A 221599-nucleotide genomic window follows, 5' to 3' on the forward strand; every position below is an offset into this window, starting at 1 on the left:
TCCCTTGGCCGAGGGGCGCAGCGACAGGTGCAGTTCGCGCAGGCGCGTCTCGTCCACCGGGCTGGGGGCGCCCATGAGGAGGTCCTGCGCGTTGCCGTTGAGCGGGAACGCGATGGTCTCGCGGATGTTCGGCTCGTCCGCGAGCAGCATCACGATGCGGTCCACGCCCGGGGCGATGCCGCCGTGCGGCGGGGCGCCGAAGTGGAACGCGCGGAGCATGCCGCCGAACTCGCGCTCGACCTCCGCGCGGCTGTAGCCGGCGATCTCGAACGCGCGGTACATGATCTCCGGCTCGTGGTTCCTGATCGCGCCGGACGACAGCTCGACGCCGTTGCACACGATGTCGTACTGCCAGGCCAGGACGTCCAGCGGGTCCTTGCCCTCCAGCGCGTCGAGGCCGCCCTGCGGCATGGAGAACGGGTTGTGCGAGAACTCGATCTGCCCGGTGTCCTCGTTGCGCTCGAACATGGGGAAGTCCACGATCCAGCAGAAGCGGAAGACGTTCTCCTCGAAGTGCCCGGCGCGGCGGGCGGCCTCGACGCGCACCGCGCCCATGATCTTCGAGACCTCGTCGAACTCGCCCGCCCCGAAGAAGACGGCCGTGCCGGGCCCCGCGTCCAGCTCGGCGAGCAGCGCGGCGGTGTCCGCCTCGGTGAGGAACTTGGCGATCGGCCCGGTCAGCGTCCGGTCCTCGCCGACCCGCACCCACGCCAGGCCCTTGGCACCGAGCCCCACGGCGAACTCGCCCAGCTGGTCGAAGAACTTGCGCGGCTGCGCCGCCGTGTCCGGCACGGCGAGGGCCCGCACGTGCTTGTCCGCGAACGCCTTGAAGCCGGAGCCCGCGAAGACGGCGGAGACGTCGGTCAGTTCGAGCCTGGCCCGCAGGTCGGGCTTGTCCGAGCCGTACTTCAGCATCGCCTCGCGGAACGGGATGCGCGGGAACGGCGAGGTGACGTGCCGCCCGCCGCCGAACTCCACGAACAGCTCGGTCATCACCTTCTCGATGACCCCGAAGACGTCCTCCTGCTCGACGAAGCTCATCTCGACGTCGAGCTGGTAGAACTCGCCGGGCGACCGGTCCGCCCGCGCGTCCTCGTCACGGAAGCAGGGCGCGATCTGGAAGTAGCGGTCGAAGCCCGCGATCATCAGCAGCTGCTTGAACTGCTGCGGCGCCTGCGGCAGCGCGTAGAACGTGCCCGGGTGCAGGCGCGACGGCACGAGGAAGTCCCGCGCGCCCTCGGGCGAGGTGGCGGAGAGGATCGGCGTCGTCAGCTCGTTGAACCCCAGCGCGGTCATCTTCTGCCGGATGGCGGCGATGACCGCGGAGCGCAGCATGATGTTGCGGTGCATGCGCTCGCGGCGCAGGTCGAGGAAGCGGTACTCAAGGCGCCGCTCCTCGCCGACACCGTCGTCCGCGTTGATGGTGAACGGGATCTGCTCGGCGGCGCCGAGCACCTCGACGTCGGAGACCTCGATCTCGATCTCGCCGGTCGCCAGCTCCGGGTTGACGTTCTCGGCGCCGCGCCCGGTGACCGTGCCGTCCACGCGCAGGACCGTCTCCTTGGAGAGGGAGCCGAGCCGCTCGCTCACCGCGTCGTACCCGGCCGTGCCGGGGCGGACCACGAGCTGGACGACGCCGTAGTGGTCGCGCAGGTCGACGAAGAGGATGCCCCCCAGGTTCCGGCGATTGTGCAGCCAGCCCGACAGCCGGACGTCCTGGCCGATGTCCGCCGAGCGCAGCTCGCCGCAGGTGTGGGACCGGTACCGATGCATCGTTCGTCCAAAGTCGTAGACGGGGTGGGGGACGGCCCCTCAGACTACCGGCCCACCTTCGCTCGCCGCTTCGGTACGAATGTGCATAAAGTGAGGCATTATGCGCGCCGAGGATGTGCTGAGGGCCGCCGAGGTCGGCACCTGGAGCTGGGACGACAACCGCCGCCTGCTGACCCTGGACGCCACCGCCGCGGAACTGGCGGGACTCGGCGCGCAGTCCATCACGCTCTCCGAGGCGGCGATCCGTTCCCGCACGCCCGTGCAGGACTACATCGGGCTCCAGCGGGTCTTCGCCATGGCCGAGGCGGAGGCGCGTATCGCCGAGGCGGAGTTCCGCCTGGTGACGGAGGACGGCGAGGTGCTGCGGACGCTGCACCTGCGGGTGGGCATGCCCGCGCGGCGCCCGGACGAGGCCGGGGACGACGGGTCCGCCGACGAGGGGTCCGGCGACGAGGGGTCCGGCGACGGGGGCGGCGGAGTGGCGGGGCCGGTCGGCACGGTGGTGGCCGTGCGGCGCCCCGAGGACGAGGGCGGCGAGCGCCGGATGGCCGCCGAGGACTGGGACTGGCGGCGCGCCCGCGAGGCGTTCCTCCTGGACGCCGGCCAGGCCCTGTCCGAGGCCCACAGCACCGCCGAGGCCCTGCGCACGGCCGCGTCCCTCGCGATGCCCGGCTTCTCGCCCGACGGCTTCGCGGTCTTCACGCGCGAGGGCGACCGCATCTGGATGGCCGAGCACCACGGGACACCGCTCAACGTCGACAACCTCGGCTTCCCCCTCCCGCTGTCCAGCCCGTACCCCGCCGCCGAGGCCATGCGCACCGGCCACGCCGTGTACATCGGGACGCCCGAGGACTACGCGACGCGCTACCCCGACTTCTGGCCCGCGATCCGCAAGTACGGCTACGCCTCGTGGGCCTACCTGCCGCTGGTGGTGGCCGGGCGGATCATCGGCGTCTGGCTGGTCGCGTTCTCCTCGCACGTGGACTTCACGATCGACAACCGCGCCATGCTCTCCACCCTGGCGCGGCTCCTCGCGCAGGCGCTGTCGCGCACGTTCCTCCAGGACACCGAACGCGAGCTGACGGCCGACCTCCAGAACACGATGGCCCCCGGCCCGACGCCCGCCGTGCCCGGCGTGCTGATGGCGGCGCGGTACGTCCCGACCGGCGGCGGGCTGAAGGTCGGCGGCGACTGGTACGACGTCATCCCCCTGCCGGACGGCCGCGTCGCGCTCGTGATCGGCGACGTGCAGGGCCACGACGTACGGGCCGCCGCCGTCATGGCGCAGCTGCGGATCGCCGTGCGCGCGTACGCGGCCGAGGGCCACCGGCCCGACGCCGTGGTGAACCGTGCCGCGCGCTTCCTCGCCGCCCTGGAGCACACGCGCGACGACCCGCGCTTCGCCACCTGCCTGTACGTCCAGGTCGATCCCCCGACCGGGACGCTCGACATCGTCCGCGCCGGGCACCCCGACCCCGCGATGATCTTCGAGGACGGCACGCTCGTGACCCGTCCCACGGCGGGCGGTCTGCCCCTCGGCGTCGGCCCCGAGGACGACTACCCGACGACCCGCCTGGTCCTCCAGCCGGGCGAGACGCTGCTGCTCGTCACCGACGGCCTGGTGGAGACGGGCCACCACGACCTCGACACCGGCTGGGCGCGCCTGGCCAACGCCGTGCGTGGCCTGCGCGGCATGCACCTGGAGGACCTGGCGGACACGCTGGTGGACACCGTGCAGGGCCCGCCGGGGCAGCAGGGCGCGGGCCAGGACGACGACCGGGACGACATCGCGCTGATGCTGCTGCGCAGACCGGGCGGCGAGCGCCGCGCGGACACCGGCGAGACCGTGCGGCGGGTCGTGCTGACGATCGGGCAGGACGAGCCGGCCAGGATCGCCCAGGGCCGCCGTCAGGTCGGCGAGATGCTGCGCGACTGGGACGACCCGGAGCGCGTCTTCGGCGCGGCGCTGATGCTCTCGGAGATCGCGACGAACGTGCTGACGCACACGGACGGCGACGCGCTCCTCGTCGCCGAGCTGAGCGGCCCCCCGGGCGAACGGCTGCTGCGCGTCGAGGTCAGCGACGACAGCGACCAGCTCCCCCACCTGCGCGACCCCGGCGAACTGGCGACGACCGGCCGGGGCCTCCAGCTGATGGACTCCCTGGCCGACGCGTGGGGCTACCAGCCGCGCGGCATGGGCAAGACGACATGGTTCGAACTGCGCGAGGGCCCCCTCAGCGCGGGCTCATGACCGGCTCGACGACCTGCTCCGGCTCGTCGAGCCACACCGCCACACCGCCGCGCGCGTCCACGCTGACGCCGAACCGCTCCACACCCGGCCGCCCGTGGCGGGTCCACCAGTCGTAGGCGGCCGTCAGCTCGTCCCACAGCGCGCGGCCCCCGGCCTGCCGCACCCACACACCGGGGCCCGCGCTGTCCCGTCGCACGGCGGCCGTCCACCCGGTGCCGCGCAGGTCGTAGAGCCACTGCGTGAGGCCGTCGGGGTGGCGTTCGACGGCGTGGGCTGCGTCCGCCAGCAGCAGCCCGGCCGCGAAGACGAACGGGTGCCAGTCGTCGGCCGGGGGCCACGCGTCGGTCTCACGGTCGGCCATCGGCAGGCCGTCGGGGTAGGCGGGCAACGGGTGGCGGTCGGCCCGCAGCTTCATGAACTCGACCTGCTGGAGGAACCGCCCCGTGGCCCGCCCGTCCTCGTCCACGGTGAGCCGCAGGAGGGCGTCGCGGCGGCTGTACGGGGTGCCCCAGGGCAGCAGGACGACGCCGCTCGGCCACGTCTGCCCGATCCAGGCCCCGGGGACGTGCCGCATCCCGCAGGTCGCGATCAGCCGGTCGTACGGCGCCCCCTCGGGTACGCCGCGCGCCCCGTCGCCGGTGATCACGCGGGGCGCGCGCCCGGCGCGGCGGAGGGCGTCGCGCGCGTGCGCCGCGACGCGCGGGTCGATCTCGACGGTGGTCACGGCGTCGTCGCCGAGCCGGTGGGACAGCAGCGCGGCGTTCCATCCGGTGCCGGTGCCGATCTCCAGCACACGGGCGCCCGGGGCGGCGTCGAGCGCGGCGAGCATCCGGGCGACGAGCGGGGGCGCGGACGCGGAGCTGGTCGGCGTGCGGCCGGGAGCCCGTCCCGTGTGGCGGCCGTCGTCCCACTGGGTGACCACGGCGGCGTCCGACACGGCCGCCGCGTGCCAGCCCTCGGGGTCGAGCGCGCGGGACACCGCCGGGCGGGGGGCGCCGTCGAACGGCCAGATGGTGTCGGGCAGGAACAGGGCCCGGGGCAGCGCGCGGAAGGCACCGGCCCACTCAGGCGCCGTGCCCTGAGGCACCGGCCCGTCGTGGGTCACGTGTGTTCGCCCCGCCCGGCGTCGCCTTCGTCCTCCGGCTCCTCCTTGCGGTGCTGCCCGGTGCCGGGCGGGGGCGGGCTGTCCGGGCTCGGCTCCGGCGGCTCGTACGGCTGTCCCGGCAGTGCCGGCTGACGCGTCATGGCGTACTCCTCCGCGGTTTGCCGGGCTCACCAGGACCTGGGCCGCCGCCGACGGTACGACGGCGCCCGGGGCGCACGACAAGGGCGCGCGGCGGTGGGTCCGCCGTCAGCGCGGGACCGGCCGGAGCCCGGCCCGGCGCGGTCGCCTCTTCTCAGGCTTCCGCACCGCGGAAGCACCGCCGGTACCGAACTCTTCGCCCGCAACGGTGTGCCGGACCACCCGTCCCGCCGAGGTCGCGGGTGGTCCGGCGCTCATGAAGTTGTTCAGGCAGCGGCGCCGTACTGGCTCGTCAGCCGGCGGATTTCGGCGTCCTTGAACGCTCGGACCTCTTCTACGATCCCGCTCTTCGGCAGCTCGGCCACGGGCACGCAGAGGTCCATGCGCTGGATGCAGACGCCGACCATGTACTGGCCCTGCTCGGTGAGGTACAGCCGGACGCCGTAGTAACCCTCCTGGCAGTCCGTGTCGTTGTTGAACCGGCATGACGCACAGGTGACCGGCAACCGTACCGGCAGCAGCCGCTTGACGTAGACCGCGCGGCTGCCGAGCGCCCGGTAGAGGGTGCGTTCGTCGGAAGTACCGGCTGTGAAGGTCCGGAGCACCGGTTCCGCGCCCACACGGGCCAGGACTTCGGAGATCGCCGCGATCGACCCGGCCCCGTCCTGGATACCTCTGATCGAGCCAGAAAGGCGATCGGTTCGATGCGGCCGCAGCTGGCGGTCTACCGTGGACGTGGAGTCCCAGGAGCCGGCGATCTGGAACGCCGCGCCCGCGAGGCATTGACCTGACAGCCGAGCCGCCGGAAGGAACCGAACGACATGGCCTGGACAACCGCCGCTCAGTCCTCCGCCCTCGAACCCGCTACGGAGTCGATGACCCTGCTGGTCGCCGCTGTCATCGTCCATGACATGGAGAACCGGCGGGTGGTCCTTCTGCGCCGTGGTCCGAACGCCAAGTTCGCCCAGGGAATGTGGGACCTGCCCGTCGGCAAGAACGAGCCCGGCGAACCGATCACGCGGACCGCTGTACGTGAACTCGCCGAGGAGACCGGGCTCGTGGTGTCCCCTGACGCGCTGAACCTGGTGCACGTCATCCACGGTGCACGAGGTGTCGAGGCACCCGGCGGCTTCCTGACAGTGGTGTTCTCCGCCCACCAGTGGTCGGGCGACCTCCGCAACGGTGAGCCCGGGAAGCACGAGGAGGTCGCCTGGGTGAGTACCGACGCGCTGCCGCCGGAATTCGTCGGAACGACGGGCAGCGCCTTGCGCAGCTACCTTCAGGGGGGTCCCAGCGTCTCGCTCGACTCGTGGCCGGCACAGGACTGAAGGCCGCGCGCCAGCTGACGGGGCCCAGGACCGTCTCGGCTGGCCGTTCCATCGGGGGGCAGGTCAGAGGTGGTCGGCCGGGATGCGGCCGAGGCGGCCGGACTGGAAGTCGTCGAACGCCTGGGCCAGTTCGGCGTGGCTGTTCATGACGAACGGGCCGTAGTGCGCGAACGGTTCCCTGATCGGCTGCCCGCCGAGCAGCATGACCTCCAGCGACGGCGTGTGCCCGTCCTGCCGCTCGTCGGCGCGTACGGTGACCGTCTCGCCCTCGCCGAAGACGACCGCCTGCCCCAGCTCGACCGGCCGCCCCGCCGCGCCCGCGCTGCCGCGCCCGGCGAGGACGTACGCCAGCGCGTTGAAGTCGCGGCGCCACGGCAGCGTCAGCTCGGCGCCCGGGGAGACGGTGGCGTGGACGAGGGTGATGGGCGTGTACGTGACGCCGGGGCCCTGGTGGCCGTCGAGGTCACCCGCGATGAGGCGGATCAGCGCGCCGCCGTCGCCCGAGGTGAGGAGGCGCACGTTGCCGCCGCCGATGTCCTGGTAGCGGGGGGCGGCCATCTTGTTCTCGGCGGGCAGGTTCACCCACAGCTGGATGCCGTGGAAGAGGCCGCCGGACATGACGAGCGACTCGGGCGGCGTCTCGATGTGCAGCAGCCCGGAGCCGGCGGTCATCCACTGGGTGTCGCCGTCGTTGATGACTCCGCCGCCGCCCTCGGAGTCGCGGTGCACGAAGGTGCCGTCGATCAGGTACGTCACCGTCTCGAAGCCCCGGTGCGGGTGCCACGGCGTGCCCTTCGGCTCGCCCGCCGCGTAGTCCACCTCGCCCATCTGGTCCATGAGGATGAACGGGTCGAGGTGCCGGTGGTGGATGCCCGCGAAGGCGCGGCGGACGGGGAAGCCCTCGCCCTCCAGGCCGGTGGGGGCGGTGACGACGGCGCGGACGGGGCGGGCGGCGGCGTCGGCGGGGGCCGTGACGCGCGGCAGGGTCAGCGGGTTCTCCACGGTGATCGCGGGCATGGGGTCCTCCTGGGTGACTGCCCTCAGAGTAGTTGAACGGTGAACATCCGTCGAGACCCGCGGCATTCCCCGGTCGCCCGGTCACCCGGCCCCGCGCTCACCCGTACATGCGCCGCATCGTGTAGTCGACCATCTCCTCCACCGACTCCGCGTCCAGCACGAGCCGGTGCTCGCCCTCCATGTCGAGCGCGAAGCCGTACCCGGCCGGCAGCAGGTCGAGGACCTCGCCGCCCGTCACCGTGAAGTAGCGCGACTCCTTGCCCGCGTAGCGGCGCAGCTCCTTCAGCGAGCTGAAGAGGGGGATCACCGGCTGCTGCGTCGTGTGCAGCGCGAGGAAGCCGGGGTTCTCGCCGCGCGGGCAGTAGATCTTCGCGCCGAGGAAGACGTCGTGGAACTCCTCGCTCGACAGGGTCCCCGAGGTGTACGCCCGCAGCGCCTCCGCCAGGGTCGGCGGGGCCGTGGGGGCGGCGGGCTGCTGCTGTTCCGGATAGTGCTGCTGGTCGCCGTACCCCGCGAGCGGCTGCTGGTTTCCGTAGGGCTGCTGCTGGCCCTGATAGGCCGACTGGTTGTCGTAGCCGTACATGCCGGTAAGAGTACTGACTCACAGTTGACCGGTTTCCGCTTGCTTCTTATTACCGACGGGTAGCACTATGGGGGTTACCTGCCGGTACGAAGCCCGGCCGCCGCACGCGCACCGCACCGACACCTACGGAGTCGCCGTCATGGGTCACTACAAGTCGAATCTCCGCGACATCGAGTTCAACCTGTTCGAGGTCCTCGGCCGCGACAAGGTGTACGGCACGGGGCCGTTCCAGGAGACCGATCCCGACACCGCACGCAGCATGCTCGCCGAGATCGCCCGCCTCGCCGAGAACGAGCTGGCGGCCTCCTACGTGGACGGCGACCGCAACCCGCCCGTCTTCGACCCGGAGACGCACACCGCGCCGCTGCCCGAGTCGTTCAAGAAGAGCTTCCGCGCCTACATGGACGCCGAGTGGTGGCGGCTGAGCATCGGCGAGGAGCTGGGCGGCCTCACCGCACCCCGCTCCCTCGTCTGGGCGGCGGGCGAGAACATCCTCGGCTCCAACCCGGCGATCTGGATGTACGGCTCGGGCCCGACCTTCGGCCGCGTCCTCTACGACGAGGGGACCGAGGAGCAGCACAAGATCGCCCAGCTGATGGTGGACAGGCGCTGGGCCTCCACCATGGTGCTGACCGAGCCCGACGCGGGCTCCGACGTCGGCGCGGGCCGCGCGAAGGCGGTGCGGCAGGACGACGGGACCTGGCACATCGAGGGCGTGAAGCGCTTCATCACCTCGGGCGAGCACGACCTGTCGGACAACATCATCCACTTCGTCCTGGCACGCCCCGAGGGCCACGGCCCCGGCACCAAGGGCCTGTCGCTGTTCATCGTGCCGAAGTACGACTTCGACTGGGACACCGGCGAGCTGGGCGAGCGCAACGGCGTCCACGCCACGAACGTCGAGCACAAGATGGGCCTCAAGGTCTCCAACACGTGCGAGCTGACGTTCGGCGCGCACGGCACCCCGGCGCGCGGCTGGCTGCTCGGCGAGAAGCACGAGGGCATCCGGCAGATGTTCAAGATCATCGAGTTCGCCCGCATGATGGTCGGCACCAAGGCCATCGCCACGCTCTCCACCGGCTACCTGAACGCGCTGGAGTACGCCAAGGAGCGCGTCCAGGGCCCGGACCTCACGCAGTTCGCCGACAAGTCCGCCCCGCGCGTCACGATCACGCACCACCCGGACGTGCGCCGTTCCCTCATGACGCAGAAGGCGTACGCCGAGGGCATGCGCGCCCTCGTCCTCTACACCGCGTGCGTGCAGGACGCGATCCTCGTCAAGGAGGCGGCGGGCGAGGACCCCGCGGCCGACGCGGCGATGAACGACCTGCTGCTGCCCGTCCTCAAGGGCTACGGCTCGGAGCGCTCCTACCAGCAGCTCGCCGAGTCGCTCCAGACCCTCGGCGGCTCCGGCTACCTCCAGGAGTACCCGATCGAGCAGTACATCCGGGACGCCAAGATCGACACCCTGTACGAGGGCACGACCGCGATCCAGGGGCAGGACTTCTTCTTCCGCAAGATCGTCCGCAACCAGGGCGTGGCCCTCACGTCGCTGGCCGAGGAGATCAAGAAGTTCCTCGCCGAGGCGCCCGGCGGGGACGGCCTGGCGGGCGCCCGCGAGCAGCTGACGCGCGCGGTCGGCGAGCTGGAGCGCCTGGTGGGCGTGCTGCTGACGGACCTGGCGGGCACCGAGAAGGACGTCCGCTCGCTGTACAAGGTCGGGCTGAACACGACGCCGTTCCTGATGGCGGCGGGTGACGTCGTGGTGGCCTACCTGCTGCTGCGCGGCGCGGCCGTGGCGGCGGCCAAGCTGCCGGACGCGGGCGCGAAGGACAAGGCGTTCTACGCGGGCAAGGTCGCCGCCGCCCGGCACTTCGCGGCGACGGTCCTGCCGAGCGTCGCGGTGGCGCGCGAGACGGCCGAGAACACGGACCTGTCGCTGATGGACCTGGACGAGGCCGCCTTCTGACGTTCCGACGTGCTGACCCCGGGGTCCACCGACCGGTGGACCCCGGGTTCAACCGTGCGGGGCTGTCGTCCGCCACGCCCCGGCCGACAGCATGGGGACATGACGAAATCCCCAGGTCGGACGGCTGACGACCACGCCGCCGTCCACCTCACCGACGTCCGGAAGGTGTACGGCGACGCGCAGCGCGCGGTGGCCGCGCTCGACGGCGTGACGCTGTCCCTGCCGCGCGGCGGCTTCACCGCCGTCATGGGCCCGTCCGGCTCCGGCAAGAGCACGTTCCTGCACTGCGCCGCCGGGCTCGACCGGCCGACGTCCGGCACGGTCACCCTCGACGGCACGGACCTCGGCCCCCTGCGCGAACGCGCCCTGACCGAGCTGCGGCGCGAGCGGATCGGCTTCGTCTTCCAGGCGTTCAACCTGCTGCCCGCCCTCGGCGTCACCGACAACGTCACGCTGCCCCTGCGGCTCGCGGGCCGCCGCCCCGACCGGCGGGCCGTGCGCGAGGTGCTCGACCGCGTCGGCCTCGGCGACCGGCGGCACAGCCGCCCCGGCGAGCTGTCCGGCGGCCAGCAGCAGCGCGTCGCGATCGCGCGGGCCCTCGTCACCAGGCCCGCCGTCCTCTTCGGCGACGAGCCGACCGGCGCCCTGGACACCACGACGGCCGGCGAGGTCCTGGCGCTGCTGCGCGAGTCCGTCACCGAGTACGGGCAGACCGTCGTCATGGTCACGCACGACCCGGTGGCCGCCGCACACGCCGACCGCGTCGTCTTCCTCGCCGACGGGCGGCTCGCGGGCTCGCTCGACGCGCCCACCCCGGAACGGGTCGCCGAGCGGATGACCGGCCTCGGCGCGCGTGCCGGTGCGGGGGTGGCCCGGTGATCGGCATCGCGCTGCGCACCCTGCGCTTCCACAAGGGCGGCTTCGCCGCGTCGTTCGTCGCGCTGCTGCTGGGCGCCGCGCTCGTGATCGGCTCTGGCGGCCTGCTGGAGACGGGCATACGGCTCGCCGCGCCGCCCGCGCGCCTGGCCGCCGCGCCCGTCGTCGTCACCGCCGACCAGCGGTACGCCGGGACGGTCGAGGACGTCGTCTTCCCCGAGCGGGCACGCCTCGACGCGGCGCTGGCCGACGAGCTGGCGGCCGTACCGGGCGTCGCCGCCGCCGTGCCCGACGTCTCCTTCCCCGCCGCGCTCGGCGCGGACGGGAGCGCCGAGGCGACCGGCCACGGCTGGTCCGCCGCGCGCCTCGCGCCGCTGCGCCTGACCGAGGGCACCGAGCCCGCCACGGACGGCGCGGTCGTCCTCGGCGCCGCGCTCGCCGCCCGTTCGGGGGTCGCCCCCGGCGACCGGGTCACGCTCGTCGCGGGCGGCGCGGCGCACACGTTCACCGTCTCGGGGATCGCCGCGGGCCCCGGCGCGGCGGACGGGCTGTACGTCGGCGACGCGGTGGCCGCGCGCCTCGCCGGGCACCCGGGCACGGCCGACGCGTTCGGCGTGTTCACCGCCCCCGGCACCGACACGGGCGACGTCGCCGACGCGCTGCGCACCGCCGTCGCCGACCGCGGCGCCACCGTCCTGACCGGCGACGACCGCGGGCGCGCCGAGGACCCGGCCGTCCTCGCGGAGGGCGAGGACCTCGTCCCGCTCGCGGCGGCGTTCGGCGGGCTCGCCGCGCTGGTCACGGTCTTCGCGGTCGCGGGCACCGTCTCCCTGTCGCTGCGGCGCAGGCGCCGGGACATGGCGCTGCTGCGTGCGGTCGGCGCGACGCCGCGCCAGGTGCGGCGGATGGTCGTCGCCGAGACGTTCGTCCTGGCCGTACTGGCCACCGCCCTGGCGTGCGTGCCAGGACCCCGGGTGGGCGCGTGGCTGCTCGACACCTTCGCGGACAACGGGGTGGTGCCCGCCACGATCGCGTACCGCTCCGGTTCCGTCCCGCTGATCGCCGGGGCCGGGGCCGCGCTGCTCACGGCGCTCGGCGCCGCCTTCGCCGCCGCGCGCGCCGCGGGCCGCACCCGTCCCGTGGAGGCCCTGGCGGACGTCACGGCGGACACGGCGCGCTTCGGCGTGCTGCGCCTGCTCACCGCGCTCGCCTGCCTCGGCGGCGGCACGGCGCTGGCCGTCGTCACGGCGGGCATGCCGGGCCCCGAGGCGGACAGCGTGGCGACCCCGGCGGCGCTGCTGTGGACGACCGGCTTCGCGCTGCTGGCCCCCGTGCTGTCCCGCGCCGTCACGGCCGCGCTGCGGCGGCCCGTACGCGCGGCGGGCGGCCTGGCCGGGCGGCTCGCGACACTGAACGCCCGCGCGGGCGCGGCCCGGATGGCGGCGGCCGTCACGCCGGTCATGCTCGCCTCCGGTCTCGCGCTGTCGCTGGTCTACCTCCACACGACGCAGGCCGACGGCGCCCGGGAGGCGTTCGACGCGAGCCTGCGCGCCGACCTGGTGGTCACGGCGGGCGCGGGCGGGCTGCCGCTCGACGCGGTGGCGGCCGTCGCGGAGCGGCCGGGCGTCGGCGCGGCGTCGGCGCAGGTCTCCGCGCTCGGCTGGATCGAACCCGACGAGCCCATGACCGTGTCGGACGGCGGCGAGGACGCCGGGCCGCAGCCGGCCGAGGTGGCGCTGCGCGGCGTCACCGCCGGGGCTGTCGAGGAGACCACCGCCTTCCACGCGGTGGAGGGCGACCTGGCCGGCCTGCGCGGCGACACCGTCGCCCTGCCCACGGCCCGCGCCGAGGGCCGCCGCATCGGCGACACCGTGCCCCTGCGCCTCGGCGACGGCACGCGCGTGACGCCCGTCCTGGTCGCCACGGTGGACAGCCGCCGCGGCTACGAGACGGCGCTGCTGCCCGCCGACGTGCTCGCCGCCCACACGGACACCGGGCTCGTCCCGCAGATCCTCGTCACGGCCGCCCCCGGCACGGACACCGGCGACCTCGCCGCGTCCCTCTCCGCCCTGTCCGCCGACCACCCAGGGCTGCGGGTCGCCGACCGCGACGCACTCGGCTCGGCGCGCGCCGAACAGGACAGGACCCAGGCGTCGATGGCCTTCCTGGTCGTCGCCATGGTCGTCGGCTACGCGACGATCTCCCTGGTCAACGCCCAGATCCTCGCCACGGGCGAACGCCGCCGCGAGCTGGCCCTGCACCGCCTCGTCGGCGCGACCCGCCGCCAGGTGACGCGGATGATGGCCGTCGAATCACTCCTGACGGCGGCGGCGGGCATCGCCCTCGGCGCCCTGACGGCGGCGTGCGTCCTGGCCCCGGCAAGCCTCAGCATCAACGGCACGCCCTTCCCGCACGGCTCCCCCCTGATCCTGGCCACGGTCCTCACCGCCGCGACCGCCCTGACCCTGGCCACCACCCTGCTGGCCACCCGTGCGGCACTGCGCACACCCCCCGGCACCACGGCGGGCGCGTGACACGGAACGGCCGAAAAGCACCACGCGAAGAGACAGGAGCCGGATACTCGCCCTCGGCGGAGGACGCCACCGGGGGCGCGTGGCCGGTCCCGGACACGGGAGGTGCGTATGAGCAAGGTCAGCAGGGCGCAGGAGCGCCGGAAGGCGGCGGGGCTGCCCGTACGGTCTCCCGCGGAGAAGCGCGAGGCGATGGACCGCCTGGTCACCGGGGTACGCGCCCACCGGCTCGCGGAGATCCGCCGGGAGCAGGCACTGACCCAACGGTCGGTCGCCGAGACCATGGGCGTGTCGGCGCCCCGGGTGTCGGCTGTCGAGCACGGCCATCTCGACCGCACGGAGCTGGCGACGCTCCGCTCCGACGTGGAGGCGCTCGGCGGTCGGCTCCGCATCGTGGCCGACTTCGGCACCACCGAGTTCACCGTCGCCTGAGGGAGTCATGCCACGTATTGTCATCGATCTGGACGACTGGATCATCGACGAAGCCATGCGGCTGTACGGCACCCGGAGCAGGACGGCTGCGGTACGCGCGGCGGTGGAGGACGCGGTGAGGCGGCGCCTGCGCCGGGAGTTCGCGGATGCCGTGAAGTCCGGGGAACTCGACTTCTCCGAGATCATCGAGAACACGGGCCCGCTCGGCACGCGCCCCCGGGACGATGCGGGTGACGCGTCGTGAGCGCCACCGGCCCGGTCCGCGTTCCCCCAGAGGGGGCGGTCCTGGGCCCGAGGCAGCGAGAGGAGAGGCGGTGCACGGGAGGATGACCGGTTCGGTCGATGACCAGCGGCAGGGGAGGCCGGTCCGTGCGCGGGTCGGCGCCGACGAGGCGGAGGTGCGGGCGGCGGCGGAGATCCGTGCCTTCTACGGGGGGCGCCCGGCTCCCCTGCCGGACGGTGTGGCAGCGCCCACCGAGGAGGAGCTGCGGGCCGCCGATGACGTGATGTGGTGACCGGTCACGTCGGTTCCTGGACGCGGGGGTCAGCGGTGGGGGTGCGGGTGGTCTTGGTGCGGGTGGGGAGGAGTGGGGTGGTCAGCAGGGTCAGCAGGGTCAGTGCGCCCGCCAGTGCCAGGCCGAGTGCGTAGCCGGACGTCGCGGCGGACAGCGGGGGGTCGCCCTGGCCGAGGAGGGTGGTCGTGTGGGCGGTCTGGATGCTGGTGAGGGCGGCCAGGCCCAGTGCGCCGCCGAGTTGGCGTGAGCTGCTGAGGACCGCCGACGCCGTGCCCGCCTCGTGGGGCGGCAGGCCGCCGGTCGCGGCGGCGGTCAGGGGGACGAAGCCGATGCCGAGCCCGGCGCCCAGCAGCAGCGACGGCCCGAGCACGTCCCCCGCGAAGCTCCCCGGCGCGCCGAGGAGCGCCAGCCAGCCGAACCCCGCCGCCGACAGCAGCCCGCTCGGCACCAGCAGCGCCCGTACGCCCACCGCCGGCAGCAGCCGCGTCGAGGCGCGGATGCCCGCGTAGACCACCGCGCACATCGGCAGGAACGCGAGCCCCGCCTCCGCCGGGCCGAGGCGCAGGACCTCCTGGAGGTAGAGGGAGACGAAGTAGAACGCCGCGAACTGCCCGGCGCTCAGCAGCAGCATGAAGAGGTTCGCGCCCGCCACCGCCCGCCGCGCCAGCAGCCCGGGACGCACCAGCGGCTGCGCCGCCCGCCCCTCCCACACCGCGAACGCCGCCAGCGCGACGGCCGCCACGCCCAGTGTCGCGAGCGTGCCCGGATCGGTCCAGCCGGTGTCGCCGGTCCGCACGACGCCGAGGATCAGCAGTCCGGCCCCCGCCGTGGCGAGGACGGCGCCCGGCACGTCGAGCCGCGCCCGGTGCCCGCGGTCGGCGGGCGCCCCGGCCAGCGCGGTACCGACGACGGTCAGCGCCAGCGGCAGGTTGACGAGCATGACGGCCCGCCAGCCCGCGTACTCGGCGAGCAGCCCGCCGACGAGGACGCCCGCGCTGCCGCCCACCGCCGAGACGGCCGAGTAGACGCCGAGCGCGCGGTGCCGCGCCGGTCCCGCCGCGAACGTGACGGTCAGCAGCGCCAGCGCGGCCGGGACGAACGCCGCCGCCCCCGCCCCCTGGACGGCGCGCGCCGCGATCAACTGCCAGGGCTCGCGCGCCAGTCCGCCGCCCAGCGAGGCGAGCGCGAACAGCGCGGTGCCCGCCAGCAGCAGCCGCCTGTGGCCGAACAGGTCGGCGGCCCGCCCGCCGAGCAGCAGCAGCCCGCCGAACGCGAGCGCGTACCCGTTGACCACCCAGGACAGCGAGCGGCCGAGGCCGAGGCCCGCGTCCATGGCGGGCAGCGCGACGTTCACGACGGTCATGTCGAGCGTGGCCGTGAACTGCGCCAGCGCGACGGATACGAGGACGAGCGCCGGACGGGCGCCGTGCGTCGGCATGGCTCCCCACCTCCTGCTGGTACGCGCGCGAGACGGCCTGGCCCGCCGCGCGGCGCGTCGCCCGGCCGGCGTAGGGTCCAACGCGCGAGGGCTTCCGCGGGCACGCGCGCGGGCACGCGACACGGCGGGCCGCCACCGCAGCGGGCCGGGCGCGCGCCCGTCTGGTAGGTCTGGTCGCCTGGCCGCCGCACGGGCGCGCGGCGAACGGAGGACGGACGCGTGGGAGCCGTGGAGGAAGAGCCGCAGCCGCCCGACGGGCACGCGGGCCCCGAGCTGACGCTGACGGCCGAGCACGTCAGCCGCCTCGCCCAGGCCAACGAGCGGATGCGCGCCCTCCTCGGCGCCATGACCGGCATCAGTGGCGAGCTGGACCTGCCCGCCGTGCTGCGGCGCATCGTCGCGACGGCGATGGAGCTGGTCGGGGCGCGCTACGGGGCGCTCGGCGTGCTGGACGAGAGCGGCGAGGGTCTGGCGGAGTTCATCCCGGTCGGGCTGAGCGCGGCGGAGTCGCAGCGGCTGGCGGGCGTGCCGTTCCCGCGGGGCCGCGGGCTGCTCGGCCTGCTGATCGAACGCCCCGAGCCGGTACGGGTCCGCTGCATCCAGGACCACCCCGGCTCGGTCGGCTTCCCGCCGGGCCACCCGCCGATGCGGACGATGCTGGGCGTCGCGATCGGCGTGCGCGGCCGGGTGTACGGGAACCTCTACCTGAGCGAGCGGCACGACGGGCGGCCGTTCGACAAGGGGGACGAGGCGGTCGTCGTCGCGCTGGCGTCGGCGGCGGGCGTGGCGGTGGAGAACGCGCGGCTGTTCGCGCAGGTGCGGGACAGCGCCGAGAACTTCCAGCGCATGCTGCTGCCGCGCATTCCCGATCTGGCGCCCTTCGAGGCGGCGGCGGTCTACCGCACCTCCACCGAACGCGGCCTGCGCGCCGGGCAGGTCGGCGGCGACTGGTACGACGCGCTGCGGCTGCCGGACGGGTCGCTGGGCGTCGTCATCGGCGACGTCGTGGGGCACGACCTGGCGGCCGCCGCCGCGATGGCGCAGATCCGGCACATGCTGCGGGCGCTGCTGTATGTGCGGCACGGGTCGCCCGCCGCGGTGCTCGCCGAGCTGGACCGGACGCTGGGCGCGATCACCGACCAGCCGATCACCACCGCCTGCCTGGCCCGCGTCGCACCGGCGGACGGCGGGCACTGGCGGCTGACGTGGACCTCGGCGGGCCACACCCCGCCGCTGCTGGTCGCGGCGGACGGCACGCACACGTACCTCGACGGCGAGCCTGGGCTGCCGCTCGGCGTGGACCCCGATGTGCCGCGCCCCGAGCACACGGTGGACCTGCCGCCCGGCGCGACGCTGCTGCTGTTCACGGACGGGCTGGTGGAGGACCGCACGCGTTCGATCGATTCCGGCCTCGCCGAGCTCGCGGGCCACGCGACCGAGCACATCGGCAGGCCGCTCGACGTCCTGTGCCGCACCCTCGCCGACCTGCGGCCGAGCGACGGACACGACGACCTGGCGCTGCTCGCACTGCGGACACCCGCCGACTCCGCGCACCATATCGGGACTTGAGAGCCCAAAGAGCGACCCGCCCCTGGCCGGATTCGTATGCTGTCGCCATGACCGCACCCTTCGACCGCCGCCACACCGACGACCTGATGGCCTTCCTCGCGCAGTCGCCGTCCCCCTACCACGCCGTGGCCAACGCCGCCGCACGCCTGGCGGACGCCGGGTTCACGCGCCTCGCGGAGACCGACGCGTGGGACGGCGGGCCCGGCGGCCGGTACGTGGTGCGCGGCGGTGCGCTGATCGCCTGGTACGTGCCGGAGGGCGCCGGGCCCGCCACCCCGTTCCGCGTCGTCGGCGCCCACACCGACTCGCCGAACCTGCGCCTCAAGCCCACCCCCGAGACCGGCCGGCACGGCTGGAAGCAGCTCGCCGTCGAACTGTACGGCGGGCCGCTGCTCAACAGCTGGCTCGACCGCGACCTCGGCGTCTCGGGCCGCCTCGCCCTGCGCGGCGGCGGGACGGCGCTCGTCCACGTGGACCGGCCGCTGCTGCGCGTGCCGCAGCTCGCGATCCACCTCGACCGCTCGGTCAACGACGGGCTGACGCTCAACCGCCAGGAACACACCATGCCCGTCTGGGGACTCGGCGCCCCGCGCGAGCACGAGCTGCTCGACTTCCTCGCCGAGGAGGCCGGGCTCGGCTCGGCCGGCGAGATCGCCGGCTGGGACCTGATGGCGCACAGCGTCGAGCCGCCCGCGTACCTCGGCAAGGACCGCGAACTCCTCGCCGCCCCGCGCCTCGACAACCTCCTGTCGGTGCACGCCGCGACCGCCGCGCTCGCCGACACCGCGCGCCGGGGCGGGGCCCCGCGCCACATCCCGGTCGTCGCCGCGTTCGACCACGAGGAGAACGGCAGCGAGTCCGACACCGGCGCGGGCGGCCCGCTGCTGCGCGTCGCGCTGGAACGCGACGTGTACGCGCGGGGCGGCACCGCGGAGGACCGTGCGCGCGCGGTCGCCGGATCGTTCTGCCTGTCCTCCGACACCGGCCACGCCGTGCACCCCAACTACGGTGAGCGGCACGACCCCGACCACCGCCCGGTCGCCGGGGGCGGCCCGCTGCTGAAGGTCAACGTGAACCAGCGGTACGCCACGGACGGCGTGGGCCGCGCCGTGTTCACCGCCGCGTGCGAGCAGGCGGACGTCCCGTGGCAGCCGTTCGTCTCGCGCAACGACATCCCCTGCGGCACGACGATCGGCCCCATCACGTCGGCGCGGCACGGCATCGCGACGGTGGACGTCGGCGCGCCCATCCTGTCGATGCACTCGGCGCGCGAACTGTGCGCGGCCGTCGACCCGTACCTCCTGGCCAACGCGATGGCGGCCTTCCTGCGCCCCGCCGGGTGACCCGGCACCGCCGGGGAAACGCCCCCGTAACACCCTTGGGAGAACGGGCCCGACGCCGCCGGCCGGGCCCGTCCCGCCGGTGGCTCGCAGGCGTACGGGCCGCCTAGGATTCGTACCCGGTAAGCCATTCACCGGCCGCGGCAGCGCGGCGTACCGTGTGAACACCCAGTCCAGCCAGCGCCGAAACCGCCACGAGGGGTCAAGTGACCGAGCACCCGAGCCTCCAGCCGTACATCGCTGCGTGGACACAGTCGATCGAGGCGATATCGGAGCTGGTGTCCTCCCTCGTCGAAGGCGAGTGGAACAGGCCCACGGAGCGCACCGGCTGGTCGGTGCGCGACATCGTCTCGCATGTGATCGGCGACGAGTGCGAGGCCCTCGGCGACCCCCGGCCCATCCACTCGCTGCCGCGCGACCTCTACCACGTGGTGGACGAGACGACGCGCTACCTGGAGGTCCAGGTCGATGTGCGGCGGCACCACACCGGGCCCGAGATGACCGGCGAGCTGGAGTACACGATCATCCGCCGCATGCGGCAGATCCGGAACGAGCGGCGCGGCCCCGACGACCTCGTCACCCACCCCCTGCACGGCAAGCTGCCGCTGACGGCGTTCATGGCGCAGCGCGTCTTCAGCGTCTGGACGCACGAGCAGGACCTGCGGCGCGCGCTGGGGCAGCCGGGCGACCTGGCGTCGCCGGCCGCGCTGGTGGCGCGTGACGTGCTGATCCAGCGGCTGCCGAAGACGGTCGCGGAGGACGCGGGCGCGCCGAAGAAGTCGGCGGTGGTCTTCGACATCAGCGGGCCGGTGGAGTTCCTGCGCACGGTACGCGTGGACGAGAACGGGCAGGGCAGCGTGGACGGCAGCCCGTCGCTGGGTCCTGTCGTCACGTTCACGTCGGACTGGGAGACGTGGTCGCGGGTGGCGAGCGGGCGGGTGCGGGCGCGGCGCGTCGCGGACAAGCTGAAGATCGAGGGCGACACGGAGCTGGCCGGGCGCATCCTCGCCGCCTTCCCCGTCGCGTACTGAACGGGCGCGCGGCGGCGGCCCGTCACGAGGTGGGTTCCCTGCCCGTCGAGACCGTCAGGACGATCGGGCCGTCCTCCTCGGGGTTGTAGGGCTCCCCGACCGCGGGCGACTGCTCCAGCACCATGCCGTCGCCCTTGAGCACCTCGTCGCGGTAGCGCAGGTTGTCGTCGTAGCTCCAGCCCGCGGCGCGCATGCACTCCTTCACGGAGTCGATGTGGACGTCGTAGAAGTCGGGCATGGTGACGGCGCCCGGGTGTTCCGTCTGGTCGTAGTAGTCGGACGCGCTGACGCAGCGGGACGGCTCGATGGTCCGTTCCGGGTCGCCCGTCTTGTAGCGCGGCTCGTCGTTCGCCGGCTCGTCGTCGCCGCCGCTGCCGCCCACGCTCTCGCCGGTCGGCGTCCCCGTGCCGCCGCCCGCCTCCGGGTCGCCGTTCCCCCTGCTCAGCACGACGACCACGATCGCCAGCGCCGCGACCAGCGCGATCGCCACCACCGACGCCACCACCAGCTGCCAGGGCGCCGACGCGCGGCCGTGCTCCGGGGCGGGGGCGGACGCGGCGGGCACGGGCTGGGCGGGGCCGTACGCGGCGGGCGGGGTGTCGACCGGGCCGCCGGGGTAGCCGTAGCCGCCGCCGGGGGCCGGGGCGTACGGGGACGGCGTGGCCGGGCCCGGCCGGGCCGGGTGGGTGGGGGACGGCGTGCGCGGCTCGGAGCCGCCGGGCCCGACCCGGCCGAAGTCGGCCACGCCGAACTCACGGCCGCCGTACTCGCGGCTGCCGTACTCGGGGCTGCCGAATCCCGGGAAGACCGCCTGCGACACCCCCGAACCGCTCTGCGGGCGCCGGGCCGCCTCCGGGTCGATCGCGGGCGGCGCCCCCGTCAGCCCCTCCGCGACGCGGCGGCACGCGGCCAGCATCTCGCCCGCCGAGCGGAAACGTTCGTCCGGGTTCTTGCGCAGGGCGCGCGCTATCAGGGCGTCCAGCTCGGGCGTCACGGCGCGGTTCAGCGCCGACGCGGCGGGCGGCGCCTCCGTCACGTGCGCGTACGCCACGGCGAGCCCCGAGTCGGCGTCGAACGGCACCCGGCCCGTGATCAGCTCGAACAGCATCACGCCCATCGCGTACAGGTCGGACCGCGCGTCCACCGCCCGCCCGAGCGCCTGCTCGGGCGACAGGTACTGGGGCGTGCCGACGACCATGCCCGTCTGCGTCATCGCCCTGACGCCGGACTGCGTGGCGCGCGCGATGCCGAAGTCCATCACCTTCACGACGCCGCGGGGGGTGAGCATCACGTTCCCCGGCTTGATGTCGCGGTGGACGAGACCCGTCTCGTGGCTCGCGTCGAGCGCCGCCAGCACCTCGGCCGTGATCCGCAGCGCCTTGTCGGCCGGCATCGCCCCGTACCTCGCCGCGTCCGCCTCCAGCGCGTCACGCAGCGGCTCGCCCTCGACGTACTCCATGACGATGTACGGCACCGCGCCGTCCGGCGTCCGCTCCTCGCCGGTGTCGAAGACGGACACGATGTTCGGGTGGCTCAGCTTGGCGACGGCCTGCGCCTCGAAGCGGAAGCGCTCGCGGAACGCGTCCTCGCCGCTCACCTCGTTCCGCATGGTCTTGACGGCGACCCGGCGTTCCAGGACCGTGTCCCACGCGAGATACACCGCCGCCATGCCGCCCCGGCCCAGCAGTTCGCGCAGCTGGTACCGGCCACCGCCCACGGTCGCGTGGTCACTCATGCGACTGTCCCCCCAGTCGGCACGCGTGGCCGGTGACCGGTGGGGCCGGTCGGCGCGCGTGGTTCGGAGCTGTTTTCGGGAGCAAGTCTGCCCGAGGGCTCGGTGACGTCAAGTCTCAACTTGTCAGCGCGGCCCCGGAACGGGTTTGATGGCCCGGCGACCCAGTGAACACGGCGAGGACTGATGGCACAGGACCAAGGCGCTGCGGGCTCCGGCGACGACGAGCCCGGGGCGGCCGGTGACGCGGGTCCCGACGCGCCGGAGTTGTGGGGAGATCACGGGTATGTCGGCGACGGCAGGTACCGGCTGACCCACCGCCTCGGCCGTGGCGGGATGGCGGAGGTCTTCGCCGCCGAGGACGTGCGCCTCGGCCGTACGGTCGCCGTGAAGCTGCTGCGTTCCGACCTCGCCGAGGACCCCGTCTCGAAGGCGCGCTTCACGCGCGAGGCCCAGTCGGTCGCCGGGCTGAACCACCACGCGGTCGTCGCCGTCTACGACTCCGGCGAGGAGACGTCGGGCGGGCGCGTCACCTCGTACATCGTGATGGAGCTGGTCAGCGGCCGGACGATCCGCGAGCTGCTGATGGGCGCGACCCCGCCGCCGCCCGAGCAGGCGCTGACCATCGCCGCCGGGGTGCTGGAGGCGCTCGCGTACAGCCACCAGCACGGCATCGTGCACCGCGACATCAAGCCGGCGAACGTCATCATCACCGACACCGGCACGGTCAAGGTGATGGACTTCGGCATCGCGCGGGCGCTGCACGGCGCGGCGCAGACGATGACGCAGACCGGCATGGTCATGGGCACGCCGCAGTACCTCTCGCCCGAGCAGGCGCTCGGCAAGACCGTGGACACGCGCTCCGACCTGTACGCGGTCGGCTGCCTGCTGTACGAGCTGCTGGCGAACCGGCCGCCGTTCGTCGGCGAGACGCCGCTGTCCGTCGTCTACCAGCACGTCCAGGACACGCCGCGGCTGCCGTCCGAGATCGCGCCGTCCTGCCCGCCCGAGCTGGACGGCCTGGTGATGCGCGCGCTCACCAAGGACCCGGAGGACCGCTACCAGACCGCGGAGGAGTTCCGCGGCATGGTCGTGTACGCCCGCCGCATGCTGGAGGAGCACGGCGGCCACACGGCCGGGCTGTGGAACACCGGCTCGGTCACCGGCGGCTCCACCCCGCCGCTCGGCACCCCCACGGCGGCCACGCGCGCCACCGGCGTCGCCGGGACCCCGCCGGGCGGCGTACCGCTGCTGCTCGGCGGCCCGGACGGTCCTGACACCGGCGGTTCGCAGGCGCGCGGGAACCGGGCGCGGCTGCTGATCGTCGCGATACTGGCGGTCGTCGCGATCGGCACGGGGGTGCTGATCGCCAGCCAGTTCGGCGGCGGCGGCGACGGCGGCGACACCCCGTCCGAGTCGAACCCGCCGAGCGCGACCCGTACGGACGACGAGCAGCCCACGGACCGTACGACCGAGGACGACGAGGACGAGGACGACCAGGAGCAGGACGGCGGCTACGAGCCCTCCGACGACTGGTCCGACCCGGGCTGGGACGACGACACCCCGACCGGGGAGGAGACGGAGCCCTCCGAGGAACCGTCCGACGAGCCCACCACCACCCCGCCGACCGACGAGGAGACGGACCCGGCGCCGCCCTCGCCGACCGACGAACCGACCGGCGAGGACACGTCCTCCGCGCCCGAGTCCCCGGACCCGCCGGACGACCCGGGCGGCGCCGACGGCGGGGACACGGACCCCGGCGCGGGCGCCGCCGGTGGCGGCGACAGCAGCGGCGCGGGCGGCAACTGACCCCGTGACGCCGCTCCCCGAGCACACCCTCGCCGAGCTGCTGCGCCGCTACGAGGCCGGGACCGCGCTGGACTGCCGTCCGCTGACGGCCGGGCTGCTCAACCGCGGCTACCGGCTGGCGACGACGACGGGCCGCTACTTCCTCAAGCACCACCTCGACGGCGACCCGGCGAACACCGCGCCCCTCGTCCGGCAGCACCGCGCCACCGCGGCCCTCGCCGCTCTCGGCCTGCCGGTGGCGCCGCCGGTCGCCGACCGGGACGGGCAGACCGTCGTCGTGCACCGCGACCGCTGCTACGCGCTGCACCCGTGGGTGGAGGGCAGGCACCGGGACGGCGGGCAGCTCGACCGCGCGCAGAGCCGCCGCCTGGGCGCGCTCCTGGGGCGCGTGCACGGGGCGCTCGACCAGGTCATAAGGCGTACGCCGCCGCCGTACGCGCCCCCTGATCTCAACGTGCCCCGCGCCACCGCGGCGTTACCCGAGGACACCGAGCTGGTCATCGACGGCCTGCTCACCCGGCTCCGCGCCCGCCCGCGCCGTACCGGCTTCGACGAACTGGCCGAACACCGGCTGCTGGAACGCCGCGCCCTGCTCCGCGCCCACGCGCACCGCCGCCCGGGGGCGGCCGAGGTCCCGGCCGAGGGGTGGGTGCACGGGGACTTCCACCCGCTGAACCTGCTGTACCGCGCCGAGGGCCCGGTCGAGCCGGTGGCGATCGTGGACTGGGACCGCCTCGACGTCCAGCCGCGCGCCGAGGAGGTCGTACGGGCCGCCGCCATCTTCTTCGTCCGCCCGGACGGCGGGCTCGACCTGCCGAAGGTCCGCGCGTACGCCCGCGCCTACCGCGCCGCGACCGGCGCGTCCACCACCGAACTGGCCGCCGCCGCGCACCGCGTGTGGTGGGAGCGGCTGAACGACTTCTGGATGCTGCGCTGGCACTACGAACGCCGCGACCACCGCGCGGACCCCCAATTCCCGGCGGCGGCAGCGCTGGTGGTGTGGTGGACACGCCACCACACGGCGGTGACGGACGCGTTCAGCGCCTGAGCCCGTCACCGGCCCGGATGCGCCTCACCGTCTCGGCCACCGCCGCCATCTGCTCAGGGTTGGCGTGCTGGAAGGCGGCACCCCACCAGTCGTGGACGACGAGAAGGGCGGGCCGGTAGTCCCAGGATTCCGCCACGACATCAAGGGCGCCTTCGAAATCCAGCGCGAACCGCGCGCGGTCTTCCACCGAAAGCGAGGCGTAGACGGCTGGACCGGTACGGTCCACCCATCTCACGGGCTCCACCTGCTCGCGTCGGGGACGCCGGGAGATCGTGGCGTCCAGCAGCGACCGGCGGCGGTCGGCCTCCGGCACGTCCCGGTCACCACCGGCCCGCACCCACCAGGCGCGCACCACCTCGGCCAGCGGCTCCACCTCGTACGTCCGGCGCACGCCCGCGAGCGCGAAACCGAACTCCTCCGCGAACTCCCGGCGTGCTTCCACGCCCAGCGCGTCGTACACCCGACGCCCGTCCAGGCGGCTGACGTCGGCGTAGCTGTCGGTTGTCACGGCGTTCCCCGTTCCACGCGTTCCCGCGTGGTTCAACGACGGGGACCCGCCAGCAGGTGCGCGTACAGCACCGCGCCGCCGACGAGGCCGAGGGCGCCCGTCTCCGCGAACAGCCACGGCACGGCGGTGGCGGGCCCGTAGGCAGCCCAGCCCCAGACCACCACGCCGACGTGACCGGCGAACGCGAGCACGTTCACGCCGACGATCGCGGCCTGGCCGGAGGCCGCGGTGAGCCACCCGACCCGGACCACCCACAGCAGGCCGACGCCTGCCGTCACGCACGCGCCGGCGGTCATGGCGGGCGTCCAGACGAACGGCCTGTTGAACAGGAGCAACGCGCCGGCACCACCGACGGGATACACACCCGCCCCCCAGCACTTCAGCCACCACGACCGCACCGCGTCCCGCACTCCCGCGTGACCGGCCCGTGCGTGCGCCCCCGGTGACCGACACCGATCCACCCGCCCACCGTGGGCCGGGCGGTCACCGTCCGGCGAGGCGTTCCTCCAACCGCGCCCGGCGGTCCGGCCACTCGTCGGCGGTGATCGAGAAGACGGCGGAGTCGCGGAGCAGACCGTCCTCGCCGGGCGCCCAGGAGCGCGACCAGTTCCGCAGGACGCCCTCGAAGCGCGCGCCCACGCTCTCGATCGCGGCGCGGGAACGGGTGTTGCGCGCGTCCGTCTTCAGATCGACGCGCGCGACGCCCCAGTTCTCGAACGCGTGCCGGAAGAGCAGGTACTTGGCCTCGGTGTTCAGCCCGGTGCCCTGGGCGGAGGCCGCGAGCCAGGTGAAGCCGACCTCGACCGCGCTGAGCCGGTCCTCGTCCAGCCACATCCGCGGCTCCCAGTACGCCGTGGCCCCGACCGCACGGCCCGAGGCACGGTCCACCTGGGCGTACGGCGCCAGCTTCCCGCTTGCGGCGCGGGCCAGTTGGGCGTTGATGTAGCCCTCGACCTCGCCGGTGCGCGGCACCCAGGTGAAGCCGTAGGAACCGCGGTCCGCGTCGGCGGCGACGGCGAGGTCGGCCGCGTGGCGGTGGCTCAGCGGCTCCAGGCGTACGCGCGAGCCTTCCAGCACGGGCCCGTCAAGTGTGAATCCCATCGTTCACCCTCCCCCGGGGCGAACCGTAGCAGGGGTCAGGGCCGGGGAGGTTCCGGCGGCCCGACGTCCCAGTCGGCCCGGCCGCCTGCCCCCAGAACGGTCGCGCCGCGACGCAGTTCGTCGTCCAGCAGGCCAGTGAGGGCGCCCCGCGCGACGCGGGCGACGAGGAGGGGGAACACCGGACGCAGGGGCTGGAGAAACCGCAGCCAGGGCGGCGCGTAGACGCTGCCGGCGCGGTGGGAGATCCCGCGCGCCAGCCAGGACGCGACCTGGTCGGCGCTGTGGACGCGGCGGGCGATGGCGGGCTGGTGGGAGCGCAGGGCGCGCAGCACCGGGTGTTCGTCAAGGGTGTCGAGCATGGCGGTGCCGGTCCAGTGGAGGTAGGCGATGCCGACACCGACTCCGGTGGGGCGCACTTCGGAGCGCAGCGCCTGGGCGAAGAACTCGACCGCCGCCTTGGAGGCGCAGTACGCGCTCATCAGCGGCGCGGACCCGAAGGACGCGGTGGAGGCGATCTGGAGGTAGTAGCCGCGCGTCTCCACGAGCTGGGGCAGGAACGCTCGGGCGGTGTTCGCGCTGCCGATCAGGTTGACGTCGATGACCCGCCCGAACAGGGCGGACGGGGTGACGGCGAACGCGCCCGCCGTCGCGATCCCAGCGTTCGCCACGACGACCGACGCGGGCCCGAGCCGCTCCCGTACACCGCGTGCCGTGCTGAGCAGGGCGGCCTCGTCGGTGACGTCCACCTCGAAGCAGTACGTCTCCGTGGGCAAGGTGGCCGCCACGCGGCGCAACCGCTCCATCTCGCGCCCCAGCAGCGCGACACGCACCCCACGCGCGGCGAGCCGACACGCCACGGCGGCACCGACACCGCGCGCCGCACCGGTGACCACCGCCACCCGCCCGTCCTGCGCCATCACTGCCTCCCTGACGAGCACCACACGCCACTCACCAAGCCGAACACGCAAACCTCACCACCGCCCGCCACACACACCTGCTCGGGTGAGCCACAGGACTACCCTCAAAGCCACCCACCCCTGAAGCGCACCGCCCTTCCTCTGCACCTGGAGCAGCAGCTTTGGTAAAGCTGAGTAAACTCCACCCTCCCCACCCATAAACCCGCAGGTCACACACTCTGCTCCCCGCACACGCGGGGGTGTTCCCCTGCGCCAGAACAGCCGCCCGGTCATCTTCAACTGCTCCCCGCACACGCGGGGGTGTTCCCGCCGGGGTGCGGCGGTCGGCGCTGCTCCGGCGTCGGGGGTGGTGGGCTGGGCGATGAGTTTTGGGTGGGGCGTGAGTCTGACTCCGTGCGTCGTCGTGTGGCGGCGTTCGAAACAGTACGGAGGACCCCATGACCACCACCCCGACCCCCGGTCGGCCGCCCGTTGTCGATCTGGCCACCTGGCAGGCCGCTCGTGACGAGCTGCTGGTCCGCGAGAAGGCCCACACCCACGAGGGCGATGCCATCGCCGCCGCCCGTCGCCGGCTGCCGATGGTGGAGTTCGACGGGACGGTGGAGGTCGTCGGTCCGGACGGGCCGGTTCCGTTCCTGGAACTGTTCGAGGGCCGTGACGAACTCGTCGTCTACAAGCACATGTGGTACGACGGCGCGCCGCCCCAGGGCCAGTGCGAGGGCTGCACCTGGACGGCCTGGCACCTGCGGGACGGGGTGTACCTGAACGCGCGCGGCGTCTCGTTCGCCATCGTGACGACGGGGCCGTGGGAGGAGGTCCCGCCGTACACCGAGTTCATGGGCTACACGCAGCCCTGGTACTCGGTGCGCGGCGTGGCGGAGCCGGTCGGCGGCGACATGGGGCACCTCGCGGTCTATCTGCGCGACGGCGACCGTACGTTCCTCACGTACTCCACCACCGGTCGCGGAAACGAGCCGACCAGCCCGGCCTTCGCCCTCCTCGACATGACGCCCTACGGCCGCCGCGAGGCGTGGGAGGACAACCCCGAGGGCTGGCCGGAGGGGCGCGACGTCTGCTGGTACTGGCGCACCGACGTGGACGGCAACCCCACCTGGGGCCCGACCGGCCGCCCCGTGCCGCAGTGGACGCGGCCCGGCGTGACGCCCGCCGACACCCTCGGGCGGGACGGGCACTGCCACTGACGCGCCCCTGGCGACTGGCATCTCACCGAGGACATCGACGACTTCCTTGCCCGCGCCGGGGACTTCCTGCGGTCCCGGCCCGCCCTCCACCACACGCAGCTGACGACGGTCGAACGGCTGCGGGCGCGCGGCGAGCGGGCCCTCTTCGGGCGGCTGGAGACGGACGGGGAAGTGCGGGCCGTCTTCCACCAGCCCTCGTCGCGGCGCGTGACCCTCACACCGCTGTCCCCGCCGGAGGCGGACGTGCTGGCCGCGCGGCTGGCCGGTCTCGGCGGTCCCGTCGCGGGCGTCGTCGCCGACCACGGCACCGCGGGCGCGTTCGCCGACGCGTGGGAACGGCGTACGGGCGCGGCCCGCGTGGACTTCTGGCGCGGACGCCTCTACCGCCTCGGGACCCTCACCCCGCCAGCACCGCGGCCGGCGGGGCGGGGGCGCGTCCTGGGCGAGGGCGACCGGGAGGAACTGATGTGCTGGTGCGACGAGTTCGTGTCCGTCGTCGGGGAGACCCCGGCCGTCACTGCCGCCACGTGGGCGGACTCGCGGTTCGCGGACAAGCGGTTCACGTTCTGGGAGACGCCGGGCGGGACGCCGGTGTCGATGGCGGGGACGACGGCGATGGTCGGCGGGATGATCCGCGTGGACCCGGTGTACACCCCAGCCCGCCTGCGGGGCCGGGGCTACGCGGCGGCGGTGACGGCGGAGGCGAGCCGCTCCGCACTGGCGGCGGGCGCGACGGACGTCGTCCTCTTCGCCGACCCGGCCAACGCGACGAGCAACGCCCTCTACCGACGCCTCGGCTACGCCCACCTCACCGACTTCACCGGCTACGCCTTCCCCACCACCCACCACACCTGACTGTCAGTGGCGGCAGGCAGACTTGCGCTCATGCGTACGTTATTCGACGGCGAGTTGCAGGTTGAATACGCCCAGTTCTCCGTGGACAGTCGGCTGGAGCGGGCCGGTTGGGATCTGGCCGATGCCTTCGTCGGCCAGCGGTCAGGGCTTTGCGGTGCCGCGCTGCCGGGCGTGCTCCATCTGGTCACCGGTCTGCGTTTCGGCAGGGTGGGTCTGACCGTCGAGCGGCACGACGGGCCCCCGGCGTACGACGACGCGTGGGAGGAGATCGTCGAAGTCCCGTTCCTGCCCGCGTCCGACGACATACGGCTCGGAAGCCTTTCGGATGAGCAAGTTCCCCTGCTTCTGGCCCTTGACGAGACGAGCTACCGCGTCCGCTACTGCGGCACCGGCATGGACCGGGGGCATCAGACGGACCTGCGGTGGGAGGGACAGCCGCAGGTGGACCGCTACCTCCTCCAGTTCTGGCCTGCGCCGACCGCGCCGGACCAGGTCGTGAAGCAGACCAGCGGCGACGCGGCGTACTGGCACCGCGCTGCCCGCGAGGCCCAGCCGCCCCCGCCCCGGGAAGAGGGGGAGGCGGAAGCACGTGAGGCCGCGCGACGGCGGGTTATGCAGGAGAAGCTGATGTGGCGCGGCCGCTTGCCCGGCGAGCGACTGCGGCGGATACCGGGCCGGGTGGCGTCGGATCTGGCCCGCCTGGACCGGAAGCTGGTCGAGGCGATCGACGCCGCCGGTCCCGTCACACAACGTGCACTCGCGCGCTGGGCGGCCCGCCGGGCGTACGCCGTCGCCGGTCTCGCGGAGGCCGACTGGATAGCGCCCGCGCTGGCGGCCCTCGACCGTGGCGAGACGCTTCCCGCACCGTTCGGCAGCAGACACCGGGTGTGGGAGCGTGTGCTCGACGACGGACGGATACGGCGCACCACCGTCACCGCATGGGACGGGAGCGGAGCGGATGTCGTGCAACAGCAGGTCGCCATCCCCGCCCTGCGGCACGCGACGGCGCCAGACCCTCTCCACGCAGCCATGCACGCGCTGTTCACCACTGTGGCCACGTATGGCGAGGACTACCCGGCCCTCTTCACCGAGGTCAGGCGGGCGTTTCCGTCACTGGCCGGTTAGACCGCTGTCCACGAGACAGCCACCGACAATTCCGAAATGCGAGAAGAACAGATCGCCGACGCGCTGGGCAAGCTCGCGACGCACGGAACACCCTCGCGCGTGCGGGGAGCAGAGTTCGTGACCTGCGGGTTCAGTGGGGAGAGGGGCGGGATTTTGCTCGGCTTTCCCAAAGCTGGTGTTTCCAGTCGGAGGTGGAGTCAGGTGACATTGTCGGTGGCGGTCTGTGGCGTCGTGAGGATGCCGCAGCAGTCGCCTTCGAGAAGGTAGTCGATGTCCTCGATGGTGTGCCAAACGTCCAGTTCGTGCATGCTCAGCGTGTAAGTGGACGCGCGCTCCCGTAGTTCTTCGTAGTCCATACGGACTTCGCCGAGGAGGCGGGTCCGCTGGTCCTCCAGTTGTGCCCGTGTTCGGTGGATCACCGGCGGCATAGTGAACTCCTCTCACGCCAGCGCGCGTCGGATCGTCTCGCGCAGCCAGCCGTGTGCCGGGTCCGTGTCCAGGCGTGTGTGCCACAGCAGGCGTACGTGCACGGGCGGGAGGTCCGCCGGGATCGGGAACCAACGCAGGCCGAGCGCCGTCCCGTACTGCTCCGCCAGTCGGCGCGGCACCAGCGCCACGTACCGGCTCGTCGCCACCAGCAGCGCCGACGCGAACGTCGGCACCACCGCCGCCACGTGCCGCCGCAGCCCCGCCGCCTCCAGCGCCTCGTCCAGCGGCCCCCGCGCCCGCCCGCGCCGCGACGCCGAGACGTGCGGGTGTGCGCACAGCTGCGCCAGCGTCGGCGGCGCGTCCCGCCCCAGGGCGCTGTCCGCCCGGACGATGCCGACGACCCGTTCCTCGTACAGCGGCGTCGCCCGGATGTCGGCGGCCGGGGCCTCGCCGACGCCGATGTCCATGTCGATCGTGCCGTCCCGCAGCGCCTCCACGCTCTCGTCGCCTTCCGGGACGAAGCGCAGCGTCACCCCTGGCGCGGCCGACGACGTCGCCTCGATGGCCGCCGCCGCGAGCGTGGCGGACACGCCGTCGTTGATGCGGAGGGTGAACGTCCGCTCCAGCTCGGCCGGGGAGATCGCCCGGTCGGCGCTGATCAGCGCCGCCGCCTCGTCCAGCAGCGCCCGTACGCGCGGGGCGGTGCGCAGCGCGAACGGCGTCGGCGCCATCCCGCGCCCCGCCCGGACGAGGATCGGGTCGCCCATCGCGCGGCGCAGGCGGCCGAGGGCGCGGCTGGCGGCCGGGACGGAGAGGTGGAGGCGTTCGGCGGCGGCCGTGACGCTGCCGTCCCGGAGGAGGGCGTCGAAGACGCGGAGGAGGTTGAGGTCGAGGGTGCCGCGTTCCATGGGTTGCACTGTACGCAAGTAAGTGTTGTCGAAGTTGCGTGGCGCGAAGGTCCACCGTGTTCCTACGGTCGGGGGCATGGCAACTACCGGAACCCTCGCCCCCGCCCCGCGCCGGGGCCTGCTGGCGGTGATGTCCGCCTGCGTCGTCCTGGTCGTCGGCATGGTCGCCGCGATCAACCTGGCCGTGCCCGCGCTCGCCGCGAGCGGCCTGCGCCCGTCCGCGTCGTCGCTGGTGTGGATCGTGGACACGTACGTGATCTTCTTCGCCTGCCTCGTGATCCCGGGCGGGGCGGCGGGCGACCGGTTCGGGCGGAAGGGCGTACTGCTGGGCGGGCTCGGCCTGTTCGCGGCCGGGGCGCTGTTGTCGGCGACCGCGCCGAACGTCCCGCTGATGCTCGCCGGGCGGGCCGTCACCGGCGTCGGGGCCGCCGCCGTCCTGCCGAACACCCTCGCCGTCCTCCTCCACGCCGTCCCCGCCGAACGGCGCGCCGCGACCATAGCCACCTGGGCCTCCATGACCGGCATCGGCGGCATCGCCGGGAACGTCGGCGGCGGCGCCCTGCTGGCGGGCGGGTCGTGGCGGTGGCTGTTCGCGGCGGCCGTGCCGGCCGCGCTGGGGCTCGCCGCGCTGGCGGCGCGCGTCGCGCCCGTCTCGCCGCGTGACGACCGCCGCCTCGACCCGTGGGGGACGCTGCTGCTCGTCGCCGCGTCCGTCGCGCTGCTGCTGGGCGTGGTGGAGGGTCCGGAGGCGGGGTGGGGCAGCGCGGTGGTGGTCACCGGATTCGCGGGCGCGGTCGTGCTGTTCGCGGCGTGGGTGGTGGTCGAACTGCGCGTCGCCCACCCGCTGCTCGACCCGCGCCTCTTCCGCCTCCCGGCGCTGCGCGGGGCGTGCCTGGGGATGACGGCGGTGTTCTTCGGGATGTTCGCGCTGTTCTACGTGAACGCGTCGTTCCTCCAGTACGGGAAGGGGTTCGGCGTGCTGCGGACCGGGCTCGGCATCATCCCGATGACGCTGCCGCTGATCGTGGGCGCGCGGTACGCGGGGCGTGTGGCGGGGCGGATCGGGATGGATGTGACGCTGGCGCTCGCGTTCGCCTGCATCGGCGGTGGGATGCTCGGCCTGTCCACGACGGGCACGGGGACGCCGTACGCCGTGTACGCGGCGTGGCTCGTCCTCACGGGGACGGGCGTGATGCTGGCGCTGCCCACGCTGTCGGGCGCCATCGCCGGGTCGCTGCCCGCGGCGCAGGCGGGGGTGGGGGCGGGACTCCAGGCGACGACACGGGAGTTCGGGAGCGCGCTGGGGGTGGCGGTCATCGGAACGGTGCTGACCTCGCGCTTCGTGGCCGCGCTGCCGGAGGGGGTGCGGGCGGACGGGGACCCGCACACGGTGGCGCAGGCACTGGCGGCGACACCGGGCCGGGCGGAGGAGGTGCTGGCGGCGTTCGTGACGGGGGCGCAGGTCGCCCTACGGACGGTGGGCGCGGCGGTGCTGGTGGTGGGGGCACTGGTGGTGCTCAGCTCACTGCTGTCCCGCCGGGGCACGCAACGCGGGGCGACGACGACACGGTGACGCGGCCTGCGTGCACGTTCCGGCGGGCCCGGCGCGAACGGCGCGGCGGCGCGGCGCGGGGAGGACGACTGGGCGTGCCTGCTGTCGGTCGGGGCGGTCGCGGGGGGTGGTGTTCGCGCCGGGTCCGGCGATGTACGTGCTCGTGGCGCAGACGTCGGTCGGCCTGTGCGTCCCGTTCTCCCGCCAAGTGACGCTCGGCCGGCCGGATCACGCTCGGGCTGGCCGTCAGCGTCGGGGGCGTGCGCACGCCCGCCATCGGCGCGCTCGCCGACGCGACGTCCCTGCGGGCGGCCCCGGCGCCGCTGGTGCTGCTGCCCGCCGCGTGCCGGCTGCTGTTCCGCACGCTGCCGGAACCGCCCGTTCCCGTTGGGCCCGGCCCACTCACCCACGGGTAAGTACGCACTTGTTTGTGCGTACTTGTCGGAGTCCATCCCGTACCGCAAGGTGGAGGGACGGCATTCGATCATGCGGGCGAACCGACAGGAGCACCAGTGGCCAAGGCAGCAGTCACCGTCATCGGTCTCGGCGAGATGGGACGGGCGTTGGCGGACGCCCTGGTCACCGCCGGACACCCCACCACCGTGTGGAACCGCAGCGCCGCCAAGGCCGACGACCTGGTGGCGCGCGGCGCCGTGCGCGCCGCGACCGTCGAGGAGGCCGTCCTCGCCGGCCCGCTGGTCCTCGTCTGCCTGCTCGACAACGACGTCGCGCGCGCCACCCTCCGGCCCGCCGCCGACGCCCTGCGCGGCCGGACCCTGGTCAACCTCACCAACGGCACGCCCGCCCAGGCCCGCGAGGCCGAGTCCTGGGCGGCGGACCACGGCGCGGCCTACCTGGACGGCGGCATCATGGCGATCCCGTCGACCATCGCGACCCCGGAGGCGTTCGTCCTCTACAGCGGCCGGAAGGCGGACTTCGCGGCGCACCGGAAAACCCTGGAGGCGCTGGGCGCGGCCAAGTACCTCGGCGCGGACACGGGCATGGCCCCGCTCTACGACCTCGCCCTGCTCAGCGCGATGGACATGATGTTCGAGGGCTTCTTCCACTCGGTCGCCATGGCCACCTCGCACGGGGACGGCGACGCGGCCGGGTTCACGGAACTCCTCGTGCCCTGGCTGACGAGCATGCTCCGGCTCCTGCCCACGCTCGCCGCCGACGTCGACTCGGACGCGGAGCCCGTGTTCGCCCAGGGCCTTGACGTGGTGCTGGCCGGTGCGCGCAACATGGCGCGGGCGTCCCGCGACGCGGGGGTACGCGCCGACCACTTCGAACGCTCGGCGGCGGCCCTGGAGGAGCAGCTCGCCGAGGGGCTGACCACGTACACCGCGCCGGGGGTGGTGCGGCGCCTCAGGGCGTCCGGCTGAGGAGGCGCGGCGTGGGAGGGTGGGGGGATGGATCTTGTGGTGGTCGGCGGCGGACCGGCCGGGTGCGCCGCCGCGCTGACGGCGGCGGGGGTCGGGCAGCGGGTGCTGCTCGTGGAACGGGACGAGCGGCTGTGCGCGAAGCCGTACGGCATCCCGGCGCTGGGCAACGTCCTCGGCGGCTTCCGCACCGGCCGCGAACTGGCCGACGCGGTCACGGGTGACCTGGCGGCAGCCTCGGACCTGTGCGAGGTCCGCACGCGCACGGCCGTCACGGCGGTCGAACCGGGCGCGGACGCCGTGACCGTCACGCTGGACGACGGCTCCCGCCACGCCGCCCCGTACGCCGTCCTCGCCACCGGCGTCGGTCCCTGCCAACCCGCCGACGCCGACTGGATCGACGCCCCCGCCGGGCTGCGCCTCCCGCCGCTGTGGGAGGCCGACCCGGCCGGCGCCGAGGGCCGTACATGGCTGGTCGTCGGCGCCGACCGGCCGCTCGGCACGTTCCTGCGCGCCCATCCGGACGTCGGCGTACGGCTGTTGGTGCCCTACCCGCCCGCCGACGCGTACAAGACGGAGGAGGTCGCCGACGACCCGCGCGTCACCCTCCTCCCGACGCCGCGCCTGACCCTGCCGGACGGCGGCGGGCTGCAATACGACGCCGCGTTCGCCAACATCGGCAGCGTCCCGGCCGCGCCCGCCGGTGCCGTCCGCGACGACGACGGGTACTGCCCGCCCGGCCGCCAGCACCCGCGCGTCCTCGTCGCCGGTGACCTGCGGGCGGCCCGCTACCAGCGCATCATGACGGCCATCGGCTCCGGCACGGAGGCGGCGCTGCGCGCGTACTACACCGCCCGGGGCGTGCCCGGCGCCGGGGAGAGCCCGAGCAGCGCGGCGAGCCGGCCGACGTAGCCGGGGTCGCCGTCCGCGTGGACGGTGGTGATGCCGAGGGCGGCGGCGGGCGGAAGGTTGACGGGCTGGTCGTCCACGAACACGCAGTCCGCGCCGGTGAGTTGCATGCGGTCCAGCGTCAACTGGTAGATCGCCGGGTCCGGCTTGGCGACGCCCTCACGCTCCGATATGACGGCGACGTCGAACAGGTCCCAGACGCCTGCGTGTGCGTACGGGTCGTAGGGGTCGAGGCCGAAGCTGTTCGACAGCATGGCGACCTTCATGCCCGCCGCGCGGGCCGCGACGGCGAGGGCGATCATGTCGTCCGCGCGCCGCACGTCGGCCCAGACGCGGCCCATCAGGTTGTCGGCGTCGGCGAGGCCGAGCTGGACGGCGGTGTGCCGGTTCCACTCGGCCTGCGTCAACCGGCCCGCCTCCAGGGCGAGATAACGCTCGCGCCCCTCCGGATCGACGGTCAGCGCCTCGTGCCACGCCTGCGGCGGAAGGCCCTCGCGTACGCACCACGCGCCGATCACGTCCGTGACGTCCGCCGTCAGCACGCCGACGAAGTCGAGGATCAGCCCGCGGTACGTCACGCGGTCTCCTCGTCCACCCACGCGAGGTACGCGGCGCTGCCGTGGGTGATGGGCGTGGCGATGATCTCGGGGTTGGAGTAGTTGTGCTCGGCCTTGAGATGCGCCTCCAGCGCGGCGTAACGGGCGGCGGTCGTCTTGAACGTCACCCGCCACTCCTCGTCCATCCGCACCTCACCCTGCCACCGGTAGACGCTGGTCACCGGCGCCTCGACCTGCGCACACGCGGCAAGCCGCGCCGCCACGGCCGAACGCGCCAACTCCTCGGCGTCGTCACGGCTGTCGATGGTGGTGAGGACGGTGAGGTGATCAGCCATACGCCGACGCTACCCGCCCGGCGGGGGTGATGGTGGTCCATATGCAGAGACCGTCCGGAGTGGGGACGGTCCCGAACGTCCACACGAGGTCATCGGCCCCAACGATCCGCCCCGGCAACCGGATGGTCCGAGCAGTCCGCGCCCGCAACACCTGAACGTTCAGCGCATCCCCGTGATCCCGCAGACTCAGCCACCACGGCCGCCGCGAACGCGCCACCGCGATCAACACATCCACCACCGGCACCGCCCCAACCCACCCCCAACCACCAAGCTCAGCACGCACCCACTCCCGGGCCGCACCCGCCTCACCACCGGTGAAAAGCCGCGAGACGAACGCCGTCACGACTCCTCCACCGGTACAGCAGCCCACAGGTCGGCGACAGCATCCTCCACAGCCGACTCGGCCACCTCACGCCGGAACACCGCAGCCACCGCCGGAAACAACCGATCAACCACCGGCCGCAACTCCGACGCACTCCCCAACCCGGCCAGCCGCACCACCAGTTCGTGGGGGACGACGTCGGGCCAGTAGTGCATCCCACCCCAGGAGTCCGACGGGTGCGCAACCAGCGGCACCAGCCTCTCCGAGACCCGGCACGTGAAGCACGCCTGATACGTCCACCCCGGCCCCGAACCCGACGCCACCAACGCCACCGCCACCAACTCACCAGCGGTGGCCTCGCAGTACATACAACGCGGCAACAGACTCACCCCTCTTCACCACCCTCCGGCTCGTCGTCCTCCGGAAGCGGCACAACAGGCCCCTCCAGCCCGGTGATCACGGTGATGTGGGGGTTCTCCTCCCGCACCGGCGCCACCGTCAGGTAACGCGGCCGGGGACGCGGCATCTCATCCACAGCGCCCCCCGAACACCCGCCCCAACGCCAGATACAGCACCTCCGGATCGGTCAGGCAGTCACCGGCAGGCGGAACCACCAGCCACCGCACCTCACCATCCCCCACCCACGGACCCCCGACCCGATCGGCAGCCGGAACAGCCAGGCAGTACCCCCGCCCCAAGGCAATGACCCCCGGCGGCCACCCCCGCTCGTTGGCCGCCCCCGGCGGCACCAGCCAGTACAAGACCCCATGCGCCGGATCCTCAATCACCGGCCCCGTGATCCCAGCCAGCCGCAGACGGTGAAACGCGTACAGCCCCTGGAAGGACGGCACCCGCACCGCATCGAACACCTCCCCCAGCGGCCGGATACGCACCTGGCCGTCGGGGGGAAGCCAGTGAGCGTTCAAGGTGCGGGAGGCTGGGGACGGATGGTAGCGATGCGGCATGCGTAGCTCCTCGATCGCAGTTAGTGAACGCAATGATGGAGCGCCACAACGGCCTCTTCGAGGACCGATAGAGGACTCTTGCATGACGTGAAGAGGACTTCTGTTCCACCCTTCGGGCGCACAGCGTCCTCTGAGGGGACCGCATGCGAGCATGGTCGGGAGATCGACCTGTCTGCTGGGAGGGAAGCCATGTCACGGCCAACCGGAAACACTCGCTTGAAGGCAGCGCGCATCGCCGCTGGGTTCGTCTCTCAACAGGCACTTGCGGACGCGCTTTCCGCCGCTGCTCGGGAACTGGGCATCAGAGGACTCATGGTGGGAGTCCGGCAGGTCCGGCGTTGGGAGTCGGCGAACCCGCCGTGGCCGCAACCCGATTGCCAGCGGCTTCTCACACATGTGCTCGGCCAGGACATCCGGGAACTCGGCTTCACCCCGCCGTGGGGACAAGAGACAGGTGCGCGCCCATCCGGTGCTGCCCCGGGACGGAGGCCACCTGTACCCGTGGAGACCACGGTGTCTCAACCGGACACAGCCGCAGCGGACTTCGCGACGATCACCCGAGCTCACCGTCGTCTGTACTGGAGTGTCGTACCTTCCGTGCTCCATGCAACAGTCATGGAGCACGCCCGTCTTGGCTGTGCGCTGCTGCCCCAGACCAGTGGTGCGCCACGTCGGACCATGGCCGCCGCGCTGGCGGAAAGTTTCCTCCTCGCAGGCAGGATCGAGTTCTTCGACCTCCGGGACTCCGCCTTGGCACAGGAGACCCTGGTGCAAGCGCTGCAAGCTGCCGGGGAGGCCGATGATGCTTTGCTTGGCGCGGCGATCCTCGCGCATACAGCGTTCATCCCGGGCTGGGTTGGTGATCGGGAGAAGGTCGCGGAGCGGATGACGGCAGCGCGTACCTATGCTCGCCGCGCGCCCGCGAGCGCTGAGGTCTGGGCTTGGCTGGACGCGGTGGAGGCTGAGTGCCTGACGCGTTGTGGTGACAACCGGGCGGCACTTCACCTACTCGGACACGCCGAGGATGTCCTCGCCACCGAGGCACCTCACACGACGCCTGCGTGGATGGACTGGTTCGACGCTATCCGGCTGGCCGCCTTCAAGGGGAACGCTCAACTGCGCGCCGGACATCTGCCACAGGCCCGGGAAACTCTCCTTGGGGTCGTCACCGCGTTGCGGGACGGCAAGCAGCGTACGGTGATCCTGGGCGACCTTGCCGCTGTCGAGGCAGCAGCGAACCGTCCTGAAGAGGCGTGCCGCTACGCGTCCGAAGCGCTCGACCAGCTCTCCGAGACCTGGTACGCGATGGGAATGGATCGCGTTCGTGAGGTGCGGCGCGCCCTCAAGCCCTGGGAGTCGGAGGGGTGTGTTCGTGAGCTGGACGACCGGCTCTACGGATGGTCCACGACCGTCAGCGCCCTGGGTAACGTCTGAACTTTCGGATCAGAGCGGCCAGTTCGAGGAGGCTGTCGATGCGCATGGTCGCGCGTGCGGTGGCGGGGTGGTGCTGCTGGATGCTGCCCCAGGGGCCGCGCCGGATCAGCGCGGTGTGCATACCGGCGGCCATGGCGGGTTCCACGTCGTTGTCGAGCCGGTCACCGACATACAGAATCTCCGCCGCCTCGAACGGCGTCGCCCCGGCCAGGCGGCGGAAGAACTCGGGGTCCGGCTTGCTGACACCCCAGTCGTCGGACGTGCCGATCAGATCCACATCAGCGGCGAAAAGTTCGCGCAGGATGCGCCCGGAACGGACCGTCTGGTTCCCCGCGATGCCCAGCCACAGGCCGGCTTCACGCAACGCGGCCAGCGCAGGGCGTACGTCCGGGTAGAGGTCGTCCTCCCCGTACATCTCCGGCTGCCCGGCCGCCGCCCGCTTCTCCCGCTCCACCGCCAGATCGAAGCCGGGACGGAACACCTGGAACGTCTCCCGGTAGTCCAGCCCCCGCGCGATCGTCGCACCGAACTGCGCGGCGAACGTATGCCGGGGAACACCCAGCCAGTCCGCCCACGTCCCGTACTCGCGGGTCTCGTCCACCAGACACTCACCCACATCGAACACCACCGCGCGAACCGCCATACGGCGAGACTAACCACAGCCCGTACCGCCCCTCCCCCGCCCCCTCGCCGTGCGAAACCGCGACGACCGGTTGCGCGACGTCTACCTGTGAGGTCCCGGATGCGTGTCGGAATCACCGGCCATCGCGGCCTGTCCGAGCAGATCGAACGCCAGGTGCGCGAAGAACTGAAGACCTGGCTCACCCCCCACGCGGACGATCTCGTGGGCGTCTCCTGCATCGCGGACGGCCCGGACGCCTGGTTCGCCGAAACCGTGCTGGCCCTCGGTGGGCGACTCGAAGTCGTCATCCCCGCCACCACCTACCGCGCCGGTCTGCCCCAGTGGCACCACCCCGTCTACGACGAGTTGATGCGCCGGGCATCCGATGTCCACACCACCGGCCTCACCGAGTCCGACTCCCAGGCCCACATGGCGGGCAGCGAGATCCTGGCCGGCCTGACCGACCACCTCATCGCCGTATGGGACGGCCTCCCCGCACGCGGCCACGGCGGCACCACCGACGTCGTCACCTACGCCCGACACCACAACGTCCCCGTCACCATCCTCTGGCCACCCGGCGCCACCCGCGACTGACCCCACCCCAACGCCAAACACCCCCGTAAATACCCACTACGGCCCTCGAACCCCGGAGGCGCACCGTGCTACTGCTGTGGGACATCGACCACACGCTCGTGGAGACGCGGGGGATCGGGAAGGAGTTGTTCGGGCGGGCGTTCGCCGAGGTGACCGGCGTGCGAATGGAACAGCAGGCCGCCGTGGACGGGATGACCGATCTGGTGATCTTCCGCGAGACCGCCGCACTCCACGGCATCACCACCAGCCCACCCGACGAACAACGCTTCGCCGCCGCCCTCACCCGCGCCCACCAGGACGCCGTGCCCGAGATCCAGGCCCGAGGACGCGCCCTGCCCGGCGCCCACGCCGCCCTCACCGCCCTGCACGCACACGGCTTCCAACAGACCGTCGTCACCGGCAACATCCGCGGATCAGCACGCGTCAAACTCGCCGCGTTCGGCCTCGATCAGCACATCCAATGGGACATCGGCGCCTACGGCGACGACGCCCCCACCCGCCCCGAACTCGTCGCCACCGCCCTCACCCGCGCCCACATCCACCACCCCCACGACGTCACCCTCATCGGCGACACCCCCGCCGACATCCAAGGCGCCACCGCCCACGGCATCCCCACCATCGCCATCGCCACCGGCCGCACCACCACCCAGGACCTCACCACCGCCGGAGCCCACCACACCCTCCCCAACCTCGACAACACCGCACGCCTCCTCACACTCCTCACCCACCGCCCGGCAACCACCAACCAGACCACTCACAAAGCTCATCGACACCAACGCCACCCCCGCGTGTGCGGGGAGGAGACGACATCCCCGAATGCGGCGCGGATGACGTCCGGGACACCCCCGCGTGTGCGGGGAGGAGTTTCCGCAGGTCGGCGGGGGGAGCGAAACTCTGGGGACACCCCCGCGTGTGCGGGGAGGAGAGTTCGTGAGCTGCGGTGTGAAGAGAGGACCCGGTGGACTTTGCTTAGTTTTACCTTTGGCCGCATGGGGGTTCTTGGTTGCTGGGGTGGTGGGGTCAGAAGTGGGTTCGGATGCCGAATTGCTCGCGTAGTTGTGCCATGTCGTGGCGGTCGCGGTCTGTTGGGGTGTAGCCCTGGTGGAAGTGGACCTGTTGAGCTGCTGACAGGCATGGGACGGGTGTTTCCGTGATCGTGCCCGTCGTGAAGCTCGATGCCGGGTACGTGAATGGGGTTGCCGGGTCGAAGGAGGACTGTGTTGCGCTGCCGTCCGGGGTGAAGTGCAGCGGGTGCAGGTCCAGTTCGCGGCCCTGGGTGTCTGCCAGGACGAAGCGGACCGGGCGTTGGTCCAGTGTTTCTGTGAAGCCCAGTCCGGCCATGGCCGCCAGTACGGCCGGTTCCTGTTCTGCCCGGTGCATCAGGTCCAGGTCGCGGTGTTCCCGGGTCTGGTGGCCCACCAGTGCGTCGATTCCCCAGCCGCCGCCCACCCACACGGCCGCCCCCGCCGCCCGTAGCGCGCCCAGCACTTCCAGCACGTCGTCAGCCGTCATCACGCGCCGCAGCGTACGGGAAAACCCGTACGTCGTGGCCCAGATGATCTTCTAAGCTGCCCCGATGACCATCGACGTGATCGAAGTAGTGGACTACGACCCCTCGTGGCCGGGCCGCGCGGCGGAGGCCGTCGCGGAGTTGCGGGAGGCCCTGCCCGGGTTGTTCGTGGAGACGGAGCACGTCGGCAGCACGTCCGTGCCGGGGCTGGCGGCCAAGCCGGTCATCGACCTGATGGTGTCGGTCGCCGCGCTGGCCGACGTCACCCCGGAGCGCGCGGCGGTGCTGGAACGGCTCGGGTACCGCTACGAGCGGACCGGCATGCGCGAACGCTTCTTCTACCACCGCGAGGACGACGCGGGCCGCCGCACCCACCACCTGCACATCGTCACCGTCGCCTCCTGGGACACCCGGCACGAGCGCCTGTTCAGCGACCACCTCCGCCGCCACCCGGAGACGGCCGCCGAGTACGCCGCGCTGAAGCGGAGCATCGCCGCCGAGGAGAGCGACGGCCTCGCGTACACCAAGCGCAAGTCCGACCTCATCCAGCTCGTCGTGGACCGCGAGCGCACGGCGCGCGGCCTGCCCCACGGGACCCTCTGGGAGGAGTGAGGTCAGTCCCCGCCGGTCAGTCCTTGCGTTCGGCTTGCAGGCGGGCGACGTATGCGGCGGCCTGGGAGCGGCGTTCCATGCCGAGCTTGGCGAGGACGCTGGACACGTAGTTCTTGATCGTCTTCTCGGCGAGATGCAGTTCCTCGCCGATGGCGCGGTTGGTGAGGCCGTCGCCGATGAGGTCGAGGATGCGGCGCTCCTGCTCGGTGAGCCGCGCCAGCCGTTCGTCGCCGCCCGCCGCGCCCGGGGCGCCCTGGCCGCCGCGCAGGCGTTCGAGTACGCGGCGGGTGGCGTCCGGGTCGAGCAGCGATTTGCCGGCCGCCACGTCGCGCACGGCCGACAGCAGCTCGCTGCTCCTGATCGCCTTGAGCACGTACCCGGACGCGCCCGCCATGATCGCGTCGAACAGCGCCTCGTCGTCCGCGTACGAGGTGAGCATCAGGCAGCGGATCGACTCGTCGCGCGACCTGATGTCGCGGCACACCTCGACGCCCGTGCCGTCCGGCAGCCGCACGTCGAGCACCGCCACGTCCGGGCGCGCCGCGGGGACGCGGGCGAGCGCCTCGGCGGCGGTCCCGGCCTCGCCGACGACCTCGATGTCCGGTTCCATGGCCAGCAGCTCGCGCACGCCGCGCCGGACGACCTCGTGGTCGTCCAGGAGGAATACCCTGATTTTTCCGTCTTCCGGCACGTGTTCAGTCTCACACAATTCGCCCCGCGCGCCCCCTGGCACGCCCGCCGTACGCGTCGCGCGACCGTGCCGCGAACCTTCCCGGGACCCGGTTGGCCGGGTTAACGTGCAAGGGTCCCGCGGCGCTGCGAGCCTGGGACCAGTGCTTGGACCAGCGCCGATCCGTCCACCTTGCCGCACGTCACGCCGCACGCCCGTCCACCCGCCGCACGACCGGGCGGGAAAGTACTTGGACATCACAGTAAATCCGCAGGTCAGGGCCGTTTTCGTGGCTTGTGGACCGAATGGATACCGTGCTCTCATGAGGCGGTCGGACGGGACGGAGACGGGACAACAGGAACCCGCTCGGTTCCGGACGCCGCACCCACCCCCGTGCGCCGTGCGGGACCGGGCGAGCCGCACTGGCTCCCCGGCGGACCCCGGGGGCCGGACCGACGGAGGAGCACGAGTGACCGTGGAGAGCACAGCCGCGCGCGGCAAGCCGCGCCGGAGCACGAACCGGAGCACCACCCGGGGCACCACCCGGCGCACGTCGTCCCGTCAGCCGCTCGACGGCATGGTGCAGCTGCTGACCCCCGAGGGCGAGCGGGTCGAACACCCGGACTACTCGCTCGACATCGACGCCGAGGCGCTGCGGGGCCTGTACCGCGACATGGCGCTGACCCGGCGGTTCGACGCGGAGGCGACCGCCCTCCAGCGGCAGGGCGAGCTGGGCCTGTGGCCGTCGCTGCTGGGCCAGGAGGCCGCGCAGATCGGCTCGGGCCGGGCGCTGCGCCCCGACGACTACGTCTTCCCCACGTACCGCGAGCACGGCGTGGCCTGGTGCCGGGGCGTGGACCCGACGCTGCTGCTGGGCATGTTCCGCGGGGTCAACCACGGCGGCTGGGACCCGAACAGCAACAACTTCCACCTCTACACCATCGTGATCGGCTCGCAGACCCTGCACGCGGCCGGGTACGCGATGGGCGTCGCCAAGGACGGCGCGGACGCCGCCGTGCTGGCGTACTTCGGCGACGGCGCGTCCAGCCAGGGCGACGTGGCGGAGGCGTTCACGTTCGCGGCCGTCTACAACGCGCCGGTCGTGTTCTTCTGCCAGAACAACCAGTGGGCCATCTCCGAGCCCACCGAGCGGCAGACCCGCGTGCCGCTCTACCAGCGCGCCGCCGGGTACGGCTTCCCGGGCGTGCGGGTGGACGGGAACGACGTGCTGGCCGTCCTCGCGGTCACGCGCGCCGCCGCCGAGCACGCCCGTTCGGGTCAGGGGCCGATGCTCGTGGAGGCGTTCACGTACCGCATGGGCGCGCACACCACGTCGGACGACCCGACGCGCTACCGCAGCGACGACGAGCTGGCGGCCTGGGAGGCCAAGGACCCGCTGCTGCGGCTGCGGCGCCACCTGGAGCTGACGGGCGCGGCGGACGCGGCGTGGTTCGCCGGGCTCGACGAGGAGAGCGACGCGCTCGCGCGGCGCGTCAAGGAGGCCATCAGGACGATGCCGGACCCGGACCCGATGTCCGCGTTCGAGCACGCGTACGCGGACGGGCACAGCCTGGTGGACGAGGAGCGCGCGCAGTTCGCCGCGTACCACGCCTCCTTCGCCGACGACCACGACGAGGTGAACTGACATGGCCCCCGAACGGCTCCCCCTCGCCAAGGCCGTCAACGCCGCGCTGCGCACCGCCCTGGAAGCCGACCCCAAGGTCCTGGTGATGGGCGAGGACGTCGGCAAGCTCGGCGGCGTCTTCCGCGTCACGGACGGGCTCCAGAAGGATTTCGGCGAGGGCCGCGTCATCGACACGCCGCTCGCCGAGTCCGGGATCGTCGGCACGGCGATCGGGCTGGCGCTGCGCGGCTACCGGCCGGTGGCGGAGATCCAGTTCGACGGCTTCGTCTTCCCGGCGTACGACCAGATCGTCACGCAGCTCGCGAAGATGCACGCCCGCGCGCTCGGCAAGGTGAAGCTGCCGGTCGTCATCCGCATCCCGTTCGGCGGCGGCATCGGCGCGGTGGAGCACCACAGCGAGTCGCCCGAGGCGCTGTTCGCGCACGTGCCGGGACTGAAGGTCGTGGCGCCCTCGAACGCGTCCGACGCGTACTGGATGCTGCGGCAGGCCATCGAGTGCGATGATCCGGTGATCTTCTTCGAGCCGAAGGCGCGCTACTGGGACAAGGCGGACGTGGACGCGTCCGGCATCCCGGGCCCGCTGCACGCGGCGCGCGTCGTCCGCGAGGGCACCGACCTGACGCTGCTGGCGTACGGGCCGACCGTGCGCACCGCGCTCCAGGCGGCGGACGCGGCGGCCGAGGAGGGCACGTCCCTTGAGGTCGTGGACATGCGGTCGGTCTCGCCGATCGACTTCGACACGATCCAGCGGTCGGTGGAGAAGACGGGCCGCCTGGTCGTCGCGCACGAGGCGCCGGTGTTCTTCGGCGCGGGCGCCGAGATCGCGGCGCGCATCACCGAGCGGTGCTTCTACCATCTGGAGGCCCCCGTGCTGCGGGTGGGCGGTTTCCACTCGCCCTATCCGCCGGCGCGGATAGAGGAGGACTACCTTCCCGGGCTCGACCGGGTGCTGGACGGCGTTGACCGCGCCTTGGCGTACTGAGGAGAGTCGTGACGATGGCTGCTGCGGCACAGCGCTACCGGGAGTTCCGGATGCCCGACGTGGGCGAGGGGCTGACGGAGGCCGAGATCCTGAAGTGGCTCGTCCAGCCGGGCGACATGGTGAACGACGGCCAGGTCGTGGTGGAGGTGGAGACCGCGAAGGCGGCGGTCGAGCTGCCGATCCCCTACGACGGGCGGGTGCGCGAGGTGCACTTCGCCGAGGGCGCGACGGTGGACGTCGGGACGGCGATCATCACCGTGGACACCGACCCGTCCGCCGGTGAGGGCGAGGCGGAGGCCGCCGGGGGGAAGCGGGAGCCGGTGCTCGTCGGCTACGGGGTGGCGCCCGGGGCGACGAAGCGGCGTCCGCGCAAGACGGCGGCGCCCGTACGGGAGCCCGAGGGGGTTCCCGAGCCGGAGCCGGAGCCCGTCGCGGCCCGGCCGCTGGCGAAGCCGCCGGTGCGGAAGCTGGCGAAGGACCTGGGCGTGGACCTGGCGGCCGTGACGCCGACGGGGCCCGACGGCACCGTGACCCGCGAGGACGTGCACGCGGCGGCCGCCCCGGCCGCCGCGGTCGTCCCCGCGCAGCCCGAGGCGCCCGAGGCGCCCGGGACGGACACCGCCGCGCGGGAACGCCGCGTGCCGGTGAAGGGCGTACGGCGGGCGACGGCGCAGGCGATGGTGGACAGCGCGTTCACGGCGCCGCACGTCAGCGAGTTCGTGACGGTGGACGTGACGCGCACGGTGCGGCTCGTCGAACGGCTGCGGCAGGACGAGGACCTGGCGGGCCTGCGCGTCAACTTCCTGCTGATCGTGGCCCGCGCCCTGCTGGTCGCGATCCGGCGGCACCCGGAGGTCAACGCGGCCTGGGACGAGGCGAACCAGGAGATCGTCCACAAGGACTACGTCAACCTGGGGATCGCCGCCGCCACGCCGCGCGGCCTGATCGTGCCGAACATCAAGGACGCGGGCGCCAAGACCCTGCCGGAGCTGGCCCGCGCCCTGGGCGACCTGGTCGCCACGGCGCGGGAGGGGCGTACGCAGCCCGCCGACATGCGGGGCGGCACGGTGACGATCACCAACATCGGCGTCTTCGGCATCGACACGGGCACGCCGATCCTGAACCCGGGCGAGTCCGCGATCCTCGCGCTCGGCGCGGTCCGCGAGAAGCCGTGGGTGCACAAGGGGAAGGTGAAGCCGCGCCATGTGACGACGCTGGCTCTCTCGTTCGACCACCGCCTGGTGGACGGCGAGTTGGGCTCCCGCGTCCTGGCCGACGTCGCCACAATCCTGGAACACCCGCGCAAGCTCCTGACCTGGAGCTGACACACCGGACACACCGGCGGCCCGGCACCGTCCGGAAACAGAAGTGCCCTCCGCCCGGCCGCTTGAGTTCTGGACAACGGCTGAAATGTTGATCAAGGTGTCACAACGACTGGCGTATCAGGGTGAGCTGGACTGTCGCCTCGTATCGGACGGCGAGTTTGTCGTCACGCGTCGCGACACCTCGGGCCTGTTTGAGGCGCCCGATCCGGCACTCGACTTGTGGCGGTTCTTGTACCGTTCCGCGTCGAAGCCGGGCGGGCGTCCGCCTGCCGACCCCCGGCGGAGCCGGTGACCGGCCTGGTCACGCTTCTCCGGAATGGTGTGCGGGATCTGCCGCCGACGCAGGTAGGCACGGATCCTGCGCGAGGAGTACGCGCGGTCGGCGATCAGGTGCCCGGGGCGAGTGCGGGGGTGCCCACCGCCCACGCGAGCGACGCGGATACGCTCCAGGACCTCGATCGCTGCCTACTTGTAGGAGGCGAGGTCTCTGAGCTGGGCCCGGAGAGCGAGGGTGTCGCGGTGGCCGCGCAGGTCGTGCCGACGGGCGAGATCCGCCTCCAGGTCCACCAGGATGCTGCGGACGTGGGCGGAACGCACCGTCGTGGCGTACCGGAGCAGCGAAGTGGCGGTGACGAGGGTCTGATCGAGGTCGTCACGTGCGAGGTAGGAGCGGGCCAGCCAGGTGCCGTGCAGCAGGGCGTCACGGTCCTCGGTCCGCTCGGCATGGGTGCCCAGCCAGCCGGTGATCAGGGGATCGGCTTCCTCCAGCAGTCCGGCCGCCCTCCGGTCGGCAGGGGCGCCGTCGGCGAACGCGGCGGTGATGAGTGACTGGCCGGTGACGACGCTCAGGTCGGTCAGCCAGTACAGCCACGGGGGCCGGCTGGCCAGCGCGTCGGGGTGGGTGAGGTGACGCCGTGCCTCGTCGGTGCTCTGCCGAAGCCCGTGGATGTCGCCGAGGGCGGCGTGGGCGTGGGCGTGCCGGGCGGCGGCCAGCGCTCGGACTGACGGCGGGGCGCCGCGGGCGGCGGTGATACTGGCGTTCGCCAGGTCGAGCGCGTCACGGAATTCGCTGCGGCTGATGGCCTGGTAGGTCAGGCAGCCGTGGATGTGTGAGACCAGCGCCGGATCACCGGCTTCGTGCGCGGCGGTCAGCCCGGTGCGCCAGTACCGTTGCGCGAGCCCGTGGAGACCGGCGTCCATCGCCATCCACCCCACCGTCTGCGCAAGCTGCCCCCACAGGCCCATCGTGCGGGTGCGGGTGGCGGAGTCACTGAACCGATCAGCGCGTACGTGGTCGGCGACGAGCGCGAACTGCTTGTGCGCGTGGCGGAGGGTGGAGCGGTCGCCGCCCTCGGCGTCGTCCATTCTGCGGACGGCCTGCACGGTCGCGTCGATCGCTTCGGCCACCGCCGGGGTGACCAGCGGGCCGTGTAAGACGGCGGCGGGCGCCGCGGCGGTGCGCGGAGCGGTGGCGGCGGTCGGGCCGGTGAGGGCGAGGGCCGCGCCGCTGATGGCGAGAAAATGGCGGCGGTCGAGGTCCATGTCGCCCTCCCGGGTCCACTGCGTGGCTGTCTCCACGGTAGCGCCGGGCGTAGTGGGCAGGGGGAGTCCGTCGTCCGCGCGGGATGTGCTGACGGAGCGGACTCCTGGTCCCCAGAGCTGTTCGAGCGGAACCGGGTGGCCCAGGGCCTCGGCGAGGACGTGGGCGGTGACAGCCGGAAGCGGGTCACGAGGGATACGCCCCCGGGCCAGCCATTCGGCGACGGTGGAGCGGGCGACGTACCGCGGGCCGAGCAACTGGTTGATGGCATCGGTGAGGCGGCTGAGCGACCAGCCGAGATTTTGGAGGAGAGCGGCGAGCTGCTGGTTCGGCGCGGTGTTGCGCACGGTTGATCTGTCCCCCTGCCCCTGGCACTTTCGCGGGTCCTGACAGTAGCGGGTCGGTTACCTGTCGGGGGAGAGGCCGACTTCGGCTGAAGTCGGCGCTCGACTGCGGCAGTTGGACGGGAGTCGTCACCCTCGCGGGGTAGCCGGGCACGGTCTGTGGGCGGTCCACTGGTTCAGCGGATAGCCTCCCGGCTGAGCGGCACTTTCCGTTTTCGATCAGGCACCCCCAGTACATGAATGTGGAGGAATTGCCCCTTATGACCAATGTGACCGTCGAGCCCATCGACGCCACCCGCCTGCGCGGCAGTGTGGTGGACACCCTCCGAGCCGAAGGGTGGATCACTTCGCCCGAGGTCGAGGCCGTGATGCGCGCGGTCCCCCGCCACGAGTTCGCTCCCGAGGCGAGCCTGGAGCAGGCGTACGCGCCGTACGCGGCGGTGATCACCAAGACCGACGAGTACGGGGTGCAGCTGAGCTCCGTGTCCGCGCCGCAGGTCCAGGCGCTGATGCTGGAGCAGGCCCGGGTCCGGCCGGGGATGAGTGTGCTGGAGATCGGATCGGGTGGGCTGAACGCGGCGTACCTTGCCGAACTCGTGGGTCCCGAGGGTGCGGTGACCACGGTGGACATCGACCCCGTGGTCACCGACCGGGCCAGCCGGCTGCTGGACGAACACGGCTACAGCCGGGTCACCGTCGTCACGGCCGACGCCGCCGAACCGATCCCGGGTCTGGGGGCGGTGGACGTGGTGATGGTGACCGTCGGTGCCTGGGACATTCCGCAGGCGTGGATCGACCAGCTCAAGCCGGGCGGGCGCCTGGTGGTGCCGCTGCGGATGCGCGGGCTGACCCGCTCCGTGGCGTTCACCCGCGTCGGGGACCACCTGGAGAGCGAGTCCGCGAAGATCTGCGGGTTCGTCGCCATGCAGGGTTCCGCCGCGCACGCCGAGGAGTTGCTGCTGGTCACGGGCACCCCGGAGATCGGGCTGCGGTTCGATGACGGCCTTCCGTCCGACCCGGGCCTGCTCGACAACGCGGTCACCCACCCCCGGTTCGAGATGTGGACCGGCGTGACGGTCGGCCTGCGGGAGCTGCTGGACACCCTCCAGATGCACCTGGCGATCCGGCTGCCGGGGTTCTGCATCATGGCCGTGGACCCCGAGCTGGACTCCGGCATCGTGGCCCCGGCCAACAAGGGCTTCACCCTGGCCGCCGTGGACGGCCGGGGGCGGACGTTCGCCTACCTCACCACCCGCCGCACCGAGGACAACAAGCACGTGGAGTACGGCGTGCACGCTCTCGGCCCGGACGCCGCCGAGTTCGCCGCGGTGTTCGCCGGTCACCTGCGTGACTGGGCTGCCCAGCACCGCGGCGGCCCCGGCCCGGTCATCCGGGTCTATCCGGCCGGTACTCCCGACGACCAGGTCCCCGGTGACCGGGTCATCGAGAAGGTCCACAGCCGGATCTCGCTCTCCTGGCCCGCCAGGCAGTAGGCGCGCGGACCAGGGTCCCGCACCATCCGCAACGGAAGGAAGGGCACCACCATGACCAGCATCACGATGACCAGTGCCGCTGTGGCTCCGGCGACTGCGCCGACGGCCCTGGACGAGGACTTCGACTTCGCGCCGCTCGATGTGATCCCAGAGCACGCTCGCCTGGGCCGCGCGAGCAGCCGTCCTCCACCCATCCGAAGACATATCGGCTGGGAGAACCGCAGCCGTGCCACCACCTACCGCCCTGGTCAGGAGGAGCCCGCGTCCGGGTTCGACCTCGGGGGCATCGAGGTGAGCGGATCGGGAGGGACGGTCTCTTCACGGGGGCACCGGCCGGACCAGGGGACCTTGCCGATGCCCTCAAAGGTGCGGCCCGAGTCCGACAGGTGCAGCGCGACAGCGTCCGCCTTGAACTCGGGCGAGTAGGCCTTCATCACCATGAAAGATGCCTCCTGTCCGGCCCCTGGCGGGGCCGGACTCAGAGGTTTCCACCACCGGGGGACAGGTCCCCCGGGCGGAGGGCACTTCTGCCGCGTGAGGGAGAAGCCCTGCCTACACCTGCTCGGACCGGAGGGCCGCGACCAGCCCGGCGACCTGCTCACGGCCGAACAGCAGCGCCGGACCGTGCGGCACCTTGCTGTCCCGTACGGCAACCACCGCGCCGCTGACGACGCCGAACTCGACACAGTCCGACTGCGCACCCGACGCGCTCGCCTTCCACCACCTGACGCGCAGGGTCGAAGCATTCTCTATGCATGCGTGCATCATGCGATGTGTTCCTCACTCTTCGTGATGCTCGACAGCGCCGCAGCAGTCAGCCGCTCGGACCATTCTTGTGGCCGCATGGCCGTGGGGGCGAGGTGGCGTGTTGCCGACAGGGTCAGCGGTGGTCTGCTACGAGGCGCAGGAACGCGGTCCAGCTCGTGGACGGCACCCACAACTCGGGGCCGCGTTCCTCGTGCTTCGTGTCCCGGGCACCGACCGTCGCCGTCTCTCCACCGGGCGACACCTCTACGCACGCGCTCTGCGCGTTGCTATAGCTGGACTTCCGCCACTGACCCTCAGTGTTGTTCATAACTCCCTGCTACGTCCTTGAGCAGACTGCGACTTGCCTGCTCGTCCAGTGCCTTGGTCCAGATGTCGTCATACGCCTTGGCGTAGCGTGCCACCTGGTCGTCCCCGTCCAAGTACAGGTCGCCAAGGTAGCCATCGGCGTACACGGTAGCGGGCTCGCCGACGGTCCTCCCGGACGGAAATCTCAGGATGCCGAACTGGCCCGTCATCAGACCCTGGTGCATCCCCGCATCGGGTTGGATCACGCGAAGCCTCACGTTCGGTCGGTTCGATAGCTCTATGATCCGCCGTACCTGGTCCGCCATGACCGCCGCGCCACCGATCGGGTACCGAACAACCCCCTCGTTCAAGACCACCCGAAAAGTGACCGCCCGCATGGGACGCGTAAGGATCGCCTGCCGCTGCATTCGCACGGTGATCCTCCGCTCAACCTCATCGGCGGGCAGGTTCGCGTCCCACGCAGCGAGCACGATGCGGTGGTACTCCGGCGTCTGGAAGAGACCGGGTACCAGATCGGTCTCATACCAGTCGATTCGGTCGGCGCCCTGCTCCAGACCGATGAAGACATCGAACCCATCCGGGATCACATCGTCATAGACGTGCCACCAGCCTTTTGCTTTCGTTTCGCGGGCCAGTCCCACCAGCGCTTCGGCGAGTTCGTGGTCGGCGCCGTATGCGGCACACATCGCCCGAGCGTCATGCACACGCACGGAGGTCTGGCCCGACTCAATCCGGCTCATCTTCGCTTCTGACCACTCAAGCACTTGAGCTGCGGTCTTGAGCGTCATGTGCGCGGCGATCCGAAGCTCGCGCAGATGCCGTCCAAGTTGCCGACGAGGCACGGTCGATCCCACGTCACCCATGTCTCCCCCTTGCATCCCATCTGAGGTGCCATCAGCCGTCATTATGCAGGCAGTTTATGCCTCGTTTCGCAAAGGAAGTCAACAGCTTGATTTTCCTCATAGTGAGGACTTGCAGAATTGATGGCCGCGCGGGCACTCTAGGCAAACCGGCGACACGGTGCGACGCATTGCTCACCGTGTGCGTCGGCACCCCATGCCGCTATGGAAGCTCCGGAGCGAGCCATGAGCACATCTCCCCCCGAACCCCCCGAGGCTCGGCCGGACGAGGCCGAGCCCGTTGACGAGGGCGCGGATCTTCGCGCGAGGTCGGCCGAACTCATCGCCAGATACGTCGAGTTGGATGCCGCGATCGAGGCGCATCTCAGGGCGCTCAAGGGGCTGTAGAGCCCCTGTCCGTCCGGTGCCTCGCTCGGTCCCGGACCGCAGGAACGGCGCGTCCCCGTTGTGGGGGCGTCGGGCGCGCCGTCCATCCCACCCCCACCGCAGGCGGCCGTCGCGTCAGGGCCGCGCACCCGCATCCGCGTGCCGGATTCACCCGAACGAGGAAGGAACGACCGATCGTGATCACAACCCTGGAGGCAGAGCGGTGAATTGGGAGGAAGCGGCGGCGCGGCTCGCCGTCGCCGTCGCCGATGACACGTCGGTCTGGCGCCCGCTCGTGGCACAGGTTCCCCGGCATGCCTTCGTGCCCCGCTGGTGGGAACGGGACGGTGAGGGCTGGGAGTTGCGTGACGGCCCTGCCGACACCGGCCGTTGGGCCCGTATCGCCTACTCCGACCGGTCCGTGATCACCGCCGTGGCCGGCCGGCACGCCGACCAGGCGCAGGACGGCGAGCGCCCGGCCGGTCGCCCCACCTCCAGCGCCACCCTGCCCGGCCTCACCGTGCGGATGCTCGACCACGCCCGCCTCGCGCCGGGCCTGCGCACACTCGACATCGGCACCGGCAGCGGCTACGGCACCGCCCTCGCGTGCCTGCGCGTCGGCGCCGGACACGTCACCAGCATGGACGTGGACCCGGCCACCACCACGGCGGCCGTCACCTCGCTCGGCGCCATCGGGCTACGCCCCGCCGTCTTCACCGGCGACGCCACCGGCACCCTCCCCGGCGCCCCCGGCGCGTACGACCGCATCGTCTCGACGGTCGCCGTCCGCACCGTTCCCGCCTCCTGGCTCACCGCACTGCGCACCGGCGGGCGTCTGGTGACCACGCTCGCCGGGACCAGCCTGATCGTCACCGCCACGAAGACACCGCACGGGGGCGCGGTCGGCGGCGTCGAGTGGGACAGGGCCGGGTTCATGCACGCCCGCACCGGGCCCGGCGACTACCCGCCAGGGCCCGGCGGCGGACTGGCCGCCGCCGCGCGCGCCGAGGAAGGGGACAGCGTGACGGCCGGCCTGTACCCGGTCGTGGACGTCGCGCAGGCGTGGGACCTCGACTCGTTCCTCAGCCTGACGGCACCCGGCATCACCCATGAGTTCCGCGAACGGCCGGACGGCAAGCGCGTCGCGGTCATGACGCACGCTGAGGGGTCGTGGGCAAGGGCGGAAGGGTTCGGCGGGGACCGGCCCATCGTGCACCAGAGCGGCCCCCGGCGCCTGTGGGACCTCCTCGAACACGCCCGCGCCCACTGGCTGTTCCACGGAGAACTGCCCGTGAGGGGGGCACGGGCGCACATCCGGCCGGACGGCCGCACCACACTCACCCGGGGGGACTGGCACGTCACCCTCCGCCCGTGACACACCCCCGCCGCATGCGCGACGGGGGTGGTGCGTGCCGTTCGGCCGTCAGAGGTACGGGCCGGAGCGGCTGGGGCCGCCGTGGTCCTGGTCGCCCGCGTCGTCCGGGATCGTGCCGGGCGGCAGGGCGCGCCGCATCTGCTCCAGCTGCGCCCGCGCCGCCATCTGCTGCGCGAACAGCGCCGTCTGGATGCCGTGGAACAGCCCTTCGAGCCAGCCGACCAGCTGCGCCTGGGCGATGCGCAGCTCGGCCTCCGTCGGCACGTTGTCCTCGGTGAAGGGCAGCGACAGGCGGCTCAGCTCCTGCACCAGCTCGGGCGCGAGGCCCTCCTCCAGCTCCTTCACGGAACTGGCGTGGATCTCGGCCAGGCGGGCGCGGCTGGCCTCGTCCAGCGGCGCCGCCTTCACCTCCTCAAGCAGCTGCTTGATCATGCTGCCGATCCGCATGACCTTCGCCGGCTGTTCCACCATCTCGGTCACGGGGGTCTCGGTGCGGCCCTCGTCGCCGTCGTCGCCGCCCTTGCCGGGCGCGCCGCTCAGCGCCATCCCGTCCGGACCCACGACGAGGATCTGGGCGTTCTCCTGCGATGGTTCGTTCCTCGGCTGAGTCATGACTCCATCATGCAACGGGCCTCACCCCGCGCGCCGCGCGAGGGTGATCCGGGAGCGTGTCAGCAGCGCCGCCAGCACGCACGCGACGAGCGGCACGCCGATCAGCAGCTCGCCGAACGTCACCCACGGCAGGTCGAGGTACAGCTCGGGACGGCCCCCGGAGACCCAGCCGGACTCCAGGGCGTCGTCCCACCACCCCACGGACGTCCTGTGGTCGGCCAGCACCAGCGCGATACCGGGCACCAGGCCGGAGACGGCGCCGAGCACCACGCCCATGAAGGCGATGACGCCGCACTGGAGTCCGGAGAGGGTACGCCGTACGCGTGGCGCGGCGCCCACGGCGGCGAGCGTCGCCAGGTCGGCGGCCGAGTCGGCCTGGGCGAGGCCGGTGGCGATGCCCGCCGCGCCGATGGTGAGGACGAGGGCGGCCAGCGTGAGGATCAGCAGCGGCAGCGACGTCGAGCTCTGGAAGCCGCGTTCGACATCCCAGTAGAGCGAGTCGGAGACCTGCTCCATGGCGCCGTCGAGGGCGCGGCGCTCGGCGGCGTCGGGCATGCGGTCGGTGGACCAGTACGTCGCCATGTCCACCGGGCTGAGCCCGGCCCGTTCGGCGGTCTCGGGGGTGATCAGCAGGTCGGCGACGGCCTCGGGCGACGCGGCCGGCACGTTCTCGACCGTCGCGGTGACGGCGGGGAACGTCCAGCTCCGGTCGGGCTCGGAGACCGGGGCGCCGGTGGCGTCGTCCCAGTCGGGGCTGGTGTCCCAGAGCTGGAGCGTCACCTCGCCCGCGGCGTCGCGGAAGCCGTCCTGGAAGACGACCGCGCCGCCGTCGGCGAGGGCGGCGAGCGCCTCGGGGCTGTCGGCGCCGAGCAGGCGCAGCAGTTCGGGTCCCGCGACGGCGACGGACGTCAGGTTGCTCATGCCGCCGTCGATGTTCTCGACGCAGCGCGGGTCCTCGGCGAGCCGGCGGCGTTCCTCGACGGTCATGTCCTGCGCGCTCTCCCAGCCGTCCAGCGGGCAGCGGCTGGCCTCGGGCACGGCGACGGCCATGTAGCCGCAGTCGTCGGTCGAGCAGGCGTAGCCGATGTCCACGGTGGCGACGTCGGCGCGCTCGGCGACGGGCAGTTCCCGTTCGACCGCCTGGCGGGCGCGGGTCAGGTCGGTTTCCGTGCCGGTTTCGCCCGCCCACGTGTAGAGGGTGACGGTGCCCTCGGGCACGGCGGTGGAGTACTCGGCGCGCTGCTGCGCCTCGTCGCTGACGAGGACGGTGCTGGCGGCGACGAGCCCGGCGACCGCCGCGAGGATCGCGGCGACGGCGGGGGCGCTGCGGCCCCGGTTGCGCGCCGCGTCGCGCAGCGCGAGGCGGCCGGACAGCGGGAGGCGGCGGCCGAGGCGGCCGAAGGCGCCGACCAGGGCGGGGGTGAGGGCGACGACGCCCAGTTCGGCGACGATCGCGCCGCCCGCCACCATGGTCGAGCTGTCCATGGTGACGGCGCCCGCGAGTGCGGCGGCCGCGCCGGCCAGCAGGGCGACGGTGCCGACGACCGGCAGGACGCGGCTGCCGTGCCGTACGCCGCGGCGGCCGGTGAGGGATTCCAGGACGTCGCCGCGCGAGGCGGTGATGGCCGGGACGAGCGCGGCGAGCGTGCCGACGAGGACGGCGAGCGCGGCGATGGCGCCGAGTTCCGTGACGCGGAAGTCCCAGGCGCCGAAGCGGGAGCCGGTGGTCTCCTCCAGCCACGGTCTGGCGAGCACGGTGACGGCCACGCCGCCCAGGACGCCGACCACGGCGGCGACGGCGCCGAGCACGACGCCGCTGGCCAGCGTGATGGCGCGCAGGTGGCGGCGGTCGCCGCCGTTCGCGCCGATCAGGCCCAGCTGGCGGCGGGAGCGGCGTACGCCGACGGCGAAGGCGGGACCGGCCAGCAGGCAGATCTCCAGGATCACCAGGGAGACGACGACACCGACGCCGACGATGAACTCCGAGTCGGCGGAGCCGCCCGAGAAGTTCGAGCCGTAGCCCTCGGAGGCGGGCGGCGGGTCGAGGGTGACGGCGCGGGAACGCACCACGACGCCCTGGGTGTTGGCCTCCTTGACCAGGGGCCAGTCCACGACGCCGTCGGGGACGCCGACGAGGTAGCTGCTCCAGCTGTGCTCCGCCGTGTCGCCGCCGAGGCGGGGGATGACGGCGCCCGGCAGGGCGATGACCTCGTCCTCGTCGAGGCCGCTGGGCAGCTCGTACGTGCCGACGACGCGCGCGGACACGCCGGAGTCGCCGACCGTCAGCTCGTCGCCGACGGCAAGGCCGGACTCGGCGAGGAAGTGCTCGGTGACGACGACCTCGTCCGCTGCCTCGGGGAAGCGGCCGTCGAGGCGGGTGAACATGCCCTCGGTCAGCGGGTCGGCGGTGTCGATCTCGCGCAGCCCGGCGCGGACCACGCCGTCGCCGACGTCGAAGCGCTGGGAGACGCTGGTGTCGGGCAGGATCGTGGAGCCGGGCGGCAGGAGGCCCGTGACGAGCGCCAGGTCGGCCGCCGGGTCGGGGGTGGTGTAGTCGCTGTCCTCCAGCCAGGTCGTCACGTCACCTTCGAACGTCTGCTCGATGGCGCCGTCGGCCTCGACGCGGAACTCGGCGTCCGCCGCTCCCAGTTCGCGGGTCAGCGCCTCGGCCGGGGACAGCTCGCCGGTGCGGAAGAGGAGGTCGGCGCCCGAGACGCCGAGGATGGGCAGGGCGATCATCGCGACGACCAGGGCGCTGCGGCCCTTGGCGCGCACGGCGTCACGGCGCGCGATGCGCAGCGCGAGGCGCCAGGTGGACAGGACGCTCACCGGTCACCGCCGGTGGCGAGCAGCGACTCGGGGGTGCCGGCCGTCGTCTCGTCCACGACCTGGCCGTCGCGGAGGAAGACGACGCGGTCGGCCCAGGCGGCGTAGCGGGGTTCGTGGGTGACCATGACGGTGGCGGCGCCCTGGTCGCAGCGCTTGCGGAGGAGGACGAGGACGGTCTCGCCGGTCTCGGAGTCGAGCGCGCCGGTGGGCTCGTCGGCGAGGAGGAGGCGGCGTTCGCCTATCAGCGCGCGGGCGATGGCGACGCGCTGCTGCTGGCCGCCGGACATCTCGTCGGGGAAGCGGTCGGCGACCTCGGCGAGGCCGATCTCCTCCAGCGCGGTGAGCGCCTCGCGGCGGGCGGCGCGGCCGCGTACGCCGTCGAGTTCGCGGGGCAGCGCGATGTTCTCGGCGGCGGTGAGGGCCGGGACGAGGTTGTAGTCCTGGAAGACGTAACCGATGCTCGTGCGGCGGATCCTGGCGAGCGCGGGGCGCTTCAGGTCGCCGAGGGAGACGCCCTCGACCAGCACCTGGCCCGAGCTGGCGGAGTCGAGGCCGCCCGCGAGCGTCAGCAGCGTGGACTTGCCGGAGCCGGACGGGCCCATGACGGCGACGAACTCCCCGGCGTCCACCGTCAGGTCGATGCCGCGCAGGGCGTGGACGGTCGCGGCGCCCGTGCCGTGGACGCGGGTGAGGCCGCGCAGTCGGAGCACGGGAGGGCGCGTGGCCGTGGTCATGAGATCTCCTGGCGGGGGGCGGGGTGGGTGGCCGGTTCCGCGGACGGGGCCGGGGGCGGGGGCGGTTTCGGACGGTCGCCGAGGGCGGCGGCGAGGCGTACGAGGCGGGACTCGCAGTGGTCGAGCCAGCGGGTCTCGGCCTCGGCGGCGAAGATCAGCTGTTCGAGGACGAGCAGCCAGGCGATGTCGTCGCTGTTGTCAGGACCGGCGGCCAGGGCGCGGCTCTTGAGGCGCGTGTAGTCCTGGAGGGCGGCGAGGGAGTGGCGGCGCTGGTTCTGGATGACGGCGCGGATGTCGACGCCGGGGGTGCCGACGGCCATGGCGAGTTTGATGGACAGCTCGTCGCGGGCGGGCTGGGTGCGGTCGACGGGGCGCGTGTACCACTCGGCCAGTTCGCGGCGGCCCGCGTCGGTGATGGAGTAGAGCTGCTGCTTGGCGTCGCCGCCCTCCGCCGGGACGATCAGGCCGTCGCGTTCGAGGCGGCTGAGGGTCGTGTAGACCTGGCCGATGTTGAGGGGCCAGGTGGCGCCGGTTCTGGCCTCGAATTCGGTGCGGAGCTGGGAACCGTAGCGTGGGCCGTGGTCCAGCAGGGCGAGGAGCCCGTAGCGGATCGACATACCGCGTATGTATACCCGGTATGTTGGGCGAACGGCAAACCGCCGGACCCGTACGTGCGTACGATCCCGTCATGGATCACCCCGAGTCGCCCGCGGCGGTCGAACAGGATGTGCTGACGCTGGAGTTCATGCCGACCGCAGCTGACTTCAGGGAGGCGCGCGACGCGGCGGGACAGCGCACACCGTGGACCTACTCCCTCACGCTGCTGCTGATCCTCGGGGTAGCCGTCGCAGAGCTGCTGCCGCTGGAGGACTGGTACGACGCGGCGGTGCTCGCGGGGATCGGCGTCGTCGCGAGCGGGGTGAGCTACCTCGCCTGGCGGGGGCTGCGGCACCTGCTGGTGTGGCGGCGGGCCAGGCACGCGCGGTCGCACGGCGAACTCGTCGTGCGGCTGGACGCGGAAGGGCTGCACGTCAAGGACGCGTTCGGCGAGGGACAGATCCCGTGGACGTCCTTCCTCCGATACGCGGAGACGGCACACCTCGTACTGCTGGTCCTGGGCGACCGTAAGCAACACGTGTTCGCGCTGCCAAGACGCGCCGTGGTCGCCGACGCGGACGAGGACACCCTGTCGGCGTTCGTCGCGCGGCACCTCCCGGAGTGACCGTCATCCATGGGACATGAACGCGCATCGCAGCAGGCCTGTCCCATGACTGGTACGACCCGCGTCACGATCACTCCGCCCAAGGAGGAGCACGGGGCCTTCACCGAGGGTGAGCCGGCCACGGCCCACGCCGACAGGCACCGCGTGCGCCCTCCGGCCCGGTGGCGGGGCGGAGGGCTCGGGTGGGTGGGGGTGGGCGGGTGACGGGGGTGCGCGGTGTCAGTCGGCGCCGAGGGTGACGGCGGCGGGCAGTGCGGCGAACGCCTCGTCCACCGCCGTGATCAGCGTGGCGAGCCGCACGCCGTCCTCGCGGGCGCCGGGGCCGCTGCGCACCCAGTTCTTGGCCGCGCAGCGCCAGGCGGCGAGCGCCATCTCGCCGAGCAGCCGCAGGCGGACGTCGCCCCGGCTGTCGATGCCGAGGCGGTCCTCCAGCAGTTCGACGAGGCGCCGCTGGACGGCGATGGACGTCAGGTCGCTGTGGTCGCGCAGGGCGGGGGTGCGGGCGGCGAGCCCCCGGGTGGCGAGGAAGCGGCCGGTCCACTCGGGCCCCATCCCGGCGAGGGTGCCGGTGAGCGCCTCGTGCAGGACGGTGAGGACCTCGCCGCGCGGGCGCAGGGCGGCGACCCGTTCGAGGTAGGCGTCCCACAGCTCGGTCTCGGCCGCCAGGGCGACGGCCTCCTTGGACGGGAAGGTGCGGAAGAAGGTCCGCTTGGAGATCTCGACGGTGTCCACCAGGTCGTCGAGCGTGGTGGCCTCGAACCCCTGGTCGAGGAAGAGCCGCAGGGCGGTGTCGGCCAGTTCGCGGCGGGTGCGGCGTTTCTTGCGTTCGCGCAGAGGTAACGCGTTTTCCGGTGAAACGGGCATGGGGAAAGCCTACCGACAGGTAGGCGCCACCGAGGGGCTTTGGCCACGGAAGGCGTTCGCCCCCGAGTGGCGGTCCGGTCAGTCCTGGCGCAGGCGCAGGCCGAGGATGCCGAGGCCGAGACCCAGGCAGGCGAGCCCGGTGCCGAGGGGGAGGACGGGGACGACCTCGCCGCCGGTCTCGCGGGCGGCGACCTGGACAGGGGCGGGCGTCGCGGGCGCCTCGCGCAGGGGGCCGGGCAGTCCGGGCGGGGCGAGGGGTTCGCCGTGCCGGGAGACGAACCGGTCCACCGGCTGCCGTCCCGGTACGGCGGACTCCCGCTCCTCGCCCGGCGGGCGCTCCTCCGCGCTCGCCGTGGAGGCCGCCGGAACCAGCAGAACCGTCATCAGCGCGGCCAGGAAAACGGCCGCCGCGTTGCCCGCGCTCACCCTCACAGGCCCGCCCCTTCGTACTCCATACGATGATGTCACCAGCGTCACACATCGGATGAAACACCGCATGTCGGACACCCGGTGCGGGACGCGCTTCTTCTCCGGCTACCCGCTCGAACGCGCGTACAACGGGGGAAATCCCCGGCCGTATCGAGCGGCAGTCTGCTATCAGGTGATAGCTTGAGGGGGTGGCGAAAACCCAGGTGAACCTCAGACTCGAAGAATCCGCCGCCGAGATGGCGCGGCAGGCGGCGGAGACGCGGCACGTGCCGGTGAACGAATACGTCGAGCAACTGATCCGCGCGGACAACGAAAAGCTGCGCGATGACTTCTTGGCGGGCGCCCAGGAAGTACTGGACGGTTTCGGCGACCTGATCGACAGGATCGAGGCCGCTCCATGAGCCTGCACATCGATCTTTCCTGGGTCCTGGAGGTCGCGCGCCGGGCCGGACAGGACGACCCGGCTCCGGACGACTACGGCGTTCCCATCGCCGCGGTCGAACGCCACAAGGCCGTGCTCGCCGGACAGGACGTCTACCACGGCGCCTATGCGCGCGCCGCGGCCCTTGCCCACACCCTGGGAAGGCTGCGGTGGCTGGAACGCTCCAACCTCCGGGTCGCGGTCGCGGTGGCCCACGGCTACCTGGCCGCTTCGGGCATCGACACGAAGCTCACCCAGGACGGCGTCACCGCGCTCGCCACCGAACTGAAGAGCGCCGAGTCCACCGCGGCTTCCGTCGCCACGGTCCTCCGCGCCTGGGACACCTGACCGGTGAGCCCCTGAAGTCCGGTGCGCCTCAGTTCCGGGTCACAGCCCCAGGCTCTTCGCCATGGCGCGCATCTCCGGGGTGAGGGCGCGGCGGCCCTCCAGGACGGTGCGCAGCACGTCCCGGGCCGGTGTCTGGTTCGGGAACCACTCGGGTGAGGCCGCCCGTGCCTCGCTCAGCCTGCCGAACGCTTCGGGGTACTGGCCCACACGGGCGTGCGCCTCCGCGACGGCGAGGGTGTGGCGGGCGCGGACGCTCACCGAAGGACGGACCGGGTGGCGCGGCAGCCGCGCGGCGAGCCGGAGCGCCGTGTCGGGGTGGTCGCGGACCAGGGCGTCCTCGACCGCCTTCATCCGCACGGTGGTCGGCCCGAAGGTCCGCATCTGCTCGTGCGCCGGGTGGACTTCGCGGCCGATGGCGGCGGCGGCGCGGGCGAGCCGGAGGGCGTCCGCCGCGACGCCCGGCTGGTTGTCGCGGACGGCGGCGGCGGAGACGTTGAGCAGCACCAGCCCCCACGCGGCGAGTTCGGCGGCGGTGGCGCGGCTGATCCGTGGTTCGAGTTCGTCGGCCCAGCGTGTCGCCAGGGCGAGCGCCTCGTCCAGACGCCCGCGTCGCATCAGCAGCCAGCACAGCGTGTTCACGGTGGCCGCCGACTCCATGCGGTCCCCGGCGGTGTCGAGCGCGCGGGTGAGCACCGCCTCGGCGACGTCGAACTGCCGCGTGTGCGTGAGCGCGCCCGCCGCGAGCTGGAGCACGCGGTGCCGCAGCGGACGCCCGTTCCCGCCCAGGGCGTCGGCGTCCCGGATCAGCGGCGGCAGCGCTGCGGCCAGGGCGCCGAAGCGGTGGCTCCGGTACAACCGGACGCCGCCTTCGAGGACTTCGGTGACCCCCGTGACCGTAGCGGGGTCGTCGGGCTGGACGGGCGGCTTCATCAGCGCCGCGCGGGCAGACTCCCAGAGCGCGTCGGTGGCGGCGGAGACCCGGGGCCCGCCGGGCTCGGCGGCCTTGACCAGCGACATCGTGGGGACGCGCAGCGCCTTGGCCAGGGCGTGCAGGGTCTCCATCCGCGCGGAGGGCCGTTCCTCCTGCTCCAGCTTGCGGAGGGTCGAGACGGAGACACCGGCCGCCTCGGCCAGTTCCAGCCGCGTCAGGCCACGCAGCTTGCGCGCCTGCTTGACTCTCTTCCCCACGTAGGCCATGGGGACAGGGTACGTCGGCCGCCACGCTCGGTCGCCGGTGCGGAGCGGGCTGTGACGGGTGGGCCGCGCGGCGCTTCGTGTGGGTCCGGGGCGGGTGAAGTGCCGCGCGGCGCCAGCGGGTTGTCAGCGGGTCAGGATGACCTTGCCCGTGTGGTCGCCCTCCAGTGCCCGGTGGGCGTCGGCCGCCTCGTCCATCGGGAACGTGCGGTGCACCACCGTGCGGACCCGGCCGTCCGCGAGCAGGGGCCACACGTTCTCGCGCACCTCCGCGACGATCGCGGACTTCTCCGCGACCGGCCGTGCCCGCAGCGAGGCCGACGCGATCGAGCCACGTTTGGCCATCAGCGCCTGGAGGTTCAGCTCCGCCTTGACGCCACCCTGGAAGCCGATGACGGTGATCCGGCCGTTCGGCGCGAGGGCGTCGATGTTCCTGGCGAGGTACTTCGCGCCGATGATGTCGAGGATCACGTCCGCGCCGCGCCCGTCCGTGGCGGCCTTGGTCTCCGCGACGAAGTCCTGTTCGCGGTAGTCGATCAGGACGTCCGCGCCCAGTTCCGCGCAGCGCGCGAGCTTCTCCGGGCCGCCCGCCGTCACGGCGACGCGCGCCCCGGACGCCTTGGCCAGCTGGATCGCGGCCGTCCCGATGCCGCTGGCGCCGCCGTGCACGAGCAGCGTCTCCCCGGCGGCGAGCCGGGCGCCGGCGAAGACGTTCGACCAGACCGTGCACAGCGCCTCGGGCAGCGCGCCCGCCGTCACGAGGTCGATCCCCGCGGGTACGGGCAGGACCTGTCCGGCCGGGACGGCGACCCGTTCCGCGTACCCGCCGCCCGCGAGCAGCGCGCACACCTCGTCGCCGACGTTCCAGCCCGTCACCCCGGGGCCGACCGCCGCGACGCGGCCCGCGCACTCAAGGCCCGGGTACGGCGGCGTGCCGGGCGGCGGCGCGTAGAAGCCCTGCCGCTGGAGGACGTCGGCGCGGTTCACCCCGGCCGCGGCCACGTCGATCAGGACCTCCCCCTCCCCCGCCTCGGGGTCGGGCACCTGCGTCCACACCAAGACCTCCGGCCCGCCGGGCTCGGTCATCGAGATCGCATACATGCCCGAAAAGCTACCTCCGCCGGTCGCGGGTGGCCGGTTCCGTGCGCTTGCGGGAGCGGCGATTTCTGGTCGCAACAGAAGTGAAATGTTCAATCACCGCGGAACGACTTAGCCTGTCCCCGGTCCCGGACGGACAGTGAGCTGACGGAACCTCTGAGGTTCCTCTGAGGTGTACACGTCCACCCGGGACTGATAGTGGAACTTCCGCGAACGCACTACGAGGGTCGTTGGAGCAGACCGATGCCTACCGCGCGTGTGACTCGCCCCGCCACCCGTCCCGACCCCCGCGCCCACGCCGTGCCCGCGGCCGAGCGCTACCGGGACCGGCTGCTGCGTTATGTGAACCGCCTGACCGCGGGCGACCCCCACCGGGCCGAGGACATCGTGCAGGAGACGATGCTCCGCGCCTGGCTGGCGGCGGAGCGCGGCACGGGCGGCGACGACGGCGAGGGCGACCGCCTCGCCGCCTGGCTGCACACCGTCGCCCGCAACCTCGCCGTCGACGCCCACCGCCGCGACCGCAGCCTGCCCACCGGCATCGTCCCGCCCGTCCTGGCAAGGCGCCCCGCCGAGGGCGGCGACATGGCCGAACGCGTCGCCGACCGCCTGCTGTTGACCACCACGCTCGCCCGGCTCACGCCCGAGCACCGCGAGATCCTCTGCCACGTCCACCTCTGCGACCGGTCGCGCGCGGAGGCCGCGCACGATCTCGGCATACCGCAAGGTACCGTCAAGTCGCGCGTGCACTACGCCCTGTCAGCCCTGCGACGGGAGATACCAGCGGCATGAGGACCGCCGACCCCTTCGAATTCCTCGACCGGCACCGCGACACCATCTTCCGCGTCCTGGGCATCCTCGCCGCGCTGCTCGTCGTCTTCCTGCTGATCCGCTTCTGGGCGATGCGGCAGGGCGGCTGGGGCGCGGCGACCGCCCGGGTCCGTCGCGAACTCGCCGTCACCGCCCACGCCTTCGCCGCCCCCGTGCGCGCCTGGTCGCGGCACCGCCGCTCGTACCGCGTCCTGGTGCGCGGCCTGCGCGCGCCCGTCACCTGGCGCGACGCGGAACGGGCGCTGGCCGCCGCCGGGCACGCCGCCGCGCCGGGCGGCGGGCGCCCGTACGCCGTCCTCGTGGAGGCCGAGACCGTCACCGTGCTGCTCGCGGGGAGGGGGCTCGTCCCGCCGCCGGGCGGCATCTGGTGGCAGGACCCGGACGACACCCCGGAGCACTGGACGGCGGAACGCCACGACCTGCCGCCGGTGGTGCCGGTGCCGGACCAGACCCTGCCGGTGCTGGTCGCGGTCGGCGAGACCGGCGGCGCGTGCGCCTTCCTCGACATCGCGTCGGGACCGGCCGTGCTCACCGCCGAGGGCGACCGGCGCGCCGCGCTGGCGCTGCACCAGGCCGTCGCGGCGCAGGTGGACGCGCGGCTGCCGGACGGGATGGTGGTGGTCGCCGAGGGCGTGCACCGGTCGTTCCCCGGCGAGCCGGTCCGCGCCGCCTACCGCGCCACGCGCGACCTGCCGCACCGGCTGGGCGTGGCGCCCGTCCTCGTCACGGCCGAGCTGCCCGACCCGCTGCCGCCCGAACTCACCGCCCCGCCCGGGGAGTCAGCCGCTCCCCGCATCCTGTTGCGCGGCGCCGGGCGCGGCCACCGCCGTACGCTGCTGACCGACCGGCAGGGCCGGGTGCGGGTCACGGGAACGCCGCTGCTGGTCGCGTGCAACGCCCTCAGCCGGGCCGTCGCACGCGTCCTGCCGCACCTGCCGCCCGTGCTGCCGCCCGCGCCGCCCGGCGGGGACGCCGTGCGGGCCGAGCGGACGTTCGCCGAGGTGGACGAGGAGGAGACCGCCGCCACCGTCACCGCCGACGCCGACGCAGCCGACGCCGACGCGTGGGACGGCGGCGTGCGCACCGCTGACGCGCCCCTGCCGCCGGTCGGCGAGCTGGACGACGACCGCGCCGACGAGACGGCGGACGGGGCGGACGCCGCCGGCACCGCCGGCACCGCCGGCACCGCCGACACCGCCGACGACAGGGCCGCCCCGGCCCCGGGCCCGGCCGCGCCCGCCCGTTCCCTGCGCCCCTGACTGCGCCCCTGACCCACCGACCCCCGGTTGGACCGCCTGTGAAGCTCACCGTCACCACCGCCGATCAGCAGGGCGTCCACGACGACCACCTGCTCGATCTGCCCCGGGACGCCACCGTCGCCGAACTGGCCGCCGCGCTCGGCACGTCCCGGCTCTACCTGGGCGACCGGCCCCTCGACGCCGACGCGCCGCTCGGCGCCGGGGGCGTGCGGGACGGCGTCCTGCTCGGCCTCGGCGCGCCCGCGCCGCCCGTCGGGCCCGGCATCACCTGGCGCCCCGCGCCCACCGAGCCGGTGCTCGTCGAGCTGCGGCAGGTCGCCGGCCCCGACGCGGGCCGCGTCTGGCGCCTGGGGCCCGGCAGTTACGAGGTCGGCACCGACCGCGGCTGCGTCATACGCCTGCCGGGCGACGCCCCGGACGACGACGGCGTGCCCGCCGCCGGCACGTGGATCACCGTCCACGCGGACGGCAGCGTCGGCCACCTGCTGCCCGAGTGGGCCGACCCCGCGCGCTGCGGCCTGCGCAGCCTCACCCCGCCGCCGCCCGTGGACCCCGAGACGGGCACCCCGCTGACCGACGAGGAACCGGCGGGCCGCGAGGACGGCGGCCCCGGCGGGCACAGCGAAGAGCCCCCCGCCCCCGGCCCCGACGGCCTCCCGGCGCGGCCCCTGCCGCCCCCGCCCGGCGTCGTCCCGCCCCCCGACGACGGCGAACGCCCCTGGCCCGCCTGGGCGGACCTCGCGCTGGGCGAGCACCTCCTGCGCCACAGCGCGCCGTTCGAGCCGGACGCCGCCGTGCGGATGTCGGCGGACGGGCTGGCCGTCGAGTTCAGCCGCCCGCCGCGCATCACACCGCACCTGGACGCCGAGCACCTCAGCCTGCCGGGGCCCCCGGCGCCCGGCGGACCGCGCCCGTTCCCGTTCATGATGATGATCTCGCCGCTGCTCATGGGCATGGTCATGATGGCGGTCTTCCGGTCCTTCTACTTCCTGGTGCTGATCTTCTTCACGCCGCTGATGGCGATCGGCAACTGGGTCACCGGCCGCCGCGCCAACCGCAAGCGGCACGAGGAGGCCCTGCGCCGCTACCGGCTGCGCCGCGCCGCCCTTGAGCTGGAGATGCGCCGCGCCACCGTCGAGGAGCGCGTGCAGCGCGGCGCCACCTCCCCCGACCCGGCCGCCGTACGCCTCACCGCGCTCGGCCCCGGCCCGCAGCTGTGGGAACGCCGCCGCCACCACGGCGACTACCTGACGCTGCGCCTGGGCACCGTCACCCGCGCGTCGCTCAAGCGCATCAGCGACCAGGCCCGCGAGAACAACCACCGCGACGTCCACTGGCGCCTCGCCGATGTCCCCATCGGCGCCGAACTGCCGCGGCTCGGCGTCGTCGGCCTGACCGGCACCCCCGCCACCGCGCGCGCCGTCGCCCGCTGGTCGGTGGCCCAGTCCGCCGTCCTGCACAGCCCGCGTGACCTGCGGATCGTCATCCTCACCGACGAGGCGCACGCCGACGACTGGGCCTGGGTGCGCTGGCTGCCGCACCTGCGGCCGGGCCGCGCCGGCGCGGGCGGCACGCCGGTCGTGGCCGTCGGCAACGACCCGGAGTCCACGGCGCAGCGGGTCAGCGAGCTGTTCGCCGACATCCAGACCCGCCTGGCCGCCGGCACCGCCGCCGGGAGCCGCGTGGCCGCGCCCGGCGAGCCCGACGTGCTGGTGATCCTGGACGGCGCGTGGCGGCTGCGGGACGTGCCGGGCGTGGTGCAGATCCTCACGCAGGGACCCGCCGTCCGCGTCTACAGCCTGTGCATGGACGACCGGGAGCAGCGGCTGCCCGAGGAGTGCACGGCCGTGATCACCGCCGACGGCGGCGAGGTGACGTTCCGCGCCTCGAACGTCCCCACCATCGCCGGGGTGCGCGCCGACCAGGTGGACGCCGGGTGGTGCGAGGAGGTCGCCCGCGCGCTCACGCCGGTGCGGGACGTGACGGTCGAGGCGGACGCGGGGCTGCCGTCCGAGGTGCGGCTGCTGCCGCTGATCGGGCAGGAGCCGCCGGACCCGGGCGCGCTCGTACGGGCGTGGCAGCGGCGGCCCGCGTCCACGGCGTTCGTCATCGGCGCCGGGTACGAGGGCACGGCGCTGCTCGACCTGGCGCAGGACGGGCCGCACGGCCTGATCGGCGGCACGACGGGCTCGGGCAAGTCGGAGCTGCTCCAGACCATGATCGCGTCGCTGGCCGCCGCGAACCGCCCCGACGAGCTGACGTTCGTGCTGGTGGACTACAAGGGCGGCAGCGCGTTCCGCGAATGTGCCGAACTGCCGCACACGCTCGGCATGATCACCGACCTGGACGGGCACCTCGTGCAGCGCGCGCTGGCCTCGCTCGACGCCGAACTGCGGCGCCGCGAGCAGGTGCTGGCCGACGTGGGCGTCAAGGACCACCGCGAGTACCGCGCCAAGCGGGCGCGCGAGCCCGAACTGCCGCCGCTGCCGCGGCTGCTGCTGATCATCGACGAGTTCGCGACGCTGGTGCGGGAGCTGGTCGAGTTCGTGCCGGGCCTCATCAGCCTGGCGCAGCGCGGGCGTTCGCTCGGCCTGCACCTGGTGCTGGCGACGCAGCGCCCGGCCGGTTCGGTCAGCAACGAGATCCGCGCCAACACCAACCTGCGCATCGCGCTGCGCGTCACCGACCGCACCGAGAGCCAGGACATCATCAACGCGGCGGGCGCCGCCGGGATCTCCCCCGCCACCCCGGGACGGGCGCTGATCCGGCGCGGCGAGGGGCCGCCCGTGCCGTTCCAGACCGCGTGGGTCGGCGCCGAGCGGCCCGCCCTGCCGGGCGAGGGGGACGGGGAGGGCGACGGCCCGGCCCTGCGCCCGGCCGCGCCGCGCACCGTCCGCAGCACGCGCATCACCTGGTCCGGGCTCGGCCGCCCCCTGCCCGGCGCGTCCGACGACGGGGAGTTCGGCGACGACGCGGACCTGCTCGCCGCCGCGCCGGAGAACCCGGCGGGCGACCCGCCGACCGACCTCAGCGTCCTCGTCGAGGCGGTGCGCGCCGCCGCCGACGCGCTGCCCGACTTCACGCCGCAGCCGCGCCCCTGGCTGCCGCCGCTGGACACCCGCCTCACCCTCACCGAGCCCGAACGCGACCCGGAGCCCGGCGGCCTGCGGCTCCCGCCCGTGCCGTACGCGTACTACGACCTGCCGCACAAGCAGGACCAGGTGGTCGGCAGCATCGACTACGACCGCTTCGGCCACCTGTACGTGATCGGCGCGCCGCGCTCCGGCCGTACGGGCACGCTGCGCACCATCGCCGGGTCGTCCGCGCTGCACCTGTCCGCCGACCAGCTGCACCTCTACGGCATCGACGCGGCGGGCGGCGGCCTCGCGGCCCTGGAGGACCTGCCGCACACCGGCGCCGTCGTCTCCCGGCACGACCCGGAGCGCCTCGACCGGCTGATCCGGCGGCTGCTGACCGAACTGACGGACCGTCAGTCGGCGATCGCGCGGGCCGACGTCACGTCCCTGCCCGAACTGCGCGCCAAGCTGCCGAAGGACGAACGGCCCGCGCACCTGCTGCTGTTGATCGACGGCTGGGACGCGCTGATCGCGCTGCTCGACAAGTACGACGGCGGGCGCCTCACCGAGGAGCTGCTGCGGCTGCTGCGCGAGGGCGTCGCGGCGGGCATCCACGTCGTGGCCACGTCCGAGCGCGGCCTGCTCGGCAGCCGCGCCGGGCAGCACAACGACCGGCGGCTGCTGCTGCGCCAGTCCGACCGCATGGACTTCTCGGCGGTCGGCATCAGCCGCAAGCACGTGCCCGAGCATGTCCCGCCGGGGCGCGGCTGGTTCGCGCCGGGCGGCGTGGAGGGGCAGATCATGCTGCTCCCGGCGGGCGGCCTCGGCAAGGACGGCGACCAGGCGGACGCGCTGCGCGCCATCGGACGGCGCGCCACCGCGCGCGACGCCGCCGTACCCGAACGGCGGCGGCCGTTCCGGGTCAGCGCGCTGCCGCCCGTGGTCGGCTTCCAGGAGGCCATGGACCAGGTGCCGGACGGGCTGCGCCGCCCGATGTGGGCGCTGCTCGGGCTGAGCGGCGACGACGTGCGGCCGGTGGGGCACGACTTCGCGGGCGACGCGTCGACGTTCCTCGTCGCCGGGCCCCCGCGCAGCGGCCGGTCCACGACGCTGGCCACCATGTGCGTGTCGCTGCTGATGAACGGCACGTCGCTGGTCGTCCTCACCCCCCGCGACTCGCCGCTGCGCAGCCTCGCCGCGCACGGCCTCGCGACCGTCCTCACCGACACCGACCCGACGGGCGACGTGCTGAACGAGGCCCTGGACGCCGTCGCCGGGCAGCCGGTGATGGTGGTCGTGGACGACTGCGACCTGCTGATGACCGGGCGCGCCGACCAGGCGCTGCGCCGCGTCGGCAACTCGGGGCGCGAGCGCGGGCAGGGGCTGCTGATCGCGGGCCCGGCGGACGGCATGACGACGATGGGCTGGATCGGCGTGGCCAGGCGCGGGCGGCGCGGCATGCTGCTCGGGCCGCGGAACCTGGGCGAGGGCGAGATCATCGGCGCCCGGCTGTCGCCTGAGCAGATGCGTCCGCCGCCGTCGCCGGGGCGCGCGTGGACGGCGGACGGGGCGGGCCGGGCGGTGGCGGTGCAGGTGCCGCTGACCGTGATGCAGGAGTGACGCGGGGCCGGCGTACGGCGGAGGGCCCGGCGCCCGGGAACCCGAGCAGGAAAGTTCCTTCCTGCGTTCCGGGTGCCGGGCCCTCCGGCGTGCGCGGCGGCCGTCAGCTGACGTTCGTCACCTGGCTGTGGTCCTCGTTCCAGGTCACGCCGCTGCCGATGTTCTTGGAGTCGTCCCACGCCGCCGGGTCGGGCGTCGGGCTGGTGACCTCGTCGGCGGTCAGCTCGTAGCCGCCGTCGCCGTCGAGGCCGGAGAGCGTGCCGGCGAACAGCTCCGCGTCGTTGTTCTCGAAGCTGTCCTTGATGGTCGTGAACATGTTGGCGAAGACCTGGAGGCTGCCGGCCGCCGACTGGAGCGTGCGGCTGAACTGCTCGTACGCGGTCTTCAGCGCCGGGCTGGCCTGCTCCAGGTAGAGGCCGTCGTCCAGCAGGGTGCTGACCGTGTTCATCAGCGTGTAGATCTCGGGGATGATGATGCCGGCCTGCGTGCTGAGCTGGCCGCACGTGTCGGCGATGCCCTCGTAGTCGGCGAGGATGTCCGCCATCGGGGTCCTCCGTGGTGGTCAGGGGGCGGGGTCGGGGAGCGGGGCGGGCCGGGCGCGGGGCGGGGCCGTCACTGGCTGGGCGGGTTCAGGATGTTCTCGGCGATCTTGCCGTCCATCTCCTGCATGCCCTCTTTGATCTGCGTGAACTGCTGCGCGAACGTCTCGACGTTCGTGACCAGTTCGGTGAGCTGGGTGTTGAACTCGGTGTACTTCTCGATCAGCACCGGTGTGGTGCTCGGCATGATCAGGTGGTTCGCCAGGGCGTCGTCGACGGCCAGCTTGGCGGCGTCCACGGCGGGCTGGAGCGTGTTGGCCACGCTGTTCTTCATCGCCGTGACGGCGTTGTCGATGTCGTCGAAGGTCAGGCTGACGTTGGCCATCGGGTCTCCCTCTCAAAGCTCGGGTGTGTGCGCTGCGGACGGCGCGCGGGTCACTCCTCGTCCTCGTCGCCCACCCAGTCGGCGCCGGGTCCCGACCGCGTCTTCTGGCTGGTCTCGACGGTCTCGTTGCCGTCCTCGTCGGTGGTGGTCGTGGTGATGTCGTTCGTCCCGGAGCCGTCCTCGGCGATGGTGAACTTCTCGACGGTCACGGTGCCGTCGGGCGAGGTCGAGGTGACCGTGTAGTCCCGGGTGTCGTAGGCGGGCGTGGGGTTCTCCGGGTCGGTGTCCGGCGGGTCAACCCACTCGGGCGGGCCGTCGTAGACGGTCTCGGTGCTGTACTCGGTGCCGTCCTCCAGGGTGACGGTGGAGGTCTCCTTCATGATGTTGAAGTCCTCGTCGTAACCGATCACGACATCGACCTCGTTGCCGTTCTCGTCCTTGAACTCCATGTGGCTCGGCGGGTTCTCCGGCGGCTCCGGCGGCTTCGGTCCCGGCGGCGCGGGCGAGTCCTCGTCGTTCATGTAGGTCTCGCACCAGTCGGGCGCGCCGTCCTCCTGGCAGACCTCGTTGATGTCCGCGTCCGGGTGCTCGGCGAAGTAGTCGGCGGCGCCGATCTCCTCCAGGTACGCGTCCCAGGCGGCCTGGTCCGCCTCCCACTCCTCGAACGCCGCGCGGTCGCTCTTCCAGCGGTTGAGCTGCATCGCGAGGGCGGACGCGGTCGCGCTCGACGCGATCTGCGCGTCCTGCTCGTACATCACGTCGGCGACGCCCTCGAAGGTGTTGCCGAACTCCCGCAGCCGGTCGGCGCCGTCCTCGGCCCGCATCTTGGAGTAGCGGTAGAACGTGGCGAACTGCGAGGCCAGGTAGGACGAGCCGAACAGGTCGGTGTTCTCGGACGAGGAGCGTTCGCCGACCTCCTTGAACTTCTCCGCGTCCCCGCCGGACGCGGCGTCGTCCGCCAGGTCGTGCATGCCCTTCTTGAGGGCGTACAGCGTCTCGTAGTCCATCGCGAAGTCGGCCATCGCGCCTCCGGTCACGGTCGGGTCCCTAGGGCGTGTCTTCACCCCTTCCTACGCACGGGCGCCCCGCGAGGTTCAGCGGGGTCCCGCGGACGGCGGCGGAACACCGTTGAACCATCCGGGCGCCCGGTGCGTGGAGGTGGTGAGGGGCGCCACCGGCGCCGTCCCGGGCACCGCGCCCGGCGGCCCCGCCGCCGCGCGCACGAGGAGAAGGGAACAGCCATGGCCCGACCGCCGGACTGGAGCGCCCTCGGTCTCGACAAGGACCCCACGCCCGGCGACGCCGAGGGGCTCGCCGACCTGATCTCCTCGCACGAGAAGCTCGTCACCCTCGCGACCACCATCGACGACGGCATCACCGACCTGATGAACACCGCGGGCACCAACTTCGTCGGCGAGACCGCCGACGCCCTGCGCGAGGTGATGGACAAGCGGCTGCGGAAGTTCGTCCAGACCTTCCAGGACGCGCACCAGGACGCCCACGACGCGCTGGAGACGTACCGCACCGCCATGGTCACCGAGCAGGCCAACGCGGACGCCGCGCTGACCGCGGCCCAGGGCCTCGAAGAGGACGACCCGGACCTGGAGACCCACAAGTCCACCGCCGAGAGCGCGCGCGACACGCTGGAGGACGCCGCCCAGACCGCCGGGGAGGCGCTCTACGACGCGGCGCTGGCCATCAGTTCGCCCATCGACGAGTGCGCCGAGTTCTGGAAGTTCCTCACCTTCTTCGCCCTCGCGCTGATCGCGCCCGCCCTGATCTTCGGCGGCCCCGTCGCCCTGCTGGCCATCGCCGTCAACGCCGCGCTGCTCATCCACACCGCCGTCGAGTTCGCCAACGGCGACGCGAGCGTCACCGAGCTGGTCCTCAGCATCATCGGCGTACTGATCCCGACGACGCGGGGCATCAACGTCACCAAGCTGCTGTCCACCGGCTGGAAGGGCCTGGGCACCACCTTCACCAAGCTGTCCTCGCTGACCGTGGACGACATGATGCGGGGCATCGGCAAGTTCACGCTCAGCGCCGTGCAGTTCACCGGCAAGGGCATCACCTGGGCGGGCAAGAGCCTGTGGAGCGCCACCAACGCGGGACTGAACGCGCTGGGCGAGGCGTTCCGCCTCAGCGGCATCGTCGGCGTCGGCGCGCTGATCCTGTCGGCCCCGATCAGGATCGTCGTCGGCGCGTGGAACGGCGTGGGCAGGGTCGGCGGCAGCATCTACCGGGGGCTCGGCGGCGCGCAGGGGCTGCCCGGCTACGTCGCGCAGAACTTCAAGGGCTTCGGCCCTGTCGCCCTCGTCCTGCCGGTCAACGCGACCGAGATGGGCGCCCGCTGGTCCATGTCCGGGCTGATGAGCGGCCTGAAGCTGGGCGTGTGGAACCGCGGCGTCCTCAACCAGTTCCGCACCGGCGCCGCGTTCATGGACGGGGTGCCGGTAGACGTCCGCGCCATCCGCTCGTTCGAGGGCACGGCAGGCATCAGCTCGGTGAAGTTCGCCAAGTACCAGCCGGCGGCCTTCGCGGGCAACCACGTCATGGCGTCCATCGGGCACCTGATCGACCCGGGCGTCATCCGCGGCGGCGACATCGGCGCGATCACCGCGGGCTTCGACGCCCCCTCGATCGCCGCGCCCCCGCCGCTGTCCCTCAGCTTCGCCGACAAGGGCCTGTCGATCGGCATCACCGACGTCACCGGTCCGGGCCTGCGCCCCATCCTCGGCGACATGCCGGGCTTCGGCGGCGGCGGCTTCGTCACCCCGCCGTCCAGCGTCGTCGTGCACATGCCGGGCGCGGACGGCCGGATCGTGGCCGTCGAGGTGCCGGTGCTGCCCTCGCGGCCGGGCGACGCCACCGCCACCGGCGGCCGCGTCGAACTGACCATCAACTTCGACTCGATGACGCCGATCAAGATCAGCTACGGCGAGAACGGGCTGACGATCACCACCCCGGGCGGCGGACGCATGCCGGCCATCAGCGTCACGACCATGCCGCAGCTCGGCGAGGTCGTCACCGTCCCGACCACCGGCCTGAGCATCAGCCACGCCGACCTCAACCCCGGCGCGTCCCTCACCGGCGGCGGCCTCGGCGACCTCGCGAACGCCCTGCCGTCCCCGCCCGCCCGGCTCGACTCCGGCTCCATCGCCCTGGACCTCAACCTGACGTCCGCGCCGCCGCTGCGCCTGCACTTCGCGGACCAGGGCCTCTCGCTCAGCCCGCCCAACGCCGCGCTGCCGACCGGCGGCGCGCTGACCGGTCTCGACCTGCCGAGCGTCCATGTGCCGGGCGGCACGGGCCAGTCGATCGACCAGGCGGCGACCGCCACGCCGCACCTGCCCGAGACGACCGTCGCCACGCCGGGCGCGGGACAGCTCGACGTCAACGCGGCGGGCGCGCCCGGCCTCTCGATCAACCTGGGCGAGGGCTTCGGGCACGCGCTCAGCGACTTCTCCGCGGCGCGGCTCACGACCGCGCCGCCCGCCACGGCCACGGGCGGGGTGACGCAGCCGGCCGCCGCGGCGAACGTGGCGCCGCCGCCCGTGACCTCCGTGACCGGCGGTGGCCGGGGCGAGGGCGCGGCGGGGTCGCTCGGCGACATCACGCTGCGGCTGCCCGATGTCCCGGCGGTGCGGCTGAGTTCGATCGAGGCACGGCCGGTGGGGGCGTCGGCGGAGACCGTACGGCCAGGCGGCGCCGTCCCGTCGGCCTCGGGCGGCGGCGACCTGCCGACGCCCACGGCGTTCACCGGCGAGTCCAACGTCGCGCGGGGCGTGGAGCCGGTGGAGGGACCCGGGCTGATCGCGGCGGGGCGTAACGGCGCGCCGCCGCCCGGCGCCACCGCCGAGCACGTCGTCACCAGCCCGGCGGCGACCGTGCCGGTCCCGGTGCCACCGGCGCCGCACTCGCCGGTCACCTCGCAGCCGGTCCCCCCGCCGGCCGGGCACGGGGGCAACGGGATCAGCGGCGCGGGCATCAACGGCGCGGGCATCAACGGCTCGGGGCACACGGCCTCCTCCGCCGCCGACGGCCTCGGCACGCTCAGCGTCCCCGCCTTCGGCGGCAGCCGCCTCGACCTCGGCTTCGACGCCTCGGGCGCCGTCAGGACCGCCACCGCCGAGACCCCGCACGGCGTCCCGCCGATCACCGCGACCACGGTCGACGGCACGGTCCACCTGCGCCAGCACCCCGCCCCCGGCCAGACACGCCACTGGACGTTCGAGGCGTCGGGCGGCGCCGCCCGCCCGCTCGGCGCGGACCTGGACATCGCCCTCACCGGCAAGGGGTTCGACGGCCTCGACGGCCTGGCCCTGCGCTTCGACGAGCTGCGCCCCGCCGCCCCGCCCGTCCCGGTGCGCGACGGCGCGCCCCTCGCCGGCGGCACCGCCGTACGGTTCGACGACGGCCGCCACCTCGTCGGCACCGGGGACGGGCGGCACGTCCTGGTCGGCCCGGACGGCCGCGTCACGCACACCGCGACCGTCCTCACCCACCGCCCCGGCGGCAGGCCCGATCTCGTGGTCCTCACCGCCCCCGACGGCACGCTCCACCCGCTGCCGCGCGGGCTCGACGGCGCGGCGGTGCCCGACATGGCCGTCCGCCGCACCGGGGACGGCGCGCTGCGCATCGACGAACCGGGCGGCTCGTTCAGCCTGTTCGACGGCACGACCGGCCGGTTCGAGGACACCGGGCGCGGCGCCGCCGGGCTGAACGTGATCGACCCGGGCGACTTCAAGCTGCTGGAGGGCGCCGACCGGGCCGCGTTCCTCAAGTGGCTCGGCGACCGGCCCGTCAAGGACCTGCCGCTGCCCGGCCGTTCGGACGAGCCGCTCAGCGTCTTCATGTTCCACGGCACCGGGCCCGCGCCCGTGCCGTCACGCGGCGCGTTCCAACTCGCCGGCACCGGGACGGGCCCCGGGCCGGTGCTGCGGCTGGACTTCGACCCGGCGACCGGCCGCGTCACCGGCGCCGCGACCGACGACCCCGGCATCACCGTCCACCATGCGCCGGACGGCACGGGCGACGTGCTCACCGTCCGGCAGGGGGCGCTCGTCCTCCACAGCGAACGGTGGACCCCGCTCGGCGGCGACGGCTTCGCGCACACCCTGGTGCGCGTCGACACGGCCGACCCAGCGGCCGTCCCCGGCCTGGTGACACGCGGCGCGGACGGCTCGGTCACCACCGTGCCCGGCGCGGTGACGGCCGACGCCGCGCTCGGCGGGTTCCGCGTCACCCCGCCCACCGGCGCGGGCCCGCACGTCGCCGTGGACGCCACCGGCGCCGTCACGCACCGGGGCGTCCCGTACGGGGGCGTCGCGAACACGCACCTGTTCGTCCCGGTCCCCGGCCACGGCGGCGCCCCCCTGCTGCTCGACGCCGCGGGCAACCCCGTACCCGGCGCGACGGTCGCCGTCCGGGCCGCGGACCAGCACATCGTCGTCACCCGCCCCACCGTCACGACCATCCACACCCCGGCCGGGGAAACGCACCTCGTCGGGCGGCCCATCAACGGCGGCGCGCTGAACGGCACCTACCTGTACGTCCCGCCCGCCGGCAGCACGACGGGCGGCGTGCCGCGCCTCGGCGACCAGGCGGGCGGCGACATCGCCGGCTCGACCGCCGTCCGGCTCGACGGCGGCGGCTACCGCGTGACCGCGACGGGCGGCGACATGGTGACCGACGCGCGCGGCCACCACGTGGGTGACGCGGTGGCGCTGACCGGACGCGGCACGGCAGCGGGCGAGTTCGTGCACGTACCGGCCGCCCCCGGCGGCACGCCACAGCTGTTCACGCCCACCGGCACCGAAGTGGCGGGCGGCGTGCGGTCCGTGGGCGGCAACCTGGTCGTCACCCGGCCGGCCGCGCGGCACATCGAGTCGGTCCACGCGCCGGGCGGCGCCCTGCGGTTCGAGCGCTTCACCCTGCGCGGCGGCTCCGGGCTCGACAACCACCGGCTCGTCCTCTCGGCGGACGGCACGCCGCCCCGCCTGGAGACCCCGGGCGGCACGGTCCCCGCGGGCTCGTTCGCCGAACCGCGGCCGGGCAACGAGTACCTCGTCGGCATGCCGGGCACCATCGGCCAGGTGGACGCGACCGGCCGGGCCGTCGATCTCGACCTGACGCTCGGCGGCGCCACGGCGGGCGCGACGCGCGGGCGGCTGCTGCGCCCGGCCGGTGTGCCCGCGACGCCGCTGTCGGTGCTGGACGGCGGCGGCGTCACCATCCCGGCGCGCGACATCAGGGTCGGCGCCGGGGTCGTCGAGGTGCGGCGCGGCGCGATCACGTCCGTCCACACGCTCGACGGCGCGCTGCGGAACGAACTGCGGGAGATCCGGGGCGTCGCCGGGCTGCCGCCGGGCACGTCCCTGTCCGTCCCCACCGGCGGCGGCGCCGCGACCGTGGTGGACTCCTCCCTCGCCCACACGCCCGTCGGCGGCGCCGGGCTCGCCCGCCTCGGCGACGACAGCGGCTTCCTGCTGGACCACGCGGGCTGGCGCGGCGTCCTGGACGACTCCGGGCAGTACACCCACCGGGTCGTGCCGCTGCTGGACAGGACGGCCGCGGACACCGGCACGTTCGTCACCCCGCCGCTCACCGGCCCCGGCGGCGCGGGCGCCGTCTACCGGGGCAACAACGGCGTCGTCGTGGCCGGCACCTCCGTGCACGGCAACGAGGTCACCGTGCCCACGGCGCACGGGACCTCGGTGCACAGGGCGGACACCGGCGCGCTGCTGCGCGAGACGTTCACCATCAGGGGCGGCAGCAGCATCGACCGGCATACGCTGACCGTCAACGCGAACCAGACCGGGATCGTCCACGGCCCCGCCGGCGCCGCCACCCCCGCCGTCGGGCAGGCGGGCGGCGGCTTCCGCGTGCCGACCCCGGGCGGGACGCACGTGGTCCTCGGCGCGGACGGCGCGTTCCGGCACAACGCCGTGCCGCTCACCGGCAGGGGCGGCGCCACGGTCCAGGGGTACGTCCACGACCCGACGGCCGCGCCGCACCTGCTCGGTCCCGACGGCGCCCCGCTCCCGGGCACGCTGACCACCGGCACCGGGCCGAACGCGTTCACTGTCACCCACCATGTCACCCGCCCCGCCGCGGGCGCCGCCCCGGCGGTGACGCACGACGTCGTGCGGGTGTACGGACCCGGCGGCGCGCTGGTCAGCGAGCGGTTCACGCTGCACGGCGGCCCGTTCGACGGCCGCGCGCTCACCGTCCCGGCCACCGCGCACGGTTCCCGCATCACCTCGCCGAACCAGCTGACGCTCTCCCCCGAGGTCGTCCCGCAGGCGAACGGCGGGCTGCGGATCGCGGTGGGCGACCGGCACGTCGTCGTGGACGCCACCGGGCTGGCGACCCACCGCCCCGTGCCGCTCACCCGGCCCGTGGACGCCACCGGCGTCCCGCACCCCACCACATACGCCCTGTTCGACATGAACAACACGCTGGACGCGGGCGTGCGCGCGGCGGACGGCAACCTCGTCGGCGGCAGCACGGTCCGGCAGCTGGCCGGCGGCGACTTCGCCGTCACGCGGGCGGGCACGCCCGGCGTCCTGCGCTTCGACGGGACGACCGGCGCGTTCCGTTACGAGACGGTGCCGCTCACCCAGACCGGCGTCCCCGGCGCGCCGCCGCCGCAACAGCACGTCGGCGTCTACGAGATGGCGCACGGCGGGTCTGTCCACCGGGCGTACGACCTGCTCGACCAGAACTTCGCCCCGGTCGCCGACGCCTCGGTCGCCGGCCGCGTGCAGCCGGGCGTCGCCAACCCGGGCTTCCGCGCCACCACCCCGGACGGGACGGTCAGGTACTTCGACGCGGGCGGCAACCTCCAGATCCGCATCGGCCCGGCCGACGCGACGAACCACAACATCCGCCAGGTCACCACGGTGAACGGCGCGGGCGCGGCGACCCACACGCGGGTCATCGAGCTGTCGGACGGCCTCGGCGCGCGGTTCCTGCGCGTGGACGGCGCGGCGCCGCAGCTGCTCGACGGCGAGATGACCGCCGTCGCGCACACCGGCGCGGTCACGACCCCGGGCGGCGGCTACCGCATCGACGGCCCGGCCACCCACGCGGACGGCGTGACGCCGAGCACGCACGCGGGCGAGTACAAGCTGTACGACGCGGACGGCCGCCTCACCGAACAGGTCGTCAACCCCGTCTACCGCGACCAGGCCGTCGCGGGCCAGCACTACAGGATCACCTACCAGTACAACGCCCAGGGCGCCGTCACCGGCACCTGGGAACGCTGGCGCGCCGGCAACCCGCCGAACGCCGTGGCACCGCTCAACGACCGCGGCCTCGTGGACGTCAAGGGCATGGGTCACGGCCAGGTGACACTGACCACGGCGCGCGGCGGCTTCGTCTTCGAGTCACGCCCGCTGCCGGACGGCTCCACCCTCCAGGCCCACACGGGCGGCAGCGTCGCCGGGTTCGTGGAGCGCAAGGGAGGCGTCCCGTGGGGCCTCACCGAGCGGGAGCGCTGGCAGCGCGTCACCGTGGACGGCGCGCCCGACGGGCACGGCATCCGCGTGTGGAGCCCGAGCCGCAGGACGTGGATGGACTACGCCGACTCGGTGCAGCCGGTGCGCACCTGGTCCGGGCCGATCCGGCACTTCAGGGAGACCCCGGACGGCGGCCATGTGATCGCGGTGCGGCCCCCCGGCGCGCGCCCGCTCTCGTACCAGATCGGCGACACCGCCACCTGGCACCGGTACGGCCCGTCCGGCGAGCACCTGGCCACCGGACGCCGCGACTGGAACGTCTTCCGCAACGGCTGGACCGACCGGCTGCCCGACCCGCGCAAGGGCGAAGTGACGGACGTACACGTCAAGTTCGGCCGGGTCGGCGTGCACGACCTGCGCAATTTCCGCGCCCACCAGTTCGCGCCCGACGGCACGCCGAAGCGCGAGTGGGCGCAGGTCTCGCCGCAGGGCAAGGAGAACGCGGGCGGCCGGTACTGGAAGAACGGCGAGTGGTTCGAGAACCACCGCGTCGCCGAGCAGCGGCCCGCCAACTTCTACCGCTGGGCGCTGAGTTCCGAGATCCGCGCCACCGAGACAGGGCCCGGCGCGTGGCGCGACTACCTCGTCCCCACCCCGCTGCGCTCCGGCGGCTGGATCGACTCGGCGCTGCCGCGGGGCCTGCGGCAGGACGGCGGCAGGTACGCGTCCACCGGCGGCCGGATGCCGTGGGCGCTCGACAACCGCTACCAGACGTACACCTGGAAGTCCGGCGACCAGCACGGCGTCCAGCTGATCGCCTCGCGCGGCTTCTCCACCGTCACCGTGGACCACGAGCTGCGCTTCATCGCCGAGACGCGCGCCCTGACCAACGGGAACACGCTGACCGTCGGGCCCGACGTGACGCTCCCGGCGGGCGTCACCCACCGAAACCTGCCGGACAACTACGTCCCGTGGTCCGAGGGCGCGGGCAAGCTCCAGGGCCACCGCACGTTCGACGCCGCCGACTTCACGCACGTCCCGCCGCCCGCGTCCAGCGGCAGGACGACCGCCGACGTGCTGTGGCAGGACCGGTTCACCACCAGCCTCGGCGACGGCAACTGGTTCTCACCCAACGCCGCGAAGGACTGGCACGTCGTCCGCATGGGCTTCAAGGACGGCACGATCCTCGACTTCCGCCCCCGCGCGGAGCTCAGGGCGGACGGCGCGGCGGGCAACGGCGACCTGGCGTTCCAGCGCACCGTCCACGCCGACCAGGGCTACGTCCCGCCCGGCCAGGCCGCGCCCGGCGGCTACCGGGGCGGCGACTGGGTCCTGATGAACCACCAGGGCAAGATCGTCAAGCGCCTCGACACCTGGCCGGGCGCCGCGCCGCCGCACGCGGCGGGCGCGGGCGAGGTCCGCGTCGTCAGCCAGGACATCGGCCACGGCCGGGTCGAGTGGCACCTCGAAGGCGGCGGCGGCCAGGGCATCAGGAAGGTCGCCCACCGCAACCAGTACGACCACAACAACTACTTCGACCGCGAGTCCTACCGCGACTTCGACGCGAACAACCAGCTCATCCGCGAGAAGCACCTCCTCGGCGACGGCACCACCGTCAACGCCTGGAAGCACACCGACGCGGCCGGCGCCACCACGTGGCACTGGAACAAGATGGACCGCCACGGCAACATCATGGGCTTCGGCAACCAGGCCGACCGCGTCCGCGTCTGGTTCGACGGGACGACCCAGCTGCCCGACTGGCGGCCGGGCGCACGCTTCGCCGACCGCCAGCTGAACCCCCCGCCGCCCGCCACCGGCGGCGCGGCGCCGCCGCACGTCACCATCCAGGAGCTGCCCGTCCCCGTGGGCGGCGGGCCGCGGCAGTTCTTCAACGACGCGCCGCTGCGGGTGCGCGAGTACGCGCCGACGCCAGGCGACGTCCCCACCCGCGTCCTCGGCGCGGAGGCGTACCGGGCGTGGAAGGACTTCGAGTCGGGCGCGCCCGCCCGCGTCATGGAACGCGGCCCGGACGGCTCGTACTTCGAGGTCGAGAGCATGGCCAAGCACTGGCGCCGCTACTTCTACGACGGCGGCGGCGTCTCCTCGGTCATCACCGAGCGGACCATCCCCGGCTTCGTCTGGGAACGCGGCCCGGCCGGCTCGTTCGTCACCAACGGCCAGGAGCGCTTCTGGGCCGGCTACCGGCCGGACTTCCACCTCGCCGGGCGCGAGACGCGGTTCATCGGCTTCCTCAACGAGTTCCGGGGCTTCGAGCGGGAGTTGCGCCAGCCGCGCCGCACGCCCTGGGGCCCGGCGGTGCACACCCCCGGCAGGGGCGCCGAGTCCACGTACACGCCGTTCGCGGTGCGGAACCTCCAGCACATGCTGCTGGAGGGCGCGCAGGAGTTCGTCCTCGACTTCGCGCTCAACATGGCGGTGTACGCGGCGCTCGGCCCGTTCAGCATCACCGACGTCCAGCAGGCCGCGCTCGCCGCGGTGGTGTCCAGCGCCGTCAAGGCCACCGGGCTGTGGGCGCACAACTGGGCGGCGCACCGCAGCGGGTTCCGCGTCGGCCTCAACTGGCAGGACCGCGGCTTCCCCTACCGCTTCCGGCAGGACGACGACGACTGGGCGGGGGAGTGGGCGTTCAACGAGTTCGTGATCCGCTGGCGCGGCGGCACCTACGACTTCTTCAAGGACGGCTTCGTCCTCGGCCCGCTCGGCGCGTTCCTCGGCCAGCTCGCCGCGATCGAGGTGTTCGGCGTCAAGGACTCGGAGGGCAACCGGCACGATGTGTCGCTCGCGCAGGCCGCCGCGCTCGCGGGGGCGGCGGCGCTCGGCACGGTCATCGGCGGCCTGACGTCCGGCTTCCTGCGCACCGTGATCCAGAACACGATCGGCGCCCGCTGGTACCACCGGCAGGGTGTGATCGACTTCGTCCTGATGCCCGCCCTCACCAAGATGCTGGACAAGTCGATCGGCATCCTGCTGATCGGCCCGGCCGTACGCGACTGGCTGGACATCGTGCCGCCCACCGCCGGAGACGGACAGGACGGCCAGAACGCCGAGCAGGACACCGAGTAGCCAGAACGCCGAACAGCCAGACCGCCGAGCAGCCAGATCGCCGAGCAGGGAGCCAAGGACCATGACCGACGCCGCCATCCGCGTCGCCCCCCGCACCCGCGGCGCCCACCGGACCATCGCCGACGCCCTGGCCGCCGCGCCCGCCGACGCGACGGTCACGCTCGCCCCCGGCGAGTACACCGAGACGTTCCGCCTGGTCAAACGCGTCACGCTGCGGCCCGAGCACGGGAACGGCTCCGTCGTCCTCGTCGTCCGCACGGCGGGCGGCCCGCTGACCGTCGCCGCCCCCGGCTGCCGGATGCGCGGGCTGACGGTGCGCGGCGACGACGCCGCCGAGGCCGTCCTGCGCGTGGAGGACGCGGCCGGCCTGACCCTGGAGGACTGCACGGTCGCGCGCGGCCGGATCGAGGTCCTCGGCTCCCGCACCACCGGCACGCGCCCCGACGTGCCGGTGGGCAGCATCGCGCTGGACCACGACCTGTCGGCCGAGCTGGACGACCCGACGGCGGGCGGCGTCCTGCTGGCCCTGCGGACCCGGCTGCGTTCCGCCCGGCACACCGCGCTGCACCTCACCGGTGACGCCCTCGCCCGCCTTGAGGACACGTCGGTCGAGGGCGTGGAGGGCATCGGCGTGGCGGTCTCCGGCACGGCCGTGCTGCGCGCCAACCGCTTCCGGGTGCACGGCGGTTCCGGCTCGGGCGTACGGGCGCGGGACCGTTCGCGCGTCCTGCTGCGGGCCAGCGGCGTGTTCGGCGCGGGGCGGCACGGCGTACTGGCGCAGGACGCCGCCGAGGTGCTGCTGACCGACTGCCGGGTGGAGGGCGCGGCGCGGTCCGGCGTACGGCTCGACCACACGGCGCGGGCCGAGGTGAGCGACACGACGGTGGCCGACGCGGGGCTGTGCGGCGTCGAGGTGCGCGACGAGGCGCGGGTGGTGCTGCGTGACGCGCGGGTGACGGGCGGCGACACGGGCGTGCGGCTGCGTTCCACCGAGGAGTCGGTGCTGCTGTACAGCTCGCTGGCGCGGCAGCGCGGCAACGGCGTGGAGATCGCGGCGGGCGCCGATCCGCGGCTGCGGGCGGTACGGGTGGTGCGCAGCGGCAAGCACGGGGTGCTGGTCGGGGAGGGCGCGCGGGGCGTGTTCGAGCACTGCGACGTGCTGGCGAGCGGCCTGCCCGCGCTGTACGTGGCGCGGGACGCGGAGCCGAGGTTCACCGGCTGCCGGGTCTTCGACTGCAAGCAGGACCTGGGGTTCGCGGAGGACGCGCGGCCGGTCGTGGAGGACTGCGTGGCGGTCAACGTCGGGACGCCCAGGCTGCCTGCCTCAGGCGGCGGGGCGCGCCGCCCGCCCGCCGGGCCGCCGCCGCCCGCGGGTCCGGCCGGGCCCGCGCGTTCCCCCGGGCCCGGCGCCCCGCCCGTTCCCCCCGCGCCCGGGGGCGCGCCCGGCGGCGCGGCGACGGCGCCACGCCCGGCCGCCGAGGACGCGGGCGAGGCGGGCGAGACGGTGCACGAGCCGCCGCAGGAGACCCTGGAGGAACTGCTCGCCGAACTGGACGAACTGGTCGGCCTCGACGGCGTGAAGCGCGACGTCGGCGGCATGGTCAAGCTGATGCAGACGGTCAGGATGCGGCAGGAGGCGGGCCTCCCGGCGCCGCCGCTGAGCCGCCACCTCGTCTTCGCGGGCAACCCGGGCACGGGCAAGACGACCGTGGCGCGGCTGTACGGGCGGCTGCTGAGCGCGCTCGGCCTGCTCAGCCACGGGCACCTGGTCGAGGTGGACAGGTCGGCGCTCGTCGGCGAGTACATCGGGCACACGGGCCCGAAGACGACGGAGGCGTTCCTGCGGGCGCGCGGCGGCGTGCTGTTCATCGACGAGGCGTACGCCCTGACGCCGCCGGGCGTCGCCCAGGACTTCGGGCAGGAGGCCATCGCCACGCTGGTGAAGCTGATGGAGGACCACCGGGACGAGGTCGTCGTCATCGCGGCCGGCTACCCGGGCGAGATGGACCGTTTCATCGGCTCCAACCCCGGCCTCGCGTCACGTTTCACCCGCGCCCTCCACTTCGCGGACTACTCGAACGAGGAGTTGGTCCGTATCGTGGAGCACCACGCCAGGCGGCACCGCTACCAGTTGAGCGACGCGAGCCGCAAGGCGCTGGGGGAGTTCATCGGTTCGATCCCGAGGGGTGAGCGGTTCGGCAACGGCCGTACGGCGCGGCAGCTGTTCCAGCAGATGACGGAACGCCAGGCCATGCGCATGTCCGACCTGACCAACCCGGCCGCCGCCGAGCTGATGACTCTGGAGGAGACCGATCTCCCCCTGGCCACTCCCTGACCGCACGACGAGGAGAGCGACAGCGATGGCGAGGAAACCGGCGGACCGGTTCGGCGAGGCGTTCCGCCGCAGGCCCGCACTGGCACGGCGCGGCCTGCTCCCGGGGCGGCGCGTCGCCGTCTCCCTGCTGTGGGCGGCCGTCGTCGCCTCGCTGCTGGGCGTCTCCGCCCTCGGCGCGGGCGCGCTGCTGGACGGCGGATCGGGCGACCGCGTTCCCGAGCCCGTCGCCGCGCCGCGGCCCGTCGTGGAGGTGCCCGCCGTCGAGCCGACGGAGGAGGAGCCCACCGAGGAGCCCACCGAGGAGGAGGAACCGGCCGAGGAGGAGCCCGCCGAGGAACCGGCGCCCCCGCCGCCCCCGCCCGTCGTGGAGGAGCCCGTCGAGGAGGAGGAGCCGGCCGAGGAGGAGCCCGCCGGGGAAGAGGAGCCGGCCGAGGAGGAGCCCGCCGGGGAAGAGGAACCGGCCACCCGCTCCGACCCGGCCCCCGGCCTCATCGCGGACGGCACGTACCACATCGTGAACGGCATCGGCACCTGCCTCGACCGCTCCAACAGCCGCGACGACCCGGGCACCGTGATCTGGTCCTTCCACTGCAACAGCAGCTACGCGCAGACGTGGCAGGTCCGCGCGGTCGGCGACGACACGTACCGGCTGGAGACCCCGGGGGGCACCTGCGCGGCCGTGCAGGACTCCTCCCAGGAGATGGGCGCCCTGATCCGCCTCAACCCGTGCAGCGACGCGACGGCGCAGTACTGGAAGGCGCGCGACGTGGGCGACGGCTACGTCGAACTGCACGCGGGCCACAGCCCGTGGTGCCTGGACGTCAAGAACGGCGACACGACGTCGACCGCCGAGATCCGCCAGTGGCACTGCAACAACGCGCGCCCGGAGCGGTGGCGCTTCGACCGGGCCTGAACTCTTCCCGCCTCTTCCCGCCGGTCAGGACGCGGCTAGGCTACTTGTCGGACCAGTACGGAGGAGGGGGCGGACGGCGTGGACACGGCCAAGACGGACAGGACGGACGGGACGGACGGGGAGCAGGGGCGGGTCGAACTGCGGTCGCGGGCGACACCGGAGGAGATCCGCGCGGCGCTGGACGCGACGCGGAAGTTGCGGACGTCGCCCTGGGTCTTCCGGCTGTTCGTGCTGGTCGTCGCGGCGCTGATCGCGTACCGCGCCGTGGGGAGGGGCGACGGGGTGAACGTGCCCGTCCTCGTCGTGGACGCGGTCTACCTCGTCTACGGTCTGCTGTTCCTCCCGAAGGTGTTCCGGGGGCCGTTCAACGCGGCGGTGAAGAGGACCGTGGTCGACGGCGACGGCATCGTCCGCACCCTGGAGAAGGGCGACCGGAAGGTCACGCTGCCCTGGGCGAAAGCCCCCCGCTGGCACGAGACGCCGCACGCGTTCGTCCTGCTCAGCGGCGGCCGGCCGACGGCATGCCTGATGGTCCTCCCCAAGCGGACCCTCCGCACCGCCGACGGGACCGACCGCCTCCGCGCCCTCCTCACCGCCCACTCCCGGCAGGTCTGACGCGCTACGCGCCGTCCGCCGCCGCCGCGCCGATCCTGGCCTCAAGACGGGCGACGCGCTCGGCCAGCGGCGCGATCTCCTGCCGGACGGCGTCGGCGAACGCCTCGGGCACCGCCGCCGGTTGGCCCTGCTGCGCCGTGGCGCGCAGATGGACGTACCCGGCCAGGGCCGCCGTGACGGCCCTGCGCACCGCCTTCGGCTCCGCGCCCAGCTCGCGCAGGACACGCCCCGCCACGCCGTCCGGCTCGGACGCGAGCCCGATCAACAGGTGCTCGCAGCCGATGTAGTCGTGGCCGAGGGCGATGGACTCGGTGACCGTCAGCTCGATGGCTCCCGCCGCCCGCACACCGAACCTCCGCGCACCGCCGCTCCCCTCCCCCGCTGCCTCCTCCTCCCCGGCCCGGCCGGACAGTTCGCGGGCGACGCGCTCCGGCTCGATGTCCATGGCCCGGAGGACACGCACACCGAGGTTGCTCCCCTCGGCCATCATCGCCGCCAGGATGTGGCCCGTCCCGACACCGGCCGCACCGTCCTCCCCGGCCCGGTCGGCGGCCAGCTTGAGGACATCCCTGCTCCGCGCGGTGAAGTGCGCGAGCGCGCCGGTGGGTTCGGCGGCGTCGAGCCCGTCGAGCGCCGACTCCCTGATGGCGACGACGCGCCGCACGGCCTGCTCCAGCGCGCGCTGGCAGACAGCGGACACCGGCACCCCCGAACTCCGCACCGCCTCGGCCAGTTCATCCGGCAGATACACGTTGATTTTCGGCATACCCCCAAGCTACCCCCACTGGGGTTAGGGTATGCGGAAGACCGCCAGGGTCACGTCCTCCGGGTCGAGGATGTCGTCGTCCAGGGCACCCTCCAGCGCGAAGCCGAAGTACGCGGCCAGCGCCTCGTCGCCGAGTTCGAGGGGATGGAAGGGCAGGGGGTAGTCCGGGGCGTGGGTCAGGGCGTGCGCCCCGGCCCAGTAGGGCGCCTCGAACGGCAGCCGCTCCCCGACGTCCTCCAGCACACCCTCGCCGGGCGACAGGCTCAGACTGCGCACGAGCCGCTCCCCGTCCCACACCGCGAACGCCATCCAGTCCACGACGCTGTGCATGAAGACGGCATACGCCCGCCGCCCGGCCGCGAGTCCGAGGACGGCCTCGGATATCTCACTGGGCCGCGCACGGGCCAGCCCCCGGAAGGCGACGATGTCGAGCCCGTCGAAGCGCCCCGCGCACACCGTTCCCTCATCCGGCCAGACGGCCCGGTCGAGCGAGGCCGCGCCGACATGCGTCACCAGCCCGTCCCCGGCGAACTGCTCGGCCAGCGACGACGACTCGGGCCCCGCCACCAGCCCGGCCCGCAGAACCGCACGCGGACTCTCCGGCGCAAACGCGATCACAGCAGCCTTGATCCCCACCACGACCCCCTTCACCGATCCCCCCACCGCCTCCGACACTAGCCCCCACCACTGACAATTCCGTCCCGGTTCGGCGACGCGCAGTCACCACGGCTGCGGGAGGCACCGGCGCCCCGCCGGACGCATCTCGGCGTCTGAAGGCGGGCCCGGACGGATGTGCCAACACCTGTGCGCCACGGCGCGGTCGGACAGTTCCCTAGAGTGGCGCCCATGCCGGAAGAGTCCTATTCGATGCGTGAAGTACAGAACCGATTGGGCGCGATCGCCCACGAGGTCGAGCGCACCGGTGAGCCGGTCGCTCTCACCGACGAAGGGCGGATAGTCGCCGTGCTGGTCAGCCCTTCCGACGCGCTGGAACTTCAGGAGATGCGCGCGCTTGCCGCCTATCGAGCCCGCCAGGCGCGAGGCGAGGATTCCGGCGTCCCCCACGACGAGGCCCGTCGTCGGGTCTTCGGCGAGGGCGGAGCATGACGCACGGGGTCATCTGGGAACCACAAGCCCTCCAACAGGCCGAGCGATTCGCCCGTAAGGATCCGGCTGGTGTCCAGCAAGTCTTCACCGCGGTCGATCACCTGGCCGGGAACCCTCGGCCCAAGAGTGCGTACGGCAGCTCCGATCTGCTGCGCATCCACGTCGGACGGTATCGGGTCATGTACGAGATCAGCGATCGCCAGGTGCGCGTCAACGTCATCCACCTCGGCCGCGTGGCCTGAGTCGGTGGACTCCCCGCCACCCCGCGACCGGTCACAGCGCCGGGGCCGGGACGCCGCCGCGTAGGAGCGCCCGGAGGCGGGCGACGTGAGCCGTGACGGCTTCGTGCGCAGAGGCCGGTTCCGGGTGGGCCGGTGCGGTGCCGTCGCAGGCCGCGCAGAGCGCCTGGCGTGACCGCCGTGGCAACGGGTCGCGGCAGCTGGCGCACTCGCGCAACGGCGCGGGAGCGGGCGCTCGTTGGGCGGGGAGTTTGCGGGTCAGCCGGTTGGCGAGGAGGGCGCGGGCCGAGTAGACGACGGGCGGCAACCCGTTCGTGAGGAGGCCGCGCGCCTCCGGTTCGGGTACGCCCCGGGCGAGCCACGGTTCGACGAGCGGGGCGAGCGCGGCGGCGTCCGCCGCGCCGAGGGCGAGCCGCGGCTCGACGGCGGTGAGGCGCACGAGCCAGCGCGAACCGGCCGGGAGGGAGGGTTCTTTCCCCAGGTTCTTTTTCCCTTCAGGGAACGCTCCCGGGCCACCGTCCCGTGGATCACCGGTTCCCGGGGGCGGGGGAGGCGGCGGCGGAGGCGGAGGCGGCGGGGGAGGCGGTGGCGCCGACCGGGTCGGCGGCGGGTCGGTCTGCGGGACGTCGTACACGTGCGTCTCCGTACGGACGCGCCCGGTCCGTTCGCAACGGACCGTCCGGCGCACGTAATAGCCCAGCGCGATCAGCTCGTCCACGGCTTTGGCGATGCCGCGACGCCCGGTCCCGGGGTGGTTGTCGGCGAGGGTGCGGACGTCCTCGCGGGCGCCGTCCGGCAGGGAGAGCAGATACCCGAGGACACCCCGCGCGGTGAAGCTGAGTCGGTCGTCCTGGAGCATTTCGTTGCCAAGGACCGTGAAGTGGCGGGTGCGCGCGGTAAGGTGGATACGCATCGAAGTGGTTTCCTTCGGTGTCGGACCCCGGGGTGTTGCCGCACCGCCGGGGTCAATCATGGGTGGATCAAGATCGGGCAGGGAGCGTAACCCGCCCGCCGTCCAATTCGCCAGCTATGGGCAGAACTTCACCCCCTCGGACGGGCCCGAGGTCGGCCGCGTCCGCGTCGGGTCCGGTACGGGAGCGCTACCCGTACGGGTGCCGGTGCCAGGCCGCCGTCCGCACCGTTGCCCACAGGCACAGCCCGTCCGGTGTGCGCGCCGTGCCGTAGGTCCAGACGAGATCTTCCGCGCCGTGAACGACGGGCGGCATGCGGGGCGTTCGCGCGACACGCGCCCGCAGCACCTGGATGTGCACGGCTTCCTCGTGGACGCGAAAGCCCAGCCACCACGGCCGACGCGTCCGCGCGGCGCCGATCAGCGCGTCCGCGACGGGGAACGCCTCCGCCCGGCCCCAGCCGCTCAGCGCCCCGCGCGCCCACTCCCGTGCCGCCGCCGTGTCGTCCCGCCCGCCGCCCCCGGGGAAGAACCGGTGGGCGAACGGACGGTCCGGCGCCGCCTCGTCGGCAGCGGTCACGTACGGTCCCCCGGCGCGCGGGCGGCGGCGGCCCGCAGGTCGTCCACCGCCGCCTCCACGACGGCCTGGGCGAGCCGGCGCCGGTGTGCGGGCGTGCAGCGGCCCGCCGTTGCCGCGATGGCCGGGAACAGCCGGTCCACGACCGGCCGCAGCCCGGCGGCGTCGCCGAGGTCCGCGAGGCGGGTCACGAGGTCGTGGGGGACGGCCTCGGGCCAGTGGTGCAGGCCGCCGAGGGAGGACGAGGGCTGCGCGACGAGCGGAACGAGCCGCTCGCTGACGCGACAGGCCCGGCACGCCTCGTACGTCCAGCCGGGCCCCGAACCGGTCGCGACCAGCGCGACGGCGACCAACTCCCCGGTGGTCGCCTCGCAGTACATGCAGCGCGGCACCAGGTTCACGACGCCTCACCGCCGTCCGGCGCCTCGTCGGGCCCGGCGGTCTCGGGCTCCACGGGCTCGGGCCTCGGAAGAACGGGCCCCTCCAGGCCGGTGATGACAGTGATCGCCGGATTCTCCTCCCGCACCGGGGCCGGGGTGAGGTACCGGGGACGGCGCGGCTCATCCACGGCGGCCTCCGAACACCCGGGCCAGCGCGGCGTACAGCACCTCGGGATCAGTGAGGCAATGCCCGGACGGCGGGACCACCAGCCACCGCACCTCGCCGTCACCGACCCACGGCCCGCCGACACGGTCGGCGGCCGGGACGGCGAGCGAGTAGCCGCGCCCCAGCGGCGTCACGCCACCCGGCCACCCCCGCCCGTTCGCCGCTCCGGGCGGCACGAGCCAGTACAGGACACCGTGCGCCGGGTCCTCGATCACGGGCCCGGACAGCCCGGTCAGCCGCAGCCGGCGGTGGACGTACACCCCCTGGAACGCGGGCACCCGCACCGCGTCGAACTCCTCACCCAACAGCCTTATGCGCACCCGCCCGTCGAACGGCAACCAAGCGGGCGATGACAAGGGGACGAACGTCGCCATGGCAAACTCCTGTGACGGTCGATGTACGGACCGTCACAGATTCGCGCAGTGGGAAGGCCCTGGTGTTCCTCTCTTCGGGAACACCAGGGGGTGTCCTCACCGACGCCTTCTACATACCGACCCACGACGCCAGCGACGCCAACGTGCCCGGGACGGAGCGTGAGCGGCGCACCAGCACCCCTACCGTCTCCCGCATCAGCGGGTGGTACCGCGCCTGCTGCGGCGCTGCCTCGCGCGCCTTGAACAGCTCTTTCTGCGCGGACTCGGCACGTCCCATCTGTGAGTACGCCCAGGCGAGTTCCATGTGGTACCGGCCGACCCGCATGCGCGGGTGATCCGCCGGGAACCGCACTTTGCGCGCGGACTTCACCGCTTCGCCGAGCTGTCCCAGCTCCACGGCGGTCGCGACGTCGAAGTGAGCCACGCTGGTCAGTCCGAACGACGCCCAGTACACCAGCGGCACATCCCTGCCGATGCGCTCGGCGACGGCTCGGGCCTCGTTCATCCGCTCCTTCACGTCCTCGCCGTTCTTCGCCTGCGCCGTGGCGATGGCTCCGGCGAGGTGGAGGCTTCCTGACACGGCGAGCGTCGGCACGGAGCCGGGCGCCTCGTGCTGTCCCACGAACCGGTGTGCCCGGTCCAGGACACGGAGCGCCAGCTGATTGTCGCCGCGGCGCAGGAGCATGCTGGAACGGCGTTGGAGCCGGAGGGCCAGCAGCAGGGGGTCCTGGGCCTGTTCGCCCATGTAGCCCATGCGCTCCAGTGCGATCGCGGCGAGGTGGTGGTAGCCGAGCCGGTAGGCGAACTCGTAGGCCACCCAGTAGCACCAGGCGAGTTGTGCGGCGGTGCGGCGGCGCTCCGTGCCTTCCGGCAGGCCTCCGATGATGGTCGTGAGTTCGGCGAGCAGGCCGGGCAGCCGGTCACCGGTGCGGTTGTACTCCGTGGCGCAGGCGGCTTTGCACAGGTTGGCCACCTCGGTCGTCACCTGCGTCAGCGGGCGCGGCCGGATGCCCGGGTCGGGGCCGAGGTCGTACATGTCGAGGGCGTGGGCCAACGGCGCGATCATGCGGTCGAGCTGGTCCTGGCGCATCTCTTCGAGGTAGGGCTGGCCGTTGAGCACGGCCACTTCGACCTCGAGCGCGCGGGCGACGGCCGCCACGACGGCGGGTGTGGCGGGCGACAGACCCGCCTCGATCTTCGCGATGGTGCCACGGGACACGAACGCTCTCTGCGCCAAGCCTGCTTGAGTGAGCTGCCGCAGCTTGCGGTAGTCCGCGATCCGCGCCCCGGTGTGTTCGTCGATGCCATGTGCCATGCCGGTCCCGCCTTCGAATCGCACTCGACACCTGGAACGGTACTCCCGACCCAAGTACCCCAGCCGTCGGTGCAGTTCACCGCACCGGCACGCTGCTTCGCCTCTACCCAGGACACAGGCCACCGCATCACCGGGCGATCGCCCCGCCGCCCGGTGGTCCGCGACGGTGCGAAGTCACCCACCCGGGGGACGTCGGCGGCAGGCCGGCCGGTATCGGCGTCTGCCCGCCGCGTGACCGGCGCGGGGTCCGTCGATCGGTGGACGGGGTGGTCCACCGGATGAGGCTGGTGGGGGGTGGTCGCGTGTCGCGAGGATGGCGGTGTGAGTCCCCCTCCCGCCCGTCCCGGCCGGTTGTCAGAGCTCGGACGTAGGCTGACCGGTATGCCCGCTGTCGAACAGTTCCGTGCCTGGTCACCGCACCGGTGGTACCTCCTGGGCTGGGTGCTGCTCGGCCTCGCGCCGATGTCCGTCGCCGGGCTGGACGACCCCGGGGCGGCGCGGTACTGGGCGATCGGGGTACCGGTCGCGGTCGGGCTGTTCTACGCGGCCGGGCGCGCGTTCCCCGAGCGGGCGGTCGCGCGGCCCGACGTCGTCACGTGGGGGCTGATAGCGGGCCTGGCCGCGATGTCGTACCTGCGGGACGGCGGGGCGACGGCGTACATCGCGACCGTGCCGCACTTCTGGTTCCTCGCCCGGGAGCCGCGTTCGGCGATCGCGTCGAGCGGCCTGGCCGCGCTGGCGACCGTGCTGGGCGGCGTCGCGCCGCAGGGCTGGAGTCCGAGCCTGACCAACGGGAACGTGGCGGCCACGCTGCTCGCGTTCCTGGTCAGCGTGCTCGTCGGGCTCTCGGCGCACCGCTACCTGGAGCAGCAGCGGGAACGCGTCCGCCACCTCGGCGCCGAGCTGGAGACCGCGCAGGCCAGGCTCGTCGCCGCCTACCAGCGGCAGGGCGCGGCGGAGGAGCGGGAACGGCTCGCCCGGGAGATCCACGACACGCTGGCGCAGGGTTTCGCGTCGATCGTCGTGCTGGCCGAGGCGGCCCGTTCCGGTCTGGAGACGGACCCGGCGCGCAGCGGGCAGCAGTTGCTGTCGATAGAGCGGACCGCGCGCGAGAACCTCACCGAGGCGCGGGCCCTCGTCGGCCAGGCGCCACCGGGCGGCATCGTCCCCGGTTCGGTCGCGCGGACGCTGCGGCGGACGCTCGACCGGTTCGCGGAGGACACGGGGCTCGCCGTCGAGGCGGAGCTGCCGGACGTCGAGCTGGACCAGCGCACCCGCATCGCCCTGCTGCGCTGCACGCAGGAGTCGCTGGCGAACATACGCAAGCACGCCGCCGCGACGACCGTCGGCGTCGTGCTCACACGCCATCCGCACGCGGTCGAGCTGGAGATCACCGACGACGGGCGCGGCTTCGTCGTCGGCGCGTCGAAGGGCTTCGGCCTGGACGGCATGCGCAGGCGCATGGCGGAACTGGGCGGCGAACTGACGGTGACCAGCTCGGTCGGTGACGGGACGCGCGTCGTCGCGATCGTCCCGGCCGGCGACGACGGACAGGAGCAGGCATGACGGCGGAGGTGCTCCGTGTCGTCGTCGCCGACGACCACACGGTGATGCGGGCGGGGGTCGTGGCGCTGATGGCGGCCGAACCGACCGTCGAGATCGTCGGCGAGGCGGGCGACGGCGGCGAGGCGGTGGAACTCGTCGAACGGCTCGACCCCGATGTGGCGCTGCTCGACCTGCGGATGCCCGGCCTCGACGGGGTGGCCGCGACCACCGAGATCGTGGCACGCGGCCGGCGCACGCGGGTGCTGATCCTCACGACGTACGACACCGACGCCGACATCGAACGCGCGGTGGAGGCGGGCGCGATCGGCTACCTGCTGAAGGACACCACGCGCGAACAGCTCGTCGCCGCCATCCACGCGGCGGCGCGGGGCGAGACGGTCCTGGCACCGCGCGTGGCGGCGAAGCTGGTCTCCCGCATGCGCCGCCCGGCACCCGTGGCACTGACGGCACGGGAGACACAGGTGCTCGAAGCGGTCGCGGACGGCCTGTCCAACGCGGAGATCGGCAAGCGCCTGGTCATCGGCGAGGCGACGGTGAAGACACACCTGCTGCGGATCTTCGCGAAACTGGACGTGAACGACCGCACCCACGCCGTGGTGACGGCGATGTCCCACGGCCTGATCCCTCACCGCACCACCAACCCGCACCCCTGACCTCACACATCCGGCAGCCGCTCAGGCGGCGCGGCGGCCAACCCGTCATCCGGACAACCCAGCTCATCTGCCAGCGCGGACGACACGGAGTTCAGGACGGCCATCATCGCGTCAGGGTCGGTCGCCGTCTCGGGGTTGGGCATCGTGAGTGCGGCATGCAGTTCCTCGTACACCGCTGAGTCGCGTACCGGGCAGTGAAACTCGATGTACGCAGCATCGGCCCTGACATCAACGTATGCCGAGTCGCCCGTTCCGTAGAGCACCCAGGCGTCCTCGGGGGGCGTGTTGTCCCCCGCCTCACGCTCGTACCAGGAGAACCGGAGGACGGTGAACGGGTTCGACGAGTATTGCGAGGTGTAGATGGTGCAGAAGACGCTGGTGAAGGCGTCGGGTTCTGCGAACTGAGCAGCATAGATGGGCAAGTCGGCGGGCGGTAGTCCGTCCATCTCGCCGAATTCTGTTCCGCCTGCCAGAGCTTCCAACCCACGGGCCGCTTCGCCGGTGATCGCGCCGTCGCAGACCTCGTCCGCCGCACTGTTCGCCTCGAAGGAGTAGATGACCGACGGCTCGGGTCCCGCCCGGTCGTCGTCACCCGACGAACACGCGGCGACCGAGAGAAAGAGAGACGACCACGCCACCGCCCCGACAACACGTAGGGCACTCAAGAAAACCGCCTGCGACCGCTCGGTGCGCGGACCACGCTCTCCACCAACCCTGCTCCCCTCACGGCAACCACACGCCCCCGCTCACGCGTCCGGCAACCGCTCAGGCGGCGTGGCCGTCAACCCGGCGTCCGGACAGCCGAGTTCGCCCGCCAGCGCGGACGACACGGAATTCAGCACGGCCATCATCGCGTCAGGATCGATCGCCGTTTCAGTGGAAGGCATGGTGAGAGTCGCGTACAGATCCGTCTCTTCCCCGGTATCGCGAACCGCACAGGCAAATTTAATGTAAGCGGCGTCATCCTCGACGAATGCCAACTCCCCCGCCCCGTAGAGCACCGCGCCGACTTGCGGCTGAATATCGGCGGCTTCGCGGCCGAACCAGTAGAACCGGATATCGATGAAAGAATCCGACCAGTACGTCGGAGTGTAGATGGAGCAGAAGACACCAGAAAAAGCGTCCGATTCAGTCATTTCCGCGGCATACGCGCCGAGGTCAGCAGGGGGAAACCCTTCCGCCTCGCTGAACTCCGTCCCACCTGCCAATCCCTCCAAATCACGCGCAGCCTCGCCCGCAATCGACCCGTCGCAGATCTCATCCGCCGCGACCGTCTCGGCAAAAGAGTAGGTAGCAGACGGTTCAGGCCCCGCTGGGTCATCTCCGGACGTACACGCCGCAAGCGTGGTGAGCGAAAGCATCCAAGCTACGAGAAAACGTGCCCGCCCTGCAGCAGCAGCTCTCATTCCTGTCCGGTGCTCCTCACTCAACGCCCGACCTCCTCATACAGGTCGCGTCCATGCCTATACCCGGCCCCTTCGACCTGGACTGGCAGACGGACTTCGGTATCGAGGTCCAGTCCCGTGTTGATGGCGGCATCCACGTAGATCTGTTCCAAGTCGGCTACATCCCGCTTGCCAGCCGTGAAGAACTGCGATTCGGTCATCTCTACCTGCGCGGTGTCCGGGGAGCTCACGCTCACGTCGTCGACGAATTGGTTCATGAGCTCACCGATCAGTGGAGGCGAGGCGCCTGCGGCCAGGGGTACGGCGATGGCCGCGCCGCCAGGGAAGGCCGCCAGGGACAGTCCCGCCGCGCCCGCGCCGAGGAGTGCCGCTCCACCCGCTTTCCACCAGCCCGAGGACTGGCCCAGTTGGCGGATTCTTTCCCCCTCGTCGTCCATGTAGCGGGTGTTGATGGTCTCGACACGTGCCTGGTCCACGATGCCCCGCACCTCGGCAGCGGTGCTGATGGATTCCATGCCGCGAAGAAATTGGCTCTCGTCAGTAGGCGGCGAGGCGGAAAGAACGCCCAGGGTGTAGATCTGCTCGGCCTGGCTGACCATCCCGTGGGCCGTTTCGTCCCTGCCCAGGGCGCCGAGGAATCTGATGGTGTTCGTGTGGCCGTTTCCGGCCCGCTCACCGTCCGGCGATCCGAAGAGATCCTCGTTGAGCCGACGGGCTGCTTCGGAGTCGTCGGAGATCCAGAAGTTGATGTCGTCCATGTACAGCCCCGCCATGGCGCCGAGGGCTGCGCCCATTGCGGGGGTTTCCTGGAGAAGGTTGGGCTCCAGTGTGCCGTAGAGATGCATCACCTGGTCCATCACGCGGGTGGTGTCGGCGGTTCTCATGTCGCCGTCGGCCAGGCGTTCTTCGACGGTGTCGGCGGTGAAGACCCCGGACGGGTTGCCCGTCGCGGCGGCGAACAGGGCGTCGGCGAACGAGTCGTGGACGGGGATCGGGTCGGGCGCCATGTGGTCGGTGCTGAGCCACCAGTCGCGTTCCGACGCCAGGTAGCGCAGCCGCTCGTTGACCTGCTCGCCGGCCGCCTCGGGGTCGAACACCTGGGGCGGGGCCGGGTATCCGTCCGACGGGGCGAAGCCGTCCGGCGGCGCGAAGAAGCGCGTGGCCGCCTCGGGGGTGCGGCCGAGTGCCTCCATCAGCCCGATGACGGGGTCGCGGCCGCGGTCGCCCTCCTGCGCGCCCTCGCCGAGGAAGTTCATCACCAGGCGCGGGTCCGAGTCCCACAGCATGGCCGGCTGACCGTCGTAGTCCTGCTCGAACGACAGCAGGGCGTCGCCGTAGTCCACCAGGAAGTCCGGGTCGTAGTCGCCGGTGCGCAGCAGGGCGCTCATCGCGAGGAAGCCGTGCGGTCCGCCGGGGCCTCCGACACGGTCGTCGCCGAGGGCGGTCATATCCTGCTCCCAGCGCTCCATGGCGTCCGAGTCGGACCGGGTGGCGGTGCCGAGGACGTCGCCGAGCGCCGCCTGGAGCGCGGCGGCGGAGTCCCAGGCGGGCGTGCCCTCCCGGAAGTCGCGTCCGCCGGCGATGCCGGACCAGAAGTCGACGACGCCCTGGGGGCCGAGGCCGAGGGCGACGCGTTCGGCGAAGGCCGGGTCGTCGCGGTGCAGGTCGAGGAAGAGCGCCAGGTCGTGCAGTTCGTCGTCGCTGAGGTCGTTCCCCCGCGCCATCATGTCGAGGACGCGGTCGGCGTCCTCCCGCGCCAGTCGCGCCTGCTGCACGGACGTGTAGTCCACCGGGCTGAAGCGGTCCGGGTCGGTGCCCATGGCCGTCCTGAGGGCTTCGGCGATCTCGGCGTCGTCCTGGGCGAGGACGCCGAGGATCTCCGTGATCCGTCCCGCGATCTCGACGACGGCGTCCTGGCGTGCCCTGCGGGTGTCGCCGTCGAGGCCGTCGAGGTCGCTGCTGACCTCGCCCGAGGCGCTGACGTGCACCCCGGCGCGGGGCGCGTCGCTCTCGACGAGGGTCTTCAGCCGGTCCTGCGCGTACTTGAGGCGGCCGTGGCCGTCGCGGAGGAGGTTGCGGAGCGTCGTGGCCTGTCTGTGGGCGGCGTCGAACTGCTCGACCTGCTCGGTGACGTACGGGAGCGTGAGGCCGGCGTTCTCGCCCGACCAGGCGGCCGTCCTGGCGTGCTCGCCCATGGCGTCCGCCAGGTCTTTCATGTCGTCGAGACGCCGTACCTGGAGGTCCCACTCCTCGGCGGCCTCGTCCAGCTTGGCGAGTGGGAGGTGGAGCAGTTCTTCGAAGGTCAGCGTGGATCGTGCCACCGTGCACCTTCCAGGGCGGCGGCCGTCTCCAGTTCGTCGCCCGCGTGCGCGCGCACGGTCTCACCGACGTGGCCCGCGATGCGCTGGAGCGCGTTCCGCAGGGCGTTCGCCTGCGACTCCCAGCGTTCGGCGACCTCGATCAGCGCGTATCCCGTGTCGAGTCCCGGTGTGCGCAGGAAGATGCCCGCGACATGCGTGATGTTCTGGGCGAGAAAGCCGTCCTGGGTGACCCGGTCGGCGAGCCCGTCGGCGTCCGTACGGAGCGGCGTGAGGTCGTTCTCGCTGACTTCGAGGTCGAGAGCGTCGGCACCGCCGGTGCCCTCGCTGTTCAGTCGTGTGCGGGCCTGTTCCTCCCGCGCGGCCGCCTGTAAGGCCGCCCACTCCTCGTCGAATGACATGCGTTTCCCCTCCCCTGCCTTGATGCTAACGATCAGTCAGCCGGTTCGGGAACCCCGGAGCCGCATGCCGAACGCCCCGGCCGGGGGGCGCGGGGCGTTCGGGGGATGAGATCCGGGTGGTGTCAGGAGGAGTAGAAGAGGCCGGAGATGCCGCCGCGGCGGTGGCCGTGGCGGCCGCCGTGGTGACCGCCGTAGTGCTGTGTGCCCCAGGCCGGGCCCTGCTGGTAGTGGGGCGCGTTCGGCGCGGGGGGCGGCGGCGGGGCCTGCGGTGCCCACTGGGATTCGAGCTGCGTCAGGTGCTCAAGCTCGCCGTAGTCGAGGAAGATCCCGCGGCAGCCGCCGCACTGCTCGATCTGGACCCCGCTCCGGTTGAACGTGTGCATCTGCGCACCACACTTGGGACACTGCATCATCGGCTCCATGGTCGACTCGCTAGGCGGCCTCAGCTTAGTCGGCTTATCCGGAAAACGGCGTCGGCGAGGGCTTCTTGCTCGGGGGTGAGCGGGCGGCGGGCCTCCTCCGCGCGGGCCAGGGCGCGGGCGACGGTGTGGGCCGTCATCAGGCGGGCCGGGAGGTCCAGGGTCGGCCAGGGGTCCCAGTCGGGGCGGTAGGCGTGGAGGAAACGCGCCCAGTCGTCCGGGTGCAGCAGCCCGGCCGCGTACCAGGCGGCGGGGCGGGCGAGGTCCCAGGACGGGTCGCCCATGCCGAGGTCGTCCACGTCGATCAGGTGCCATGCGCCGCGGAACAGGACCAGTTGTCCCAGGTGGAAGTCCCCGTGGCACAGGGCGACGGGGGATGTGGGACGGGTGGTCAGGGCCGGGGCCGTGGTGGCCAGGATGCGTTCCAGTGCGGCGGTCAGTGGCGTGTGGGGCAGAGCGCGCAGGGTGCCGGGCATCGTGGCCAGGATGCGGGCCGGGGCGCCGCTCGGTGGGAGCGGGTGAGTGGGGAACACGCGGAGGGGAAGCGCGTGCAGGCGTGCGAGGAGCGTGCCCGCCTCCGCCCAGGGAACGGTGTCCGTCAGCGGGTCGATCGGCGCACCGTACGGCCAGCGCGTCGCCGGTCGCCCGTCGTGCCAGGTGGTGACCTGCGCCGGGGGCAGGGGCGGCAGCAGTACGCCGGCCAGTGCCGGGTGGGCGGCCAGGCGTATACGGCGGCGCAGGGCGTCGACGTCGGTGCGGGCCGTGTGCGCCTTGGTGACGGTGTCGCCGGTGCGGGTGACGGTGACGCCCGACCGTTCGGCCAGGACCGTGCTCACTGTGCTCACCGGCGGGGGATGCGCCACGAGCCGGGCCCGCGGTCCGTGCCGCGCCGCTCCGCGAGGGCGCGCGCCTTCGCGGCGAGTTCCTCCTGGGTGACGCGGTGGATGACGACGAGACGGTCGGTGAGCTGGAGCGTGCCCACGTCCGGGTCGTCGTACGGCAGCAGCTGGTGGCCCCTTATGACGGACACCACCAGGTCGTCGCACTCGCGCGGCGAACGGCCCGCCTCGGCCTTGGTGACCGGCCGTTCGCGCAGGCTCAGGCCCTTGCTGTGCTGGATCAGGTCCTCCATGACGGCACCCGAGCTGGGGCTGATCATGGACAGGCCGAGGAGGCGTCCGACGGCGCTGGACGACGTGATCACCGAGTCCGCGCCCGACTGGCGCAGCAGCGGGACGTTCTCCTCCTCGCGGACGGAGACGACGACGCGCACCTTCCCGCTGAGCTGGCGCACGGTCAGCGCGACGAGGACGGCCGTGTCGTCGCGCGGCGTCGAGATGATGACCTGGCGGGCGCGGTCGGCCCGCGCGCGCATCAGGACGCTGCTGCGGCTCGCGTCGCCGACGACGCCCGCGTACCCGTCCGCGCCGGCCAGTTCCACGACGCCCGGGTCGGGATCGACGACGACGATGCGGTCCTGGGGGAGTCCGGCGCCGATCAGGGTCTCGGCGGCGGAGCGGCCCTTGGTGCCGAAGCCGACGATGACGGTGTGGTCGCGCAAGGTGTGCCTCCAGTGGGCGAGGCGCCACTGATCGCGGGTGCGTTCGGTCAGGACTTCCAGTGTCGTGCCGACCAGGATGATCAGGAACAGCACCCGGAGCGGCGTGATGAGAAACGTGGTGAGCAGGCGCGCCTTGTCGGTGACGGGCACGATGTCGCCGTAGCCGGTGGTCGAGAGGGACACCGTCACGTAGTAGAGCGTGTCGCCGAAACCGACCGGGCCGCCCGCGACGTTGTCCTTGTAGCCGCCGCGGTCCAGGTAGACGATCACGACGGCCGCGGCCAGCACGGCGGTGGCGATGGCGATGCGGCGCATGACCTGGACGAGCGGGCCCGCCGCCTGGCGGGGCAGGTGCACGTCGTGCGACCGCGCGTGGCGCAGGCTGTCGGGGATGTCCTCGTCCGTGTCGTCGGGCACGGAGCTGCCGGGGAGTCTCATGTCTGCGGGAGGTCGAGGAGGCGGACCCGGGCGTGCTCCCGCGCGCCGCCCGGTGGGATGACGGCCAGCGCGGTGGCGGCGGCGATGCCGCGCAGCATGGCGGGCCCCGTGTAGCTGAGCGGCGTGGCCGTGCCGGGCTCGGGGCGGATCACCGGGACGAGGCGGGTGTCGTGCGGGTGGCCCGTCACGGGGCCGGTGAGCGTGGCGGAACGATCGGCGGGGGCGGGCCGGTCGGCGAGGCCGCACAGCAGGGGCGCGGCGAGGGTGAGGAGCCCGGACACGGCGGCCAGTGGGTTGCCTGGCAGGCCGATCAGGGGCGGGCCGGTGGGGAGTTCCGCGAGCAGCATGGGGTGTCCTGGGCGGACGGCGACGCCGCTGACCAGCAGGTGTGCGCCGAGCCGGTCCAGCACGGCGCGCAGGTGGTCCACGGGGCCGTGCGCGGTGGACCCCGTGGTGACGATCAGGTCGGCGCGGCTGGTACTGATGGCCTCGTGGAGGGCTTCGGCGTCGTCGCCGAGGCGACGGGTCACGAGGGTCTGAGCGCCCAGGGCGGTGAGCCAGGGGCCGGTCATGGGGCCGAGCGCGTCACGGACACGGCCGTCGTGCGGAAGGCCGCGGTGCAGCAGTTCGTCGCCTAGCACAAGCACCTCAGCGCGGGGGCGCGGGCGTACGGCGAGCTGGTCGTACCCCGCTGCGGCGGCCAGGCCCAGGGCGGCGGGAGTGAGGACCGTACGGGCGGGGAGCAGTTCGGTGCCGGTGCGGCACTCCTGGCCGCGCGGCCGGACGTCGGTGCCGTGCTGCGGGCCGGCGCCGGTGAGGCGGCGGCCGGTGACGGTGCCGTGCTCGGCGCGCAGGACAGCCGTGGCGCCCTCGGGGAGGCGGGCGCCGGTCGCGATGGCGACGGCCTGGCCGTCGCCGATGAGCGGGCCGGTGGCGCCGCCGGCCAGGAGGCCGCGGGCGTCGGGGGTGTCGGTGAGCCGCCAGGGCCCCGGGCCCGCGACAGCCCAGCCGTCCATCGCGGAGGTGTCGAACGCGGGGAGGTCCGTCAGCGCCGTCAGCGGTGCGGCCAGGGTGTGGCCGAGCGCGAGGTCGAGCGGCAGGCGGCGGGGCGGGAGGGGGCGGGCGGCGCGGTGGGCGGTGGCGCGGGCGGCGTCCCAGGAGGGCTCGTCGGGGTGGCGAGGGCCGGTGCGGCGCGGCGGGTGCGCGGCGCCGGGCGCGTGGGGGGCGGGGGCGGCGAGGGTCGCGGCGGCGGGGCCGTTGGCGAGGGCGAGGGCGTCGTCGAAGTCGTCGCTCACGGACGTCCGCTCCCGGTGCCCCGCGTGTCCCCGGTGCCCTCGGCGTTCCTGTCGCCCGCCGACTCCTCGGACCAGCGGTGCGCCAGGTCCGAGACCTTGGCCGCGGCCTCCAGGGGCGACATCCCGTGGAGGGCTGCCGCATACCCGATGAGGAAAGTGCTCAGCGGAGCCGCCGGGCGCGCCACGGAGTGCGCGGCGTCCCTGGCGGTGTCGAGCAGCGCCTTGGTGTCCACGTCGGGGTCGATGCCGAGTTCGGCCTTGACCGCTGCGATCCATTCGTCCAACACCTGTCCATGGTCCCTGATGCGGGCACGGGCCGCTGCGATGTCCGCCCAGGTGTCGCAGTCGAGAGTGTCGTCGGAGGCGAGGCGGCGCAGGTGGAGTCCCGACAGGACGATGTGGAGGGGCAGGCCGGTGAGGGTGCCGTACTCGGCGACGGCGAGGGCCAGTTCGCGGCGGAGGGGGTCGGTGCGGTAGACGGCGGTGAGGGGCTGGTCGCGTCCGGTGCGGTCGCGCAGCAGCACGCCGTCCGCGTCGTCGGGCACGGCGGCGCGCAGCGTGGCGAGGTGCGCCGGGGTGAGGAACGGCTGGTCGGCGGCCAGGACGGCGACCAGCGGCCCTTGCGTGGCGCGCAGTCCGGCGTCGAGGGCGGGGAGCGGGCCGCCGCCGGGCGGCTGTTCGCGGGTCCACACGACGGTGCGTCCGGGCGTGGGGCGGCGGGGGCCGACGACGACCGTGCGGTCCGCGTCGGCGCAGGCGGCCAGGACACGTGCGAGGAGGGTGCGTCCGCCGACGGGGACGGCGGGTTTGTCGGCGCCGCCGAGCCGGCGGGCGGCGCCGCCGGCGAGGACCACGGCCTCGTAAGGGCTCATGCGGTCACGGTAGTCGGGCAGGGGTGTGCCGTACCCACGGGTAGGGGCCGGAAGCGGTTACGGACCCGGGTCAGATGTCGGCGAGCAGCAGGACGGGGCGTTCGACGCGTTCGGCGACGTGGCGGAGGAACGCGGCGGCTATCGCGCCGTCGCAGACGCGGTGGTCGAAGGTGAGGGACAGCTGCACGACGTGGCGCAGGGCGAGCGCGCCTTCGTGGGCCCAGGGCTTCTCGATGATGCGGCCGACGCCCAGCATGCCGGCCTCGGGGTGGTTGAGCAGGGGGGTGGAGCCGTCCACGCCCAGCACGCCGTAGTTGTTGAGGGTGAAGGTGGCGCCGGTGAGTTCCGCGGGGGTGAGGACGCCGGAGTGGGCGGAGGAGGTGAGGCGGGTCAGTTCGTCGGCGAGGCGGCGGGCGGGGAGCAGGTGCGCGTCGCGGACGACGGGGACGAGCAGGCCGCGTTCGGTGTCGGTGGCGATGCCGAGGTGGACCGCGTTGTGGCGGACGATGTCGCGGGCCGACGTGTCCACGGTGGCGTTGAGCTGGGGATGGCGGGTGAGCGCGGACACGCAGACGCGGGCCAGCAGGGTGAGCAGCGGCAGGCCGGTGTCGCGGCGGGCGGCGAGGAGTTCGGTGGCGTCGACGTCCAGCCAGCAGGTGGCGGCGGGGATTTCGGAGTGGCTGCGGGTCAGTTTCTCGGCCATGGCGGCGGCGGTGCCGCGCAGGGGGACGCGGGTGGTGGTGTCCGCCGCTTCGACGTCGGCGCGCAGGACGAGTCCGCCGGGGCCCGTGCCGGTGACGGTGCGCAGGTCCACGCCGCGTTCGCGGGCGATGCGGCGCACGAGGGGGGAGACGACGGGGACGGTGCGGCCGTTGGGCGTGGTGGTGGGGCGGGGCGGTGTGGTGGTGGGGGAAGGGGCGCTCGTGCCGTAGCCGACCAGGACGGGGCCGCTCGTGTCGGGTGAAACGGGTACAGGGGCGGGGTCCGCGGGGACGGGGTCCGCGGGGGCGGGGACGGGGGCGGGGACGGCGGCGTCCGCCGGGGTCACGCGGATCAGCGGGGCGCCGACCGGGACCTCGTCGCCCGGCGCGCCGAGCCGTTCGCTGACCGTCCCCGCGTACGGCACCGGCACCTCCACGACCGCCTTGGCCGTCTCCACCTCCACCACCGGCTGATCGACGGCCACGGTGTCGCCGACGTCCACCAGCCAGCGGACGATCTCCGCGCCCGTCAGCCCCTCCCCCAGGTCGGGCAGCCGGAACTCCTGTGCGCTCATACCGGGTCCTCCTCCCATTGCAGCCGCGCGACCGCGCCCAGCACGCGGTCCACGTCCGGCAGGTGGTGGCGTTCGAGCATCGGCGGCGGGTACGGGATGTCGTGGCCGGTGACGCGCAGGACGGGCGCGGCGAGGTGGTGGAAGCAGCGCTCGGTGACGCGCGCGGCGATCTCCGCGCCGGGTCCGGCGAACCCCGACGCCTCGTGCACGACGACGGCGCGGCCCGTGCGGCGCACCTCGGCGCAGACCGTCTCGTCGTCGAACGGGACGAGCGTGCGCAGGTCGAGCACGCCGAGGTCCCAGCCCGCGTCCCTCGCGGCGTCGGCGGCGGCCAGGCAGACGGGGACGGCGGGCCCGTACGCGATCAGCGTCGCGTCGCCGCCGCGGCGGCGCAGGACGGCGCGGCCCAGGGGCTCGACGGCGGCGGGCAGTTCGACGGTGTCGTCGCGCGTCCAGTAGAGGCGCTTGGGCTCCAGGAAGACGACCGGGTCGTCGGAGGCGATGGCCTGCCGCAGCAGCCCGTACGCGTCGGCGACGGTCGCGGGGGTGACGACGTGCAGTCCCGGCGTGGCCATGTAGTAGGCCTCGGACGAGTCGCCGTGGTGCTCGACGCCGCCGATGCCGCCGCCGTACGGGACGCGGACGGTCAGCGGCATCGGGAGCGCGCCGCGCGTGCGGTTGCGCATCTTCGCGACGTGGCTGACCAGTTGCTCGAACGCCGGGTAGCCGAACGCGTCGAACTGCATCTCGACCACCGGCCGCAGCCCGTACATCGCCATGCCCGTCGCCGCGCCGAGGATGCCCGCCTCGGCGAGCGGGGTGTCGGCGCAGCGGTCGGGGCCGAACGCGGCGGCGAGGCCGTCGGTGACGCGGAAGACGCCGCCGAGCGTGCCGATGTCCTCGCCGAGGAGGTGGACGTCGGGGTCGTCGGCCAGGGCGTCGCGCAGGGCGCGGTTGAGGGCCTGGGCCAGGGTGGCGCTCACCGGGCGTCCCGCTGTTCGCGCAGGTGGGGGGTGGGGGTGGCGTAGACGTGCGCGAAGAGGTCGGCCGGGTCGGGGGCGGCGTCGGCGGTGAGGGCGGCGCGGAGGCCGGCGGCGTGGGTCTCCGCGTCGGCGCGGGCGGCGCGTTCGGCCTCGTCGGTGAGGAGGCCGTGGGCGCGCAGGTCGTGGGCGAGGAGGGTGAGCGGGTCGCGCTCGCGCCAGGCGGCGACCTCCTCGGGCGGCCGATAGCGGGTGGCGTCGTCGGCGTTGGTGTGCGCGTCGAGGCGGTACGTGACGGCCTCGACGAGGGTGGGGCCGCCGCCGGAACGGGCGCGGGCGACCGCCTCGCGCAGCACCTGGAGGACGGCCGGGGCGTCGTTCCCGTCCACGAGGCGGCCGGGCATCCCGTAGCCGATCGCCTTGTGCGCGAGTGAGGGGGCGGCGGTCTGGACGGCGAGGGGGACGGAGATGGCGTACTGGTTGTTCTGCACCAGGAAGACGACGGGGGCGCGCCAGACGGCGGCGAAGTTCAGGGCCTCGTGGAAGTCGCCCTCGGAGGTGCCGCCGTCGCCGACGAGGGCGAGGGCCACCACGTCGTCGCCGCGCAGTCGCGCGGCGTGGGCGAGGCCGGTCGCGTGCGGGAGCTGCGTGGCGAGGGGGGTGCAGAGGGGGGCGACGCGGTGTTCGCGCGGGTCGTAGCCCGTGTGCCATTCGCCGCGCAGCAGGCCGAGTGCGGCGGGGGCGGGGACGCCGCGGGTGATGACGGCGAGGGTGTCGCGGTAGCTGGGGAACAGCCAGTCGCGGGGTTCCAGCGCGCGGGCGGCGGCGATCTGGCACGCCTCCTGGCCGGTGGAGGACGGGTACACGGCGAGGCGGCCCTGCCGGGTGAGCGCGGTGGCCTGCTCGTTGAGGCGCCGCCCGCGCACCAGCAGGCGGTACAGCTCGGGCCACAGGGCCGGATCGGGGGTGGCGCCGGTGCCGAGGAGGCGGTGCGGCTCGGGCTCGGGCAGCAGTGCGCGGGCCTCGGCGGGCAGCTCCACGATGGTCATGGGGGCACCTCCTGCTCTCCCTCCCGATTGTTCGGGCAGCGGAACGGATTGGCTACCTGGCGCGAACTCCTGTGGACAGACGGCCACTCCTCGCGTCCCATGGGGACAGGACGTCCACGACGGGGAGGGATTGCCGCATGGTGGGAGGCCAGTTGCCCAGGGCCGGTGAACGGCTGCTGGACGAGGTGGACGAGGCGATCCTGCGGCTGCTGCGGCTGGACGGGCGCGCGTCGATCCGGTCCATCGCCGAGCGGGTGCACATCTCGCGGGCCAACGCGTACGCGCGGGTCGGGCGGCTGCTGGACGAGGGGGTGATCCGGGGGTTCACGGCGCGGGTGGACCACGAGCGCGCCGGGCAGGGCGCGTCGGCGTACATCACGCTGAAGATCCGGCAGGACAGCTGGCGGACGGTGCGGGAGCAGCTGGTGCGGCTGCCGGGCGCGGCGCACATCGCGCTGGTCAGCGGGGATTTCGACGTGCTGCTGCTGGTGCACGCGCCGGACAACCGGGCGCTGCGCGAGCTGGTGCTGACGCGGCTCCAGTCCATTCCCGAGGTGCTGAGCACGCGGACGCTGCTGGTCTTCGAGGAGACGGACCTGCTGCCGGGCGGGTGACCGATGAGTTTCGGCGCGTGCGCCGGTCTGCACGGTGACCGCCGGACCGCGGCGGTCACCGGACACCGCAGCACGACACGGAAGAGGTGCGGCCACCATGCGGCTGACGCTGACGCAATTCATGACGCTCGACGGGGTCGTCCAGGGCCCAGGCGGCCGGGACGAGGACCGGAGCGAGGGGTTCACCCAGGGCGGCTGGTCGATTCCCTACGGGGACGAGGACTTCGGGCGGCTGGTGGGCGGCTGGTTCGGCCGGGCCGACGCGTTCCTCCTCGGCCGGCGCACATACGACATCTTCGCCGCGTACTGGCCCCGGGTGACCGACCCGGCCGACCCGGTGGCGTCGCGGCTGAACGAGCTGCCGAAGTACGTCGCCTCCGAGACCCTGGAGCACCCGGCGTGGCGCGGCACGGTCGTGCTCACCGGGAACGTGGCCGAGCGCGTCGCCGCGCTGAAGGAGCAGGAGGGGCGTGAACTCCAGATCCACGGCAGCGGGACGCTCGCGCGGTACCTGCTGGAGCACGGCCTGATCGACGAGCTGCGGCTGTTCGTCCACCCGGTGCTGCTGGGCAACGGGCGGCGGCTGTTCCCCGCGGGCGGCCCGCCCGCCGCGCTGCGGCTGACCTCCACGAGCACGACGGCCTCGGGCATCGCCGTGCACGTCTACGAGCCGGCGGGCGAGCCGGAGTACGCGGAGGCGCCGCCGCCCGGCGAGCTGTGACGGGCCGGCGCCGGGGCGTTGGGGCGCGTCTTCCGGGTCTTGTCGGGTCAGGCCGCGTTGTCGGATGCGGTGCATCGCAAGGCGGAGCATCGCAGCTCGTACTCGTTTCGTACTCGCGCGATGCGACAACGCAGCGAGGTTCCCCCAGGCCCAAGGGGGCCTGGGAGGTGCCCCCACGCCGGCAGCGCGGCCCCGGGAAGATCCGGGAGACGCGCCCTAATGCTCGACCGGGCAGCCCTGGCTGCGGGCGCGGGCCGCGTCGTCGAGGAAGAAGTTGGGCAGCAGGTCGGCCTCGTCGTAGTACCGGTGGTAGACGGGCGTGAGGCCGCCCGAGACCGGGGGCACGATCCAGCTCCAGTCCGCCGGGACGACGCGGCCCTGCGCCTCCTCCCGCTCGATGTGGGTGAGGAAGCGGCGCGACTCGGTGTGGTGGTCGCTGATCTTCACCCCGGCGCGGGCGTACGAGTGGAGGACGGCGACGTTCAGCTCGACCAGGGCGCGGTCCCGCCAGAGCGTCGTCTCGTCCGAGGTGTCGAGGCCGAGCAGCCCGGCCATCACGGGCAGCAGGTCGTACCGGTCGGCGTCCACCAGGTTGCGGGCGCCGATCTCGGTGCCCATGTACCAGCCGTTGAACGGGGCCAGCGGGTAGTCGATGCCGCCGATGGACAGCCGCATGTTCGAGATGGCGGGGACCGCGTGCCAGCGCAGCCCCAGCTCGTCGAACGCGGGCAGCGTCGGGTGGGTCAGCGGCACTTCGAGGACCAGCTCGGGTGGCACGTCGTACAGCTGCGGCTTGTCGCCGTGGGTCTGGATGACGAGCGGCAGGACGTCGAACCAGCCGCCGGGCGCCTGCCAGCCGAGCTGCCGGACGAGATCGGTGAACGCGGTGTGCGCGCCGTCCCCGATGGTGCCGCCCGCCGTGTCGCGGTAGCCGGCGTAGCGGATCAGCTGGCTGTTCCAGACGCGGGGCGCCTCGCGGTACGGGGTGGCGGGCGCGAAGACGGAGATGACCGGGCGTATGCGGCCCTCGTTGGTGGCGAGCCTGAGATGCTCGCAGAGTCCGCCGTAGATCTCGTCGGCGGTGACCGCGGTGCGGCGGTCCAGGACGCGGAGGCTCTTCCAGTAGAGGCGGCCTATGCACCGGCTGGCGTTACGCCAGGCGACGCGGGCGCCGAACTGGAGCTCCGCGCCGGTATGGCGGTAGGTCCCGGTATGTTCCAGATGCTCCCGTATCTGACGCAGTCGCATCGCCAACGGGATGGGCTGATCGGGATGTTCCACGTGAAACATCCGGATGAAGTCCTCGGCCTCGCCCCAGTCCGGCACCTGCCACTCCGGCGAGACGCGGCGATGACTGCCGGGGGAGGGAAGGCGGTCGGTGGTCATGGATTCTCCCGGGTCGCCTGCGACGCGTGTGTCAGCCCCGAACGGACAGGCTAGTTGATGACGCCGGACCCGGGGCGGTTATGGGGGGACAGGGCCGATCGTCCGGACGCTACCACTCCGCATGCGCGTTGATCATCCCGGTCACGGCCTGCTCCCCGACCGCCCCCGACCGCCGCCCGTGCCGGGCCTCTTGCCGCCCGGCCCGCGCGGACGCAGCATCAAGTCATGGACCCAGCACACCGCGCCACCCTCGAAGCCGCCGCCGAGACCATCCGCAGCCGGGCCTACTGGTCGCCGTACCCCGAGCACCCCCGCGCGTACGACGGCGACGGCGCCGCCGCGTTCGACGCCCTGCGCGACCGGCGGTTCGAGCTGGGCCAGCCGGGCGCGGACGGCTGGACGGGCGGCGAGGTCTCGCCGTACGGCTTCCCGCTCGGCATCGAGTACGCGCACCACGACCCGGACGTCCTGCTCGGGGCGCTGCGCGCCGCGCTGCCCGCCTGGCGCGACGCCGGACCGCTGACGCGCGCCCTGACCTGCGTCGAGATCCTCGCGCGGATCAACGGGCGCACCGAGCAGTTCGCCCACGCCGTGATGCACACGACCGGCCAGGCCTACCCGATGGCGCTCCAGGCGGGCGGCCCGCACGCGCAGGACCGCGCGCTCGAAGCCGTCGCGTACGCCTACGCCGAGCAGACGCGCACACCCGCCACCGCCGCGTGGGAGAAGCCCCAGGGCAGGCGCGGAACGGCGCGGCTGACGCTGGAGTTCACGCCGGTGCCGCGCGGCGTCGCGCTGCTGATCGGCTGTCACACCTTCCCCACCTGGAACGGCTACCCCGGCCTCTTCGCCTCCCTCGCCACCGGCAACCCCGTGCTGGTCAAGCCGCATCCGGGCGCCGTCCTGCCCCTCGCCCTCACCGTGCGGGTGGCCCGCCAGACGCTCGCCGAGGCCGGTTTCGACCCCAACCTGGTGTGCCTGGCGCCCGAGTACGCCGGCGAGGGCAGCGCCCGCGACCTCGCGCTGCGCCCCGAGGTGCGGATCATCGACTACACGGGGTCCAGCGTGTTCGGCGACTGGCTGGAGGAGAACGCGCGCCAGGCCGCCGTCTTCACCGAGAAGGCCGGGGTGAACACCGTGGTCGTCCACTCCACGGCCGACTACCGCGGCATGCTCGCCAACCTCGCGTTCTCCCTCTCCCTGTACAGCGGCCAGATGTGCACCACACCGCAGAACCTCCTGCTCCCCCGCGACGGCATCGCCACCGACGAGGGCCACAAGCCGTACGACGCGGTGGTGGCCGATCTCGTCGCCGCCGTCGACGGGTTGCTCGCCGACGAGAAGCGGGCGCTCGGGCTGCTCGGCGCGCTGGTGGACGAACGGGTCGGCGCCCGCGTCGCCGCCGCCGCGGAGACGGGCGACGTCCTGCTCGCCTCCCGCGCCCTGCACCACCCGGACCACCCGGGGGCCACGGTGCGGACGCCGCTGCTCGTGGCGGCGCGGGACCGGGAGGCGGCGCTGCGCGAGTGGTTCGGGCCGATCGGCTTCGTCGTCCCGGTCGACTCGGCCGACGACGCGCTGGCGCTGCTGCGGCGGACGGTGCGGGACCACGGCGCGATGACGGTGCTCGGCCACACGACGTCCCCCGAGGTGGAGGCGGGCCTGGTGGCGGCCTGCCGGGACGAGTGCGCGCAGTTGTCGCTCAACCTGACGGGCCCGGTGCACGTCAACCAGACGGCGGCGTTCGCCGACCTGCACGGCTCGGGCGGCAACCCGGCGGCCAACGCGGCGCTGGTGGACGGCGCGTACATCACCCCACGTTTCCGTACGGTGGAAGTCCGCCGCGGCGCCTAGGCCGCCAGAAACGCCAGGTGGCGTCCAGGACATCGGCGTTGCGCTGCTCCCACTCGGTGGCCTCGCGGACCGCGTCCACCGGGCAGTCCCACACGCGGCCGCTGCTGAGCGGGGCGAGGCGGAGGCGTTCCTCCGTCTGCGCGGTGATGCGCCCGACCCTGCCGGTCCGTGTGTCCACCACGCACGCGCCGTCCGTCCAGGCCATCGCGGGCCCCCTCCGTCCGTCCGTCACCGTCGGGACAACTCTGCTCGCTCCCTGTCGCGGCGGTGCGCCGATTTCCGCCGCATTGCGCAACAGAAGACCCCATCGGGGGACCTGCCGGGGGTGAAACGGGACCGCGCGTTCGAATCGCCCGCGTGGTGGGGCGGCGCCGTGCGGGGCAATATGCCGGACGGAAGGGGTGCTTGTCCCGGGTTCGCGCGCAGTCCGCCCGTATCGGCGACACGTCCCTGTCCGGGCGGGCCGGCCGTCTATACGCTGCGGCGCATGATTCGTGCCGTGTTGTTCGACGCCGGTGAATGCCTGGTGGACGAGAGCCGCGAGTGGGACGGCTGGGCCGCCTGGCTGGGCGTGCCGCGCCACACGTTCTCGGCGCAGTTCGGGGCGACGGTCGCGGCGGGCCGCGACCACCTCGACACGTTCCAGGTCTTCCGGCCCGGCTTCGACATGGCGCGGGAGCGCGAGAAGCGCGACACGGTCGGGCAGCCGGAGTGGTTCGGCGAGAACGACCTGTACCCGGACGTCCGCATCACGCTGCGGCTGCTGCGGCAGGCCGGGCTGCTGCTCGGCGTGGCGGCGAACCAGTCGGAGACCACGACGATGATCCTGCGGCGCCTCTTCGAGAGCAGCGTCGATCTCATCGCCACCTCCTGGGACACCGGCGGCATCGCCAAGCCGGACCCGCGCTTCTTCCTGATCATGGCCGAGGCGCTGCGGCTCGCCCCGCACGAGGTGCTGTACGTCGGCGACCGGCTCGACGAGGACGTCAGGCCCGCGCGCGAGGCGGGCATGCGGACGGCGCTGATCCGGCGCGGGCCGTGGGGGCTCGCCAGGCGCCACGACCCGGAGGCGGACCGGCTGCCGACGATGCGGATCAGCGGACTGCGCGAACTCACCGCCCGCATCGCGACGTACAACGCGGAGCTGGCCGAGGCGGCGGCGGACGCGGCGGAGCTTGAGGCGGCGGAGGAGGCCGCCGGAGAAGCCGTGGGGGAGACGGCCGGAGCGGCGGAGCAGCACCCGTAGGGTCCCCGGGGTCCGGCTGCGCGGGGGCGTGCTGCCGCGTCGCGGCAGCGCGGCGAGCGTGCGGGCCTGGGGCGCCGCGCCGGGGCGGCCGGGCGTCAGGCGGGGCGGCGCGCCGCCATCCAGTGGTAGAGCGTCATGGCGACGCTGGTGGCCAGGTTGTAGCTGGACACCCGCGGGCGCATCGGGAGCGCCAGCAGCCCGTCCGCCCGCGCGCGCATCTCCGGGGAGAGCCCGGCCCGTTCCGAGCCGAACGCGAGCAGCGCGCCGTCCGCCACCGTGACGGACCGCAGGTCGTCGCCCTCCGGGTCGAGCGCGTACAGTGGGCCGTCCGGGAGGGCGTCCACCGCGCGCCGTTCCACCGCCGTGGCCCAGTGGAGCCCGGCGGCGGCGCGCAGGACCGCCGGGTGCCAGGGGTCGGTGGTGCCGGTGGTGACGACGCCGCCCGCGCCCGCCCCGGCGGCGAGGCGGACGACGGCGCCGATGTTGCCGAGGTGGCGCGGGTTGTCGAGGACGACGACCGGCGCCGTACGGGCGGGCGCGCGCGGCGCGGGCACGGCCAGGGCGGCGACGCCGGTGGGGTGCGGGCGCGGGACGAGCGCGGCGAGCGTCGCGGGGGCCACGGGCGTCAGCAGCGTGTCCAGGGCGGGCACGGTGTCGGGCGCGAGGTCGCGGGCGAGCGCCAGTGTGGCGGCCTTGTCGGCCGTGACGGCGAGCGGCAGTTCGGCGCCGAAGCGGACGGCGTGCTTCACGGCGTGGAAGCCGTCGAGCAGCACCGTGCCCGCTGCGGCGAGGGCGTGCCAGCGGTCGGCGGGGTCGCGCGTCACCTGGGGACGGCCGTCTCGCGTTCGGCGGCGCGCTGCTCCGGCAGGGGCGCGGCGGTCGCACCGGGGCCGGCCGGCGGGGCGAGGCGGCGGCGTACGGACGGGGGCAGGAGCCGTTCCGCCGCGAGCCGCAGCCGGGAGCCGCCCCACAGGAGGAACGCGGTCGGCAGGAACACGCTGTCCATCGCGATCATCGCCAGGGAGAAGAACGGCAGGCCCATCAGCACGGCGATGCCGAGGTGTTCGGCGACCATGACGAACAGCAGGACGTTCTTGGCGCGCCGGTTGAGCAGCGCGAAGACGAAGCCGACCTGCACGAAGACGGTGCCGTAGCTCATCGCGAGGACGAGGTAGCCGTTCGCGGAGAGGAAGTCGGTGAGCCAGGGCCACGGGGTGAAGTAGTCCAGGTTCATGGGGTAGTAGACGGCCGTGCCGTCCTGCCAGCGCGAGCCCTGGATCTTGTACCACCCGGCGGTGGCGTAGATCAGGCAGACCTCGCACATGATCACGAGCAGGGCCGCGTTGTGCGCGAGGTTCGCGATCATGTCGGCGACGACGCGCGGCTCGCCCGGCGCGTGGCGGCGCAGCAGCCACCACACGGCGTGCGTGGCCCACATCCCGCCGAAGAACAGGCCCCAGACGACGCTGTCGAGCTTCCCCGAGACGACCGCCGCGAACAGCGCGGCGCCCGACGCGGCCCACAGGGCGATGCCGACCGGGTCGGCGGCGGCGCGCGGCGTACGGGCGGCGCGGCGGGCGTCGAGCGACCAGACGCGGGCGCAGCGGGTGAGCGTGAGGTACATCGACATGAGGTGGATGACGTTGTCGCCGCCGTCGCCCATGAAGATGCTGCGGTTCTGGAGCGACAGCACGCCGACCATGAACAGCAGCGTCGCCAGCCGGGTGCGCCAGCCGAGCAGCAGGGCGACGCTCGCGAGGATCGTCAGGTGGTAGACCAGCTCGAACCACAGCTGCGAGTCCGTCCACAGCAGGACGCTGAACGCCTGGTTGTCGGCGGTGAAACGGGCGGCGAGGTCGAGTCCCCACGGGCTGTCGGGCCCGTACAGCTCGCCGCGGTGCGGCCATTCGCGCAGCAGGAAGCCCAGCATCGTCACCGCGAAGCCGATGCGGACGATGGCCGTCTGGTACGGGCCGAGGGCGCGGCGCGTGACGTGGCCGATGCCGCGGGCGAGGGCGGCGTCGAAACCCTTGCTGACGCCCTTGAAGGGGGACGGGGGCAGTTCGCGGGGGGCGGTGGGTGTGGCGTTCACGAGGCGTCCTCCGCCGTGTCGTCCCGCGCGTCGTCCCGTACGCCGGCCGGCAGGTCCTCCGGCTCCACGGGCCACCACTCCATCTCCAGGTGCACGGTGCTCGTGTCGAAGTCCTCGGCGCGCCAGTCCGGCGCGGGCACGCGGGTGCGCGCCTCGCGGAACTGGACGCGCTCCACCGTCGTCACGTCCATCGTCCCGCTCAGCCGCAGCAGCGCGATGCGCCGCAGGTACGCCTCGGACAGCTCGCCGCGCAGGCCGATGGGCTCGCCCTCCTCGGTGTGGGCGCCGGTGAGGAAGTCCCAGCCGCGCCGCAGGACGTTCTGGTCGGCGTGGCTCGGCAGGAGGCTGCCCCTGATGTTCTCGATGTCCATGGCGGTGAGGTCGGTCCAGTCGGAGACGCGGGTGCCGCCGTCGGCGTCGGCCGTCTCGACGCGCACCTCGACGGCCACGTCGCGCTGGAGCGGGTTGGGCGCGAAGAGCTTCCAGTTCTGCTCGAACTCGGGCAGCACGTAGTCCCGCGCGCCCTCGGCCTCCTCGCGCACCGTGTTGGACGGCGCGACGTACAGGAAGACCATCGCCAGGTGCACCACCGTGTAGACAGCCAGGCCGCCGAGCGCGAGGGCGACGACGAGCCGGGACGGCCACGACAGGGCGCGCAGCCGTACGGTCTCGGTCGCGGCGTCCCGCAGGCCGCCGCCGTCGTCGGCGGCCCGCGCCGTCGTCCCGTCCCTGTCGTTCACCGGCGTGCCGGACGGACCGGACTCGTCCGGTCCCGGCTCGGATGGCAGCATGTTCCGTCCGCTCCCCCGCGACTGCTCTCTCGCCTGACCCGTGCACGGTACCGGGCGGCGGGCGGCCTTGACACGCCGGTGGGCCCCGCCCACCATCGAAAGGGACGAACGGTCACCTGAGGGGAGGCCGGACGCATGCCGGTCACCGACGACCAGGCGGGAACCGCCGCGCTCGACCGCTTCGAGCGCGCCGTCGCCGCCGAGACCCGCATCGAGCCGCGCGACGAGATGCCCGACGCGTACCGCGCCACGCTCGTCCGGCAGATCGCGCAGCACGCGCACTCCGAGATCATCGGCATGCAGCCCGAGGCGAACTGGATCACGCGCGCCCCCTCGCTGCGCCGGAAGGCGATCCTGATCGCCAAGGTGCAGGACGAGGCGGGGCACGGGCTGTACCTGTACGGCGCGGCCGAGACGCTCGGCGTGCGCCGCGCCGACCTGCTCGACAAGCTGCACGCGGGCCGCCAGAAGTACTCGTCGATCTTCAACTACCCGACGCTGACCTGGGCGGACGTCGGCGCCATCGGCTGGCTGGTGGACGGCGCGGCGATCACGAACCAGGTGCCGCTGTGCCGCTGCTCGTACGGCCCGTACGCCCGCGCGATGGTGCGGATCTGCAAGGAGGAGTCGTTCCACCAGCGCCAGGGCTACGAGCTGCTGCACACGCTCGCCCGGGGCACGGCGGAGCAGCGCGCGATGGCGCAGGACGCGGTGGACCGGTGGTGGTGGCCGTCGCTGATGATGTTCGGCCCGCCGGACGCGGACTCGCCGCGCACCGAGCGTTCGGTGGCGTGGCGGATCAAGCGGCACACGAACGACGAGCTGCGGCAGCGTTTCGTGGACATCTGCGTGCCGCAGGCGGAGTCGCTCGGGCTGACGCTGCCCGACCCGGACCTGCGGTGGGACGGGGAGCGCGGGCACTGGGACTTCGGGCCGATCGACTGGGACGAGTTCCACGCCGTGCTGCGCGGCGAGGGCCCGTGCAACGAGGAGCGGCTCGCGCGCCGGCGCCGGGCGCACGAGGACGGCGCGTGGGTACGGGAGGCCGCCGCGGCGTACGCGGCCAAGCGCGCGGGGAGGGCGGCGGCGTGAGCGGCGGCGGCGGGGAAGGGACGGAAGGCACGGACTGGCCGCTGTGGGAGGTGTTCGTACGCCCCCGGCGCGGCCTCGCGCACACGCACGCGGGCAGCCTGCACGCGCCCGACGCCGAACTCGCCCTCCGCAACGCCCGCGACCTCTACACCCGGCGCGGCGAGGGCGTGTCCCTGTGGGTCGTCCCCGCCGCCGCCATCGCCGCGTCGTCGCCGGACGAGCGCGACCCGTTCTTCGCCCCGGCGGCCGACAAGCCGTACCGGCACCCGACGTTCTACGAGGTGCCGGACGGGGTGCGCCACCTGTGAGCGAGGTCCTGCCGCTCGCGGACGACGCGCTGGTCCTGTCGCACCGCCTCGCCGAGTGGGCGGGGCACGCGCCGGTGCTGGAGGAGGAGGTCGCGCTCGCCAACCTCGCGCTCGACCTGCTGGGCCAGGCACGGGCGCTGTACGGCCTGGTGGGCGACGAGGACGAGCTGGCCTTCCTCCGGGAGGAACGCGCCTTCCGCAACGCCCAGCTCACCGAGCAGCCGAACGGCGACTTCGCCCACACCATCGCCCGCCAGCTCTACTTCTCCACCTACCAGGAGCTGCTGTACGCACGCCTCGCCTCTAGCGCCGGTGACCTGGCCGCCATCGCGGCGAAGGCCCTGTCCGAGGTCGCCTACCACCGCGACCACGCCGTCACGTGGACGCTGCGGCTCGGCGACGGGACCGACGCGAGCCACGCCCGGATGCAGCGGGCGGCGGACGCGCTGTGGCGCTACACGGGCGAGCTGTTCCACCCCGTCGTGTCCGGCGTGGACTACGCGGCCCTGCACGCCGCCTGGACCGCGCGCGTCTCCGCCGTCCTCACCGAGGCGACGCTGACCGTCCCCGCCACGTCGCCGCGCCGCGCGGGCGGGCTCGGGCGCGACGGCGTGCACACCGAACCGTTCGGCCGCATGCTCGCCGAGATGCAGCACCTGCACCGCAGCCACCCGGGCGCGTCCTGGTGACCCCGGCGACTGACTTCCGCGCGCTGGCCGGGGCGGTACCCGACCCCGAACTCCCGGTGCTGACACTGGCCGAGCTGGGCGTGCTGCGGAACGTGCGTGTGGACGACGGCCCGCACGTCACCGTCGATCTCGCGCCCACGTACCTCGGCTGCCCCGCCGTCGAGACCATGGCCGACGACATCCGCAGCACCCTCACCGCCCACGGCGCGGCATCCGTCACCGTCCGCACGGTCCACGCGCCACCCTGGTCGACCGACGACATCACACCGGCTGGCCGCACCAAGCTCGCCGCCGCGGGAATCGCCCCGCCGCGCCCGCACCGCAGCGGACCGGTTCTCGTGCCCCTCACACACCCGGTGCGCTGCCCCCACTGCGGCAGCGCGGACACGGAGTTGCTCAGCCGCTTCTCGTCCACCGCCTGCAAAGCACTGCGCCGCTGCACCGCCTGCCGGGAGCCCTTCGACCACTTCAAGGAGCACTGAGAGGAGCACCGGACCTTGCCGTTCCATCCGCTCACGGTGGCGCGTCTCGCCCGTCTTACGGACGACGCGGTCGCGATCACCCTCGCCGTGCCGCCCGGCCTGCGCGCCGCGTTCCGCCACGTACCCGGGCAGCACCTGACCGTGCGGCACGCGGGAGTGCGGCGCACGTACTCGCTGTGCAGCCCGGCGGGCGACGGGCGGGCTGAGGTGACGATCGGGGTGCGGCTGATCCCCGGCGGCGCCTTCTCGACGCACGCGATGACGGCGCTGGCGGCCGGGGACAGGCTCGACGTGATGCCGCCGCGCGGCCGGTTCACGCTGCGCCCCGCGCCGGGACACTACGCGGCGGTGGCGGGCGGCAGCGGGATCACGCCGGTGCTGTCGATGGCGGCCTCGCTGCTGGCGGCACGGCCGGACGCGCGGTTCACGCTGCTGCGCAGCGACCGGACGGCGGGCAGCGCGATGTTCCTCGACGAGGTGGCGGACCTGAAGGACCGCTATCCCGGCCGCTTCCAGCTGGCGCACGCGCTGACGCGGGAGGAGCGGCAGGCCGGGCTGCCGACGGGCCGGCTCGACGCGGCACGGCTGCGCGGCCTGCTGGCCGCGCTGGTCCCGCCGGGCGCGGTGACGGCCTGGTACCTGTGCGGGCCGCCTGGGCTGATCGACGCCGCACGCGTCGCACTGCGGGCGCTCGGCGTGCCGGGAGAACGGGTGCACAGCGAGTTGTTCCTGACCGCGGCGCCCGACGCAGCCCCACCGCCGCCCGCACCCGTCTCCCCTTCCGCGACCGTCCTCACCGCCATGCTCGACGGCCGCGGCACCACCTGCGCCGCCCCCACCGGCGAACCCCTGCTCTCCGCACTGCTGCGCGCCCGCCCCGATGCCCCGTACGCCTGCCGGGGCGGCGTCTGCGGCACATGCCGCGCCCGCCTCACCGAGGGCCGCGTCCACCTCGACCGCAACGACGCGCTGGAGGACGACGAACTGGCCGCGGGCTACGTACTCGCCTGCCAGGCCAGGCCCCTCACCGGCCGGATCACCCTGGACTTCGATGCCTGACAGGATGGCCCCACCGGTCCGCGCCGCGACCGGACACACCGCACGACCGGGGAACGGTGGGACATGACCGGCAGGCCCCTGCTGAACCGCAGGCTCGAAGGACTCGGGACGACGATCTTCGCCGAGATGTCGGCCCTCGCGGTCAGGACCGGCGCGATCAACCTCGGCCAGGGCTTCCCCGACACGGACGGCCCCGAGTCCGTACGGGAGGCCGCCGTCCGGGCCCTGCGCGACGGCCGCGGCAACCAGTACCCGCCCGGCCCCGGCGTCCCCGAACTGCGCACCGCCATCGTCGACCACCAACGCCGCTTCCACGGCCTCGACTTCGACCCCGACACCGAGGTCCTGGTCACGGCGGGCGCGACCGAGGCCGTCGCGGCGGCGATGCTCGCGCTGCTCGAACCGGGCGACGAGGTCATCGCGTTCGAGCCGTTCTACGACTCCTACGCCGCCTGCATCGCGATGGCCGGCGCCACGCGCGTCCCGCTCACCCTCCGCGCCCCCGGCTTCCGCCCAGACATGGAACGGCTGCGCACACTGATCACGCCGCGCACCCGCCTGCTCCTCCTCAACTCCCCCCACAACCCGACCGGCATGGTCCTCACACGCGAGGAGACGACGGCCATCGCCCGCCTCGCCGTCGAGCACGACCTGCTGGTGGTGACCGACGAGGTGTACGAACACCTGGTCTTCGAGGGCGAGCACATCCCACTGATCTCGCTCCCCGGCATGCGCGAGCGCACGGTCTCCATCTCCTCGGCCGGCAAGACGTTCTCGTTCACGGGTTGGAAGATCGGCTGGGTCACGGCCTCCGCCCCGCTGGTCGCGGCCGTGCGCACCGCGAAGCAGTTCCTCACCTATGTGAGCGGCGGCCCCTTCCAGTACGCGGTCGCGGAAGCCCTCCGGCTGCCTGACACCTACTTCGCGGACTTCCGCGCGGACATGCGGGCCAAGCGGGACCTGCTCGCGGACGGCCTGGAGCGTGCGGGCCTCACGGTCTTCCGCCCGGCCGGTACGTACTTCGTCACCACCGACATCCGGCCCCTCGGCGAGAGCGACGGTGCCGCCTTCTGCCGTGCGCTCCCGGAACGCGCGGGCGTCGTCGCCGTCCCGAACGCGGTCTTCTACGACGACCCCGAAGCCGGGCGCAGCCAGGTCCGCTTCACCTTCTGCAAGCGCACCGAGGTGCTGACAGACGCGGTGGACCGACTCCGCAAGGCATTCGCAGGCTGACCACCACCCCACGGGACAGGCCGACGCGTCCCCCACCGCCTGCCACGCCTCGCCTGCCCTGCGCTTTCGCGCCGGAGGTCGTCATTGCCACGCTTGCCGGACCGACAATGCAGACGTACAATTTTTTGTACGTGAAAGGAGGGTCGATCGTGAAGACCATGACGTATTCCGAGTCGCGCGCGCGGTACGCCGAGGTGCTCAACTCCGTCACCGACGACCGCGAAGAGGTCGTCATCACCCGGGCCGGACACGAGCCGGTCGTCATCGTCTCCCTTGAGGACTACGAGTCCCTGAAGGAGACGGCGTACCTGCTGCGCAGCCCGGCCAACGCCCGGCGCCTGCTCGCGTCCATCGACGAACTGGAGAACGGCGGCGGAACCGTGCGCGAGCTGGCGACCGACGAGTAGGGGGGCCGCGCGTTGAAAATCACTTTCTCTTCCCGCGCCTGGGAGGACTACCTGTGGTGGCAGCTTCAGGACCGGAAGATCCTCAAGCGCATCAACACGCTCATCACGGACATCGCCCGGAACGGCAACGAGGGCATCGGCAAGCCGGAACCGCTCAAGCACGGATTCCAGGGCTACTGGTCGCGCCGCATCAACGACGAGCACCGGCTGATCTACAAGGCCACCGAGGACGGCGTCCTGATCGCTCAGTGCCGCTATCACTACGAAAGCTGACGGGACACTCGGGGTCGGAGCACAGCACCCTTCTCGCAACCTCTCCTGGTCGCGGCCGTGACACCGCCGAGCAGTTCCTCACCTATGTGAGCGGCGGGCCCTTCCCGTACGCGGTCGCGGAAGCCGCGGACTCCAGGACACCCTGGCAGAGGCCCCGACGCGCCTCAGCCGCCTGGCGGACCGACAGCTCACTCGGTGTCCTTCGGGTGCCGTGGAGAGGCGTACACGAGGATCACCGTGGTGGTCTCCACGCTGACCAGGTACCGCACTCGACCGCCGCCGGTGACCTCGTACTCCCACTGTTCGAGGTCAGACCCCTTCCACCACCTGGTGGCGTGCCTCCCTCGCAACGGGTGCTGTCAACCCCAGTTCACCCTGGACAGGGGGGCGTTGCGTAACGCGTCCAGGCATCGGTGCGCGTTCGGCAGCGCCAGTCGGCACAGCTCCTCCCAGCCCGTCACCGCCTCCGTCGTGCCGAAGACGACGTGCCATCCGGTGAGTGGCGGAGCACTGACCCGGTCTCCCTTCTTGGGACTCACTCCCCTGCCTCGACCGGGCCGAGAGGTCGCCGTCGAGCGGCGGGCCGAGGCACGCCAGGAGACGATCGCGCGGTGCACGGCGTCGTCGGCGTCCAGTTCGGCGGCGTCGGACAGCGCTTCGAGGAGTCCGACGGTGAAGGCCCGGACCTCCTCCGCGTCGAGGTGCCGCACCCAGGGGAACACCTCGGGCAGCGCGAGGAGCAGCGACTTGGCGCCGTCGTCCTGCTTCATCAAGGCGAGGAAGAGCCGTGAGGCGGTGGTCAGGCTCTCCTCGGCGTACTCCGCGCGCGCGACCGGCCATTTTGTGCGCATGCCCCTGAAGCACACGACGGTCCATGTGGACACCCGGGATCTGGTCCTCATCGAGGAGGCGGCGGCTCGCCGCGGTGTCAGCAGGGCGGAGATCATCCGTGAGGGTGTCCGTATCGCGGCGAGGCTGAACCGTGTCCGGGACGAGCCGCCGCCCACCCCCACCCGCTGTGGGGACGACCGCGCCTGACGCGCGGACCGTCACTCCGCCCAGGGGAGGGGGCGGGGGGCGGGGTCGGACGGGGTGGTGACGCGGCCTGCCGCCGGCATGCAGACGATGATCTCCGCGCCCTCGTCCCCCGCCGTGATCCGCCGTTCGGTGCCGGGCGGGAGGACGAGGGCCTGGCCCGCCGCGGCCCGTTCGTCGCCCGCTTCGGTCGTGACGGTGATCGCGCCGGTCAGCGGCAGCCAGATCTGTTCACGGTCGATCACGTGCACCGGGCCCTGGGCGCCTGGGGCCATGCGGGCGGTCCAGACGGACGTCTCGGCCGCGCCCTGCGCGGGGGTGGCGCGGCGGGTCATGACGGCGTTCGGCGTGGTGATGACGTCGTCGGGAGCGGGGGTGACGACAGGCATGGGTGACCTCCGGGAACGGGGAAGCGGTGCGAGTAAAGGAGCTTTACCCGCCGCCTGAGTAAAGCACCTTTACCCACCTGTGTCACCATGGACCCGTGCCGCACGACCACACCCACGACCCGCTGCGCGACCTGGAGCTGGGCTTTCTCCTCGGGCTCGGCTACCAGACGCTCGTCGCCGAGTTCACCGCCCGCCTGGCCGACCGCGGCGAGGACGGCCTGCGGCCCGCGCACGGCCTCGCGTTCCAGGCCCTCGGCCCCCACGGCGCCACCGGCAGCGAGCTGGCGCAGCGGCTCGGCGTCACCAAGCAGGCGGCCGGGCAGCTCGTGGACGACCTCGAACGCCGCGGCTACGTCCGGCGCGCACCGCACCCGGCCGGCGGCCGCCGCAAGCTCGTCGTCCTCACCCCCGCCGCCCACCGGCACCTGGCCGTCGCGGGCGAGGTGCTGCACGGCCTGGAACGCGAACTGGCCGACCGCCTCGGCGGCCCCGCCGAACTGGCGCGGCTGCGGGACGGACTCGCCGCCCTCGTCAGGGAGTTGGCCGGGGACGACCCGCCCCCGCTGCGTCCCGTCTGGTAGCGAGGCCCGCGGCTGTTTCCGCCAGAAGGCAACGAACGGTCAACACCCACGCGCCGCCCGGCCGTTGCCCTCCGGCTTACGCTGCTCGTCACTGCCCCCGTTCACCTGGGCGATCGGAGAGAACCATGGGACGACGCAGCGGAATCGCCGCCGCCGTACTGCCGCTGGCGCTGGTCACCGCCGGGCTCGCGGGCGCACCCGCGGCCGTCGCTGGCGAGAGCGGCGCCGACGCCTGCACCCACCCGGCGTGGAGCAACCAGGACCCGGGAACCGACGAGCTGCGCGGCTCGGAGACCGAGGCCCCGGTCCGCAGCGGCCCCAACGCGGGCTGCGGCACGGTCGGTTACCTGCACTACGAGACCGTCTCCCTCGACTGCTTCGTGGTCAACTCGGCCGGGAACACGTGGTCGCACATCCAGTTCACGTCCTCCATCGGGAAGAAGATCAGCGGCTGGATCTACGACCCGCATCTCGCGGGCAACGGTTCCGGCTACTACTGCTGACCGCCGCCCGGAACGGTCCGGCCCGGCCCGTCAGCCGAGGGCGACCGAGTAGGGTGCGAAGCGCCGCGTGATGTCGCCGGGGATGTCGGGCGCGCCCAGGACCATCAGGTCGCAACGCGCGTCCCGGGTGAGCCCGTTGGCGGCGAGCCAGTCGCCCAGTTCGGGGTGGCGGTCGTCCACGTCGTACCGCAGCGGCAGCCCGGCGGGCGCGCCCGCGGCGAGGCGGGCGACCAGCGCCTGCGCCGTCGCCAGGTCGCGCGCGACGACGGGCCCGGCGACCGTCGCCCCCGGCTGCGGCCACGCCGCCGCGAAGCCGGTGAGCCGCCCGTCCGCCTCGGCGACGAGGAACTGGTCGGCGAAGGACGGCAGCCGCGCCAGCAGCTCCGTCCTGTCCGTGCCGAACGCGGGCAGGTCGAAGGCGAGGATGCCCGGCAGGTCGGACGCGGTGGCCGACCGCACCCCGGCGGACTCGCGCGCGGGCGCGGGCCTGGCGCCGGTGAAGCGGCCGCGCACGGTCGTGACGCTTCCGACCGCGCGGAAGCCGAGCCGTTCGTACAGGGGCCGGCCGGGGCGCGTCGCGGTGAGGAAGACGGGCAGCCCCCCGGCCTCGGCGACGGCGTGCCGCACCAGCCGCAGCCCGAGGCCGCGCCGCCCGTACCGCTCGGCGGTGAGGACCATGCTCAGGCAGCGGTACGCGTCGGTGTACGGGGTGGAGACGACCGTGGCGATCAGGCCGCCCGCCGGGTCGTCCGGCGGCGCGTCGATGCCATAGCCGGTCCCGGCGACCAGCAGGAGCCGCCACTTGTGCGTCTCCCGGGGCCAGCCGCGGCTCACGGCCAGGTCGAGGCACGCGCCGAGGTCGGCGGGGCCGAGGCGCCGGATCGGCAGCGCGTCCGGTTCGAGAGGGGCCGAGTCGGGCGGTGCGGTCGTCGTCACCCGTCCAGCCTCCCCGATCGGCGGGTGCCGGGGCGACCCGTTTGCGCGAGTGGTCCGTCACACGCGCGGTGCGCGCCCCGGCGCACGGCACCCGCCGAACGGGCGGCGCGCGGCCCGGAGATGGCGCCGGACGCACACGCCGGGTAGGCATGTGCCCATGACGCAGACCCCCGCGCCCGACCTGCTGCCCACCACCCGCCGCGCACTCGACCACCGCCTCGCCACCGCGCAGGCGCGCGGCCGTACGCCCTCCCTGCTCGGCGCGCTGGTCCGCGACGGACGCACCGTCTGGTCGTCCGCGCGCGGCGAACTGCCGGACGGCGCCGACCCGGCCGACGTCCAGTACCGGATCGGGTCCCTCACCAAGACGCTGACCGCTGTCGTTGTGTTGCGGCTGCGCGACGAGGGGCTGCTCGGCCTCGGCGACCCGGTCGGCACCCACCTCGACGTGCCGCACGCGCCGGGCGCGACCGTCGCGCAGCTGCTGTCCCACACGTCCGGGCTCGCCGCCGAGGCGCGCGGGCCGTGGTGGGAGCGCACGCCGGGCGAACTGCGCCCCCGGCTGCCCGACGTCTTCGCCGCCGACCCGCTCAAGCACGCGGCGGGGCGCCGCTTCCACTACTCCAATCCCGGCTACGCGGTGCTCGGCGCCCTGGTGGAGAAACTGCGCGGCGCGCCGTGGTCCGACGTGCTGCGGGACGAGGTGCTGCTGCCGCTCGGCATGGACCGCACGTCCCCGCTGCCGCAGGCCCCGCACGCGCAGGGCTGGGCCGTCCACCCGTACGCCGACGTCCGGCAGCCGGAGCCCGCCGTGGACACCGGACGCATGGCGCCCGCCGGGCAGTTGTGGTCCACGCTGCGGGACCTCGCGGCCTTCGCGGCGTTCCTGTCGGGGCAGACGCCGGACGACGCGGTCCTCGCGCGGGAGACGCTCGCCGCGATGCGCGTCCCCGCCGCACCGCCCGAGGCGGGGGACCTGGACACGTCGTACGGGCTCGGCGTCCAGCTGTTCCGGCGGAACGGGCGGCTGCTCGCGGGGCACGGCGGCTCGATGCCCGGCTTCCTGGCGAGCGTGGTGACCTGCCCGGACGAACGGCTCGCGGCCGTCACGCTGGCCAACGCCACGTCGGGGCCGCCGATCACCGGCATCGCCGCCGACCTGCTGGCCCTGGCCGCCGACGCCGAGCCGGTGTTCCCCGAGCCGTGGCGGCCGATGCCCGCCGCCGACGCGGACCCGGCGCTCGTCGCGCTCACCGGCACCTGGTACTGGGGCACGACGCCGTACGCGCTGCGGCTCGCCGCGGGCCGTACGGTGACGCTCGGCCCGGCGCAGGGGCCGGGACGCCGGTCGGCCTTCCGGCCCGAGGGGGACGACGCGCACACCTGGACGGGGCTCGACGGGTACTACGCGGGCGAGACCCTGCGCGCCGTGCACCACCCCGACGGGCGGGTCAGCCACCTCGACCTCGGCACGTTCGTCTTCACCCGCGAACCGTACGATCCCGCCGCGCCGCTGCCGGGCGGCGCCGACCCCGGCGGGTGGCGTTGATCACACGGCGCCGGTCCCGCGCGTACGGAAAGTGTCAGAGCGCCAGCTTGTAACCGACGTGCGTGGGCTGGAATCCGAGCCGCTCGTAGAAGCGGTGGGCGTCGGCGCGCGAGCGGTCGGACGTCAGCTGGACGAGGACGCAGCCGAGCCGCCGCGCCTCCTCCACCGCGAGCCGGACGACCTCGCCGCCGATGCCCCCGCCCCGCAGGCCGGAGCGCACGCGCACCGCCTCGATCAGCGCACGTGCGGAGCCCTGCCGGGACAGGCCGTACAGCACGGCGAGTTGGAGCGTGCCGACCGTGCGGCCGTCCTGCTCCGCGACGAGGAGGTGCTGCGACGGGTCGGCGTCGATACGGGCGAACGCGGCGAGGTACGGGGCGAGTTCGGCGGGATTCTCACGCGTCGCGCCCAAGTGGTCGTCGGCGAGCATCGCGACGATGTCGGGAACGTCCGTGGCCGTCGCGGGGCGCAGGGTGATATTCATGGCGGCAGTCTAGGAATGCGACACTGGGAGAAAGCCCAGCGGGAGGACCGAAAGGGCGTAAGGGCACGAAAGGCGCGTCACCGTCAGGGGCTTGTGTCTCAGCCGTATAACGGTAAGGTCGGAGCCGCATCCAAGCGGTGAAAAGCCGTTCAGTTTATGGGATGCGGGGGGCGTGAGGGCCGGGGTTTCCGGTTCACCACCCGCTTCTGGTGAGCAGGCTGCCACGCTGTGCCACCAGGGGTTGATCGAGGCGAGGCAGGGTCATGACCGCGATATCGGCCGGTGACGGCGCCACCAGCACCACCACGGGGAACGGGCACGGACCCGGTGGCGGCAGACCGCCCTCGCGCGACGCGCTGATCATCCGCCGGACCCTCGCGGCGATCGAGCCGGTGGCCGACAAGGCCACCTCGTACTTCTACGCGCTTCTCTTCCTCCAGGCGCCGCAGCTGCGGGAGTTGTTCCCGGCCGCCATGGACGCCCAGCGCGACCGCCTCTTCGGCGCGCTCCTCGTCGCCGCCGAACACATCGACGACACCGCCGCATTGACCGAATACCTGGACAACCTCGGCCGCGGCCACCGCAAGTACGGCACCCGTTCCGAGCACTATCCCGTCGTCGGCGAATGCCTGATGACCGCGCTGGAGCGCTACGCGGGCAGCGCCTGGGGCGAGGACGCCGAGGGCGCGTGGGTCCGCGCGTACACCGCCATCTCGCAGATCATGATCGACGCGGCGGCCGACGACGAGCTGCGCGCCCCACCGTTCTGGTACGCGGAGATCGTCTCCCACGAGCGCAGGACGAACGACGTCGCCGTCGTCACCCTCCGCCCCGACCAGCCCTACCCGTACCGCGCCGGGCAGTACGCCGCCATCGAGACGCCGTGGTGGCCGCGCGTGTGGCGGTACTACTCGTTCGCCTCGTCGCCGCGCTCGGACGGGCTGCTCTCCTTCCACGTCAAGTCGGTCCCGGCGGGCTGGGTCTCCCGCGCCGTCGTCCACCGCGCGCGGCGCGGCGACGTCATCAGGATCGGGCCCCCGGCCGGGTCGATGACGGTCGATCACGCCTCGTCGCGCGGCCTGGTCTGCGTCGGCGGCAGCACCGGCATCGCGCCCATCAAGGCGCTCGTCGAGGACGTCGCCGCGCACGGCGGACGCCGCCAGGTGGACGTCTTCTTCGGCGCCAACCGCGACGCGGAGCTGTACGACCTCGAATCCTTCCTCGACCTGGAGCGGCGCCTGCCGTGGCTGTCGGTGCGCCCGGTGGTCGCCGAGTTCGCCACGCGCGGCCTCCCGGGGCAGCTGCCCGAGGCGGTGGCGCAGTCCGGTCCGTGGCGGGAGAGCGACGGGTATCTGTCGGGGCCGCCGCAGATGATCCGCAAGAGCGTCGCGGCCATGGTCTCGGCGGGCATCCCCGCCGACCGGATACGGCATGACTTCATGGGGACTCTGGTGGGCTCGTCGCAGTAGGCGACCGCAGTGGGAGAAGTGGTGTGGGGGTCATGGGAGGCATGTCAGGAGCGGGGACCGGCGGGTCCCGGGGACGCCACAGGAACGCGCGGACGCTGGCCGTACGGCGCGGCCGGCCGCCGGCGCCGGACGCACCGGTCCCCCCGGTCGCGCCCGTAGCACCACCGGCCCCGCCGCCGGGGCCGCCCGCCCTTCCCGCGGCGCCCCCGACGCCACCCCTGCCCCGCGCCGCCGGGCGCCCCGGCAGCGACGGGGAGCACGCGGTGCAGCGCGCACTGGGCAGCGAGGACCGCGCGCAGCGGTTCTACGACGACCAGGTCCTCGACCATCTGAACGACCGCATGCGGGAGTTCGTCGCGCGCCAGGAGATGTTCTTCCTCGCCACGGCCGACCGGCACGGCGAGTGCGACAACACGTTCCGCGCCGGGCCACCCGGCTTCCTGCACGTCCTGGCCCCCGACGCGCTCGCCTTCCCCGAGTACCGGGGCAACGGCGTCCACGCCTCGCTCGGCAACATCTCCGAGAACCCGCACGCCGGCCTCCTGCTGCTCGACTTCGAACGCGCCCGCATCGGCCTGCACATCAACGGACGCGCCCGGATCGTCACCGACGCCGAGCTGCGCGCCCGCCACCCCGAGCTGCCCGCCGACCCGGTGCCGGGCCGCCGCCCCGAGGTGTGGGTGCGCGTGGACATCGAGGAGGCGTACATCCACTGCGCCAAGCACATCCCGCACCTGGCGCGCGTCGACCGCAGGACCGCCCGCGAGTGGGGGACGGACGATCTGCGGCGCAAGGGCGGCGACTTCTTCGGCGCCGCGCGCGAGGCGCAGGTCAGGCGGGCGCGCGAGCTGGCCGGGCGTCCGGCGCAGGCCGCGCTGCCGCCCGCCGGCGCGCCCCCGCCGGCCGTGCCGCCCGCACCGTCCCCGCCGCCGTCCGCCGAGGCGTGGCGCGAGGAGGCGCGGCGGGCGCTGGAACGGGCGCAACGCGCCGCCGCCGGCCCGTCGGGCGGGGGCGGCGGGACCGACTGGTTCGGCTCGGGAGCGGGCTGAGGGCGGCGCGGCTCAGCTGAGGTCGGGCGCGAGGAGCGCCAGGACGCCCGGGATGTTCCTGACCAGGTAGGCGGCGAGCGTCCCGGGCACGATGTCGGCCGAGACGAGGCCGCGGGGCGTGAACGGCAGCCGCACGATCTCGTACGTGCCGCGCGGCTCGTCCACCTCGGGGCCGTGCCGCAGGGCCGGGTCCATCGAGGCGAGGCGGCAGACGAAGAAGTGCTGCACCTTGAGACCGCCGGGCGGCACCTCCTCGCCGGGCTCGGGGGTGTGCGGCACGGTGTCCACGAAGGCGGGCACGACGTCGGTGACCTTCGCGCCCAGTTCCTCGTGCACCTCGCGGTGCAGCGCGTCCACGACCGTCGCGTCGTACGGCTCGACCCCGCCGCCCGGCGTGATCCAGTACGGCGGCCGTCCCGGCTTGGTGCGCTTGATCAGGACCAGCTGGGGCGGACCGACCGGGTCGGAGTCGTCGAGCAGGACGGCTCGCGCGGTGCGCTTGACCACGGGTCGTGCAGAAGCCATGGAAGACATGTGGCCCGCCCGCACCACCGCGAAACCTCCCCGCCACCGGGACCGGCCGCACATGACGGGCGGCAGGGCGGGCAGCGGGCGGACATGTGGACCGAACGGATCAAGCGGGCCCTGCGCAGGGAACAGAGCGCGCGGCAGCTCACGATGTCCTGCTGGCTGTTCGCCGGCTTCGCGATCCTCGAACCGGTCGTGTTCGCACAGACATTGGCCGATCACGACCCCGACCCCTGGACCCTCACCCTGACGGGCATCGGCACGGTGTTCTTCCCGGTCATGTTCGTGGTGACCTACCGGGAGCTGCGCCGCAAGGGACGACCCCACGAACGCTCTCGGTGACCCGAGCCGGAGGTTCCTCGTCGGTCGGTCGGGCAGGAGTCGCACGCCTATCCGTCCGTCTATGGCCTCATGCAAGTGAGGCAACGGCCCGCAGGCGTTCCGAACGTGCTCAGGTGCCAGCGGACTCCGGAGTCGGATGCCCAGCTCCGCGCGACGCCGTGGGGTCGCGGTCTCGGCTCCCGGGGGTCACCTGTCCCAGGGAGTGCCGTGCTCCAGATACCGGGCCCCGCCCTCGCCTCGGTGATCGAGTGCCGCAAGCACGCGACGAGCCAGTCGCGGGATGAGAAGCTGCTCCAGCTGGTCCCGGTCGTGGTAGGCCCAGGCGCTGATCTCGACGCCGTCCGGAGTGACCGCTGCTCGATCGGCTTGATTCAGCCGACCGCCGTCGAAGACGAACAGCAGCTTGTCGCCTTCGACCGCGTGCGGTGCCCAGTCAGCGACCAGCAGGGGACCGAGGGGCGGCTTGATCGCCAGTTCCTCCTCGACCTCGCGAGCCGCGGCCTCGCTGGGCGTCTCCCCCGGGTGAAGGTAGCCGCCCGGGATCTCCCAGCCGTCCTTGTAGGTCGGCTTGACCAGGAGGACACGCCCGGCCTCGTCGAAGAACAGCACACCGGCGGCCACCCACGGCCGCGCCACCGGCTCCGGTGATGTGGAGTCGCTCACCCGGCGACCCTATGGGGCACGAGCCGACTCCCGCACGACACAGAGCCGGTTGCGCGAGTCCTGCCGGACGAGTCGGGGGCCGACCGCGACGACACGACCGCCGGAGAGGCACAGGCGCGGCCGGACACGTCCTAGCGGGCCGCCGCGTCGAGTGCCGTGTGCAGGTCGGTGATGAGGTCGGCGGCGTCTTCGACGCCGACCGACAGGCGGACGAAGCCCTCGGGGACAGCGTCGCCGCCCCAGCGGCCGCGGCGTTCGGCGATGGAGCGGACGCCGCCGAAGCTCGTCGCGTCCCCGATGAGCCGCAGCGCGTCGAGGAAGCGGTCGGCGAACTCGCGGTCCGGCAGGGTGAACGAGACGACGCAGCCGAAGTGGCGCATCTGCCGGGACGCCAGGGCGTGGGACGGGTCCTCGGGCAGCCCGGGGTAGCGCAGCCCGGTGACCTCGGGGCGTTCGCGCAGCGCACGGGCGATGGCCAGCGCGTTGGTGCCCTGCCGCTCGACGCGCAGGTGGAGCGTCGCGATGCCGCGGTGGGCCAGCCACGCCTCCATCGGGCCGAGGATCGCGCCGACCTCGGTCCGCCAGGCGCGGACCCGGTCCGCCAGCTCGGGGTCGCGCGTGACGGCGTAGCCGAGGAGGACGTCGCCGTGCCCGTTGAGCGCCTTGGTGCCGCTGGCGACGGACAGGTCCGCGCCGAGGTCGAGCGGCCGCTGTCCCAGCGGGGTGGCGAGGGTGTTGTCCACGGCGACGAGGGCGCCGCGCGCATGGGCCGCGTCGGCGAGGCGGCGGATGTCGCAGACGTCGAGCCCGGGGTTGGCGGGCGTCTCCAGCCACAGGAGGCGTGTGTCGTCGGCGAGCACGCCGAGCTGCGCGTCGCCGCCGGTCGGCGCGGTCCTGACGGTAATGCCGAGCCCTTCGAGGCGCGCGTGGACACGCGGCAGCAGCTGGTAGCCGTCGTTCGGCAGGACAACGGTGTCGCCCGGCCGCGAGAGGCCGATCAGGACGGCGGAGATGGCGGCCATGCCGGACGGGAAGACGACGGCGTGTGCCTCCTGGCCGGGTGACTCCAGCTCGGCGACGGCCGTCTCCAGCGCGGTCCAGGTGGGGTTCCCCGTGCGGCCGTAGGAGTAGGGGGCGCCGGCCGGGTCGCCGGGGAGGTGGAAGTGGGCCGCGAAGACGGGACCGGGGACGGTCGGCTCGTACGGCTCCGGCGTGGGTACGCCCGCCTGGACGGCGCGGGTTCCTTCTCCGCTCATGGCTCTCTCCTGGGGTGTCGGCTGCGGGTGGCTGGTGTCCGCACGGGCACGTCGGTGGGCCGCGGCTGCTCCGACCAGGGTAATGACCAGGGGAAAGGCGCCGTCCCGGCCGGGTCGGGCGGGGGCGGGCCGGGTCAGGCCGTGGCGAGCGCGGCGCGGGCCGCCGCTCCCGACTGCCGCCCGTACGGGCCGCCGAACAGCACGGCGTGCACGAGGAGATGCTGGAGCTGGTGCAGCGGCACGCGCGCGGCGCGGCCGGGGACCGGCCGGACCTCCTCGTAGGCGGCCAGCAGGGTGTCCAGGTGGGGGCAGCCGAAGAGGTCGAGGAGCGCGAGGTCCGTCTCCGGGTGGCCGCCCTGGGCGGCGGGGTCGATCAGCCGGGGGCGGCCGTCCGGCGACCACTGCACGTTGCCCGACCACAGGTCGCCGTGGATGACGGCGGGCGGCTGCGGGGGTCCGGCGGCCTCGCCGATCCGCGCGCAGAGCCGTTCGACATCACGGGCGTCGGCGGCGTCGATGCCACCCCCGTCCACCGCCTGTCGCAGAAGGGGCAGAAGGCGGTGTTTCACGTGAAACGTCGCCCATTCGCCCGGCGCGTCCCCGTTGAGCGGGACGCGGCCCAGATAGAGCGGGCCGTCGGCGCCGAACCGGTCGGCGGGCGTCGCGTGCAGGGCCGCCAGGTCGCGGCCGAGGCATTCCGCCTGCGCGCGGTCCGGGGCGGCGGGTTCCAGCCATTCCAGGACGATGATCCCCGGGTCGTCAGGCCCGCCGGTGGCCAGGACCTCCGGCACGGCCACCGCCCCCGTGGCGCGCAGCAGCGCGAGTCCCGCCGCCTCGGCGGCGAAGAAGTCAGGGGGCGCGTCGGCGAGGGTCTTGGCGAAGACGGCACGGCCGTCCGCCAGCTCCGCCCGGCAGGCGTCGGAGATGTCGCCGCCGGACAGGGGCCGGACGGCGGTCACCCCGGTGCCCAGCAGCCGTCCGACGCGCGGTCCGGGCGGAGCGGCGGTCACCGGTGTCCCGCGTCTGTCTCGACCAGCCAGGCGGCGAACCCCGGCATGGCCTCCTCCACGATGCGGAGCGAGTCGGCGAAGGCCGTGTCGTCGTCGTAATACGGATCGGGGACGTCCAGGTCGCCGCGGCGCGCGGCGCCGGGGCCGGTCCCGTCCGTTCCCGCGCCGGGCGCGAAGGTGCGCAGCAGCTTCACCTTCGCCCGCTCCTCCGGGGTCCCGGCGAGGGCCCGCAGGCTCCGCTCGTGGCCCCGGTCCATGGCGACGACCACGTCGTAGCGGGCGAACCAGTCGCGCGCGAAGGCCCGCGCGACATGGGCCTCGGCCGACGTGTCGTACCCCGCCGCGAGCAGCGCCGCCGTGGTGCGCGGATCGGCGTGCTCACCGGCGTGCCAGTCGCCGGTGCCCGCGCTGTCCACCACGAACCGACCGCCCTCGCCCGCCTCGTCGAGCCGTGCCCGCAGCACGACCTCGGCCATCGGCGAACGGCAGATGTTGCCCGAGCAGACCATGCAGACGCGACGGGGTGCCGCCTGGGTCATGGATCAGTCCTTGTCCCGGTCGAGGACCATGTTCACGGCCCACGACACGATCGAGATGATCAGGCCGCCGAGGAAGGCGGCGCCGAATCCGTCCACGTCGAACCGGTCGTCCCCGGCGATCCAGCTGGTCAGCAGCAGCATCAGGGCGTTGATCACGAAGGTGAACAGCCCGAGCGTCAGGATGAGCAGCGGAAGTGAGAACAACTTGACCACGGGCTTGACGACCACGTTGACCACACCGAAGATCAGCGCGACGACGAGCAGGGTGACGGTCTTGCCGCTGGTGTCGGAGTCGCCCTCGCCGAGGGTGATACCGCCCACCAGCCAGACCGCCACGGCCAGGGCGACCGCGTTGGCTATGAACCGGAACAGGATGCTTGTCATACGGAGATCGTTTCAGATGGCACGGGCGGCGCAAGGGGTGGCGGGGCGATGAAGGAATTCCGGCTGGATCAGCTGGAGGCCGAACGGATGGCGCACGACGGGGCGTACCTCCGCTTCCTCAACGAGCGCACGATGTCGGCGGGACTCTACGCGCTGGACGCCGGGCAGCAGGACGGACAGCGCCCCCAGCGCCAGGACGTCGTGAACTTCGTCCTCAGCGGCCGGGCCTCCCTCACGGTCGGCGGGGAGACCACGACCGTGGCGCGCGGCAGCGTGGTGTTCGTCCCGGCCGGGGTGCAGGCGCGGTTCCACCACATCACCGAGGACATCCGCGTGATGGTGGTCTTCTCGCCGCCCGAGGGCTGAGCGGCGCGCGTCCCGCGGTCTCAGGGTCACGTCAGGGGACGGTCAGGGGCAGACGGGGGCTTCCCGCCCTCCCGTCCGCCGGTGGGCGGACCTAAGCTCGGACACGTCGGAGCGCGCATGTACCGATACCGACGCTGTCGAACAGGAGCCCCGGAGAAATGAAGGAAGCGTTCAAGACCCTGCCATGGTGGGTACGGTGGATCGCCATCCCCGCCATCGCCCTGGTCGTATTCGGCGGCATTCTGGTCACGGTGCTCGCATGGGTCGTCGGGCTGCTGTTCCGTGTGCTGCTGTTCGCCGCGCTGGTGGCGCTGCTGATCTTCGTGGTCAGGAAGGTCACCTCCTCCTCTTCCTCCTCCGGTGGCGGCTGGTAGCCGTCCCGCCGCCGCCCGCCTGGGCGGGCAGCGGGGCCGGTGCGGGTGCCGGTGCCGACGACGGCCGGTCGGCGTTCACCACGAGCGCCGCCAGCAGCGTCGTCACCGGCACCGAGGCCACCAGGCCGATCGACCCGACCAGGGTCCGCACGATCTCCTCGGACACCAGCTCGCTGAACGCGACGCTGCTCACGCCCGACCGGGCGATCATGAACAGCAGCAGCAGCGGCAGAGCGGCGCCCGCGTACGCCAGCACCAGCGTGTTGACCACCGAGGCGATGTGGTCGCGGCCGATCCGCATGCCCGAGCGGTAGAGGGTGAGCCAGCCGGCCGACGGGTCGGCCTGCTTCAGCTCCCACACGACCGACGTCTGCGTGACGGTGACGTCGTCCAGCACGCCGAGCGAGCCGATCAGGATGCCCGCCAGCAGCAGGCCGCGCACCTCGATGCCCGGGTAGAGGCTGTGGACGAGGCCGGTCTGCTCGTCGGTGTTGCCGGTCAGGTGCGCCCAGCCGATGAACAGCGAGCCGAGCGCGCCGATGAGCAGCAGCGACACGAGCGTGCCGAGGACGGCGACGGAGGTACGCGCGTTCACCCCGTGGGTCAGGTAGAGGGTGGTCAGCATGATCACGCTGCCGCCGATCACCGCCACGACCAAGGGGTTCGAGCCGTGGAGGATCGCGGGCAGGATGAAGAGGGTCAGCACCGAGAAGCTCACGCCGAGCCCGACGAGCGCGAGCAGCCCGCGCAGCCGCCCGACCACGACGACGGCGAGCGCGAAGATCGCGGCGAGCAGCAGGATCGGCAGCTGCCGGTCCACGTCGCGGACGCTGTACTGGAGTTCCTCGGGCGCGTCGGGCGCGTAGGCGACGACGACCTCCTGGCCGACGTCGAACCGCTGCGTCGCGTCGGGGGGCACGACCTCGGTGAACGTGCGTCCGGCGTCCGGGCCGCTGGTGACCTCGACGGTGGCCCGTTCGCACGCGCCGGGGTTGCCCCGCGGCACCTGCACGCCCAGCTCCTCGCACGGGGTCTCGGTGACCTCGGTGACGCGCGCCTGCTCGGTCTGCTGGTCGAAGCCGACGCCCGTGTGCCCGTCCTGCTCCGGTGTCCCGCCGGGCCACAGCAGCACGAGCCCCGCGGCCATGACGGCGGCGAACGGGATCAGCACCGCCGCTATCACCTTGCGCAGCCGTGCCGAGACGGGCGCGGCGGGGCCGTGCTGGTGCCCGTGCGCGTGCCCGTGCGCCGGGGGGTGCGGGGGGCCCGGTGGTTGGTCGTCGAGTCGGCTCACGCTCCGATCATCGCGTAAGAATCACGGCGCCCTGTTCAGCACACCCCGGCGCGGGCTAGCGTGGGACCGCTGACCAAGCACATCGCGGGAGCTCCGGGCACGGGGCTGAGAGGGCGCTGGAGCCGCGCCGACCGCCGAACCTGTTACCGGGTAATGCCGGCGTAGGGAGTGGGTCGAATGACCTCGCACGACACACGCACGTCCGACGTGTCCGCCATCGGATCACACAAGGGATATCTCACCGGTTCGCGCCCCGATCTGCGGGTGCCGGTGCGCCGCGTGCACCTGACCGACGGGACCGACGTCACGCTGTACGACACCTCGGGTCCGTACACGGACCCGGAGGTCGAGACCGATGTCCGCCGCGGCCTGCCGCCGCTGCGCGGCGCGTGGATCGAGGAGCGGCGGGCCGACGGGACGCCCGCCGTCACACAGCTGGCGTACGCCAGGCGCGGGGAGATCACCCCCGAGATGGAGTACGTGGCGCTCAGGGAGAACCGTTCACCCGCCTTCGTGCGCGACGAGATCGCGGCGGGCCGGGCCGTCCTGCCGGTGAACGTGAACCACCCGGAGTCCGAGCCGATGATCATCGGGAAGAACTTCCTGGTGAAGGTGAACGCCAACATCGGCAACTCCGCCGTCACCTCGTCCGTGGACGAGGAGGTGGAGAAGATGACGTGGGCGACCCGCTGGGGCGCCGACACGATCATGGACCTGTCCACGGGCCGCGACATTCACCGGACACGCGAGTGGATTCTCCGCAACTCGCCCGTACCGGTGGGAACCGTGCCGATCTACCAGGCGTTGGAGAAGGTGAACGGCAGGGCGGAGGAGCTGACATGGGAGATCTACCGCGACACGGTGGTCGAGCAGGCCGAGCAGGGCGTGGACTACATGACGGTCCACGCGGGCGTTCTGCTGCGATACGTACCGCTGACCGCGCGGCGTAAGACGGGCATCGTCTCGCGCGGCGGCTCGATCATGGCGGCCTGGTGCCTGGCACACCACCAGGAGAGCTTCCTGTACACGCACTTCGAGGAGCTGTGCGAGATCCTGCGCGCGTACGACGTCACGTTCTCGCTGGGTGACGGGCTGCGGCCCGGGTCCATCGCGGACGCCAACGACGAGGCGCAGTTCGCCGAACTGCGCACGCTGGGCGAGCTGAACGCGATCGCGAAGGCGCACGACGTGCAGACCATGATCGAGGGCCCCGGGCACGTCCCGATGCACAAGATCAAGGAGAACATCGACCTCCAGCAGGAGATCTGCGACGAGGCGCCGTTCTACACGCTCGGGCCGCTCACGACGGACGTCGCGCCCGCGTACGACCACATCACGTCGGGCATCGGCGCGGCGATGATCGCGTGGTGGGGCACGGCGATGCTCTGCTACGTCACGCCGAAGGAGCACCTCGGCCTGCCGAACCGGGACGACGTGAAGACCGGCGTCATCACGTACAAGATCGCCGCGCACGCCGCCGACCTCGCCAAGGGGCATCCGGGCGCCCAGGCATGGGACGACGCCCTGTCCGACGCGCGCTTCGAGTTCCGCTGGGAGGACCAGTTCAACCTGGCGCTCGACCCGGACACCGCCCGCGCGTTCCACGACGAGACGCTCCCCGCCGAACCGGCGAAGACGGCGCACTTCTGCTCGATGTGCGGCCCGAAGTTCTGCTCGATGAAGATCTCGCAGGACATCAGGCGCGAACACGGCGGCACGCTGCGGGAGATGACGGAGGCGGAGGCCGGGATGGCCGAGAAGTCCGCCGAGTTCGCCCGCTCCGGCAACCGCGTCTACCTGCCGCTGACGGACTGAGCCCACCCCGCTCCACCCCGGTCCGGCGGTCGCTCCCGCCGGACCGGGCGGCGGTGTCATACTCCGGTCACTTTCGTTGACCCGACACCCACTTGGAGCCCGAATGGCAGCCCAGCCGATCGTCGCGACATTCACCAGCACACCACGCCTGGCGCTGCGTTCCTACCGCGCCTGCCACCGGGCGGCCCACGTGTTCAACAGGCTCGCCGCCGGTGCGCTCCTCGCGAGCGGACTGCTGACGGCGGCTGCGGGGGCCGCGGACGGCGCGGTGTACGTTCCCGGGCTGGTCATCGCCATGGCCGGACTGGTCATCTTCCTGCTCCAGCGGGCCCTGGTGCGCCGCCAGTTGGCCGACCACCTGGCGGGCCCGGCCGAGGTGACGGTGACCATGACCGACACCGAGTACCAGGTGCGGGGCCCCGGGGTGTCCAGGGCCAAGGCGTGGGGGACGTTCCGCCGGGTGAGGCGGGTCGGTGACTTCTGGATACTGCGCGTCAACCCGGCGGCGGCCATGGCGCTGCCCGCGTCGGCGCTGGACGAGCGGCAGACCGCCGCGTTCGTGTCCCTGATGGAGTCCAAAGGGCTGCTGCGCCCCGGGCGGCGCTTTACAAGAGCTACGTAATTACGTAATATCGCAACCATGGACCTGGACGAGCGCGTCGCCGCGCTGGAACGGCGTGTGGCGGAGCTGGAGCGGCGGGACGCGCCGTCCCCGCGGACGCCCGGGGACGGCGGGGCGGAGGGGACCCCGCCGTCCCGGGACCCCTTCTGGGCGCTGGAGGCGCTCAAGTCCCTGATGGCGGACGACCCCGGGACGCCCGACGGCGGCGTGCTGTTCACCGGCGCGGTCCGGCTGCCCACGGACGAGCACGTCGAGTGGCAGTGGGGCCGGACGACGGGCGACCTGCTGGCGGCCGAATGGACGGACACCGCCGACGTGTTCGCGGCGCTCGGGCACCCCGTGCGGCTGCGGCTGCTCCGCGAGATCCTCGCCGGGCGGCGGACCGTCGCCGAGCTGACCGCCCTGGAAGGGCTCGGCACCAGCGGCCAGATCTACCACCACCTGCGGCTGCTGACGACCGCCGGCTGGCTGCACGCGGCGGCCAGAGGACGGCACGAGGTGCCGCCGCAGCGGGTCGTGCCCCTGCTCGTGGTCCTCTCCGCCGCGCTGTCCTGAGCAAGGCAAGGAGCACTGAACGATGCACGCCCTGACCCGCATACTCGCCACGCTGGGGCAGGCGCTGTGGTGGGCGTTCATCGTCCTCGCGGTGGCCGACGCCTTCACCGACACCCCCGCCCTCGAACCGGTGACCTGGGCCGCGCTGGTCCTGGCCGTCCTGCTGCCACCCCTGGCACGGAAGCTGGTGCCCGGACCGGCCGCCGCACCGGAGCCCGTGGCGGTCGCCCCGCCGGTCACCGGCACCTGGTCCGCGCTGAACAGCCCGGCGGACAAGGTCCCCAGCCACGGCACCCGGGCGCTCGGGCAGGCGTACGCGATCGACATCGTCGCCGAGCGTGACGACCGGCCCCGCCCGTCGTTCGGCTGGTGGCCGCCGACGCGCCGGAACGCGGCCTTCCCCGCGTACGGCGAGCCGCTGTACGCGGTGGCGGACGCGACCGTCGTCCGCGCCGGGCACCGCCGCCGCGACCACCTCAGCCGCAACTCGTGGCCCGCCATGGCGTACCTGCTGGCCGAAGGCCTCTTCCGCACCCTCGGCGGCCCGTACTGGATCGTCGGCAACCACGTCCTGCTCGACCTCGGCGACGGCACCTACGCCCTGTACGCCCACCTGCGGCGCGGCTCCCTGGCCGTCCGGCCGGGCGAGCGCGTCCGCGCGGGGCAGTTCCTCGCGCGCTGCGGCAACTCGGGCAACTCCACCGAGCCCCACCTGCACTTCCAGCTGATGGACTCCGCCGACCTGCGCCTCGCGCGCGGCATCCCGTTCCGCTGGCACGGCATCGGCGTCCCGGCGGCGCGCGAACGCTTCACCGCCCCCGGGCCGGCCGCCCGCTGACCCCGCCGGCGAGCAGGCCGTCCACCAGGGCGGCGAGGCCGTCCGCGTAGGTGTCCTCGGCGGTCAGCGGCAGCCAGCGCTCCGCCACCGACGCGAGGCGGGGCAGCTCGCCCGGGTCGACGGCGGCGAAGGCGCGCTCCCGGTACGTGTCGCCCCCCGCCGCGCGCCGCCCGGCCGCCGCCGTCCGCACGACGATCTCCCCGGCCGTGTAGTACCAGATCGCGCGGTAGCCGCGTACGGCCTGCTCGGGCGACAGCCCGGCGGCGACCAGGCCGTCGATGATCTGCTCGACGAACCACAGCGCGGAGGCGGACATCAGGTCGTCGGCGGTCAGGACCTCGACGATCCAGGGGCAGGCGGCGAGCGCGCCGTGGATCGCGTCCGCGGCGGCGACCACGCGGTCGCGCGGCGCGGCGGGCATGTCGGGGCGGCGCAGCTCGCGGGCGGCGTAGTCGTCCAGCAGGAGGACGAGCAGTTCGTCCTTGTCGCGGACGTGGTGGTAGAGCGCCATGGGCGTGCTGCCGATCTCCTTGGCCAGCCGGCGCATGGTCAGCCGGTCCACGCCCTCCTCGTCGACGATCCGGCGTGCCGTCCCGACGACCTCGTCGCGGCTGATGCGCGGGGGGCGGCCGGGCGTTCTGCGGGGTTCGGACGGTGGCGGCATGTCCTCATGATCCCCCCGGCATCGACAGCGGCGGGCTCCCGGGCTATTTTTTATACATGTACAGAAACGCAAGGGGACGCCCCGGCGCGGTGCTGGCCGCCGCGGCCGTCGCCCAGTTCGTCTTCGCACTCGACATGTCGGTCGTCAACGTCGCCCTGCCCGCGATCCGCGCCACGCTCGGCTTCGGGCCGCTCGGCCTGTCGTGGGTCGTCCATGCCTACGCCCTCGCGTTCGGCGGCTTCCTGCTGCTCGGCGGCCGCGCCTGCGACCTGTACGGGAAGCGCCGCGTGTTCGTCGGCGGCCTGGCCGTCTTCGGCTTGTGCTCACTGGCGGGCGGCCTCGCGCAGGCGCCCTGGCAGCTGGTCGCGGCGCGCGCCGGGCAGGGCCTCGGGGCCGCCGCGGCCGCCCCCGCCGCGCTCGCGCTGCTGACCACGACCTTCCCCGAAGGGCCCCGGCGCGTCCGCGCGCTCGGGGTGTGGAGCGCCGTCAACGCGGCGGGCGGCGCGCTCGGCGTCCTGGCGGGCGGGCTGCTGACCGAGTACGCGGGCTGGCGGTGGGTCATGCTCGTCAACCTGCCCGTCGTCGCGGCGGCCCTCGCGCTGACCGCCGCCGGTGTGCCCGCCGACGCGCGGCACGGCGCGCGGGAGCGGATGGACGTGCTCGGCGCCGTCCTCGCGACCGGCGGAACGGGGCTGCTGGTGATCGGCGTCGTGCGCACCGACGCCGAGGGCTGGGGCTCGGCGGTCACGTGGGCGACGCTCGCCGCCGCGGCCGTACTGCTCGCCGCCTTCGTCCTCGCCGAGTCGCGGTCGTCCACGCCGCTGCTGCGCCTCGGGCTGCTGCGGAGCCGCTGGGTCGCGGGGGCCAACGTCCTCGTGTTCCTCGCCGCCGCCGGGCAGTTCACGGCGTTCTGGTTCGTGTCCCTCTACATGCAGCAGGTCCTCGGCATGGGCGCCGCGGCGACGGGCCTGGCGTTCCTGCCGTTCTCCGCGGCCATGGTCGCGGGCACCTTCGCCGCCATCCGCGTCACGTCCGTCCGCGGCCCGCGCGCGCCGCTCGTGCCCGGCGCCCTGCTGGCCGCCGCCGGCCTGCTGTGGTTCGCGGCCATCAGTCCGGACGGCGGCTTCCTGACGGACGTGCTCGGCCCGTCCGTCGTCACCGGCGCGGGCGCGGGGCTGGTCCTCGCGCCGGTCGCCGCCGCCGCGACCACCGGCGTCGCGGCCCGGGAGGCGGGCATGGCGTCCGGCCTGCTCAACAGCTCGCGCCAGCTGGGCGGCTGCGTCGGCCTGGCGGCGCTCGCCACCGTCGCCGCGCACCGCACCGGCGCGGCCACGGGACCCGGCGCGCTCAACGACGGCTACGCGCTCGGCCTCGCTGCCGCCGCCGCGCTGTTCGTGGTCGCGGCGGCCGTGGCGGTCGCCGTACTGCCCCGGCGCCACCGGGACGGCGGGACCGCCGCCCCTTCGGAGAAACGACTGGAAGGAATCCCCTCATGACCACACCGCCCTTCGACCTCTTCGCCTCGGCGCTGCGCTTCCAGCCCGACGGCGGCGTCCACGCCGCCGCGCGCCGGATGACGGGCGACGGCTCCGACGCCTGGCAGCTCGCCGCGTTCCGCGTGGAGACCGACGCCGATGTCCACGCCGACCACTGGGAGATGCACCCGGACGCGGACGAGGCGGTGTGCTGCCTGCGCGGCGGCGTACGCCTCCACTTCAGGGGAACGGGCGACGACGACGCCGGAGAGACGGTGCGGCTGCGCGCGGGGGAGGGCGTTGTCGTCGCCCGGGGCCGCTGGCACCGCATCGGACTGGACGAGCCGAGCGAGCTGATGTCGGTCACGCGCCGCGACGGCACGCGGCTGGAGAAGCGCGTCCCCTGAACCGCGTGTGGCCCGGCGGGAGAGACCGCCGGGCCATGCGGGGGGCGCGGGTGTCAGATGGTGAAGCCGCCGTCCGCGTGCAGCGTCGCGCCGGTGATGTACGCGGCCGAGGCGGACGCGACGAACGCCACCGTGCTCGCGACCTCGTCCGGCGTCCCGAACCGTCCCAGGGCCGTGAACCCGTTGATCGTCGCCGCGTTCGGCCCGTCCGCCGGGTTGAGGTCCGTGTCGGTCGCGCCGGGGCTGACAAGGTTGACGGTGATCCCCCGCGGCCCGAGGTCGCGGGCCAGGCCCTTGGTCATGCCGGTGAGCGCCGACTTGCTCAGCGCGTACAGCGTGAAGCCGGGGAAGACGGTGCGCTCGGCCACGTTGCTGCCGATGCTGATGATCCGCCCGCCCTCGGCCATGTGCCGCGCGGCGGCGCGTGAGGCGAGGTAGGGGGTGCGGATGTTCGCCGCGACCGTCGCCTCGAACGCGGCGGCGTCCAGGTCCGCCAGGTCGCCGACCGGGAAGGCGGCGGCGTTGTTCACCAGGATGTCGAGGCGGCCCGTGTGCTCGACCGCCGCCGCCACGGCGCGCTCGCCCGCGTCCGGGTCGGCGCTGTCCGCCTGGACGGCGTACGCGCGCCGCCCGAGCCGCTCGATCTCTCCCACGACAGCCTGCGCGCTGTCCTTGTCCCTGAGGTAGGTGACGACGACGTCCGCGCCGCTGTCCGCCAGGCGCAGCGCCACCGCCGCGCCGATGCCTCGTCCGCCACCGGTCACCAGGGCCGTACGGCCCGCGAATTCGTTCTCCTTCATGCGGACGATCCTGCTTGCGCGCGCCGCCCGGCACCGGCGACGGCCGGACATCGCGTTCCCGGCGCGATGTCTGTAAACCGCTGTCAACCCCGCTCGGCGAACTCCGCGAGGGCCGCGGAGACATACGCGCGGCTCTCCTCGTTCCCCAGGTGCCCCGCGCCCTCGGTGACGAGGAGCCGCGCGTCCGGCCACGCCTTCGCCAGCTCCCACGCCGTCCCCAGCGGCCCGCCCATGTCGAACCGCCCGTGCACCAGGACGCCGGGGATGCCCGCCAGCCGGTGCGCGTCCCGCAGCAGGGCGCCCTCCTCCAGCCACGCGCCGTGCGAGAAGTAGTGCGTGCAGATGCGGACGAGCGCGACGCGGTCGGCGGGCGGTCGGCCGCCGAACGGCGCCGGGCCGCCCGCCGCCGTCTCGCCGGACAGCACCGCGTCCTCCCACGCGCACCAGTCGGCCACCGCCCTGGCGCGCACCGCCTCGTCCGGGTCCTCCAGCAGCCGCGCGTACGCCCCCACCACGTCGCCGTCGCGCGGGGTGCCGGGCGCGCCCGCGAGGAAGCGGTCCCACGCCTCGGGGTAGAAGCGGCCGACGCCCCGGTAGAGCCAGTCGATCTCGGAGCGCCGGGTCGTCGTGACGCTGGCGATGACGATCTCGGAGACGCGCTCGGGGTGCTCCTCGGCGTACGCGAGGAGGAGCGTGGAGCCCCAGGAGCCGCCGTAGAGCAGCCAGCGGTCGATGCCGAGGTGGGCGCGGAGGCGTTCCATGTCGGCGATCAGGTGGGGCGTGGTGTTGTGCCGCATGTCGGTGGCGGGGTCGCTCGCGTGGGGGGTGCTGCGTCCCGAGCCGCGCTGGTCGAAGAGGACGACGCGGTAGCGGTCGAGGTCGAAGCGGCGGAGTCCGGCGGGGTTGTGGCCGGAGCCCGGACCGCCGTGGACGACGGCGGCGGGCTTGCCGGCCGGATTGCCGTGGACCTCCCAGTACATGTGGTTGCCGTCGCCCACGTCGAGCATGCCGCTGGTTCCGCCCATGTGTCCGCTCCTTCTGCCCGTGCCATATCGTGACAGCGCTTATATAACAGCACTGTTAGAATAGCGCGCATGACCGCCCCGCCCCCCGGCCCCGCCACGGGCCCGGCCCTCCTCGGCACCCGGCTGCGGCTCCTCCTCGACACGCTGGAGCGCGGCGTCGAGGGCGTCTACGCCGACCTCGGCCTGCCGGACTTCCGCCCGCGCTACGCCCCCGTCGTCCGCGCCCTCGCGGCGGCCGGCGACCTGCCGATCCGGGACGTGGCCCGCGCGACCGGCGTCACGCACTCGGCGGCCAGCCAGACCGTCGCGCAGATGGCGCGGGACGGCCTTGTCACCCTCGTACCGGGTGACGACGCGCGCCGGCGCATCGTCCGGCTGACCCCGCGCGCCGAGGCGCTGCTGCCCCGGCTCGGCGCCGAGTGGGACGCGACGGCCCGCGCCGCCGCCGAACTGGACGCCGAACTGCCCTACCCGCTCAGCCGCCTCGTCACCGATGCCCTCGCCGCGCTGGAGCGCCGCCCGATGCGCGAGCGCATCGGCGAGGTTCAGCGGGACGCGGGCGCGTAACCGAACGCCTCCCAGAGCGCCCGCGTGCGCTCCGGCGCGGGAACGGGCGGCCCCGGCGGCGGCCCGTCGGCGCGCCACTCGCGGACGGTGCCCGCGCCCCAGCCGGGGTCGCCGGTCGCGGCGAAGGCGGCCCAGGCCGCGGTGATCACCCCCGGCCCGCCCGGCGCGTTCCCGAAGGCGTACGGGACCTCCGCGCCGTGCCGGCCGCCCACGTAACGGGCGCGGTACGTCCGCCCGCCCGCCGCCTCGTGCGTGTCGGCGAGCCGCCGGGTGTACTCGCCGAAGAGCAGGTCGCCGTGCACGGCGAGGCAGACATCGGCGGCCGACGCGCCCGGCATCAACTCCCGGTACCCGTCGGTCAGTCCGTCCGGCAGCCCGGCCCAGCGGGCGAACGCGTCCAGCTCCGCGCCGTCCCGCACCCGCCGCCCCTGGCCGAACGCGTCCATCAGCCAGAACTCGTGCGACGCCGTGCACACCAGCAGGTCCACACCGGGGTCCACAGCCGTGAGCGGGTCACCGTCCAGCACCGGGCCGTGGACGACGGGGTTGTACGGGCGCAGGCCGCCCGCCGCCACGGTGTCGGCCGCCGCGACGAGCGCCGCGGAGCCGGCGGCCGCCGCGGGCCCCGCCGCCGCCTCGACGAGCCCGGCCACCCGGGCGGCCAGCCCGCGCGAGAACACCGGTCCGACGGCGCTGTGCGCGATCGCCCGGCCGAAGAGACCGCGCGCCAGGGTCATCAGACACACGACCGCGGTCGCACCCGCCGACTGCCCGGCCACGGTGACATTCCCCGGATCGCCGCCGAACGCCGCCGCGTTGTCACGCACCCAGCGCAGGGCGGCGGCCTGGTCGAGCAGGCCGCGGTTGGGCGGCGCGCCCGCCACGAGCCCGAACCCCTCGTGCCCCAGCCGGTAGTTGAGGGTGACGACCACCATGCCGCCGCCGCTCGCCGCGAGCGCCGCCCCGTCGAACTCCGGCTGCGCCGACGACCCGAACGCGTACGCGCCCCCGTGCAGCCACACCAGCACCGGCAGCCCGGCCGCGCCGGACGGGCGCGCGGCGGGGGCCCACACGTTCAGCGTCAGGGCCGCGCCGCCCGCCGGGCCCGCCGGGTCCCACACGGGCGCGCCCGGCAGCTCGGCCGACTGCGGCGCGACGGGCCCGAACTCCCGCCCGTCCCGCACCCCTTCCCAGGCGGGCGGCGCTCCCGGCGCGGCGAAGCGCCCCGCCGGGCCGTCCGGCAGCGACGCGTACGGTATGCCGCGCGCCGCCACCACGCCGGTGCCGTGACGGGCGGGCCGGGCGCGGACCGTGCCGGACGCCAGCCGGACGTCCCGCGCCCCGGCGCCCATGTCGTCCCCCATACGCGGCACCTTATGTTGACCCCATGACAACCTCTTCCGCCCCCTCGGCCGCACGCCTGCCGGGCACCGCCCTCGTCACCGGCGCGTCGCGCGGCCTCGGCGCCGTCATCGCGCGCCGCCTCGCCGCCGGGGGACACCCCGTCGCGGTCGCCTACCGCTCCGGCACCGAGGCGGCGCTGCGCGTCGTCACGGACATCCGCGCGGCGGGCGGCACCGCCGAGGCGTTCGCGGCGGACGTCACGGACGAGGCGGCCGTCACCGGCCTCGTCGCGGACGTCGCCGACCGCCTCGGCCCGGTCGGCGTCCTGGTCGCCAACGCCACGGGACCCCAGCCGCTCACCGAACCCGACGCCGTGACCTGGCAGGACCACCTCGACCAGCTCACGTTCTTCGTCAAGAGCCCGACGCTGCTGATGCAGGCGGTGCTGCCCGCCATGCGCGAGCACGGTGCCGGGCGGATCATCCAGATCGGTTCCGACGTGCTGGAGCGCGCCCTCCCCGAGATGTCGCCCTACGTCGCCGCCAAGGCCGCGCAGCACGCGCTGACCGAGATCTGGGCGCGCGCCCTCGGCCCGTACGGGATCACGGTCAACACGGTGGCGCCCGGCTGGATCCCGGTCGAGCGGCACGCGGACGCGACGCCGGAGGCCCTGGCCTCGTACGCCGCCGGGGTGCCGCTGCGCCGGATGGGGCGGCCGGAGGACATCGCGGCCACTGTCGCCTTCCTGGCGTCGCCCGCCGCCGGCTTCGTCACCGGCGAGCGCGTCAAGGTCAACGGGGGCCACACGCTGGGCTGACCGCCTCAGCCGCCGTCCCGGCTGTCACCTTCACCGTCAACCACACGCCCCAACAGATCGCGCAGCGCCAGCAGTTCGACCTCGGGCAGGTCGAACAGGCTACGGGCGAACGCGTGGTGGCGGCGGCCGAGCAGCGAACGCCGCCGCCGCCCCTCCGCGGTGAGCGCGACCAGCTTGACGCGCCGGTCCGCCGGGTCCGGCCTGCGCTCGACCAGCCCGCGCCGCTGGAGCCCGTCCACGATGCCGGTGACGTTCGACGCGTCGCAGGACAGCCACTCGGCGAGCAGCCGCATGGGCGCGGGCGCGTCGAGCCTGGCCAGGACGATCGCCTGCGCGGGGGGCAGTTCGAGCCCGGCGGCGGTCGCGGTGAAGTCCTGGCGCAGCCGCTCCGAGAGGTGCTGGACGAGCGCGGTCACCTCGTTCACCAGCGGGGCGCACTGCTCGGCGGTCATGCCCCGATCGTACGCCCGGCCTCCTTGCCTCCGGTAACTGTTGAGCTTCTCAAGCATCTGCGCCTACACTCGCCCGAATACTTGAGCTGCTCAATAATGGACAACCGCAAGGAGCCACCCATGCCCTCCCCCGCAAGGCCGCCCGGCCGGACCGCCACGCGCGGTCTCGCCGTCGCCGGAGCGGTCGCCGCAGCCGCCCTCGTCCAGCTCGTCGGCGACCCCGTGCTCGGCGTCGATCTCGTCTTCGCCCAGGGCGATCAGGAGCCCCGCGATCTGAACACGGCCGCGTTCGTCCTCTTCGCCGCCGTCGCCGCGCTCCTCGGCTGGGCACTGCTGGCGCTGCTGGAACGGTTCGCCCCGGCCAGGGCACGCACCCTGTGGACGGCCACCGCCGTCGTCGTCCTGCCGCTCTCGATGCTCCCCGTCCTGAACGTGGAGGCCACCGGCGGCGCCAAGGCCGTCCTTGCGCTCGCCCACGTGGCCGTCGCCGCCGTCCTCATACCGCCGCTGCGCCGCACCGCGAAGGAGACCCCCGCGTGAACCGGCCCGAGCCCGTCCACGACAGCGCGACCGACTGGGTGGCCGACCACATCAGGCGCTACCTCGCGACCGACGGCGCCGACGGCCACGACCACAGCGGCTGGCCGACGCTCCTCCTGACCACCAGGGGGCGCCGGTCGGGCGCGCTGCGCCGCACCGCGCTGATCTACGGGGAGGACGCGGGCCGCCACGTGCTCGTCGCCTCGAACGGGGGCGCCGGCCGGCACCCCGCGTGGTACCTCAACCTCGCCGCCGACCCCGACGTCACCGTCCAGGTCCGCGCCGACCGGTTCGCCGCCCGCGCCCGCACCGCGACGGCGGCGGAACGGCCCGCGCTGTGGGCCCTGATGACCGGGATCTTCCCCCTGTACGAGACGTACCGCGCGGGGACGGACCGCGAGATCCCCCTGGTGGTCCTCGAACGGCGCTGACCGCGCGCGCCGGGCCGCCCGCCGGTCCACGGCGTGCACGAGCTGCGTCGCCAGCTCGTGGCGCGCGCCGACGATCGCCAGGCCCCCGGACGCCACCTTCGCCGCCAGGTCGGGCTCGGCGGCCAGCCGGGACGTGACCAGGCCGACGTTCGCGCCGACCGTCGCGTCCACGCGCGCGGCGCCCGTCACCGAGTGGTCGACGGCGGGGGCGATCTGGTCGGCGAGGTACCGGATGTGGGCGGGCAGGTGGGTGCCGTGCTCGTCCGCCTCGACGGCCGCCGCGACCGCGCCGCACGACTGGTGCCCCAGGACGAGGACCAGCGGGCTGCCCAGTTCCAGCACGCCGTACGCGATGCTGCGGAGCACCGCCTCGTCCAGCACCTGGCCGGCCGAGCGGACCGTCATCAGGTCGCCGAGGCCCTGGTCGAAGACCGGCTCGGGCGGAACGCGCGAGCCGATACGGCCGAGGACGAGGGCGAACGGGTGCCGGCCGCCGACGGGTTCCTGCCGCGGGACGCGGCCCTCGTGCGGGTGGCGTGCGCGGAACGTGCGCCAGCGCCTGCTGCCCGCGGCGAGCTCGTCGAGCGCCTCGGCGGGGGTCGCCGGGCGGGGGCGGCTGTCCTGGCGGCCGGTGGCGGCGGCGGAGGGCGCGGTGGCGAGGGTGGCGCCGGCGGTGAGGGCGCTGCCGGCGAAGGCTGTACGGAGCAAGGTGCGGCGCGGGGCGGCACCAGGCCTGTGCGCACCTGTGGTCGATGTCGCGGCCGGAGACTAGCCGTGCATCATTGGCCAACGATTTGGGCTTGGCGATCCGCCGACCAACTCTCGACTCAACCGCCCCTCACGCAACAGGAGTTGACCTGCATGTCGGCTGCGCTTCGTCAACCACTGCCTTTCAGCTGGGCGTTGCTCGCGCTCTGGGCGTTCGCCTCGCGCACCTTCTCGCGCAGCCGCCGCAGCGTCGTGCTGTCCTGCTCGTCCCCGCGCGGCGGGGCGGGCGCGGCGGGGCCGCCGTCCTGACTGGTCGTGCCGGTCCGCTTCACTGTTCCTCCACCGGGGCAGTCGCCTGTGTCCGGCCCGGGGGCTGCCACGGTCGCCCGGCCACGCCTCGGGACCCACCCTCCCCAAGGTGGTGAACGGCGCGGGCGCGCGCGAGGCGCACGGCCCGGCGCGTCGGAGCGGGGCACCGCACGGCGCCGCGCGCCCGGGGCGGCGCGCGGCGCCCGTACGGCCGGGGCGGCGGGGGTTGCATCCGGCATGTGCCGTGCGCCCACGCCGCGCACCTGCGCGGTACGCGGCGGTCGGCGCGCACGGGGGCGCGCACGGTTCCGCGTGCCACCGTCCGCCGGGTCCGCGCCCCGGCCCGTAGGGCACGAGCCCCCCGTGAGATCATCCGACAGATGCGCCGATACCACGAACTCCGTTACGCCACAGTGACCTTGGCCATGACCGCAGTACTCACCACCGCCGCCTGCGACGCCGGCGGCCAGGACACGGCGACCGACACCAGCGGCTGGGACACCGAGCGCAAGGACAGCGCGGACACCGACCCCCGGCAGCCCACCGTCCTCGCACACGTCGAGGCCGAGGAACACGACGGGCACGACACCCTCACGTTCACCTTCGAGGAGGGCGCGCCCCACTGGATCGTCACCTACGACGAACCGCTGTACCCGCACGGCGGCGAGGACCCGGAGCCCCTCGACCTGCCCGGCGCGTACGACCTGCGCGTCGTCCTCGTCGGCACCACGGCGGACGCCGACACCCGCCTCGACGGGACGACCGGGACCGTCCGCGGCCTGGCGCACGCCGGCCACTTCGAGGGCGAGACCCACTTCGGCGTCGGCGTCGAGGGCGACGAGCGGCCCGCCTTCGAGGTGGTCACCGGGGACGACACCCTCACCGTCCGGATCGCGCGCGCCTGACCGCCGCGCCCCTCACGCGTCCGGGGTGACGGCGCGCAGCACCCGCGCCGGATTGCCCACCGCCACCACGTTCGGCGGCAGGTCCCTGGTCACCACCGCCCCGGCGCCCACCACCGTGTTCTCACCGATCGTCACCCCCGGACAGACGATCACACCGCCGCCGAGCCAGACGTTGTCGCCGATCGTGATCGGCTCCGCCGCCTCCCACTTGGCGCGCCGCGCCTCCGGCTCGACCGGGTGCGTCGGCGTGAGGAGCTGGACGTTCGGGCCGATCTGGCAGTCCGCGCCGATGCGGATGGGCGCGACGTCGAGCAGGACGGCGCCGGTGTTGACGAAGGTGCGCGGCCCGATGGTGATGTACGAGCCGTAGTCCACCCGCAAGGGCGGGCGCACGTACGTGTCCTCGCCGAGGTCGCCGATCAGCTCGGCCAGGACGCGGATGCGGTCCGGGTCGTCGGCGCGCGAGGCGTTGAACCGCTCGGTGAGGCGCTCGGCGCGCGCGGCGTCGGCGGTCAGCTCGGGGTCGTCGGCGATGTACGGCTCGCCGGCGAGCATGCGGTCCTTCTGGCTGCGGGGGGCGTTCTCACTGGTCACGCGGTTGTTCTACCACCGCCCCCGGGGCGGCACCGCGACGGCGGCGGCCCCGGGGGCGGTGGCGGGGGGTCACAGGACGTACGGCTCGTCGCCGTCGCCGTCGCCGGTCAGCGGGCGCCCGGCGGCCTGCCAGGCGTGCATGCCGCCATCCACGTTGACGGCGTTGACACCGCGTTGCAGCAGGTACTGCGCGACCTGGGCGGACCGGCCGCCGACCTTGCAGACGACGTAGACCTCGCCGTCACCCGCGGCCTCGCCCAGGGCGGCGATCTCGTCGAACCGTTCGAGCACCTGACTCATCGGAACGTGCACCGCGCCCTCCGCGTGCCCGGCGGCCCACTCGTCGGACTCGCGGACGTCGAGCAGCGGCGCGCCGTCCGGCACGGCGGCGGCGGGCACGGAGGGAAGGGAAGCGAAGCTCATGCGCCGACCCTAACCGTTCTCCGCGTCCCCGACCGGCCCGGCGGCGCCCCCGTTCCCACCGTCTCCGGCACCCCCGGCGAGCTCGCGCGCCAGCTCCGTCTCGCGCTCGCCGATCTGCCGGCGCAGTCCCTCGGCCACCTCCGCGAGCATGCCGTCCGGGTCGTCGCCCGCCATGCGCAGCATCGAGCCCACCGCGCTGTCCTCCAGCGCCGCCACCGCCTCGGCGAGCAGGTCCTTGCGCTCGGACAGCCAGTCCAGCCTGGCGTACAGCTCCTCGTACGGCAGCCCGCCCGGCTCCGGCTCGGGGCCGCGGTCCCACTCGGCGGCGAGTTCGGCGAGGGCGCCCTCGTCACCCCGCGCGTAGGCCAGGTTGACGCGGGAGACGAAGACGTCGCGCCGGTGCCGCTCCTTCTCGTCGGTCGCGAGGTCGGGGTGGCAGCGGCGCACCAGGTCGCGGTAGAGGCGGCGGGCCTCCTCGCTCGGGCGGACGCGCGGCGGGCGCTGGACGGGCTGCCGGGTGAGCATCGCGTAGCCCTCGGAGCTGTAGCCCTCGCTGTCGAGCCAGCCGTGGAACAGCTCGGAGACCTGCGGCATGGGGGCGAGGGCGGCGCGCGCCTCGCGGGCGCGGCGCTGGTCCTCCGGGTCGCCGGTGCGGGCGGCGACGGCCTCCGCGATCGCTGCGTCCAGCTCCTCGACGCGTGCGTAGAGGGGGCCGAGGCGCTCCTCGTGGAGGCGGGAGAAGTTCTCGACCTCGATGCGGAAGGTCTCGACGGCGATCTCGAACTCGATCAGCGCCGTCTCCGCCGCCCTGACCGCGCGCGCCAGGCGCTCGTCGCCGTCGTCGTGGGGTGCCGGGTCGGAAGTGGGGTCGGGGGCCGCGGTCCCGGGGGCGGCCGTGGGGTCCTGCGCGTCGTTCGGGGCGTCGCTCGCTGCCATTGGGACAGCCTAAGGGTCAGCCGCGCAGCTGTTCCGGGCACCGGCCGGCGCCCTCGGCGAGGTTGCTCTCGGCCCAGCGGCTCAGCTCGACGAGCGCGGGCCGCAGGTCGTAACCCGCTTGCGTCAGCTCGTACTTGACGCGGACGGGCGGGCCGTCGACGACATGCCGGGTCAGCAGTCCGAGTGACGCCAGCTCGGAGAGGCGGTCGGAGAGCATGCGCTCGCTGATGCCGGGGACCGCGCGGCGCAGCTCGCCGAAGTGGCCGGGGCCCGACATGAGGGCGGCGACGACGAGTCCGGTCCAGCGCTTGCCGAGCAGTTCGAAGACGCGGTTGATGGCGGAGTCGGGCTCGCTACAGATGCCCGGGTCCTGATTGTCCTGTGCGTCCGCCATGTGAGCAGCCTAACGAAGGTTCTTCCGATCGTACGTACTGCGGAAAAGTAAGTAGATGTGTTATCAATAGCTGAGTACGACATTACAGCACTCCGCATCCCGCTCCCCCGGAGGAAAACCATGGCCACGCTCCTGCACATCGACTCCTCGCTGAACGGCGACGCGTCCGTCTCCCGGGCCGTCACCCGCAGCTTCCGCGAGGCATGGGAGGAGCAGCACCCGGAGGGCACGGTCGTCTACCGCGACCTCGCCACCGACCCGGTGCCCCACCTGACCGGCGTCGTCTACCACACGGCCACGATCCCGGCCGCCGAGCGGACCCCCGAGCAGACGGCGGCCACCGCGCTGAGCGAGTCTCTGCTCACCGAGCTGGAGTCGGCGGACGCGGTGCTCCTCGGCGCCCCGCTGTACAACTACTCGGTCCCCTCCACGCTCAAGGCGTGGCTCGACCACGTGGTCGTCGTCGGCCGCACGGCGGGGGAGACCTCGACCATCGCGGGCAAGCCGGTCACCGTCGTGACGAGCCGGGGCGGCTCGTACGCCGAGGGCACCCCGATGGCGGGCAACGACTTCGCGCACCCGTACCTCGCGTGGCTCCTCGAAGGCGCGCTCCGCCTCGACGTGGACTTCATCGTCCCCGAGCTGACCCTGGCCCACGTCGTACCGGCGATGGAGCCGCTGCGCGACAAGGCCAAGGCGTCGGCCGACCTGGCGCACGAGACCGCCCGCACGCGGGCCAAGGAGCTGGCGGCCCGGCTGGCCGCCTGAGCGACCACCGCGCACGCCCCCGCGTACGGCCGCCGGAACGCGCCTCCGGCGGCCGTACGCGCCCTCACGCCCCGGTCCCCGCGCCCTCCCCGCGCGCCGCGGCGGACCGGACGCCACCCGCCTCCCGCGTACGCGCCACCGCGGGTCGCGGCACGCGCGCAGGGCGTGCCCCCGTCCCCGCATCCATCCGCCGCCGCACCCCCGCCACCAGCCGGGACGCGGTGTACGCCGCCCCGTGCACGAAGCGCATCGACGGGCCGAAGACCGGCGCCGTCAGCAGCCCGGCGAAGAAGAGCCCGGGGCGCGACGACTCGAACCCGGCGTCCAGCTCGGGCGCCCACGTCCCCCGGACCGTACGCAGCTCCTCCCGCAGCCCGGCGTCCAGCACCCGCAGCCGCCGCAGGTCAGGATCGAAGCCGGTCGCCGCGATCACATGATCCGCCTCGACCGACTCCCGCACCCCGGGGCCCGTCGCCGCCGCCAGATCCAGCCGCACCCCCGCGTCGGAACCCACCGCGCGGACCACCCGCAGCCCCAGCCGCACCGGTACGACACCCTCCACCCGCTCCCGCAGCCACCACGCCCCCGCGGGCCCCAGCGCCGTCTCCGCGATCCGCGCGCGCGCCCCGGCGGGCAGCAGCCGCACCGCGCCCGGCATGTTCGACCACGCCCAGCTCGACCAGCCGATGCCAAGACCGCTGTGCGGCGCGCGCAGCTTCGCGAGGGCGCCGCGCCCCAGCGGGACCGGCACGGTGTTCCACCGCACCTCGCCCGCCCGCGCCAGCACGACGGGGCGCGCCCCGCCCTCCGCCAGCAGCGCCGCCGTCTCCAGCGCCGCCTGCCCCGCGCCGAGCACCACGACGTCCCGGTCGCGGAAACGGGCCAGGTCGCGGTGGTCGCTGCTGTGCGAGGCCAGGCCGACCGGCAGCTCCCGCAGGGCGCCCGGCAGGTGGACGAACGGCATGACGCCGATGGCCAGCGCGACGTTCCGCGTCCGCACCGCCTCCCCGTCCGCCGTCTCGACCGTGAACCCCCGGCCGTCCGGCACCACCGCCGTGACCGTCCGCTCCTCCACGGGAACGGGCAGCCGCTCGGCGAACCACAGCCCGTACCGCGTGAACGCCCCGATCGGCAGCGGCGTCCCATGCTCGGCCGGCAGCCCGTTCGCCGCCGCCCAGGCGCCCAGGGTGACCCCGGCGCCCGGCGAGGAGAGGTCGGAGGCCCAGGGCTCGGACTTCAGGTACATGCCGTCCGGCATGTGGTCGCGCCAGGACGCCATCGGACGGCCGAGGACGCGCACGTCGAGTCCGGCGGCGGCGGCATGGGCGGCGATGGAGAGCCCGTAGGGCCCGGCACCCACCACAACGAGGTCATGCATCTCGGACTCATCTCTCCTTGGTGTTGCCGACTGGTTCGCGGCTGTTCGCCGACGCGTGGGCGGGAGCGCGGACGGTCGCGCGTACGGGCGTCCCCGCCGTCCGTGGCGTCTCCCCCGCCGTGGACGCGCGGCGCGCCAGGCGGCGCGCCCAGGCGGCGGCGACGGCCGCGAACGGCGCCGGGTCGTCCGCCGCGAACCACGCCCACTCCACCTCGCCCCGCCCCGGCCGCAGCGGGCGCGGCACGGCGAGCGACGGCAGCGACGGGAGCCCGTAGCTCTCGACGACGAACGTCCGCCGCCCGCCCGCGGGCCGCGCGGGCGCGGGCGGCACCGGCCGCCGCCCCGTCAGCTCCAGGTGCAGGGCCCGCACGACGTCCAGCCCCGACCGGTCCTCGAACAGCCGGAACTGCGCGCCGAGCCGCGGGTTGAAGTCGAGCAGGTGGTACGCGCCGGTCTCCGGGTCGCGGCGGAAGTCCAGGTCGAGCACGCCGCGGAAGCCGAGGCGCGCGGCCAGCCGCAGCGCCGCGTCCGCGACCGCGCCGTTGGGCACCCAGCGGCCGACGGCGGTCAGCCCGGCGCGGCGCGGCCAGGAGCGGTCCTTGCGGCCCGTTCCGCTCATCAGGCAGGTGCCGTCCGCCGCGAAGCAGCCGTGGAAGAACCAGTCGGCGCCGGGGCCGCCGGGCAGCATGCGCTGGAGGAGGAGGCGGCTCCCGGCGTGCGGCGACCGCTCGTACAGCCGCCGCGCCTCGGCGGCCGAGGTGACGACGGTGGTGCTGCGCAGCCCCGAGCCCGGCGGCAGCAGCCAGGGACGGCTCCACTTGGCGACGACGGGCAGGCCGAGCGCCGTGACGGCGGCGACGGCGGCGGCCGGGCTCTCGGGGACGACGGTGCGCGGGTGCGGGACGCCGAGGCGCGCGCAGAGGGCGGCGAGCCTGACCTTGTCCGCGGCCTGCTCGACCACGGCGGGCGGCACGTCCGGCAGCAGGAACGATGCGCGCAGCTCCGGCGCGAGGCGGGCGACGGTGAGGGCGCCGATGTCGTCGAGGGGGACGAGGACGGCGGGGCGGCCGATGCGGGCGGCGGCGGCGCGCAGGGCGCGGGCCACGTCGCCGGGGGCCGTGGGGTCGCCGGTGAAACGGTGGGCGGCCGCGAGGTGGCGGGAACGGGCCAGCGGCGCGCCGCCAGGCTCGACGAACGCGTGGACCTCGACCCCCGCCCTGCCCAGGGACCTGACCGCGCCGAGCGCCCCGTGGTGGAACGGGTTGTGGTCGAGGCGCAGGAGCAGCGCGGGGACCCGGGCGTCGAGGGGCGGCGGCATGGGGCTGATCTTTCAACGCGGCGCGGGCCCGTGGGCCGTGAGTGCGGACGAGTCCGCGATCGGCGCGGCGGAAAGCGTCCGGGTGGCCTAGTGGAGGGATGGTCGTCCCATCCGATGGGATGCCCGGCGCGCCGGTGCCCCACGCGGCCCGGCCCGCGCGTACGGCGCCCCGGCCGTGTCCTCCCGGCGAAGCGGACCGTTAGCCCTGAACCGGGCCTGTTTCCTTCCCCGTTGGGGTGACACCATGCATCGCGCCACAGACACCACCGGCCGCCCCGTACGGCTGCCCCGGCAGCCCGCCATGTCGAACGCCGAGTACGCCGCGTCCCGGCACACCGTCTGGCTCAGCGCCAGCGCGGTCATCACCGACCCGTACGGCCGCGTCCTCGTCGTCGAGCCGACGTACCGCGAGACGCTGCTGCTGCCCGGCGGGGGCATCGAGGCGGGGGAGACGCCGGCCGAGGGCTGCCGCCGCGAGATCGCCGAGGAGACCGGGCTCGACCTGGCGCCGGGACGTGTCCTGGCGGTGGACCACGTCAGTCCGACGATCGAGGGCATCCCGGACGACCTGCCGTTCCCCGGGGACATCCACATCGTCTTCGACGGCGGCACGGTCCCCGAGGAGACGGTGGGCCGGCTGCGGCTCCCGGCCGACGAGCTGGCGGGGGCCCGTTTCCTCGCCGCGGGCGAGGCCGCCGCGCGCATGGCGGCGGCCGAGGGCCGCCGCCTGCTGGCCGCGCTGCGCGCCCGCTGGGGGCAGCCGGGGCCCGTCTACCTCCAGGACGGGCGGCACATCGGACCGCTCCCCGCGCTGGAGCGGCACGCCGTCCTCAGCCGGCCGCGGGCGGGCGCGGGCTGGCCGTGGCACCCGGGTCCCGAGCTGCCCGTGGCGCTGCCGCACGTCCAGTCGTGGGGCTGGCTGTTCGCGCCGGACGGGCGCGTGCTGCTGATGGTCCACCCGACCGAGCGCCTCGTCGTCCTGCCGGGCGGGACCCTCGACCCGTGCGACGGCGGCGACCCGGGCGCCACCCTCGTCCGCGAGGCGACGGAGGAGGCGGCGGCCACCGTCGCCGATCCCCAGGTCCTCGGCTACGTCCACGACGCCACGGGCGCGCGCCACGGGCTCGGGCCCTGCGCCCGCGTCCGCATGACCGCGCGCATCCTCCAGATCGGCCCGGCGGCGCCCGACCCGGCGACCGGCCACACGTACCCGCGACTGCTGGCCACTCCCGCGCAGGCCGCCGAACTGCTCGGCTGGGGCCCGTCCGCCGTCGCGCAGGCCGAGGCCGCGACCGCCGTGGCGGCCGAACGGTGGGGCATCCCCGGCGCGCCCGCGTCGGCCGTCTCGGAGGTGCCGGTGACCGGGCTCAGCTGGTGACGACGCCGGTCCGCCGCGCCTCCGCCAGCCAGGTGGGGAACTCGGACAGCAGCCGCTCGTACAGCTCCTCGTCCGGCACCCGGGCGATGTCGCCGGCCGAGAAGAACCCGACGTTGTCGATGGTCCGGTCCGGCAGTGTGTCGAAGCGCTCCAGCACGCCGAAGCCCGCGTCCCCGAGGCCGACGAACTGCCAGAACACCGGCAGCGGTTCGGTCGCGCGCAGCTCCCGCTCGATCAGGTCGTTGCGGTAGACGCCGCCGTCGGAGAAGAAGAGCACGAGGGTCGGCTCCTGCCGCGGCTGCCGCGTGACGAACTCCCTGACCTCGCGGATGACGAGGTGCTCCTCGTTGCCGAAGCCGATGCGGCTCATGTCCACCTGGCCGGGGCGCAGGGCGCGGCCCGCGCCCTCCTTGGCCTTCCTCCGGCGGCGCAGCAGGGCGATCTCCGAGCCCCTGACGTGCAGTTCGAGCCAGTCGGGCAGGTCGGCGACGCGCAGGTCGGGGAGCCTGGCCGGCTTGGAGGCGAAGGTCCAGGCCTGCATCTCGCCGTCGTCGTCCAGCGCGGCGGCGACGGCGGCCATCCGTTCCACGACGTCGTGGACGACGCGGGCGGCGTACAGCTTGGCCATCGATCCCGAGGCGTCGAGGACGAGGACGACGCGCGCCCTGGTCCCGGCGGCGCCGCGTTTGGCGAGGTTGACGGTGACGTGCTGCTTGCGCAGGGAGAGGCGCTTGCGCATGTCGAGGGGCAGGGCCTCCTCGCCCCGGGGCGCGGCCGCGCGCTGCCCCGGAGTCGCGGCTTCGTGGGGCACGCCGTCCGGCGCCGGGGCGGCTTCATCCCCCGCGTCGTCCACACTGATGCCGAAGTCGACGGCGAGTCCGGCGAGTCCGCTGTCGTACCCCTGGCCGACCGCGCGGAACTTCCACCGCCCGTCGCGCAGGTACAGCTCGCCGCTGACGAAGGCCGTCTCGCTCGTCGCGGTCATCTCGAAGACGGCCAGTTCGGCGCCGCTGCCCGCGTCGAGCAGCCGCATCCGCAGTTCGCGGAACCGGCCGAACGTCCCGCCGTCCGCCGACGCCGCGAGCACCACCCGCGTGACGGCGGGCTCCAGCGCGGCGAGGTCGATCTCGACGGCGTCCGCGCCCGCGTGCTTGCCCGCGTGCCGCACGGCTCCCGACGGGTGGGCCGGCTGGTTGTAGAAGACGAAGTCGTCGTCGCCGCGTACCTTCCCGTCCGTCGTGAGCAGGAGGGCGGACGCGTCGGCGTCCGGGGCGTCCGGCAGATCCGCCCAGCTCAGGACGGCTCGTACGGAAGTCGCCGCTACCGGGATGTTGGCACCCTTGGCCAGGGATATCGGTGTCATCCGGTCAGTCTGCACCCGGTCTGTCCGCGCCCGGTCGGTCCCCCACGGCCCGGTCCGCGGCGGGACCGGCGTGCGCGTGCCCGCGGCCCGCGCCGGATGTCGTCACCGGGGCGGGCCGCGGAGTCTGCCGGGCGGCGGTCATCCGCCGACGTACCAGCCCCCGGAGTTCCACGCGGCGATGGCCACGATGGCGAGGACGATGTCCACGACACCGAGGATGATGCCCGCCCGCGCCATGCCGGTCGGCGTTCTCTTCTGCGCCAGCGCACCGAGGACGATCGCGAGGATTCCCAGCGGGATGCCGGCGAGGAAGAGACCCACGATGCCGCAGACCAGGCTGGCCACCGCCATGGCGCTGCTGTTCTGACGAGCGGTGGTACCTGCGTAGTGCCCTGCCATGTCCGCCTCCGTCATTCGCGTAGTTTGTGACGAAAGCTCCGGTACCCTCAATCCCCTTCCACACTCCCGTGGTTACTCCTTTTCCCGGGATCGGGCCGCACAGCCGTCCGGGCACGCGCGCCCCTCACACGCGGGCGTCCTCGGACAGCGGGGCGGCCCCGGATATCCGGGCGCTCCCGCCGGACGCGGTGACGATCCGGCCGCCGGTCCCGGTCCCCCGCTTCTCCAGGCGGGCGGCGAGGAGGGCCAGGGCGAGGGCGGACAGCGCCATCCCGGCACCGACCAGGTTCGGCGTCGTCACCCCCGCGCCCGCCGAGAGGACGACGCCGCCCAGCCAGGCGGCGATGGCGTTGCCCAGGTTGAACGCGCCGATGTTGAGCGCCGAGGCGAGCGTGGGGGCCTGCGCCGCGTTGTCGAGGATGCGCTTCTGGAGCGGCGGCACCGTGGCGAAGCCGAGGGCACCGATCAGCGGGAGGGTGACGGCCGCTGCGGTCTTGTCGTGCGCGGTGACCGTGAACAGGACCAGCGCCACGGCGAGTCCGGTGAGCGTGACGTACAGGAGAGGCATCAGGGCGCGGTCGGCGTACCGTCCGCCGACCAGGTTGCCGACGACCAGTCCGACGCCGAAGAGGACCAGCAGCCAGGTGACGCTGGACTCGGCGTACCCGGCCCCCTCGGTCATCATCTCCGCGATGTAGGTGATGGCCGTGAACACGCCGCCGAAACCGAGCACGGTCATGGCCATGGCGAGCAGCACCTGCGGGTGCCGCAGCGCGACCAGTTCGCCGCGCAGCCCCGCACCTGTACGGGCGCCGGGCGCCGTCCCTGCCCTGCCCGCGTCGCGGGGAACGAGCGTCGCGACACCGAGCAGCGCGACGAGACCGACGGCCGTGATGGCGGCGAAGGTCAGCCGCCAGCTCACCTGCTGGCCGAGCAGCGTGCCGAGCGGGACGCCCACGACGTTGGCGACCGTCAGGCCGGTGAACATCAGGGCTATCGCCCCGGCCCGCTTCCCCGGCGCCACCAGCCGGGCGGCCACCACGGAGCCGATGCCGAAGAACGCGCCGTGCGCCAGCGAGGCGAGCACCCGGCCCGTGACCAGCACGCCGAAGGCCGGGGCGAGAGCGGACACGGCGTTGCCGACGGTGAAGAAGACCATCATCAGCATGAGCATCCGCTGGGGTCGCGCCCTGGCTCCGGCGACCGCCATGATCGGCGCGCCGGCCATGACACCGAGCGCGTACCCGGTGGCCGTGAAGCCCGCCAGCGAGGTGGAGACGCCGAACTCCGCCTCGAATTCCGGCAGCAGCCCCGTCACCACGAACTCCGTGGTGCCGATGCCGAACGCTCCTACGGCGAGTGCCAGGAGTGCGATGGGCATGTCGGGAACACCTTCCTGTGCGATCCCGGCGAGTCGGCCCTTCGACACGACCCACCCTTGCAAGCAGCCTTTACCCGCTTGGACAATAATTGCAGACGCCGACTATACGCAAGCGCCGTCTATTGCGCTCGTGGGCTACCCTGGGGAACCACCACGGGAGACGAGGTCTGGAGGAGCCATGACGCGCCCGGAGCCGACCCTCGCCCAGGGCTGGTGCGCCCTGTCCACGCTCCACAACCGCATCGACGCGCACATCGAGCGCGCCCTCCAGTCCGCCCACGGGCTGAGCACCCGTGAGTACTCGGTGGTCAACGTCCTCAGCCAGCAGCACGACGGCGAGGGCGGCCACTTCCGGATGAACGAGCTGGCCGCCGCCGTCGTCCTGAGCCAGAGCGCCACGACCCGCCTGGTGAACCGCCTGGAGGACCGCGGCCTGCTCACCCGCTATCTGTGCCAGGACGACCGGCGCGGCATCTACACCGACGTCACCCCCGAGGGCCTGCGCCTCCTCGAAACGGCGCGCCCCACCCACGACACGGCGCTGCGCGAGGCCCTCGAAGAGGCCGAGCGGCACGCCGATCTCGCCGCGCTCGTCGCCGCCGTCCGCACCCTGGAGCCCGCGGGCTGAGCCGCCCGCCAGGTCCCGCGGCCCCGCTTCCACTCGCTTCTCCGTTCGCACATCCATAGTCACAGAGAGTAGCGGACCCCGCTGACAACGGCGCCGCCCGCCGCCGGGCGAGAAGCGCGGGCGACACGGCCGATTCGTTCAAGACCGCAGGTCAGACGCGTGCGTAGCCTGCCTGCATGACTCCCAGGATCAATCTGTTCGGCATCATCACCGACGACCTCGCCGCCTCCGCCGCCTTCTACCGCCGCCTCGGCCTCGACATCCCGGAGGGCGCCGAGAAGGAGCCCCACCTGGAGATCCTGCTCCCCGGCGGGCAACGCCTGGCCTGGGACACGGTGGACACGATCCGCACCTTCCTCCCCGACTGGACCCCGCCGCAGGGCGGCCACCGGATCGGCCTGGCGTTCCTGTGCGACGGCCCCGCCGAGGTGGACTCGCTGTGGACCGAGCTGACCCAGGCCGGGTACACCGGCGAGAAGGCACCATGGGACGCCTTCTGGGGCCAGCGCTACGCCATCGTCAAGGACCCGGACGGCAACCCCGTGGACCTCTTCGCCCCGCTCCCCCAGGTCGAGAGCCCCAGCTGAACCGGCCCCCGCGCCGCCGTGCCCCGCATCAGCCGAACCCGGCGAGCAGCACCGTCCACGGCACCCCCGCCAGGTCCCTGACCTCGCGCGCCATGTGCGCCTGGTCCGCGTACCCCGCGCGCACCGCCACCTCGGCCGCGGGCTCCCCGGCCAGCCGCACCGCCCGTTGCAGACGCAGCACCCGCCCGAGCGTCTTCGGCCCGTATCCGAACGCCGCCACGCTCCGCCGCCTGAACTGCCGCTCGCTCCAGCCGAGCAGCCGCGCGGTCGCCGCCACCCCCAGCCCGCCGTCGAGCGCGGCGACCGCCGCCCCCGGCCACGGCGCGGGCGGGGCGGCGGAACGGCCGAGCAGCCCGGCGGCCACCACTTCGAGCGCGGCTCCGGCGGCAGCCGTGTCCCCGGCCGCCGCGACACGTTCCGCCAGTTCGGCCACCCGCCGGGCGGGCAGCAGCGCGTCGAGCGCCACCCGCTGATCCGTCAGTTCGTCCGCCGGCACGCCGAACACCACGGGCCCCACGCCCGGCGCCAGCCGCACCCCCATCGCGCGCACCGGCTCCGCCGTACCCGCCGCCACAAACGCCCTCGTGTCCGGGCCGGCCACCGACAGACTCCCGCCACCCCACAGCAGGTCCATACAGCCGTCGGGCAGCACGCGCTTGCTGCGAGCGGTCTCACTCACCCACACCTTCGCGCCACCAAGCGCCGCATGCCGCGCCGTACGTTCCCGGTACACGCCGTCCAGCATGGCACGCTGCTGCTGTGCGCCATCTAGGACTGATCACCGTGCTCGTCGCCGACTACGACGAGGCCATCGCCTACTACGCCGAGGTCCTCGGCTTCGAACTGCGCTCGGACCTGCCCGTCCACGAGCGGGGAAAGCCCAACAAGCGCTGGGTCGTCATGGCCCCTGGCCCCGACGCGCAGACGGGCCTGCTGCTCGCCCGCGCCGAGGGCGAACGCCAGAAGGCCCGCGTCGGCGACCAGACCGGCGGCCGGGTCGGCTTCTTCCTCTACACGGACGACTTCGCCGCCGACCACAGCCGCCTCAAGAAGGCGGGCGCGACGTTCGAGCAGGAGCCGCGGGACGAGCCGTACGGCCGGGTCGCCGTGCTCCGCGACCCCTACGGCAACCGCTGGGACCTCATCGAGCCCGCGTCGGGGAAGAGACCGGCGTAGTACCGGAGGAGTTCGAGCAGCCGGTTCGCCGGCTGCGCGCTCCAGTGCGCGGCGCGCGGGCGCGGCGGGTCGGCGAGGCGCGGGACGGCCCAGCTCAGGTGGTGCCACAGGACGCGGGCCCACCACACGTCCGCCTCGTCGGGCCCCACGCCGTACCCCGCCAGGACGTCCGCGACGCCGCGCGGCGGCACCTTGGCGAACTCGACGGCGGGGTCGGTCACCGCCGCGTCGCCCCAGTCAAGCAGCGCGGTCAGGCCGCCGTCCCCCGCGCCGTCGACCAGCAGGTTCAGCGCGGAGACGTCCCCGTGGACCAGCACGGGGGCCGGCGGGTCCGCCGGTATGCGGGCCGCCAGGTCGTCGAACCAGCCCGCGAGCCATCCGGCGAGCCCCGCGCTCAGGTACCCCGCCGACGCGAGGCGGTCGATGCCTGGCCTGGGGTCGTGCCCCGACGGGTGCACCGGCACGCCCGGCAGGGACGGCACCGGGCGCGCGCCGTGCAGCAGCGCCAGCTGGCGGCCCAGCTCGCGGTGCGCGGCGGGCGACGGCTCCCCGCCGTGCGGCGGCGCGCCGGGCGCGCGGCGCAGCAGCAGGTGCGGCGTCTCCGAGTCGTCCCCGAACTCGACGATCTCCGGGGTCAGGACCCCGAGCCCGACCGCGTAGGGGATGACCACGGCCTCCTTGCGCAGGTCCGCCGCGAACGCCGGGTCGCGGTGCGCGACCTTCAGCACGAGCCCGTCGCCGAGCAGCCAGACGGTCGCCGCCTCACCCTGCGCGGGGGAACGCGCCACCCGGGAGGCGGGCACCCCGTGCCGCCGCGCGATGCGGGCAGCGAGCGCGCGCAGGCCGGGGGACGGCTCGGCGCGGGCGACGGTCACTCCGGTGCCCCCGCGGTCGCCTCGTGGAGCAGTCCGAGGAGCCGGACGAGCTCGGCGCGTTCCGGCTCGGTGAGCGGCGCGAGCAGTTCGGCCTGGGCGCGGGCGAGCGCCTCGTCGGCGTGGGCGAGCCGACGCGCGCCCGCCGTCGTTATGGTGATCACATTGCGCCGCCGGTCGACCGGGTCCGGGTCGCGCACCACGTACCCCTCGCCCGCCAGTTCGTTGAGCGCCGCGACGACGTCGCTGCGGTCGATGCCGCACCGCCGCCCCAGCTCCACCTGGCTCGACGGCCCGAACTCCGCCAGCGCCGCCAGCAGCGCGTAGTGGTACCGCCGCGCCCCCAGCCCGGCGAACGCCTCGCCGACCAGCTGCCGCGCGTGCGTCGTCACATGCGTGAGCAGCCAGCTGGGCTGGGCCCGTAGCCGGGCCGGTGCTCCGTACGAGGCCGCCGTCTCCATGGCCACGACCCTAACGCGTCCCTCTGACACCGCCCCGGGGATTTCCTGGGCGGAGGCGGTGAACGGGCCGGTCAGGTCGTGTAGTCGGCGTTGATCCTGATGTAACCGTCCGTCAGGTCGCAGCCGTACACCGTCGCCGCGCCGTCGGCGATGCCGAGGGTGATGCCGATGTCCACCTCGTCCTGGCTCATCACGCGCGTCAGCCCGGCCAGCACCTCGTCGGTCTGCTCGGCCGGGTAGACCTCGACCGCGCCGAAGCGCACGGTGACCTTCTCCTGGTCGATGTCGGTGTCGTCCGCGTTCTTGCCGATGGCCATCACCACGCGCCCCCAGTTGGGGTCGGCGCCGTGCACCGCCGTCTTGACCAGCGGCGAGTTGACGACGCTCTTGGCGATCCGCTTGGCCTGCGCCCGGTCGCGCGCGCCCTCCACGGTCACCCGCAGCAGCTTCGACGCGCCCTCGCCGTCCCGCGCGAGCTGCTCGGTCAGGTCGAGGCACACGGCGCGCAGCGCCGCCGTGAACTCCGCCACGTCGACCGGCCCGGCCGCACCGCTCGCGAGGACCGCGACCGTGTCGGAGGTGGAGGTGTCCGTGTCGACGCTGAGGGAGTTGAACGTCTCGTCCACCGCGGCGCGCAGCGCGCCGTCCAGCTCCTCCGGGGTGAGCGCGGCGTCCGTGACGAGGTAGGCGAGCATCGTGGCCATGTCGGGCTCGATCATGCCGACGCCCTTGGCGACGCCGACGATCCGCGCGCCACCGACCGCGCGCTCCGCCGTCTTCGGGCGGGTGTCGGTCGTCATCATGGCGCGCGCGACGGTCAGCGGGGTCGCGTCGAACGGCCCCCACGGCCCGGTCAGCCGGGCGCGGATCGGGTCCATCGGCAGCGGGCGGCCGATGACGCCGGTGGAGCTGATCAGCACCTCGTCCGCCGCCACGCCGAGCGCGTCCGCGACGTGTCCGGCGATCTCGGCCGCGTCCGCCGCGCCCTGGGCGCCGGTGGCGACGTTCGCGTTCTTCGCCACGGTGACGATCGCCCGCAGCCGGCGGCCCGCGGCGTGCCGCCTGCTGAGCACGACGGACGGCCCGGCGAACCGGCTGCGGGTGAACATCGCCGCGCTCACCGCGGGGAGGTCGGAGACGATCACCGAGAGGTCGTCGCCCTCGTCGCGCAGCCCGGCGTGCGCCGTGACCGCGCGGAATCCGGCGGGCCACGCCGCTGCATCACTATTCGACATATCGCATATGCTTACATGGCCGGGGCGACCCGTCCAGCGGTTCCGTCCGGTGACACGGCCCGCGCGGTGCGGACGGCGAGCGCGCGGGACGCCGTCGCCTGGTCCGCGTCGGGCAGCGAACGGCCCGCGTGGAGCAGGTGGAGGGCGGTGGTGAGCCGTGTGCGGTCCTCCTCGGTACCGAGGTCGCCGACGTAGGCGGGCAGCAGCACCGCGAGGGCTTTGAGATCGGCGCGTGCGCACAGAGAAGCCAGCAGCGCGCCCAGCGCGTCCCGGCCGGGGCGGACGTCCTGAGGGGCGGGGCCGGTGTCGCGCAGTCCCTGCGCGACGGCGTAGCGCACCCAGTCGGCGTACGGGCCGGGCGGGACCGCGTCGATACGGGCGGCAGCCCGCGTGAAGTGCGCGTGGGCCGTTCGGCGTCGGCGCGGCGCAGGCACTCCCGCTTCCAGTGCAGCGTGTCCTCGGGTGTGGGCTGGTGGCGCGCGAGGTAGTGCGCGGCAACGCAGGCCTCGTAGTCGTCGGTGGCCCCCTCCCAGGCACGCAGGAAGAGCGCGCGGGCGTCGTCGGGCCGTCCCCGCCCCCGGCCTCCATGGTGTCTCTCCCGTCCATGGCACGAGGGCGCGCCTTCAAGCCGCTCGAAGGTCAAGCCGCGCCACGTGGCCGCTCTCCAGGGCGACGTACAGTGCCCCGTCCTCGCCGAACGCCAGACCGTGCGGCTCCGACGTCCCGGACGGCAGCGCGTACTCCCGCAGCCCGCCGTCCGCATCGGCGCATGGCCTCCACTCCCCGGGCGAGCGGGAAGAACGGCGCCCCCGCCCGGCGCCGTCCCGGCGGGCGCAGCGCCCGCGTCCAGGCGCAGGTCGTCACCGCCCTGTCCGTCGACACCGTCGCCGCCCGCGCGGGCGTCCACCGCGCCACCGTGTACCGCAGGTGGCGCGATGTCGGCGGCCTGCTCGCCGCCGCGCTCGGCGCGGGCACGGACGACGACTGGCGGCCCCCGGACACCGGCTCCCTCACCGGCGACCTGCGGGCGCTCAACGAGGAGGTGTACGCCGCGCTCACCGAGGGGCCGCCGGTGACCATGGCCCTGATCGCGGCCGCCTTCCGCTCCGCGGAGGCCGCACGGGCGCTGCGCCGCTTCTGGGCCGACCGGTACGCGCGCTGCGGCGTCGTCGTGGAACGGGCCGCCGGGCGCGGCGAGACGGCGCCGGACACCGATCCGTACACGCTGCTCGTCGCCGCGACCGCCCCGCTCTACCACCACTTCGTCCTCCTGCGGACCCCGCCGGACCCCGGGCCGCCCGCCCACGCGGCCGGCTACGCCGCCCTGGCGGCACGGGCGGGCGCCTTCCTGCGGGCGGACGCCTGAGGCGTCCGGCTCAGGGGACCGTCACGACGACCTTGCCGACCTGCCCGTTGCCCTCCAGGTGGCGGTGCGCCTCGGCGATGTCGTCCAGCGTGAACGTGCGGTCCACGACCGGCGCGAGCCCTCCGGACCGCAGGCCCGCGAGCACGAACGCCTGGCCGCGCCGCAGCGCATCGGGGTCCTCGACGACCAGGTGGACGGCGTACCCGCTGATCCGCAGCGGCCAGTTCCGCGGCATCGGCATGGGCCGCGGGTCGAGCCAGCCGTAGACGACGAGGATGCCGCCGCGCGCGACGGCCAAAGCCAGTTCGGTCAGGCCGGGACCGCCGACCGAGTCGAGGACGGCGTCCGCGCCGCGCCCGCCCGTCACCTCGTGTATCCGCTCCACCAGCCCGTCGCCCGCCGCCAGCACGCGCGCCGCGCCCGCCTCACGCAGCCGCGCGCCCTTGGCGTCCGGCTCCCGCGTGACGGCGATCGGCACGGCGCCCAGGTGCCGCGCCGTCTGGAGCATGGCGAGCCCCGCCGCGCTCGACGCGGCCGTGACGACCACCGTGTCGCCCGGCCTGACCGCGGCGGCCTCGACCAGCGCGCCGTACGCCGTCAGGTACGAGATCCACACCGCTGCGCCGGTGACGGGGTCCACGTCGTCCGGGCGCCGGAGCAGCGAGGCGACGGGCACGGTCACCGTCTCGGCGTACACGCCCCGGCTCGACATCGTCGTGTCGATGACCAGCACGCTCACCGCGTCGCCCGGCGCCACCTCCGTCACGCCGGGGCCGACCGCCTCGACCAGGCCGGACGCCTCGCCGCCGATGCGGGAGGCGGGCAGGGTGGCGTCGTACCAGTAGCCGCCTGACCGGAAGAGGGCCTCGCTGCGGTTGAGGCCGATGGCCTGGACCCGTACGCGGGCCTCGCCGGGGCCCGGTTCCACGGGGGGCAGCTCGGCGAGGCGGAGCACCTCGGGGCCACCCAGCTCGTCGAACAGCACGGTTCTGCTCATGGTCCGTCGTCCTTTCCGCGCCGCCCCCCGACGGAACGCCGCACATTTACTATACGCCGTTCATTTTCGCCACGACCCACTCCTCTCGGTGAACACCCACGGACCGGCAGGGAAGCGCAGAACGGGGGACTGGCGTTGACGCCGACGTCAACGTCTAGCGTCGTGTCCGACCACCTCGACCGAAGGGGCCCCGCATGCGTATCGGCGAACTGGCGGCCCGCGCCGGGACCACCCCGCGCGCGCTGCGGTACTACGAGTCCCGCGGCCTGCTCACCGCACGGCGCGACGCCCACGGCTACCGCACCTACGGTGAGGACGACCTGCGGATGCTCCGGCAGATCCACGCGCTACAGGCGTTCGGCTTCGGGCTGGAGGAGACGCGGCCGTTCGTGGAGTGCCTGCGCGCCGGGCACCCGACGGGCGACACCTGCCCGGCCTCCCTCGACGTCTACCGGAGCAAGCTCGCGGAACTGGACGCCTGCATCGCCGAGCTGAACGCGGTGCGCGAGACCGTCCGCGAGCGGCTGCTGCTCGCCTCGGCGAGCGCGGCGCCGGAGCCGCGCTGCGAGCTGGTCCCCCCTCCGACCGACCGACAGGAGCCCGAGCCATGCAGCAGACCGCATCCCCCGTCCGTGAGGTGACCGACGCGACATTCGCCGCCGAGGTGCTCGCCGCCGAGCTGCCGGTCCTGGTGAAGTTCACCGCCGACTGGTGCCCCCCGTGCCGGATGATCGCCCCCGTGCTCGCCCAGATCGCGGCGGAGAAGGCGGGCGAGCTGAAGATCGTCAGCCTGGACGTGGACCACCACCCGGTCACGACGGCCCGCTACGGCGTGCTGTCGATGCCCACCCTGATGCTCTTCAAGGGCGGTGAGCCGGTGAAGTCGCTGGTCGGCGCCCGGTCGAAGCTCCGGCTGTTGCAGGAGCTGGCCGACGTGCTGTGACGCCGCGCCCGGCTCATCCGGCGTCGGCGTCGGTCCTGCGCCGTACATCGGTCCTGCGCCGTACATCGGTGAAGAGCCGGTCGAGCAGCGCGGCCAGCGCCTCCCGCTCCGGCGCGGACAGCGAGGCGATGAGGTCCGTCTCGCGGCCGAGCACCGCGTCCACCGAGCGTTCGATCAGCTCGTGCCCCGCGCGCGTCAGGGAGACGTCGACCGAACGGTTCCCCTCCGCGCCGGGCGCGCGGGTCACCAGCCCCTCCCGTTCGGCGCGGGCCACGCGCTGGGAGACGGCACCGGCCGTGACGAGCGTCCGCCGCGCGATCTCGCGCGTGGTCAGCACGTAGGGGGCGCCGGAGCGCCGCAGGACCGAGAGCAGGTCGAGGGTCGCGGCGTCGATGCCGGCCTCGCGCAGGACCCGGGTCCTGTCGTGGGCGAACAGCTTCGCGAGCCACAGGATCGGCGTGACGATCTCGATCGACCCGGTCGGCGTCCCGGGCCGCTCGCGCTGCCAGGCGGCGGCGATCTCGGTCGCGGGGTAGGGGACCCGCAGCTCGTCCACGGCGCCGTCTCCTCGTGTCCTAGGATCTCCTTTAGGCCTAAACGTTAGCAGGGAGAACAGGATGCCCCGTACTGTCCTCATCACCGGCGGGACCAGCGGAATCGGCCGCGCGACCGCCGCGCGCTTCGCCGCCGACGCCGCGGATGTCACCCTCACGGGCCGCCGTTCCGGAACGGTCGAGGCCGCGGCGCGGGAGCTCGGCGTGCGCGGCATCGTCTGCGACGGGACCGATCCCGAGCAGATCGCCGCGCTCGCCGCGCGGTTCGACAGCCTCGATGTGCTGGTCAACGCCGCCGGGGGCCTCGCCGACCCGCCGACCGACGGGCTCTCGCCCCTGGCGGGCCAGGCGGCGCGGTGGCGGGCGGACCTGGAGCTGAATCTGCTGAGTGCCGTCCTCACCACCACGGCCCTCCAGGACAAGCTGACCGAGGGGAGCGCCGTCATCAGCATCGGCTCCATCGGCGCCGAGCGCCGCGGCGGTTCGTACGGCGCCGCCAAGGCCGCGCTCGCCGCGTGGGGCGCGTTCCTGTCCGCCCAGCTGGCGCCGCGCGGAGTGACCAGCAATGTGATCTCGGCCGGGTTCATCGACGAGACCGGGTTCTTCGGCGGCGCGCTGAGCGATGACCGCCGTGCGGCGCTGGTCGAGGAGACACACAACAAGCGGGCCGGCGTCCCGGCGGACATCGCGGAGACCGCCTACTTCCTCGCCTCACCGGGCGCGCGGCACCTCACCGGCCAGACGCTGCACGTGAACGGTGGAGCGCACACCACACGTTGACCGGCTTGCCCCGAGCGTGGTGTTTCACGTGAAACACCACGCTCGCCCCACCTGACCGACCTCACCCGGCGTCGAGGAACCCGCTGACGATGCCGAGGACGGCGTCCGGCTGCTCGAAGAAGACGACATGCCCGGCATCGAGTTCGGCGTAGTCGCTTGAGGCAATGGCGGCGTGCAGCGCCTTGCTGTGGGCGACCGGCACGGTGGTGTCCTGCCGCGCGCCGACGACCACAGTGGTGGCGGAGATACGGGGAGCAGCTCCCGGATGTCGACGCGGGTGTCCAGCTCGACATGCCGCAGAGTCCCGGGAGTCGGGGGCATGTCGGGGATCAACTGCTCGATCTGGTCCCGCCCGATGGTGTTCAGGAAGTCCCGGCTGAAGCCGGTCATGGTCACGCTCCGCCCGAACGCGTCCGCGTCCAGCGATCCCAGTCGCAGCCAGAGCGTGAACGGGTTCCGAAGGTATTCATCCCCGTCGGTGTGCGCCCAGCCCGACACCAGGACCAGCCGCCGCACCTGCTCGGGCCGCAGCGCCGCGACGACCGCGGCAACCGGCGCCCCCATGGAGAAGCCGAGCAGATCCACGAACGCGTCGCCGGAGCGGGCGTCTGGGTGCTGCCGAACCCGAGCGGGCTCAACGCGGGCTGGTCCCCCGACGCCCTCGCCACCGCGTACGCGAGCCTGCGGGCCGTCGCCCGCGGCGAGGACTCCGGTCCCGGCTGACCCACGGCCCGTGCGCGCCCGGCGCGCCGGTCAGGCGAAGCCGGGCGTCATGGCGGCGGCCATCTTCAGATGCGGGGCCGCCAGGTCCTCCTCGCCCATGCGCCGCAGGGTGCGGCCGAGCATCAACCGCGCGTACGAGTCGTCGGGCGCGTCGCCGACCACCCCTTCCAGCACGTCCCTCGCCCGGGTCAGCTGGGCGGAGTGGAAGTAACCGCGTGCCGCGGCCCGCCGGACGTTCAGGTCGTCCGCGTACGTGCCGAGCAGCGGCTCCAGCAGGGTCAGGGCGCCAAGCGGGTCGTTGCGGTCCAGCAGGGACTCGGCCCAGCGCAGCCGGCGGACCTCCTCCGGCACGACACGCCCGCCGTCACCGGCGGCGAGGAAATCGGCGATCACGCCGGGCGGCTGCGCACCCGCGAGGGCACGGTCCCCGACCACGATCGTCGGCGACGTGACGATGCCCCTCGCCGCGCCGACGAGGAGGAGTTCCCGCACCTCGCGGTCGCCCGCGCCGTCGTCCAGCAGCGCGGCGCCCTCCGGGAAACCGGCACGCGCGGCGATATCACCGAGGCACCGCCGGTCGCTGATGTCCGCGCCGTCGACGAAGTGCGCCCGCATCACCCGCTCGGCCACCTCGCCCTGGACCGCGGCGCCCCCGCGCTCCCGGGCGAGGTGGAGGAGGCGGTGGGCGTCGTGGCTGGTGGCCCGCCAAGCCGCTCCCCACGGCGGACCGAGCCCCCCCTCCGCCGCGATCCGGGAGACGCGCACGCGGTTCCCGGCCGGGGACAGGTCCGGCGCGCAGCGCCGCAGCGCGGCGTTCACCATCGGGTCGCGCCACGCGTCCTGGAGGGGAGTCGCCCGGTCAGGCGCCGTCGGATCGATCCGGAAAGGCCGCCAGACGACCTCGGCCCCGGTGCCCGGCAACTCCCTGTCGGCGAGCGCCTGCTCCAGCCGCCGCTTGCCGATGTACGCCCACGGGCAGACCACGTCCGCCCAGATCTCGATACGCATGCCGGTCACACTAACCAACAGTTGTCGATCAGTAAACCGACATGTGTCGGCTAGGCTGGGCGGCATGAACCCCGACGATCCGCGCGCCCGGCGCAGCCGGGCCAGGCTCCGGACGGCGATCCTCGAACTCGCCGCGGACAAGGACCCCGCCGCGATCACGATGTCCGAGGTCGCCAGGCACGCCGGGGTCAACAGGGCGACCGTCTACCAGCACTTCCCCGACATCGACGCCCTGGTGACCGACGCCATGGACGACGCGGTGGCACACGTGGCCCGCGCGGCGGCGCTGTGCCCGCTCGACGCGCCTCGCGACGAAGCACCGCCTCCCCTGGCCGAGCTGTTCCAGCACGTCGCCGACCACGCGTCCCTCTACCGGCGGATGCTGGGCGCCCACGGAAGCGCGCTGTTCTCGGCACGCCTGCGGGAACGCCTGACCGCCGAACTCGGCGCCTCGTTCCGCCAGGGCCGCCGCCCACCCGGCTACGACGACGTACCGGTGGACACCCACGCCGCCTACCTGGCCGGCGCCCTGACGGGCGTGATCGCCACCTGGATCACCGACACCACCCCCGCCCCGCCCCCGGAAACGGCCCTCGCCTTCTGGCGCCTCTTCCGCCCGCAACCGCCCGGCGAATGACGGAAGTTGTTTGTCGCGGCAGCACCGGCGGCGCTACGGTCCCGTGTCGTGCAGCAGACCCGTCTCGACACCGCCCGCATACGGGCGGCCCGCCAGGTCATCGACCCGGTCTTCCTCGACACCCCGCTGTACCGCTGTGAGGCGCTGGAGCCCGCACTCGGCTGCGCGGTGAGCATCAAGCTGGAAACGGCGAACCCGGTCCGCAGCTTCAAGGCCCGCGGCACCGAGGTGGTCACGACCCTGCTGGCCGACGAGGACTCGCGAGCCGCGGTGTGCGCGAGCGCGGGCAACCTCGGCCAGGCCCTCGCCTGGTCCGGTCGCGGCCGCGGTCTCGACATCACGGTCGTGGCATCCCGCTTCGCGACCCGGGCCAAGCTCGACGCCATCCGCGCGCTGGGCGCCAGGCTGGAGCTGGTGGACGGCGATCACGAGATGGCGCGGGAGCGGGCGGCGGCCATCGCACGGCACGACGGCATCCGGCTGGTCGAGGACAGCCTGGACATCGAGACCTGCGAGGGCGCGGCGACCATCGGCCTGGAACTGGTGGACACCACGACCTCGTTCGACGCCGTCCTGATCGCGCTCGGCGGCGGCGCGCTGGCCACCGGCGTGGGGCACGTGATCAAGGAGCTGGCACCCGCGACCGAGGTGATCTGCGTCCAGCCGCAGGGCGCACCGGCGATGACACGCTCGTGGCACGGACGGCGCGTCGTCACCACCGACGCGACCGACACCATCGCCGACGGCGTCGCCGGCCGCCGTCCCCTCCCCGCCGTGCTGGCCGACCTCCTCCTGGTCGCCGACGACGCCGTCCTGGTGCAGGAGGCGTCGATCATCGCCGGGATGCGGCTGCTGCTCGACCACGCCGGCTTGGTCGTCGAGCCGTCGGCCGCGCTCGGCATCGCGGCGCTCATCGAGAACCGCGACCGCTTCGCCGGCCGGCACGTCGCCACCGTCGTCTGCGGCGGCAACGTCGACATGGCCGCCTACCACCGCTGGACCGGCGCGGCCTCCCCGCCCTGATCACGTCCCGTACCGGCTCAGAAGCCGCCTTCCATGTTCACGAAGCGCGAGTAGTGGCCCTGGAAGGCGACCGTGATGGTGGCCGTCGGGCCGTTGCGGTGCTTGGCCACGATCAGGTCCGCCTCGCCCGCGCGCGGCGACTCCTTCTCGTACGCGTCTTCGCGGTGCAGCAGGATCACCATGTCCGCGTCCTGCTCGATGGAGCCCGACTCGCGCAGATCGGACACCATCGGCTTCTTGTCGGTCCGCTGCTCGGGCCCGCGGTTCAGCTGGGAGAGCGCCACCACCGGGACCTCCAGCTCCTTCGCCAGCAGCTTCAGGTTCCTGGACATCTCGGAGACCTCCTGCTGGCGGCTCTCCGGCCGTCTGCTGCCGCCGCTCTGCATCAGCTGGAGGTAGTCGATGACGACGAGCTGGAGGTCGTTGCGCTGCTTCAGGCGGCGGCACTTGGCCCGGATCTCCATCATCGACAGGTTCGGGGAGTCGTCGATGTACAGCGGCGCCTCGTTGACCTCGGCCATCTGGCGGGCGAGCCGGTTCCAGTCCTCGTCGGTCATGCTGCCGGACCGCATGTGGTGGAGCGCCACGCGCGCCTCGGCCGAGAGCAGGCGCATGGCGATCTCGTTGCGCCCCATCTCCAGGGAGAAGATGACGCTGGGCAGTTTGTGCTTGATCGAGCAGGCGCGGGCGAAGTCGAGGGCCAGGGTGGACTTGCCCATCGCCGGGCGGGCGGCGATGACGATCATCTGCCCGGGGTGCAGACCGTTGGTCAGCGAGTCGAGGTCGGTGAAGCCGGTGGGGACGCCGGTCATCTCACCGCTGCGGTTGCTGATCGCCTCGATCTCGTCGAGCGCGCCCTCCATGATGTCGCCGAGCGGCAGGTAGTCCTCGGCCGTGCGCTGCTCCGTCACGGCGTAGACCTCGGCCTGGGCCGAGTTGACGATGTCGTCGACGTCGCCGTCGGCCGCGTACCCCATCTGCGTGATGCGGGTGCCCGCCTGCACGAGGCGGCGCAGGACGGCGCGGTCGTGGACGATCTCGGCGTAGTACTCGGCGTTCGCCGCCGTGGGGACCATGTGGACGAGCGAGTGCACGTACCCGGCGCCGCCCACCTTGGCCAGCTCACCGCGTTTGGTCAGCTCGGCCGAGATGGTGATCGGGTCGGCGGGCTCACCCTTCGCGTACAGGTCGAGGATCGCGCTGTAGACCATCTCGTGCGCCGGCTTGTAGAAGTCCTGGCCGCGCAGGACCTCCACGACCTCGGCGATCGCGTCCTTCGAGAGCAGCATGCCGCCGAGGACGGACTGCTCGGCGGCGAGGTCCTGGGGCGGCAGCCGTTCGAACGCGGAGCGCTCGTCCATACCGTCCTCGGCGCTCTGCCGCGGGCGGGAGACACCGCCGTGCTCCTCGGCACCGATGTCGTCCCACGAGGGTCCCGTGTGTTCGAGATCCGTCACCGACCCCGCCTCCTCCCGCCCGGAAATCCGCCGCGCTGTTGTTCCTTGATACGGCACAGCTCTGACATCCAGCGTCCGGCGCGGGGACCTACGCTACGGGCCCCCGGGGGGAGGACCAACCAAGTTATCCACAGGCTATGTGGATTTCAGATCAGACCCTGTGGATGACGGCCCGATTCCTGTGGACGAAGCGGGGGACAACGGGGGACAAGCCTGTGGAGAACCTGACCAAGATCATCTAAAAAGCCATCTGACCTGCGGTTTCCCCGGCAACCTCCGGTGGGTGGAAAAAACTTCGGCAAGAGAGCGGGACACGCGCCGACCGCTGCGCGCGGACATGTCAGAGCACACCCTTCGTAAGGGACAGAAGACCATTGCATCCATTACCTGTGGATGTTTGGATCAGTGCATGCCCGTCTCCGTCCCCGCCCGGCGCCGCCAGGACCGGGAGATCCTCGCGCTCGCCCTCCCCGCGTTCGGGGCCCTGGTCGCCGAGCCCCTCTTCCTGATGGCCGACAGCGCCATGGTCGGCCACCTCGGCACGCCCCAGCTCGCCGGTCTCGGCGTCGCCGCGGCCCTCCTCGGCACGGTCGTCAACGTCTTCGTGTTCCTCGCCTACGCCACGACCGCCGCGGTCTCCCGCAGCATCGGCGCCGGAGACCCCGCCACCGCCATCCGCCGCGGCATGGACGGCATCTGGCTCGCCCTGCTCCTCGGCGCGGTCCTGGTCGCCGTCGCCGTCCCGGCGGCACCGGCCCTCGTCGACCTCTTCGGCGCCTCCCCGACCGCCGCACCCCACGCGACGACGTACCTCCGCGTCAGCGCACTCGGCATTCCCCCCATGCTGATGGTCCTCGCCGCCACCGGCGTCCTGCGCGGCCTCCAGGACACCCGCACGCCCCTCTACGTCGCCCTCGCCGGTTTCACGGGAAACATCGCGCTGAACGCCCTCTTCCTCTACGGGCTCGACCTCGGCGTCGCCGGCTCGGCCTGGGGGACCGTCCTCGCCCAGTTCGGCATGGCCGCCGCGTACCTCCGCGTCGTGGTCAGAGGCGCCCGCACGCACGGCGCCGACCTGCGCCCCAGCCGGGCGGGCATCCTCGGCAACGCCAGGGCCGGCGTCCCCCTGCTCGTCCGTACGCTCTCCCTCCGCGCCGTCCTGCTGCTCACCACCGCGGTGGCCGCGCGGCTCGGCGACGCCGACATCGCCGCCCACCAGATCGCCCTGACCATCTGGACGCTCCTCGCCTTCGCCCTGGACGCCATAGCCATCGCGGGCCAGGCCATCATCGGGCGCCACCTCGGCGCGGGCCACGCCGCGGGCGCGCGCTCCGCCTGCGCCCGCATGGTGCGGTGGGGCATCGTCTCGGGCCTCGCGCTCGGCCTGCTGACCGCCGCCGCGAGCCCCGTGCTGCTGCACGTCTTCACCGGGGACGCGGAGGTACGCGACCACCTGCTGCCCGTCCTGCTCGTGGTCGCCGTCTGCCAGCCGGTCGCGGGCATCGTGTTCGTCCTGGACGGCGTGCTGATGGGAGCGGGCGACGGGCCCTACCTGGCGGGCGCCATGCTGCTGACCCTCGCGCTGTTCACCCCCGCCGTGCTGCTCGTCCGCCCGCTCGGCGGCGGCGTCACCGCACTGTGGTGGGTCTTCGGCGGCCTGATGATGGCGATCAGGATGATCACGCTCACCGTGCGTACGCGGACCGGACGCTGGGTCGTCACCGGGGCGGCGCGGGCCTGACGTATGGAGGAACGCCGACGGCCGCGCCCCGCCGGATCAGCGGGGCGCGGCCGTCGTACGGGTCACTTCGCGGCGTCCACCTGCAAGCCGACGTTCGCGACGACCTCGGAGTGCAGCCGGACGGAGATCCGGTGCGTGCCGAGGCTCTTGATCGGGGTGCCCAGCTCGATGCGGCGCTTGTCCACATCGGGGCCACCGGCGCTCTTCACCGCGGACGCGATGTCCGCGGGCGTGACGGAACCGAACAGGCGGCCACCGGCACCGGCACGGACCTTCAGCCGGACGGTGACGCCCTCAAGCTGGCCCTTGATGTCGTTGGCCTGCTCGATCGAGGCGATCTCGCGGATCTTGCGACCGCGGCGGATCTGCTCGACGTCCTTCTCGCCGCCCCTGGTCCAGCGGATCGCCACACCACGGGGGAGCAGGTAGTTACGGGCGTACCCGTCCTTCACCTCGACGACGTCGCCGGGCGCGCCGAGGCCGGAGACCTCGTGAGTCAGGATGATCTTCATGATGCGTGAACACCCTTCCTTATCGCGCGGTCGAGGTGTAGGGCAGCAGCGCCATCTCGCGGCTGTTCTTCACGGCCGTCGCGACGTCACGCTGGTGCTGGGTGCAGTTGCCGGTGACCCGGCGGGCACGGATCTTGCCGCGGTCGGAGATGAACTTCCGCAGCAGGTTCGTGTCCTTGTAGTCGACGTAGGAGATCTTCTCCTTGCAGAACACGCAGACCTTCTTCTTGGGCTTGCGCGCAGGCGGCTTCGCCATGGTGTTTCTCCGGTGAGTTCAAACAGAAGTGTGGAGGAGAGCCGTCAGAACGGCGGCTCGTCCGAGTAGCCACCGCCGGAGCCGCCGCCCCAGCCGCCACCACCGCCGCCGCCCTGCTGGCCGCCGGACGGCGCGCTGGTCGCCCAGGGGTCGCCCGCGGGCGCTCCCTGGCCGCCACGGCCGCCCTGGCCGCCGCCCTCAGGGCCGCCCCAGCCGCCGCCACCGCCCTGGCCGCCGCGCCCGGTGGCGCGGGTGACCTTGGCCGTGGCACTGCGCAGGCTGGCGCCGACCTCGTCGACCTCCAGCTCGTAGACCGTGCGCTTGACACCGTCCCGGTCCTCGTACGAGCGCTGCTTGAGGCGGCCCTGCACGATGACGCGCGTCCCCTTGGTGAGGGACTCGGCGACGTTCTCCGCCGCCTGGCGCCAGACCGAGCAGGTGAGGAAGAGGCTCTCGCCGTCCTTCCACTCGCTGGTCTGCCGGTCGAACATCCGCGGGGTGGACGCGACGCGGAACTTCGCGACCGCCGCCCCGGACGGGGTGAAGCGCAGCTCGGGGTCGTCGACCAGGTTGCCGACAACCGTGATGACGGTCTCGCCTGCCATTGGGGGAACCTCTCGGCGGGGATTAACTGCTGTTGCTGCGATGATGGCCTATGGCACTGACAGTGCTACTCGATATGCCGGACATTCCCGGCCGTCCTGTCGCCCGCTGAGCGATCAGCGCTGGTCAGGGACTCAGCGGCCGTTCAGTGGGTGGCGGGACGGAGGACCTTCGTCCGCATGACCGACTCGTTCAGGTTCAGCTGGCGGTCCAGCTCCTTCACGACGGCCGGCTCGGCCTGGAGGTCGATGACGGAGTAGATGCCCTCGGGCTTCTTGTTGATCTCGTAGGCGAGCCTGCGACGGCCCCAGGTGTCCACCTTCTCGACCTTGCCGTTGCCGTCGCGGACGACGGTCATGAAGCTGTCGATCAGGGGGGCGACGGCGCGCTCCTCAAGATCCGGGTCGAGGATCACCATCAGCTCGTAGTGACGCATGCGAAAACCCACCTCCTTCGGACTCAGGCGGCCACGGTCGTTCCGTGGCAGGAGGGTCGTGATGCGTGTCCGCCGCCTCCGGCGACGGAGGAGCGGACAGTACACCGTACCTGGCGTTGCCCTTCCGGTTGAAATCGGGGCGGAGCGAGGAGCACCCTGGAGAGAGCGGACATGAACGGACACAGGTGTCGTAACGAACGTCCCCCACCCGTTGGAGGTGTCCCGCATGGCTCAGGCCGCACAGCACGGGCCGCTGGCCCGCGCCGGTTCCCTCATGAACACCGATGGCCGACCGCACCCCAAGGAGAACGGACTGGCCGTCGTCGTCCTCGTGGTCGGGGCGGTCGCCGCCGTCACCGCCATCTTCTCCGGCCTGCACATCGTCAGCGCCTGGGCCGGCCTCGCCGGCCTGCTGGCGGGCGGCTGGAGCCAGCTGAACTCCGCCACGACCGGCCAGCGCTTCGTCACGGTGATCGGTCTCGGAGCGGCCGGTGTGGGCCTCTACCTCGGCCTCGCGAACGGCGGCTTCTGGAACGGCTGGCTCGACTGACGGGCCGGGCCCGCCCCCGGACTCCCCCGGATAACGGGCCCTACGGGCGGCCGTACGGCGTGTGCGCCGTTAGGCTTCCGGCCAGACCCTGCGATTGACGCAGCCGGCGACCGGAGGAGCGCCCGTATGAGCCTGACCCTGAGGACCATCAGCCGCGAGGAGCATCTGGCGTACATCAACTCACTGCCGTCGGCCAGTCACATGCAGGTGCCGGCCTGGGGCGATGTGAAGTCCGCCTGGCGCTCGGAGTCGCTGGGCTGGTTCGACCGGGTGGGGCGGCTGGTCGGCGCCGGCCTGGTGCTCTACCGCCAGGTGCCGCGTGTGAAGCGCTACCTGGCGTACCTGCCCGAGGGGCCGGTCATCGACTGGTACGCGCCGAACCTTGAGGAGTGGCTCAAGCCGATGCTCGCGCACCTGAAGCAGCAGGGCGCGTTCTCGGTGAAGATGGGCCCGCCGGTCGTGATCAGGCGCTGGGACGCCGCGGCGATCAAGGCGGGCATCCAGAACCCCGACATGAAGCGGCTGCGTGACGTCCAGGCGACGCACATCGAGCCGCGCGCCTTCGAGGTCTCCGACCGGCTGCGCCGCATGGGCTGGCAGCAGGGCGAGGACGGGGGCGCCGGGTTCGGCGACGTGCAGCCGCGGTACGTCTTCCAGATCCCGCTGCGCGACCGTTCCCTGGAAGAGGTCCACAAGGGCTTCAACCAGCTGTGGCGCCGGAACATCAAGAAGGCCGAGAAGGCGGGCGTCGAGGTCGTGCGCGGCGGCTACGACCAGCTGCCGGTCTGGCAGCACCTGTACGAGATCACCGCCGAGCGCGATCATTTCCGGCCGCGGCCGCTGTCGTATTTCCAGCTGATGTGGCGGGCGCTCAACACCGAGGACCCCGACCGCATGCGCCTCTACATCGCGCAGCACGAGGGTGAGCCGGTGGCCGCCGCGACCATGCTGATCGTGGGCGGCCATGTGTGGTATTCGTACGGAGCCTCCGCCAACCACAAACGCGAGGTGCGGCCGTCCAACGCCATGCAGTGGCGCATGCTCCAGGACGCCTACGAGATGCGGGCGGATGTGTACGACCTGCGCGGGATCGGTGACTCGCTGGAGGACACCGACCACCTTTTCGGCCTGATCCAGTTCAAGGTGGGGACGGGCGGCGAGGCGGCCGAGTACCTCGGTGAGTGGGACTTCCCGCTCAACAAACTGCTCCACAAGGCGTTCGACATGTACATGTCCCGCCGCTGAGGCGCCCCGCCTCGCACCGGGACCCGGCCGCGGACACCGAGCCACAGAGAACTTGACGAGAACAGAGAAGAGGTCTCATCGGCCATGGCGCTCACCCTCTACGTCGACACCGACCGCTGGCGGGCGCACCAGCGGTCGGTGCTGGCGGACTTCCCCGACCTGATCCCGGTGTGCAAGGGCAACGGCTACGGCTTCGGCCATGACCGGCTGGCCGAGGAGGTGGACCTCCTCGGCACCGGCATCATCGCGGTCGGCACGACCTACGAGGCCGCGGCCATGAAGGACCGCTTCAGCGGCGACATCCTCGTGCTGACGCCCTACCGGCGCAGCGAGGAGCCGGTGCCGCTGCCCGACCGGGTGATCCGTTCCGCGTCGTCCGTGGACGGCGTGTACGGGCTGGTCGGCTCGCGTGTCGTGGTCGAGGTCATGAGTTCGATGAAGCGGCACGGCGTCACGCCGCGCGACCTCGGCAAGCTGCACGCGGCGCTGGACGACGTACGCCTCGAAGGGTTCGCCATCCACCTGCCGCTCGACCGCACGGACGGCTCCGACGCGGTGGAGGAGGTCATCGGCTGGATGGACCAGCTCCGGGCGGCGCGGCTGCCGCTCGACACGATGTTCGTGAGCCACCTGACCTCCCCCGAGCTGGCGCGGCTGCGGCAGCAGTTCCCGCAGACGCGCTTCCGGGCGCGGATCGGTACGCGGCTGTGGCTGGGCGACCACGGCGCCACGGAGTACCGCGGCGCGGTGCTGGACGTGACGCCGGTGGCCAAGGGCGACCGCTTCGGCTACCGGCAGCAGAAGGCCCCGGCGGACGGCTGGCTCGCCGTCGTCGCGGGGGGCACGTCGCACGGGGTCGGGCTTGAGGCGCCCAAGGCGCTGCAATCGATGTCCTCGCGCGCGAAAGGCATGGCCCGCGCGGGCCTCGCCACGGTGAACCGCAACCTGTCGCCGTTCGTGTGGGACGGGAAGCAGCGCTGGTTCGCCGAGCCGCCGCACATGCAGGTGTCGATCCTCTTCGTCCCGGCGGAGGCGCAGGGGCCCAAGGTGGGCGACGAGCTGAAGGCCATCCTGCGGCACACCACGACCCAGGTCGACCGGGTCGTGAACCGCTGACGGCCGCGCAGCACGGAGAACGGCGGCAGCCCCGGTCTTCCCGACCGGGGCTGCCGCCGTTTCCGCGTGTCGCGGTTCCGCTCGCGCGAGGCTCAGCTCTCGACTTCGCCGCGGATGAACTTCTCGACGGCCTCACGGGCGGCGTCGTCGAAGTACTGCACCGGCGGGGACTTCATGAAGTACGAGGAGGCCGAGAGGATCGGGCCGCCGATGCCGCGGTCCTTGGCGATCTTCGCGGCGCGCAGGGCGTCGATGATGACACCGGCCGAGTTGGGGGAGTCCCACACCTCAAGCTTGTACTCAAGGTTCAGCGGGACGTCACCGAAGGCGCGGCCTTCCAGGCGGACGTACGCCCACTTGCGGTCGTCGAGCCAGGCGACGTAGTCGGACGGGCCGATGTGCACGTTCTTCTCGCCGAGGTCCCGGTCGGGGATCTGGGAGGTGACGGCCTGGGTCTTGGAGATCTTCTTGGACTCCAGCCGGTCGCGCTCCAGCATGTTCTTGAAGTCCATGTTGCCGCCGACGTTCAGCTGCATCGTGCGGTCGAGCACGACACCGCGGTCCTCGAACAGCTTCGCCATCACGCGGTGGGTGATGGTGGCGCCGACCTGCGACTTGATGTCGTCGCCGACGATCGGCACGCCCGCCTCGGTGAACTTGTCCGCCCACTCCTTGGTGCCGGCGATGAAGACCGGGAGGGCGTTGACGAACGCGACCTTGGCGTCGATGGCGGCCTGCGCGTAGAACTTCGCGGCGCTCTCGGAGCCGACCGGCATGTAGCACACGAGGACGTCGGCGCGCGTGTCCTTCAGGACCTGGACGACATCGACGGGGGCCTCGTCGGACTCGACGATGGTCTCGCGGTAGTACTTGCCGAGACCGTCGTGGGTCTCGCCGCGCTGCACGGTGACGCCGCTCGGCGGCACGTCGCAGATCTTGATGGTGTTGTTCTCGCTGGCGCCGATGGCGTCGGCGAGGTCGATGCCGACCTTCTTGGCGTCGACGTCGAAGGCGGCCACGAACTCGATGTCCGAGACGTGGTAGTCCCCGAACTGGACGTGCATCAGACCCGGAACCCGGCTGTCCGGGGCGGCGTCCTTGTAGTACTCGACGCCCTGTACCAGCGAGGCGGCGCAGTTACCCACGCCGGCGATGGCTACGCGAACCGAACCCATACCGGTTTGCTCCCTGTGTGTGTGCTTGACCTGCCCCGCTACGTCGCGGGGCGTTATGTGGTGGTGTCGTCGGACGGTGGCCACTCGCGCTCGCGCGCACTGCCCCGATCGTCGCGTCGCTCGCGCTGATCGCGTCCTTCCCGCTCGCTCTCGATGAGCTCGTTGAGCCAGCGGACTTCACGCTCCACGGACTCCATGCCGTGTCGCTGTAGTTCGAGGGTGTACGCGTCGAGCTTCTCGCGGGTGCGCGCCATGGAGGCCCGCATCTTCGCGAGGCGCTCCTCCAGCCGGCTGCGACGGCCTTCGAGGACGCGCATCCGCACGTCGCGGGACGTCTGGCCGAAGAACGCGAAGCGGACGCCGAAGTGCTCGTCCTCCCACGCGTCGGGGCCGGTCTGGTCGAGCAGCTCCTCGAAGCGTTCCTTGCCCTCGGCGGTGAGCCGGTAGACGATCTTGGCCCGCCGGTTCGTCAGGGGGGCGGCGGTCCGGGGGTCGGCCGGGTGGTGTCCCGGCTCCTCCGTCAGCCAGCCCTGCTGCACGAGCGTCTTGAGGCACGGGTAGAGGGAGCCGTAGCTGAAGGCGCGGAAGACACCGAGCGAGGTGTTGAGCCGCTTCCGCAGCTCGTATCCATGCATCGGGGATTCACGCAGGAGGCCGAGGACGGCGAACTCGAGAATCCCTGATCGCCGGCTCACCGGGGAGACCACCTCCGTCCTCATGCGTGTGCCTTGCCCGTCCGTGTGTGCTGTGCTCTGGTGCCCGCGCCGACGTGCGCCGTGGGGCGCCGTCGTGCGCTGTCTCGCACCGATGTATCGGCGCGATACATCCTGACGATAGAACGGGCTGGAAGACTCGGCAAGCCGGACGCCGGTGAACGGGGTCACATCTTCACGTCGCGCCGCGCGTTTCGCACCAATTGCTCCTCGGCGCTGGAAACTCCGGCGCCGGTGCTGCGTAGTCTTGGCCCGTGCAGACCACCGCGGCGAGGAACTCCAGGGCTCCCACGGGCGTCCTGATCCGTGGTGCCGTGCGTCCGAACACAGGCTCGGACCGCACTTCGGGGGAGTGGAACCAACCAGTAGTACCTGCCGTCACGAGGCGATGGCGTCTGTCCGAGGAGTAGCTGTCCATGAGCGAGCACCGTCGCAAACAGCCGCCAGGGCGCGGCCGCCGCGCCGCGGCGCCGTCCGGCCGCCGGGCCGGCCCGCCGCCACCGCCACCGGCGGACGACGTGGGGGTGGGTGACACCCTCTCCGGCGCGACGAGCGAACGACCCTACGGAAGCCGGGCGGAGGCGCGCCGCGCGGCACAGCGCGGCGGCACCAGCAGGCGGCGCGGCGGGCGGCCGGAGGCGCGGCGGAAGCGCTTCATCGACTACCCGAGGTCGGGGCACACGGGGCTCCGCCGCTGGATGCCGTCCTGGCGCCAGGTCCTCGGTTCTGCGATGGCCTTCTTCCTCATGCTGGTGGGGCTCGTCGGCATCGCGTTCGCGATGACCGACATCCCCAGCGAGAACGCCGTCGCCAACGCGCAGAGCAACACGTACTACTGGGCCGACGGCTCCCGTATGACCTCCACGGGCGATGTCAACCGCCGCATCCTCCAGCTGGAGGACATCCCGCAGGAGGTGCAGGACACCGTCATCGCGGTGGAGAACGCCTCCTTCTGGGACGACGCCGGTATCGATCCGGTGGGTATCGGCCGGGCCATGCTGAACATGGCGCGCGGCGGCGACGTCCAGTCGGGCTCCACCATCACCCAGCAGTACGTCAAGAACATGTATCTCAGCTCCGACCAGACGCTCTCCCGCAAGTTCAGGGAGCTCATGCTGTCGGTGAAGGTGGGAACGGTTCAGTCGAAGGAGGAGATCCTCCAGGGGTATCTCAACACCTCCTGTTTCGGACGGAACGCCTGCGGCATCCAGGCGGCCTCGGAGACCTTCTTCAAGAAGAACCCCGACGATCTGACGACGAGCGAGATCGCCTTCCTCGCGGGCCAGCTCAAGGGCCCGAGCCTCTACGACCCGTACGACCCGGAGACAGGCGAGCTCACCGAAGAACGTCAGCAGCGGGCCGAGGAGCGGTGGGCCACCGTCCTCCAGCGGCGCGTCGACGTCGGGCAGCTGACCACCGCGCAGCGGGACGAGATCATCGCGGAGGGCTTCCCCGAGGTCGCGGCGCCGACCCCGGCGGTGATCAGGGCCGGGCAGATCGGCTATCTCCTCGACCTGGTGGACAACTACATCTACGCCAACACCGGCCTTGAGGAGGGCCAGCTCGACGAGGGCGGCTACGCGATCCACACCACGTTCGACAAGACGATGATGGATCAGATGGAAGCCGCGGTGAACGAGAGCATGGAGGAGCTCGATCCGGACGAGCGGCCGGAGGACCGGTACGTGCAGTTCGGCGGCGCGGCCGTGGTGCCGGGTGACGGGGCGATCCGTGCCATCTACGGCGGTCCGGGCTACGAAGAGCACTTCATGAACAACGCGGACAGCCCCAACGTCCAGGTCGGCTCGACCTTCAAGCCCTTCGTGCTGGCCGCGGCGTTCCGGGACGGCATCCGCGACCCCGACGGGCAGCCGGACCAGGGCCGCGACTCCCGGACGATCCTGTCGCCCGACAGCGTCTACCGCAGCGAGAACCATCTCGTCATCCAGCAGTACAACGGCGAGACACTGATGGTCGATGACGAGGAGACCGGCGAGGAGGTTCCCTGGGAACAGGAGAACTTCGAAGGCGGCGACCAGGGCGACATCACCCTGCGCCAGGCCACGAACGTCTCGGCCAACAGCCCCTTCGTCCAGCTGGGCATGGACATCGGCCCGGCGACCGTCGCCCAGGCCGCTCAGGACGCCGGCCTACTGGAGGACAGCCTCGGCCACGTCAGCGAGAAAGTGCCGACGTTCGCGCTCGGTGTCTCCACCCCTGGACCGATCCGCATGGCGACCGCCTACAGCACCTTCGCCGCCAGCGGCGAGGAGAACGAGCCGTACTCCCTGACCCAGCTCCTTCGCGGGGACGACGTGGTCTGGGAACACGAGCACGAGCCGACCCAGGCCTTCACCTCGGACGTCGCGGACACGGTCACCGACATGCTCGAAGGCGTCATCCAGGAGGGCAGCGGAACCCGGGCGAAGGACATCGGCTTCCCCGTCGCCGGCAAGACCGGGACCACGGACGACAACAAGAGCGCCTGGTTCGTCGGGTACAGCAGCGAGCTGTCCACGGCGATCGGCATGTGGCGGTCGCCCGACTCCGAGGAAGAGCTGTACGAGGGCGACGACTACGGCGTCGGTGAGTTCCTGCCGATGTACAACACCGCCGGGCTCCCGAAGATCGCCGGTGGTTCCCTGCCCCTCGGGACGTGGATGAGCTTCATGAGCGCCGCGTCCAACGGTGACGAGCATGCCTTCCCGGAGCCGCCGGACGAGCTGGGCACCATCGTGTGGGACGAGCAGGCCGAGAGCCCGACCCCGACGCAGACCGAGACCGAGGAGCCGTCGGAGGAGCCCTCCGAGGAGGAGACGTCCGAAGAGCCCTCCGAGGAACCCTCCGAGGAACCCTCGACCGAGGAACCGCCTCCGCCCACACCGACCGAGACCTGCGGCATCTTCAATCCGTGTACGGACGGAGGCGCCTCAGGAGGCCCGGAGGGGACCGACCAGGGCGGGACAGGTGATCCTGGCGGAACCGACCAAGGCGGCGGCACCGGCGAGCCAGGGGGGACCACGGAGGGGCAACCCGGTGGTGCCGAGGGAGCCGATCGCGGCAATGACGGAGGGGACGGCGGGATCTTCTGACAGCTGTGCCCTGACCTCGTGACGGAGGGGCCGTGCGGCAGGATGTGGGCATGGAGCATCCCATCCCGCGACCGGCCGTACGGCCCACCGTCCAGGACGAGGTGGCCGCCGCAGCCAGCGAGCTGATCGGCGGCCCCGCCGGCCGCCGGGCGATGCCCGGCACCGACCGGCGGAACCCCCTCCGCGTCGTCGCCCTGGTCATGATCGGGATGTTCGCGCTCGGGATGGCCCAGAAGGCCCCCTGCTACGACGGCGGATGGTTCGAGAGCCCCACGGCTCAGTACACCCACGCGTGCTACTCCGACATCCCGCACCTCTACACAGGCCGCGGGTTCGCCGAGGGGCTCACCCCCTACTTCGACTCCCTCCCCGAGCGGATCTCCGGCGGGATGGAGTACCTCGAATATCCGGTTCTCACCGGTCTCTTCATGCAGATCACCGCGTGGGTGACGCCGGACTCGGTCGCCCAGCCCGAGCGGCTCTACTGGATGACGAACTCCGCGCTGCTGATGATCTGCGCGGTGATCATCGCCCTCTGCGTCAGCCGGACCCACGCCCACCGCCCCTGGGACGGCCTGCTCGTCGCCCTCGCGCCCGCGCTGGCCCTGACCGCCACGATCAACTGGGACCTGCTCGCCGTGGCGCTCACCGCCGCCGCCCTGCTCATGTGGTCCCGCAGCCGCCCGATGGCCGCCGGTCTCCTCATCGGCCTGGCGACGGCCACCAAGCTCTATCCGGCCCTGTTGCTCGGCCCCTTGTTCATCCTCTGCCTACGGGCCGGGCGCCGGCGCGCCTTCGGTGCCACGGCGGGTGCCGCCGTGGCCGCCTGGCTCGCGGTCAACCTGCCGGTGATGATCGGCGCGCCGGACGGGTGGGCGAAGTTCTACACGTTCAGCGAGGAGCGGGCCGTCGACTTCGGCTCGTTCTGGCTGATCGTCGCGCAGCGCACGGAGTCGGAACTCGGCGCGGTCAACACCTACGCCACCGGGCTCGTCGCCCTCGGCTGCCTGGCGCTCGGCGTGCTCGCCCTCAGGGCCCCCCGCCGCCCCCGGCTGGGACAGCTGGCCTTCCTCGTGGTCGCGCTGTTCATCGTGACCAACAAGGTCTACTCACCGCAGTACGTGCTGTGGCTGATCCCCCTGGCGGTGCTCGCCCGGCCGCGCTGGCGGGACTTCCTCATCTGGCAGACGTGTGAAGTGCTCTACTTCCTCGGCATCTGGATGTATCTCGCCTATCTGAACTCCGAGGATCACGACGGGCTCTCGGTAGACGGCTACCAGTGGGCCATCCTCCTGCACCTCTGCGGAACCCTGTGGTTCGGCGCCATGGTGATCCGGGACATCGTCCGTCCCGAGTACGACGTCATCCGGCGCGACGGCTCCGACGATCCGGGCGGCGGTGTCCTCGACAGCGCGCCGGACGTCTTCACGCTGCGGCGCGCCGAGGTGCCCACCGCGCAGCCCGCGGCCTATGTGGATTGGGGGACCCGTGGCGACACGACCGACCCAGCGGATGTTTCACGTGAAACGTAGCGGACCGGGACAGCCTGCCGGGACGGTCACTCAGCTCCGGGTCCTGCTGCGCCGGGCCGGCTTCCGGAGGCTGCTGACCGTCCGGCTGCTCTCCCAGTTCGGTGACGGCGTCTTCCAGGTCGGCCTGGCCACCTATGTGGTCTTCTCCCCGGAGCAGCAGACAAGCCCGGGGGACATCGCGGCGGCAATGGCGGTGCTGCTCCTCCCCTACTCGCTGCTCGGGCCGTTCGCCGGCGTCCTGCTGGATCGATGGCGCAGACGCCAGGTGCTGCTCCACGGGAACCTGCTGCGGAGCCTCATGGCCCTTGCCACCGCCGCGCTGGCCCTGGCCGGGGCGGCGGACTGGCTTTTCTATCTCTCGGCGCTCTCGGTGACGGCGGTCAACCGCTTCATCCTGGCCGGACTCTCCGCCGGACTCCCCCAGGTCGTCGAGCGGGAGCAGCTGGTCGTTGCCAACTCGCTGTCGCCCACGGCCGGCACGCTCGCGGCCACGGTGGGCGGCGGGGCCTCCTTCGCCGTGCAGTTCGTCGCCCGATCCCAGGGCGGCGAGGATGCCGCCGCGCTGTTGCTGGCCGCCCTGATCTACGTCGCGGCCGGTCTGTCCGCGCTCGCGATGCACGCGGACCTGCTGGGCCCCGAGCGGCAGCCCGTGCTTCCCCGGCTGGCCGACGCGGTGGCGGACACCGCCCGAGGGCTGGTCGCCGGGCTCCGTCATCTCCGCGAACGCCCCCTCGCCGCGTGGACTCTCGCCGGGGTCGGGGTACTCCGGTTCTGCTACGGCGCCCTGCTGGTCACCGTGCTGATGCTCGCGCGCTACTCCTGGTCGGACTCCGGCAGCGGCGGAAACGAGGGAGTGGCCCTGCTCGGCGTCGCGGTCGGGGTCTCCGGCGCGGGCTTCTTCGCCGCCGCGCTCCTGACCCCCTGGGCCGTGGCCCGGCTCGGCCGGCTCGGATGGTTCGCCACCTGTGCGGGAACGGCGGCCGTCCTGGTGCCCGCACTGGGACTTTCCTTCCGGCCCCTGCCGGTGATGCTTGCCGCGTTCCTGCTGGGGCTGGTGACCCAGGGACCGAAGATCGTCACGGACACCGTGGTGCAGTCCTCGGTGGACGACGCCTTCCGCGGCCGTGTCTTCTCGCTCTACGACATGCTGTTCAACATCGCCTTCGTGGCGGCCGCCGGGCTGGCGGCCCTGATACTGCCACGCGACGGCCGGTCCAGCGCGCTGCTGCTGACCGTCGCAGTGCTCTACGCCCTGACCGCGTTCACCGTCCACCGGCTGCACCGGTGGACGGTTTCACGTGAAACGGTCACTTCTGGGCAGACCACCACTCCTTGAGCGCGGCCTCGGCGGCCTCCCGGCCCAGCGGCCCCTGCTCGATACGGAGCTCCAGCAGGTAGCGGTACGCCTTGCCCACCTCGGGGCCGGGACCGATACCGAGGGCCGTCATGATCGCGTTCCCGTCCAGGTCCGGCCGGATGGCCTCCAGTTCCTCTTGTTCCTGCAAGCGCTCGATCCGCTGCTCCAGGCCGTCGTACGCCTGGGAGAGCGCCTGCGCCTTCCGCTTGTTGCGCGTCGTGCAGTCCGAGCGCGTCAGCTTGTGCAGCCGGTGGAGGAGGGGACCGGCGTCCCGCACGTAGCGGCGCACGGCGGAGTCCGTCCACTCCCCGGTGCCATAGCCGTGGAACCGCAGGTGGAGTTCGACCAGGCGGGAGACGTCCTTGACCATGTCGTTCGGATACTTCAGCCGCGTCATCCGCTGCTTGGTCATCTTGGCGCCCACCACCTCGTGGTGGTGGAACGAGACACGGCCGTCCGACTCGAACCGGCGCGTCCTGGGCTTCCCGATGTCGTGGAGCAGGGCCGCGAGCCTCAGCACCAGATCGGGGCCCTCGTCCTCCAGCGCGATGGCCTGCTCCAGCACGGTCAGGCTGTGCTCGTACACGTCCTTGTGCCGGTGGTGCTCGTCCCGCTCCAGCCGGAGCGCGGGCACCTCGGGCAGCACGCGGTCGGCGAGCCCCGTCTCCACGAGGAGGGTGATCCCCTTGCGGGGGTGCACGCTCAGCAGCAGCTTGTTCAGCTCGTCCCGCACCCGCTCGGCCGACACGATGTCGATCCGGTCCGCCATGGCCCGCATCGCGTCCCGCACCGGCTCGGCGACGGCGAAGTCCAGCTGGGCGGAGAAGCGGGCGGCCCGCATCATGCGCAGCGGATCGTCGGAGAACGACTCCTCGGGGGTCGCCGGTGTACGCAGCACCCGCTGCGCGAGGTCACCCAGCCCGTCGTAGGGATCGACGAACTCCTTGCGTGGCAGGGCGACCGCCATGGCGTTGACCGTGAAGTCACGGCGGAGCAGGTCCTCCTCCAGCGACTCCCCGTACGCCACCTCCGGCTTGCGCGACGTCCGGTCGTATGCCTCCGACCGGTAGGTGGTGATCTCCAGCTGGAAGTCACGTACCCCGTCACCGCGGTCCCCGCCGTCACCGTCGGTGTCCGGCGCGCTCTTGCGGCAGCCCACCGTGCCGAAGGCGATGCCGACGTCCCAGACCGCGTCCGCCCAGGGCCGCACGATGCGGAGGACGTCCTCCGGGCGCGCGTCGGTCGCGAAGTCCAGATCGTTGTCCAGCCGGCCGAGTAGCGCGTCCCGGACGGAACCCCCCACCAGGGCGAGGGAGAAACCGGCCTCGGCGAAGCGGACGGCCAGGTCGTCGGCGACGGGCGCGACCCGCAGCAGCTCTCCGACGGCCTGCCGCTGCACCTGCCCCAGCTCCGGAGCGGGGGGACGGGCGTGTGTGTCTCTGGTGTCGTTCGGCACAACAGCACAGGGTACGTGGCCGGTCCCCGCCGGTGCCTCCCGCCGGGGTACGGGAGACGCGGCACTCCGCCCCGTCGATCATCGTTACCATGAGGGCCGATCGGTGACGAGGGAACGGGGCTTACGCGTGGCAGAGGTGGCAGAGACGGTGTCCTGCGCCCCTCCGGACCGGCGCCCGGAGGCCGGGATCCGCCGCCCGCGGCGTCTGCTCGCACTGGTCACCGGGCTGATCGCCGGAACCCCTTTGCTGACCGGTCTGACGCCCGCCTCGGCGGTCGCCGCGGCTCCGGTGGAGGTCACCGCCGACTCGCAGCGGACGACCGTCTCGATCATCGATCTGACCCCGGCCTCGCCCGGGGCCGACGACACCGTCACCGTCCGGGGCACGGTCACCAACAACGGGGACTCCGCCATCGTCGACAGTTCGGTGGCCGCGCGCACCGGCGTGGAGCTCACCAGTCGCAGCGCCATCGAGGACGCCCTGCGCCGCGACGGGTTCACCGACCGCACGGTCGACGGCGCGATAGTGGACGAGTACTCCCAGGAGATCGGCACCATCGCCCCGGGGCTCTCCGCCACCTTCGCCCTGGACGTGCCCGTCGAGGCCCTCGAACTGGACGGGGACGGCGTCTACCAGGTCGGTGTCACCCTCACCGGGCAGACCGAGGCCGAGCGCTGGGACCACATCTACGGCATGGGCAGGACGCTGCTCCCCTGGCAGCCGGACGGCACCGGCACCGCGAGGACCGGCCTCACGGTCCTGTGGCCCCTGATCTCCACGTCCCACCTGACGGCGGAGACGGGACCCGACGCCGAGCAGACGCCCGCCTTCCGCGACGACTCCCTGCTGGAGGAGATCTCCCCCGGCGGCCGGCTGGACCAGCTGGTGGAACTGGGCGCCGGCCTCCCCGTGACCTGGGTGATCGACCCCGACGTGCTGGCCTCCGTGGAGGCGATGACGGAGGGCTACCGGATCGACACCCCGGACGGGCCGGTGAACGGGCAGGGCCAGGAAGAGGCGAGCGCCTTCCTGCAACGGCTGCGCACCGTCCTGCGCGACGCCGAGGTGGTCGCCCTGCCGTTCGCCGACCCCGACATCGCCGCACTCGCCCACCGGGGCCAGGAGGTGCGGGGCACACTCGGGCATCTGCGAGACGCCACCGTGATGGCGGGCGACACCGTACAGGCCATTCTGGACACCGAGGCGCGCACGGACTTCGCCTGGCCCGTCGAAGGCGCCGTGGACCCGGAGATCTTGTCCGTCGGGACGTCCGCGGGGGCGGACAAGATCATCGCCCGCAGCGACAGCCTCCGGGCACCGGAGTCCCTCGCCTACACGCCCTCCGCGCCGCGCCCGCTCGGTGACGGCGTCACGGCGGTCGTCGCGGACGCCCGGCTGTCCACCCTCTTCGAAGGCGACATGTCCAGCGGCGCGTCGGCGTCCCTCGCCCAGCAGCAACTGCTGGCCCAGACGTTCTCGATCACCCAGCAGGAGCCCGCGAACGAGCGGAACATCCTGCTGGCCCCCCAGCGCATGCCGAACGCCCGGCAGGCACAGGCGATGGCGAGCGCCCTGACCGCGCTCCAGGAGGACGGCGACTGGGTACGCTTCACCCCGCTGTCCGAGACGGCGGACGCCGCACCCGATCCCGCGCTCTCCGCCGACGTGCCCTCGGCGTCGGACTACCCCCAGGCCCTCCGCGACCAGGAACTGCCCACGAGCGCCTTCCAGGCGATGCGGCACACCCAGCGGACGCTGGACGAGTTCACCGTCATCCTGACCCGTCCCGACCGCGTGGAGACGCCCTACGGGAACGCCATCCGCCGCGAGATGTCCACGTCGTGGCGCGGCCAGGCACAGGACGCCTCGGAGTACCGCGCGAGTGTGCAGAACGGTCTTGAGGAGCTGCGCAGCCAGGTGCGCATCATCCCGAAGTCGCCGATCATGCTCTCCGGCCGCAGCGCCACCATCCCCATCACGATCCAGAACAACCTGGTGCAGGACGTGCGAGGGCTCGAACTGCGCCTCACCTCCTCCCGCCGCTTCGGCCTTGAGGTGAGCGGGCCCCAGGAGATCACCGTCAGCGGCGGCCACAGCCAGTCGGTGAAGTTCACCACCACGGCGCGTGCCAACGGCAAGACCATGATCGAGGCGCAGCTCTTCACCGCCGACAACAAGCCCTTCGGCGAGGTGATGCGCTTCCAGGCGGACGTCAACTCGATCACCTCGACGGTGCTGATGGTGATCGCCGGCGGTCTCCTGCTCGTCGTGCTGGCGGGCATCAGGATGTACACGCAGCGGAAGCGCGCGTCCCGGATATCCGACGCCGACGACACGGACCAGGACGCGGACCAGGACACGGCCGGGGAAGCCACCCGGCCCCCGGGGGACGACGGTCCTCCCGGGCCGGACGCACGGGACGCGCCGGACGACCCGGCGGGTGAGCCGGGCAACGACACCGGCGACGACAGCGCCGGGGCTCCGCCCAAGGGTGAGAGGCTGGACGACGACCAGTGAGCCGCCGGCCGGACAGGCACCACCGGCCCGTGATTCTTGAGGTGGAGTAGCGATGGAAGCGCCGTACGACCGTGAGGACGGCCAGGCGCCGGGCGGTGGCGACCCCTCTCGCAGGCGGTCGGGTCACCCGGGGCAGCCGCGTCAGCCGGGCGTGCCCGGCGACCATCCATCCCCGCCCACGGGTTACGGCCCGGCAGGCGGCCAGGGGGACCCGTACGCCCAGGGCGGCTACGGCCCCGACGGCTACGGCCGGAACGCCTACGGGCAGGGCGGCGGCTACGGGCAGGGCGGCTACGCGCAGGACAGCCACTTCCAGGGTGACGGCGGCGCCTACGGCAACGCCGGCCATCCCACCGACGGCTACGCGGGCGGCGAGTTCGGCGCCCCCTACGACCCGTCCGCCCCCTACCAGCAGCCGCACCAGCCCTCACAGGGAGGCCACCACTCCCAGCAGTACGGCGGCGCGGGCTACCACCAGGACCCCGGCTACCAGCCGTACGCCGACGGCCGGCAGGCCCCCCCGCCCGACGCGCGGTACGACCGCGCCGGACAGCCGCCCCCCGGCCCGCACCAGGACTACCGGCAGCAGCACACCGCCTACGGCCAGGAGCCCCAGCAGTGGGCGGGCGGGCAGGTCCCCGGCGGGTACCAGCAGCCGTACGGGAGCCCGCAGGACCGGCCGTACGGCGGCAGCGGCATCGACGGCCTGATGAACAGGGCGGGGGAGCAGCCGCCCGAGCCGGGCGGGCCGGGGCACCGGCCCGACCTGGACGACGCCTTCGCCCACCTCTTCCGTGACCAGCAGAGCGGCTCCCAGCCCTATCCCCCGCCGTCCACCCGGCAGGGGCCTCCGCCGGAACAGGACGAGCGCACCGGGTACGGGCCCCCGCAGGACCAGTCGGCGCGGTATGAGGCGGGGCAGTACGAGGCCGGACGGCACGAACAGCCGCACGAGCAGGAACAGGAAGAACCGCCCGCACCGGCCAAGAAGCCCGGCCGCGCGGCCAGCCTCCTGCGCTCAAGCGCCATCATGGCGGCCGGCACCCTGGTGTCCCGCCTGACCGGCTTCGTCCGGCAGCTCGTGATCGTGGCGGCCCTGGGCGCCGCCGTCCTCGGCGACACCTACACCGTCGCATGGGCGCTGCCCAACATGATCTACATCCTGACCATCGGCGGCGGACTGAACTCGGTGTTCGTCCCCCAGCTGGTCCGCTCCATGCGGAACGACCGCGACGGCGGTGACGCCTACGCGAACCGCCTGCTGACCCTCGTCATGGTCATCCTGGGCGCGCTGGTCGTCGTGGCCGTGTTCGCCGCCCCGCTGCTGGTCCGCCTCATGTCGGCCAAGATCGCCGACGACCCGGCGGCCAACGAGGTGGCGGTCACCTTCGCCCGCTACTTCCTGCCGACCATCTTCTTCATGGGCGTCCACGTCGTCCTCGGACAGATCCTCAACGCCCGGGACCGCTTCGGCCCGATGATGTGGACCCCGGTCCTGAACAACATCGTGGTGATCTTCACCTGCGGGATGTTCCTGTGGGTCTACGGCACCCAGCGCACCTCCGGCGTCGGCGTCACGACCATCACGCCCGAGGGCGTACGGCTCCTCGGCGTCGGTACGCTGCTCGGTCTCGTCGTCCAGGCCCTCGCGATGCTGCCCTACCTCCGGGCAGCCGGGTTCCGTGTCCGCCCGCGCTTCGACTGGCGCGGGCACGGCATGGGCAAGGCGGCCAAGCTCGCCAAGTGGACCGTCCTGTTCGTGCTCGCCAACCAGGCGGGACTTGTCGTCGTCACCCAGTTCGCCACCTGGGCCGGCGACAACGCGGAGCGCGCCGGATACCCGGGCACGGGCTTCATCGCCTACAACAGCGCGCTGCTGATCTGGCAGATGCCCCAGGCGATCATCACCGTGTCGGTGATGGCGGCGCTCCTGCCGCGGCTCTCCCGCTCCGCCGCGGACGGGGACGCGGGGGCGGTACGCGACGACCTGTCGCACGGCCTGCGGACCTCGGCGGTGGCCATCGTCCCCATCGCCTTCGCGTTCGTCGCGCTCGGCGTCCCCATGTGCACCCTGCTCTTCGGGGCGGCCGGCGACGACGGCGCCCGTTCCTTCGGCTACATCCTGATGGCCTTCGGTCTGGGCCTCATCCCCTTCTCTGCCCAGTACGTCGTCCTGCGGGCCTTCTACGCGTACGAGGACACCCGCACGCCGTTCTACAACACGGTCATCGTCTCCCTCACCTGGATCGTCCTGTCGGCGATCTCCTTCGTCGCCCTGCCCGACCGCTGGGTGGTCGCGGGTATCGCCCTGAGCTACGGCGCGGCCTACGCGATCGGTGTGCGCACCGCCTGGCGCCGCCTGCGCCGCCGGATGCGCGCGGACCTGGACGGGGCCAGGATCGTCAGGACCTACATCCGGCTGGCCGGCGCGAGCATCCCGGCCGCGCTGGTGGGCGGCGTGGTCGGATTCGCCGTCCTGGGAGCGCTCGGGGAGGGCATCGTGGGCTCGATCGCCGCGCTGGCGGCGGGAGGGCTGATTCTCCTCGCGATTTTCTACGTCGCCGCACGTCGCATGCGTATCGAGGAACTGACCGCACTTGTCGGAATGATCCGGGGACGCCTGGGCCGCTGAAATCTCGCTTTCTGGGCATTCGGTCTGGAGAAGCACCGCACGACACCCGTCGGCCTTCCGGTGTACGGCTCCCGGCCGCATTCATATGTCGTGCAGCACTGCGGACTACCGGCACAATGAGTCTGGCAGTGTCAACAGCCCGACATCCGAGAACGGGGAGGCGGAACGACGGTGGCCGAACGGAGCACGGCGACGAGCCCACCGCAGGGTCCGACCGGCGTCCGCGACACCGCGGACGCCACGGACGCCGAGCGTGCCGACACCAGAACGATCTCGCTCGCCGCCGAGCCGACACGCCCGGCATCACGCGTCCCGGAGAAGAGCGCCGACAGCCCGGAGACACCCGAGCTGCACAGCGGGCACAGACTCGCCAAGCGCTACCGGCTGGAGGAGTGCATCACCCGACTGGACGGCTTCAGCAGCTGGCGCGCGATGGACGAGAAGCTGCGCCGCGCCGTCGGCGTCCACGTCCTCCCTGCCTCCCACGAGCGCGCCGCGTCCGTCCTGACCGCCGCCCGGTCGGCCGCCCTGCTCGGTGACCCGCGCTTCGTCCAGGTCCTCGACGCGGTCGAGGAGAAGGGCCAGGTGCACGTCATCCACGAGTGGCTGCCCGACGCGGTCCCGCTCAGCACCGTCCTGGCCACAGGACCGCTCGACGCCTACGAGGCGCACGCCCTCGCGGGCCAGGTCGCCCAGGCGATGGCCGCCGCGCACCGCAAGGACCTGGCGCACCTGCGGCTCACTCCGGCCACCGTGCTGCGCACCGGGCCCGGTCAGTACCGCATCCGGGGCCTCGCCGTGGACGCCGCACTGCGCGGCATCACCGCCGACAACCCCCGCCGCGCCGATACCGAGGCCATCGGAGCGCTCCTGTACGCCGCTCTGACGCAGCGCTGGCCGTACGGGGAGGGTGCGTACGGTCTGAGCGGTGTCGCCGGCCTGGGGAAGAGTTCACGGGACCCGCTCGCCACCCCGGAGCAGGTGCGCGCGGGGGTGCACCGCGGGCTGTCCGAGATCGCGATGCGCGCCCTGGTGAACGACGGCGCGACCGCCGCCAGCCAGAAGCCCCCCTGCACCACCCCCGAGGAGCTGGACGAGGCGCTGGCCGCCCTGCCGCGCATCAGGCCGGCCGAGCCCACGCCCGCGGGTATTCCCGCCTTCCAACACACGACCTACCAGCGAGGCAGCCTTGGCGCCGTGCCGGGAAGCGCCGCGTCGCCCCTGCGTCCGCCGCCGCCCCCCGAGCCCGCGCTGCCGGGACGGACGGGCGCGGCCCTCAAGTGGGGTGTCTCCGCCCTCCTCATCGCGGCGCTGGGTCTGGGCAGCTGGCAGATCGCGGACGCGCTGCTCACCAACGAGAGCCCGACCGGTGACACGGCCACCGAGCCGATCGCTCCCCCCGTGGAGAACAACGACGCTCCCGCCCCCGGGCCCATCGAGGTCAGCGGGATCACCGAACTCGATCCGCTCGGGAACGCGCAGGACCCCGAGCGTGTCGGCAATGTGATCGACGGCGACCCCGGGACCGAATGGCGCACCAGCAACTACTTCGGTCCTGGCTTCGCCAATCTCAAGGAGGGGACGGGTCTTGTGCTCGACCTCGGCGAGGTCCGGCCGGTCAGCTCCCTCACGGTCGAGACGCTCGGCGGCACCTCGATGGAGCTGAGGGTCGCGGACGCGGACGCCACCACCGCGCCGACCTCCGCCGACGACTTCGAGACAGTGGCCGACGGCAGCGGGGACAGCGTCACGCTCACTCCCGAGAGCGCGATCGAGACACAGTTCGTTCTCGTCTGGCTCACCGAGCTGCCTCAGGGCGGAGATGGCAACTACCGTGGCCGCATCACGGAGATCTCCGTCACGGGGTGATCGGCCGAGGACGAGCGCGGCGGGCCTCTCCTGGCCCGGCAGAGGAGAGGGGAGGTCCCGCGGTGGCACAGCGTGTACCCCGCGACCCGGCCCTCGACAGCGATGAGGAGCTGCTCGCCCGGCACACACAGGGTGACCCCGACGCCTTCGGTGAGATCGTCCGCCGTCATCGCGACCGGCTGTGGGCCGTGGCCCTGAGAACGCTGGGCGACCGCGAGGAGGCCGCCGACGCGGTCCAGGACGCCTTCGTGTCCGCCTATCGGGCGGCCCACACCTTCCGCGGTCAGGCGGCCGTCACGACCTGGCTCCACCGCATCACGGTCAACGCGTGCCTCGACCGCATCCGTAAGGCCAGCAGCCGGCGGACCAGTCCGCTGCCCGAGCCGGAACGGCTGGAGAACCTCCTCGAACCGCATGAGTCCGCCGAGGCACCCGCCGAGCGGGGTGATCTGCGCGAGCAGCTGCAACAGGCGCTCGCGGAACTGCCCGTCGAGCAGCGGGCCGCCCTGATCTTGGTGGACATGCAGGGGTACTCGGTGGCTGAGGCAGCCGACATCCTGGAGGCACCCGTGGGGACGGTCAAGAGCCGCTGTGCCCGTGGCCGCGCCCGGCTGCTGCCCCTTCTCCGGCATCTCCGACCACGCCCAGGACCTCTGGCGGGCGAGGGACGGAACCGGAGCGTGGGCCCATCCGTCCCACCTCCGAGAAATGCCGGGGAAACCGGCGCCATGCAGGGGGGAGGCGGCGGACATCCATGAATGAGACCCAGCACCCGGACCCGGCGGAGATCGCCGCTCTCGACGAGGACCTTCTTCCGCCGGAGGAGGCAGCGGTACTGCGTGCGCACATCGCCGACTGCCCTGCCTGCGTGGACGTGGCAGCCGACTTCGCTCTGCTCCGCCAGGAGCTGCACGCCCTGCCGCTCTCCCCGATGCCGGATGACGTCGCGGCCCGGATCGACGCGGCGCTCGGCGAACTCCATGTTTCACGTGAAACGAAGACCTCCCCGGCCGGTACACCAGATCATGACCTCGCGCCGAAGCGGCAGTCCATGAGCGCGGTCCGGAGATCGGGGCCAACCCGTCGACGCTGGCCGCGACTCGCGCTCGCCGCAGCGGGTGCGGTGGTCGCCCTGGCGCTGGGAAGCTTCGCTCTGGATTCTCTGGGTACCGGTCTGTCGGACGAGGACAACAGCGCAAGCAGCCTGTCCGATGCCTCCGACGACGGTGGCCGTTCGGCGGACCCCGTACTGGAGGATCAGGTGCGCGACCTCCTGGCCGAGAGTGAAGCAACGGGCGCGCTGTCGACGCCGGAGTCCCTGCGGGAGCCCTCCGTGCCGCCCGGTGTATCCGAGTGGAGTACCGAGCAGGGGCAGCCCGGCCAGGACGCAGAGGGCGAGGAGCAAGGCGAAGGCGAGGCGAGCGGGACACAGGACGGGGATCCCGACACCCTCCTCTCCGACGTCCCCACCTGTGTGGAAGACGCCATCGGACGCAGCGAGGCGCCGCTGGCGGCCGAGGCGGAGGACTACGCGGGCACCGATGCCTATCTCGTGGTCTTCCCCCATGCGGTGGACCCCGAGCGCGTGGACGCGTATGTGGTCGACGCGGACTGCGTGAGCGCCACGCCGCCGGTCTCCGGCGAGGTGCTCGTCCGGGCGAGCTATCCCCGCGACTGACCACGCTCCCGCCATGCAGACGGCCGGGAATGTCTGGGACCCTAGGATCGGTTAATGGACTGTGGGTCCCGACCGGGACCCCGGGTGAGAGACCCCGAGACAAGGAAGATTCCCGTGAGCGACGTCCGCAACGTGATCATCATCGGCTCTGGACCCGCCGGTTATACGGCAGCGCTCTACACCGCGCGCGCATCGCTCAACCCGCTGGTCTTCGAGGGGTCGGTCACCGCGGGCGGTGCCCTCATGAACACCACCGAGGTCGAGAACTTCCCCGGCTTCAGGGACGGGATCATGGGCCCCGACCTGATGGACGGCATGCGGGCCCAGGCCGAGCGTTTCGGCGCGGAGTTGGTGCCGGACGACATCGTCTCGGTCGACTTCAGCGGCGAGATCAAAAAGGTCACCGACACGGCGGGCACCGTGCACGAAGCGAAGGCCGTCATCGTCGCCACCGGCTCCCAGCACCGCCGTCTGGGGCTTCCCAACGAGGACCAGCTCTCCGGCCGCGGCGTCTCCTACTGCGCGACCTGCGACGGCTTCTTCTTCAAGGAGCAGGACATCGCGGTGATCGGTGGCGGAGACACCGCCATGGAGGAGGCGACCTTCCTCAGCCGCTTCGCCCGGAGCGTCAGCATCGTCCACCGCAGGGACACCCTCCGCGCCTCGAAGGCCATGCAGGAGCGTGCCTTCGCCGACCCCAAGATCTCGTTCGTCTGGGACAGCGAGGTCGCCGAGATCCACGACTCCGAAGGCAAGCTCTCCGGGCTGACCCTGCGCAACACCCAGAACGGCGAGACGTCGGAGCTTCCGGTGACCGGGCTGTTCGTGGCGATCGGTCACGACCCGCGCGTCGAGCTGTTCACCGACCAGCTGGAGCTGGACCGGGACGGCTATGTACAGGTCGAGGCTCCCACGACCCGTACCAGCGTCCCCGGTGTCTTCGCCGCCGGCGATGTCGTGGACCACACCTACCGGCAGGCGATCACCGCCGCCGGGACCGGATGCTCGGCGGCGCTGGACGCGGAGCGCTACCTGGCCGCCCTCAACGACGCCCAGACCGTGACGTCGGGCGTCTGACACAGACCACCGGATCCACCTCCCCCGTTACCACCCCACCGAAAGTGAAGGAGAAGCACCATGGCCGGTGCCACCGTGACCGCCACTGATGCCGACTTCGAGGAGAAGGTCCTCCAGAGCGACAAGCCGGTCCTGGTCGACTTCTGGGCCGAGTGGTGCGGCCCGTGCCGCATGGTCGCCCCCGCGCTTGAGGCCATTGCCGCCGAGCACGCGGAGAAGATCACCGTTGTGAAGCTCAACATCGACGAGAACCCGGAGACCGCTGCCCGCTACGGCATCATGTCCATCCCGACGATGAACGTCTACAAGGGCGGCGACGTCGTGAAGACCATCGTGGGCGCAAAGCCGAAGGCCGCGATCGAGCGGGACCTGAACGACTTCATCAGCTGACCGCTGACTGCTCCGGCCTCCACAGGCCGGGGCGGCGGCAGAAAGGCTCGGCATGTTTCACGTGAAACATGCCGAGCCTTTCGCATGCCCGGGAAGTCGGACGGCATGCGGATCCCGGTCTCGCCGGTCCCGGAATAGCGGGTGACTCAGGCGGGATGCAACGCCGGGCGGGGTCGTCCCGCAGGGAACAGCCGGTGCAGCGCCTGTTCCATGTCCGTGCGCCAGGAGACGGCCCGCTTCAGCTCCAGCCGCAGGCGGGGGAACATCACGTGTGCGCGGACCTCCTCGAACCCCACGGCTTCCAGGTAGGGAGCCGGTGTCAGGCACCCGCCGTCCCACAAGCGCGCGGAGAACGCGTCGGGCCGCGCGTCACCGAACGCCTCGATGGCCCGCACACCGCGCGCCAGCAGGTCCTTCGCCATCGACTGCACCATCACGCGGCCCAGCCCTTGGCCGCGGTACCCGGGATCGATCCACGCCGTCATCAGGAGGACGGCGTCCACGGTCACCGGGCTGGTGGGGAAGGACGCCGCCCGGGGAACATAGGCGGGCGGGGCGTACAGGAGAAAGCCCACCGGCCGCCCTTCCACCTGGACCAGCCGCCCGCAGGTGCCCCACTCCCGCAGCACGGTGGAGACCCAGACCTCCTTCTCCGCGCCCGGCCGACCGGCCGATGCCACGCGGTCCGCACTCCCGGGTGCGTGCTCCCAGAAGGCGCAGTCACGGCAACGGGCCGGTAGACCGGCGAGGTTGTCCACCGTGAGCGGCACAAGATGACGCCCCATGGATTCATCGTATCCATGGGGCGTCAGGTGCTGGCGAGAGCGGCTCGGGTGGACCGGTACGGTCAGCCGGCGCGCCCGGCCGGGGTGCTCGTGCCGTCCTCAGGTTCGGTGTCCGCCCCTGCGTCCGGCTCGGCGGAGCGGTTCTCAAGGACCGGCCCTTCGCCGGGGGCGAGCTGGCCGAGGATGCGGTCGAGGTCCTCCATGGAGGCGAACTCGACGACGATCTTCCCCTTCTTCTGCCCGAGGTCCACCTTCACCCGCGTCTCGAAGCGGTCCGAGAGGCGGCCGGCCAGCCCTTCCAGAGCAGGCGAGATGCGCTTTCCGGCCCGGGGACCGCTCCGCCGAGGGCCCTTGGCCGTCACCGAGCCGAGGAGGGTGACGATCTCCTCGATGGCACGGACCGACAGGCTCTCGGCGACGATGCGGTGCGCGAGCCGCTCCTGCTCCTCGACGTCGTCCACACCGAGGAGTGCCCGCGCGTGACCGGCCGAGAGCACCCCGGCGGCCACCCGCTTCTGCACCCCGGCGGACAGCCGCAGCAGGCGGAGCGTGTTCGACACCTGAGGACGCGACCGGCCGATGCGGTCGGCCAGTTCGTCATGCGTGCACTTGAAGTCCCGCAGCAGCTGGTCGTAGGCGGCGGCCTCTTCCAGGGGGTTCAGCTGGGCGCGGTGAAGGTTCTCCAGCAGCGCGTCCAGGAGCAGCTTGTCGTCCTCGGTGTGCCGGACGATCGCGGGGATCGCCTCCAGGCCCGCCTCCCGGCAGGCGCGCCACCGGCGCTCGCCCATGATCAGCTCGTAGCGCTCCGCACCGAGCTGCCGCACCACCACGGGCTGGAGCAGACCGACCTCCTTGATGGAGGTGACCAGTTCGCTCAGCGCGTCGTCGTCGAACACCTCACGCGGCTGCCGTGGGTTCGGCGTGATCGCGTCCAGCGGCAGCTCGGCGAAGTAGGCCCCGGTGGGCGCCTGCTGCTCGTCGTCGTGCGCTGTCGTCAGGCGTTCTCCGGCATCGGCCGGAGGACGGCTCCCCGCGGCCGCCGGTCCGGCGCCGGGGAACTTCTCGGTGCCCGCGCCGGCTGGGACCGGGATGCTCCGCGTGGAGTTGAGTACGGGCAGCGATGCCGGCGAGACCGGGCCGCCGGTGTCGGCGTCCCCCGTGGTCTCCGGGCGCTGGGGTGCGGCCGGGATGAGTGCCCCGAGTCCGCGGCCAAGACCTCTACGTCGTTCGCTCACTGTGCCCCCTCCACCGGGCCGCGCTGTTCCTGCTGCGGCAGAACATGCTGAGAAGTCGCGCCCCGCAGGGCGATCTCCCGGGCCGCCTCCAGATAGGAGAGCGATCCGCTGGAGCCCGGGTCATAGGTCAGGACCGTCTGCCCGTAGCTGGGCGCCTCCGAGATCCGGACGGACCGCGGGATGTTGGTGCGCAGGACCTCGGTGCCGAAGTGGCTGCGCACTTCCTCGGCCACCTGCGAGGCCAGCCTGGTCCGGCCGTCGTACATCGTCAGCAGGATCGTCGAGACGTGCAGGTCCGGGTTCAGGTGCCCGCGGACCAGCTCCACGTTCCGCAGCAGCTGCCCGAGTCCTTCCAGCGCGTAGTACTCGCACTGGATGGGGATCACGACCTCGGCACCGGCGACCAGCGCGTTGACGGTGAGGAGGCCGAGGGAGGGCGGGCAGTCGATGAACACGTAGTCCAGCGGCTGCTCGTAGGCGACGATCGCCCGCTGGAGCCGGGACTCCCGCGCGACGACGGAGACCAGCTCGATCTCGGCGCCGGCCAGGTCGATCGTCGCCGGGGCGCAGAACAGACCTTCCACATCCCTGACCGGCTGCACCACTTCGGAGAGCGGCCTGCTCTCGACCAGGACGTCATAGATGGACGGGACCTCGGCATGGTGATCGATGCCCAGGGCGGTCGACGCGTTGCCCTGCGGGTCGAGGTCGATCACCAGCACGCGGGCGCCGTGCAGTGCCAGCGATGCCGCCAGGTTGACCGTGGTGGTGGTCTTGCCGACGCCACCCTTCTGGTTGGCGACGATCATGATGCGGGTCTGCTCGGGCCGCGGCAGCGAGCCACCGGACCGGTACATGGCCTCGACGGCCCGCTGGGCGGCCCGGCCGACCGGGGCGTCCCCGGTCGGCGGCGGTGCACTGGGCGCGATGTCGACCGCGCCTCCAGGGGCATCCGCCGACTCGGACCGAGGACCGGGGACCGGATCGGCCATCGGCCCCGCGATATTGGCGTCGGACCGCAATGGTTCACTCTCCTCGACACGCGCAGCCTTCGTGGGTTCAAAGCCTGCCACGTCCTGGGGGTCGGGAACCAGCGAGGTCGAGTTACCTGTGGACAACTGACGCTCTGTGGAGGGCGGCGCCCCCCGTGTGGGGGACGGGCGGCGGGGTGAACGGTCTCGCGATTCGGAGGCCGCGCGTCCCCGGCTGATGATTCCGTGCAGCAGCGAGCGGCGTTTCACGTGAAACACGATGCCGAGCGCCGGGACGCTCCGGTGCTCGACACTCCGCGTCCACCGCGATCTGCGGCGCTTTTACCGTCGCATCGGCCGAACCGCCGACGGCCTGGAGGGCGGACGCGGTGAGAGGGGAGGAAAGCCACGAGCGCCGCTCCTGGGGAACGGCGCTCGTGAGGAACGCGGGACGAAGACCTTTTCGGAGGCTGGGCGGCCCGGGGCAGAGTCAGCGGGATGTCCGGCCAGGGCGTCCACCACGCCGAGCGGCCTTGGCCCGCTTGGCGGCGAACCGCACGCCTCCCGGGCTCTCGCCCACCTCGACGCGGACGACGGTCGAGGGCGGGTCCACGACGTCGCCACCGACCCGGAGCACCGAGCTGCGGACGGCTCCCAGCTTCGCCAGCGCGCCCCGCGCGCCCTTCAGCTCCTCCTCGGCGGTGTCGCCCTTGAGGGCCAGCATCTCGCCGTAGGGCCGCAGCAGCGGGACGCCCCAGCCCGCCAGGCGGTCCAGCGGTGCGACCGCGCGGGCCGTCACCACGTGGACCGGGGTGAAGGTGCTCAGCACCTCCTCGGCGCGGCCGCGCACCACGGTGACGCGGTCCTCAAGACCGAGCAGCTCGACGACCTCCTGGAGGAACGACGTGCGGCGCAGCAGCGGCTCCAGCAGGCTGATGCGCAGATCGGACCGGACGAGCGCCAGCGGGATGCCCGGCAGCCCCGCGCCCGAGCCGACGTCGCAGACGGTGACTCCCTCGGGAACGACCTCGGAAAGCACCGCGCAGTTCAGCAGATGGCGTTCCCAGAGCCGGGGCACCTCGCGGGGGCCGATGAGACCGCGGCGCACGCCCACCTCGGCGAGCAGCTCGGCGTACCTGACCGCGTCGGAAAGCCGGTCGCCGAAGATCCGCCCCGCCGTCTCCGGCGGGGACGGGACCTTCAGTGGTGCGTCCTCGGGGAGCGCGTCACTCACGGGAGGACGACCACCCGGCGCTGCGGCTCCTCGCCCTCCGACTCGCTGCGCAGCCCGGCCGCCGCGACCGCGTCGTGCACGACCTTGCGCTCGAACGGGGTCATCGGCTTGAGCTTGACGGGCTCGCCGGTCTCCTTGACCTGCTGGGCCGTCTCGGTGCCGAGCGTGGTGAGCTTCTCCCGCTTCCTGGCGCGGTGCTCGGCGATGTCCAGCATCAGCCGGCTGCGCTCACCGGTCTCCCGGTGGACGGCGAGCCGGGTCAGTTCCTGGAGCGCCTCCAGGACCTCGCCGTCACGGCCGACGAGCTTCTGGAGGTCGCGCGAGGAGCCGTCGGCGATGATCGACACGGCGGCCCGGTCGCCCTCGACGTCCATGTCGATGTCGCCGTCGAGGTCGGCGATGTCCAGCAGCCCCTCCAGGTAGTCGGCCGCGATCTCGCCTTCCTGTTCCAGCCGGCTCAGCGCGTCACCGGTCTCGGCCGGGGCGGGCGCGGGCGAGGTGGTCTCCGTCACGGGGACGCTCCTTCTTACTTCTTGCTCTTCGCGGACGACTTGTTCTTGCCCTGGGGAGACTTCTTGGCCGACTGCTTCCGGGCCTGCTGCTGCCCCTGCTGCGCGCCCTGGTCCCGGCCCTCGGCGGGCTGGTCACCGGCCGGCTGGTCCGTGGACTTCTCCAGGCGCGGCGCGTCGGGCGTACGCGGAGTCCTGGGCTGCCCCGCCTGGTTCCTGGGCTGCTGGCCACCGGCGGCGCCCTGGCGGCGGGCCTTCGTCTGACGCTTGGGCTGCGTCCTGGGGGCCCGCTCGGTCTCGGCCTTCTTCGCCTCGGCCTCGGCCACCGGGTCCTGGAGCTTGCCCTTCTTCCGCAGGCGCTCCTGGCGCTGCTTGTAGGCGAGGCTGCCCGGGGTGGGGTTGCGCTGGATCACGTAGAGCTGCTGGCCCATGGACCAGACGTTCGTCGTCAGCCAGTAGATGAGGACGCCGACCGGGAAGTTGATGCCGAAGACGGCGAACATGAGGGGGAAGACGTACATCAGCATCTTCTGCTGATTCATGAACGGCGTCTTCGCCGAGAGGTCGACGTTCTTCGTCATCAGCTGGCGCTGGGTGAAGAACTGCGACGCCGACATCAGGACGATCATGATGATCGTGACGGTGCGGACCGTGCCGAGCGAGGCACCCAGCTGGGCGACATCGTTCGCGCCGTCCAGGAAGCGGCTCGCGATGGGGGCGCCGAAGATCGTGGCCTGCCGGGCGCTGGTGACCTGCGACTCGGTGAGCACGCCGACCGTCTGGTCGTTCGCGATGTGGCTCAGCGTCTGGAAGAGCGCGATGAAAAACGGGGACTGCGCGAGGATCGGCAGGCAGCTCGCGAGCGGGTTGGTACCCGTCTCGCGGTACAGCTTCATCATCTCCTCGGACTGCCGCTGCCGGTCGTTCTTGTAGCGCTCCTGGATCTTCTTCATCTGCGGCTGGAGCGCCTGCATGTTCCGCGTGGACTTGATCTGCCGCACGAAGAGCGGGATCAGGCAGATGCGGACCACGACCACCAGGGAGACGATCGACAGACCCCAGGCCCAGCCGCTGTTCTCATCGAAGATCAGGCTGTACAGCGAGTGGAACCGGATGATGATCCATGAGACAGCGATATAAAGAGGACTGAGGATCGAATTGATCGTGTCCACGGGTCAGGCTCCTTGGGCATTGTTGGGGGCACCCCCGGGCGAGGCATGGGAAAGTGTCCGGTGCCGCAGACGGTCGCGCAGGCGCCGATGCCAGACCGGGCGCTTCCGGGGAGGAACGTGGTCGACTCCACCGGGCGACCAGGGGTTGCAGCGCAGGATGCGCCAGGCCGTCAGGGCCGTCCCCTTCACCGCACCATGCCGGTCGATCGCGCCGTACCCGTAATGGGAGCAGGACGGGTAGTAACGACAGACCGGGCCGAGCAGCGGGCTGATGGTCCACTGGTACAGCTTGATCAGCAGCAGCAGCGGGTACTTCATGTCCGTACCCCTCCCAGCAGCCGCTCCAGCGCGGCATCGAGCTCCCGGGCCAGCTGGTCGCTCGCGACATCGCCCGCGCCAGGCAGGGCCCGCACGACAACCAGGCTACCGGCGGGCAGCAGCGTCAATCTGTCCCGCATCAGATGACGCAGCCGGCGCTGTACGAGGTTACGCACCACGGCGTTGCCCACGGCCTTGCTCACGACGAAACCCGCACGCGGCGCAGGAAGGGATTCCTGCGCCGGGTGCGGGTCACTACCGCCGCTCAGATGGACGACGAGGTGGGGGCGTCCGGCCCTGCGCCCTCGGCGCATCGCCGTCGCGAAGTCCTCGCGCCGCCTCAGCCGGTTCTCGGAGGGCAGCACCGCATGGACCTGTGTTCGGGCAGGTCAGGCGGAGAGCCGGGCGCGGCCCTTGCTGCGGCGGTTCGCGATGATGGCGCGGCCGGCCCGCGTCCGCATCCGCAGCCGGAAGCCGTGGGTCTTGGCCCGGCGCCGGTTGTTCGGCTGGAAAGTGCGCTTGCTCACTCGGGGGCTCCAGAAGATCTTCGGTGTCCGGCACAGGCAGGCCGGGACAAGGACGTGGACCGCCGACAGCTGTCACCGTGCGCCCACGAGGATCTCGCTACGCCCGAGTCGGCCGCTGTCCACCTCAGGTCTTCGGAGGCATGCGGCAGCAGCTGTCGATGGCTCGACCTGGCAACGGTACGCGCGACGCCTCCCACAGGTCAAACCCGGACGGCGCAGCGTTGTACACAGGCTGTGGACAATGACTTGATGTGCGTGTGCCGCGCTGACTACCGTGGCTGAACTCGGGATCATTTCCCGACCGCCCCGGAGTCACACCCTCGGGCGCCCGACGACGCCAGCGCCACCCCTGCGAGTGAGAGAGCGTGCCCGTGGCTGACCTACCAGCAGATCTTGCCGCGGTCTGGCCACGCGCGCTGACGGCCATGCTCGCCGACACGCAGCGCCTGGAGGCAAAGGACCACCGCTGGCTTGAGGACTGCCAGCCCCTCGCGCTCGTCTCCGGCACCGCGCTCCTCGGGGTCTCGAACGAGTACGCCAAGAGTGTGCTCGAAGGGCGGCTCGCGCCGCTCCTCGGGGACATCCTGAGCCGCGAGTGCGGGCAGCCCGTCCGGCTGGCCATCACCGTCACCGCCCCGCCGCCCGAGCCGCGCGGCCCGCAGCCGGGGGCGTCGCCGCACGGCGAGCAGCACTCCGCCGAGCGGCAGGGCCCGCCGCCGCCCCGGCACGACCCGTACGGCGACGGCGGCTACTCCGGGCAGCCGGTGGTGCGCGCCGCGTACCCGGACCATCCGCAGGCCCCGCGCCCCGGCGCCGTCCCCGGCGGCTGGCAGCAGCACGGCGCGCACGGCTCCCACGTCCCGCACTCGGAGTACGGCTCCTACGGCCGTGAGTCCTCCTCGTACGAGCAGTACGGCTCGGGCGGCACGATCCCGCTGCCCGCGCAGTCCTCCGCGCCCCCAGGACCCGGCGAGCCGACCGCGCGGCTGAACCCGAAGTACCTCTTCGACACCTTCGTCATCGGCGCCTCGAACCGCTTCGCGCACGCCGCGGCCGTCGCGGTGGCGGAGGCGCCGGCCAAGGCGTACAACCCGCTCTTCATCTACGGGGAGTCCGGCCTCGGCAAGACGCACCTCCTCCACGCGATCGGCCACTACGCCCGCAGCCTCTACCCGGGCACGCGGGTGCGCTACGTGAGCTCGGAGGAGTTCACGAACGAGTTCATCAACTCGATCCGCGACGGCAAGGCGGACGCGTTCCGCAAGCGCTACCGCGACATGGACATCCTGCTGGTGGACGACGTCCAGTTCCTGGCGAGCAAGGAGTCGACGCAGGAGGAGTTCTTCCACACTTTCAACACGCTGCACAACGCGAACAAGCAGATCGTGCTGTCCTCCGACCGGCCGCCCAAGCAGCTGATCACGCTGGAGGACCGGCTGCGCAACCGCTTCGAGTGGGGCCTGATCACCGACGTCCAGCCGCCCGAGCTGGAGACGCGGATCGCGATCCTCCGCAAGAAGGCGGTGCAGGAGCAGCTGAACGCGCCGCCCGAGGTGCTGGAGTTCATCGCCTCGCGCATCTCCCGGAACATCCGGGAGCTGGAGGGCGCGCTGATCCGCGTCACGGCCTTCGCGAGCCTGAACCGGCAGCCGGTCGACCTGGGGCTGACCGAGATCGTCCTGAAGGACCTCATCCCCGGCGGCGAGCACGCCACCCCGGAGATCACGGCGGACGCGATCTCGTCGGCGGTCGCGGACTACTTCGGGCTGACGGTGGACGACCTCGCGGGGTCGTCGCGCAGCCGCATCCTCGTGACGGCGCGCCAGATCGCCATGTACCTGTGCCGCGAGCTGACCGACCTGTCACTGCCGAAGATCGGCCAGCACTTCGGCGGCAGGGACCACACGACGGTCATGCACGCCGACCGCAAGATCCGCGCCCTGATGGCCGAGCGGCGCTCGATCTACAACCAGGTCACCGAGCTGACCAACCGCATCAAGAACGGCTGACGGCGCCGGGCACGCCCCGCGCCCGCCTACAGGCCCCCGCACTTCCCCAGGGACGCGGGGGTCTTCGCGTGCTTGTCCACCGCCTGTGGAGAGGGCTGACCGTCCCGCGCCGCCTCCTCGCACGCCGCCCGGCCGCCGCCCGGCCGCCGCCGGACACCGCCGGACACCGCCACACGCCGACGCGGGACGCGCGCGACGCAGGGGGCGCCGTTCGATTACCGTGCCGGGAACCGGAGTTCTCCACAGGAAGGGCCGGTTTTCCCCGTCCACACCCTGGGGGAGGGGGAAGTTATCCAGACCTGCGTCCACAGCCTTCCGGGCGGATCGGCGTCGTCCCAGCTCAGCGGGGTGTGGATATGTGGGAAACGATGATCCACAGGCTGTGGACGGAGCGGACGCGGCGAGCGGCCTGGAGAAGTTGTCCACCGGCCGCCCACAGGCTGAGGGCAGTTGTGCACAGGAAATCGCAGGTCATCCACAGGTCTGTCCACTGTTCGGCAACCTGACGCGCGCTCTCACCGTGGCGAGTGAATCAGCTCACACGGCGGTCCACGGAAGCCTGTGGGGAAGTCGCCGAAACCTGGGGACAGACCTGTTGAGAACCACGCCCTCGCTGTGGACGCGCTGTGGACGACGGTCGGCTGTCCACAGGAGCCCCCTGTTCGTCCACCGGTCCACCCACAGGCCCTGTGGAGAAAAAACGGCGCCTGACCAGGCACGACGGGGTTATCCACGGTTTCCACAGGCCCTACTACTACGACTACGGATATAAGCCCGTGGATTCGTTTGAAAGCGGGGGCTGTGCACAACTCGGCCCGGGGAGCCCCTACCCACCGGACTTCGATTTGACTCGCGGAAGCGCCTAGTGTCAGTGCCGTGCGCCAGACTGGTGCCTCGTAGACAGCAGCAGGCGAGCAGCCAGCGACAGCGGGAGGCGGCTGAAGTGAAGATCCGGGTGGAACGCGATGTGCTCGCGGAGGCGGTGGCCTGGGCCGCCCGCAGCCTGCCGGCCCGGCCCCCCGTGCCGGTGCTCGCCGGACTGCTGCTCAAGGCCGGTGAGGGGACGCTGAGCCTGTCGGGCTTCGACTACGAGGTCTCGGCCCGCGTCTCGGTCGAGGTGGACGTCGAGGACGAAGGGACGGTCCTGGTCTCCGGGCGCCTCCTGGCCGACATCTGCCGCGCGCTGCCGAACCGCCCCGTGGAGATCTCCTCGGACGGCGTGCGCGTGACCGTCGTGTGCGGCTCCTCGCGATTCACACTCCACACCCTGCCTGTGGAGGAGTACCCGGCGCTGCCGCAGATGCCGACCGCGACGGGCACCGTCCCCGCCGACGTCTTCGCGTCCGCCGTCGGGCAGGTGGCCATCGCGGCGGGCCGCGACGACACGCTGCCGGTGCTCACCGGCGTGCGCATCGAGATCGAGGGCGACCGCGTGACGCTCGCCTCGACGGACCGCTACCGGTTCGCCGTCCGCGAGTTCCTGTGGAAGCCGGAGACGGCCGACATCTCCGCGGTGGCCCTCGTGCCAGCCAAGACGCTCCTGGACACCGCAAAGTCCCTCAGCGGCGGCGACACGGTCTCCCTGGCGCTCGCGGGCGCCGGTGCGGGCGAGGGCCTGATCGGCTTCGAGGGCGCGGGCCGCCGCACGACGACGCGGCTGCTGGAGGGCGACCTCCCCAAGTACCGGACGCTGTTCCCGACCGAGTTCAACTCGGTCGCCGTGATCGAGACCGCGCCGTTCGTCGAGGCCGTCAAGCGCGTCGCCCTGGTCGCCGAGCGGAACACCCCGGTGCGCCTCAGCTTCGAGCAGGGCGTGCTGATCCTGGAGGCGGGGTCGAGCGACGACGCACAGGCTGTGGAGCGCGTGGACTCGGACCTGGAGGGCGACGACATCTCGATCGCCTTCAACCCGGCGTTCCTGCTGGAGGGGCTGAGCGCGATTGACTCCCCGGTGGCCCAGCTGGCGTTCACCACGTCGACGAAGCCCGCGCTGCTCAGCGGCAAGCCCGCCGCCGACGCCGAGGCGGACGAGGCGTACAAGTACCTGATCATGCCGGTGCGGCTGAGCGGCTGAGCGGTGCCCGTCCGCGCCGGGGCGAGCAGGTGAGCGGCCCGGCCGGACAGCTGTGCGCACGGGGCCCGAAGTAGGCTCGGGACCGGTTCGCAACGCTATGAAGGAGTCCTGATGGAGCTCGGTCTCGTCGGCCTCGGCAAGATGGGCGGGAACATGCGCGAGCGCATCCGCCAGGCCGGCCACACCGTCGTGGGGTACGCCCACGAGGCGGATGTCGCGGATGTCCACAGCCTGCGGGAGATGGTGGACGCGCTGGCAGCTCCCCGGGTCGTGTGGCTGATGGTCCCGGCCGGTGCCGCCACGCAGTCCACGGTGGACGAGCTGGGCGACCTGCTGTCGCCCGGGGACGTCGTCGTGGACGGCGGCAACTCCCGCTGGACCGACGACGCCAAGCACGCGGAGCAGCTCGCCGCGAAGGGCATCGGCTTCGTGGACTGCGGCGTCTCCGGCGGCGTCTGGGGCATCCAGAACGGCTACGCGCTGATGTACGGCGGCGACGCCGAGCACGTTGCGAAGGTCCAGCCGATCTTCGACGCCCTCAAGCCCGAGGGCGAGTTCGGCTCGGTGCACGCCGGGAAGGTCGGCGCGGGCCACTTCGCGAAGATGGTCCACAACGGCATCGAGTACGCGATGATGCAGGCCTTCGCCGAGGGCTGGGAGCTGCTGGAGGCGGCCGACGAGGTCACCGACGTCCGCGAGGTCTTCCGCTCCTGGCAGGAGGGCACCGTCATCAGGTCCTGGCTGCTCGACCTGGCGGTCCGCGCGCTGGACGACGACGAGCACCTGGCCCAGCTGCGCGGCTACGCGGCCGACTCGGGCGAGGGCCGCTGGACCGTCGAGGCGGCGATCGACAACGCGGTGCCGCTGCCCACCATCACCGCGTCGCTGTTCGCGCGGTTCGGCTCGCGCCAGGACGACTCACCGCAGATGAAGATGGTCGCCGCGCTGCGCAACCAGTTCGGCGGCCACGCGGTGGAGAGCTCGAAGTAGCGGCGTCGTGCATGTGACGCACCTGTCGCTGGTGGACTTCAGGTCCTATCCCCGGGCCGAGGTGGAGCTCGGCCCGGGGGTCTCGTCGTTCATCGGGCCGAACGGGCAGGGCAAGACGAACCTGGTCGAGGCCGTCGGCTACCTGGCGACGCTCGCCAGCCACCGCGTCTCCTCCGACGCGCCGCTGGTCCGCATGGGCGCGGAACGGGCCGTCGTCCGCGCCGCCGTGACGGAGGGGGAACGCTTGCAGCTGGTCGAGCTGGAGCTGAACCCGGGGCGCGCCAACCGCGCGCGCCTCAACCGCTCGACGCAGGTGCGCCCCCGCGACATCCTCGGCGTCGTGCGCACCGTCCTGTTCGCGCCCGAGGACCTGCACCTGGTGAAGGGCGACCCAGGGGAGCGCCGCCGCTTCCTCGACGAGCTGGTGATGGCCCGTACGCCTCGGCTCGCGGGCGTGCGCGCCGACTACGAGCGCGTGCTCAAGCAGCGCAACACCCTGCTGAAGTCGGCCGCCATGGCCCGCCGCCACGGCGGCCGCGGCGCCGACCTGACGACCCTCGACGTGTGGGACCAGCACCTCGCCCGCTCCGGCGCCGAGCTGCTCGCGCAGCGGCTGAACCTCGTCACCGCCCTGCGCCCGCTGACCGACAAGGCGTACGAGGAGCTGGCGCCGGGCGGCGGCCCCGTCGCCCTCGACTACCGCTCCTCGGCCGGTGACGCCGCGGCGGGCGCGACGACCCGCGAGGAGCTGTACGAGGTGCTGCTCGCCGCGCTCGGCGAGGCCAGGCCGCAGGAGATCGAACGGGGTGTGACGCTCGTCGGCCCGCACCGGGACGACCTGCTGCTGCGGCTCGGCGACTTCCCGGCCCGCGGCTACGCGAGCCACGGGGAGTCGTGGTCCTTCGCCCTCGCGCTGCGGCTGGCGTCCTTCGCACTGTTGCGGGACGAGGGGCCGGAGCCGGTGCTGGTGCTGGACGACGTGTTCGCCGAGCTGGACGGGCGGCGCCGGGAGCGGCTGGCCGAGCTGGTCGCGCCGGGCGAGCAGGTGCTGGTGACGGCGGCGGTGCCGCAGGACGTGCCCGCGTCGCTGGTGGGGACGCGTTTCGCGGTGGCCGAGGGGCGGGTCGAGCGTGAGTGAGGGACCGGACCGCGCCCCCGGCGGCGCGGGGGAACGGGACGCGGCGCCCGAGCTGTCCGGTGTGGACCTGGCGCGCGTGGCCCTGCGCGCGGCGCGCGAACAGGCGCGCGCGCGGGGCGCGATGACGCAGCAGCGGAGGCAGGCGCGGCGGGGCGGCGGCTTGCGCTCCGGGGCGCGCGCCGACGCCCGCGATCCCCTCCCTCTCGGCGCCGCCGTGGAGCGGCTGACCACCGAGCGCGGCTGGGAGATGCCGCTGGCGGTGGGCGGTGTCGTCGGCCGCTGGCCGGACCTGGTCGGGCCCGAGGTCGCGCAGCACTGCGCGCCGGAGGGGTACGACGAGGAGACGCGCGTCCTCACCGTCAGGTGCGACGCGACGGCGTGGGCGACGCAGCTGCGGCTGCTCGCGCCCCAGCTCCTGCGCCGCCTGAACGCGGACCTGGGCCAGGGAACCGTCAGTTCGATCAAGGTCCTGGGGCCCGCGGGGCCCGCGCGCACCCCGGGACGGCTGCGCGCGCCGGGGAGCAGGGGGCCCGGTGACACCTATGGCTGACCGGCTGCGGGGCGGTGCGGAAGTGATGCCGGTCACGTTCGCAGATCGTTGACAGGCGGAAGCGCTGAGCGCCGCCGTGAGCGGATCTGGGGCGGGGGCCGTATATGGGGAGTCATCGCATGCCGGTTCAGGGCGGCACATGCGGACTGAGGGGCCCGGAAACAGCCACTACGGTTGGCGCTACCGGTAGACTGGAACGACCCGCCCCGTTGCGGACCATGTCGAACGCCACAGCCGCTCCGATGAGCCGGAGCCGGCTCGTGCTGTGCCAGAAAGGGCGCTTCGTGGCCGATTCCGGCGATGCCACCCCCACCACACCGACCTCCGCCGAGCCCGCGGACGGTTCCTCCTACGACGCCAGCGCGATCACGGTCCTGGAGGGGCTCGACGCCGTCCGGATGCGACCGGGCATGTACATCGGCTCGACCGGCGAGCGTGGTCTGCATCACCTGGTCTACGAGGTCGTGGACAACTCGGTGGACGAGGCTCTCGCCGGCCACGCCGACACGATCGACGTGACCCTGCTCGCGGACGGCGGCGTCCGCGTCGTGGACAACGGCCGCGGCATCCCGGTGGGCGTGGTTCCGTCCGAGGGCAAGCCCGCCGTCGAGGTCGTGCTCACGGTCCTGCACGCGGGCGGCAAGTTCGGCGGCGGCGGGTACGCGGTCTCCGGCGGCCTCCACGGCGTCGGCGTCTCCGTGGTGAACGCGCTGTCGAAGCGCGTCGCCGTCGAGGTGCGCACCGACGGCTACCGCTGGACGCAGGACTACGCGCTGGGCGTCCCGACCGCGCCCCTGAAGCGGAACGAGGAGACCGCCGAGACGGGCACCACCGTCACGTTCTGGGCCGACGGCGACATCTTCGAGACGACGGTCTACTCCTTCGAGACCCTGTCGCGGCGCTTCCAGGAGATGGCGTTCCTCAACCGCGGTCTCACCATCACCCTGACCGACGAGCGCGCGGCGGCCAAGCAGACCGCGGGCGCCGACTCGGCGGACGGCGACGGCAAGGACGAGCCCCGCACCGTCAGGTACCACTACGAGGGCGGCATCGCCGACTTCGTGCGCCACCTGAACTCGCGCAAGGGCGAGATGATCCACCCCTCCGTGATCGAGATCGCGGCCGAGGACACCGAGCGCAAGATCTCCGTCGAGATCGCGATGCAGTGGAACAGCCAGTACACCGAGGGCGTCTACAGCTTCGCCAACACGATCCACACCCACGAGGGCGGCACCCACGAGGAGGGCTTCCGCGCCGCGCTCACCGGCCTCGTGAACCGGTACGCGCGCGACAAGAAGCTGCTGCGCGAGAAGGACGACAACCTCACCGGCGAGGACATCCGCGAGGGTCTGACGGCGATCATCTCGGTCAAGCTCGGCGAGCCCCAGTTCGAGGGCCAGACCAAGACCAAGCTGGGCAACACCGAGGCCAAGACCTTCGTCCAGAAGATCGTCCACGAGCACTTCGGCGACTGGCTCGACCGTAACCCGTCCGAGGCCGCGGACATCATCCGCAAGAGCGTCCAGGCGGCCACCGCCCGCGTCGCCGCCCGCAAGGCCCGCGACCTCACCCGCCGCAAGGGCCTGCTGGAGACGGCGTCGCTGCCCGGCAAGCTCAGCGACTGCCAGTCGAACGACGCCGCCCGCTGCGAGATCTTCATCGTCGAGGGCGACTCCGCCGGCGGCAGCGCCAAGGCCGGCCGCGACCCGCAGTACCAGGCCATCCTGCCCATCCGCGGCAAGATCCTGAACGTCGAGAAGGCCCGCATCGACCGCGTCCTCCAGAACACCGAGGTCCAGGCGCTGATCTCCGCCTTCGGCACCGGCATCCACGAGGACTTCGACATCGCGAAGCTCCGCTATCACAAGATCATCCTGATGGCGGACGCCGACGTCGACGGCCAGCACATCAACACCCTGCTGCTGACCCTGCTCTTCCGCTTCATGCGCCCGCTGGTGGAGGCCGGGCACGTGTTCCTCTCGCAGCCTCCCCTCTACAAGATCAAGTGGGGCCGGGAGGAGTGGGAGTACGCCTACTCCGACCGCGAACGGGACAGCCTGATCCAGCTCGGCCGTGAGCGCGGCAAGCGCATCCGCGAGGACTCGATCCAGCGCTTCAAGGGCCTCGGCGAGATGAACGCCGAGGAGCTGCGGGTGACCACCATGGACCAGGCCCACCGCGTGCTGCGCCAGGTCACGCTGGACGACGCCGCGGCGGCCGACGACCTGTTCTCGATCCTGATGGGCGAGGACGTGGAGGCCAGGCGCTCGTTCATCCAGCGCAACGCCAAGGACGTCCGCTTCCTGGACATCTGAGCAGGACCGCCTTCCCCACAGCAGCCCGAAAGGAATCGGACCCCAGATGGCCGAGGACACCCCGCCCACCGTCACCCCGCCCGCCGGGGAACCGGGCGCCCTGCGCATCCAGCCGGTGACGCTGGAAACCGAGATGCAGCGCTCGTATCTCGACTACGCGATGAGCGTCATCGTCTCGCGCGCGCTGCCCGACGTGCGCGACGGCCTCAAGCCGGTGCACCGCCGCGTGCTGTACGCCATGTACGACGGCGGCTACCGCCCCGAGCGCGGCTACTACAAGTGCGCCCGCGTCGTCGGCGACGTGATGGGCACGTACCACCCGCACGGTGACACGTCCATCTACGACGCCCTCGTACGCCTCGCCCAGCCGTGGGCCATGCGCATGCCGCTCGTCGACTCGAACGGCAACTTCGGCTCGCCGGGCAACGACCCGGCCGCCGCCATGCGGTACACCGAGTGCCGCATGGCGCAGCTGGCGATGGAGATGCTCCGGGACATCGACGAGGACACCGTCGACTTCCAGGACAACTACGACGGGCGCAACAAGGAACCCACCGTTCTCCCCGCCCGCATCCCCAACCTGCTGATCAACGGTTCGGCCGGTATCGCGGTCGGCATGGCCACCAACATCCCGCCGCACAACCTCCGCGAGGTCGCCGCCGGCGCCCAGTGGTGCCTGGAGCACCCGGACGCGTCGGCTGAGGAGCTGCTCGACGCCCTGGTCGAGCGCATCAAGGGCCCCGACTTCCCGACCGGCGCGCTGATCGTCGGCCGCAGCGGGATCGAGGAGGCGTACCGCACGGGCCGCGGCTCGATCACGATGCGGGCGGTCGTCGAGGTGGAGGAGATCCAGGGCCGCCAGTGCCTGGTCGTCACCGAGCTGCCCTACCAGGTGAATCCGGACAATCTCGCGCAGAAGATCGCCGAGCTGGTCAAGGACGGCCGGGTCAGCGGCATCGCCGACGTGCGCGACGAGACGTCCTCGCGGACCGGCCAGCGCCTCGTGATCGTGCTGAAGCGCGACGCGGTCGCCAAGGTCGTGCTGAACAACCTGTACAAGCACACCGACCTCCAGACCAACTTCGGCGCCAACATGCTGGCACTCGTGGACGGCGTGCCGCGGACCCTGTCGCTCGACGCGTTCATCCGCAACTGGGTGGCGCACCAGGTGGACGTCATCGTCCGCCGCACCCGCTACCGGCTGCGCAAGGCCGAGGAGCGCGCCCACATCCTGCGCGGCCTGCTCGCCGCGCTGGACGCGATCGACGAGGTCATCGCGCTCATCCGGCGCAGCGACACGGTGGACGTCGCCCGGCAGGGCCTGATGGGGCTGCTGTCGATCGACGAGATCCAGGCGAACGCCATCCTGGAGATGCAGCTGCGCCGCCTGGCCGCCCTGGAGCGGCGGAAGATCGTCGCCGAGCACGACGAGCTGGAGCAGAAGATCCGCGAGTACAACGCGATCCTCGCCTCGCCGGAGCGCCAGCGGCAGATCATCTCGGAGGAGCTGGCCGCGATCGTCGACAAGTTCGGCGACGACCGGCGTACGGCGCTGATCCCCTTCGAGGGCGACATGTCCATGGAGGACCTGATCGCCGAGGAGGACATCGTCGTCACGATCACGCGGGGCGGCTACGTCAAGCGGACCAAGACCGACGACTACCGGGCGCAGAAGCGCGGCGGCAAGGGCGTGCGCGGCACGAAGCTGCGCGAGGACGACATCGTCGACCACTTCTTCGTCTCGACCACGCACCACTGGCTGCTGTTCTTCACGAACAAGGGCCGCGTCTACCGGGCCAAGGCGTACGAGCTGCCGGACGCCGGGCGGGACGCACGCGGGCAGCACGTGGCGAACCTGCTGGCCTTCCAGCCGGACGAGCGGATCGCCGAGATCCTCGCCGTCAGGGACTACGAGGCGGCGCCGTACCTGGTGCTGGCCACGAAGTCCGGGCTGGTGAAGAAGACGGTGCTCAAGGACTACGACTCGCCGCGGTCCGGCGGCGTCATCGCCATCAACCTGCGCGAGATGGCGGACGGCCGCGACGACGAACTGATCGGAGCCGAGCTGGTCTCGCCCGACGACGATCTCCTGCTGATCAGCAAGAAGGCTCAGTCGATCCGTTTCACGGCCACGGATGACACACTGCGTCCCATGGGCCGGGCGACGTCGGGCGTCAAGGGCATGAGCTTCCGCGAGGGCGACGAGCTGCTGTCCATGAACGTCGTGCGTGCCGGAACCTATGTGTTCACCGCGACCGACGGCGGGTATGCGAAGCGCACCCCGGTCGACGAGTACCGGGTCCAGGGGCGTGGCGGCCTCGGCATCAAGGCCGCCAAGATCGTCGAGGACCGCGGCTCGCTGGTCGGCGCGCTCGTGGTGGAGGTCACCGACGAGATCCTGGCCATCACGCTCGGCGGCGGAGTGATCCGTACGCGGGTCAGCGAGGTGCGGGAAACCGGCCGTGACACCATGGGCGTCCAGCTGATCAACTTGGGGAAGCGGGACGCCGTGGTCGGCATCGCCCGCAACGCCGAGGCCGGCCGCGAGGCCGAGGAGGTCGAGGCCGCGGACGACGAGGCGGAGACCGGCGCGGCGGACACCACCGGCGGTACCGACGGCCCGGCCGGAACCGGCCAGGCCGGCCAGGACACTGAGGACACTGAGGAGTAACGCGTGAGTGAAGCCACGGGCGCCTCCGGGGGCCGCGCGGGGAACGACGGGACCCCGCGCACTCCACCGGGCCCACCGGGCGTCCCACCGGGCGGCGGCGCCCGTGGCGAGAGCTCCGGGGGCAGCCGCGCCAGGGCCAGATCCCGTAAAGCGACCCGTGGGGGGACCACGATGACCAGCGCAAGACCCACGGACTCGTACCCGCAGGGACAGGGCCAGGGCGGCTACCACCCGCCGCAGGCATACCCGTCGCCGCCCGGCGGCGCGCCCACCGTCGGCCCCCAGCAGGGCCAGGGCGGCCAGGCGCAGCGCGTGGCGCGTACGGGCGCCCGTACGGTCCCGCGGACCCGTAAGGCCCGGCTGCGGGTCGCCAAGGCCGATCCCTGGTCGGTGATGAAGGTCAGCTTCCTGCTGTCGATCGCCCTGGGCATCTGCACGGTCATCGCGGTGAGCCTGCTGTGGATGGTGATGGACGGGATGGGCGTCTTCACCACCATCGGCGACACCATCAGCGAGGCGACCGAGACGGACACCGAGAGCGGCTTCGACCTCGTCGGCTTTCTCTCGCTGTCCCGGGTCATGCTGTTCACATCTGTGATCGCCGTGATCGACGTCGTGCTCGCGACCGCGCTGGCGACGCTCGGCGCGTTCATCTACAACCTGTCGGCCGGCTTCGTCGGCGGCATCGAAGTGACCCTGGCGGAGGACGAGTAGCGGACCGCCCGGCGGGGAGCCGGGCGGCGCCGAACCGATTTGGGCAGCGGGCCCGCCATGCGCTAGCCTTTCATCCGCGCGGGGCTATAGCTCAGATGGTTAGAGCGCATCCCTGATAAGGATGAGGCCACAGGTTCAAGTCCTGTTAGCCCCACCTGCGGAAACGGCCCTGGTCATCTCTGACCAGGGCCGTTTGACATCCACGGCCGACATCAGCCGACCTTCTCGACCCCCCTCAGCAGGTCGGCGAGCAACTGGGCGGCGGCCCGCTGGTCGTCATCCACGACGTGCGTGTAGATGTCCATCGTCATACTGATCTGGCTGTGCCGGAGGATCGCCTGTGCCGACTTCGGGTGGACCTTCAGGAAGGCGAGCAGCGTGCCGCAGGTGTGCCGGGCGAGCCGTACGGTGATCCGCCGGACCGGTGCCCTGCCGACCAGCGTCTCGAACGTCCGGCTGAAGCCGCGCGGCTCGATCGGCCCGCCGTGCCGCTCGGTGAAGATCAGGTCCTCCCCCGGCTCCTGATGCCAGTGCGAACCGGCCTTCGCCTTCTCCTCGCCCTGCACGCGCTTCCGCTCGCGCAGGGCTTCGGCGACGAAGGCCGGCAGGGGGAGCGCGGCGTTCGAGGAGTCGGTCTTGAGCTTCTTGACGACCAGCTTGCCCTTCTCCCGCTGTACCTGGCGGGTGGGGGTGAACTGCTCGTTGTCGAAGTCGATGTCGGACCATCGCATGCCGAGCAGTTCGCCGCGCCGGAGGCCCAGCGTCAGCAGGACGACGAAGGCCGCGTAGAGGCGGTGGTCGCGGGCCGTGCTGAGGAAGGTGATCGCCTCCTTGGCGGACCACGGCTTCCGTTCCTGGGTGTCCACGGTCGGCATGTCCACCAGCTCGGCGACGTTGCGCGTCACCAGCTCCTCCCGGCGAGCGCGGTTGAGCGCGTTCCGCAGCACGCGCAGCGACTCGGCGCGCGTGGGCGCGGGCACGCCGTCCTTCTTCATGCGGGCCATGGCCTCCCGCACCTGGGCCGGGGAGAGCCGGGGCAGCGATTTCTTCCCCAGGTGCGGGATCAGGTAGAGCCTGACCTTCCCCTCGTACTTGGCGTAGGTGTTGTGCTCGGTGGACGGCTGCACGATCTGGGCGAGCCAGTACGTCAGCCACTCACCGACCGTCCAGGACCGCGAGGGCACGGGCACGCCGTTCCGCTCCTGCTCCTGAAGCTTGGCCAGCTTCTCGGCCGCCTCGTCATACGAGTGGCCGTAGCGGAAGACCCGTTCGAGGAGACCGTCCGTGGTGGTGACGAAGGCAGCGGCCTGATAGCGGCCGTCCTTGCGCTTGGTGATCGTCCCGGCCCCATTGGGGCGGCGCTTGGCCATCAGGCGTCTTCTCCGGTCTGC

At 72.9% G+C, this 221599-nt stretch carries 227 protein-coding genes, 1 tRNA gene, 4 pseudogenes and 1 riboswitch (1 of these 233 cut by a window edge); of the genes and pseudogenes, 111 read left to right on the plus strand and 121 right to left on the minus strand.

Features of this window, described 5'->3' with window-relative positions:
* A partial coding sequence (aspS, locus tag ACL02R_RS08165; protein WP_412796193.1) for an aspartate--tRNA ligase occupies window positions 1-1773 on the minus strand: 1773 nt, incomplete at its 3' end.
* Between the two features lie 100 nt (window positions 1774-1873).
* Between aspS and ACL02R_RS08170 the strand changes: the two genes are divergently transcribed.
* Window positions 1874-4024, plus strand: a complete 2151-nt coding sequence (locus ACL02R_RS08170; RefSeq protein WP_412796194.1) for a SpoIIE family protein phosphatase — start codon at window positions 1874-1876, stop codon at window positions 4022-4024.
* Here ACL02R_RS08170 and ACL02R_RS08175 read toward each other — a convergent pair.
* The 3 genes from ACL02R_RS08175 to ACL02R_RS08185 all read right to left on the minus strand — a co-directional run bounded on the left by ACL02R_RS08175 (window position 4008) and on the right by ACL02R_RS08185 (window position 6175).
* On the minus strand, window positions 4008-5111 hold the full coding sequence (locus tag ACL02R_RS08175; RefSeq protein ID WP_412796195.1) for a methyltransferase domain-containing protein: 1104 nt from the start codon (window positions 5109-5111) through the stop codon (window positions 4008-4010). The genes ACL02R_RS08170 and ACL02R_RS08175 overlap by 17 nt on opposite strands.
* 14 nt (window positions 5112-5125) lie before the next feature.
* On the minus strand, window positions 5126-5269 hold the full coding sequence (locus ACL02R_RS08180; protein ID WP_412796196.1) for a hypothetical protein: 144 nt from the start codon (window positions 5267-5269) through the stop codon (window positions 5126-5128).
* A 264-nt stretch (window positions 5270-5533) separates the two neighbouring features.
* Window positions 5534-6175: a hypothetical protein gene (locus ACL02R_RS08185; RefSeq protein ID WP_412796425.1), complete on the minus strand. Its 642-nt coding sequence runs from the start codon at window positions 6173-6175 to the stop codon at window positions 5534-5536.
* On the opposite strand from ACL02R_RS08185, the gene ACL02R_RS08190 reads away from it, so the two are divergent.
* Window positions 6089-6595: an NUDIX domain-containing protein gene (locus ACL02R_RS08190; RefSeq protein WP_412796197.1), complete on the plus strand. Its 507-nt coding sequence runs from the start codon at window positions 6089-6091 to the stop codon at window positions 6593-6595. The genes ACL02R_RS08185 and ACL02R_RS08190 overlap by 87 nt on opposite strands.
* 63 nt (window positions 6596-6658) lie before the next feature.
* Here the strand turns inward: ACL02R_RS08190 and ACL02R_RS08195 are convergent, their stop codons facing one another.
* Together ACL02R_RS08195 and ACL02R_RS08200 are read right to left on the minus strand one after the other, a co-directional pair.
* Window positions 6659-7612 carry a pirin family protein gene (locus ACL02R_RS08195; protein WP_412796198.1) on the minus strand — a complete coding sequence of 318 codons (954 nt, stop codon included), beginning with the start codon at window positions 7610-7612 and terminating at the stop codon, window positions 6659-6661.
* A gap of 97 nt (window positions 7613-7709) precedes the next feature.
* Window positions 7710-8195, minus strand: coding sequence for an SseB family protein (locus tag ACL02R_RS08200; RefSeq protein ID WP_412796199.1), 486 nt, complete (start codon window positions 8193-8195; stop codon window positions 7710-7712).
* Window positions 8196-8334: 139 nt separating this feature from the next.
* On the opposite strand from ACL02R_RS08200, the gene ACL02R_RS08205 reads away from it, so the two are divergent.
* The 6 genes from ACL02R_RS08205 to ACL02R_RS08230 all read left to right on the plus strand — a co-directional run bounded on the left by ACL02R_RS08205 (window position 8335) and on the right by ACL02R_RS08230 (window position 14518).
* The gene (locus tag ACL02R_RS08205; protein WP_412796200.1) at window positions 8335-10164 is read left to right on the plus strand and encodes an acyl-CoA dehydrogenase; all 1830 of its coding nucleotides are present in this window, start codon (window positions 8335-8337) and stop codon (window positions 10162-10164) included.
* 99 nt (window positions 10165-10263) lie between these two features.
* Complete coding sequence (locus ACL02R_RS08210; RefSeq protein WP_412796201.1) at window positions 10264-11043, plus strand: ABC transporter ATP-binding protein; 780 nt, start codon at window positions 10264-10266, stop codon at window positions 11041-11043.
* Window positions 11040-13574, plus strand: a complete 2535-nt coding sequence (locus tag ACL02R_RS08215; RefSeq protein ID WP_412796202.1) for an FtsX-like permease family protein — start codon at window positions 11040-11042, stop codon at window positions 13572-13574. Before ACL02R_RS08210 ends, ACL02R_RS08215 begins: the two co-directional genes overlap by 4 nt.
* Before the next feature lie 108 nt (window positions 13575-13682).
* Entirely contained in the window at window positions 13683-14003 is a 321-nt protein-coding gene (locus ACL02R_RS08220; RefSeq protein ID WP_412796203.1) for an XRE family transcriptional regulator, read from the plus strand.
* Between the two features lie 7 nt (window positions 14004-14010).
* Complete coding sequence (locus ACL02R_RS08225) at window positions 14011-14247, plus strand: type II toxin-antitoxin system VapB family antitoxin (protein ID WP_412796204.1); 237 nt, start codon at window positions 14011-14013, stop codon at window positions 14245-14247.
* 70 nt (window positions 14248-14317) lie between these two features.
* The gene (locus ACL02R_RS08230) at window positions 14318-14518 is read left to right on the plus strand and encodes a hypothetical protein (RefSeq protein ID WP_362957072.1); all 201 of its coding nucleotides are present in this window, start codon (window positions 14318-14320) and stop codon (window positions 14516-14518) included.
* 4 nt (window positions 14519-14522) lie between these two features.
* On the opposite strand, the gene ACL02R_RS08235 is transcribed toward ACL02R_RS08230, so the two are convergent.
* On the minus strand, window positions 14523-15956 hold the full coding sequence (locus ACL02R_RS08235; RefSeq protein WP_412796205.1) for an MFS transporter: 1434 nt from the start codon (window positions 15954-15956) through the stop codon (window positions 14523-14525).
* 219 nt (window positions 15957-16175) lie between these two features.
* Between ACL02R_RS08235 and ACL02R_RS08240 the strand changes: the two genes are divergently transcribed.
* From ACL02R_RS08240 to ACL02R_RS08250, 3 genes are all read left to right on the plus strand, one after another.
* Window positions 16176-17525, plus strand: a complete 1350-nt coding sequence (locus ACL02R_RS08240; RefSeq protein ID WP_412796206.1) for a PP2C family protein-serine/threonine phosphatase — start codon at window positions 16176-16178, stop codon at window positions 17523-17525.
* Window positions 17526-17572: 47 nt separating this feature from the next.
* Complete coding sequence (locus ACL02R_RS08245; protein ID WP_412796207.1) at window positions 17573-18868, plus strand: M18 family aminopeptidase; 1296 nt, start codon at window positions 17573-17575, stop codon at window positions 18866-18868.
* A 203-nt stretch (window positions 18869-19071) separates the two neighbouring features.
* Window positions 19072-19896, plus strand: a complete 825-nt coding sequence (locus ACL02R_RS08250; protein ID WP_412796208.1) for a maleylpyruvate isomerase family mycothiol-dependent enzyme — start codon at window positions 19072-19074, stop codon at window positions 19894-19896.
* A gap of 22 nt (window positions 19897-19918) precedes the next feature.
* On the opposite strand, the gene ACL02R_RS08255 is transcribed toward ACL02R_RS08250, so the two are convergent.
* Window positions 19919-21631 carry a protein kinase domain-containing protein gene (locus ACL02R_RS08255; protein WP_412796209.1) on the minus strand — a complete coding sequence of 571 codons (1713 nt, stop codon included), beginning with the start codon at window positions 21629-21631 and terminating at the stop codon, window positions 19919-19921.
* A gap of 183 nt (window positions 21632-21814) precedes the next feature.
* On the opposite strand from ACL02R_RS08255, the gene ACL02R_RS08260 reads away from it, so the two are divergent.
* Both ACL02R_RS08260 and ACL02R_RS08265 read left to right on the plus strand, forming a co-directional pair.
* Window positions 21815-23437, plus strand: a complete 1623-nt coding sequence (locus tag ACL02R_RS08260) for a protein kinase domain-containing protein (protein WP_412796210.1) — start codon at window positions 21815-21817, stop codon at window positions 23435-23437.
* 4 nt (window positions 23438-23441) lie between these two features.
* On the plus strand, window positions 23442-24485 hold the full coding sequence (locus tag ACL02R_RS08265; RefSeq protein ID WP_412796211.1) for a phosphotransferase: 1044 nt from the start codon (window positions 23442-23444) through the stop codon (window positions 24483-24485).
* Here the strand turns inward: ACL02R_RS08265 and ACL02R_RS08270 are convergent.
* The 4 genes from ACL02R_RS08270 to ACL02R_RS08285 all read right to left on the minus strand — a co-directional run bounded on the left by ACL02R_RS08270 (window position 24475) and on the right by ACL02R_RS08285 (window position 27011).
* Window positions 24475-24993: a DUF6247 family protein gene (locus ACL02R_RS08270; RefSeq protein ID WP_412796212.1), complete on the minus strand. Its 519-nt coding sequence runs from the start codon at window positions 24991-24993 to the stop codon at window positions 24475-24477. The genes ACL02R_RS08265 and ACL02R_RS08270 overlap by 11 nt on opposite strands.
* Before the next feature lie 32 nt (window positions 24994-25025).
* Window positions 25026-25328: a hypothetical protein gene (locus ACL02R_RS08275; RefSeq protein ID WP_412796213.1), complete on the minus strand. Its 303-nt coding sequence runs from the start codon at window positions 25326-25328 to the stop codon at window positions 25026-25028.
* Window positions 25329-25476: 148 nt separating this feature from the next.
* A complete protein-coding gene (locus ACL02R_RS08280) occupies window positions 25477-26094 on the minus strand; it encodes a GNAT family N-acetyltransferase (RefSeq protein ID WP_412796214.1) in 618 nt (205 codons plus the stop codon).
* 35 nt (window positions 26095-26129) lie between these two features.
* Window positions 26130-27011: an SDR family oxidoreductase gene (locus ACL02R_RS08285; RefSeq protein ID WP_412796215.1), complete on the minus strand. Its 882-nt coding sequence runs from the start codon at window positions 27009-27011 to the stop codon at window positions 26130-26132.
* 437 nt (window positions 27012-27448) lie between these two features.
* Between ACL02R_RS08285 and ACL02R_RS08290 the strand changes: the two genes are divergently transcribed.
* From ACL02R_RS08290 to ACL02R_RS08300, 3 genes are all read left to right on the plus strand, one after another.
* The gene (locus ACL02R_RS08290) at window positions 27449-28213 is read left to right on the plus strand and encodes a DUF899 family protein (protein WP_412796216.1); all 765 of its coding nucleotides are present in this window, start codon (window positions 27449-27451) and stop codon (window positions 28211-28213) included.
* A 207-nt stretch (window positions 28214-28420) separates the two neighbouring features.
* Window positions 28421-29068, plus strand: a complete 648-nt coding sequence (locus ACL02R_RS08295) for a GNAT family N-acetyltransferase (RefSeq protein WP_412796217.1) — start codon at window positions 28421-28423, stop codon at window positions 29066-29068.
* A gap of 30 nt (window positions 29069-29098) precedes the next feature.
* Window positions 29099-30193 (plus strand): hypothetical protein, encoded by a 1095-nt coding sequence (locus ACL02R_RS08300; RefSeq protein WP_412796218.1) that lies wholly within the window; start codon window positions 29099-29101, stop codon window positions 30191-30193.
* 197 nt (window positions 30194-30390) lie between these two features.
* On the opposite strand, the gene ACL02R_RS08305 is transcribed toward ACL02R_RS08300, so the two are convergent.
* On the minus strand, window positions 30391-30621 hold the full coding sequence (locus ACL02R_RS08305; protein ID WP_412796219.1) for a hypothetical protein: 231 nt from the start codon (window positions 30619-30621) through the stop codon (window positions 30391-30393).
* 12 nt (window positions 30622-30633) lie between these two features.
* Window positions 30634-31530 (minus strand): LysR family transcriptional regulator, encoded by an 897-nt coding sequence (locus tag ACL02R_RS08310; protein ID WP_412796220.1) that lies wholly within the window; start codon window positions 31528-31530, stop codon window positions 30634-30636.
* A 76-nt stretch (window positions 31531-31606) separates the two neighbouring features.
* On the opposite strand from ACL02R_RS08310, the gene ACL02R_RS08315 reads away from it, so the two are divergent.
* From ACL02R_RS08315 to ACL02R_RS08330, 4 genes and pseudogenes are all read left to right on the plus strand, one after another.
* Window positions 31607-33103, plus strand: coding sequence for an MFS transporter (locus tag ACL02R_RS08315; protein WP_412796221.1), 1497 nt, complete (start codon window positions 31607-31609; stop codon window positions 33101-33103).
* A gap of 78 nt (window positions 33104-33181) precedes the next feature.
* A pseudogene (locus ACL02R_RS08320) lies at window positions 33182-33498 on the plus strand (MFS transporter); the annotation flags it as partial.
* A gap of 96 nt (window positions 33499-33594) precedes the next feature.
* Window positions 33595-34467: an NAD(P)-dependent oxidoreductase gene (locus ACL02R_RS08325; RefSeq protein ID WP_412796222.1), complete on the plus strand. Its 873-nt coding sequence runs from the start codon at window positions 33595-33597 to the stop codon at window positions 34465-34467.
* A gap of 27 nt (window positions 34468-34494) precedes the next feature.
* Entirely contained in the window at window positions 34495-35376 is an 882-nt protein-coding gene (locus ACL02R_RS08330) for an FAD-dependent oxidoreductase (protein WP_412796223.1), read from the plus strand.
* On the opposite strand, the gene ACL02R_RS08335 is transcribed toward ACL02R_RS08330, so the two are convergent.
* The 6 genes from ACL02R_RS08335 to ACL02R_RS08360 all read right to left on the minus strand — a co-directional run bounded on the left by ACL02R_RS08335 (window position 35310) and on the right by ACL02R_RS08360 (window position 37552).
* A complete protein-coding gene (locus tag ACL02R_RS08335) occupies window positions 35310-35951 on the minus strand; it encodes an HAD-IA family hydrolase (RefSeq protein WP_412796224.1) in 642 nt (213 codons plus the stop codon). The genes ACL02R_RS08330 and ACL02R_RS08335 overlap by 67 nt on opposite strands.
* Window positions 35948-36265 carry a divalent-cation tolerance protein CutA gene (gene cutA, locus ACL02R_RS08340; protein ID WP_412796225.1) on the minus strand — a complete coding sequence of 106 codons (318 nt, stop codon included), beginning with the start codon at window positions 36263-36265 and terminating at the stop codon, window positions 35948-35950. Before cutA ends, ACL02R_RS08335 begins: the two co-directional genes overlap by 4 nt.
* On the minus strand, window positions 36258-36608 hold the full coding sequence (locus tag ACL02R_RS08345; protein ID WP_412796226.1) for a hypothetical protein: 351 nt from the start codon (window positions 36606-36608) through the stop codon (window positions 36258-36260). Before ACL02R_RS08345 ends, cutA begins: the two co-directional genes overlap by 8 nt.
* Window positions 36605-36802, minus strand: coding sequence for a hypothetical protein (locus ACL02R_RS08350; protein ID WP_412796227.1), 198 nt, complete (start codon window positions 36800-36802; stop codon window positions 36605-36607). Before ACL02R_RS08350 ends, ACL02R_RS08345 begins: the two co-directional genes overlap by 4 nt.
* Before the next feature lie 170 nt (window positions 36803-36972).
* A complete protein-coding gene (locus tag ACL02R_RS08355) occupies window positions 36973-37113 on the minus strand; it encodes a hypothetical protein (protein ID WP_412796228.1) in 141 nt (46 codons plus the stop codon).
* A 1-nt stretch (window position 37114) separates the two neighbouring features.
* A complete protein-coding gene (locus ACL02R_RS08360; RefSeq protein WP_412796229.1) occupies window positions 37115-37552 on the minus strand; it encodes a hypothetical protein in 438 nt (145 codons plus the stop codon).
* Window positions 37553-37741: 189 nt separating this feature from the next.
* On the opposite strand from ACL02R_RS08360, the gene ACL02R_RS08365 reads away from it, so the two are divergent.
* The gene (locus ACL02R_RS08365; RefSeq protein ID WP_412796230.1) at window positions 37742-38986 is read left to right on the plus strand and encodes a transcriptional regulator; all 1245 of its coding nucleotides are present in this window, start codon (window positions 37742-37744) and stop codon (window positions 38984-38986) included.
* Here the strand turns inward: ACL02R_RS08365 and ACL02R_RS08370 are convergent.
* On the minus strand, window positions 38964-39629 hold the full coding sequence (locus tag ACL02R_RS08370; protein ID WP_412796231.1) for an HAD family hydrolase: 666 nt from the start codon (window positions 39627-39629) through the stop codon (window positions 38964-38966). The genes ACL02R_RS08365 and ACL02R_RS08370 overlap by 23 nt on opposite strands.
* 99 nt (window positions 39630-39728) lie before the next feature.
* Here ACL02R_RS08370 and ACL02R_RS08375 point away from each other — a divergent pair, with 99 nt between their 5' ends.
* Window positions 39729-40202 carry a hypothetical protein gene (locus ACL02R_RS08375; RefSeq protein WP_412796232.1) on the plus strand — a complete coding sequence of 158 codons (474 nt, stop codon included), beginning with the start codon at window positions 39729-39731 and terminating at the stop codon, window positions 40200-40202.
* 98 nt (window positions 40203-40300) lie between these two features.
* A pseudogene (locus ACL02R_RS08380) lies at window positions 40301-40834 on the plus strand (HAD hydrolase-like protein); the annotation flags it as partial.
* A gap of 388 nt (window positions 40835-41222) precedes the next feature.
* On the opposite strand, the gene ACL02R_RS08385 reads toward ACL02R_RS08380, so the two are convergent.
* Entirely contained in the window at window positions 41223-41714 is a 492-nt protein-coding gene (locus ACL02R_RS08385) for a nucleotidyltransferase domain-containing protein (protein WP_412796415.1), read from the minus strand.
* A 64-nt stretch (window positions 41715-41778) separates the two neighbouring features.
* Here ACL02R_RS08385 and ACL02R_RS08390 point away from each other — a divergent pair, with 64 nt between their 5' ends.
* Window positions 41779-42324 carry a GrpB family protein gene (locus tag ACL02R_RS08390; protein WP_412796233.1) on the plus strand — a complete coding sequence of 182 codons (546 nt, stop codon included), beginning with the start codon at window positions 41779-41781 and terminating at the stop codon, window positions 42322-42324.
* Between the two features lie 16 nt (window positions 42325-42340).
* On the opposite strand, the gene ACL02R_RS08395 is transcribed toward ACL02R_RS08390, so the two are convergent.
* A complete protein-coding gene (locus tag ACL02R_RS08395; RefSeq protein ID WP_412796234.1) occupies window positions 42341-43015 on the minus strand; it encodes a response regulator in 675 nt (224 codons plus the stop codon).
* Window positions 43016-43463: 448 nt separating this feature from the next.
* On the opposite strand from ACL02R_RS08395, the gene pdhA (ACL02R_RS08400) reads away from it, so the two are divergent.
* Genes pdhA (ACL02R_RS08400) through ACL02R_RS08410 form a run of 3 tightly spaced genes read left to right on the plus strand, consistent with a single transcriptional unit; the run spans window position 43464 to window position 46946 of the window.
* The gene (gene pdhA, locus ACL02R_RS08400; protein WP_412796235.1) at window positions 43464-44639 is read left to right on the plus strand and encodes a pyruvate dehydrogenase (acetyl-transferring) E1 component subunit alpha; all 1176 of its coding nucleotides are present in this window, start codon (window positions 43464-43466) and stop codon (window positions 44637-44639) included.
* Window position 44640: 1 nt separating this feature from the next.
* Window positions 44641-45621 (plus strand): alpha-ketoacid dehydrogenase subunit beta, encoded by a 981-nt coding sequence (locus ACL02R_RS08405; RefSeq protein WP_412796236.1) that lies wholly within the window; start codon window positions 44641-44643, stop codon window positions 45619-45621.
* 14 nt (window positions 45622-45635) lie between these two features.
* Window positions 45636-46946 carry a dihydrolipoamide acetyltransferase family protein gene (locus ACL02R_RS08410; RefSeq protein ID WP_412796237.1) on the plus strand — a complete coding sequence of 437 codons (1311 nt, stop codon included), beginning with the start codon at window positions 45636-45638 and terminating at the stop codon, window positions 46944-46946.
* Between the two features lie 100 nt (window positions 46947-47046).
* Here ACL02R_RS08410 and ACL02R_RS08415 read toward each other — a convergent pair.
* Window positions 47047-47399 (minus strand): annotated as a pseudogene (locus ACL02R_RS08415) (transposase); the annotation flags it as partial.
* A gap of 12 nt (window positions 47400-47411) precedes the next feature.
* The gene (locus tag ACL02R_RS08420) at window positions 47412-48833 is read right to left on the minus strand and encodes a hypothetical protein (protein WP_412796238.1); all 1422 of its coding nucleotides are present in this window, start codon (window positions 48831-48833) and stop codon (window positions 47412-47414) included.
* A 257-nt stretch (window positions 48834-49090) separates the two neighbouring features.
* Here ACL02R_RS08420 and fxlM point away from each other — a divergent pair, with 257 nt between their 5' ends.
* On the plus strand, window positions 49091-50323 hold the full coding sequence (fxlM, locus tag ACL02R_RS08425) for a methyltransferase, FxLD system (RefSeq protein WP_412796239.1): 1233 nt from the start codon (window positions 49091-49093) through the stop codon (window positions 50321-50323).
* 248 nt (window positions 50324-50571) lie between these two features.
* Here fxlM and ACL02R_RS08430 read toward each other — a convergent pair whose 3' ends face one another.
* From ACL02R_RS08430 to ACL02R_RS08445, 4 genes are all read right to left on the minus strand, one after another.
* Window positions 50572-50763 carry a hypothetical protein gene (locus ACL02R_RS08430; RefSeq protein ID WP_412796426.1) on the minus strand — a complete coding sequence of 64 codons (192 nt, stop codon included), beginning with the start codon at window positions 50761-50763 and terminating at the stop codon, window positions 50572-50574.
* 112 nt (window positions 50764-50875) lie between these two features.
* Entirely contained in the window at window positions 50876-51091 is a 216-nt protein-coding gene (locus tag ACL02R_RS08435; protein WP_412796240.1) for a DUF397 domain-containing protein, read from the minus strand.
* Between the two features lie 112 nt (window positions 51092-51203).
* Complete coding sequence (locus tag ACL02R_RS08440) at window positions 51204-51398, minus strand: DUF397 domain-containing protein (RefSeq protein WP_412796241.1); 195 nt, start codon at window positions 51396-51398, stop codon at window positions 51204-51206.
* On the minus strand, window positions 51385-52260 hold the full coding sequence (locus tag ACL02R_RS08445; protein ID WP_412796242.1) for a helix-turn-helix domain-containing protein: 876 nt from the start codon (window positions 52258-52260) through the stop codon (window positions 51385-51387). Before ACL02R_RS08445 ends, ACL02R_RS08440 begins: the two co-directional genes overlap by 14 nt.
* Window positions 52261-52482: 222 nt before the next feature.
* On the opposite strand from ACL02R_RS08445, the gene ACL02R_RS08450 reads away from it, so the two are divergent.
* Window positions 52483-52644: a hypothetical protein gene (locus tag ACL02R_RS08450; protein WP_412796243.1), complete on the plus strand. Its 162-nt coding sequence runs from the start codon at window positions 52483-52485 to the stop codon at window positions 52642-52644.
* Window positions 52645-52846: 202 nt separating this feature from the next.
* Entirely contained in the window at window positions 52847-53998 is a 1152-nt protein-coding gene (locus ACL02R_RS08455; RefSeq protein ID WP_412796244.1) for a methyltransferase domain-containing protein, read from the plus strand.
* A 48-nt stretch (window positions 53999-54046) separates the two neighbouring features.
* Here the strand turns inward: ACL02R_RS08455 and ACL02R_RS08460 are convergent, their stop codons facing one another.
* Genes ACL02R_RS08460 through ACL02R_RS08475 form a run of 4 tightly spaced genes read right to left on the minus strand, consistent with a single transcriptional unit; the run spans window position 54047 to window position 58790 of the window.
* On the minus strand, window positions 54047-54610 hold the full coding sequence (locus ACL02R_RS08460) for a bacterial proteasome activator family protein (RefSeq protein WP_412796245.1): 564 nt from the start codon (window positions 54608-54610) through the stop codon (window positions 54047-54049).
* Between the two features lie 21 nt (window positions 54611-54631).
* Window positions 54632-57439, minus strand: coding sequence for an ABC transporter permease (locus ACL02R_RS08465; RefSeq protein WP_412796246.1), 2808 nt, complete (start codon window positions 57437-57439; stop codon window positions 54632-54634).
* Window positions 57436-58173, minus strand: coding sequence for an ABC transporter ATP-binding protein (locus ACL02R_RS08470; protein ID WP_412796247.1), 738 nt, complete (start codon window positions 58171-58173; stop codon window positions 57436-57438). The genes ACL02R_RS08465 and ACL02R_RS08470 overlap by 4 nt, the downstream gene beginning before the upstream one ends.
* Window positions 58170-58790, minus strand: a complete 621-nt coding sequence (locus ACL02R_RS08475; RefSeq protein WP_412796248.1) for a PadR family transcriptional regulator — start codon at window positions 58788-58790, stop codon at window positions 58170-58172. The genes ACL02R_RS08470 and ACL02R_RS08475 overlap by 4 nt, the downstream gene beginning before the upstream one ends.
* Window positions 58791-58861: 71 nt before the next feature.
* Between ACL02R_RS08475 and ACL02R_RS08480 the strand changes: the two genes are divergently transcribed.
* Window positions 58862-59395, plus strand: coding sequence for a YcxB family protein (locus tag ACL02R_RS08480; RefSeq protein ID WP_412796249.1), 534 nt, complete (start codon window positions 58862-58864; stop codon window positions 59393-59395).
* 219 nt (window positions 59396-59614) lie between these two features.
* On the opposite strand, the gene ACL02R_RS08485 is transcribed toward ACL02R_RS08480, so the two are convergent.
* Together ACL02R_RS08485 and ACL02R_RS08490 are read right to left on the minus strand one after the other, a co-directional pair.
* Entirely contained in the window at window positions 59615-60259 is a 645-nt protein-coding gene (locus ACL02R_RS08485; protein ID WP_412796250.1) for a TetR/AcrR family transcriptional regulator, read from the minus strand.
* 78 nt (window positions 60260-60337) lie between these two features.
* Window positions 60338-60691 carry a hypothetical protein gene (locus ACL02R_RS08490; protein WP_412796251.1) on the minus strand — a complete coding sequence of 118 codons (354 nt, stop codon included), beginning with the start codon at window positions 60689-60691 and terminating at the stop codon, window positions 60338-60340.
* A gap of 185 nt (window positions 60692-60876) precedes the next feature.
* Here ACL02R_RS08490 and ACL02R_RS08495 point away from each other — a divergent pair, with 185 nt between their 5' ends.
* Complete coding sequence (locus ACL02R_RS08495; RefSeq protein WP_362956952.1) at window positions 60877-61089, plus strand: hypothetical protein; 213 nt, start codon at window positions 60877-60879, stop codon at window positions 61087-61089.
* On the plus strand, window positions 61086-61457 hold the full coding sequence (locus ACL02R_RS08500) for a fic family toxin-antitoxin system, toxin component (protein WP_412796252.1): 372 nt from the start codon (window positions 61086-61088) through the stop codon (window positions 61455-61457). Before ACL02R_RS08495 ends, ACL02R_RS08500 begins: the two co-directional genes overlap by 4 nt.
* A gap of 39 nt (window positions 61458-61496) precedes the next feature.
* Here the strand turns inward: ACL02R_RS08500 and ACL02R_RS08505 are convergent, their stop codons facing one another.
* Complete coding sequence (locus tag ACL02R_RS08505; RefSeq protein ID WP_412796253.1) at window positions 61497-62654, minus strand: helix-turn-helix domain-containing protein; 1158 nt, start codon at window positions 62652-62654, stop codon at window positions 61497-61499.
* 123 nt (window positions 62655-62777) lie between these two features.
* Window positions 62778-63752, minus strand: coding sequence for an NAD(P)H-quinone oxidoreductase (locus ACL02R_RS08510; protein ID WP_412796254.1), 975 nt, complete (start codon window positions 63750-63752; stop codon window positions 62778-62780).
* A 240-nt stretch (window positions 63753-63992) separates the two neighbouring features.
* Here ACL02R_RS08510 and ACL02R_RS08515 point away from each other — a divergent pair, with 240 nt between their 5' ends.
* Genes ACL02R_RS08515 through ACL02R_RS08525 form a run of 3 tightly spaced genes read left to right on the plus strand, consistent with a single transcriptional unit; the run spans window position 63993 to window position 70536 of the window.
* Complete coding sequence (locus ACL02R_RS08515; RefSeq protein ID WP_412796255.1) at window positions 63993-64541, plus strand: sigma-70 family RNA polymerase sigma factor; 549 nt, start codon at window positions 63993-63995, stop codon at window positions 64539-64541.
* Window positions 64538-65839: a hypothetical protein gene (locus tag ACL02R_RS08520; protein WP_412796256.1), complete on the plus strand. Its 1302-nt coding sequence runs from the start codon at window positions 64538-64540 to the stop codon at window positions 65837-65839. Before ACL02R_RS08515 ends, ACL02R_RS08520 begins: the two co-directional genes overlap by 4 nt.
* A 38-nt stretch (window positions 65840-65877) precedes the next feature.
* The gene (locus ACL02R_RS08525; RefSeq protein ID WP_412796257.1) at window positions 65878-70536 is read left to right on the plus strand and encodes an FtsK/SpoIIIE domain-containing protein; all 4659 of its coding nucleotides are present in this window, start codon (window positions 65878-65880) and stop codon (window positions 70534-70536) included.
* A 103-nt stretch (window positions 70537-70639) separates the two neighbouring features.
* On the opposite strand, the gene ACL02R_RS08530 is transcribed toward ACL02R_RS08525, so the two are convergent.
* The 3 genes from ACL02R_RS08530 to ACL02R_RS08540 all read right to left on the minus strand — a co-directional run bounded on the left by ACL02R_RS08530 (window position 70640) and on the right by ACL02R_RS08540 (window position 72497).
* Window positions 70640-71080, minus strand: a complete 441-nt coding sequence (locus tag ACL02R_RS08530; RefSeq protein ID WP_412796258.1) for a hypothetical protein — start codon at window positions 71078-71080, stop codon at window positions 70640-70642.
* A 68-nt stretch (window positions 71081-71148) separates the two neighbouring features.
* Window positions 71149-71460, minus strand: coding sequence for a hypothetical protein (locus ACL02R_RS08535; protein WP_412796259.1), 312 nt, complete (start codon window positions 71458-71460; stop codon window positions 71149-71151).
* Window positions 71461-71510: 50 nt separating this feature from the next.
* Window positions 71511-72497, minus strand: a complete 987-nt coding sequence (locus ACL02R_RS08540) for a serine/arginine repetitive matrix protein 2 (protein WP_412796260.1) — start codon at window positions 72495-72497, stop codon at window positions 71511-71513.
* A gap of 204 nt (window positions 72498-72701) precedes the next feature.
* On the opposite strand from ACL02R_RS08540, the gene ACL02R_RS08545 reads away from it, so the two are divergent.
* The 4 genes from ACL02R_RS08545 to ACL02R_RS08560 all read left to right on the plus strand — a co-directional run bounded on the left by ACL02R_RS08545 (window position 72702) and on the right by ACL02R_RS08560 (window position 86869).
* Window positions 72702-83006, plus strand: coding sequence for a hypothetical protein (locus tag ACL02R_RS08545; protein WP_412796261.1), 10305 nt, complete (start codon window positions 72702-72704; stop codon window positions 83004-83006).
* A 61-nt stretch (window positions 83007-83067) separates the two neighbouring features.
* Complete coding sequence (locus tag ACL02R_RS08550; protein WP_412796262.1) at window positions 83068-85341, plus strand: right-handed parallel beta-helix repeat-containing protein; 2274 nt, start codon at window positions 83068-83070, stop codon at window positions 85339-85341.
* Between the two features lie 25 nt (window positions 85342-85366).
* Window positions 85367-86254 carry an RICIN domain-containing protein gene (locus ACL02R_RS08555; protein WP_412796263.1) on the plus strand — a complete coding sequence of 296 codons (888 nt, stop codon included), beginning with the start codon at window positions 85367-85369 and terminating at the stop codon, window positions 86252-86254.
* 78 nt (window positions 86255-86332) lie between these two features.
* Window positions 86333-86869, plus strand: a complete 537-nt coding sequence (locus ACL02R_RS08560) for a hypothetical protein (RefSeq protein ID WP_412796264.1) — start codon at window positions 86333-86335, stop codon at window positions 86867-86869.
* Between the two features lie 4 nt (window positions 86870-86873).
* Here ACL02R_RS08560 and ACL02R_RS08565 read toward each other — a convergent pair whose 3' ends face one another.
* On the minus strand, window positions 86874-87635 hold the full coding sequence (locus ACL02R_RS08565) for a Clp protease N-terminal domain-containing protein (RefSeq protein WP_412796265.1): 762 nt from the start codon (window positions 87633-87635) through the stop codon (window positions 86874-86876).
* A gap of 24 nt (window positions 87636-87659) precedes the next feature.
* A complete protein-coding gene (locus ACL02R_RS08570; RefSeq protein WP_412796266.1) occupies window positions 87660-88253 on the minus strand; it encodes a DUF6928 family protein in 594 nt (197 codons plus the stop codon).
* A gap of 228 nt (window positions 88254-88481) precedes the next feature.
* Here ACL02R_RS08570 and ACL02R_RS08575 point away from each other — a divergent pair, with 228 nt between their 5' ends.
* On the plus strand, window positions 88482-88742 hold the full coding sequence (locus ACL02R_RS08575) for a type II toxin-antitoxin system prevent-host-death family antitoxin (RefSeq protein WP_412796267.1): 261 nt from the start codon (window positions 88482-88484) through the stop codon (window positions 88740-88742).
* A complete protein-coding gene (locus tag ACL02R_RS08580) occupies window positions 88739-88984 on the plus strand; it encodes a type II toxin-antitoxin system RelE family toxin (protein ID WP_412796268.1) in 246 nt (81 codons plus the stop codon). Before ACL02R_RS08575 ends, ACL02R_RS08580 begins: the two co-directional genes overlap by 4 nt.
* A gap of 31 nt (window positions 88985-89015) precedes the next feature.
* Here ACL02R_RS08580 and ACL02R_RS08585 read toward each other — a convergent pair whose 3' ends face one another.
* The 6 genes from ACL02R_RS08585 to ACL02R_RS08610 form a co-directional block, all read right to left on the minus strand.
* Window positions 89016-89894: a hypothetical protein gene (locus ACL02R_RS08585; RefSeq protein WP_412796269.1), complete on the minus strand. Its 879-nt coding sequence runs from the start codon at window positions 89892-89894 to the stop codon at window positions 89016-89018.
* Window positions 89895-90081: 187 nt separating this feature from the next.
* Complete coding sequence (locus tag ACL02R_RS08590; RefSeq protein WP_412796270.1) at window positions 90082-90471, minus strand: hypothetical protein; 390 nt, start codon at window positions 90469-90471, stop codon at window positions 90082-90084.
* Complete coding sequence (locus tag ACL02R_RS08595; RefSeq protein WP_412796271.1) at window positions 90468-90869, minus strand: hypothetical protein; 402 nt, start codon at window positions 90867-90869, stop codon at window positions 90468-90470. The genes ACL02R_RS08590 and ACL02R_RS08595 overlap by 4 nt, the downstream gene beginning before the upstream one ends.
* Window positions 90866-91036, minus strand: a complete 171-nt coding sequence (locus tag ACL02R_RS08600) for a hypothetical protein (RefSeq protein ID WP_412796272.1) — start codon at window positions 91034-91036, stop codon at window positions 90866-90868. Before ACL02R_RS08600 ends, ACL02R_RS08595 begins: the two co-directional genes overlap by 4 nt.
* Window positions 91029-91448 (minus strand): hypothetical protein, encoded by a 420-nt coding sequence (locus ACL02R_RS08605; RefSeq protein ID WP_412796273.1) that lies wholly within the window; start codon window positions 91446-91448, stop codon window positions 91029-91031. The genes ACL02R_RS08600 and ACL02R_RS08605 overlap by 8 nt, the downstream gene beginning before the upstream one ends.
* 109 nt (window positions 91449-91557) lie before the next feature.
* The gene (locus ACL02R_RS08610; protein ID WP_412796274.1) at window positions 91558-92763 is read right to left on the minus strand and encodes a helix-turn-helix domain-containing protein; all 1206 of its coding nucleotides are present in this window, start codon (window positions 92761-92763) and stop codon (window positions 91558-91560) included.
* 381 nt (window positions 92764-93144) lie between these two features.
* Here ACL02R_RS08610 and ACL02R_RS08615 point away from each other — a divergent pair, with 381 nt between their 5' ends.
* Window positions 93145-94329, plus strand: a complete 1185-nt coding sequence (locus ACL02R_RS08615; protein WP_412796275.1) for a sensor histidine kinase — start codon at window positions 93145-93147, stop codon at window positions 94327-94329.
* Window positions 94326-94982 (plus strand): response regulator, encoded by a 657-nt coding sequence (locus ACL02R_RS08620; RefSeq protein ID WP_412796276.1) that lies wholly within the window; start codon window positions 94326-94328, stop codon window positions 94980-94982. The genes ACL02R_RS08615 and ACL02R_RS08620 overlap by 4 nt, the downstream gene beginning before the upstream one ends.
* Before the next feature lie 2 nt (window positions 94983-94984).
* Here the strand turns inward: ACL02R_RS08620 and ACL02R_RS08625 are convergent, their stop codons facing one another.
* The 12 genes from ACL02R_RS08625 to pdhA (ACL02R_RS08680) all read right to left on the minus strand — a co-directional run bounded on the left by ACL02R_RS08625 (window position 94985) and on the right by pdhA (ACL02R_RS08680) (window position 106997).
* On the minus strand, window positions 94985-95647 hold the full coding sequence (locus tag ACL02R_RS08625; protein WP_412796277.1) for a hypothetical protein: 663 nt from the start codon (window positions 95645-95647) through the stop codon (window positions 94985-94987).
* A gap of 81 nt (window positions 95648-95728) precedes the next feature.
* Window positions 95729-96343 carry a hypothetical protein gene (locus ACL02R_RS08630; protein WP_412796278.1) on the minus strand — a complete coding sequence of 205 codons (615 nt, stop codon included), beginning with the start codon at window positions 96341-96343 and terminating at the stop codon, window positions 95729-95731.
* A 65-nt stretch (window positions 96344-96408) separates the two neighbouring features.
* A complete protein-coding gene (locus ACL02R_RS08635) occupies window positions 96409-98709 on the minus strand; it encodes a DUF6571 family protein (RefSeq protein WP_412796279.1) in 2301 nt (766 codons plus the stop codon).
* Window positions 98691-99107 (minus strand): hypothetical protein, encoded by a 417-nt coding sequence (locus tag ACL02R_RS08640; protein WP_362956872.1) that lies wholly within the window; start codon window positions 99105-99107, stop codon window positions 98691-98693. The genes ACL02R_RS08635 and ACL02R_RS08640 overlap by 19 nt, the downstream gene beginning before the upstream one ends.
* Window positions 99108-99229: 122 nt before the next feature.
* A complete protein-coding gene (locus tag ACL02R_RS08645; protein WP_412796280.1) occupies window positions 99230-99517 on the minus strand; it encodes a zf-TFIIB domain-containing protein in 288 nt (95 codons plus the stop codon).
* 32 nt (window positions 99518-99549) lie between these two features.
* Window positions 99550-100371, minus strand: coding sequence for a phosphotransferase (locus ACL02R_RS08650; protein ID WP_412796281.1), 822 nt, complete (start codon window positions 100369-100371; stop codon window positions 99550-99552).
* Window positions 100368-101525, minus strand: coding sequence for a potassium channel family protein (locus ACL02R_RS08655; protein WP_412796282.1), 1158 nt, complete (start codon window positions 101523-101525; stop codon window positions 100368-100370). The genes ACL02R_RS08650 and ACL02R_RS08655 overlap by 4 nt, the downstream gene beginning before the upstream one ends.
* The gene (locus ACL02R_RS08660; RefSeq protein WP_412796283.1) at window positions 101522-102820 is read right to left on the minus strand and encodes a molybdopterin molybdotransferase MoeA; all 1299 of its coding nucleotides are present in this window, start codon (window positions 102818-102820) and stop codon (window positions 101522-101524) included. Before ACL02R_RS08660 ends, ACL02R_RS08655 begins: the two co-directional genes overlap by 4 nt.
* Window positions 102817-103692, minus strand: coding sequence for an NTP transferase domain-containing protein (locus ACL02R_RS08665; protein WP_412796284.1), 876 nt, complete (start codon window positions 103690-103692; stop codon window positions 102817-102819). The genes ACL02R_RS08660 and ACL02R_RS08665 overlap by 4 nt, the downstream gene beginning before the upstream one ends.
* 70 nt (window positions 103693-103762) lie before the next feature.
* Entirely contained in the window at window positions 103763-104986 is a 1224-nt protein-coding gene (locus ACL02R_RS08670; RefSeq protein ID WP_412796285.1) for a dihydrolipoamide acetyltransferase family protein, read from the minus strand.
* Entirely contained in the window at window positions 104965-105951 is a 987-nt protein-coding gene (locus ACL02R_RS08675; protein WP_412796286.1) for an alpha-ketoacid dehydrogenase subunit beta, read from the minus strand. Before ACL02R_RS08675 ends, ACL02R_RS08670 begins: the two co-directional genes overlap by 22 nt.
* Window positions 105948-106997 carry a pyruvate dehydrogenase (acetyl-transferring) E1 component subunit alpha gene (gene pdhA / locus ACL02R_RS08680; protein WP_412796287.1) on the minus strand — a complete coding sequence of 350 codons (1050 nt, stop codon included), beginning with the start codon at window positions 106995-106997 and terminating at the stop codon, window positions 105948-105950. Before pdhA (ACL02R_RS08680) ends, ACL02R_RS08675 begins: the two co-directional genes overlap by 4 nt.
* 137 nt (window positions 106998-107134) lie before the next feature.
* On the opposite strand from pdhA (ACL02R_RS08680), the gene ACL02R_RS08685 reads away from it, so the two are divergent.
* Window positions 107135-107611: an Lrp/AsnC family transcriptional regulator gene (locus tag ACL02R_RS08685; protein WP_398842160.1), complete on the plus strand. Its 477-nt coding sequence runs from the start codon at window positions 107135-107137 to the stop codon at window positions 107609-107611.
* A gap of 97 nt (window positions 107612-107708) precedes the next feature.
* Window positions 107709-108332 (plus strand): dihydrofolate reductase family protein, encoded by a 624-nt coding sequence (locus ACL02R_RS08690; protein WP_412796288.1) that lies wholly within the window; start codon window positions 107709-107711, stop codon window positions 108330-108332.
* Between the two features lie 216 nt (window positions 108333-108548).
* On the opposite strand, the gene ACL02R_RS08695 is transcribed toward ACL02R_RS08690, so the two are convergent.
* Entirely contained in the window at window positions 108549-109718 is a 1170-nt protein-coding gene (locus ACL02R_RS08695) for a nitric oxide synthase oxygenase (RefSeq protein ID WP_412796289.1), read from the minus strand.
* A gap of 225 nt (window positions 109719-109943) precedes the next feature.
* On the opposite strand from ACL02R_RS08695, the gene paaN reads away from it, so the two are divergent.
* Window positions 109944-111572: a phenylacetic acid degradation protein PaaN gene (gene paaN, locus ACL02R_RS08700; protein ID WP_412796290.1), complete on the plus strand. Its 1629-nt coding sequence runs from the start codon at window positions 109944-109946 to the stop codon at window positions 111570-111572.
* Here the strand turns inward: paaN and ACL02R_RS08705 are convergent.
* Entirely contained in the window at window positions 111529-111777 is a 249-nt protein-coding gene (locus ACL02R_RS08705) for a hypothetical protein (RefSeq protein ID WP_362956835.1), read from the minus strand. The genes paaN and ACL02R_RS08705 overlap by 44 nt on opposite strands.
* Window positions 111778-112059: 282 nt before the next feature.
* Here ACL02R_RS08705 and ACL02R_RS08710 point away from each other — a divergent pair, with 282 nt between their 5' ends.
* Window positions 112060-112818: an HAD family hydrolase gene (locus tag ACL02R_RS08710; RefSeq protein ID WP_412796291.1), complete on the plus strand. Its 759-nt coding sequence runs from the start codon at window positions 112060-112062 to the stop codon at window positions 112816-112818.
* Between the two features lie 95 nt (window positions 112819-112913).
* Here ACL02R_RS08710 and ACL02R_RS08715 read toward each other — a convergent pair whose 3' ends face one another.
* Genes ACL02R_RS08715 through ACL02R_RS08725 form a run of 3 tightly spaced genes read right to left on the minus strand, consistent with a single transcriptional unit; the run spans window position 112914 to window position 115701 of the window.
* Complete coding sequence (locus ACL02R_RS08715; RefSeq protein ID WP_412796292.1) at window positions 112914-113642, minus strand: TrmH family RNA methyltransferase; 729 nt, start codon at window positions 113640-113642, stop codon at window positions 112914-112916.
* Window positions 113639-114910, minus strand: coding sequence for an HTTM domain-containing protein (locus ACL02R_RS08720; protein ID WP_412796293.1), 1272 nt, complete (start codon window positions 114908-114910; stop codon window positions 113639-113641). Before ACL02R_RS08720 ends, ACL02R_RS08715 begins: the two co-directional genes overlap by 4 nt.
* Window positions 114907-115701: a DUF5819 family protein gene (locus tag ACL02R_RS08725; RefSeq protein WP_412796294.1), complete on the minus strand. Its 795-nt coding sequence runs from the start codon at window positions 115699-115701 to the stop codon at window positions 114907-114909. The genes ACL02R_RS08720 and ACL02R_RS08725 overlap by 4 nt, the downstream gene beginning before the upstream one ends.
* Window positions 115702-115836: 135 nt before the next feature.
* Here ACL02R_RS08725 and paaA point away from each other — a divergent pair, with 135 nt between their 5' ends.
* The 8 genes from paaA to ACL02R_RS08765 all read left to right on the plus strand — a co-directional run bounded on the left by paaA (window position 115837) and on the right by ACL02R_RS08765 (window position 121244).
* A complete protein-coding gene (gene paaA / locus ACL02R_RS08730) occupies window positions 115837-116793 on the plus strand; it encodes a 1,2-phenylacetyl-CoA epoxidase subunit PaaA (RefSeq protein WP_412796295.1) in 957 nt (318 codons plus the stop codon).
* Window positions 116790-117101: a 1,2-phenylacetyl-CoA epoxidase subunit PaaB gene (paaB, locus tag ACL02R_RS08735; protein ID WP_412796296.1), complete on the plus strand. Its 312-nt coding sequence runs from the start codon at window positions 116790-116792 to the stop codon at window positions 117099-117101. Before paaA ends, paaB begins: the two co-directional genes overlap by 4 nt.
* Window positions 117098-117790: a 1,2-phenylacetyl-CoA epoxidase subunit PaaC gene (gene paaC / locus ACL02R_RS08740; protein ID WP_412796297.1), complete on the plus strand. Its 693-nt coding sequence runs from the start codon at window positions 117098-117100 to the stop codon at window positions 117788-117790. The genes paaB and paaC overlap by 4 nt, the downstream gene beginning before the upstream one ends.
* Window positions 117784-118272: a 1,2-phenylacetyl-CoA epoxidase subunit PaaD gene (gene paaD, locus ACL02R_RS08745; RefSeq protein ID WP_412796416.1), complete on the plus strand. Its 489-nt coding sequence runs from the start codon at window positions 117784-117786 to the stop codon at window positions 118270-118272. Before paaC ends, paaD begins: the two co-directional genes overlap by 7 nt.
* 15 nt (window positions 118273-118287) lie before the next feature.
* A complete protein-coding gene (locus tag ACL02R_RS08750; RefSeq protein WP_412796298.1) occupies window positions 118288-119331 on the plus strand; it encodes a 2Fe-2S iron-sulfur cluster-binding protein in 1044 nt (347 codons plus the stop codon).
* A gap of 63 nt (window positions 119332-119394) precedes the next feature.
* Entirely contained in the window at window positions 119395-120564 is a 1170-nt protein-coding gene (locus ACL02R_RS08755) for a pyridoxal phosphate-dependent aminotransferase (protein ID WP_412796299.1), read from the plus strand.
* 149 nt (window positions 120565-120713) lie between these two features.
* Window positions 120714-120971, plus strand: a complete 258-nt coding sequence (locus tag ACL02R_RS08760; RefSeq protein ID WP_037676836.1) for a type II toxin-antitoxin system Phd/YefM family antitoxin — start codon at window positions 120714-120716, stop codon at window positions 120969-120971.
* Between the two features lie 12 nt (window positions 120972-120983).
* Complete coding sequence (locus ACL02R_RS08765; RefSeq protein ID WP_153178759.1) at window positions 120984-121244, plus strand: Txe/YoeB family addiction module toxin; 261 nt, start codon at window positions 120984-120986, stop codon at window positions 121242-121244.
* A gap of 359 nt (window positions 121245-121603) precedes the next feature.
* Here the strand turns inward: ACL02R_RS08765 and ACL02R_RS08770 are convergent, their stop codons facing one another.
* A complete protein-coding gene (locus ACL02R_RS08770; RefSeq protein ID WP_412796300.1) occupies window positions 121604-122095 on the minus strand; it encodes a hypothetical protein in 492 nt (163 codons plus the stop codon).
* On the opposite strand from ACL02R_RS08770, the gene ACL02R_RS08775 reads away from it, so the two are divergent.
* On the plus strand, window positions 122094-122282 hold the full coding sequence (locus ACL02R_RS08775) for a CopG family transcriptional regulator (protein ID WP_412796301.1): 189 nt from the start codon (window positions 122094-122096) through the stop codon (window positions 122280-122282). The genes ACL02R_RS08770 and ACL02R_RS08775 overlap by 2 nt on opposite strands.
* A gap of 11 nt (window positions 122283-122293) precedes the next feature.
* On the opposite strand, the gene ACL02R_RS08780 is transcribed toward ACL02R_RS08775, so the two are convergent.
* Window positions 122294-122668, minus strand: a complete 375-nt coding sequence (locus tag ACL02R_RS08780) for a cupin domain-containing protein (protein ID WP_412796302.1) — start codon at window positions 122666-122668, stop codon at window positions 122294-122296.
* A 95-nt stretch (window positions 122669-122763) separates the two neighbouring features.
* Here ACL02R_RS08780 and ACL02R_RS08785 point away from each other — a divergent pair, with 95 nt between their 5' ends.
* Entirely contained in the window at window positions 122764-123249 is a 486-nt protein-coding gene (locus ACL02R_RS08785) for a MarR family winged helix-turn-helix transcriptional regulator (RefSeq protein ID WP_412796303.1), read from the plus strand.
* A gap of 125 nt (window positions 123250-123374) precedes the next feature.
* Window positions 123375-123752 carry an SH3 domain-containing protein gene (locus ACL02R_RS08790; protein WP_412796304.1) on the plus strand — a complete coding sequence of 126 codons (378 nt, stop codon included), beginning with the start codon at window positions 123375-123377 and terminating at the stop codon, window positions 123750-123752.
* 30 nt (window positions 123753-123782) lie between these two features.
* Here ACL02R_RS08790 and ACL02R_RS08795 read toward each other — a convergent pair whose 3' ends face one another.
* Window positions 123783-124688, minus strand: coding sequence for a GNAT family N-acetyltransferase (locus ACL02R_RS08795; RefSeq protein ID WP_412796305.1), 906 nt, complete (start codon window positions 124686-124688; stop codon window positions 123783-123785).
* A 157-nt stretch (window positions 124689-124845) separates the two neighbouring features.
* Between ACL02R_RS08795 and ACL02R_RS08800 the strand changes: the two genes are divergently transcribed.
* Window positions 124846-126237, plus strand: a complete 1392-nt coding sequence (locus ACL02R_RS08800) for a serine hydrolase domain-containing protein (protein ID WP_412796306.1) — start codon at window positions 124846-124848, stop codon at window positions 126235-126237.
* A 34-nt stretch (window positions 126238-126271) separates the two neighbouring features.
* Here the strand turns inward: ACL02R_RS08800 and ACL02R_RS08805 are convergent, their stop codons facing one another.
* The gene (locus ACL02R_RS08805; RefSeq protein ID WP_412796307.1) at window positions 126272-126721 is read right to left on the minus strand and encodes an N-acetyltransferase family protein; all 450 of its coding nucleotides are present in this window, start codon (window positions 126719-126721) and stop codon (window positions 126272-126274) included.
* Window positions 126722-126984: 263 nt separating this feature from the next.
* On the opposite strand from ACL02R_RS08805, the gene ACL02R_RS08810 reads away from it, so the two are divergent.
* Together ACL02R_RS08810 and ACL02R_RS08815 are read left to right on the plus strand one after the other, a co-directional pair.
* Window positions 126985-128190, plus strand: coding sequence for a globin domain-containing protein (locus ACL02R_RS08810; protein WP_412796308.1), 1206 nt, complete (start codon window positions 126985-126987; stop codon window positions 128188-128190).
* A 263-nt stretch (window positions 128191-128453) separates the two neighbouring features.
* Window positions 128454-129239, plus strand: a complete 786-nt coding sequence (locus ACL02R_RS08815) for a pyridoxamine 5'-phosphate oxidase family protein (protein ID WP_412796309.1) — start codon at window positions 128454-128456, stop codon at window positions 129237-129239.
* 12 nt (window positions 129240-129251) lie between these two features.
* On the opposite strand, the gene ACL02R_RS08820 is transcribed toward ACL02R_RS08815, so the two are convergent.
* Complete coding sequence (locus tag ACL02R_RS08820; protein ID WP_412796310.1) at window positions 129252-129764, minus strand: NUDIX domain-containing protein; 513 nt, start codon at window positions 129762-129764, stop codon at window positions 129252-129254.
* Between the two features lie 93 nt (window positions 129765-129857).
* Between ACL02R_RS08820 and ACL02R_RS08825 the strand changes: the two genes are divergently transcribed.
* Window positions 129858-130109 (plus strand): hypothetical protein, encoded by a 252-nt coding sequence (locus ACL02R_RS08825; protein ID WP_412796311.1) that lies wholly within the window; start codon window positions 129858-129860, stop codon window positions 130107-130109.
* Window positions 130110-130295: 186 nt separating this feature from the next.
* Here ACL02R_RS08825 and ACL02R_RS08830 read toward each other — a convergent pair whose 3' ends face one another.
* The 5 genes from ACL02R_RS08830 to ACL02R_RS08850 form a co-directional block, all read right to left on the minus strand.
* Window positions 130296-130772 (minus strand): NUDIX domain-containing protein, encoded by a 477-nt coding sequence (locus ACL02R_RS08830; RefSeq protein ID WP_412796312.1) that lies wholly within the window; start codon window positions 130770-130772, stop codon window positions 130296-130298.
* A 131-nt stretch (window positions 130773-130903) separates the two neighbouring features.
* A complete protein-coding gene (locus tag ACL02R_RS08835; protein WP_412796313.1) occupies window positions 130904-132028 on the minus strand; it encodes a cystathionine gamma-lyase in 1125 nt (374 codons plus the stop codon).
* A gap of 134 nt (window positions 132029-132162) precedes the next feature.
* The gene (locus ACL02R_RS08840) at window positions 132163-133038 is read right to left on the minus strand and encodes a fructosamine kinase family protein (protein WP_412796314.1); all 876 of its coding nucleotides are present in this window, start codon (window positions 133036-133038) and stop codon (window positions 132163-132165) included.
* Window positions 133035-133577, minus strand: coding sequence for a low molecular weight protein-tyrosine-phosphatase (locus tag ACL02R_RS08845; protein WP_412796315.1), 543 nt, complete (start codon window positions 133575-133577; stop codon window positions 133035-133037). The genes ACL02R_RS08840 and ACL02R_RS08845 overlap by 4 nt, the downstream gene beginning before the upstream one ends.
* 3 nt (window positions 133578-133580) lie before the next feature.
* A complete protein-coding gene (locus ACL02R_RS08850) occupies window positions 133581-133961 on the minus strand; it encodes a phage holin family protein (RefSeq protein ID WP_412796316.1) in 381 nt (126 codons plus the stop codon).
* A 48-nt stretch (window positions 133962-134009) separates the two neighbouring features.
* Here ACL02R_RS08850 and ACL02R_RS08855 point away from each other — a divergent pair, with 48 nt between their 5' ends.
* Window positions 134010-134327 (plus strand): cupin domain-containing protein, encoded by a 318-nt coding sequence (locus tag ACL02R_RS08855; RefSeq protein ID WP_412796317.1) that lies wholly within the window; start codon window positions 134010-134012, stop codon window positions 134325-134327.
* 158 nt (window positions 134328-134485) lie between these two features.
* Window positions 134486-134701 carry a DUF5326 family protein gene (locus ACL02R_RS08860; protein WP_412796318.1) on the plus strand — a complete coding sequence of 72 codons (216 nt, stop codon included), beginning with the start codon at window positions 134486-134488 and terminating at the stop codon, window positions 134699-134701.
* On the opposite strand, the gene ACL02R_RS08865 is transcribed toward ACL02R_RS08860, so the two are convergent.
* A complete protein-coding gene (locus tag ACL02R_RS08865) occupies window positions 134664-135995 on the minus strand; it encodes a YibE/F family protein (RefSeq protein WP_412796319.1) in 1332 nt (443 codons plus the stop codon). The two genes, ACL02R_RS08860 and ACL02R_RS08865, sit on opposite strands and share 38 nt — an antisense overlap.
* Window positions 135996-136069: 74 nt before the next feature.
* Window positions 136070-136181, plus strand: a riboswitch (TPP riboswitch).
* Between ACL02R_RS08865 and thiC the strand changes: the two genes are divergently transcribed.
* The 4 genes from thiC (at window position 136173) to ACL02R_RS08885 (ending at window position 139825) form a co-directional block, all read left to right on the plus strand.
* Window positions 136173-137810, plus strand: coding sequence for a phosphomethylpyrimidine synthase ThiC (gene thiC, locus ACL02R_RS08870; protein ID WP_412796320.1), 1638 nt, complete (start codon window positions 136173-136175; stop codon window positions 137808-137810). It overlaps the preceding riboswitch by 9 nt.
* A gap of 103 nt (window positions 137811-137913) precedes the next feature.
* Entirely contained in the window at window positions 137914-138432 is a 519-nt protein-coding gene (locus ACL02R_RS08875) for a hypothetical protein (RefSeq protein WP_412796321.1), read from the plus strand.
* Between the two features lie 18 nt (window positions 138433-138450).
* Window positions 138451-138987 (plus strand): ArsR/SmtB family transcription factor, encoded by a 537-nt coding sequence (locus ACL02R_RS08880; protein ID WP_412796322.1) that lies wholly within the window; start codon window positions 138451-138453, stop codon window positions 138985-138987.
* Between the two features lie 22 nt (window positions 138988-139009).
* Window positions 139010-139825 carry a M23 family metallopeptidase gene (locus ACL02R_RS08885; protein ID WP_412796323.1) on the plus strand — a complete coding sequence of 272 codons (816 nt, stop codon included), beginning with the start codon at window positions 139010-139012 and terminating at the stop codon, window positions 139823-139825.
* Here the strand turns inward: ACL02R_RS08885 and ACL02R_RS08890 are convergent.
* Window positions 139797-140489: a TetR/AcrR family transcriptional regulator gene (locus tag ACL02R_RS08890; RefSeq protein WP_412796324.1), complete on the minus strand. Its 693-nt coding sequence runs from the start codon at window positions 140487-140489 to the stop codon at window positions 139797-139799. The genes ACL02R_RS08885 and ACL02R_RS08890 overlap by 29 nt on opposite strands.
* A 56-nt stretch (window positions 140490-140545) precedes the next feature.
* On the opposite strand from ACL02R_RS08890, the gene ACL02R_RS08895 reads away from it, so the two are divergent.
* Together ACL02R_RS08895 and ACL02R_RS08900 are read left to right on the plus strand one after the other, a co-directional pair.
* Window positions 140546-141985, plus strand: coding sequence for an MFS transporter (locus tag ACL02R_RS08895; RefSeq protein WP_412796325.1), 1440 nt, complete (start codon window positions 140546-140548; stop codon window positions 141983-141985).
* Window positions 141982-142371, plus strand: a complete 390-nt coding sequence (locus ACL02R_RS08900; RefSeq protein WP_412796326.1) for a cupin domain-containing protein — start codon at window positions 141982-141984, stop codon at window positions 142369-142371. The genes ACL02R_RS08895 and ACL02R_RS08900 overlap by 4 nt, the downstream gene beginning before the upstream one ends.
* A gap of 53 nt (window positions 142372-142424) precedes the next feature.
* On the opposite strand, the gene ACL02R_RS08905 is transcribed toward ACL02R_RS08900, so the two are convergent.
* Together ACL02R_RS08905 and pip are read right to left on the minus strand one after the other, a co-directional pair.
* Window positions 142425-143171 (minus strand): SDR family NAD(P)-dependent oxidoreductase, encoded by a 747-nt coding sequence (locus ACL02R_RS08905; protein WP_412796327.1) that lies wholly within the window; start codon window positions 143169-143171, stop codon window positions 142425-142427.
* 83 nt (window positions 143172-143254) lie between these two features.
* Window positions 143255-144196, minus strand: coding sequence for a prolyl aminopeptidase (gene pip, locus ACL02R_RS08910; RefSeq protein ID WP_412796328.1), 942 nt, complete (start codon window positions 144194-144196; stop codon window positions 143255-143257).
* A 69-nt stretch (window positions 144197-144265) separates the two neighbouring features.
* Between pip and ACL02R_RS08915 the strand changes: the two genes are divergently transcribed.
* Complete coding sequence (locus ACL02R_RS08915) at window positions 144266-144763, plus strand: MarR family winged helix-turn-helix transcriptional regulator (protein WP_412796329.1); 498 nt, start codon at window positions 144266-144268, stop codon at window positions 144761-144763.
* Here the strand turns inward: ACL02R_RS08915 and ACL02R_RS08920 are convergent.
* The gene (locus ACL02R_RS08920; protein ID WP_412796330.1) at window positions 144742-146127 is read right to left on the minus strand and encodes a carboxylesterase family protein; all 1386 of its coding nucleotides are present in this window, start codon (window positions 146125-146127) and stop codon (window positions 144742-144744) included. The two genes, ACL02R_RS08915 and ACL02R_RS08920, sit on opposite strands and share 22 nt — an antisense overlap.
* A gap of 23 nt (window positions 146128-146150) precedes the next feature.
* On the opposite strand from ACL02R_RS08920, the gene ACL02R_RS08925 reads away from it, so the two are divergent.
* A complete protein-coding gene (locus tag ACL02R_RS08925; RefSeq protein ID WP_412796331.1) occupies window positions 146151-146924 on the plus strand; it encodes an SDR family NAD(P)-dependent oxidoreductase in 774 nt (257 codons plus the stop codon).
* A 5-nt stretch (window positions 146925-146929) separates the two neighbouring features.
* Here ACL02R_RS08925 and ACL02R_RS08930 read toward each other — a convergent pair whose 3' ends face one another.
* Entirely contained in the window at window positions 146930-147376 is a 447-nt protein-coding gene (locus ACL02R_RS08930) for a MarR family winged helix-turn-helix transcriptional regulator (protein ID WP_412796332.1), read from the minus strand.
* A gap of 120 nt (window positions 147377-147496) precedes the next feature.
* Here ACL02R_RS08930 and ACL02R_RS08935 point away from each other — a divergent pair, with 120 nt between their 5' ends.
* Window positions 147497-147916, plus strand: coding sequence for a DUF6069 family protein (locus ACL02R_RS08935; protein ID WP_412796333.1), 420 nt, complete (start codon window positions 147497-147499; stop codon window positions 147914-147916).
* Complete coding sequence (locus ACL02R_RS08940) at window positions 147913-148347, plus strand: nitroreductase family deazaflavin-dependent oxidoreductase (RefSeq protein WP_412796334.1); 435 nt, start codon at window positions 147913-147915, stop codon at window positions 148345-148347. Before ACL02R_RS08935 ends, ACL02R_RS08940 begins: the two co-directional genes overlap by 4 nt.
* 27 nt (window positions 148348-148374) lie before the next feature.
* On the opposite strand, the pseudogene ACL02R_RS08945 reads toward ACL02R_RS08940, so the two are convergent.
* Together ACL02R_RS08945 and ACL02R_RS08950 are read right to left on the minus strand one after the other, a co-directional pair.
* A pseudogene (locus ACL02R_RS08945) lies at window positions 148375-149055 on the minus strand (carbonic anhydrase); the annotation flags it as partial.
* A gap of 170 nt (window positions 149056-149225) precedes the next feature.
* Window positions 149226-149387 carry a hypothetical protein gene (locus tag ACL02R_RS08950; protein ID WP_412796335.1) on the minus strand — a complete coding sequence of 54 codons (162 nt, stop codon included), beginning with the start codon at window positions 149385-149387 and terminating at the stop codon, window positions 149226-149228.
* A 402-nt stretch (window positions 149388-149789) separates the two neighbouring features.
* Here ACL02R_RS08950 and ACL02R_RS08955 point away from each other — a divergent pair, with 402 nt between their 5' ends.
* On the plus strand, window positions 149790-150269 hold the full coding sequence (locus tag ACL02R_RS08955) for a hypothetical protein (RefSeq protein WP_412796336.1): 480 nt from the start codon (window positions 149790-149792) through the stop codon (window positions 150267-150269).
* Between the two features lie 12 nt (window positions 150270-150281).
* Here the strand turns inward: ACL02R_RS08955 and ACL02R_RS08960 are convergent, their stop codons facing one another.
* The 4 genes from ACL02R_RS08960 to ACL02R_RS08975 all read right to left on the minus strand — a co-directional run bounded on the left by ACL02R_RS08960 (window position 150282) and on the right by ACL02R_RS08975 (window position 152616).
* On the minus strand, window positions 150282-150824 hold the full coding sequence (locus ACL02R_RS08960; protein ID WP_412796417.1) for a sugar O-acetyltransferase: 543 nt from the start codon (window positions 150822-150824) through the stop codon (window positions 150282-150284).
* A gap of 108 nt (window positions 150825-150932) precedes the next feature.
* Window positions 150933-151286: a rhodanese-like domain-containing protein gene (locus ACL02R_RS08965; protein WP_412796337.1), complete on the minus strand. Its 354-nt coding sequence runs from the start codon at window positions 151284-151286 to the stop codon at window positions 150933-150935.
* A 9-nt stretch (window positions 151287-151295) separates the two neighbouring features.
* A complete protein-coding gene (locus tag ACL02R_RS08970; RefSeq protein ID WP_412796338.1) occupies window positions 151296-152222 on the minus strand; it encodes a hypothetical protein in 927 nt (308 codons plus the stop codon).
* A gap of 16 nt (window positions 152223-152238) precedes the next feature.
* Window positions 152239-152616, minus strand: a complete 378-nt coding sequence (locus tag ACL02R_RS08975; RefSeq protein WP_412796339.1) for a winged helix-turn-helix transcriptional regulator — start codon at window positions 152614-152616, stop codon at window positions 152239-152241.
* A 120-nt stretch (window positions 152617-152736) separates the two neighbouring features.
* On the opposite strand from ACL02R_RS08975, the gene ACL02R_RS08980 reads away from it, so the two are divergent.
* Window positions 152737-153384, plus strand: a complete 648-nt coding sequence (locus ACL02R_RS08980) for an FMN-dependent NADH-azoreductase (RefSeq protein WP_412796340.1) — start codon at window positions 152737-152739, stop codon at window positions 153382-153384.
* A 64-nt stretch (window positions 153385-153448) separates the two neighbouring features.
* On the opposite strand, the gene ACL02R_RS08985 is transcribed toward ACL02R_RS08980, so the two are convergent.
* Both ACL02R_RS08985 and ACL02R_RS08990 read right to left on the minus strand, forming a co-directional pair.
* Window positions 153449-154762 (minus strand): NAD(P)-binding domain-containing protein, encoded by a 1314-nt coding sequence (locus tag ACL02R_RS08985; protein ID WP_412796341.1) that lies wholly within the window; start codon window positions 154760-154762, stop codon window positions 153449-153451.
* Window positions 154763-154769: 7 nt separating this feature from the next.
* Window positions 154770-156080: an ATP-grasp domain-containing protein gene (locus tag ACL02R_RS08990; protein ID WP_412796342.1), complete on the minus strand. Its 1311-nt coding sequence runs from the start codon at window positions 156078-156080 to the stop codon at window positions 154770-154772.
* 244 nt (window positions 156081-156324) lie between these two features.
* Between ACL02R_RS08990 and ACL02R_RS08995 the strand changes: the two genes are divergently transcribed.
* The gene (locus tag ACL02R_RS08995) at window positions 156325-157458 is read left to right on the plus strand and encodes an NUDIX domain-containing protein (protein WP_412796343.1); all 1134 of its coding nucleotides are present in this window, start codon (window positions 156325-156327) and stop codon (window positions 157456-157458) included.
* On the opposite strand, the gene ACL02R_RS09000 is transcribed toward ACL02R_RS08995, so the two are convergent.
* The 3 genes from ACL02R_RS09000 to ACL02R_RS09010 form a co-directional block, all read right to left on the minus strand.
* The gene (locus tag ACL02R_RS09000) at window positions 157448-158821 is read right to left on the minus strand and encodes a VWA domain-containing protein (protein WP_412796344.1); all 1374 of its coding nucleotides are present in this window, start codon (window positions 158819-158821) and stop codon (window positions 157448-157450) included. The genes ACL02R_RS08995 and ACL02R_RS09000 overlap by 11 nt on opposite strands.
* Before the next feature lie 138 nt (window positions 158822-158959).
* The gene (locus ACL02R_RS09005) at window positions 158960-159220 is read right to left on the minus strand and encodes a DUF4190 domain-containing protein (protein WP_398842234.1); all 261 of its coding nucleotides are present in this window, start codon (window positions 159218-159220) and stop codon (window positions 158960-158962) included.
* A gap of 124 nt (window positions 159221-159344) precedes the next feature.
* Entirely contained in the window at window positions 159345-160601 is a 1257-nt protein-coding gene (locus tag ACL02R_RS09010; protein ID WP_412796345.1) for an MFS transporter, read from the minus strand.
* A 178-nt stretch (window positions 160602-160779) separates the two neighbouring features.
* On the opposite strand from ACL02R_RS09010, the gene ACL02R_RS09015 reads away from it, so the two are divergent.
* Together ACL02R_RS09015 and ACL02R_RS09020 are read left to right on the plus strand one after the other, a co-directional pair.
* A complete protein-coding gene (locus ACL02R_RS09015; RefSeq protein WP_412796346.1) occupies window positions 160780-161229 on the plus strand; it encodes a MarR family winged helix-turn-helix transcriptional regulator in 450 nt (149 codons plus the stop codon).
* Between the two features lie 176 nt (window positions 161230-161405).
* Window positions 161406-161816: a VOC family protein gene (locus ACL02R_RS09020; RefSeq protein ID WP_412796347.1), complete on the plus strand. Its 411-nt coding sequence runs from the start codon at window positions 161406-161408 to the stop codon at window positions 161814-161816.
* Between the two features lie 28 nt (window positions 161817-161844).
* On the opposite strand, the gene ACL02R_RS09025 is transcribed toward ACL02R_RS09020, so the two are convergent.
* Window positions 161845-162495 (minus strand): helix-turn-helix domain-containing protein, encoded by a 651-nt coding sequence (locus tag ACL02R_RS09025; RefSeq protein ID WP_412796348.1) that lies wholly within the window; start codon window positions 162493-162495, stop codon window positions 161845-161847.
* Window positions 162496-162575: 80 nt separating this feature from the next.
* On the opposite strand from ACL02R_RS09025, the gene ACL02R_RS09030 reads away from it, so the two are divergent.
* Complete coding sequence (locus ACL02R_RS09030) at window positions 162576-162992, plus strand: VOC family protein (protein ID WP_412796349.1); 417 nt, start codon at window positions 162576-162578, stop codon at window positions 162990-162992.
* Here ACL02R_RS09030 and ACL02R_RS09035 read toward each other — a convergent pair.
* The 5 genes from ACL02R_RS09035 to ACL02R_RS09055 all read right to left on the minus strand — a co-directional run bounded on the left by ACL02R_RS09035 (window position 162938) and on the right by ACL02R_RS09055 (window position 166309).
* The gene (locus ACL02R_RS09035) at window positions 162938-163867 is read right to left on the minus strand and encodes a phosphotransferase family protein (protein ID WP_412796350.1); all 930 of its coding nucleotides are present in this window, start codon (window positions 163865-163867) and stop codon (window positions 162938-162940) included. The genes ACL02R_RS09030 and ACL02R_RS09035 overlap by 55 nt on opposite strands.
* The gene (locus tag ACL02R_RS09040; RefSeq protein WP_412796351.1) at window positions 163864-164325 is read right to left on the minus strand and encodes a MarR family winged helix-turn-helix transcriptional regulator; all 462 of its coding nucleotides are present in this window, start codon (window positions 164323-164325) and stop codon (window positions 163864-163866) included. Before ACL02R_RS09040 ends, ACL02R_RS09035 begins: the two co-directional genes overlap by 4 nt.
* 71 nt (window positions 164326-164396) lie before the next feature.
* The gene (gene argJ, locus ACL02R_RS09045; protein WP_412796352.1) at window positions 164397-165560 is read right to left on the minus strand and encodes a bifunctional glutamate N-acetyltransferase/amino-acid acetyltransferase ArgJ; all 1164 of its coding nucleotides are present in this window, start codon (window positions 165558-165560) and stop codon (window positions 164397-164399) included.
* 11 nt (window positions 165561-165571) lie between these two features.
* Window positions 165572-165994, minus strand: coding sequence for a hypothetical protein (locus ACL02R_RS09050; RefSeq protein ID WP_412796353.1), 423 nt, complete (start codon window positions 165992-165994; stop codon window positions 165572-165574).
* A gap of 189 nt (window positions 165995-166183) precedes the next feature.
* On the minus strand, window positions 166184-166309 hold the full coding sequence (locus ACL02R_RS09055; protein WP_412796418.1) for a hypothetical protein: 126 nt from the start codon (window positions 166307-166309) through the stop codon (window positions 166184-166186).
* 20 nt (window positions 166310-166329) lie between these two features.
* Here ACL02R_RS09055 and ACL02R_RS09060 point away from each other — a divergent pair, with 20 nt between their 5' ends.
* Window positions 166330-166926, plus strand: coding sequence for a TetR-like C-terminal domain-containing protein (locus tag ACL02R_RS09060; RefSeq protein ID WP_412796354.1), 597 nt, complete (start codon window positions 166330-166332; stop codon window positions 166924-166926).
* Window positions 166927-166936: 10 nt separating this feature from the next.
* Here ACL02R_RS09060 and ACL02R_RS09065 read toward each other — a convergent pair whose 3' ends face one another.
* Entirely contained in the window at window positions 166937-167923 is a 987-nt protein-coding gene (locus ACL02R_RS09065) for a zinc-dependent alcohol dehydrogenase family protein (protein ID WP_412796355.1), read from the minus strand.
* Between the two features lie 194 nt (window positions 167924-168117).
* Between ACL02R_RS09065 and ACL02R_RS09070 the strand changes: the two genes are divergently transcribed.
* Together ACL02R_RS09070 and trxA (ACL02R_RS09075) are read left to right on the plus strand one after the other, a co-directional pair.
* Complete coding sequence (locus ACL02R_RS09070; RefSeq protein ID WP_412796356.1) at window positions 168118-168564, plus strand: MerR family transcriptional regulator; 447 nt, start codon at window positions 168118-168120, stop codon at window positions 168562-168564.
* Entirely contained in the window at window positions 168531-168866 is a 336-nt protein-coding gene (trxA, locus tag ACL02R_RS09075) for a thioredoxin (protein ID WP_412796357.1), read from the plus strand. Before ACL02R_RS09070 ends, trxA (ACL02R_RS09075) begins: the two co-directional genes overlap by 34 nt.
* Before the next feature lie 13 nt (window positions 168867-168879).
* Here the strand turns inward: trxA (ACL02R_RS09075) and ACL02R_RS09080 are convergent, their stop codons facing one another.
* Complete coding sequence (locus ACL02R_RS09080) at window positions 168880-169422, minus strand: MarR family winged helix-turn-helix transcriptional regulator (protein ID WP_412796358.1); 543 nt, start codon at window positions 169420-169422, stop codon at window positions 168880-168882.
* Between the two features lie 61 nt (window positions 169423-169483).
* Between ACL02R_RS09080 and ACL02R_RS09085 the strand changes: the two genes are divergently transcribed.
* Window positions 169484-170200: an SDR family NAD(P)-dependent oxidoreductase gene (locus ACL02R_RS09085; protein WP_412796359.1), complete on the plus strand. Its 717-nt coding sequence runs from the start codon at window positions 169484-169486 to the stop codon at window positions 170198-170200.
* 24 nt (window positions 170201-170224) lie between these two features.
* Here ACL02R_RS09085 and ACL02R_RS09090 read toward each other — a convergent pair whose 3' ends face one another.
* A complete protein-coding gene (locus tag ACL02R_RS09090; protein WP_412796419.1) occupies window positions 170225-170764 on the minus strand; it encodes a hypothetical protein in 540 nt (179 codons plus the stop codon).
* Here ACL02R_RS09090 and ACL02R_RS09095 point away from each other — a divergent pair.
* On the plus strand, window positions 170681-170923 hold the full coding sequence (locus ACL02R_RS09095; RefSeq protein WP_412796427.1) for a hypothetical protein: 243 nt from the start codon (window positions 170681-170683) through the stop codon (window positions 170921-170923). The genes ACL02R_RS09090 and ACL02R_RS09095 overlap by 84 nt on opposite strands.
* 30 nt (window positions 170924-170953) lie before the next feature.
* Here ACL02R_RS09095 and ACL02R_RS09100 read toward each other — a convergent pair whose 3' ends face one another.
* Entirely contained in the window at window positions 170954-171931 is a 978-nt protein-coding gene (locus tag ACL02R_RS09100) for a DsbA family protein (protein WP_412796360.1), read from the minus strand.
* 64 nt (window positions 171932-171995) lie between these two features.
* Here ACL02R_RS09100 and ACL02R_RS09105 point away from each other — a divergent pair, with 64 nt between their 5' ends.
* Together ACL02R_RS09105 and ACL02R_RS09110 are read left to right on the plus strand one after the other, a co-directional pair.
* Window positions 171996-172568 (plus strand): TetR/AcrR family transcriptional regulator, encoded by a 573-nt coding sequence (locus ACL02R_RS09105; RefSeq protein WP_412796361.1) that lies wholly within the window; start codon window positions 171996-171998, stop codon window positions 172566-172568.
* A gap of 48 nt (window positions 172569-172616) precedes the next feature.
* Entirely contained in the window at window positions 172617-173591 is a 975-nt protein-coding gene (locus ACL02R_RS09110; RefSeq protein WP_412796362.1) for a threonine/serine dehydratase, read from the plus strand.
* A 17-nt stretch (window positions 173592-173608) separates the two neighbouring features.
* On the opposite strand, the gene dnaB is transcribed toward ACL02R_RS09110, so the two are convergent.
* Window positions 173609-175048: a replicative DNA helicase gene (gene dnaB, locus ACL02R_RS09115; RefSeq protein WP_412796363.1), complete on the minus strand. Its 1440-nt coding sequence runs from the start codon at window positions 175046-175048 to the stop codon at window positions 173609-173611.
* Between the two features lie 409 nt (window positions 175049-175457).
* Between dnaB and ACL02R_RS09120 the strand changes: the two genes are divergently transcribed.
* The gene (locus ACL02R_RS09120) at window positions 175458-176789 is read left to right on the plus strand and encodes an MATE family efflux transporter (RefSeq protein WP_412796364.1); all 1332 of its coding nucleotides are present in this window, start codon (window positions 175458-175460) and stop codon (window positions 176787-176789) included.
* A 62-nt stretch (window positions 176790-176851) separates the two neighbouring features.
* Here the strand turns inward: ACL02R_RS09120 and rplI are convergent, their stop codons facing one another.
* The 4 genes from rplI to rpsF form a co-directional block, all read right to left on the minus strand.
* Window positions 176852-177301, minus strand: a complete 450-nt coding sequence (gene rplI / locus ACL02R_RS09125; protein WP_412796365.1) for a 50S ribosomal protein L9 — start codon at window positions 177299-177301, stop codon at window positions 176852-176854.
* A gap of 19 nt (window positions 177302-177320) precedes the next feature.
* Window positions 177321-177557, minus strand: coding sequence for a 30S ribosomal protein S18 (rpsR, locus tag ACL02R_RS09130; RefSeq protein WP_003978893.1), 237 nt, complete (start codon window positions 177555-177557; stop codon window positions 177321-177323).
* A 44-nt stretch (window positions 177558-177601) separates the two neighbouring features.
* Window positions 177602-178162 (minus strand): single-stranded DNA-binding protein, encoded by a 561-nt coding sequence (locus ACL02R_RS09135; RefSeq protein WP_412796366.1) that lies wholly within the window; start codon window positions 178160-178162, stop codon window positions 177602-177604.
* 143 nt (window positions 178163-178305) lie between these two features.
* Window positions 178306-178596, minus strand: coding sequence for a 30S ribosomal protein S6 (gene rpsF, locus ACL02R_RS09140; protein ID WP_362956583.1), 291 nt, complete (start codon window positions 178594-178596; stop codon window positions 178306-178308).
* A 226-nt stretch (window positions 178597-178822) separates the two neighbouring features.
* On the opposite strand from rpsF, the gene ACL02R_RS09145 reads away from it, so the two are divergent.
* The 3 genes from ACL02R_RS09145 (at window position 178823) to ACL02R_RS09155 (ending at window position 181507) form a co-directional block, all read left to right on the plus strand.
* Window positions 178823-179146, plus strand: a complete 324-nt coding sequence (locus ACL02R_RS09145; protein WP_412796367.1) for a hypothetical protein — start codon at window positions 178823-178825, stop codon at window positions 179144-179146.
* Window positions 179147-179272: 126 nt separating this feature from the next.
* Window positions 179273-180391 carry a lipid II:glycine glycyltransferase FemX gene (locus tag ACL02R_RS09150; protein ID WP_412796368.1) on the plus strand — a complete coding sequence of 373 codons (1119 nt, stop codon included), beginning with the start codon at window positions 179273-179275 and terminating at the stop codon, window positions 180389-180391.
* A gap of 84 nt (window positions 180392-180475) precedes the next feature.
* Window positions 180476-181507 (plus strand): alanine racemase, encoded by a 1032-nt coding sequence (locus ACL02R_RS09155; protein ID WP_412796369.1) that lies wholly within the window; start codon window positions 180476-180478, stop codon window positions 181505-181507.
* 92 nt (window positions 181508-181599) lie between these two features.
* On the opposite strand, the gene ACL02R_RS09160 is transcribed toward ACL02R_RS09155, so the two are convergent.
* Window positions 181600-182682, minus strand: a complete 1083-nt coding sequence (locus ACL02R_RS09160; protein ID WP_412796370.1) for an inositol-3-phosphate synthase — start codon at window positions 182680-182682, stop codon at window positions 181600-181602.
* 53 nt (window positions 182683-182735) lie between these two features.
* Window positions 182736-183377 carry a PadR family transcriptional regulator gene (locus ACL02R_RS09165; protein ID WP_362956569.1) on the minus strand — a complete coding sequence of 214 codons (642 nt, stop codon included), beginning with the start codon at window positions 183375-183377 and terminating at the stop codon, window positions 182736-182738.
* 434 nt (window positions 183378-183811) lie between these two features.
* Here ACL02R_RS09165 and ACL02R_RS09170 point away from each other — a divergent pair, with 434 nt between their 5' ends.
* Genes ACL02R_RS09170 through ACL02R_RS09180 form a run of 3 tightly spaced genes read left to right on the plus strand, consistent with a single transcriptional unit; the run spans window position 183812 to window position 189355 of the window.
* Window positions 183812-186487, plus strand: a complete 2676-nt coding sequence (locus ACL02R_RS09170; RefSeq protein WP_412796371.1) for a transglycosylase domain-containing protein — start codon at window positions 183812-183814, stop codon at window positions 186485-186487.
* A 50-nt stretch (window positions 186488-186537) separates the two neighbouring features.
* Window positions 186538-188019: a glycosyltransferase family 87 protein gene (locus ACL02R_RS09175; RefSeq protein ID WP_412796372.1), complete on the plus strand. Its 1482-nt coding sequence runs from the start codon at window positions 186538-186540 to the stop codon at window positions 188017-188019.
* Window positions 188009-189355, plus strand: a complete 1347-nt coding sequence (locus ACL02R_RS09180; RefSeq protein WP_412796373.1) for an MFS transporter — start codon at window positions 188009-188011, stop codon at window positions 189353-189355. Before ACL02R_RS09175 ends, ACL02R_RS09180 begins: the two co-directional genes overlap by 11 nt.
* Here ACL02R_RS09180 and ACL02R_RS09185 read toward each other — a convergent pair.
* On the minus strand, window positions 189327-190832 hold the full coding sequence (locus tag ACL02R_RS09185; protein ID WP_412796374.1) for a CCA tRNA nucleotidyltransferase: 1506 nt from the start codon (window positions 190830-190832) through the stop codon (window positions 189327-189329). The two genes, ACL02R_RS09180 and ACL02R_RS09185, sit on opposite strands and share 29 nt — an antisense overlap.
* Window positions 190833-190959: 127 nt before the next feature.
* Here ACL02R_RS09185 and ACL02R_RS09190 point away from each other — a divergent pair, with 127 nt between their 5' ends.
* From ACL02R_RS09190 to trxA (ACL02R_RS09220), 7 genes are all read left to right on the plus strand, one after another.
* Window positions 190960-193350: a DUF6049 family protein gene (locus ACL02R_RS09190; protein ID WP_412796375.1), complete on the plus strand. Its 2391-nt coding sequence runs from the start codon at window positions 190960-190962 to the stop codon at window positions 193348-193350.
* Between the two features lie 52 nt (window positions 193351-193402).
* The gene (murJ, locus tag ACL02R_RS09195) at window positions 193403-195982 is read left to right on the plus strand and encodes a murein biosynthesis integral membrane protein MurJ (protein WP_412796376.1); all 2580 of its coding nucleotides are present in this window, start codon (window positions 193403-193405) and stop codon (window positions 195980-195982) included.
* 171 nt (window positions 195983-196153) lie between these two features.
* Entirely contained in the window at window positions 196154-197851 is a 1698-nt protein-coding gene (locus ACL02R_RS09200; RefSeq protein ID WP_412796377.1) for a protein kinase family protein, read from the plus strand.
* A 62-nt stretch (window positions 197852-197913) separates the two neighbouring features.
* Window positions 197914-198609 carry an RNA polymerase sigma factor SigM gene (gene sigM / locus ACL02R_RS09205; RefSeq protein WP_412796378.1) on the plus strand — a complete coding sequence of 232 codons (696 nt, stop codon included), beginning with the start codon at window positions 197914-197916 and terminating at the stop codon, window positions 198607-198609.
* Window positions 198606-199529 (plus strand): anti-sigma factor family protein, encoded by a 924-nt coding sequence (locus ACL02R_RS09210; RefSeq protein ID WP_412796379.1) that lies wholly within the window; start codon window positions 198606-198608, stop codon window positions 199527-199529. Before sigM ends, ACL02R_RS09210 begins: the two co-directional genes overlap by 4 nt.
* A 114-nt stretch (window positions 199530-199643) precedes the next feature.
* Complete coding sequence (gene trxB, locus ACL02R_RS09215; protein ID WP_412796380.1) at window positions 199644-200606, plus strand: thioredoxin-disulfide reductase; 963 nt, start codon at window positions 199644-199646, stop codon at window positions 200604-200606.
* A 60-nt stretch (window positions 200607-200666) separates the two neighbouring features.
* Window positions 200667-200996 (plus strand): thioredoxin, encoded by a 330-nt coding sequence (trxA, locus tag ACL02R_RS09220; protein ID WP_412796381.1) that lies wholly within the window; start codon window positions 200667-200669, stop codon window positions 200994-200996.
* A gap of 146 nt (window positions 200997-201142) precedes the next feature.
* Here the strand turns inward: trxA (ACL02R_RS09220) and ACL02R_RS09225 are convergent, their stop codons facing one another.
* The 9 genes from ACL02R_RS09225 to rpmH form a co-directional block, all read right to left on the minus strand.
* Window positions 201143-201781 carry a GNAT family N-acetyltransferase gene (locus ACL02R_RS09225; RefSeq protein WP_412796382.1) on the minus strand — a complete coding sequence of 213 codons (639 nt, stop codon included), beginning with the start codon at window positions 201779-201781 and terminating at the stop codon, window positions 201143-201145.
* A gap of 62 nt (window positions 201782-201843) precedes the next feature.
* Window positions 201844-203016, minus strand: coding sequence for a ParB/RepB/Spo0J family partition protein (locus ACL02R_RS09230; RefSeq protein ID WP_412796383.1), 1173 nt, complete (start codon window positions 203014-203016; stop codon window positions 201844-201846).
* Window positions 203013-204008, minus strand: a complete 996-nt coding sequence (locus ACL02R_RS09235) for a ParA family protein (RefSeq protein ID WP_412796384.1) — start codon at window positions 204006-204008, stop codon at window positions 203013-203015. Before ACL02R_RS09235 ends, ACL02R_RS09230 begins: the two co-directional genes overlap by 4 nt.
* Window positions 204009-204477: 469 nt before the next feature.
* Entirely contained in the window at window positions 204478-205191 is a 714-nt protein-coding gene (rsmG, locus tag ACL02R_RS09240) for a 16S rRNA (guanine(527)-N(7))-methyltransferase RsmG (protein ID WP_412796420.1), read from the minus strand.
* A 26-nt stretch (window positions 205192-205217) separates the two neighbouring features.
* A complete protein-coding gene (locus tag ACL02R_RS09245) occupies window positions 205218-205733 on the minus strand; it encodes a protein jag (RefSeq protein WP_412796385.1) in 516 nt (171 codons plus the stop codon).
* A gap of 14 nt (window positions 205734-205747) precedes the next feature.
* Complete coding sequence (gene yidC, locus ACL02R_RS09250) at window positions 205748-206893, minus strand: membrane protein insertase YidC (RefSeq protein ID WP_412796421.1); 1146 nt, start codon at window positions 206891-206893, stop codon at window positions 205748-205750.
* Between the two features lie 12 nt (window positions 206894-206905).
* Window positions 206906-207220 (minus strand): membrane protein insertion efficiency factor YidD, encoded by a 315-nt coding sequence (gene yidD, locus ACL02R_RS09255; RefSeq protein ID WP_362956528.1) that lies wholly within the window; start codon window positions 207218-207220, stop codon window positions 206906-206908.
* Complete coding sequence (gene rnpA / locus ACL02R_RS09260; RefSeq protein ID WP_362956525.1) at window positions 207217-207585, minus strand: ribonuclease P protein component; 369 nt, start codon at window positions 207583-207585, stop codon at window positions 207217-207219. The genes yidD and rnpA overlap by 4 nt, the downstream gene beginning before the upstream one ends.
* A 24-nt stretch (window positions 207586-207609) precedes the next feature.
* The gene (gene rpmH, locus ACL02R_RS09265; protein WP_016472057.1) at window positions 207610-207747 is read right to left on the minus strand and encodes a 50S ribosomal protein L34; all 138 of its coding nucleotides are present in this window, start codon (window positions 207745-207747) and stop codon (window positions 207610-207612) included.
* A 425-nt stretch (window positions 207748-208172) separates the two neighbouring features.
* Between rpmH and dnaA the strand changes: the two genes are divergently transcribed.
* The 9 genes from dnaA to ACL02R_RS09310 all read left to right on the plus strand — a co-directional run bounded on the left by dnaA (window position 208173) and on the right by ACL02R_RS09310 (window position 220362).
* Window positions 208173-209756, plus strand: coding sequence for a chromosomal replication initiator protein DnaA (gene dnaA, locus ACL02R_RS09270; RefSeq protein ID WP_412796422.1), 1584 nt, complete (start codon window positions 208173-208175; stop codon window positions 209754-209756).
* A gap of 943 nt (window positions 209757-210699) precedes the next feature.
* Window positions 210700-211830 carry a DNA polymerase III subunit beta gene (gene dnaN, locus ACL02R_RS09275; protein WP_362956518.1) on the plus strand — a complete coding sequence of 377 codons (1131 nt, stop codon included), beginning with the start codon at window positions 210700-210702 and terminating at the stop codon, window positions 211828-211830.
* A 111-nt stretch (window positions 211831-211941) separates the two neighbouring features.
* The gene (gene gnd, locus ACL02R_RS09280; RefSeq protein ID WP_412796386.1) at window positions 211942-212820 is read left to right on the plus strand and encodes a phosphogluconate dehydrogenase (NAD(+)-dependent, decarboxylating); all 879 of its coding nucleotides are present in this window, start codon (window positions 211942-211944) and stop codon (window positions 212818-212820) included.
* A 7-nt stretch (window positions 212821-212827) separates the two neighbouring features.
* Window positions 212828-213958, plus strand: a complete 1131-nt coding sequence (gene recF, locus ACL02R_RS09285) for a DNA replication/repair protein RecF (RefSeq protein ID WP_412796387.1) — start codon at window positions 212828-212830, stop codon at window positions 213956-213958.
* Entirely contained in the window at window positions 213951-214508 is a 558-nt protein-coding gene (locus ACL02R_RS09290) for a DUF721 domain-containing protein (protein ID WP_412796388.1), read from the plus strand. Before recF ends, ACL02R_RS09290 begins: the two co-directional genes overlap by 8 nt.
* A gap of 242 nt (window positions 214509-214750) precedes the next feature.
* On the plus strand, window positions 214751-216823 hold the full coding sequence (gyrB, locus tag ACL02R_RS09295) for a DNA topoisomerase (ATP-hydrolyzing) subunit B (protein ID WP_412796389.1): 2073 nt from the start codon (window positions 214751-214753) through the stop codon (window positions 216821-216823).
* 46 nt (window positions 216824-216869) lie between these two features.
* Window positions 216870-219494 (plus strand): DNA gyrase subunit A, encoded by a 2625-nt coding sequence (gyrA, locus tag ACL02R_RS09300; protein WP_412796390.1) that lies wholly within the window; start codon window positions 216870-216872, stop codon window positions 219492-219494.
* A 171-nt stretch (window positions 219495-219665) separates the two neighbouring features.
* Entirely contained in the window at window positions 219666-220208 is a 543-nt protein-coding gene (locus tag ACL02R_RS09305; RefSeq protein WP_412796391.1) for a DUF3566 domain-containing protein, read from the plus strand.
* 80 nt (window positions 220209-220288) lie between these two features.
* Window positions 220289-220362 (plus strand) — tRNA-Ile (locus tag ACL02R_RS09310).
* A gap of 58 nt (window positions 220363-220420) precedes the next feature.
* Here the strand turns inward: ACL02R_RS09310 and ACL02R_RS09315 are convergent.
* Both ACL02R_RS09315 and ACL02R_RS09320 read right to left on the minus strand, forming a co-directional pair.
* The gene (locus ACL02R_RS09315) at window positions 220421-221578 is read right to left on the minus strand and encodes a tyrosine-type recombinase/integrase (RefSeq protein ID WP_412796392.1); all 1158 of its coding nucleotides are present in this window, start codon (window positions 221576-221578) and stop codon (window positions 220421-220423) included.
* On the minus strand, window positions 221578-221599 hold the 3' portion of the coding sequence (locus tag ACL02R_RS09320; RefSeq protein WP_412796423.1) for a helix-turn-helix domain-containing protein. The gene runs 167 nt beyond the window's last position; the window shows 22 of its 189 coding nt (coding positions 168-189); its start codon lies off the right edge, out of view; the stop codon is at window positions 221578-221580. The genes ACL02R_RS09315 and ACL02R_RS09320 overlap by 1 nt, the downstream gene beginning before the upstream one ends.

It is taken from the genome of Streptomyces sp. MS19 (assembly GCF_047200595.1).
In the GTDB taxonomy this organism is placed as follows: Bacteria; Actinomycetota; Actinomycetes; order Streptomycetales; family Streptomycetaceae; genus Streptomyces.

Coding starts and splice junctions, on each gene's coding strand:
- ACL02R_RS08170 (WP_412796194.1), top strand. CDS start 1,874: ATGCGCGCCGAGGATGTGCTGAGGGCCGCCGAGGTCGGCACCTGGAGC.
- ACL02R_RS08180 (WP_412796196.1), bottom strand. CDS start 5,269: ATGACGCGTCAGCCGGCACTGCCGGGACAGCCGTACGAGCCGCCGGAG.
- ACL02R_RS08190 (WP_412796197.1), top strand. CDS start 6,089: ATGGCCTGGACAACCGCCGCTCAGTCCTCCGCCCTCGAACCCGCTACG.
- ACL02R_RS08185 (WP_412796425.1), bottom strand. CDS start 6,175: ATGGACGATGACAGCGGCGACCAGCAGGGTCATCGACTCCGTAGCGGG.
- ACL02R_RS08195 (WP_412796198.1), bottom strand. CDS start 7,612: ATGCCCGCGATCACCGTGGAGAACCCGCTGACCCTGCCGCGCGTCACG.
- ACL02R_RS08200 (WP_412796199.1), bottom strand. CDS start 8,195: ATGTACGGCTACGACAACCAGTCGGCCTATCAGGGCCAGCAGCAGCCC.
- ACL02R_RS08205 (WP_412796200.1), top strand. CDS start 8,335: ATGGGTCACTACAAGTCGAATCTCCGCGACATCGAGTTCAACCTGTTC.
- ACL02R_RS08210 (WP_412796201.1), top strand. CDS start 10,264: ATGACGAAATCCCCAGGTCGGACGGCTGACGACCACGCCGCCGTCCAC.
- ACL02R_RS08220 (WP_412796203.1), top strand. CDS start 13,683: ATGAGCAAGGTCAGCAGGGCGCAGGAGCGCCGGAAGGCGGCGGGGCTG.
- ACL02R_RS08225 (WP_412796204.1), top strand. CDS start 14,011: ATGCCACGTATTGTCATCGATCTGGACGACTGGATCATCGACGAAGCC.
- ACL02R_RS08235 (WP_412796205.1), bottom strand. CDS start 15,956: ATGCCGACGCACGGCGCCCGTCCGGCGCTCGTCCTCGTATCCGTCGCG.
- ACL02R_RS08245 (WP_412796207.1), top strand. CDS start 17,573: ATGACCGCACCCTTCGACCGCCGCCACACCGACGACCTGATGGCCTTC.
- ACL02R_RS08255 (WP_412796209.1), bottom strand. CDS start 21,631: ATGAGTGACCACGCGACCGTGGGCGGTGGCCGGTACCAGCTGCGCGAA.
- ACL02R_RS08260 (WP_412796210.1), top strand. CDS start 21,815: ATGGCACAGGACCAAGGCGCTGCGGGCTCCGGCGACGACGAGCCCGGG.
- ACL02R_RS08280 (WP_412796214.1), bottom strand. CDS start 26,094: ATGGGATTCACACTTGACGGGCCCGTGCTGGAAGGCTCGCGCGTACGC.
- ACL02R_RS08285 (WP_412796215.1), bottom strand. CDS start 27,011: ATGGCGCAGGACGGGCGGGTGGCGGTGGTCACCGGTGCGGCGCGCGGT.
- ACL02R_RS08290 (WP_412796216.1), top strand. CDS start 27,449: ATGACCACCACCCCGACCCCCGGTCGGCCGCCCGTTGTCGATCTGGCC.
- ACL02R_RS08300 (WP_412796218.1), top strand. CDS start 29,099: ATGCGTACGTTATTCGACGGCGAGTTGCAGGTTGAATACGCCCAGTTC.
- ACL02R_RS08305 (WP_412796219.1), bottom strand. CDS start 30,621: ATGCCGCCGGTGATCCACCGAACACGGGCACAACTGGAGGACCAGCGG.
- ACL02R_RS08310 (WP_412796220.1), bottom strand. CDS start 31,530: ATGGAACGCGGCACCCTCGACCTCAACCTCCTCCGCGTCTTCGACGCC.
- ACL02R_RS08315 (WP_412796221.1), top strand. CDS start 31,607: ATGGCAACTACCGGAACCCTCGCCCCCGCCCCGCGCCGGGGCCTGCTG.
- ACL02R_RS08330 (WP_412796223.1), top strand. CDS start 34,495: ATGGATCTTGTGGTGGTCGGCGGCGGACCGGCCGGGTGCGCCGCCGCG.
- cutA (WP_412796225.1), bottom strand. CDS start 36,265: ATGGCTGATCACCTCACCGTCCTCACCACCATCGACAGCCGTGACGAC.
- ACL02R_RS08350 (WP_412796227.1), bottom strand. CDS start 36,802: ATGCACTACTGGCCCGACGTCGTCCCCCACGAACTGGTGGTGCGGCTG.
- ACL02R_RS08355 (WP_412796228.1), bottom strand. CDS start 37,113: ATGCCGCGTCCCCGGCCGCGTTACCTGACGGTGGCGCCGGTGCGGGAG.
- ACL02R_RS08360 (WP_412796229.1), bottom strand. CDS start 37,552: ATGCCGCATCGCTACCATCCGTCCCCAGCCTCCCGCACCTTGAACGCT.
- ACL02R_RS08365 (WP_412796230.1), top strand. CDS start 37,742: ATGTCACGGCCAACCGGAAACACTCGCTTGAAGGCAGCGCGCATCGCC.
- ACL02R_RS08370 (WP_412796231.1), bottom strand. CDS start 39,629: ATGGCGGTTCGCGCGGTGGTGTTCGATGTGGGTGAGTGTCTGGTGGAC.
- ACL02R_RS08375 (WP_412796232.1), top strand. CDS start 39,729: ATGCGTGTCGGAATCACCGGCCATCGCGGCCTGTCCGAGCAGATCGAA.
- ACL02R_RS08385 (WP_412796415.1), bottom strand. CDS start 41,714: ATGACGGCTGACGACGTGCTGGAAGTGCTGGGCGCGCTACGGGCGGCG.
- ACL02R_RS08390 (WP_412796233.1), top strand. CDS start 41,779: ATGACCATCGACGTGATCGAAGTAGTGGACTACGACCCCTCGTGGCCG.
- ACL02R_RS08405 (WP_412796236.1), top strand. CDS start 44,641: ATGGCCCCCGAACGGCTCCCCCTCGCCAAGGCCGTCAACGCCGCGCTG.
- ACL02R_RS08410 (WP_412796237.1), top strand. CDS start 45,636: ATGGCTGCTGCGGCACAGCGCTACCGGGAGTTCCGGATGCCCGACGTG.
- fxlM (WP_412796239.1), top strand. CDS start 49,091: ATGACCAATGTGACCGTCGAGCCCATCGACGCCACCCGCCTGCGCGGC.
- ACL02R_RS08430 (WP_412796426.1), bottom strand. CDS start 50,763: ATGGTGATGAAGGCCTACTCGCCCGAGTTCAAGGCGGACGCTGTCGCG.
- ACL02R_RS08435 (WP_412796240.1), bottom strand. CDS start 51,091: ATGATGCACGCATGCATAGAGAATGCTTCGACCCTGCGCGTCAGGTGG.
- ACL02R_RS08440 (WP_412796241.1), bottom strand. CDS start 51,398: ATGAACAACACTGAGGGTCAGTGGCGGAAGTCCAGCTATAGCAACGCG.
- ACL02R_RS08445 (WP_412796242.1), bottom strand. CDS start 52,260: ATGGGTGACGTGGGATCGACCGTGCCTCGTCGGCAACTTGGACGGCAT.
- ACL02R_RS08450 (WP_412796243.1), top strand. CDS start 52,483: ATGAGCACATCTCCCCCCGAACCCCCCGAGGCTCGGCCGGACGAGGCC.
- ACL02R_RS08460 (WP_412796245.1), bottom strand. CDS start 54,610: ATGACTCAGCCGAGGAACGAACCATCGCAGGAGAACGCCCAGATCCTC.
- ACL02R_RS08470 (WP_412796247.1), bottom strand. CDS start 58,173: ATGACCACGGCCACGCGCCCTCCCGTGCTCCGACTGCGCGGCCTCACC.
- ACL02R_RS08475 (WP_412796248.1), bottom strand. CDS start 58,790: ATGTCGATCCGCTACGGGCTCCTCGCCCTGCTGGACCACGGCCCACGC.
- ACL02R_RS08480 (WP_412796249.1), top strand. CDS start 58,862: ATGGATCACCCCGAGTCGCCCGCGGCGGTCGAACAGGATGTGCTGACG.
- ACL02R_RS08485 (WP_412796250.1), bottom strand. CDS start 60,259: ATGCCCGTTTCACCGGAAAACGCGTTACCTCTGCGCGAACGCAAGAAA.
- ACL02R_RS08500 (WP_412796252.1), top strand. CDS start 61,086: ATGAGCCTGCACATCGATCTTTCCTGGGTCCTGGAGGTCGCGCGCCGG.
- ACL02R_RS08505 (WP_412796253.1), bottom strand. CDS start 62,654: ATGGCCTACGTGGGGAAGAGAGTCAAGCAGGCGCGCAAGCTGCGTGGC.
- ACL02R_RS08510 (WP_412796254.1), bottom strand. CDS start 63,752: ATGTATGCGATCTCGATGACCGAGCCCGGCGGGCCGGAGGTCTTGGTG.
- ACL02R_RS08515 (WP_412796255.1), top strand. CDS start 63,993: ATGCCTACCGCGCGTGTGACTCGCCCCGCCACCCGTCCCGACCCCCGC.
- ACL02R_RS08520 (WP_412796256.1), top strand. CDS start 64,538: ATGAGGACCGCCGACCCCTTCGAATTCCTCGACCGGCACCGCGACACC.
- ACL02R_RS08530 (WP_412796258.1), bottom strand. CDS start 71,080: ATGGCGGACATCCTCGCCGACTACGAGGGCATCGCCGACACGTGCGGC.
- ACL02R_RS08535 (WP_412796259.1), bottom strand. CDS start 71,460: ATGGCCAACGTCAGCCTGACCTTCGACGACATCGACAACGCCGTCACG.
- ACL02R_RS08545 (WP_412796261.1), top strand. CDS start 72,702: ATGGCCCGACCGCCGGACTGGAGCGCCCTCGGTCTCGACAAGGACCCC.
- ACL02R_RS08550 (WP_412796262.1), top strand. CDS start 83,068: ATGACCGACGCCGCCATCCGCGTCGCCCCCCGCACCCGCGGCGCCCAC.
- ACL02R_RS08555 (WP_412796263.1), top strand. CDS start 85,367: ATGGCGAGGAAACCGGCGGACCGGTTCGGCGAGGCGTTCCGCCGCAGG.
- ACL02R_RS08565 (WP_412796265.1), bottom strand. CDS start 87,635: ATGCCGAAAATCAACGTGTATCTGCCGGATGAACTGGCCGAGGCGGTG.
- ACL02R_RS08575 (WP_412796267.1), top strand. CDS start 88,482: ATGCCGGAAGAGTCCTATTCGATGCGTGAAGTACAGAACCGATTGGGC.
- ACL02R_RS08580 (WP_412796268.1), top strand. CDS start 88,739: ATGACGCACGGGGTCATCTGGGAACCACAAGCCCTCCAACAGGCCGAG.
- ACL02R_RS08585 (WP_412796269.1), bottom strand. CDS start 89,894: ATGCGTATCCACCTTACCGCGCGCACCCGCCACTTCACGGTCCTTGGC.
- ACL02R_RS08605 (WP_412796273.1), bottom strand. CDS start 91,448: ATGGCGACGTTCGTCCCCTTGTCATCGCCCGCTTGGTTGCCGTTCGAC.
- ACL02R_RS08610 (WP_412796274.1), bottom strand. CDS start 92,763: ATGGCACATGGCATCGACGAACACACCGGGGCGCGGATCGCGGACTAC.
- ACL02R_RS08615 (WP_412796275.1), top strand. CDS start 93,145: ATGCCCGCTGTCGAACAGTTCCGTGCCTGGTCACCGCACCGGTGGTAC.
- ACL02R_RS08620 (WP_412796276.1), top strand. CDS start 94,326: ATGACGGCGGAGGTGCTCCGTGTCGTCGTCGCCGACGACCACACGGTG.
- ACL02R_RS08630 (WP_412796278.1), bottom strand. CDS start 96,343: ATGCTTTCGCTCACCACGCTTGCGGCGTGTACGTCCGGAGATGACCCA.
- ACL02R_RS08640 (WP_362956872.1), bottom strand. CDS start 99,107: ATGTCATTCGACGAGGAGTGGGCGGCCTTACAGGCGGCCGCGCGGGAG.
- ACL02R_RS08645 (WP_412796280.1), bottom strand. CDS start 99,517: ATGCAGTGTCCCAAGTGTGGTGCGCAGATGCACACGTTCAACCGGAGC.
- ACL02R_RS08655 (WP_412796282.1), bottom strand. CDS start 101,525: ATGAGACTCCCCGGCAGCTCCGTGCCCGACGACACGGACGAGGACATC.
- ACL02R_RS08665 (WP_412796284.1), bottom strand. CDS start 103,692: ATGAGCCCTTACGAGGCCGTGGTCCTCGCCGGCGGCGCCGCCCGCCGG.
- ACL02R_RS08670 (WP_412796285.1), bottom strand. CDS start 104,986: ATGGGAGGAGGACCCGGTATGAGCGCACAGGAGTTCCGGCTGCCCGAC.
- pdhA (WP_412796287.1), bottom strand. CDS start 106,997: ATGACCATCGTGGAGCTGCCCGCCGAGGCCCGCGCACTGCTGCCCGAG.
- ACL02R_RS08685 (WP_398842160.1), top strand. CDS start 107,135: ATGGTGGGAGGCCAGTTGCCCAGGGCCGGTGAACGGCTGCTGGACGAG.
- ACL02R_RS08690 (WP_412796288.1), top strand. CDS start 107,709: ATGCGGCTGACGCTGACGCAATTCATGACGCTCGACGGGGTCGTCCAG.
- ACL02R_RS08695 (WP_412796289.1), bottom strand. CDS start 109,718: ATGACCACCGACCGCCTTCCCTCCCCCGGCAGTCATCGCCGCGTCTCG.
- paaN (WP_412796290.1), top strand. CDS start 109,944: ATGGACCCAGCACACCGCGCCACCCTCGAAGCCGCCGCCGAGACCATC.
- ACL02R_RS08705 (WP_362956835.1), bottom strand. CDS start 111,777: ATGGCCTGGACGGACGGCGCGTGCGTGGTGGACACACGGACCGGCAGG.
- ACL02R_RS08710 (WP_412796291.1), top strand. CDS start 112,060: ATGATTCGTGCCGTGTTGTTCGACGCCGGTGAATGCCTGGTGGACGAG.
- ACL02R_RS08725 (WP_412796294.1), bottom strand. CDS start 115,701: ATGCTGCCATCCGAGCCGGGACCGGACGAGTCCGGTCCGTCCGGCACG.
- paaA (WP_412796295.1), top strand. CDS start 115,837: ATGCCGGTCACCGACGACCAGGCGGGAACCGCCGCGCTCGACCGCTTC.
- ACL02R_RS08755 (WP_412796299.1), top strand. CDS start 119,395: ATGACCGGCAGGCCCCTGCTGAACCGCAGGCTCGAAGGACTCGGGACG.
- ACL02R_RS08775 (WP_412796301.1), top strand. CDS start 122,094: ATGCCCCTGAAGCACACGACGGTCCATGTGGACACCCGGGATCTGGTC.
- ACL02R_RS08770 (WP_412796300.1), bottom strand. CDS start 122,095: ATGCGCACAAAATGGCCGGTCGCGCGCGCGGAGTACGCCGAGGAGAGC.
- ACL02R_RS08780 (WP_412796302.1), bottom strand. CDS start 122,668: ATGCCTGTCGTCACCCCCGCTCCCGACGACGTCATCACCACGCCGAAC.
- ACL02R_RS08790 (WP_412796304.1), top strand. CDS start 123,375: ATGGGACGACGCAGCGGAATCGCCGCCGCCGTACTGCCGCTGGCGCTG.
- ACL02R_RS08800 (WP_412796306.1), top strand. CDS start 124,846: ATGACGCAGACCCCCGCGCCCGACCTGCTGCCCACCACCCGCCGCGCA.
- ACL02R_RS08805 (WP_412796307.1), bottom strand. CDS start 126,721: ATGAATATCACCCTGCGCCCCGCGACGGCCACGGACGTTCCCGACATC.
- ACL02R_RS08810 (WP_412796308.1), top strand. CDS start 126,985: ATGACCGCGATATCGGCCGGTGACGGCGCCACCAGCACCACCACGGGG.
- ACL02R_RS08820 (WP_412796310.1), bottom strand. CDS start 129,764: ATGGCTTCTGCACGACCCGTGGTCAAGCGCACCGCGCGAGCCGTCCTG.
- ACL02R_RS08825 (WP_412796311.1), top strand. CDS start 129,858: ATGTGGACCGAACGGATCAAGCGGGCCCTGCGCAGGGAACAGAGCGCG.
- ACL02R_RS08835 (WP_412796313.1), bottom strand. CDS start 132,028: ATGAGCGGAGAAGGAACCCGCGCCGTCCAGGCGGGCGTACCCACGCCG.
- ACL02R_RS08845 (WP_412796315.1), bottom strand. CDS start 133,577: ATGACCCAGGCGGCACCCCGTCGCGTCTGCATGGTCTGCTCGGGCAAC.
- ACL02R_RS08850 (WP_412796316.1), bottom strand. CDS start 133,961: ATGACAAGCATCCTGTTCCGGTTCATAGCCAACGCGGTCGCCCTGGCC.
- ACL02R_RS08855 (WP_412796317.1), top strand. CDS start 134,010: ATGAAGGAATTCCGGCTGGATCAGCTGGAGGCCGAACGGATGGCGCAC.
- ACL02R_RS08860 (WP_412796318.1), top strand. CDS start 134,486: ATGAAGGAAGCGTTCAAGACCCTGCCATGGTGGGTACGGTGGATCGCC.
- thiC (WP_412796320.1), top strand. CDS start 136,173: ATGACCTCGCACGACACACGCACGTCCGACGTGTCCGCCATCGGATCA.
- ACL02R_RS08875 (WP_412796321.1), top strand. CDS start 137,914: ATGGCAGCCCAGCCGATCGTCGCGACATTCACCAGCACACCACGCCTG.
- ACL02R_RS08880 (WP_412796322.1), top strand. CDS start 138,451: ATGGACCTGGACGAGCGCGTCGCCGCGCTGGAACGGCGTGTGGCGGAG.
- ACL02R_RS08885 (WP_412796323.1), top strand. CDS start 139,010: ATGCACGCCCTGACCCGCATACTCGCCACGCTGGGGCAGGCGCTGTGG.
- ACL02R_RS08890 (WP_412796324.1), bottom strand. CDS start 140,489: ATGCCGCCACCGTCCGAACCCCGCAGAACGCCCGGCCGCCCCCCGCGC.
- ACL02R_RS08895 (WP_412796325.1), top strand. CDS start 140,546: ATGTACAGAAACGCAAGGGGACGCCCCGGCGCGGTGCTGGCCGCCGCG.
- ACL02R_RS08900 (WP_412796326.1), top strand. CDS start 141,982: ATGACCACACCGCCCTTCGACCTCTTCGCCTCGGCGCTGCGCTTCCAG.
- ACL02R_RS08905 (WP_412796327.1), bottom strand. CDS start 143,171: ATGAAGGAGAACGAATTCGCGGGCCGTACGGCCCTGGTGACCGGTGGC.
- pip (WP_412796328.1), bottom strand. CDS start 144,196: ATGGGCGGAACCAGCGGCATGCTCGACGTGGGCGACGGCAACCACATG.
- ACL02R_RS08915 (WP_412796329.1), top strand. CDS start 144,266: ATGACCGCCCCGCCCCCCGGCCCCGCCACGGGCCCGGCCCTCCTCGGC.
- ACL02R_RS08920 (WP_412796330.1), bottom strand. CDS start 146,127: ATGGGGGACGACATGGGCGCCGGGGCGCGGGACGTCCGGCTGGCGTCC.
- ACL02R_RS08925 (WP_412796331.1), top strand. CDS start 146,151: ATGACAACCTCTTCCGCCCCCTCGGCCGCACGCCTGCCGGGCACCGCC.
- ACL02R_RS08930 (WP_412796332.1), bottom strand. CDS start 147,376: ATGACCGCCGAGCAGTGCGCCCCGCTGGTGAACGAGGTGACCGCGCTC.
- ACL02R_RS08935 (WP_412796333.1), top strand. CDS start 147,497: ATGCCCTCCCCCGCAAGGCCGCCCGGCCGGACCGCCACGCGCGGTCTC.
- ACL02R_RS08955 (WP_412796336.1), top strand. CDS start 149,790: ATGACCGCAGTACTCACCACCGCCGCCTGCGACGCCGGCGGCCAGGAC.
- ACL02R_RS08960 (WP_412796417.1), bottom strand. CDS start 150,824: ATGCTCGCCGGCGAGCCGTACATCGCCGACGACCCCGAGCTGACCGCC.
- ACL02R_RS08965 (WP_412796337.1), bottom strand. CDS start 151,286: ATGAGCTTCGCTTCCCTTCCCTCCGTGCCCGCCGCCGCCGTGCCGGAC.
- ACL02R_RS08970 (WP_412796338.1), bottom strand. CDS start 152,222: ATGGCAGCGAGCGACGCCCCGAACGACGCGCAGGACCCCACGGCCGCC.
- ACL02R_RS08975 (WP_412796339.1), bottom strand. CDS start 152,616: ATGGCGGACGCACAGGACAATCAGGACCCGGGCATCTGTAGCGAGCCC.
- ACL02R_RS08980 (WP_412796340.1), top strand. CDS start 152,737: ATGGCCACGCTCCTGCACATCGACTCCTCGCTGAACGGCGACGCGTCC.
- ACL02R_RS08985 (WP_412796341.1), bottom strand. CDS start 154,762: ATGCATGACCTCGTTGTGGTGGGTGCCGGGCCCTACGGGCTCTCCATC.
- ACL02R_RS08990 (WP_412796342.1), bottom strand. CDS start 156,080: ATGCCGCCGCCCCTCGACGCCCGGGTCCCCGCGCTGCTCCTGCGCCTC.
- ACL02R_RS08995 (WP_412796343.1), top strand. CDS start 156,325: ATGCATCGCGCCACAGACACCACCGGCCGCCCCGTACGGCTGCCCCGG.
- ACL02R_RS09000 (WP_412796344.1), bottom strand. CDS start 158,821: ATGACACCGATATCCCTGGCCAAGGGTGCCAACATCCCGGTAGCGGCG.
- ACL02R_RS09005 (WP_398842234.1), bottom strand. CDS start 159,220: ATGGCAGGGCACTACGCAGGTACCACCGCTCGTCAGAACAGCAGCGCC.
- ACL02R_RS09010 (WP_412796345.1), bottom strand. CDS start 160,601: ATGCCCATCGCACTCCTGGCACTCGCCGTAGGAGCGTTCGGCATCGGC.
- ACL02R_RS09015 (WP_412796346.1), top strand. CDS start 160,780: ATGACGCGCCCGGAGCCGACCCTCGCCCAGGGCTGGTGCGCCCTGTCC.
- ACL02R_RS09020 (WP_412796347.1), top strand. CDS start 161,406: ATGACTCCCAGGATCAATCTGTTCGGCATCATCACCGACGACCTCGCC.
- ACL02R_RS09040 (WP_412796351.1), bottom strand. CDS start 164,325: ATGGAGACGGCGGCCTCGTACGGAGCACCGGCCCGGCTACGGGCCCAG.
- argJ (WP_412796352.1), bottom strand. CDS start 165,560: ATGTCGAATAGTGATGCAGCGGCGTGGCCCGCCGGATTCCGCGCGGTC.
- ACL02R_RS09060 (WP_412796354.1), top strand. CDS start 166,330: ATGGCCTCCACTCCCCGGGCGAGCGGGAAGAACGGCGCCCCCGCCCGG.
- ACL02R_RS09065 (WP_412796355.1), bottom strand. CDS start 167,923: ATGAGCAGAACCGTGCTGTTCGACGAGCTGGGTGGCCCCGAGGTGCTC.
- ACL02R_RS09070 (WP_412796356.1), top strand. CDS start 168,118: ATGCGTATCGGCGAACTGGCGGCCCGCGCCGGGACCACCCCGCGCGCG.
- trxA (WP_412796357.1), top strand. CDS start 168,531: ATGCAGCAGACCGCATCCCCCGTCCGTGAGGTGACCGACGCGACATTC.
- ACL02R_RS09085 (WP_412796359.1), top strand. CDS start 169,484: ATGCCCCGTACTGTCCTCATCACCGGCGGGACCAGCGGAATCGGCCGC.
- ACL02R_RS09090 (WP_412796419.1), bottom strand. CDS start 170,764: ATGGGGGCGCCGGTTGCCGCGGTCGTCGCGGCGCTGCGGCCCGAGCAG.
- ACL02R_RS09100 (WP_412796360.1), bottom strand. CDS start 171,931: ATGCGTATCGAGATCTGGGCGGACGTGGTCTGCCCGTGGGCGTACATC.
- ACL02R_RS09105 (WP_412796361.1), top strand. CDS start 171,996: ATGAACCCCGACGATCCGCGCGCCCGGCGCAGCCGGGCCAGGCTCCGG.
- ACL02R_RS09120 (WP_412796364.1), top strand. CDS start 175,458: ATGCCCGTCTCCGTCCCCGCCCGGCGCCGCCAGGACCGGGAGATCCTC.
- rplI (WP_412796365.1), bottom strand. CDS start 177,301: ATGAAGATCATCCTGACTCACGAGGTCTCCGGCCTCGGCGCGCCCGGC.
- rpsR (WP_003978893.1), bottom strand. CDS start 177,557: ATGGCGAAGCCGCCTGCGCGCAAGCCCAAGAAGAAGGTCTGCGTGTTC.
- ACL02R_RS09135 (WP_412796366.1), bottom strand. CDS start 178,162: ATGGCAGGCGAGACCGTCATCACGGTTGTCGGCAACCTGGTCGACGAC.
- rpsF (WP_362956583.1), bottom strand. CDS start 178,596: ATGCGTCACTACGAGCTGATGGTGATCCTCGACCCGGATCTTGAGGAG.
- ACL02R_RS09145 (WP_412796367.1), top strand. CDS start 178,823: ATGGCTCAGGCCGCACAGCACGGGCCGCTGGCCCGCGCCGGTTCCCTC.
- ACL02R_RS09150 (WP_412796368.1), top strand. CDS start 179,273: ATGAGCCTGACCCTGAGGACCATCAGCCGCGAGGAGCATCTGGCGTAC.
- ACL02R_RS09155 (WP_412796369.1), top strand. CDS start 180,476: ATGGCGCTCACCCTCTACGTCGACACCGACCGCTGGCGGGCGCACCAG.
- ACL02R_RS09160 (WP_412796370.1), bottom strand. CDS start 182,682: ATGGGTTCGGTTCGCGTAGCCATCGCCGGCGTGGGTAACTGCGCCGCC.
- ACL02R_RS09170 (WP_412796371.1), top strand. CDS start 183,812: ATGAGCGAGCACCGTCGCAAACAGCCGCCAGGGCGCGGCCGCCGCGCC.
- ACL02R_RS09175 (WP_412796372.1), top strand. CDS start 186,538: ATGGAGCATCCCATCCCGCGACCGGCCGTACGGCCCACCGTCCAGGAC.
- murJ (WP_412796376.1), top strand. CDS start 193,403: ATGGAAGCGCCGTACGACCGTGAGGACGGCCAGGCGCCGGGCGGTGGC.
- ACL02R_RS09210 (WP_412796379.1), top strand. CDS start 198,606: ATGAATGAGACCCAGCACCCGGACCCGGCGGAGATCGCCGCTCTCGAC.
- trxA (WP_412796381.1), top strand. CDS start 200,667: ATGGCCGGTGCCACCGTGACCGCCACTGATGCCGACTTCGAGGAGAAG.
- ACL02R_RS09225 (WP_412796382.1), bottom strand. CDS start 201,781: ATGGGGCGTCATCTTGTGCCGCTCACGGTGGACAACCTCGCCGGTCTA.
- ACL02R_RS09235 (WP_412796384.1), bottom strand. CDS start 204,008: ATGGCCGATCCGGTCCCCGGTCCTCGGTCCGAGTCGGCGGATGCCCCT.
- yidD (WP_362956528.1), bottom strand. CDS start 207,220: ATGAAGTACCCGCTGCTGCTGCTGATCAAGCTGTACCAGTGGACCATC.
- dnaA (WP_412796422.1), top strand. CDS start 208,173: ATGCTCGCCGACACGCAGCGCCTGGAGGCAAAGGACCACCGCTGGCTT.
- gnd (WP_412796386.1), top strand. CDS start 211,942: ATGGAGCTCGGTCTCGTCGGCCTCGGCAAGATGGGCGGGAACATGCGC.
- gyrB (WP_412796389.1), top strand. CDS start 214,751: ATGAGCCGGAGCCGGCTCGTGCTGTGCCAGAAAGGGCGCTTCGTGGCC.
- gyrA (WP_412796390.1), top strand. CDS start 216,870: ATGGCCGAGGACACCCCGCCCACCGTCACCCCGCCCGCCGGGGAACCG.
- ACL02R_RS09305 (WP_412796391.1), top strand. CDS start 219,666: ATGACCAGCGCAAGACCCACGGACTCGTACCCGCAGGGACAGGGCCAG.
- ACL02R_RS09315 (WP_412796392.1), bottom strand. CDS start 221,578: ATGGCCAAGCGCCGCCCCAATGGGGCCGGGACGATCACCAAGCGCAAG.